191 protein-coding genes, 3 tRNA genes and 3 pseudogenes (2 of these 197 only partly in view) are annotated in these 230,686 nt (G+C 68.1%); 112 read left to right on the top strand and 85 right to left on the bottom strand.

Translation table 11 applies throughout. The features are described 5' to 3' along the window. Both BLU81_RS44540 and BLU81_RS44545 read right to left on the bottom strand, forming a co-directional pair. Window positions 1-876, bottom strand: the beginning of a protein-coding gene (locus BLU81_RS44540) for a 3-hydroxyacyl-CoA dehydrogenase NAD-binding domain-containing protein (RefSeq protein WP_092555414.1). Its footprint begins 1,269 nt before the window's first position; 876 of the gene's 2,145 nt are visible here — the first part of the coding sequence; it begins with the start codon at window positions 874-876; its stop codon lies off the left edge, out of view. An 11-nt stretch (window positions 877-887) separates the two neighbouring features. Next, window positions 888-2,102: an acetyl-CoA C-acetyltransferase gene (locus tag BLU81_RS44545; protein WP_092555416.1), complete on the bottom strand. Its 1,215-nt coding sequence runs from the start codon at window positions 2,100-2,102 to the stop codon at window positions 888-890. 114 nt (window positions 2,103-2,216) lie between these two features. On the opposite strand from BLU81_RS44545, the gene BLU81_RS44550 reads away from it, so the two are divergent. Both BLU81_RS44550 and BLU81_RS44555 read left to right on the top strand, forming a co-directional pair. After that, the gene (locus BLU81_RS44550; RefSeq protein WP_092555418.1) at window positions 2,217-3,422 is read left to right on the top strand and encodes a TetR/AcrR family transcriptional regulator; all 1,206 of its coding nucleotides are present in this window, start codon (window positions 2,217-2,219) and stop codon (window positions 3,420-3,422) included. A gap of 86 nt (window positions 3,423-3,508) precedes the next feature. Then, complete coding sequence (locus BLU81_RS44555) at window positions 3,509-5,335, top strand: AMP-dependent synthetase/ligase (protein WP_092555420.1); 1,827 nt, start codon at window positions 3,509-3,511, stop codon at window positions 5,333-5,335. A gap of 48 nt (window positions 5,336-5,383) precedes the next feature. Here the strand turns inward: BLU81_RS44555 and BLU81_RS44560 are convergent, their stop codons facing one another. Next, entirely contained in the window at window positions 5,384-5,707 is a 324-nt protein-coding gene (locus BLU81_RS44560; RefSeq protein ID WP_092555422.1) for a hypothetical protein, read from the bottom strand. Window positions 5,708-5,971: 264 nt separating this feature from the next. On the opposite strand from BLU81_RS44560, the gene BLU81_RS44565 reads away from it, so the two are divergent. From BLU81_RS44565 to BLU81_RS44580, 4 genes and pseudogenes are all read left to right on the top strand, one after another. Beyond that, window positions 5,972-7,081: a glycoside hydrolase family 26 protein gene (locus BLU81_RS44565; protein WP_157752034.1), complete on the top strand. Its 1,110-nt coding sequence runs from the start codon at window positions 5,972-5,974 to the stop codon at window positions 7,079-7,081. 126 nt (window positions 7,082-7,207) lie between these two features. After that, window positions 7,208-7,659 (top strand): annotated as a pseudogene (locus tag BLU81_RS52200) (ISAzo13-like element transposase-related protein); the annotation flags it as partial. Continuing rightward, complete coding sequence (locus BLU81_RS44575; protein WP_092555425.1) at window positions 7,643-8,554, top strand: alpha/beta hydrolase family protein; 912 nt, start codon at window positions 7,643-7,645, stop codon at window positions 8,552-8,554. The pseudogene BLU81_RS52200 and the gene BLU81_RS44575, both read left to right, overlap by 17 nt. A gap of 12 nt (window positions 8,555-8,566) precedes the next feature. Further along, window positions 8,567-9,268, top strand: a complete 702-nt coding sequence (locus BLU81_RS44580) for a TetR/AcrR family transcriptional regulator (protein WP_092555426.1) — start codon at window positions 8,567-8,569, stop codon at window positions 9,266-9,268. A gap of 352 nt (window positions 9,269-9,620) precedes the next feature. On the opposite strand, the gene BLU81_RS48940 is transcribed toward BLU81_RS44580, so the two are convergent. After that, a complete protein-coding gene (locus tag BLU81_RS48940) occupies window positions 9,621-9,959 on the bottom strand; it encodes a DUF5615 family PIN-like protein (protein WP_157752035.1) in 339 nt (112 codons plus the stop codon). Then, window positions 9,956-10,405, bottom strand: a complete 450-nt coding sequence (locus BLU81_RS44590; protein ID WP_092555427.1) for a hypothetical protein — start codon at window positions 10,403-10,405, stop codon at window positions 9,956-9,958. Before BLU81_RS44590 ends, BLU81_RS48940 begins: the two co-directional genes overlap by 4 nt. A gap of 80 nt (window positions 10,406-10,485) precedes the next feature. Between BLU81_RS44590 and BLU81_RS44595 the strand changes: the two genes are divergently transcribed. Then, window positions 10,486-11,046, top strand: coding sequence for an NADAR family protein (locus BLU81_RS44595; protein WP_092555428.1), 561 nt, complete (start codon window positions 10,486-10,488; stop codon window positions 11,044-11,046). On the opposite strand, the gene BLU81_RS44600 is transcribed toward BLU81_RS44595, so the two are convergent. Together BLU81_RS44600 and BLU81_RS44605 are read right to left on the bottom strand one after the other, a co-directional pair. Further along, entirely contained in the window at window positions 11,036-11,503 is a 468-nt protein-coding gene (locus tag BLU81_RS44600; protein ID WP_092558551.1) for a pyridoxamine 5'-phosphate oxidase family protein, read from the bottom strand. The two genes, BLU81_RS44595 and BLU81_RS44600, sit on opposite strands and share 11 nt — an antisense overlap. A gap of 53 nt (window positions 11,504-11,556) precedes the next feature. Then, complete coding sequence (locus BLU81_RS44605) at window positions 11,557-12,342, bottom strand: S1 family peptidase (protein WP_092555429.1); 786 nt, start codon at window positions 12,340-12,342, stop codon at window positions 11,557-11,559. An 88-nt stretch (window positions 12,343-12,430) separates the two neighbouring features. Between BLU81_RS44605 and BLU81_RS44610 the strand changes: the two genes are divergently transcribed. Next, window positions 12,431-12,970: a hypothetical protein gene (locus BLU81_RS44610; RefSeq protein WP_197686048.1), complete on the top strand. Its 540-nt coding sequence runs from the start codon at window positions 12,431-12,433 to the stop codon at window positions 12,968-12,970. On the opposite strand, the pseudogene BLU81_RS44615 reads toward BLU81_RS44610, so the two are convergent. From BLU81_RS44615 to BLU81_RS44625, 3 genes and pseudogenes are all read right to left on the bottom strand, one after another. Continuing rightward, a pseudogene (locus BLU81_RS44615) lies at window positions 12,964-14,223 on the bottom strand (M14 family metallopeptidase); the annotation flags it as partial. The gene BLU81_RS44610 and the pseudogene BLU81_RS44615 sit on opposite strands and share 7 nt — an antisense overlap. A 68-nt stretch (window positions 14,224-14,291) precedes the next feature. Further along, complete coding sequence (locus BLU81_RS44620; RefSeq protein ID WP_092555432.1) at window positions 14,292-15,209, bottom strand: oxygenase MpaB family protein; 918 nt, start codon at window positions 15,207-15,209, stop codon at window positions 14,292-14,294. 1 nt (window position 15,210) lies between these two features. Then, entirely contained in the window at window positions 15,211-16,221 is a 1,011-nt protein-coding gene (locus BLU81_RS44625) for an LLM class F420-dependent oxidoreductase (RefSeq protein WP_092555433.1), read from the bottom strand. Between the two features lie 64 nt (window positions 16,222-16,285). Between BLU81_RS44625 and BLU81_RS44630 the strand changes: the two genes are divergently transcribed. Next, a complete protein-coding gene (locus tag BLU81_RS44630) occupies window positions 16,286-16,918 on the top strand; it encodes a GntR family transcriptional regulator (RefSeq protein WP_092555434.1) in 633 nt (210 codons plus the stop codon). On the opposite strand, the gene BLU81_RS44635 is transcribed toward BLU81_RS44630, so the two are convergent. After that, window positions 16,912-18,297, bottom strand: coding sequence for an aldehyde dehydrogenase family protein (locus tag BLU81_RS44635; protein WP_092555435.1), 1,386 nt, complete (start codon window positions 18,295-18,297; stop codon window positions 16,912-16,914). The genes BLU81_RS44630 and BLU81_RS44635 overlap by 7 nt on opposite strands. 95 nt (window positions 18,298-18,392) lie before the next feature. On the opposite strand from BLU81_RS44635, the gene BLU81_RS44640 reads away from it, so the two are divergent. From BLU81_RS44640 to BLU81_RS44660, 5 genes are all read left to right on the top strand, one after another. Beyond that, window positions 18,393-19,517, top strand: a complete 1,125-nt coding sequence (locus BLU81_RS44640; protein ID WP_092555437.1) for an acyl-CoA dehydrogenase family protein — start codon at window positions 18,393-18,395, stop codon at window positions 19,515-19,517. 295 nt (window positions 19,518-19,812) lie between these two features. Further along, complete coding sequence (locus BLU81_RS44645) at window positions 19,813-20,166, top strand: DUF1304 domain-containing protein (protein WP_092555439.1); 354 nt, start codon at window positions 19,813-19,815, stop codon at window positions 20,164-20,166. Between the two features lie 36 nt (window positions 20,167-20,202). Then, window positions 20,203-20,276, top strand: a tRNA-Arg gene (locus tag BLU81_RS44650). 9 nt (window positions 20,277-20,285) lie between these two features. Beyond that, window positions 20,286-20,358: transfer RNA gene (locus BLU81_RS44655), tRNA-Cys, on the top strand. Window positions 20,359-20,516: 158 nt separating this feature from the next. Beyond that, a complete protein-coding gene (locus tag BLU81_RS44660; protein ID WP_092555441.1) occupies window positions 20,517-21,080 on the top strand; it encodes a GNAT family N-acetyltransferase in 564 nt (187 codons plus the stop codon). 10 nt (window positions 21,081-21,090) lie between these two features. Here the strand turns inward: BLU81_RS44660 and BLU81_RS44665 are convergent, their stop codons facing one another. The 3 genes from BLU81_RS44665 to BLU81_RS44675 all read right to left on the bottom strand — a co-directional run bounded on the left by BLU81_RS44665 (window position 21,091) and on the right by BLU81_RS44675 (window position 26,253). Further along, window positions 21,091-21,297, bottom strand: coding sequence for a hypothetical protein (locus BLU81_RS44665; RefSeq protein ID WP_231953827.1), 207 nt, complete (start codon window positions 21,295-21,297; stop codon window positions 21,091-21,093). Window positions 21,298-21,504: 207 nt separating this feature from the next. Continuing rightward, the gene (locus tag BLU81_RS44670; protein WP_092555445.1) at window positions 21,505-25,053 is read right to left on the bottom strand and encodes a LamG-like jellyroll fold domain-containing protein; all 3,549 of its coding nucleotides are present in this window, start codon (window positions 25,051-25,053) and stop codon (window positions 21,505-21,507) included. Between the two features lie 201 nt (window positions 25,054-25,254). Then, window positions 25,255-26,253 (bottom strand): LacI family DNA-binding transcriptional regulator, encoded by a 999-nt coding sequence (locus tag BLU81_RS44675; protein ID WP_092555447.1) that lies wholly within the window; start codon window positions 26,251-26,253, stop codon window positions 25,255-25,257. A gap of 182 nt (window positions 26,254-26,435) precedes the next feature. On the opposite strand from BLU81_RS44675, the gene BLU81_RS44680 reads away from it, so the two are divergent. The 5 genes from BLU81_RS44680 to BLU81_RS44700 all read left to right on the top strand — a co-directional run bounded on the left by BLU81_RS44680 (window position 26,436) and on the right by BLU81_RS44700 (window position 33,135). Beyond that, window positions 26,436-27,671 (top strand): sugar ABC transporter substrate-binding protein, encoded by a 1,236-nt coding sequence (locus BLU81_RS44680; protein ID WP_197686049.1) that lies wholly within the window; start codon window positions 26,436-26,438, stop codon window positions 27,669-27,671. 2 nt (window positions 27,672-27,673) lie between these two features. Beyond that, window positions 27,674-28,627, top strand: a complete 954-nt coding sequence (locus BLU81_RS44685; protein ID WP_092555451.1) for a carbohydrate ABC transporter permease — start codon at window positions 27,674-27,676, stop codon at window positions 28,625-28,627. A gap of 110 nt (window positions 28,628-28,737) precedes the next feature. Next, window positions 28,738-29,499: a carbohydrate ABC transporter permease gene (locus tag BLU81_RS44690; RefSeq protein ID WP_092558553.1), complete on the top strand. Its 762-nt coding sequence runs from the start codon at window positions 28,738-28,740 to the stop codon at window positions 29,497-29,499. A gap of 10 nt (window positions 29,500-29,509) precedes the next feature. Then, window positions 29,510-31,423 carry a glycoside hydrolase family 127 protein gene (locus BLU81_RS44695; RefSeq protein ID WP_092555453.1) on the top strand — a complete coding sequence of 638 codons (1,914 nt, stop codon included), beginning with the start codon at window positions 29,510-29,512 and terminating at the stop codon, window positions 31,421-31,423. Between the two features lie 29 nt (window positions 31,424-31,452). Then, the gene (locus tag BLU81_RS44700; protein WP_092555455.1) at window positions 31,453-33,135 is read left to right on the top strand and encodes a carbohydrate-binding protein; all 1,683 of its coding nucleotides are present in this window, start codon (window positions 31,453-31,455) and stop codon (window positions 33,133-33,135) included. A 90-nt stretch (window positions 33,136-33,225) separates the two neighbouring features. Here the strand turns inward: BLU81_RS44700 and BLU81_RS44705 are convergent, their stop codons facing one another. The 5 genes from BLU81_RS44705 to BLU81_RS44725 all read right to left on the bottom strand — a co-directional run bounded on the left by BLU81_RS44705 (window position 33,226) and on the right by BLU81_RS44725 (window position 39,325). Next, on the bottom strand, window positions 33,226-34,680 hold the full coding sequence (locus BLU81_RS44705) for an RICIN domain-containing protein (RefSeq protein WP_092555457.1): 1,455 nt from the start codon (window positions 34,678-34,680) through the stop codon (window positions 33,226-33,228). Window positions 34,681-34,683: 3 nt separating this feature from the next. Further along, window positions 34,684-36,072, bottom strand: coding sequence for a pectinesterase family protein (locus BLU81_RS44710; protein WP_092555459.1), 1,389 nt, complete (start codon window positions 36,070-36,072; stop codon window positions 34,684-34,686). A gap of 169 nt (window positions 36,073-36,241) precedes the next feature. Continuing rightward, window positions 36,242-37,024 (bottom strand): carbohydrate ABC transporter permease, encoded by a 783-nt coding sequence (locus BLU81_RS44715; protein WP_231953828.1) that lies wholly within the window; start codon window positions 37,022-37,024, stop codon window positions 36,242-36,244. 118 nt (window positions 37,025-37,142) lie between these two features. Continuing rightward, entirely contained in the window at window positions 37,143-38,021 is an 879-nt protein-coding gene (locus tag BLU81_RS44720) for a carbohydrate ABC transporter permease (protein WP_092555463.1), read from the bottom strand. Beyond that, on the bottom strand, window positions 38,021-39,325 hold the full coding sequence (locus BLU81_RS44725; RefSeq protein WP_092555465.1) for an ABC transporter substrate-binding protein: 1,305 nt from the start codon (window positions 39,323-39,325) through the stop codon (window positions 38,021-38,023). Before BLU81_RS44725 ends, BLU81_RS44720 begins: the two co-directional genes overlap by 1 nt. 152 nt (window positions 39,326-39,477) lie before the next feature. Here BLU81_RS44725 and BLU81_RS44730 point away from each other — a divergent pair, with 152 nt between their 5' ends. The 4 genes from BLU81_RS44730 (at window position 39,478) to BLU81_RS44745 (ending at window position 44,085) form a co-directional block, all read left to right on the top strand. Next, on the top strand, window positions 39,478-40,314 hold the full coding sequence (locus tag BLU81_RS44730; protein ID WP_092555467.1) for a DUF6807 domain-containing protein: 837 nt from the start codon (window positions 39,478-39,480) through the stop codon (window positions 40,312-40,314). Further along, window positions 40,311-41,756, top strand: coding sequence for a glycoside hydrolase family 43 protein (locus tag BLU81_RS44735; protein WP_092555469.1), 1,446 nt, complete (start codon window positions 40,311-40,313; stop codon window positions 41,754-41,756). The genes BLU81_RS44730 and BLU81_RS44735 overlap by 4 nt, the downstream gene beginning before the upstream one ends. A gap of 146 nt (window positions 41,757-41,902) precedes the next feature. Continuing rightward, on the top strand, window positions 41,903-42,742 hold the full coding sequence (locus BLU81_RS44740; protein WP_092555471.1) for a DUF6807 domain-containing protein: 840 nt from the start codon (window positions 41,903-41,905) through the stop codon (window positions 42,740-42,742). After that, the gene (locus BLU81_RS44745; RefSeq protein ID WP_092555473.1) at window positions 42,739-44,085 is read left to right on the top strand and encodes an ROK family transcriptional regulator; all 1,347 of its coding nucleotides are present in this window, start codon (window positions 42,739-42,741) and stop codon (window positions 44,083-44,085) included. The genes BLU81_RS44740 and BLU81_RS44745 overlap by 4 nt, the downstream gene beginning before the upstream one ends. Window positions 44,086-44,157: 72 nt before the next feature. Here the strand turns inward: BLU81_RS44745 and BLU81_RS44750 are convergent, their stop codons facing one another. Further along, window positions 44,158-45,123, bottom strand: coding sequence for an arabinan endo-1,5-alpha-L-arabinosidase (locus BLU81_RS44750; protein ID WP_092555475.1), 966 nt, complete (start codon window positions 45,121-45,123; stop codon window positions 44,158-44,160). Window positions 45,124-45,432: 309 nt separating this feature from the next. Between BLU81_RS44750 and BLU81_RS44755 the strand changes: the two genes are divergently transcribed. From BLU81_RS44755 to BLU81_RS51230, 8 genes are all read left to right on the top strand, one after another. Next, entirely contained in the window at window positions 45,433-46,605 is a 1,173-nt protein-coding gene (locus tag BLU81_RS44755; RefSeq protein WP_092555477.1) for an FIST signal transduction protein, read from the top strand. A gap of 3 nt (window positions 46,606-46,608) precedes the next feature. Then, a complete protein-coding gene (locus BLU81_RS44760) occupies window positions 46,609-47,919 on the top strand; it encodes a GGDEF domain-containing protein (RefSeq protein ID WP_092555479.1) in 1,311 nt (436 codons plus the stop codon). Window positions 47,920-47,994: 75 nt separating this feature from the next. Further along, complete coding sequence (locus tag BLU81_RS44765) at window positions 47,995-48,930, top strand: TIGR03621 family F420-dependent LLM class oxidoreductase (protein WP_092555481.1); 936 nt, start codon at window positions 47,995-47,997, stop codon at window positions 48,928-48,930. Window positions 48,931-48,964: 34 nt separating this feature from the next. Beyond that, the gene (locus BLU81_RS44770) at window positions 48,965-49,861 is read left to right on the top strand and encodes a DMT family transporter (protein WP_092555483.1); all 897 of its coding nucleotides are present in this window, start codon (window positions 48,965-48,967) and stop codon (window positions 49,859-49,861) included. 96 nt (window positions 49,862-49,957) lie between these two features. Continuing rightward, window positions 49,958-50,638 (top strand): (d)CMP kinase, encoded by a 681-nt coding sequence (gene cmk, locus BLU81_RS44775; RefSeq protein ID WP_092555484.1) that lies wholly within the window; start codon window positions 49,958-49,960, stop codon window positions 50,636-50,638. Continuing rightward, window positions 50,635-52,074, top strand: a complete 1,440-nt coding sequence (gene der / locus BLU81_RS44780; protein ID WP_092555485.1) for a ribosome biogenesis GTPase Der — start codon at window positions 50,635-50,637, stop codon at window positions 52,072-52,074. Before cmk ends, der begins: the two co-directional genes overlap by 4 nt. Before the next feature lie 53 nt (window positions 52,075-52,127). Further along, a tRNA-Pro gene (locus BLU81_RS44785) sits at window positions 52,128-52,201 on the top strand. 733 nt (window positions 52,202-52,934) lie between these two features. Continuing rightward, entirely contained in the window at window positions 52,935-53,495 is a 561-nt protein-coding gene (locus BLU81_RS51230) for a hypothetical protein (RefSeq protein ID WP_231953829.1), read from the top strand. On the opposite strand, the pseudogene BLU81_RS52205 reads toward BLU81_RS51230, so the two are convergent. Then, a pseudogene (locus BLU81_RS52205) lies at window positions 53,410-53,682 on the bottom strand (hypothetical protein); the annotation flags it as partial. The gene BLU81_RS51230 and the pseudogene BLU81_RS52205 sit on opposite strands and share 86 nt — an antisense overlap. A 3-nt stretch (window positions 53,683-53,685) precedes the next feature. On the opposite strand from BLU81_RS52205, the gene BLU81_RS44790 reads away from it, so the two are divergent. Further along, a complete protein-coding gene (locus tag BLU81_RS44790; RefSeq protein ID WP_092555487.1) occupies window positions 53,686-54,894 on the top strand; it encodes a globin domain-containing protein in 1,209 nt (402 codons plus the stop codon). A gap of 442 nt (window positions 54,895-55,336) precedes the next feature. On the opposite strand, the gene BLU81_RS48950 is transcribed toward BLU81_RS44790, so the two are convergent. Next, complete coding sequence (locus BLU81_RS48950) at window positions 55,337-55,702, bottom strand: hypothetical protein (protein ID WP_157752036.1); 366 nt, start codon at window positions 55,700-55,702, stop codon at window positions 55,337-55,339. Window positions 55,703-55,789: 87 nt separating this feature from the next. On the opposite strand from BLU81_RS48950, the gene BLU81_RS44800 reads away from it, so the two are divergent. Then, window positions 55,790-57,340: a methyl-accepting chemotaxis protein gene (locus BLU81_RS44800; protein ID WP_172890750.1), complete on the top strand. Its 1,551-nt coding sequence runs from the start codon at window positions 55,790-55,792 to the stop codon at window positions 57,338-57,340. Between the two features lie 140 nt (window positions 57,341-57,480). On the opposite strand, the gene BLU81_RS44805 is transcribed toward BLU81_RS44800, so the two are convergent. The 9 genes from BLU81_RS44805 to BLU81_RS44845 all read right to left on the bottom strand — a co-directional run bounded on the left by BLU81_RS44805 (window position 57,481) and on the right by BLU81_RS44845 (window position 68,152). After that, complete coding sequence (locus BLU81_RS44805; RefSeq protein WP_157752037.1) at window positions 57,481-57,852, bottom strand: CBS domain-containing protein; 372 nt, start codon at window positions 57,850-57,852, stop codon at window positions 57,481-57,483. 89 nt (window positions 57,853-57,941) lie between these two features. Beyond that, the gene (narI, locus tag BLU81_RS44810) at window positions 57,942-58,670 is read right to left on the bottom strand and encodes a respiratory nitrate reductase subunit gamma (protein WP_092555493.1); all 729 of its coding nucleotides are present in this window, start codon (window positions 58,668-58,670) and stop codon (window positions 57,942-57,944) included. Next, a complete protein-coding gene (gene narJ / locus BLU81_RS44815) occupies window positions 58,667-59,362 on the bottom strand; it encodes a nitrate reductase molybdenum cofactor assembly chaperone (RefSeq protein WP_092555495.1) in 696 nt (231 codons plus the stop codon). Before narJ (BLU81_RS44815) ends, narI (BLU81_RS44810) begins: the two co-directional genes overlap by 4 nt. Then, window positions 59,359-61,008 (bottom strand): nitrate reductase subunit beta, encoded by a 1,650-nt coding sequence (gene narH / locus BLU81_RS44820; RefSeq protein ID WP_092555497.1) that lies wholly within the window; start codon window positions 61,006-61,008, stop codon window positions 59,359-59,361. Before narH (BLU81_RS44820) ends, narJ (BLU81_RS44815) begins: the two co-directional genes overlap by 4 nt. 1 nt (window position 61,009) lies before the next feature. Next, window positions 61,010-64,684 (bottom strand): nitrate reductase subunit alpha, encoded by a 3,675-nt coding sequence (locus tag BLU81_RS44825; RefSeq protein WP_373873346.1) that lies wholly within the window; start codon window positions 64,682-64,684, stop codon window positions 61,010-61,012. An 83-nt stretch (window positions 64,685-64,767) separates the two neighbouring features. Further along, entirely contained in the window at window positions 64,768-65,025 is a 258-nt protein-coding gene (locus BLU81_RS44830; protein WP_157752038.1) for a hypothetical protein, read from the bottom strand. A gap of 365 nt (window positions 65,026-65,390) precedes the next feature. After that, window positions 65,391-65,864, bottom strand: a complete 474-nt coding sequence (locus BLU81_RS44835) for a hemerythrin domain-containing protein (RefSeq protein ID WP_092555503.1) — start codon at window positions 65,862-65,864, stop codon at window positions 65,391-65,393. After that, on the bottom strand, window positions 65,857-67,128 hold the full coding sequence (locus BLU81_RS44840) for an MFS transporter (RefSeq protein WP_092555505.1): 1,272 nt from the start codon (window positions 67,126-67,128) through the stop codon (window positions 65,857-65,859). The genes BLU81_RS44835 and BLU81_RS44840 overlap by 8 nt, the downstream gene beginning before the upstream one ends. A 169-nt stretch (window positions 67,129-67,297) precedes the next feature. Beyond that, window positions 67,298-68,152: a DUF2249 domain-containing protein gene (locus BLU81_RS44845; RefSeq protein ID WP_231953830.1), complete on the bottom strand. Its 855-nt coding sequence runs from the start codon at window positions 68,150-68,152 to the stop codon at window positions 67,298-67,300. Window positions 68,153-68,202: 50 nt separating this feature from the next. On the opposite strand from BLU81_RS44845, the gene BLU81_RS44850 reads away from it, so the two are divergent. Then, window positions 68,203-68,967, top strand: a complete 765-nt coding sequence (locus BLU81_RS44850; RefSeq protein WP_092555507.1) for a helix-turn-helix transcriptional regulator — start codon at window positions 68,203-68,205, stop codon at window positions 68,965-68,967. A gap of 607 nt (window positions 68,968-69,574) precedes the next feature. Here BLU81_RS44850 and BLU81_RS44860 read toward each other — a convergent pair. Continuing rightward, on the bottom strand, window positions 69,575-70,714 hold the full coding sequence (locus BLU81_RS44860) for a molybdopterin-binding protein (protein WP_092555511.1): 1,140 nt from the start codon (window positions 70,712-70,714) through the stop codon (window positions 69,575-69,577). 109 nt (window positions 70,715-70,823) lie between these two features. Here BLU81_RS44860 and BLU81_RS44865 point away from each other — a divergent pair, with 109 nt between their 5' ends. Genes BLU81_RS44865 through BLU81_RS44875 form a run of 3 tightly spaced genes read left to right on the top strand, consistent with a single transcriptional unit; the run spans window position 70,824 to window position 74,625 of the window. Further along, complete coding sequence (locus tag BLU81_RS44865; RefSeq protein ID WP_231953831.1) at window positions 70,824-72,026, top strand: hypothetical protein; 1,203 nt, start codon at window positions 70,824-70,826, stop codon at window positions 72,024-72,026. Beyond that, window positions 72,023-73,255 (top strand): hypothetical protein, encoded by a 1,233-nt coding sequence (locus tag BLU81_RS44870; protein ID WP_231953832.1) that lies wholly within the window; start codon window positions 72,023-72,025, stop codon window positions 73,253-73,255. The genes BLU81_RS44865 and BLU81_RS44870 overlap by 4 nt, the downstream gene beginning before the upstream one ends. Then, on the top strand, window positions 73,252-74,625 hold the full coding sequence (locus BLU81_RS44875; RefSeq protein ID WP_092555515.1) for a multicopper oxidase domain-containing protein: 1,374 nt from the start codon (window positions 73,252-73,254) through the stop codon (window positions 74,623-74,625). Before BLU81_RS44870 ends, BLU81_RS44875 begins: the two co-directional genes overlap by 4 nt. 87 nt (window positions 74,626-74,712) lie before the next feature. Here the strand turns inward: BLU81_RS44875 and BLU81_RS44880 are convergent, their stop codons facing one another. The 4 genes from BLU81_RS44880 to BLU81_RS44890 all read right to left on the bottom strand — a co-directional run bounded on the left by BLU81_RS44880 (window position 74,713) and on the right by BLU81_RS44890 (window position 76,490). Further along, complete coding sequence (locus tag BLU81_RS44880) at window positions 74,713-75,042, bottom strand: hypothetical protein (RefSeq protein WP_157752039.1); 330 nt, start codon at window positions 75,040-75,042, stop codon at window positions 74,713-74,715. A 29-nt stretch (window positions 75,043-75,071) separates the two neighbouring features. After that, window positions 75,072-75,239 carry a hypothetical protein gene (locus BLU81_RS48955; protein ID WP_157752040.1) on the bottom strand — a complete coding sequence of 56 codons (168 nt, stop codon included), beginning with the start codon at window positions 75,237-75,239 and terminating at the stop codon, window positions 75,072-75,074. Window positions 75,240-75,321: 82 nt separating this feature from the next. After that, window positions 75,322-75,531 carry a hypothetical protein gene (locus BLU81_RS44885; protein WP_092555519.1) on the bottom strand — a complete coding sequence of 70 codons (210 nt, stop codon included), beginning with the start codon at window positions 75,529-75,531 and terminating at the stop codon, window positions 75,322-75,324. Continuing rightward, complete coding sequence (locus BLU81_RS44890) at window positions 75,528-76,490, bottom strand: hypothetical protein (RefSeq protein ID WP_092555521.1); 963 nt, start codon at window positions 76,488-76,490, stop codon at window positions 75,528-75,530. Before BLU81_RS44890 ends, BLU81_RS44885 begins: the two co-directional genes overlap by 4 nt. Before the next feature lie 114 nt (window positions 76,491-76,604). On the opposite strand from BLU81_RS44890, the gene BLU81_RS44895 reads away from it, so the two are divergent. Further along, on the top strand, window positions 76,605-77,315 hold the full coding sequence (locus tag BLU81_RS44895; protein ID WP_092555523.1) for a TetR/AcrR family transcriptional regulator: 711 nt from the start codon (window positions 76,605-76,607) through the stop codon (window positions 77,313-77,315). Between the two features lie 260 nt (window positions 77,316-77,575). Here the strand turns inward: BLU81_RS44895 and BLU81_RS44900 are convergent, their stop codons facing one another. From BLU81_RS44900 to BLU81_RS44915, 4 genes are all read right to left on the bottom strand, one after another. After that, window positions 77,576-77,908 carry a cupin domain-containing protein gene (locus BLU81_RS44900; protein ID WP_092555525.1) on the bottom strand — a complete coding sequence of 111 codons (333 nt, stop codon included), beginning with the start codon at window positions 77,906-77,908 and terminating at the stop codon, window positions 77,576-77,578. Between the two features lie 218 nt (window positions 77,909-78,126). After that, window positions 78,127-78,927, bottom strand: coding sequence for a YwiC-like family protein (locus BLU81_RS44905; RefSeq protein ID WP_092555527.1), 801 nt, complete (start codon window positions 78,925-78,927; stop codon window positions 78,127-78,129). A gap of 199 nt (window positions 78,928-79,126) precedes the next feature. Next, window positions 79,127-79,828, bottom strand: a complete 702-nt coding sequence (locus BLU81_RS44910; RefSeq protein ID WP_092558559.1) for a helix-turn-helix transcriptional regulator — start codon at window positions 79,826-79,828, stop codon at window positions 79,127-79,129. 82 nt (window positions 79,829-79,910) lie between these two features. Continuing rightward, complete coding sequence (locus BLU81_RS44915) at window positions 79,911-80,150, bottom strand: DUF6457 domain-containing protein (RefSeq protein ID WP_373873342.1); 240 nt, start codon at window positions 80,148-80,150, stop codon at window positions 79,911-79,913. 280 nt (window positions 80,151-80,430) lie between these two features. Here BLU81_RS44915 and BLU81_RS44920 point away from each other — a divergent pair, with 280 nt between their 5' ends. The 5 genes from BLU81_RS44920 to BLU81_RS44940 all read left to right on the top strand — a co-directional run bounded on the left by BLU81_RS44920 (window position 80,431) and on the right by BLU81_RS44940 (window position 88,432). Then, window positions 80,431-84,075: a nitrate reductase subunit alpha gene (locus BLU81_RS44920; RefSeq protein ID WP_373873345.1), complete on the top strand. Its 3,645-nt coding sequence runs from the start codon at window positions 80,431-80,433 to the stop codon at window positions 84,073-84,075. Then, the gene (narH, locus tag BLU81_RS44925) at window positions 84,075-85,670 is read left to right on the top strand and encodes a nitrate reductase subunit beta (protein WP_092555529.1); all 1,596 of its coding nucleotides are present in this window, start codon (window positions 84,075-84,077) and stop codon (window positions 85,668-85,670) included. Before BLU81_RS44920 ends, narH (BLU81_RS44925) begins: the two co-directional genes overlap by 1 nt. Then, window positions 85,670-86,296: a nitrate reductase molybdenum cofactor assembly chaperone gene (gene narJ / locus BLU81_RS44930; protein ID WP_092555531.1), complete on the top strand. Its 627-nt coding sequence runs from the start codon at window positions 85,670-85,672 to the stop codon at window positions 86,294-86,296. The genes narH (BLU81_RS44925) and narJ (BLU81_RS44930) overlap by 1 nt, the downstream gene beginning before the upstream one ends. Next, complete coding sequence (gene narI, locus BLU81_RS44935) at window positions 86,293-87,069, top strand: respiratory nitrate reductase subunit gamma (RefSeq protein ID WP_092555533.1); 777 nt, start codon at window positions 86,293-86,295, stop codon at window positions 87,067-87,069. The genes narJ (BLU81_RS44930) and narI (BLU81_RS44935) overlap by 4 nt, the downstream gene beginning before the upstream one ends. A 163-nt stretch (window positions 87,070-87,232) precedes the next feature. Then, window positions 87,233-88,432, top strand: a complete 1,200-nt coding sequence (locus tag BLU81_RS44940) for an MFS transporter (protein ID WP_373873344.1) — start codon at window positions 87,233-87,235, stop codon at window positions 88,430-88,432. A gap of 281 nt (window positions 88,433-88,713) precedes the next feature. Here BLU81_RS44940 and BLU81_RS48960 read toward each other — a convergent pair whose 3' ends face one another. Then, window positions 88,714-88,851, bottom strand: a complete 138-nt coding sequence (locus tag BLU81_RS48960; RefSeq protein WP_157752041.1) for a hypothetical protein — start codon at window positions 88,849-88,851, stop codon at window positions 88,714-88,716. A 195-nt stretch (window positions 88,852-89,046) separates the two neighbouring features. Beyond that, window positions 89,047-90,894: a serine/threonine-protein kinase gene (locus tag BLU81_RS44945; RefSeq protein ID WP_092555537.1), complete on the bottom strand. Its 1,848-nt coding sequence runs from the start codon at window positions 90,892-90,894 to the stop codon at window positions 89,047-89,049. Between the two features lie 321 nt (window positions 90,895-91,215). On the opposite strand from BLU81_RS44945, the gene BLU81_RS44950 reads away from it, so the two are divergent. From BLU81_RS44950 to BLU81_RS44965, 4 genes are all read left to right on the top strand, one after another. Further along, the gene (locus BLU81_RS44950; protein WP_092555539.1) at window positions 91,216-93,552 is read left to right on the top strand and encodes a PAS domain-containing sensor histidine kinase; all 2,337 of its coding nucleotides are present in this window, start codon (window positions 91,216-91,218) and stop codon (window positions 93,550-93,552) included. Then, window positions 93,542-94,447: a transporter substrate-binding domain-containing protein gene (locus tag BLU81_RS44955; protein WP_092555541.1), complete on the top strand. Its 906-nt coding sequence runs from the start codon at window positions 93,542-93,544 to the stop codon at window positions 94,445-94,447. The genes BLU81_RS44950 and BLU81_RS44955 overlap by 11 nt, the downstream gene beginning before the upstream one ends. 411 nt (window positions 94,448-94,858) lie before the next feature. Continuing rightward, window positions 94,859-95,317: a response regulator transcription factor gene (locus BLU81_RS44960; protein WP_092555543.1), complete on the top strand. Its 459-nt coding sequence runs from the start codon at window positions 94,859-94,861 to the stop codon at window positions 95,315-95,317. Continuing rightward, a complete protein-coding gene (locus BLU81_RS44965; protein WP_157752042.1) occupies window positions 95,292-97,937 on the top strand; it encodes an ATP-binding protein in 2,646 nt (881 codons plus the stop codon). The genes BLU81_RS44960 and BLU81_RS44965 overlap by 26 nt, the downstream gene beginning before the upstream one ends. Window positions 97,938-98,290: 353 nt before the next feature. On the opposite strand, the gene BLU81_RS44970 is transcribed toward BLU81_RS44965, so the two are convergent. Next, window positions 98,291-99,115 carry an SAM-dependent methyltransferase gene (locus BLU81_RS44970; protein WP_092555547.1) on the bottom strand — a complete coding sequence of 275 codons (825 nt, stop codon included), beginning with the start codon at window positions 99,113-99,115 and terminating at the stop codon, window positions 98,291-98,293. A gap of 422 nt (window positions 99,116-99,537) precedes the next feature. Here BLU81_RS44970 and BLU81_RS44975 point away from each other — a divergent pair, with 422 nt between their 5' ends. Beyond that, the gene (locus BLU81_RS44975; RefSeq protein ID WP_373873343.1) at window positions 99,538-100,155 is read left to right on the top strand and encodes a DUF4360 domain-containing protein; all 618 of its coding nucleotides are present in this window, start codon (window positions 99,538-99,540) and stop codon (window positions 100,153-100,155) included. A gap of 727 nt (window positions 100,156-100,882) precedes the next feature. Here the strand turns inward: BLU81_RS44975 and BLU81_RS44980 are convergent. Then, on the bottom strand, window positions 100,883-103,114 hold the full coding sequence (locus BLU81_RS44980) for a relaxase domain-containing protein (protein WP_157752043.1): 2,232 nt from the start codon (window positions 103,112-103,114) through the stop codon (window positions 100,883-100,885). A 303-nt stretch (window positions 103,115-103,417) separates the two neighbouring features. After that, on the bottom strand, window positions 103,418-103,807 hold the full coding sequence (locus tag BLU81_RS44985; RefSeq protein ID WP_092555553.1) for a low molecular weight phosphatase family protein: 390 nt from the start codon (window positions 103,805-103,807) through the stop codon (window positions 103,418-103,420). 47 nt (window positions 103,808-103,854) lie between these two features. Between BLU81_RS44985 and BLU81_RS44990 the strand changes: the two genes are divergently transcribed. The 6 genes from BLU81_RS44990 (at window position 103,855) to BLU81_RS45015 (ending at window position 109,458) form a co-directional block, all read left to right on the top strand. After that, window positions 103,855-104,343, top strand: a complete 489-nt coding sequence (locus BLU81_RS44990) for a Chromate resistance protein ChrB (protein WP_092555555.1) — start codon at window positions 103,855-103,857, stop codon at window positions 104,341-104,343. After that, window positions 104,340-104,771, top strand: a complete 432-nt coding sequence (locus tag BLU81_RS44995; protein WP_092555557.1) for a chromate resistance protein ChrB domain-containing protein — start codon at window positions 104,340-104,342, stop codon at window positions 104,769-104,771. Before BLU81_RS44990 ends, BLU81_RS44995 begins: the two co-directional genes overlap by 4 nt. Beyond that, window positions 104,768-105,022: a chromate transporter gene (locus BLU81_RS45000; RefSeq protein WP_231953834.1), complete on the top strand. Its 255-nt coding sequence runs from the start codon at window positions 104,768-104,770 to the stop codon at window positions 105,020-105,022. Before BLU81_RS44995 ends, BLU81_RS45000 begins: the two co-directional genes overlap by 4 nt. A 763-nt stretch (window positions 105,023-105,785) precedes the next feature. Next, complete coding sequence (locus tag BLU81_RS45005; RefSeq protein ID WP_092555559.1) at window positions 105,786-106,997, top strand: chromate transporter; 1,212 nt, start codon at window positions 105,786-105,788, stop codon at window positions 106,995-106,997. A 326-nt stretch (window positions 106,998-107,323) separates the two neighbouring features. Next, the gene (locus BLU81_RS45010) at window positions 107,324-108,367 is read left to right on the top strand and encodes a hypothetical protein (RefSeq protein WP_157752044.1); all 1,044 of its coding nucleotides are present in this window, start codon (window positions 107,324-107,326) and stop codon (window positions 108,365-108,367) included. Window positions 108,368-108,801: 434 nt separating this feature from the next. Continuing rightward, window positions 108,802-109,458, top strand: coding sequence for a TVP38/TMEM64 family protein (locus tag BLU81_RS45015; RefSeq protein WP_092555563.1), 657 nt, complete (start codon window positions 108,802-108,804; stop codon window positions 109,456-109,458). Window positions 109,459-110,043: 585 nt separating this feature from the next. Here the strand turns inward: BLU81_RS45015 and BLU81_RS45020 are convergent. From BLU81_RS45020 to BLU81_RS45030, 3 genes are all read right to left on the bottom strand, one after another. Beyond that, the gene (locus BLU81_RS45020) at window positions 110,044-111,183 is read right to left on the bottom strand and encodes an MFS transporter (protein ID WP_092558565.1); all 1,140 of its coding nucleotides are present in this window, start codon (window positions 111,181-111,183) and stop codon (window positions 110,044-110,046) included. Window positions 111,184-111,663: 480 nt separating this feature from the next. Then, on the bottom strand, window positions 111,664-114,210 hold the full coding sequence (locus BLU81_RS45025; RefSeq protein WP_092555565.1) for a S8 family peptidase: 2,547 nt from the start codon (window positions 114,208-114,210) through the stop codon (window positions 111,664-111,666). A gap of 2 nt (window positions 114,211-114,212) precedes the next feature. After that, window positions 114,213-115,205, bottom strand: coding sequence for an AAA family ATPase (locus tag BLU81_RS45030; protein ID WP_092555567.1), 993 nt, complete (start codon window positions 115,203-115,205; stop codon window positions 114,213-114,215). A gap of 165 nt (window positions 115,206-115,370) precedes the next feature. Here BLU81_RS45030 and BLU81_RS52210 point away from each other — a divergent pair, with 165 nt between their 5' ends. Next, complete coding sequence (locus BLU81_RS52210) at window positions 115,371-115,661, top strand: helix-turn-helix domain-containing protein (protein ID WP_092555569.1); 291 nt, start codon at window positions 115,371-115,373, stop codon at window positions 115,659-115,661. Between the two features lie 433 nt (window positions 115,662-116,094). Here the strand turns inward: BLU81_RS52210 and BLU81_RS45040 are convergent, their stop codons facing one another. Then, a complete protein-coding gene (locus BLU81_RS45040; protein ID WP_157752045.1) occupies window positions 116,095-118,197 on the bottom strand; it encodes an AIPR family protein in 2,103 nt (700 codons plus the stop codon). 197 nt (window positions 118,198-118,394) lie between these two features. On the opposite strand from BLU81_RS45040, the gene BLU81_RS48965 reads away from it, so the two are divergent. The 3 genes from BLU81_RS48965 to BLU81_RS45055 all read left to right on the top strand — a co-directional run bounded on the left by BLU81_RS48965 (window position 118,395) and on the right by BLU81_RS45055 (window position 121,961). Continuing rightward, entirely contained in the window at window positions 118,395-118,955 is a 561-nt protein-coding gene (locus tag BLU81_RS48965) for a hypothetical protein (protein WP_157752046.1), read from the top strand. Between the two features lie 592 nt (window positions 118,956-119,547). Further along, entirely contained in the window at window positions 119,548-120,498 is a 951-nt protein-coding gene (locus BLU81_RS45050; protein WP_157752047.1) for a hypothetical protein, read from the top strand. A 362-nt stretch (window positions 120,499-120,860) separates the two neighbouring features. After that, a complete protein-coding gene (locus BLU81_RS45055) occupies window positions 120,861-121,961 on the top strand; it encodes a tyrosine-type recombinase/integrase (RefSeq protein WP_092558567.1) in 1,101 nt (366 codons plus the stop codon). 1,361 nt (window positions 121,962-123,322) lie between these two features. Here BLU81_RS45055 and BLU81_RS45060 read toward each other — a convergent pair. The 6 genes from BLU81_RS45060 to BLU81_RS45085 all read right to left on the bottom strand — a co-directional run bounded on the left by BLU81_RS45060 (window position 123,323) and on the right by BLU81_RS45085 (window position 128,661). Further along, the gene (locus BLU81_RS45060; protein WP_092555577.1) at window positions 123,323-125,116 is read right to left on the bottom strand and encodes a glycoside hydrolase family 3 protein; all 1,794 of its coding nucleotides are present in this window, start codon (window positions 125,114-125,116) and stop codon (window positions 123,323-123,325) included. 49 nt (window positions 125,117-125,165) lie between these two features. Further along, window positions 125,166-126,449, bottom strand: a complete 1,284-nt coding sequence (locus BLU81_RS45065; RefSeq protein WP_157752048.1) for an MFS transporter — start codon at window positions 126,447-126,449, stop codon at window positions 125,166-125,168. Between the two features lie 337 nt (window positions 126,450-126,786). Beyond that, complete coding sequence (locus BLU81_RS45070; RefSeq protein WP_197686051.1) at window positions 126,787-127,158, bottom strand: antibiotic biosynthesis monooxygenase family protein; 372 nt, start codon at window positions 127,156-127,158, stop codon at window positions 126,787-126,789. Between the two features lie 24 nt (window positions 127,159-127,182). After that, window positions 127,183-127,506: a 2Fe-2S iron-sulfur cluster-binding protein gene (locus BLU81_RS45075; protein WP_197686052.1), complete on the bottom strand. Its 324-nt coding sequence runs from the start codon at window positions 127,504-127,506 to the stop codon at window positions 127,183-127,185. Continuing rightward, window positions 127,507-128,061 carry a pyridoxamine 5'-phosphate oxidase family protein gene (locus BLU81_RS45080; protein WP_092555581.1) on the bottom strand — a complete coding sequence of 185 codons (555 nt, stop codon included), beginning with the start codon at window positions 128,059-128,061 and terminating at the stop codon, window positions 127,507-127,509. A 9-nt stretch (window positions 128,062-128,070) separates the two neighbouring features. Next, window positions 128,071-128,661, bottom strand: a complete 591-nt coding sequence (locus BLU81_RS45085; RefSeq protein ID WP_157752049.1) for a TetR/AcrR family transcriptional regulator — start codon at window positions 128,659-128,661, stop codon at window positions 128,071-128,073. Between the two features lie 87 nt (window positions 128,662-128,748). Between BLU81_RS45085 and BLU81_RS45090 the strand changes: the two genes are divergently transcribed. Beyond that, window positions 128,749-130,005, top strand: coding sequence for an NAD(P)/FAD-dependent oxidoreductase (locus BLU81_RS45090; protein WP_092555585.1), 1,257 nt, complete (start codon window positions 128,749-128,751; stop codon window positions 130,003-130,005). Between the two features lie 147 nt (window positions 130,006-130,152). Beyond that, window positions 130,153-131,115, top strand: coding sequence for a GGDEF domain-containing protein (locus BLU81_RS45095; protein WP_157752050.1), 963 nt, complete (start codon window positions 130,153-130,155; stop codon window positions 131,113-131,115). Between the two features lie 6 nt (window positions 131,116-131,121). Here the strand turns inward: BLU81_RS45095 and BLU81_RS45100 are convergent, their stop codons facing one another. Both BLU81_RS45100 and BLU81_RS45105 read right to left on the bottom strand, forming a co-directional pair. Continuing rightward, window positions 131,122-131,928, bottom strand: a complete 807-nt coding sequence (locus tag BLU81_RS45100; protein WP_172890753.1) for an IclR family transcriptional regulator — start codon at window positions 131,926-131,928, stop codon at window positions 131,122-131,124. Between the two features lie 40 nt (window positions 131,929-131,968). Beyond that, entirely contained in the window at window positions 131,969-132,463 is a 495-nt protein-coding gene (locus tag BLU81_RS45105; protein ID WP_092558575.1) for a VOC family protein, read from the bottom strand. A 110-nt stretch (window positions 132,464-132,573) separates the two neighbouring features. On the opposite strand from BLU81_RS45105, the gene BLU81_RS45110 reads away from it, so the two are divergent. Continuing rightward, window positions 132,574-133,413, top strand: coding sequence for a fumarylacetoacetate hydrolase family protein (locus tag BLU81_RS45110; protein WP_092555589.1), 840 nt, complete (start codon window positions 132,574-132,576; stop codon window positions 133,411-133,413). 60 nt (window positions 133,414-133,473) lie between these two features. Here BLU81_RS45110 and BLU81_RS45115 read toward each other — a convergent pair whose 3' ends face one another. Genes BLU81_RS45115 through BLU81_RS45130 form a run of 4 tightly spaced genes read right to left on the bottom strand, consistent with a single transcriptional unit; the run spans window position 133,474 to window position 137,016 of the window. Continuing rightward, complete coding sequence (locus BLU81_RS45115; RefSeq protein WP_092555591.1) at window positions 133,474-134,394, bottom strand: VOC family protein; 921 nt, start codon at window positions 134,392-134,394, stop codon at window positions 133,474-133,476. Between the two features lie 22 nt (window positions 134,395-134,416). Continuing rightward, entirely contained in the window at window positions 134,417-135,262 is an 846-nt protein-coding gene (locus tag BLU81_RS45120; RefSeq protein WP_092555593.1) for a fumarylacetoacetate hydrolase family protein, read from the bottom strand. Between the two features lie 27 nt (window positions 135,263-135,289). Beyond that, complete coding sequence (locus BLU81_RS45125; protein WP_092555595.1) at window positions 135,290-136,462, bottom strand: acyl-CoA dehydrogenase family protein; 1,173 nt, start codon at window positions 136,460-136,462, stop codon at window positions 135,290-135,292. Between the two features lie 32 nt (window positions 136,463-136,494). Next, window positions 136,495-137,016 (bottom strand): flavin reductase family protein, encoded by a 522-nt coding sequence (locus BLU81_RS45130; RefSeq protein WP_092555597.1) that lies wholly within the window; start codon window positions 137,014-137,016, stop codon window positions 136,495-136,497. 151 nt (window positions 137,017-137,167) lie between these two features. Here BLU81_RS45130 and BLU81_RS45135 point away from each other — a divergent pair, with 151 nt between their 5' ends. The 13 genes from BLU81_RS45135 to BLU81_RS45195 all read left to right on the top strand — a co-directional run bounded on the left by BLU81_RS45135 (window position 137,168) and on the right by BLU81_RS45195 (window position 151,625). Next, the gene (locus BLU81_RS45135; protein WP_092555599.1) at window positions 137,168-137,941 is read left to right on the top strand and encodes a FadR/GntR family transcriptional regulator; all 774 of its coding nucleotides are present in this window, start codon (window positions 137,168-137,170) and stop codon (window positions 137,939-137,941) included. 230 nt (window positions 137,942-138,171) lie between these two features. Then, a complete protein-coding gene (locus BLU81_RS45140) occupies window positions 138,172-139,116 on the top strand; it encodes a TAXI family TRAP transporter solute-binding subunit (protein WP_197686054.1) in 945 nt (314 codons plus the stop codon). Next, window positions 139,113-139,817: a class II aldolase/adducin family protein gene (locus BLU81_RS45145; protein ID WP_092555601.1), complete on the top strand. Its 705-nt coding sequence runs from the start codon at window positions 139,113-139,115 to the stop codon at window positions 139,815-139,817. Before BLU81_RS45140 ends, BLU81_RS45145 begins: the two co-directional genes overlap by 4 nt. A gap of 81 nt (window positions 139,818-139,898) precedes the next feature. Then, window positions 139,899-140,648, top strand: coding sequence for a dienelactone hydrolase family protein (locus BLU81_RS45150; RefSeq protein WP_092555603.1), 750 nt, complete (start codon window positions 139,899-139,901; stop codon window positions 140,646-140,648). Window positions 140,649-140,691: 43 nt separating this feature from the next. Next, window positions 140,692-141,672, top strand: coding sequence for a cupin domain-containing protein (locus tag BLU81_RS45155; RefSeq protein ID WP_092555605.1), 981 nt, complete (start codon window positions 140,692-140,694; stop codon window positions 141,670-141,672). 26 nt (window positions 141,673-141,698) lie between these two features. Further along, window positions 141,699-142,799 carry an alcohol dehydrogenase catalytic domain-containing protein gene (locus tag BLU81_RS45160; protein ID WP_092555607.1) on the top strand — a complete coding sequence of 367 codons (1,101 nt, stop codon included), beginning with the start codon at window positions 141,699-141,701 and terminating at the stop codon, window positions 142,797-142,799. After that, on the top strand, window positions 142,796-144,394 hold the full coding sequence (locus tag BLU81_RS45165) for a bifunctional 3-(3-hydroxy-phenyl)propionate/3-hydroxycinnamic acid hydroxylase (RefSeq protein WP_092555609.1): 1,599 nt from the start codon (window positions 142,796-142,798) through the stop codon (window positions 144,392-144,394). Before BLU81_RS45160 ends, BLU81_RS45165 begins: the two co-directional genes overlap by 4 nt. Then, a complete protein-coding gene (locus BLU81_RS45170; RefSeq protein WP_092555611.1) occupies window positions 144,391-145,500 on the top strand; it encodes a quinone oxidoreductase family protein in 1,110 nt (369 codons plus the stop codon). The genes BLU81_RS45165 and BLU81_RS45170 overlap by 4 nt, the downstream gene beginning before the upstream one ends. Window positions 145,501-145,516: 16 nt before the next feature. After that, window positions 145,517-146,656: an NAD(P)-dependent alcohol dehydrogenase gene (locus BLU81_RS45175; RefSeq protein ID WP_092555613.1), complete on the top strand. Its 1,140-nt coding sequence runs from the start codon at window positions 145,517-145,519 to the stop codon at window positions 146,654-146,656. Then, complete coding sequence (locus BLU81_RS45180) at window positions 146,653-148,089, top strand: aldehyde dehydrogenase family protein (RefSeq protein ID WP_092555615.1); 1,437 nt, start codon at window positions 146,653-146,655, stop codon at window positions 148,087-148,089. Before BLU81_RS45175 ends, BLU81_RS45180 begins: the two co-directional genes overlap by 4 nt. Window positions 148,090-148,180: 91 nt before the next feature. Further along, window positions 148,181-149,587 (top strand): YhgE/Pip domain-containing protein, encoded by a 1,407-nt coding sequence (locus BLU81_RS45185; protein ID WP_092555617.1) that lies wholly within the window; start codon window positions 148,181-148,183, stop codon window positions 149,585-149,587. Window positions 149,588-149,727: 140 nt separating this feature from the next. Then, complete coding sequence (locus BLU81_RS45190; RefSeq protein ID WP_157752051.1) at window positions 149,728-150,177, top strand: MarR family winged helix-turn-helix transcriptional regulator; 450 nt, start codon at window positions 149,728-149,730, stop codon at window positions 150,175-150,177. A gap of 365 nt (window positions 150,178-150,542) precedes the next feature. Further along, window positions 150,543-151,625 carry a lysylphosphatidylglycerol synthase transmembrane domain-containing protein gene (locus BLU81_RS45195; RefSeq protein ID WP_231953835.1) on the top strand — a complete coding sequence of 361 codons (1,083 nt, stop codon included), beginning with the start codon at window positions 150,543-150,545 and terminating at the stop codon, window positions 151,623-151,625. A 189-nt stretch (window positions 151,626-151,814) separates the two neighbouring features. On the opposite strand, the gene BLU81_RS45200 is transcribed toward BLU81_RS45195, so the two are convergent. The 3 genes from BLU81_RS45200 to BLU81_RS45210 all read right to left on the bottom strand — a co-directional run bounded on the left by BLU81_RS45200 (window position 151,815) and on the right by BLU81_RS45210 (window position 154,438). Continuing rightward, window positions 151,815-152,183 carry an ATP-binding domain-containing protein gene (locus BLU81_RS45200; protein WP_231953836.1) on the bottom strand — a complete coding sequence of 123 codons (369 nt, stop codon included), beginning with the start codon at window positions 152,181-152,183 and terminating at the stop codon, window positions 151,815-151,817. Window positions 152,184-152,372: 189 nt separating this feature from the next. Then, complete coding sequence (locus BLU81_RS45205; RefSeq protein WP_092555623.1) at window positions 152,373-152,933, bottom strand: hypothetical protein; 561 nt, start codon at window positions 152,931-152,933, stop codon at window positions 152,373-152,375. Next, complete coding sequence (locus tag BLU81_RS45210; RefSeq protein ID WP_092555625.1) at window positions 152,930-154,438, bottom strand: RNA-directed DNA polymerase; 1,509 nt, start codon at window positions 154,436-154,438, stop codon at window positions 152,930-152,932. The genes BLU81_RS45205 and BLU81_RS45210 overlap by 4 nt, the downstream gene beginning before the upstream one ends. A 371-nt stretch (window positions 154,439-154,809) precedes the next feature. Here BLU81_RS45210 and BLU81_RS45215 point away from each other — a divergent pair, with 371 nt between their 5' ends. From BLU81_RS45215 to BLU81_RS45255, 8 genes are all read left to right on the top strand, one after another. Then, window positions 154,810-155,904, top strand: coding sequence for a nucleotidyltransferase domain-containing protein (locus tag BLU81_RS45215; protein WP_092555627.1), 1,095 nt, complete (start codon window positions 154,810-154,812; stop codon window positions 155,902-155,904). Further along, window positions 155,901-157,490, top strand: a complete 1,590-nt coding sequence (locus BLU81_RS45220) for a ThiF family adenylyltransferase (RefSeq protein ID WP_092555629.1) — start codon at window positions 155,901-155,903, stop codon at window positions 157,488-157,490. Before BLU81_RS45215 ends, BLU81_RS45220 begins: the two co-directional genes overlap by 4 nt. A 174-nt stretch (window positions 157,491-157,664) precedes the next feature. Then, entirely contained in the window at window positions 157,665-158,876 is a 1,212-nt protein-coding gene (locus BLU81_RS45225; protein WP_231953782.1) for an ISAs1 family transposase, read from the top strand. A gap of 54 nt (window positions 158,877-158,930) precedes the next feature. Continuing rightward, a complete protein-coding gene (locus tag BLU81_RS51735) occupies window positions 158,931-159,917 on the top strand; it encodes an SAVED domain-containing protein (RefSeq protein ID WP_092555631.1) in 987 nt (328 codons plus the stop codon). Continuing rightward, window positions 159,893-160,126, top strand: a complete 234-nt coding sequence (locus tag BLU81_RS51740; RefSeq protein WP_092555633.1) for an SAVED domain-containing protein — start codon at window positions 159,893-159,895, stop codon at window positions 160,124-160,126. The genes BLU81_RS51735 and BLU81_RS51740 overlap by 25 nt, the downstream gene beginning before the upstream one ends. After that, the gene (locus BLU81_RS45240) at window positions 160,123-161,448 is read left to right on the top strand and encodes an SMODS domain-containing nucleotidyltransferase (protein ID WP_092555635.1); all 1,326 of its coding nucleotides are present in this window, start codon (window positions 160,123-160,125) and stop codon (window positions 161,446-161,448) included. The genes BLU81_RS51740 and BLU81_RS45240 overlap by 4 nt, the downstream gene beginning before the upstream one ends. A gap of 301 nt (window positions 161,449-161,749) precedes the next feature. Further along, window positions 161,750-162,697 carry a hypothetical protein gene (locus BLU81_RS45250; RefSeq protein WP_157752052.1) on the top strand — a complete coding sequence of 316 codons (948 nt, stop codon included), beginning with the start codon at window positions 161,750-161,752 and terminating at the stop codon, window positions 162,695-162,697. A gap of 385 nt (window positions 162,698-163,082) precedes the next feature. Continuing rightward, on the top strand, window positions 163,083-164,285 hold the full coding sequence (locus BLU81_RS45255; protein WP_092555641.1) for a tyrosine-type recombinase/integrase: 1,203 nt from the start codon (window positions 163,083-163,085) through the stop codon (window positions 164,283-164,285). A gap of 1,277 nt (window positions 164,286-165,562) precedes the next feature. Here the strand turns inward: BLU81_RS45255 and BLU81_RS45260 are convergent. Genes BLU81_RS45260 through BLU81_RS45270 form a run of 3 tightly spaced genes read right to left on the bottom strand, consistent with a single transcriptional unit; the run spans window position 165,563 to window position 169,138 of the window. Next, window positions 165,563-166,039: a hypothetical protein gene (locus tag BLU81_RS45260; RefSeq protein ID WP_157752053.1), complete on the bottom strand. Its 477-nt coding sequence runs from the start codon at window positions 166,037-166,039 to the stop codon at window positions 165,563-165,565. 58 nt (window positions 166,040-166,097) lie between these two features. Next, window positions 166,098-167,357 carry a NucA/NucB deoxyribonuclease domain-containing protein gene (locus tag BLU81_RS45265; RefSeq protein WP_157752054.1) on the bottom strand — a complete coding sequence of 420 codons (1,260 nt, stop codon included), beginning with the start codon at window positions 167,355-167,357 and terminating at the stop codon, window positions 166,098-166,100. Further along, window positions 167,354-169,138 (bottom strand): RICIN domain-containing protein, encoded by a 1,785-nt coding sequence (locus tag BLU81_RS45270; RefSeq protein ID WP_197686055.1) that lies wholly within the window; start codon window positions 169,136-169,138, stop codon window positions 167,354-167,356. The genes BLU81_RS45265 and BLU81_RS45270 overlap by 4 nt, the downstream gene beginning before the upstream one ends. Before the next feature lie 168 nt (window positions 169,139-169,306). Between BLU81_RS45270 and BLU81_RS45275 the strand changes: the two genes are divergently transcribed. The 3 genes from BLU81_RS45275 (at window position 169,307) to BLU81_RS45285 (ending at window position 172,781) form a co-directional block, all read left to right on the top strand. Further along, complete coding sequence (locus tag BLU81_RS45275; protein ID WP_092555649.1) at window positions 169,307-169,804, top strand: hypothetical protein; 498 nt, start codon at window positions 169,307-169,309, stop codon at window positions 169,802-169,804. A 1,006-nt stretch (window positions 169,805-170,810) separates the two neighbouring features. Beyond that, window positions 170,811-172,520, top strand: a complete 1,710-nt coding sequence (locus BLU81_RS45280) for a S8 family serine peptidase (protein ID WP_092555651.1) — start codon at window positions 170,811-170,813, stop codon at window positions 172,518-172,520. A gap of 60 nt (window positions 172,521-172,580) precedes the next feature. Beyond that, window positions 172,581-172,781, top strand: a complete 201-nt coding sequence (locus tag BLU81_RS45285) for a hypothetical protein (protein WP_157752056.1) — start codon at window positions 172,581-172,583, stop codon at window positions 172,779-172,781. Between the two features lie 113 nt (window positions 172,782-172,894). Here BLU81_RS45285 and lgt read toward each other — a convergent pair whose 3' ends face one another. Further along, window positions 172,895-173,815 (bottom strand): prolipoprotein diacylglyceryl transferase, encoded by a 921-nt coding sequence (gene lgt, locus BLU81_RS45290; RefSeq protein ID WP_092558581.1) that lies wholly within the window; start codon window positions 173,813-173,815, stop codon window positions 172,895-172,897. A gap of 358 nt (window positions 173,816-174,173) precedes the next feature. Here lgt and BLU81_RS45295 point away from each other — a divergent pair, with 358 nt between their 5' ends. The 3 genes from BLU81_RS45295 to BLU81_RS45310 all read left to right on the top strand — a co-directional run bounded on the left by BLU81_RS45295 (window position 174,174) and on the right by BLU81_RS45310 (window position 176,957). After that, on the top strand, window positions 174,174-174,533 hold the full coding sequence (locus BLU81_RS45295; RefSeq protein WP_092555655.1) for an STAS domain-containing protein: 360 nt from the start codon (window positions 174,174-174,176) through the stop codon (window positions 174,531-174,533). Window positions 174,534-175,494: 961 nt separating this feature from the next. Next, complete coding sequence (locus tag BLU81_RS45300) at window positions 175,495-175,932, top strand: response regulator (RefSeq protein WP_197686056.1); 438 nt, start codon at window positions 175,495-175,497, stop codon at window positions 175,930-175,932. Window positions 175,933-176,318: 386 nt separating this feature from the next. Beyond that, the gene (locus BLU81_RS45310; RefSeq protein WP_373873374.1) at window positions 176,319-176,957 is read left to right on the top strand and encodes a Na+/H+ antiporter NhaA; all 639 of its coding nucleotides are present in this window, start codon (window positions 176,319-176,321) and stop codon (window positions 176,955-176,957) included. A 112-nt stretch (window positions 176,958-177,069) separates the two neighbouring features. Here the strand turns inward: BLU81_RS45310 and BLU81_RS45315 are convergent, their stop codons facing one another. The 4 genes from BLU81_RS45315 to BLU81_RS45330 form a co-directional block, all read right to left on the bottom strand. Beyond that, window positions 177,070-178,350, bottom strand: coding sequence for a glycosyltransferase (locus BLU81_RS45315; protein ID WP_092555659.1), 1,281 nt, complete (start codon window positions 178,348-178,350; stop codon window positions 177,070-177,072). Between the two features lie 277 nt (window positions 178,351-178,627). Next, on the bottom strand, window positions 178,628-180,262 hold the full coding sequence (locus BLU81_RS45320; protein ID WP_092555661.1) for an ABC transporter permease: 1,635 nt from the start codon (window positions 180,260-180,262) through the stop codon (window positions 178,628-178,630). Next, entirely contained in the window at window positions 180,259-181,152 is an 894-nt protein-coding gene (locus tag BLU81_RS45325) for an ABC transporter ATP-binding protein (RefSeq protein ID WP_092555663.1), read from the bottom strand. The genes BLU81_RS45320 and BLU81_RS45325 overlap by 4 nt, the downstream gene beginning before the upstream one ends. Window positions 181,153-181,433: 281 nt before the next feature. Continuing rightward, window positions 181,434-184,388 (bottom strand): AAA family ATPase, encoded by a 2,955-nt coding sequence (locus BLU81_RS45330; RefSeq protein WP_197686057.1) that lies wholly within the window; start codon window positions 184,386-184,388, stop codon window positions 181,434-181,436. Between the two features lie 297 nt (window positions 184,389-184,685). On the opposite strand from BLU81_RS45330, the gene BLU81_RS45335 reads away from it, so the two are divergent. The 4 genes from BLU81_RS45335 to BLU81_RS45350 all read left to right on the top strand — a co-directional run bounded on the left by BLU81_RS45335 (window position 184,686) and on the right by BLU81_RS45350 (window position 192,401). Beyond that, entirely contained in the window at window positions 184,686-185,360 is a 675-nt protein-coding gene (locus tag BLU81_RS45335) for a sigma-70 family RNA polymerase sigma factor (RefSeq protein WP_092555667.1), read from the top strand. Beyond that, window positions 185,357-187,615 carry a hypothetical protein gene (locus BLU81_RS45340; RefSeq protein WP_157752058.1) on the top strand — a complete coding sequence of 753 codons (2,259 nt, stop codon included), beginning with the start codon at window positions 185,357-185,359 and terminating at the stop codon, window positions 187,613-187,615. The genes BLU81_RS45335 and BLU81_RS45340 overlap by 4 nt, the downstream gene beginning before the upstream one ends. 55 nt (window positions 187,616-187,670) lie before the next feature. Next, window positions 187,671-187,964 (top strand): WXG100 family type VII secretion target, encoded by a 294-nt coding sequence (locus BLU81_RS45345; RefSeq protein WP_092555671.1) that lies wholly within the window; start codon window positions 187,671-187,673, stop codon window positions 187,962-187,964. Window positions 187,965-188,048: 84 nt separating this feature from the next. After that, window positions 188,049-192,401, top strand: coding sequence for an FtsK/SpoIIIE domain-containing protein (locus BLU81_RS45350; RefSeq protein ID WP_092555673.1), 4,353 nt, complete (start codon window positions 188,049-188,051; stop codon window positions 192,399-192,401). A 47-nt stretch (window positions 192,402-192,448) separates the two neighbouring features. Here the strand turns inward: BLU81_RS45350 and BLU81_RS45355 are convergent, their stop codons facing one another. Both BLU81_RS45355 and BLU81_RS45360 read right to left on the bottom strand, forming a co-directional pair. Next, on the bottom strand, window positions 192,449-193,051 hold the full coding sequence (locus tag BLU81_RS45355; protein WP_092555675.1) for a hypothetical protein: 603 nt from the start codon (window positions 193,049-193,051) through the stop codon (window positions 192,449-192,451). Next, a complete protein-coding gene (locus BLU81_RS45360; protein ID WP_157752059.1) occupies window positions 193,048-193,335 on the bottom strand; it encodes a hypothetical protein in 288 nt (95 codons plus the stop codon). Before BLU81_RS45360 ends, BLU81_RS45355 begins: the two co-directional genes overlap by 4 nt. 129 nt (window positions 193,336-193,464) lie before the next feature. On the opposite strand from BLU81_RS45360, the gene BLU81_RS45365 reads away from it, so the two are divergent. From BLU81_RS45365 to BLU81_RS45375, 3 genes are read left to right on the top strand one after another with little or no spacing between them, the layout of a single operon-like run. Next, the gene (locus BLU81_RS45365) at window positions 193,465-194,502 is read left to right on the top strand and encodes a hypothetical protein (RefSeq protein ID WP_092555679.1); all 1,038 of its coding nucleotides are present in this window, start codon (window positions 193,465-193,467) and stop codon (window positions 194,500-194,502) included. Continuing rightward, window positions 194,499-195,773, top strand: a complete 1,275-nt coding sequence (locus tag BLU81_RS45370; RefSeq protein WP_092555681.1) for a hypothetical protein — start codon at window positions 194,499-194,501, stop codon at window positions 195,771-195,773. Before BLU81_RS45365 ends, BLU81_RS45370 begins: the two co-directional genes overlap by 4 nt. A 32-nt stretch (window positions 195,774-195,805) precedes the next feature. Beyond that, window positions 195,806-197,164: a ferredoxin reductase family protein gene (locus BLU81_RS45375; protein WP_092555683.1), complete on the top strand. Its 1,359-nt coding sequence runs from the start codon at window positions 195,806-195,808 to the stop codon at window positions 197,162-197,164. Between the two features lie 289 nt (window positions 197,165-197,453). Here BLU81_RS45375 and BLU81_RS45385 read toward each other — a convergent pair whose 3' ends face one another. Continuing rightward, window positions 197,454-198,839 carry an MBL fold metallo-hydrolase gene (locus tag BLU81_RS45385; RefSeq protein WP_092555687.1) on the bottom strand — a complete coding sequence of 462 codons (1,386 nt, stop codon included), beginning with the start codon at window positions 198,837-198,839 and terminating at the stop codon, window positions 197,454-197,456. A 75-nt stretch (window positions 198,840-198,914) separates the two neighbouring features. Here BLU81_RS45385 and BLU81_RS45390 point away from each other — a divergent pair, with 75 nt between their 5' ends. The 5 genes from BLU81_RS45390 to BLU81_RS45420 all read left to right on the top strand — a co-directional run bounded on the left by BLU81_RS45390 (window position 198,915) and on the right by BLU81_RS45420 (window position 202,889). Next, window positions 198,915-199,238 carry a transposase gene (locus BLU81_RS45390; protein WP_157752060.1) on the top strand — a complete coding sequence of 108 codons (324 nt, stop codon included), beginning with the start codon at window positions 198,915-198,917 and terminating at the stop codon, window positions 199,236-199,238. Further along, window positions 199,235-200,131, top strand: coding sequence for an IS3 family transposase (locus BLU81_RS51240; RefSeq protein WP_092555691.1), 897 nt, complete (start codon window positions 199,235-199,237; stop codon window positions 200,129-200,131). Before BLU81_RS45390 ends, BLU81_RS51240 begins: the two co-directional genes overlap by 4 nt. 20 nt (window positions 200,132-200,151) lie before the next feature. Next, window positions 200,152-200,499, top strand: a complete 348-nt coding sequence (locus BLU81_RS51245; protein WP_269461123.1) for a tyrosine-type recombinase/integrase — start codon at window positions 200,152-200,154, stop codon at window positions 200,497-200,499. 1,265 nt (window positions 200,500-201,764) lie between these two features. After that, window positions 201,765-202,076: a transposase gene (locus BLU81_RS45415; protein ID WP_092555695.1), complete on the top strand. Its 312-nt coding sequence runs from the start codon at window positions 201,765-201,767 to the stop codon at window positions 202,074-202,076. A 264-nt stretch (window positions 202,077-202,340) separates the two neighbouring features. Next, on the top strand, window positions 202,341-202,889 hold the full coding sequence (locus BLU81_RS45420) for an ATP-binding domain-containing protein (protein WP_092555697.1): 549 nt from the start codon (window positions 202,341-202,343) through the stop codon (window positions 202,887-202,889). Between the two features lie 38 nt (window positions 202,890-202,927). On the opposite strand, the gene BLU81_RS45425 is transcribed toward BLU81_RS45420, so the two are convergent. After that, window positions 202,928-204,139 carry a hypothetical protein gene (locus BLU81_RS45425; RefSeq protein ID WP_157752061.1) on the bottom strand — a complete coding sequence of 404 codons (1,212 nt, stop codon included), beginning with the start codon at window positions 204,137-204,139 and terminating at the stop codon, window positions 202,928-202,930. A gap of 21 nt (window positions 204,140-204,160) precedes the next feature. Here BLU81_RS45425 and BLU81_RS48970 point away from each other — a divergent pair, with 21 nt between their 5' ends. The 7 genes from BLU81_RS48970 (at window position 204,161) to BLU81_RS45455 (ending at window position 211,205) form a co-directional block, all read left to right on the top strand. Then, window positions 204,161-204,370, top strand: coding sequence for a hypothetical protein (locus BLU81_RS48970; protein ID WP_157752062.1), 210 nt, complete (start codon window positions 204,161-204,163; stop codon window positions 204,368-204,370). Further along, the gene (locus BLU81_RS45430) at window positions 204,367-206,637 is read left to right on the top strand and encodes a DUF4365 domain-containing protein (RefSeq protein WP_092555701.1); all 2,271 of its coding nucleotides are present in this window, start codon (window positions 204,367-204,369) and stop codon (window positions 206,635-206,637) included. The genes BLU81_RS48970 and BLU81_RS45430 overlap by 4 nt, the downstream gene beginning before the upstream one ends. Before the next feature lie 101 nt (window positions 206,638-206,738). After that, complete coding sequence (locus tag BLU81_RS45435) at window positions 206,739-207,383, top strand: hypothetical protein (protein WP_092555703.1); 645 nt, start codon at window positions 206,739-206,741, stop codon at window positions 207,381-207,383. A 151-nt stretch (window positions 207,384-207,534) separates the two neighbouring features. Further along, on the top strand, window positions 207,535-207,828 hold the full coding sequence (locus BLU81_RS45440; protein WP_092555705.1) for a hypothetical protein: 294 nt from the start codon (window positions 207,535-207,537) through the stop codon (window positions 207,826-207,828). A 581-nt stretch (window positions 207,829-208,409) separates the two neighbouring features. Next, entirely contained in the window at window positions 208,410-208,823 is a 414-nt protein-coding gene (locus BLU81_RS45445; RefSeq protein ID WP_092555707.1) for a hypothetical protein, read from the top strand. Window positions 208,824-209,165: 342 nt separating this feature from the next. Continuing rightward, window positions 209,166-210,746 (top strand): hypothetical protein, encoded by a 1,581-nt coding sequence (locus BLU81_RS45450; RefSeq protein WP_092555709.1) that lies wholly within the window; start codon window positions 209,166-209,168, stop codon window positions 210,744-210,746. A 48-nt stretch (window positions 210,747-210,794) separates the two neighbouring features. Next, a complete protein-coding gene (locus BLU81_RS45455) occupies window positions 210,795-211,205 on the top strand; it encodes a hypothetical protein (RefSeq protein WP_157752063.1) in 411 nt (136 codons plus the stop codon). A gap of 2 nt (window positions 211,206-211,207) precedes the next feature. Here the strand turns inward: BLU81_RS45455 and BLU81_RS45460 are convergent, their stop codons facing one another. From BLU81_RS45460 to BLU81_RS45470, 3 genes are all read right to left on the bottom strand, one after another. Next, window positions 211,208-211,930 (bottom strand): hypothetical protein, encoded by a 723-nt coding sequence (locus tag BLU81_RS45460; RefSeq protein WP_092555713.1) that lies wholly within the window; start codon window positions 211,928-211,930, stop codon window positions 211,208-211,210. 424 nt (window positions 211,931-212,354) lie between these two features. Beyond that, window positions 212,355-213,155: an HNH endonuclease gene (locus BLU81_RS45465; RefSeq protein WP_157752064.1), complete on the bottom strand. Its 801-nt coding sequence runs from the start codon at window positions 213,153-213,155 to the stop codon at window positions 212,355-212,357. 35 nt (window positions 213,156-213,190) lie between these two features. Then, window positions 213,191-214,726: an AAA family ATPase gene (locus BLU81_RS45470; protein ID WP_197686058.1), complete on the bottom strand. Its 1,536-nt coding sequence runs from the start codon at window positions 214,724-214,726 to the stop codon at window positions 213,191-213,193. Between the two features lie 289 nt (window positions 214,727-215,015). On the opposite strand from BLU81_RS45470, the gene BLU81_RS51250 reads away from it, so the two are divergent. Continuing rightward, window positions 215,016-215,954, top strand: coding sequence for a helix-turn-helix domain-containing protein (locus BLU81_RS51250; RefSeq protein WP_231953837.1), 939 nt, complete (start codon window positions 215,016-215,018; stop codon window positions 215,952-215,954). Window positions 215,955-216,140: 186 nt separating this feature from the next. On the opposite strand, the gene BLU81_RS45480 is transcribed toward BLU81_RS51250, so the two are convergent. The 6 genes from BLU81_RS45480 to BLU81_RS45510 form a co-directional block, all read right to left on the bottom strand. Further along, window positions 216,141-216,686, bottom strand: coding sequence for a pyridoxamine 5'-phosphate oxidase family protein (locus tag BLU81_RS45480; RefSeq protein ID WP_092555717.1), 546 nt, complete (start codon window positions 216,684-216,686; stop codon window positions 216,141-216,143). Between the two features lie 18 nt (window positions 216,687-216,704). Continuing rightward, window positions 216,705-217,352: a class I SAM-dependent methyltransferase gene (locus tag BLU81_RS45485; protein ID WP_092558586.1), complete on the bottom strand. Its 648-nt coding sequence runs from the start codon at window positions 217,350-217,352 to the stop codon at window positions 216,705-216,707. Window positions 217,353-217,889: 537 nt separating this feature from the next. After that, window positions 217,890-218,744 carry an IS5 family transposase gene (locus BLU81_RS45495; protein WP_092555721.1) on the bottom strand — a complete coding sequence of 285 codons (855 nt, stop codon included), beginning with the start codon at window positions 218,742-218,744 and terminating at the stop codon, window positions 217,890-217,892. A 527-nt stretch (window positions 218,745-219,271) separates the two neighbouring features. After that, window positions 219,272-220,669, bottom strand: a complete 1,398-nt coding sequence (locus tag BLU81_RS45500) for a UvrD-helicase domain-containing protein (RefSeq protein ID WP_157752065.1) — start codon at window positions 220,667-220,669, stop codon at window positions 219,272-219,274. 73 nt (window positions 220,670-220,742) lie between these two features. After that, on the bottom strand, window positions 220,743-222,458 hold the full coding sequence (locus BLU81_RS45505) for an ATP-dependent nuclease (RefSeq protein ID WP_092555725.1): 1,716 nt from the start codon (window positions 222,456-222,458) through the stop codon (window positions 220,743-220,745). A 563-nt stretch (window positions 222,459-223,021) separates the two neighbouring features. Further along, on the bottom strand, window positions 223,022-223,795 hold the full coding sequence (locus BLU81_RS45510) for a hypothetical protein (RefSeq protein ID WP_444978674.1): 774 nt from the start codon (window positions 223,793-223,795) through the stop codon (window positions 223,022-223,024). Between the two features lie 952 nt (window positions 223,796-224,747). On the opposite strand from BLU81_RS45510, the gene BLU81_RS45520 reads away from it, so the two are divergent. The 4 genes in view from BLU81_RS45520 to BLU81_RS45535 are tightly spaced (at most 49 nt apart) and all read left to right on the top strand, a layout consistent with a single transcriptional unit that may run on beyond the window. Beyond that, window positions 224,748-226,220 (top strand): condensation domain-containing protein, encoded by a 1,473-nt coding sequence (locus BLU81_RS45520; protein WP_157752066.1) that lies wholly within the window; start codon window positions 224,748-224,750, stop codon window positions 226,218-226,220. Further along, on the top strand, window positions 226,217-227,071 hold the full coding sequence (locus BLU81_RS45525; RefSeq protein ID WP_092555733.1) for a phytanoyl-CoA dioxygenase family protein: 855 nt from the start codon (window positions 226,217-226,219) through the stop codon (window positions 227,069-227,071). The genes BLU81_RS45520 and BLU81_RS45525 overlap by 4 nt, the downstream gene beginning before the upstream one ends. A gap of 26 nt (window positions 227,072-227,097) precedes the next feature. Then, window positions 227,098-230,289, top strand: coding sequence for a non-ribosomal peptide synthetase (locus BLU81_RS45530; protein WP_092555735.1), 3,192 nt, complete (start codon window positions 227,098-227,100; stop codon window positions 230,287-230,289). Between the two features lie 49 nt (window positions 230,290-230,338). Beyond that, on the top strand, window positions 230,339-230,686 hold the beginning of the coding sequence (locus BLU81_RS45535) for a 2OG-Fe(II)-dependent halogenase WelO5 family protein (RefSeq protein WP_092555737.1). The gene runs 426 nt beyond the window's last position; the window shows 348 of its 774 coding nt (coding positions 1-348); its start codon is at window positions 230,339-230,341; the stop codon falls past the right edge of the window.

Genomic DNA, 230,686 nt, shown 5'->3' on the forward strand with positions numbered 1-230,686 from the left:
CATGTTCTTGGCGACCTGGCCGGTGACCAGCTCGACGAAGTACCGGGTCTCGATGACCAGCGCGGTGTCCACGTCGACCTGTGCACCCTCGACGGCCGCCGACAGGATGTTGCGGGGGGCCGGGTAGGGCGCGTTCTTGAGCTGCTTGCGCAGGTTCGCCGGGAAGGCCGGCAGCATCGCGGCCAGCGACGGTGTGGACGGTGAGCCTCCGGGGATCCGGTAACCCTTGGTGTCCCACGGCTGGACAGCGCCCGGGTTCTGGATGATCCACTCGCGGGCCGCGGTGATCAGCTGCTCCGGGGTGTCCACCACCTCGTCGATCAGGCCCAGCTGGACCGCCTTGGCGAGCTTGTGCCGGGTGCCCTTGAGCAGCACCTCGGTCAGCGCGGTGGCCAGGCCCAGCAGCCGCACGGTGCGCACCACGCCACCACCGGCGGGCAGCAGACCGAGTGTCACCTCGGGCAGTCCGATCTCCAGCCGCGGATCGCTGAGCGCGATCCGGCGGTGGGTGGCGAGCGCCAGCTCCAGGCCGCCACCCAGAGCCGACCCGTTGAGCGCGGCCACCACCGGCCGGCCCAGCGTCTCCAGCCGCCGCAGCTGTCCTTTGACCCGGGTGGACATCGCGAACACGTCGCCGCCCCGGTCGGCCGGCACCGAACCGAGCTGGTCCAGGTCGCCGCCGGCGAACCAGGACTTCTTCGCCGACGTGATGATCACACCGGTGATCTCGTCGCGCTCGGCCTCGAGACGGCTGACCGTCTCCTCCATGCTGCGCACGTAAGCGTCGTTCATGGTGTTGGCGCCGCGGCTCGGGTCGTCGAGCGTCAGCACCACGATGCCGTCGTCGGCCCGGTCGTAACGAATGGTCTCGGACATCGGATTTCCCCTCAGAGTCGTTCGACGATGGTGGCGATGCCCATGCCGCCGCCGATGCAGAGCGTGGCCAGGCCGTACCGCCCACCGCGCCGTTCCAGCTCGTCGACCAGGGTGCCGAGGATCATGGCGCCGGTGGCGCCCAGCGGGTGGCCCATGGCGATCGCCCCGCCGTTGACGTTGACCTTCTCCGGGTCCAGTTTCAGGTCGTCGATGAAGTGCAGCACCACCGCCGCGAACGCCTCGTTGATCTCGACCAGGTCGAGGTCGTCGACGGTCAGGCCGGCCTTGTCCAGGGCCTTGCGGGCGGCCGGCGCCGGGCCGGTCAGCATGATCGTCGGGTCGGCGCCGCTGAGGGCGGCCGACACGATCCGGGCGCGCGGGGCGATCCCGGCCCGCTCACCGGCCTTCGCCGAGCCGATCAGGACCAGCGCCGCACCGTCCACGATGCCGGACGAGTTGGCCGCCGTGTGCACGTGGGTGATCTTCTCGACCCAGTGGTACTTCTGCAGCGCCACCGCGTCGAAACCGCCCTGGTCGCCGATCGTCGCGAACGAGGCCGGGAGCTTGCTCAGGCTCGCCACCGTGCTGTCCGCGCGGATGTGCTCGTCGGAGTCCAGGATCAGCAGGCCGTTGCGGTCGCGGACCGGCACCACCGAGCGGTCGAACCAGCCGTTCTCCCAGGCCCGTGCGGCTTTCTGCTGCGAACCGACGGCGAACGCGTCGACGGTCTCCCGGCTGAAACCGTCCAACGTGGCGATCAGGTCGGCGCTGATGCCCTGCGGGATGAAGTCGGTGTTCAGCGCGGTCTCCGGGTCCATCGCCCAGGCGCCGCCGTCGGAACCCATCGGCACCCGCGACATCGACTCGACACCACCGGCGAGGACCAGGTCCTCCCACCCGGAGCGGACCTTCTGCGCGGCGATGTTCACCGCTTCCAGGCCGGAGCCGCAGAACCGGTTGAGTTGCACACCGGCCGTCGTGTAGGGCAGGCCGGCCGCGATCGCCGCCGTCTTGGCGAGGTCGGAGCCCTGGTCGCCGATCGGGGACACCACACCGAGCACCACGTCCTCGATGTCGGCCGGGTCGACCGTCGGGAAACGCCGCCGCAGCTCGTCGATCAGGCCCACCACCAGCGAGATGGGTTTCACCCCGTGCAGGGATCCGGTCTTCTTCCCCCGGCCGCGCGGGGTCCGCACGGCGTCGTACAGATAGGCCTCGGTCGTCATCGACAGCTCCCCTGAATGCGAATTGCGGCTAACTTTTGCCGATGTTTCCGCTAGGTGTCAAGGATATGGGGACGACGGCCGGACGTACCACAGAGCACCGATAGGCTGTGCGGCATGAGCATCGCCGAGGCCGGCGAGCCAGCGCCACCCGCGGTTCGCAGACGGCCCAAGAACCGCCGGGCACAACTCGCCCTGGCCGCCGCCGAGATGTTCTGCGAGCGGGGCTACCACGGCGTCAGCCTCGACGAGATCGCCACCGCCGTCGGCATCAGCGGACCGGCGATCTACCGGCACTTCCCCAACAAGTACGCGATGCTCGTCCACGCCACCCGTGAGCTGGCCGAGGCGGTCCGCGCAGCCACCGGCCCGCCCCTCGACGGCGACCCGGAGCAGCGGCTCGGCACCCTGCTCGGGGTGCTGGCCCGGCTGTCCGTCGAGCATCGCCGGGTGGTCGGCCTCTACCAGTGGGAGTGGCGTTACCTGGAGCCCGAGCACCGCGAGGAGTTCATGGTGGAGCTGGCCGCCCTCGCGACCCGGATGGCCGTACCGCTGCGGCAGTCCCGCCCGGAGCTGACCGGCCGTGACGCCCACGCCCTGGTCCGCGCCGCCCTCAGCGTCCTCGGCAGTCTCGGCACCCACCGGGCCGCGATCGCGCGCGGCCGCGCCGAGGCCGTGCTGCGCCGGGTGGCCGCCGCGGTGCTGCGCGCCGAACCGGCCACGCCGCTGGCGCCCACCACCGAGCACCCGGAGCCGGAACCGGTGCTGGGTGTGACGGCCCGCCGGGAGATCCTGCTGGCCGAGTCGGTGAAACTGTTCCACCGGCACGGGTACCACGCGGTGGGTGTGGAGGACATCGGCCGGGCCGCGGGAATCACCGCGTCCAGCGTCTATCGTTACTTTCCCGGCAAGGCCGACATCCTCGCGGCCGCGTTCTACCGCGCCTCCGAGCGGGTCGCCGAGTCCACCGCGACCGCTCTGACCGGTGCTGCCGACGACGCGGACGCGCTGCGCCGGATGACCGAGTCGTACGTGGAGCTGACGTTCGAGCGCAGTGCCCTGGTGAGTGTCTACCTGGCGGAGAACAACAATCTGCCCGAGGTCGACCGGCATGAGCTGCGCAAGGTGCAGCGGCTGCACGTCGAGGAGTGGGTGCGGCTGCTCGGCCGGTTGCGCCCGGAACTGCCCGTACCGGAGGCCCGGATCCTGGTGCACGCCGCCCTCAACCTGGTCACCGACCTGAGCCGAATGGTCCGCTTCGACCGCCGGTCCGGTATGGACCGGCATCTGAATCGTTTGATGATGACCGTGCTCCGAGCCTAGAAAGTTAAGCCGGATTCGCATGACGCCTTCCGTGGAAGTTAGCGCGCGTTTACAGTCGCGCCATAGCTCTCTCCAGGAGGCAGCTCATGGATTCCGTCCTCGAACAGCGCTGTTCCGCGATAGCCCGCGACCTGACGATCCCCGCACTGCTGCACCGCAACGCCACCGACTTCCCGGACCATCCGGCCCTCAGCCTGCTCGGCTCGCCCGGCACCTTGACCTGGCGGGAACTGCGTGACGAGATAGCCGTCCTCGCCCGAGGTCTCGCCGACCTCGGCCTGCGCTCCGGCGACCGCATGCTGATCATGATGTCCAGCCGGCCCGAGCACTGGCTGATCGACCTCGCCGCCGTCCACCTCGGCGCGGTCCCGTCCACCGTCTACGCCACCCTCTCCACCGACCAGCTGCACTACCTGGCCCGGCACAGTCGTGCCGCGATCGTGGTGCTGGAGGACGAGGCCGCGCTGGACCGTTGGGCGCCGATCCTCGCCGACGTCCCGGAGATCCGCCGGGTCGTGGTCGCCGACCGGGCCGCCGACGACGACAGCGGCCGGATCGTCGCGCTGCGAAACGTCAGTGTCCGGGGTGCCGCCGCCCACCAGGCCGACCCGGCGGCCTTCGAGAAGACCTGGCGGGAGGTACGCCCGGACCAGCCGGTCACGCTGCTCTACACCTCCGGCACCACCGGCGACCCGAAAGGTGTCGTGCTCACCCACCGCAACGTCGTCTACCAGACCGTGGTCATGGAGCACACCATCGAGACCCCGGCGCACGCCGCGTCGCTGGCCTACCTGCCGCTCGCGCACATCGCCGAACGTGTCCTCGGCGTCTACAACCCGATCTACCGGGCCGGGCACGTCACCATCTGCCCCGACCCCACCCAGCTGCTCGCCGGTCTGGTCCGGATCCGGCCGGTCTCCTTCTTCGGGGTGCCCCGGATCTGGGAGAAGATGGTCGCCGGAGTGCAAGGTCGGCTTGCCACTGCCGAACCGCAGGTCAAGGCCGCCGTCGACATGGCCCGGGCGGTCGCTCTGCAGGTCCACGAGATTCGTCAAGCAGGCTCGGAGATCCCGGCTGAGCTGGCCGCCAAGCACGCCATCCTGGACGCGCAGGTGCTCAAGCCGTTGCGCGCGGGACTGGGCCTGGACAACATGCTCTGGGCCGGTAGCGGCGCCGCGCCGATCCCGGTCGAGGTCCTGCTCTACCTCGCGAGCATCGGCGTCGACGTGCTCGAGGTCTGGGGGATGACCGAGACGACCGGCACGGCAACGATCAACACCCCGGACCATTTCCGTACGGGTACGGTCGGCCGCCCCAACGGCGGCATGCAGATCCGTCTCGCCGACGACGGGGAGATCCTGGTCCGCGGCCCGCTCGTCTGCGCCGGATACCTGCGAGCCGATGGTGGTGTCGACCCGGTCACCGACGCCGACGGGTGGCTGGCCACCGGAGACGTCGGGGTCTTCGACAGCGACGGCTACCTCACCATCACCGACCGCAAGAAAGAGCTGATCATCAACTCGAGCGGGAAGAACATCTCACCCGCCCAGATCGAGAACCTGCTGCGCGCCCACCCGCTGATCGCGCAGGCCGTGGCGATCGGGGACCGGCAGCCGTACGTCACCGCCCTGATCGTCCTGGACGAGGAGACCGCCCCGATCTGGGCCGGTGCGAAGGGCCTGTCGTTCGGCACACTCGCCGACCTGGCCGACGATCCGGTGCTGCGCGCCGAGATCGACGCGGCGGTGTCCACGGCCAACAGCAGATTGTCCCGGCCCGAGCAGGTCAAGACGTACCGGATCCTGTCTCGGGGGTGGACCCCGGAGACCGGCGAACTGACCCCGACGCTGAAACTGCGGCGCCGGATCATCCAGGAGCGATACGCGGGGGAGATCGGCGCCCTCTACCGCTGACGCCGTTGCCGGCCGGGGCGTGTTGTGCCCCGGCCGGCAACGTTGATCTCAGTAGTACTTGCAGAACTTCCTGATCCCTGCCGCGTGTCCCTGCCGGAAGCCTTTGTCGAACCCGCGGGCGTAATCGGAATCGCCGAGCTTGTAGAGCTCCGTTCCCAAGGGCGAACATTCCTTGCGGGCCTCACGCCAGCCCGCCAGGTATCCGTTCTCGTAACCTCGCTGGAAATCCCGGCTCGACTGCGGCGCCGAAGCGGCCGCGACGGTCGTCGCGGGTACCGGTGCGGCGACGGCCGGTGCCGACACGACGGCGAGTCCAGCGGTCGTCAGGAACAGTGCTCCGGCGGCCAGCGCACAGCTGTTGCGAAGTTTCATCTCTCTGCCTTCCCCCGTTGTCCCGGAGGCGCCGGCTTGGCGTCCCCGGCAACTCGAAAACCTACGCCGCAGGCACCGCCGGTTTGCTGAAACCGCAGGTGGATGGCCGAACGGACGAGCGCCGGGGCTGTTCGGCCGAACTTGTCGGACATGCCCTCGTATCGCTGTGGCCTGCATCATCTTCTGCACTGTCAGCCACTGACGTGGCTCCGGAACGTGGTGCATGATGGCCCGGTTCACCACCGGTGATCACCGTATGCGGAGGTGGAAGAAGACTTGAAGCGCCGTCAGATGCTGACCCTGCTGGCCCTCACCGGGGCCGCCGGCTGCGGCACCGCCACCGCCACTTCAGCCGCCACGCAGCCGTCCACAGTGGCGGGAACGCCCACTGCGGCCCCCTCGACGGCGGCGACCGCCCGTCTCGGGTCGGCCGCGACCGCCACATCCGCCGCCACGTCCGCGTCCGCCTCGGCATCCGCGTCCGCTTCCAAGGCCGCGCCGTCCTCGGCTCCGGCCACCGCCGGCGCCGGTCCGTCCGGGCGCGGCGGCCCGGTCCAGGCCCCCACTGGCAAAGTGCTGCTCGGGTCGTACCTGGCGCTCGGCGGCAAGAACCTGAAACAGAGCCTCTCGCTGCGCCGCGGGCAACTCGACCGGGAACAGCGGATCGTCCACCGGTTCTACCCGTGGAACGGTTACGTGCCCACGTCCGAACCCGACGTGGCCAAGAGCAGCACCCTGATGGTTTCGTGGCACGGCGCGCCCTACGCCGGGATCCTCAACGGCGGTTCAAACACCAACATCCGCTCCGTCGCCCGCAAGCTGAAGAACATGAAACGCCCCATCCTGCTGCGCTGGGGCTGGGAGATGAACGGCGACTGGTTCGAATGGGGCGGCGCGCAGAACGGCCAGAGCCCGGCGAACTACGTCAAGGCCTGGAAGCGCCTGCACCGGATCTTCGCCGAGCAGGGCGCCGACAACGTGGCCTGGGTCTGGAGCCCCAACTGGAACTCCTCACCGAACGTGTCGTGGAACAAGGTGCAGAACTACTACCCCGGTGACGAGTACGTCGACTGGGTCGGCATCTCGGGCTACAACTTCTACAACGAGACCCCGTCCACGCTGTTCAACCCGATCACTTCCCGGTACGGATCCCGCAAGCCGATCATCCTCAGCGAGACGGCCGCCGTGAAGAACAAGGCAAAGTGGATCAAGCAGCTGCACACCTGGGTCGAGAAGACCCCAGCCGTCGGCGCGGTCGTCTGGTTCGACACCGACATCCAACAGGGCACCGACCACAACTTCCGCTTCGACACCGACACCGCGGCCCTGTCCGCCTACCGAACAATGGCCCGAAGCTCCCGCTTCACCGGCTGAGGGCGTCCCTCTCAGGCGTTGCAGAGAAACAAGCCGTAGCTTCCGGGATTGCTGTTCGTTGATCTGTTATAGCGGTGACGGGTGAGACGCGGTCGATGTCGGCGGCGAAGTTCGAGGTGATCGTCCGACCTGGCCGCCAACACCGGCTGGGTCGACGTCGGCACCAGCCACGACACCGCCGGGTTCGCCGTCGAATCGATCCACCGCTGGTGGACGACTACCGGCCGCAACGACTACCCCCACGCGCACCGAAGTGGAACAAGATCGAGCACCGACTGTTCTGCCACATCACCATGAACTGGCGCGGCCGGCCGCTGACCAGCCACGAAGTCATCGTGCAGTCCATCGCCGCGACCACCACCGGCACCGGCCTGCGCGTCCATGCTCAACTCGACTCCGTGCTGTTCCACTCCTACCGCAGCACCATCCGCCGAGCCGTCACCGAGGTCCACAACTCCTCGACCGATACGGCACCGCCATCATCCCGGCAGCGCCACGTCCCCACATGTGACTCATGTATCAGCGCTATACAAGTTGTTGGCGAGCTTATATCGTCGTTATATGACGTCAACCGATGAGATCCTGGATCAGCTGGCGGGTGTGCTGGCCCGCCCGGGCCGCGCCCCGGTGCTGCGCACGCCCGGCGAGCTGGGCCTGGAGTACGAGGACCTGACCTTCCCTGCCACCGACGGGGTCCAGCTGGAAGCCTGGTACATCCCCCGCCCGGGCTCGACCGAACTGGTCATCGTCAATCACCCGCTGCAGTTCAACCGGTACGGCTACCCCAGTCACCTGGAGCCCTGGCGAACCTTCGGGGCGGCCGGGGGCAACACCTTCGAGGTCGACTACATGGAGGACTACCGCATCCTGCACGAGGCGGGCTATCACGTCCTCACCTACGACATGCGCAACTTCGGCCTCAGCCCGGAGGCGAACGGCGGCATCGCCGGCCGGCGGTTCGAGGCACGGGACGTGGTCGGCTCCCTACGGTTCGCCCGGACGGACGAGCGCCTGCGCGACCTGACCGTGGGTCTCTTCAGCCGGTGCAACGGCGCCAACGCCACGTTCTGGGCGATGGAGGCGTGGCCGGAGGAGTTCGAGGACGTGCGCTGCCTGGTCGCGCCCCAGCCGCTCTCGGCGGAGGTGACCATGCGGCGCCTGCTGGACCTCATCGGGATCCCGGATCGTCTGGGCGACCTCGAGCAGCAGGTACGGCTGAAAGGCGCACTGCCGTTCGCCCAGCTGACGCCGGTCCCCGCGGCGGCTGCCGTGACCGTCCCGACCTTTCTCTACCAGGTACGCGACGACGTGATGACCGAGCCGTCCGACGTGCAGGCGATGTACGACGCCATCCCGCAGGTGGACAAGAAGCTGATGTGGATCGAGGGAACCACCGCCCGGTGGGACGGTTACCTGGAGTTCCAGCGCCGGCCGGAGCCGATGCTGGAGTGGTTCCGCACGCACATGAAGTAGGGTCACCGTCCTGTGAGCCCACGAGCAGACATCCGGCCGGACCCCGAGACGCGTCGGCAGATCCTGGAAGCGGCCGGGCGCCTGCTCACCGAGTCACCCGGCGGCGACGTGTCGATCCGCGCGGTGTGCGAGATCGTCGGGGTCAAATCGCCCACGATCTACCACTACTTCGGCGACAAGAACGGTCTGCTGGACGCGGTGGTCGAGGACGGGTTCCGCCGCTACCTGCAGGAGAAGCAGCAGCGACTGGCCACCGGCGACCTGATGACCGCTCTGCGGGACGGCTGGACGATGCACATCTCGTTCGCCGTGCAGAACCCGGCCATCTACAACCTCATGTACGACGATCCACAGGTCCGCCGGACCAGTCCGGCCGCGGGTGCGGCCCGGCAGGAACTGGAGACCGAGATGCAACGGCTGGCCGCGTCGCACCGGCTGGTCCTGCCGGTCCAGCAGGCCGCGGACGCGATGGAGGCGGCCGCGGTCGGCACCGCGCTCCATCTGATCCGCACAGGTGGCTCGGCCGACGATCCGGTCGTGACCGTGGTCCGGGACGCGATGATCGCCGCGCTGTTCGGCACCTCGGCGACTCCCGCCGACGTGCCGAGCGCGGCTACGGCCCTGCGGGCCCACCTGCCCGACGGTCCGGTCCCGCCACTCAGGGCCAGCGAGACCGGCCTGCTCCGGGACTGGCTCGACCAACTCGCCGGTTGACGGGGCCGGCCCCGTCAACCGGCTGCTCGGAGCGGAGCGGGCGGGGGTGAGTGGTCCCGCACCTGGCAGGGAGCGCGGCGACACGGACAGATGGCATGAACGCCCGCAACTGCCGTACGTGCCGGGCGGTCTGGTGGCAGGAGTCGTGAGCGCAAGAGGTATCCAGGCGGATCCGGCTTGGCTAAGGCGGCGCGTCGTGGCAAGCACGAGACAGACCGGCGGTTCGCCGAGCGCGCGGTGGCGCCGGCCGGGGACCTGTTTCCGGTGCCAGACAGCAGTCCTCCGCACCGCAACCCACCGGCACTACGCCGTCATGGAGATCAAAGCCGGGAGTCCCAAAACCTGCACTGCCTCAGTGCAGCCAGGCCACCTCGTCCCGGCCCGGAGCGGGGAACTCGGCGATGGCTTTGGCGAGCCGGTGCAGACCCGATGACGTGCGCGGAAAACGGCGGCTCGACACGAAGACGATGCCGGCGTGGCTGAAGCCCTGCTGCGCCAGGCGCGCGAAGTCGCTGATGTTCTCGGTGACGATGCAGCGGTCGTTGCGGGCGGCCCAGGTGAGGACGTCCTCGTCGGTCTTGGACGCGAGCCCGACCTCGACGTCGAGCACCGCGACGGCGTCATGCCCCGCGGCCCGCAGTTGCTGCGCGAGAGAGGGCGGATACATCTCGTCGAGGATCAGGGTCGTCATGAATGCGGCTTCCGGAGAATCGCCTGCTGGGCCTCCCATAGTCGCTCCTCCCGGTCCGCGGTCTCCCGGTTGAGGACGATCCGTTCGTCGATCTCGCCCGGGTAGGCCGCGTAATAGCGCACCGCGATCCCGGCGATCGTCGCCGTCAATCCGGTGACCTCGGCGAGTTCGGCGAGGAGTGATGCCGGGTCGGCCTCGGGATTTTCGTCGCGGATGTCCTTCAGCGCCCCGATCACCTCCCACACGTCGGGCCCGCCGGACAGGGCCGCCCGTCGTCCGGTGGGACCCGGCCGGAAGATGACGCCCGGGTGTTCGTGGGAGCGCAGCGCCTCGTCGATGAACATGTTGGCGACCGACGACGACGAGGACCCCGGATGCTCGCGGACGTAGCGATCGAGCCGGGAGAGCACGTCTTCGTCGAAGCGGACCGAGCGTGGAGCAGCCATGACTACATAGTAGTCGGTTGTAGTCGCCCGGACGGTTAAATGACGGGCGGGATCAGGTCCGGGCGGGCAGACTCGGGGCCATGAGTGAGGATGTTCGGGATGTCGCCGGGTTGACGGCTGTGCTGGAGGCCGGGGAGCGGGTCAAGTACCTGTACTTCTGGGGCCACCAGGCCGGGAAGGACGGCGACCCCGGAGCCGGGTGCCTGAGTCAGTGGTTCCCGTCGGTGTTCCGGGTCGACGGGGTGGAGTTCGCGACCGCCGAGCACTACATGATGTGGCGCAAGGCGAAGCTGTTCGGCGACGAGGTGATGGCCGGGAAGATCCTGGCCGCCGGGCACCCGCACGAGGCGAAGAAGCTGGGCGGGCGGGTGGCCGGCTTCGACCAGCGGATCTGGGACGAACACCGGATGCCGATCGTGGTCGCCGGCAACCTGGCGAAGTTCAGCGCCGACCCGGCACTGCGGGACTACCTGACCGCGACCGGCGACCGGATCCTCGTCGAGGCGAGCCCGATGGACCGGATCTGGGGCATCGGCCTGACCCGCGACGACGAGCGCGCTGCCGACCCGTACCGCTGGCGGGGCCTGAATCTCCTGGGTTTCGCCTTGATGGAGGTGCGCGCCCGGCTCGTCACAGGGTGAGAGTTCGGCGGGTCGGGTGGCCGTCGCGGCGTCGCCAGTGGTCGGTGTAGACGATGCGGGCCGGGGTGAGGACGGCCAGGACGCAGCGGGACGGGTCGGACAGGAAGCGGGTTCGTTCGGTCTCGTGGATGCTCCGGGTCACGATCTGCCAGCGGGCGTCGAAGCCGGGGTCGCCGGGGGTCAGGATCTGCGCGGTGCCGAAGAGCTGGGCGCCGCGGCTGCTCTCCGGGGTGGTCAGCGGGGCGAAGACGCCGGCTGACATGCGCGGGTCGGCGCGCAGGTTGCGGATCTTGGGGGAGTCGCCCAGGGACGTGACGATCAGGGTGAAACCGTCCGCGAAGTAGCGCACCGGAGTGGCGTGCGGGGCGCCTCCGGGGTCGGTGGTGGCCAGCACGCACATGTTGTTGGTGGCCAGCAGGTTGCGGATGTCTTCTTCCAGCGCAGCGACAGGGGACATGCAGAAATGATCACCCCGGATTGCCGGGGTGATCATTTCAGGGGTGTGGGGGATCAGCCGCCCAGGGAGGTGGCTGCCGCCTTGATGGCTGCGGAGAAGTAGCTGACCTGGGTGTAGACGCCCGGCTTGTTCGGGCGGGCGCAACCGTCGCCCCAGCTGACGATGCCGACCTGGACCAGGCCGGACGCGCCCTGGCGGAACATCGGCCCACCGGAGTCGCCCTGGCAGGTGTCGACGCCACCGGCGGTGAAGCCGGCGCAGATCTCGCGGGCGGCGTTGACCTGGCCCGCGTACATGCTGGAGGAGTTGCAGGTGGTGTCACTGACGAACGGGACCGTGGCCTTGCGCAGGTAACGCTGCTGCGCGCCACCCTCGCTGGCGGCGCCCCAGCCGGCGATGGTGAAGTTGCCGGTGTCGTACGTGGTCGACGTGGTGATCGGCAGGGTGCCGATGTTGGTGCCGCTGACCGCGCTGGCCAGGCGGATCAGCGCCCAGTCGTCGCCGGTGCTGTTGTAGCCGGGCGCCCGGTAGACGTAGTTCGACTTGCGGGTGACCCGGCTGGTCGACTGCAGGTCGATGACGCCGAAGGTGGCGGTGATCGAGGTGTTGGTGCCGGTGCCGCTGACGCAGTGGCCGGCGGTCAGGACCAGCGTCGGGCTGTAGAGGGCGCCGCCGCAGCCCATCGACAGGCGAACCATGAACGGGAACTCACCGAGGGTGGCGGTGGTGCCGCCGACGACGGTCGGGGTGACGGGGTCGGCGGACGCGGGTGCCGGGGACATCGTGGCGGCCGTGACCGTTGCGGCCAGAACGGCCAGAAGGGTTCGCCATCTGCGCATCTCGGTTCTCCTCATGTCTGGGGGTGCACCGAGCATTGCATTGATGTTCATAGATATAAACATCCCGGGTGGCTTATATCGTGGGTGGGTGACCATCCCTGAACTGCGACTTCTCCAGGAGTTCCAAGACCGCGCCGGCTACGGCGGCTACTCCGAGTGCTTCGGCCTCGACGACTTCAACGACACCTCCGGCCTGAGTTCCGGCTGGTCCGAGGACCCGGAATTCCTGTCCCGGCTGATCCCGTTCGCCACCGCGACCGGCGGCGGCTCGTTCTACGCGTTCTGGCGGGCCGACGACCGCGAGGACCTGGCGACACTGCCCGTGGTGGTCTTCGGCGACGAGGGCGGCGAGCACGTGGTCGCCGGTGACCTGCGGGGCCTGCTGCGCCTGCTCACCTTCGACACCGAGCCGTGCGTGGACCACGGCCAGGTGTTCTTCTACCGCCTCGAGGACGAGGAGCACTCCGACTCGCACGAGGAGTTCGTCGCCTGGCTGGGCACGCACTTCGGCCTGGCGGCCGTCGATGATCCCGAGGAAATCATCGACGCCGCGCAGGCCGAGTGGGGCGAGCGGTTCGCCACGTGGAAGGCGGAGTACCTGGAGCAGAAACCGCTGGATCAGCAGTAAGTGGCCTGTTTGCCGATCACCTTGTACGGGCAGTCCGCAGCCTCGGCCAGCAGCAGTGCCGCCGTCCGGTTGCGGGCCGTCTCGGCCGGGATCACGCTGGCCGGCGGGTAGAACCCGCCACCCGACGCGGTGCCCGGGTACAACTCGAAGGTGAAGGCGAAGATCTTGTGCACGCCCCACAGCCAGTCGAGCGAGTCACCGTCGGTGATGTAGAGGTCGCTGGACTGCTGGGGCGTGTACCCGTTGGTGGCCGCGAACTGCTGGCCGAGCGTGGCGAACGTGTTGTACTGGTCGGCGTTCATGCCGGTCGCGGTGTTCGCGGTGGTGTGCCCGTACGGCCACAGCACCAGCTTCGAGTACGAGTGGAAGTCGATCGCGGCCTTGATCTGCTGCACACCACCGACCACCCGGCTGTTCACGAAGTCCCGGATCACCTTGGTCTCCGGTGACGAGAACGCCGCGGTGCCCCGGTAGGTGGCCGACGAGGTGGTGCCGGACGAGCCGCCGCAGCAGCCCCAGTTGTAGCCGTAGTTGCGGTTCAGGTCGGTGCCGACGTAGCTGGAGCCGCTGTTGGGCTGCCGGTTCTTGCGCCACGACCGGTAGCTGCCGGTGGCGATGTCGTACTCGACACCGTCCGGGTTCACCATCGGGATGATCCAGATCTCCCGGGTGTCGACGATGTTCTTGACCCGGGTGTCCGTGGCGTACGTCTTGGTGAACTGGCCGAGCAGGTAGAGCGCCTGCTCCGCGGTCAGGTGCTCACGGGCGTGGTGGTTGGCGTCGTACAGGACCTCGGGCTCGCTCTCGTCGGTGGCGACGTTGTCCGAGATCTTGACGGCCACGATGTCCCGGCCCTCGTACGACTTGCCCAGCACCCGCTTGCTCGCGATCGCCGGGTAGGCCGCCACCACGGCGTTGATCTCGGCGATCGTCTCCGGGTAGTCGTGGTACGCGGCGTCGGCGGTCGGGAAGGCCGTCGTGGTCAGCACCGACTCCACGGTGAAGCCGAGCTGCCGCAGCTTGCTCACCTCGGCACCGGTGGCGGTGATGTGGGCGACCGAGTGCTCGATGTTGTCGATCGCCGCTCCGGCGCGCTGGATGGTGTTGCGCTGCGCGACCGTGCGGACGTCGAGGACCTCGTACTCGGCGGCCGGGTCGGGGGCGGCCCCGGCTCCGGCGGGGGAGGACGCGGACACCGCCGCGGTCGCGCAGAGCGCCACCGCGGTCAGTACCGCAAGGGAACGTCGTCTCATGAACGACCTCCGGCATCTGGGGAAAGGTGCTCACAGCAAACCCCCAGGCATCGACGTTCGGCAATGCATCAAGGCATGTCAATATTCCCCTGACCCTGACGTGATGACCGCAGGTGCTCGGCCGGCAGATCCGCGGGCGGCGGGGGAGCGCCCAGGTCGGAGGGCTGATAGCCAGCCGGATAGCCGGGGTAGGTGTGGTTCCGTTTCGGTCGGGCCAGGACCGATTCGCGGCGTGGTGGGAAGAATCGCAGCGCCCGGGCGCGTGCCTTGAGCCCGGCGGTGGCGAGGGTGCCGACCCAGCGTGGTGCCGGGTCGAAACCGAAAGCCGTCAACATCCGGTCGTCGAGCATGCCGCGCACACCCAGGCGCACGGCGGGCCGCAGGAAGGACGGAAACCATCCGGCGAACAGGTCGACGGTGTAGGTCCCGACCTCACGGTTTGTCGACGAAAAAACGAAATGCCGGATCTCGTACGCGTCCTTGAAGGCGAGGAATTGATGGTACGAATCCGGAATGTCCTTGATCCCCATCCGGTGCCCGACGGCTCGGTAGTAGTGGAATGCAGCCGTCAACTCATGGGGATGCAGTGGCCGCCATCCATATTGACTGATCCAGTCAATGGGGTCGTAGATGAACGTGCTCAACACGTACAGCATGTCGTCATTGCTGATCGCATACCGTCCATGTGCACGGTTGACGACCTTGAGCGCCTCCCGTCCACGCCCCGAGTCGTAGCCGTGCGCCGCCATCTCCGCCATCAGCAGCGCGGTGTCGTCGTACCGCCGCTGTGGCCTCTCCCGGAATTCCCCGGTGGCCGCGAGCAGCTTCGAGATGCTCGGCACGCAGTAGGTCCGGAACAGTGCGAACTCCAGCGCCCGGGTGTAGTCCCACGGGAACTCCCGCCCCGACGACAGCTGATAGATCTCCAGGTGATCGCGTTCCGGATCGAGCGCCGCGATCCGGTCCCGCAGGTCGAAGCGGCCCATCTCAGCTGATCATCTCCTTCACCGTCGACAGCAGGCGTTGTGGATCGGGGCCGATCGGCGTCACGTTCAGCACGGTCACCCCGGACTCCCGGAACGCCGCGATCCGGTCCCGCACGTACGACTCCGGCCCGATCAGGCTGCCCAGTTCGAGCAGCTCGGCGGGGACCGCGGCGGCGGCCTCCTTCTTGTGCCCGGCCAGGTACAACTCCTGGATGCGGTCGGCCTCGGCTTCGAACCCGTACCGGCTGATCACGTCGTGGTAGAAGTTGCGGCCCTTGGCGCCCATCCCGCCCACGTACAGCGCGATCATCGGCCGGGCCAGGTCACGCAGGTGCGTCACGTCGTTCCCGATGGCGAGCGGCCCACCCGCGACGATCTCCAGCGGCGGGAGTGTCCGTTTCTGATAACCCTCGGCGAGCGCCTTGCCCCAGACGCCGGCGGCGCGTTCCGGCACGTAGAGGAAGGGCAGCCACCCGTCGGCGACCTCCGCGGTCATCCGCACGTTGGCGTTACCGAGGGCCGCCACGTAGACCGGGATCCGGTCCCGTACCGGATGGGTCAGGATCTTCAAGGGTTTGCCCAGGCCGTCGGGCAGCGGCAGCCGGTAGAGGCCGTCCTGCGTGATGATCTCCCGTCGCCAGATCCGGCGGCAGATGTCGATGATCTCCCGCGTCCGGGCGATCGGCTTGTCGTAGGCGACCCCGTGCCACCCCTCGATCACCTGCGGCCCGGACGCGCCGAGCCCGAGGATCGCCCGGCCACCGGACATCGCGTCCAGCCCCGCCGCGGTCTGCGCGATCAGCGCCGGGGTGCGCGAGTAGATCGGCAGGATCGCCGATCCGATCCGCACCGTCTCGGTCTTCGCGGCCAGGTACCCCATGATCGTCGGCGCGTCGAAGCCGTAGGCCTCCGCCACCCAGAGCACGTCGAGCCCGGCCCGTTCCCAGCCGGCTACCTCGTCCGCGGTCGCCCGCGGATCACCCGAATACATCAGCGTCGTTGCCAAGAGCATCGGTCACGCCTCCTCTTTTTGATATTTGATACGGTGACGGCCGATAAAGCGAGAGGTGGGGGACATGCTCTCCGAGGAGGTAGCCGGCGCTCTGCGGGCCCGGATCATGTCCGGCGAGCTGCGTCCCGGCGCCCGGATCCGCCTCGAAGAGGTCGCCGCCGGCCTCGGTGTCAGCATCACCCCGGTCCGGGAGGCGCTGCTCACCCTGCGCGGCGAGGACATGGTCGAACTCGAACCGCGCAAGGGATACGTGGTCGCGCCGCTGTCCCGGCAGGACATCCTCGACGTCTTCCAGTTGCAGGGCGACATCGCCGGTGAGCTGGCCGCCCGGGTCGCTGCCGTGATCACCGAGGCCCAGCTCGCCGAGCTGAAGGTCGCCCACAGCAAGGTGGCGCGAGCCCGGCGGGCGGCCGATGTGGAGACGTGCGAGTACGAGTTCCACCGCGCCGTGAACCGGCTGGCCCGCTCCCGCAAGCTCAGCTGGTTCCTGCACACCGCCACCCGGTACACCCCGGCCCGCGTCTACTCGGCCGATCCCGGCTGGCGCGAGGGTATGCGCGCCGACCACGAGGCACTGCTCGCGGCCTTCGCGGCGGCCGACGCGGACGCGGCGAAGGCGGCGATGACCAGGCACTTCACCGACGGGGCGGAGCGCCTGGTCAAACACCTCGACGGCCTGGGCATCCGGGACTACTGACGCCCGTGCCGTAACCGGAAGAGCTTCAGCGCGCGAGCCATCGTGTGCGGGTCCCGGTCCAGGCGCATCAGGTCCAACGGCGGGCTGAACCGCTGGCGGGTCACCGACTGGGCCCGGGAGAACTCCCGCAGGCCGTCGGCGCCGTGGATCCGGCCGAACCCGGAGTCGCCCACTCCGCCGAACGGCAGGGACGGGATTCCGGCGAACCCCAGTACCGCGTTGATCGACGCTGCTCCGGCTCGTATTCTGCGGGCGATGTCGAGGGCTCTCGGTGAGTCCCGGGTGAAGATCGAGGCCGCCAATCCGTACTTGGACCGGTTTGCCAGATCTATCGCCTCGTCAACACTGTCCACCGGGTTGATCACCAGCGTCGGCCCGAAGGTCTCCTCGGTGACGGCGATGCTGTCCTCCGGGACATCAGTGAGAACCACTGGGGCGACATCTCTGGATTCAACCGAACCGGGGCCGCCGACCACGGCCCGCCCGCCGCGAGCGATCGCGTCCTCCACGTGCGCCCGCACGATCGCGGGTTGCTCCGGAGTCGTCATCCGGAACTTTCCGACGGCCAGCGCACTGACCTTGCCGACGAACGCCTCGAAGACTGATCTCTCTACATATATGCGCTCGACTCCCGCACAAGTCTGACCGGCGTTCCCGAAACCGCCGAACGCCGCCGCCCGCGCCGCCGCGTCCAGATCCGCGTCGGCCGCCACGATCATCGCGTCCTTGCCGCCACCCTCGACGACCAGTGGAGTCAGCGTCTGGGCACAGGTGGCCATCACCTTCCGGGCGGTGGCCGCCGACCCGGTGAACGCGATCTTGTCCACTCCCGACCAGGCGAGCGCCGCCCCCACACCCCCGTCACCCGGAACCGTCTGCAGCGCCGGCACATCCGGCACCGCCTCGGCCCAGGCCGCGGCCAGCCAAGCACCCGTCGACGGGGTGTGCTCACTGGGCTTGAAGACGACCGCGTTGCCCGCGGCGAGGGCGTAGGACACCGACCCGAGCGGCGTGTAGACCGGATAGTTCCACGGCCCGATCACCCCGACCACACCGAGCGGGAGGTATTCCACGGTGGCGGCGTGGTTGGCGCCCAGGATCCCGGACGGAACCCTGCGCCGCCCCAGCACCTTGCCGGCGTTGCGGGCCGCCCAGTCGAGGTGCTCGACGGCGAGCATCACCTCCAGGGCCGCGTCGTCGCGGGACTTGCCGGTCTCCGCGGCGATCAGCTCGGCGAGCTCATCGACGCGCTGGGCGATGTGCCGCTTCCAGGCCAGCAGATGGATCCGGCGCTCCCGGAACCCCAGCCCGCCCCACTGGACGGCGGCCGTCCGGGCTCGGTCGACGGCTGCTCCAACGACATCGGCGGCTGTGCTCATGAGAGCTCCAAGGTGGCTCTAGATTTGATATTTGATATGTTACGTTCGCTGTCAACGTAGTGCATCACCTGCGATGATTGCCGAAAGGTGACGACATGAGTATCGATCTAACTCCCGAACAGAGGGCCTTCACCGAGGCGATCGACGACTTCTGCCGCCGCGCGGCCGGCTCCCGCGAACAGCGCGGCGACGGGCCACACCACCCCGGCCTCTACCGCAAGATGGCCGACGTCGGCTGGCTCGGCGTCACCGTCCCCGACGAATACGGCGGCGCCGGAGCCGGCATGGTCGACACCTGCCTGTTCCTGGAACACGTCGCCTACGGACAGGCCCCCGTCGGCGGCTTCACCACCAGCGCCATCGTCGCCGCCGCCGTCGAACGCTCCGGAACCGGCGACCAGAAGAAGACCGTCCTCGGCGGACTCGTCGCCGGCCGCGTCTACGCCATCGCGATGAGCGAACCCGAAGCCGGCTCCGACGTCGCCAACCTCTCCTGCCGCGCGGTTCGCACCGGCGACGGCTGGACCGTCGACGGCCAGAAGACGTGGTGCTCCAACGCCCACATCGCCGACGCGATCCTGCTGGTCGCCCGCACTTCCGGCAGCCCTGGCGACCATCACGGCCTGACCATGCTGCTGGTCCCCACCGACACTCCCGGCCTGCGGATCAGCGGCATCGAGACGATGGGCGGCAAAGAGGTCAACGACCTCTACTTGACTGACGTGCGACTACCCGCTGACGCCGTGGTCGGCAATGTTGACAAGGGCTGGCAACAGTTGATGGCCGGCCTCAACATTGAGCGCCTAATCCTCGCCGCACTGATGCTGGGCACCGCCCAGCGGGCCTTCGACGACGCCCTCGACTTCATCAAGCAACGTAGACAGTTCGGCCGCCCGGTCGGCAGCTTCCAAGCACTACGCCACCGCATCGCCGACCTGGCCACCGAGATCGAATGCTGCCGCCTGCTGGTCCACCGCGTCGCCACCCTCACCGACCGCGACCCCGGCAGGGTCCTGCCCCGCGAGAGCTCCATGGTCAAACTGAAGGTCACCGAGGTCGCCCGCCAGGTGGCCCTCGCCGGCATGCAGATGATGGGCGGCTACGGCTACGCCACCGAATACGACATGGAACGCCACGTCCGCGCCACCCTGGTCTCCACCATCTACGGCGGCACCAGCGAGATCCAACGCGACATAATCGGAAAAACCTACGGACTCTGATCTTGTACGGGGTCCGGCACCCCCACAACCGCAGCGCCCCGGCCCGCTCCGACGAGGCGACGCGGTCCCGGCGCCAGGCCGAAGCGCCGGCTGCGGCCGGCGAGCGGTGGTCACCGACGGCGGCGCCGCTTCCACAGCGCCCTCCACCCTGCTTCCACCAGCCTCAGCCTGGCCGTCCGCTCTCGCCACTGTCCCGCGGCCGTCCCGTGCGCGGTCTCGGCCTCGTTCCCCCGCCTTCGTCCGTGCACTCGCCTCCGGCGAAAGCCGTGGTCACCGGCGCTGTACGCTCCCCCTCATGCTGATCATCGGGAACGTCCTGGCTGCGGTCGTGGCGCTGATCCACGTGTACATCGCCGTGCTGGAGATGTTCCTGTGGACCAAGCCGCAGGGCCGCAAGGCGTTCAACCTGACCCCGGAGTTCGCCGAGCAGACCAAGGTGCTGGGCCTGAACCAGGGTCTGTACAACGGTTTCCTCGCCGCCGGCCTGATCTGGGGCCTGCTGGGCGGCGGCTTCGGCCCGATCGTCTTCTTCCTGATCTGCGTGGCCGTGGCCGGTGTCGTCGGAGCCCTGACCGCCAGCCGCCGCATCCTCTACGTCCAGACCGTCCCCGCGATCCTGGCCCTGATCCCGGTGCTCCTGGCCCACTGACAGCCGTGACTGCTCACCCGTAGGATCGTGGCGGGTGAGGGCTGTAGCGCAGAGGTCGTCGCGCCGCCCTGCGAAGGCGGAGGACGCCGGTTCGAATCCGGTCGCCCTCACCTCCCGGGTGGGCCGTAGCGCAGAGGTCGTCGCGCGACCTTGCAAGGGTCGAGGACACCGGTTCGAATCCGGTCGGCCCACACCCGCGGGATATACCGGTCGGCCCGGACTTGCGGGATATGCCGGTCGCCCGCGCCAGCGGATATCCGGTCGGCCTTTACCTGCGGGGATGAGCAGTTCAGTGGCGCCGCCTGAGCCGGGCGAATCGGCGGTGGTCTCGGCTCGGTAGGTTTGTGGCCATGGTGGACGTGCGGCTGGAGCCGATGACCGAGGACGAGTACAAGCCGTGGCGGGAGGCGGTGGAAGTCCAGTACGCGGAGAGCATCGCCGCGTCGGGCCGCTCGGCTGAGGACGCGGCCCGTCAGTCCGCCGAGGCCTACGCCCAACTACTTCCGGACGAGTCCGCCACCCCGGGCCACCATTTCTGGTACGCCTACGACAGTGACCGCCAAGACGGTGACCGCCAAGAGAGTGACCGCCAGGACGGAGATGGCCGGGACGGTGACGGCCAAGAGGGTGACCGTCAGGATCGAGATGACCACCGGGGCGGGGATCGGCGGGTCGGATTTCTCTGGGTCAAGGTCACCGACAACGCCGCGTTCATCTACAACATCGCGGTCGAGCCGGACGTGCGCCGCAGCGGTTACGGCCGGGCGATCATGCTGGCCGCCGAGCGCTGGTGTCGGGACAACGCGCTGACCAGGATCGGTCTGCACGTCTTCGCGCACAACACCGGCGCTCGGGCACTCTACGAGCAGCTCGGCTTTCTCGAGACCGGCCGCAACCTGGCCAAGAACCTGTGATCGCGGTTCGTCAGAGTTTCTGAGTCGCGGTGGTGGACTCGTGCAGTTCCGAGGTGGTCTCGGTCACGAACCGGCCGGTACCGGCGCTGCGATGCACCTCGCGGTCTCCGGCGCTTCCGTCGACGTGCTCGGTGGTGGTGTGCTGGGGGTCGCGTTCGGCGGTGCTCTCCTTGACGAACTTGCCGCTGCGGGTGCTCCGGTTGACGTCGCGTTCCATCAGGACCTCCATGTCTCGTGGTGACTTCCGCATACCCCGGTCCCGCCCGGCGAATCCTGATCCGGGTGCCACACGGCGAATTCGACCCGGGTTGCCGCAGAGCGATTCCTGACCCGGATGCCGTACGGCGAATCCTGATCCCAGCCCGGCACGGCAAATCCAGCGTGCACCGGCCCCGGTTGGCGGCCGGGGCCGGTGCACGAGCGGTCAGCGACTGAACGGTGCGACAGTCACCTTGTCGATCAGGGGGGCGTACTTCGAGCGGAGCAGTACGTCCGGCCAGTCGGCGGAGGCGTAGGTGGTGCCGTCGAAGTTCGGTAGTTCCTCCGAGCGGAACGTGATCGTGTTCTGGCCCCGTTTGAGGATGACCGGCACGGTCAGTTCCCAGAAGTTGTCGTCGTGGAAACTGTGCGGGAACAGCACCCGCTTGGCGGCGCCGCCGTTGACGGAGATGTCGGCGTGCCGGGCGAGCGGGTCGGGGTTGTAGTGGGTGGCGACCGCCTGTTCCGGGTTGGAGTAGCGGATCCGCAGCGCGTGAGTTCCGGCCTTCGCCGCCGGGACGTCGAAGGTCAGCGTGTTGGTGTTGCCAGGTTCGCCGCCTACACCGGTGACCGCTGATCCGCCACTGGCCAGGGGTTTCGCCGTGACCGTGGCGGTGCCGCCGCGCCGGGCGTCCTCGGCCTCGTAGGTGACCGACGGCAACGCCGCAGCGTCCTGCCGCACGGTGAGCCGATCGATCCGGGCCCGGCCGGACATGCCGGACACGACGATCTTGTTGACGCCCCCGGACAGCGAGGCCGCCGCGGTGATGCCGCCGGACGTTGAGGTTGCCGCGGTTACGCCGCCGGGCTTGCTGTTGACGCGCCGGCCGTTCACCTTGATGCCGTTGACCGTGAGTGTCACGTCTGTGCCGATGGCCTTGATGACGGCGGCGGCGTCGGTCTTCGCGTAGACCCAGAAGGTGGCGCTGCCCTTGCGGCCCAGTTCGGCACCGCCGGGAACCGCCTTCGCCCTGGTCAACGTGGACAGTTCGGCTTCGTAGACGTCGGTGGCGGCGGCCGGGTTCGGCAGGGCCAGGGTGATCCGGTCGACGATCGCGTCGCCCTTGGTGGCCTTCGCCGGGTTCAGGCTCTTCGCGGCCAGCGAGATCGTGTGCCGGCCCGCGGTCAGCGCGACCGTGGTGTCGGTGTGATCCCAGACCGCCCATTTGTAACCGAGCGGCAGGAAGATCTCCTGTTCAGCGGCCCCGTCGACACGCAGGAACACGTTTGTCGGCCCCTGCTCGCGCACCAGGTCGAACGTGTTGAGTGAATTGGCGAAGACACTCAAGTCGTACACACCGTCCTGCGGCACGTCGACGGTGAAGTCGAGGACACCGTCGCTGCCGGTGCGCAGCCCGCCGACGTTGTAGCGGCCCGAGGTGTAGAACTTCGACACGTCCTGCGGCGAGCCCTCCGGCCCGTTCCTGCTGTAGCCGCCACCGGTATATGCGGCGTCCTCGGCCTCGAAGGAGTCCTGCCACAGTGACGGGCTCTGCCCGGCGGAGGAGGAGACCGCCGGTCCGAGCACGATTTCGTACGCCGAAGCCTCGTCCAGCTGGCCGAACTCGAACGCCACCTCGCCGTTCACGACGCTGACGTTCTTCTCGGCGATCATCCGCGGCTGCGCCGAGTCACCGACCTGCCCGGTCCACGGGATCTCCCGGATCCACGCGTGCACCCGGCCGCCGAGGTAGCGGGGCACGTTCGCGAACCGGATGTACCCGGCACTGGCCGCACCACCGAAGATGGCCCGCGCCTGCTTCTTGTTCTTGTCCAGAGTGGCGACACCCTGCAGCGAGTAGTTCTGTCCCGGGTTCGGCGGCGAGACCCGGACGGTCTCCCCGGTCATCTGCCCGTAGGCGTTGAACAGCCACCACTGCCCGTTGCCCCGGTTGGCCTGGACCGCCGAGTCGGACAGGTTGCCGTCGATGTTCCAGTACGCGATGTCCGCGTCGACCTTGGACTCCTCGATCGCGGAGATCCACTGGATCATCTGGCCGGGTACCGACGTGTGGTAGTTGAAGGCGTACTCATTGATGTTGATCGGTAGTTCCCGCCCGATGATCTCGGACTCCCAGGTGCGGTACTTCGCAACACTGTCGCGGACGGCCTCCGGGTGGCTCAGCTCGTGCCAGGTGATCACGTCGGGCACGGTGCCGGCCGCGACCGTGTGCTGCAGGAAGCCTTTGACCTGCTCGTACAGGATGCTGGTGTTGGGTCCGGCGATCCGCGCCGTGGGGATCTTGCCCTTGATGATCGCGTGGACCTCGTCCCAGGCGCGGAACCAGTCAGTGGGGTCGCTGAGCCAGCTGACCTTGTTGTAACTCCACTCGCCGGTGCCGTACATGTTGCCTTCGGGTTCGTTGAACGGCACGAAGACGATGCGGTCGCGATACTTGACGTCCAGTGTCAACACTTGATCAACCTGTTTGGCGATCTTCTGCTTGAAGAGGGTGATCTTCTCCTCCGGCGTGCTGCCGGGCCACTGGTAGGGGAAACCGCGGTGGATGTCGGTCATGTAGACGTAGACGTCACCGCCGGTCGCGTCGGCCAGCGGCTTCACCACTTCGAGGGCGTCGGCGCCGGGGTGCTGCGGTCCGTCCTGCGCCTTGGTCGAGACGGTGCGCAGGTTCATGCCCTCGATCAGGTTGCTGGTGGGCAGGCCGTCGCCGTACAGGCCGTAGAGGGTTCCGGACGCGCCGCCGTGGAACGCTCCGGTGCTCGCGCCCAGGTCGACGGTGAGTTCGCCCTCACGGATCACGGTCACGGTGGCGGTCACCGGACGGCCCGCCGCGGTGCCGGTCACGGTGAACGTGCCGCGCTGTGCGTACTGCGCGGGGTCGATCGGCGCCCAGGTCACGGGCACGTCCCGGTCGTACCCATCAGTGAATTCGCCTCTGATCGTCGGCGGCAGAGCGGGCGCGACCCCGATCGTGGTCCGCACGTCGAAGCTGGTGGAAGCCAAGCCGGTGACGGTCGGCGGGGTGACACCGGAGTCCTCGGCGACCTGTGCGGCGGTGAGCGCGCTGCCGTAGACGCGGAAGGTGTCGATCGCGCCGTCGAAGAGCGGGTCCTGGTAGAACGAGCGGCCGATGAAACCCGCCGGCGCGGTCGCCGGGCCGAGGATGTCGGCGGCCGTCACGGTGGTCGTCGTCGCGGCGACCACGACCCCGTCCAGGTACGTGGTCAGCTGCCCCGCGCCGAGCGTGACGGTGATCGTCCGCCACTGATTCGCGGGCAGAGCTGTATAGCCGGTGACCTGGGATTCCGCCCCGCCGCCGCTCTTGGTGACCGCGGTTCGCAGTCGGCCGTCGCCGTTGTAGGGGGTGCTGAACAGGTAGCGGGTGTTGTCCGTGCCCAGCGCGTAGATCCACTGCCACGGCGCGGTGGTGCCGTCCCACTTCACGCGGGTGGAGACGGTCAGTTCGGTGCGGCCTTCCAGGGCTCGCCGGGGGATGGTGACGTAGGCGCCGTCGGAGGTGGGGCCGCCGCCGGGCAATGTCAGCGCGCCGTCGGCGAGGGTGGCGGTGGCGCCGTTGACCAGGGTTCCGTTCAGGCCGTTGCCGGAGCTGTCGGTGACGACATCGCTGCTCGTGCTGTCACCGTCGAACTCGTAGGCGAGGACGGGTGTGGGCAGATCGGCCGCGAGGGCGGGAACGGCGGGTGTTCCGGCGGCCAGCACCACGGCCACCAGGGAGATCTTCCAAGCTCTCATGCATCGCTCCAAAGCGTGATGTGAGCGTTAACAGAAGAGCGCCCGAGCGCTCTGTCAACGAGGGATTTCCGGTAGGTTACGAACCCCAGCGACCCTCGTCAATGCTTGATCAGGAAATCGTTTGCCTGGCGGGCGGTGCGGCGGTGTGCGCGGGTGGGGTGGGTGGCGGCGGGTGAACCCTGTGTCGAGGCGGGGCGGTGATCAGACCGCTGTTGATGCGCGGGGGACCAGGCGGCAGGGGCGGGCGTGCTGGCCGTGTGCCGGAGTGCCGTTGATCGCTGCCAGCAAGCGCTCGGCGGCGGTCCGGCCGATGCCTTCCAGGTCCATGTCGATGCTGGTCAGCGGCGGCTGGCAGCCTTCGACCATGACGTCCCAGTTGTCGAAGCCGATCAGGGCCACGTCCCGCGGGATCACCCGGCCGGCCTTGGTGAGCGCCTCGGCCAGACCGCGGGCGATCTGGTCGCTGCCGCAGAACACCGCGTCGACGTCGGCGCCGGTGGAGAGCAGGATCCCGGCGGCCTGCCGGCCCCACGCCTCGCTCCACTCCCCGTACAGGGTGGGTGCCGCTGGACTCAGGCCCTCGGTGGTCAGGGTGTCCTCGGCGGCGCGGGCCCGCACGGTCGCCGAATGGTGGTGCTCGGGGCCGGTGACCAGGGCGATCCGGTGCCGGCCGATGGCGAGCAGGTGCCGGATCGCGCGCCGGGAACCGTCGGCCTCGTCAGGCACCACCGAGCAGTCCCGCGGGTCGGCGGAACTGATGAACGCGTAGACCACCGGCACCGGCAGCCGCACCCCGATCGGCGCGCGGGCCTGGGTGCGCCGGCCGGTCACTATGATCCCGTCGACCTTGCGGCTGAGCAGGGTGCGAAGGTAGTACTGCTCGCGGATCGGGTCGTCCCGCGCGTCACACAGGAAGATCGACATCTGCCCGGCGCCGAGCGCGTCCTCGGCCCCGATGAGCAGCGGGATGCTGAACCGGCCGATGCTGTCGGTGGTGATCATGCCGACCGTGTAGGTGCGGCCGGTCTGCAACGACCGGGCCGCCGCGTTGGCGACGAATCCGAGCTGTTCGGCGGCCTGCTGCACCCGCAACCGGGTCTCCGGGCGTAACGCGCCGCGCCCGTTGAGCGCCTTGGACGCCGTGCCGGTGGAGACCCCCGCGAGCGCGGCCACCTGACTGATGGTCACCGCGCGATCCATGGTGCTCAGTGTTTCCTCCCCGGTTTCCCAGCGCGTCCGAGGAGGCGCTTCATGCGACCGTAACTTGCCCTTGACATGTGAGCAAGGCGCTACCTAGCGTCTAGGCAATCGATTTCCTAGCGATTCCTCGATGCTAGATCCCCCCTCCCGCAACCTCCTCCATGTGCAAGGGGAAACGCGATATGTCCACTCTGCGTGCCGCCGCGGCGCTCACCCTCGCGGCCTGCCTGCTGACCGGCTGCTCGAACTCCACCGGAACTCCGACCGGCTCCACCGCCGGCACCGAATTCGCGATCTGGGACCCGTACCCGCAGTTCGACGACTCGTCGGACTGGGTGAAACTGCTGACCAAGTGCGGCACCGACGCCGGGGTGGCGGTCGAGCGGACCGGCTACGACACTACCGACCTGACGAACAAGGCACTGCTCGCCGCTCAGCAGGACAACTCGCCCGACGTGCTGATCGTCGACAACCCGGTGGTCTCCACACTGGCCGACGCGGGCGTGCTCACCACCGCCGACGAACTCAAGGTCGACACCGCAGCGGTCTCGCCGAACCTGCTCGCCGCCGGGCAGCTCGGCGGCAAGACCTACGGCATCCCGATCGGCGCCAACACCCTGGCCCTCTACTACAACAAGAAGATCCTGGACGCCGCTGAGGTCGACCCGGCGACGATCAAGGACTGGGCGTCGCTGACCGCGGCACTGAAGAAGGTGAAGGCGGCCGGGAAGAAGGGCATCACCTTCTCGGCGATCGGGACCGAGGAGGGCTCGTTCCAGTTCCTGCCCTGGTTCTGGGGTTCCGGCGCGAACCTGACCCAGCTCGACTCGCCGCAGGGCGTGGCCGCGCTGGAGCTGTGGACCGGGTGGCTGAAGGACGGGCTCGCCCCGAACTCGGTCCTCAACAACACCCAGACCACCAGCTGGCAGGAGTTCGCCGCCGGGGACTTCGCGTTCAGCGAGAACGGCACGTGGCAGTTGGCCAACGCCAAGAAGACCGGCTTCGAGTACGGGATCATCCCGGTCCCGTCGCAAGCCGGCGGAAACGCGCCCGCTCCGACCGGCGGCGAGTTCGTGACCGCGCCGGTGCAGTCGGACACCGGCCGGTACGACACCACCGAGAAACTGATCGCCTGCCTGACCAGCGCGGACAACGCGTTCACCACGGACACCACTCTCTCCTACATCGCCGCCACCGACGCGGTCCAGCAGAAGCAGGTCACCGAGAACGCCGAACTCAAGGTCTGGGTCGAGGCGGTCCAGGCAGCCAAGGGCCGGACCAGTGACGACCTGGGCACCAAGTACCCGAAGATCTCCCAGCCGCTGTGGACCGCGTTCCAGGCGTCCCTCAGCGGCTCGGCCACTCCGGCGGACGCCCTGAAGGCGGCCCAGACCACAGCCGCCGCGGCGACCAGGTAGTCATGGCACCGGACGTGATGACCCGGGTTCCCGCACCCGTCGCAGTGGGTGCGGGGGCGCGGTCTCCTCGCCGCAGCGGGAGGCCCGGTGGGCACTGGACGGCCTGGGCGTTTCTGGCGCCGATCGTGATCTACCTGATCGCGTTCTACGCCTATCCGCTGTATCGGAACCTGGACCTGAGTCTGCGGCACTACACGGTCCGGTCGTTCGTCCGTGGGGACGCCCCGTTCTCCGGGCTGGACAACTACCGTGACGTGTTCGCTGATCCGGCGTTCGGGCCGGCGCTGCTGCACACGGTGGTGTTCACCGTCGTCAGCATCGTGTTCCAGTTCGCCATCGGGCTGGCGCTGGCGGTGTTCTTCGCCCAGAACTTCCGGTTGTCGGCGACATTGCGGGCGCTGTTCCTCGTACCGTGGCTGCTGCCGTTGATCGTCAGCGCGTCAACGTGGGCGTGGATGCTCAACAGTGACTCCGGGATCGTCAATACGTTCCTCGGGTTGATCAATATTGATCCCGTCAACTGGTTGACGTCACCGGACTGGGCGCTGACCAGTGTGATCATCGCGAACATCTGGATCGGCATCCCGTTCAACCTGGTCGTGCTCTACAGCGGACTCCAGGCGATCCCCGCCGAGGTGCACGAGGCCGCCGCGATCGACGGGGCGAACGGCTGGCAGCGGTTCTGGCGGGTCACGTTCCCGCTGCTCCGGCCGGTCTCGGCGATCACCCTGCTGCTCGGGCTGGTCTACACGCTGAAGGTCTTCGACCTGATCTGGATCATGACGAAGGGCGGCCCGGCCGACGCGTCGACCACGTTCGCGACCTGGTCCTACCGGTTCAGCTTCGGCAGCCTGCTGCCCGAGTTCGGCCCCGGCGCCGCGGTCGGCAACCTGCTGATCCTCATGGCGCTGGTCTTCGGCCTGCTCTACATCCGTTTCCAGAGGAGAACGGCATGACCGCCCGCACCGAGCCGCGCCCGCCGGGACTCGCACACTACGGCCGGAAGCCCGGCACGTCGGCCCGGCAGTACACGAAGACCGGCCTGGGGCTGATCTTCACGGCGATCATGTTGTTCCCGGTCTACTGGATGATCAACGTGTCGTTCACCAAGGACACCGACCTCAGGGCCGACCCACCCCACTTCTTCCCGTACGACGGGACCCTCGAGGGTTACCGCGCGGTCATCGAGCAGCAAATGCCGTACCTGGGAACGAGTTTGATCGTGGGTCTCGGCACCGTGGCCCTGACCCTGCTGCTCTCCGCGCCCGCCGGATTCGCCCTGGCCAAGCTGCGGCCGAAAGGCGGCGGCGCGCTCAGTTTCGTCCTGCTGATCGCCCAGATGATCCCCGGAATCATCATGGCGATGGGGTTCTACGCCATCTACCTGCGCCTCGGTGTCCTCAACACGATCCCCGGCCTGATCCTCGCCGACTCGACCATCGCGGTGCCGTTCGGTGTGCTGATCTTCACCGCGTTCATGTCCGGCATCCCGGACGAGCTGATCAACGCCGCGATGATCGACGGCGCGTCGACCTGGCGCACCTTCGTCTCGGTGATCCTGCCGGTGTCCCGCAACGCGATCGTCACGGTCAGCCTGTTCGCCTTCCTGTGGGCGTGGTCCGACTTCGTCTTCGCCACCACCCTCGACGGCGGCGGTGACGCCCAGCCGATCACCCTCGGCATCTACCACTACATCGGCAACAACAACCAGCAGTGGAACGCGATCATGGCCACCGCCGTGGTCGCCTCCATCCCCGCGACGCTGCTGCTCATCCTGGCCCAGCGTTACGTCGCCGCCGGTGTGACCGCCGGCGCCGTCAAGGACTGAAGGAACCACCATGAGTCTCGCCCCGTACGGTCCCGTAGTCCCCACGCCCGGCGCGCTCGGCGTGTTCCGGCCGCTGCCCGCCGACGCGGTCCGGTTCGCCCCGGACGGGCTGCTCGGCGGCTGGCAGGCCCGCAACATCGCCGCCACCCTGCCACACTGCGTCGACCGGCTCGGCACCTACGGCAACCTGGACAACCTGCGGCGCGTCACCGGTGACAGCGACGCCGGGTTCCGGGGCTTCTGGTTCGCCGACACCGACGTGCACAAGACCCTGGAAGCGGCGTTCTGGTCCGGCAGCGCCCCGGCCTTCATCGAGACGGCCGCCGCGCTGCTGGAGAAGGCCCAGGACCCCGACGGCTACCTGAACTCCTACTACCAGGACGCCGCGAACCGCCCGAAACAGTGGGGTGAGCTGCACTTCAGCCACGAGATGTACACCGCCGGGCACCTGATCCAGGCGGCTGTGGCGGCAGCGCGTTCCGCGCCCGGCGATGCGGTGGCCCAGCAGGTCGTGTCGGTCGCGCGCCGATTCGCCGACCTTCTGGTGCAGCGGTACGAACAGTCGAACGAGGTCGACGGCCACCCGGAGATCGAGACGGCACTGGCCGAGTTGTACCGGGTCACCGGCCACCGCCCGTACCTGGACCTGGCCGCCCGTTTCCTCGGCAACCGTGGCCACGGCGTACTCGGGGAGGGGCGTTTCGGGTCCGCGTACTACCAGGACCATGAACCGTTGCGTGCGGTCAGCGAGGTGACCGGGCACGTGGTCCGGCAGCTCTACCTGCTGGCGGGAGCGGTCGACGTGGCCGTGGAGACCGGTGACACCGCGTTGCTGGCCGTGGCCGAACGGCTGTGGGACTCGGCGATCGACAGCCGCACCTACCTGACCGGTGGCCAGGGATCCCGGCACCGGGACGAGGCCTACGGCGACGCCTACGAGCTGCCGCCGGACCGCGCCTACGCCGAGACGTGCGCCGCCATCGCCAGTTTCCAACTCGGCTGGCGCCTGCTGCTGGCCACCGGGAACGTCGCGTACGCCGACGAGATGGAACGCGTACTGCACAACGCGATCGCCGCCAGCACCGCCGTCGACGGCACCGCCTTCTTCTACTCCACCCCACTGCAGCGGCGTACCGGGCACGACGGTGGCGGGGAGAACGCCCCCGGGCACCGGCTCGACTGGTACGACTGCGCGTGCTGCCCGCCGAACCTGGCCCGGCTGATGGCGTCGCTGCACACCTACGCGGCGACCGGTGACGACGACGGCCTGCAACTGCACCTGTACGGGACCGGTACGTTCACCACCGGCGTACACACGGTCGAAGTGCGGACCACGTATCCATGGGACGAGCAGATCAACGTCACCGTCACGTCGGACTCGGCGAACCCGTGGGCGCTGTCACTGCGGGTTCCGGCCTGGTGCGCCGACGTCCGCCTCACGATCAACGGGACTCCGGCCCCGGGCCGCTCCCAGGTCCACGACGGCTACCTGCGCCTGCACCGGATCTGGCATGCCGGTGACCAGGTCGTCCTCACGCTGGCCATGCCGGCTCGGCTGGTCGCCGCCCATCCGCGGGTCGACGCGGTCCGGGGCGCCGCCGCCCTGGTCCGGGGGCCGCTGGTCTACTGCCTCGAACACGCCGACACGACCGGCTCGCTCTTCGAGGACCTCGAACTCGACCCGGCGGCCCCGATCTCCGTCGCGTACCACAGCAGTGGACTGTCGCCGGTCACGCTGCGGGTTCGGGTACGCGTACGGCCGCTGGGGAATGTCGCTCTTTATCGCGATCTCGGCAGCACCGCGGCGGGGGCGGCGACCGCGACCGTCACCGCCATCCCCTACTTCCTGTGGGCCAACCGAGAGCCGGGCCCGATGCGGGTCTGGATCCCCCTCGTACCGCATTTCGTGCCGCAGGAGGACTAACCGTCCATCATCCCCACCGAGGTGAAACCGTGCGCAGACTCACCGCTCTGTTACTGGTCGTCGCCGGGCTGGCCGTCCCCAGCCCGGCGCAGGCCGCCGGAAACACCCTCACCGTCGACGTCGGCACCGTCGTCCGGCCGGTCACGCACGTCGCGTCCGGCGGCCTCTACGCCACCGACATCGGCACCAAACCGCCGCTGGAGCAGATGTACCCGCTCCGGCTCAACCACCTGACCCAACCGCCGCCCGGCGTGCAACAGCTCGGCAACGGCGCGACCACCCCCTGCTGCGACGGCCTGCTCGCCGCCGGCAAGGTCACCAGCGCGGGTGCCCAGCAGTTCTGGCGGCTGCCCGACATCTACAAGGACTTCCCCTACCGGTGGGTGAGCTGGGCCGACTGGGAGTCGAAGGTCCGCACCATGGTCAACGCCCGGCTGGCCGCCGGGACCACCACCAACGTCGACGGCTACGAGCTGTGGAACGAACCCGACTGGACCTGGAACACCAGTGCCGCCGGTACGTTCGACGCCGGGTGGACCCGCACCCACCGCCTGATCCGCACGCTCGACACGGTCACCCCGATCGTCGGGCCCAGTCACGCCGTCTACAACCACGACTGGATGGTCGGTTTCCTCACCAACGCCCGGGACACCGCCACCCTCCCGGACGTGATCGTCTGGCATGAACTGGACAACGACTCGTACCTGAACGTGCAGGCGCACGTCGCCGACTACCGGGCCGTCGAGTCGTCGCTCGGCATCTCGCCGCGTCCCATCTCGATCAACGAGTACGCGTCGCCGTCCCAGGTCGACATCCCCAGCGTCTCGGTGCACTACATGGCGGTCTTCGAACGGCACGGGATCCGGTCGGCGGAGCGCGCCTACTGGTACGAGGCGGGCACCCTCAACGGGCTGCTCCACAACAACCTGCCGACGTCGTCGTACTGGACCTACAAGTGGTACGGCGACCAGTCCGGCAACGTCGTTCGTACCACGCCCGGATCCTGGTTGGAGGGTGTCGCCGCGTACGACAGCACCCGCAAGATCGTGAACGTGGTGTTCGGCGGGGACAGCGGCGACAACACCGTCCGGGTCACCGGGCTCGGGGCACTCGGTACGCAGGTGCGCGCCACGGTGGTACGCAGCGGCATCACCGGCCGTACCACGAATCAGAGCGCGCCGATCGCGGTGTCGTCGGGCACCTACCCGGTGTCCGGTGGCGCGATCAGTGTGCCGGTGACCGGGATGCACGCGTGGGACTCCTACCAGCTGCTGGTCACCCCGACCTCGGGCGTGCCGGCCTGGCAGCAGCGGTACGAGGCGGAGAACGCCACCGTCGTCAACGCCGGCCGGTTCTCGTCCGGGTCGGCGTCCAACGGCGGCTACGTCGGGCAGATCGACGGCTCGGCGAACCCGCGCAACCAGTCGTTCGTCGACTTCCTGGTCAACGTGCCCGCCGCCCGTGGTTACGCGCTGACCATCGGGTACGCGAACGGCACCGGCGCCACCGCCACGCAGGGCCTCGCCTACAACGGCAGCGCCTGGCAGACCGTCAGCTATCCGGCGACCGCGGCATGGGGTGTCTTCGGCTCCACGATCAGCACATCGGTGACGTTACGGGCCGGCTGGAACATGATCCGCCTGGCCAAGGGCTCCCCGGGCCTGACCGCCGCCACCGGTTACGCCGAACTGGACTACATCAACTTGACGTAGCCCGCCACGGCTCGCTGGTGTCCCGGGCAGTGTGGTGAGCCGGGGTTCGAATCGAACCGCGACTCACCACACAGCGGGGACGTCGGCCGCCTAGGTGCCGATGTTGGCCTGAGGGCCGGCGTAGGTGCGCAGCAGCGCGGGGACGTCGGCTGCGGCATCCAGGGTGTACGAGTAGAAGCTGCCCGGTGTGAACGCCGAGCCACTCGTCACCTGGTTGCCGGTGCAGCTGACCAGGATGCTGCCGCTCTGCCGGAGCTGGGCGGTCGCGTCGGGGTAGAACGGGTCCTTGACGCTCTGGAAGTAGCTGTTCTCCAGGACCATCTTCGTACTGCCACGGGAGTAGTTGCCGTACCCGGTGATGTTCTGCAGGTAGTTGTTGTAGAGGTGCGCGTAGGCGACGTTGTCGGTGCTCGGGTTGCGCTGGCCGGTGTCGTGGATCCAGTTGTGGTGGATCGTCATGCGGGCGGTGACGTTGTCGGTCCAGCCGATGCCGAACGCCTTGTTGCCCTGGGCCAGAACGTTCCACGACACCGTCAGGTACGTGGTGTCCTTGCGCGAGTCGATCAGCCCGTCGTTCATCCGGGTGATCAGGTTGTGGTCGATCCAGATGTGATCAGCGGTGTCCATCTGGATGCCGTCGTAGTCGTACACGTCGTCACCCGGGTCGTCGTCGGCCATCCTGGTGTCCCGGATGGTCAGGTTCCGGATGATCACGTTGCGGGTGCCGGCGCCCAGGAAGAAGCCGCCGCCGACGATCTGGCCGCTCGTGCCGACGCCGACGATCGTCTTGTTCGAGGTCACCGGGATCTCGGTGCCGAGCGGGCTGATGGTGATCGCCGCACCCACCCGGATCACGTACGAGCCGGACATCGCGGCGTAGCGGGCCAGGTCGGCCTGGGTGGTGACGGTGACCGTGGTACCGCCCGCACCGCCGGTGGTGCCGCCGCCGGTCGACGCGAAACCGTCCGGGGCCGTCGGCCAGGTGCGTCCGGCCGTCGACACGAACGCCCACTGCTTGTTGGTGTTGGCGGTGCAGGTCTCCTGGATGATCGCGCCGCCTGAGGTGGTGGAGGCGTCTTTGTCGGAGATGCAGAGGCCGCTGTTCACGTTGACGAGTTGGTAGGTGTTGGTGCCGCTGGCGGTGAGTGTCCATTGTTGGTTGGCTTGACTGGATACACATGTGTATTGCTGGAGTTGAGTGCCGGAGGTGGTGGACCAGTCGGGGACGTCGACGCACTTGCCGCTGTTGACGTTCTTGATCAGGTAGGCCGAGCCGGAGGCGACCAGGGTGAACTGTTGCCAGTTCGCGTTGTCGGTGCAGCCCCACTGCTGGAGCAGGGCGCCGTTCGCGGTGGACGCGGCGGGCACGTCCAGGCACATGCCGCTCTTGGTGACTTTCAGCTGGTAGGTGACTCCGGTGGACGGCGCGGCAGCGGCCGGCGACGGGGTGGACCCGACCAGGACGGCCGCGCCCAGCAGCAGGGCCGCGAACAATCCGCGGGCCGGCGTGCGAGAGGCGCTTCGCGGTTCGGTTCGTCTGCGCATCGGTCAGCCCACCGGATTCCAGCCGTCGGAGCCCGCGAGATATCTCTGCGGGGTGTGACTGGCGGCCGTCGCATCGCTCATCTGCGGCCGGTTGCTGTTCTGGGTGGCGCCGGAGCCGGTGTTCTTGTATTCGAAGAAGCGGGCGTTCTTCCACGAGTTGGACGACATGTCGGTCCACGGCTGCGCGGTCGCGATCGTGGCGCTCAGACTGGTCTCCCGATAGAGCACCTGCGCGTCGGCGCCCCACGGGCGGCCCAGCTGGGTGGTGTTGCTGGTCGCGCCGGTCACCGCGCACTTGTAGAAGAGGAAGCCGTATGCGGTGGCGGCATCGGTCTTGGCCGCCGTGATCGGGCCGCCGGTACTGCGTTTCTGGTAGATCGCCGTGTTGTTGAAGACCGCGGTGCCGCTGCCGAAGATGAAGTCGACGGTGCCTTCGACGTAGCTGTTCCTGACGTAGTGCCGGTAGTTGTTGACCAGCAGGGTGTCCTGGGCACCGAGGAACCGCACGTTGTCGAAGACCGACCGGTCGCCGTTGAGGTTCGCGGCCACCGCCTGACTGCCTTCGCCGTAGTCGTTGGACAGGGTCAGGTTGGTGGCGGCGAAGTTCGCGCCGTTCACGAAGACGGTGGCACTGCCCGACGTGCCGTAACCACCGGCTGAACTGTGGTTGTTGACGATCACCGTCTGGCTCGCCGACGAGCCGAGACCCTGCAGCGTGACGTACGGCTTGTTCGACGGGATCGTGACGATCTCCCGGTAGGTGCCCGCCTTGATGGTGATGGTGCGCCGGGTGGTGTTGTTCGCCGGGACGGCGTCGATCGCGGCCTGCACGGTGGTGTACTGGCCGGTGCCGTCGGAGGCGACGGTCGCCGCGGCAGTGCTGCCGGTGACGAACGCCCACTGCTTGTTGGTGTTGGCGGTGCAGGTCTCCTGGATGATCGCGCCGCCTGAGGTGGTGGAGGCGTCTTTGTCGGAGATGCAGAGGCCGCTGTTGTTGTTGACGAGTTGGTAGGTGTTGGTGCCACTCGCTACGAGTGTCCATTGTTGGTTGGCTTGACTGGATACGCATGTGTATTGCTGGAGTTGAGTGCCGGAGGTGGTGGACCAGTCGGGGACGTCGACGCATTTGCCGCTGTTGACGTTTTTGATCAGGTAGGCCGAGCCGGAGGCGACGAGGGTGAACTGTTGCCAGGTGGAGCCGGTGGTGCATCCCCACTGCTGGAGCAGGGCGCCGTTCGCGGTGGACGCGGCGGGGACGTCCAGGCACATGCCGCTCTTGGTGACTTTCAGCTGGTAGGTGACTCCGGCCGAGGGTGCGGCGGCGGCCGGCGACGGGGTGGACCCGGCTATCACCGCCGAGGTCAGGAGCAGGACTGCGAAGAGCCTTCGCATGATGGGGATCCTTCCGTGGGGGACACCGCCGGGGGATCGGCGGCGGTGGTGCCGGCCGCCGGGATCGGCGGTCGTGGCGACCGCCGGGGGATCGGCGGTCGTGGCAGCCGTCCGGGGAAGGGCGGCGCCGGCTGAGAATGCGGTTCTCGGTGTTCCCGTTGGCCCGGGTCTATCGCAATCCGGTGGTGGCGATGCCTTTCACGAGGTGTTTCTGTCCGGCGATGAAGAAGCCGATGACCGGGGCCAGCGACACGAACGACATGGCGAACATCTCGCCCCACATGCTCTGGCCCTCGGAGTCCATGAACTGCCGGAGTGCCAGCGGCACCGTGTAGAGCTCCGGGTCGGTGAGGTAGAGCAGCGGGCCGAAGAACTCGTTCCACACCGAGATGAAGGTGAAGATCGCGGTGGTGGCGAACGCCGGCCGGCACAGCGGCAGGACGATCCGCCAGAAGATGCCGAACGGGCCACAGCCGTCGATGCGGGCCGCGTCGTCGAGTTCGGTCGGCAGCGACCGCATGAACTGGACCATCAGGAAGATGTAGAACCCGTTGGTCGCGAGGAAATGCGGAACCAGCAGCGGATAGTACGTGTTGAGCCAGCCCAGTTTGTCGAAGAGCACGTACTGCGGCACGACCAGGACGTGACCGGGCAGCATCATCGTGCCGAGCATCATGGCGAAGAACAGCTTGCGGCCGTGGAAACGCAGGCGGGCGAACGCGAACGCGGCCAGCGAGCAGGACAGCAGATTGCCGATGATGCTGAGGACCACGATCACCAGGGAGTTGACCAGGTAGATCTCGAACGACTCCCGTAGGGACGTCCAGCCGCGCGCGTAGTTGCCGAACTCCCACACCGACGGCCACAGCGACTCGTCGGTGAAGACGCTGTTGCTGGGCTTGAAGGAGCTGGAGATCAGCCACAGCAGCGGGTACATCATGATCAGCCCCACCAGGCACAGTGCCAGGTGTCTGCCGAACCGTGGGCGGCGCGGCCCCGCATTAGACACCTGAGCTACGGCTGGCCGTGACTCAGCGGTTTTATCGAGCATCAGCGACATCGAAGCCCCGTCAGTTGTCGTAGAAGACCCAGTAACGGGCGGCGAGGAAGTTGATCGCGGTGAATCCAGCGATGATCATCAGGAGCAGCCACGCCATCGACGACGCATAACCCATGTCGAACTCGGCGAACCCCTTCTGATACAGGTAGAGGTTGTAGAACAGCGTCGCCTGACCGGGACCGCCGGTGCCGTTGCTGATCACGTACCCCTGGGTGAAGGTCTGAAAGGACGCGATCAGCGACTGCACCAGGTTGAAGAAGATGATCGGGCTGAGCAGCGGCACCGTGATCGCCCGGAACTGCCGCCACGGCGAGGCGCCGTCCATCGAGGCGGCCTCGTAATACATCGCCGGGATCTGCCGCAGCCCGGCCAGGAAGATCACCATCGGCGAGCCGAACGTCCACACGTGCAGCAGGATCAGCGTGCTCAGTGCGTACCGCGGATCGCTCGCCCATCCCGGCCCCTGAATCCCGAACCAGGCCAGGAAATCGTTGACGATGCCGTCGTAGGCGAAGATGTACCGCCAGAGCATGACGATCGCGACGCTGCCGCCCAGCAACGACGGCAGGTAGTAGACACTCCGGTAGATCGCCAGGCCGCGCACCCCACGGTCGAGCACCATCGCGACGGCCAGGGCCACGATCAGGGACATCGGCACCGACACCACCGTGTAGACGACCGTGACCTTCAGCGACTGGTGCAGGGTCGTATCGCCGAGCATCTCCCGGAAGTTCGCCAGCCCGGCCCAGCGCGGCGGGGTGAGCAGGTCGTAGTCGGTGAACGCCAGATAGAGCGACGCGAAGAACGGGGCGATCATGAAAAGCGTCCCGGCGAACCAGGGCAGCAGGAACAGGTAACCGGCCCGGTCCTGGCGCACCGCAGCGGTCATCAGGTGATCGCTTTGCGGGCCTCGGTGACGAACTGGTCGCCGGCTTGTTTGGCGGTGGTGCGCCCGAACTCGACCTCGGTGCTGAGCGTCTTGAGGATGTTGGTGAGCTTGCTGGCGCCCAGCGGGTACGGGTACGACGGCGGCAGCTTCTCGTTCTGGAGTCTGGCCAGGAAGTCGGCGGACCGCTTGTTGTCGGCCTCCAGCGCCGGCGCGATCTGCTCGGCGATGGCCCGGTTCGGCGGCACTCCACGGGTGGTGCCGGCCACCTTCGCCGCCTCCGCGTCGTTGATCAGGAAGTTCAGGAGAGCGAGAGTCTCCTTCGGGTGCTTCGAGACGGCCGCGATCGACCAGAGCGCCGGAGTGTCGATGGACTGCCCGCGCCGCGGTGCCCCGGATTCGCCGGGGATGCGCAGCAGTTCCAGGGTGCCGCCGCAGGTCTGGTTGTAGCCGAGCAGGTTGTTGGTCGGGATGATCTGCGAGGCGATCGACTTCTTCGCCAGGTAGGACTGGGCCGGGGAGGCGCCGTTGTTCTGGTCGATGAACCCGGCCGGCGGGAAGGCACCCCGGGCGCGCAGGTCGAGGGTGAGCTGGAACCAGGCGGTGACGGTGGCCGCGGTGGCGCCCAGCTTTCCGTCGGCGGTGAAGAAGTCCTCACCGCGCTGACGGGCGAAGACCAGCAGGTTGGCGACCGTCCACGGTTCGAAGTTGGATCCGTACACCTTGTTGTCGCTCGCCTTGGAGATCTGGGCGGCGAAATCACCGAACTGTTCCCAGCTCCAGGTGTCGCCGTCCGGGATGGCCACGCCGTACTTGTCGGTGAGCGCCTTGTCGACGACGAAACCGATGGTGTTGAGCCCCGACGGCACGCCGAATGACTGCGGCCCGACCTGGCCGAGCGCGGCGGCCTGCGGGGTGAGCCCGGTCAGGTCCAGGGCGCCGGACTGGGCGGTGAGGTCGAGCAGGCTGCCGCGGTCGGCGTACTCGCGGAGGCTGTCGAAGCGCATGGCGAGGAGGTCCGGCGGGTCACCGGCGGCGAACCGGGCGGCGAGTTTGTCCTTGTACGGGCTGCTGTCCTGATATTCGGTGCGGACCCGGACACCCGGGTTGGCGCTCTGGAACAGGTCGAGTGACTTCTGGGTGAGTTCGGCGCGCTGGGCGTCACCCCACCACACCATGTTGATCTCGGTCTTCCCGTCGTCGCCGCCTTTGCCGCCGAAGCCGCGCCCACAGGCGGGCAGGGTGGCGGCGAGCCCCGCGAGACCGGCCAGCTTGAGTGCCTGGCGTCTAGGGACATGGTTGACCATCTGGTCCTCCCGATCCGTCCATCGATTTGTTTCAGTGTTTTATCTATCGAGTGGAGTCCATGTCAACAGCTCACCCAGCTGGACATTCGCAGGAAATGTAAGTTTGTTACAGAGGTTGACGTAAATGCCTTGGCGTCGGTAGCTTGCCGCACATGCCGACCGTTCAGGCGCACGACCTGCGCTGTGCGGGCCGTGTCGTGGCCCGCTACGTCTGGGACCCGCAGCTACCCGCCACCGTCTCGCCCCGGCCCTACCTGCACCCGGTGACCACCCTGGCCGGCACCACCGTCACCGGCTTCATGCCCGACGACCACCGGCACCACCTCGGCGCCAGCATCGCCGTCCCCACCCTGAACACGGCCAACTTCTGGGGCGGCCGCACCTGGATCCCCGGCCGCGGCTCGACCCACCTGGACAACCACGGCCGGCAGGGTCACCAGCGCTGGCTGCACCGCGCCGACGACCGGGTCGAGCAGGAGCTGCTGTGGACCGCCCGGGACGGCCGGGCCCTGGCCCACGAACACCGGGTGCTGGCCGTCGAACAGCTCTCCCTGGACGCCTGGGTGCTGCACGTCGCGTTCGCGCTGACCAGCGCCACCGGCGATGCCCTGACCATCGCCAGCCCCGGAGCGAACGGCCGGGCCGGAGCCGGTTACGGCGGCTTCTTCTGGCGGGCGCCCGCCGGGCCGGCCGGGGTGCGGGCCTTCGGCGGAGACTCCGACCACGACGTGCACGGCAGCCGGGACCCCTGGATCGTCCTCAGCGGCGGTCATCCACCCTGGACGCTGATCTTCCTGGCCGGCCCGGCCACCGACCCCTGGTTCGTCCGTTCCGACGACTACGCCGGGGTCTGCGCAGCCATCGCCTGGGACAGCCCGCTGACGATCGCGGCCGGTGAGGTCTTCGCCCGGGAACTGCGGATCATCATCGCCGACGGCCCGGCTACCCCCGAGACGATCGCCGCCGCGACCGCAAGGACGTCCGGATGACCTATCGCAACCCGGTTCTCTTCGCGGACTTCTCCGACCCCGATGTCGTACGGGTGGGCAGGGACTACTGGATGACCGCTTCCAGCTTCAACCGGGTGCCGGGACTGCCGCTGCTGCACTCCACCGATCTGGTCGACTGGCGGCTCACCGGGTACGCGCTGGCCCGGCTACCGGACCGGTACGACATGCCCCGGCCCGGCTGCGGCGTGTGGGCCCCGGCTCTGCGGCACCACGACGGGCGGTTCTGGATCTGCTACCCCGACCCGGACCTCGGCATCTTCGTGACCACCGCGGACGATCCGGCCGGGCCGTGGAGCGAACCGCGGCTCATCCTGCCCGGCCGCGGGCTCATCGACCCGTGCCCGCTGTGGGACGACGACGGTGACACCTATCTGGTGCACGCCTGGGCCCGCAGCCGGTGCGGCTTCAACAACCGGCTGACCGCTCACCGGATGACGGCCGATCTCACCCGCCCCCTGGACGCGGGCACGGTCGTCGTCGACGGTGACACCATCGACGGTTGCCGGACCCTCGAAGGGCCCAAGTGGTACCGCCGCGACGGCTGGTACTGGATCTTCGCCCCCGGCGGAGGAGTGACGAACGGCTGGCAGTACGCGATGCGGTCCCGGCACGTGTTCGGCCCGTACGAGCCCCGGATCGTCCTCGCCCAGGGCGACACCGAGGTCAACGGCCCGCATCAGGGCGCCTGGGTGGAGACCGAAGCGGGCGAGAGCTGGTTCCTGCACTTCCAGGACCGGGGCGCCTTCGGCCGGATCGTCCACCTGCAACCGATGCGCTGGGGCGCTGACGGCTGGCCGGTGCTCGGCGCCGACGGCTCACCAGTGCCGTCCCACCGCGACCCGCTTCCCGCCCCCGCAGTTTCCGGGGCACGCCGCGCAGCCGGATCGCCGTGGAGTTGGCCGGCCAATCCGGAACCCGGGTGGCTGCTCGACCGTCCCGGTGCCGGGTTGCGGCTCGCCTGTCTGGCGAAGGACGGCACCGACCTGCGGGCCGTCCGCAACGTGCTCGGGCAGCGGCTGAGCGGACCCCGGACGCGGGCCGAGGTCGAGCTGACGTTGCGCGCCGGAGTGGGCGCGCGGGCCGGGCTGGTGCTGCTCGGCCGTACCTACGCCTGGATCGGTCTGGAGAACCGGCCCGACGGCACCCATCTGATCTGCCGCGCCGCCGACGGCGACGCGGAACAGGACGTGGCGGACCCGGTCACGGTCCCCGCCGATACGCCGGTGCGGCTCAGCGTGGCCGTGACCGGTTCGGCGGTGGTCCGGTTCGCCGCGGAGATCGGCGGTGAACGGCGGTTGTGCGGCCCGCCGTTCACCGCCACCTCCGGCCTCTGGGTCGGCGCGACCCTCGGTCTGTTCGCCGTCGGCCCGGACGGTTTCGCGGACTTCGGTCCCCTCGACATCACGCCGGAGGAGCCATGACCCCCGGGTCCGGCCGTCCCGAACTCGACCCGGCACGGGCCCGGCGGTGCACGATCGCAAGCCATCGGGGCGGCTGGCGGCCCCGCGTCTGACCGTAGTCGATGACTATCCTGCTCAGATGTCGCCCGACCAGCCCGGAGGCCGCCGTGACCGGTGACGCCCCAGCAGTCCTGCGTCTCGGCGGCCACCCGGTCGCGGAGTACGTGTGGCGCCCGGAACTGCCCGTCGCACTGTCGCCCCGCCCGTACCTGCATCCGGTCCGCACCCTCGGCGGCCTCACCGTCACCGACCTGATGCCGCTGTCCCACCGCCACCACCTGGGCGTCAGTGTCGCCGTCGCCGAGGTGGACGGGGCCAACTTCTGGGGCGGCCGCACGTTCATCCCCGGTCACGGCCCGGCCTGGCTCGACAATCAGGGCTCGCAGGAGCATGTGCGCTGGCTGCGCCGCACCGACACGCACCTCAGTCACACGTTGCGCTGGGTGACCATCGACGGACGGCCGCTGCTCGCTGAACGCCGTGACCTGTCCTGCCGTCCGGCCGGTCCCGGCGCATGGGCCCTGGACTTCGGCTTCGCCCTCACCAACACCACGGGGGAGACGCTGCCGGTGCGCAGTCCGGCCGCGCACGGCCGGACCGGTGCCGGTTACGGTGGGTTCTTCTGGCGGGCACCTTCCGGTCACTGCCAGATCAAGACCCGGTGGGGTACGGGTCCCGAAACGGTCCACGGGCGGCGCGCCGGCTGGCTGACGGTCCTCGGGGACGGCTGGTCGCTGGTGTTCATCCCGGTCGGTGCCGAGACCCGGGCCGACCCGTGGTTCGCGCGCACCCGTGACTACCTGGGGTTCGGTTCCGCGCTGGCCTGGGACGAGCCGCTGCTGCTGGCACCCGGTGCCACGGTGGCCCGGCGGATCGTCACCGTGGTCGCCGACGGTCCGGTGGGCACCGAGCGGGCCGACGCGTACGCCGCCGAAACGGCCTCATGACCCGCCCGGTGCACCGGGTCGCGCCCGCGACGGACAGCCCGATCCGTCAGGACGGTCTGCGCGCCCACAATCTGATCCTGACGTTCCGGCAGATCGCCGGTTCCCGTCGTGCCCCGATCTCCCGCAGCGAGTTGTCCACGGCCACCGGCCTGACCCGCCCGACCATCTCCCGCATCGTCGACGAGTTGCTGGCCGCGGGCCTGATCGTGGAGGCCGCACCGGCTCGTTCCGGGAACAGCGGCCGTCCCCGGGTGGGCCTCAGCCTGGCCCGCACCGGCCCGGCCGGCCTGGGCCTGGACATCCGGGCCGGTGCCCTCTCCGCGTGCGTGGTCGACCTGTCCGGAACCGTCCGCCACCTGGACTTCCTGCCACATCCCACGGTCCCGCCGCCTGTCCCGCCGGCCTCTGTCCCGCGGGCCTCTGTCGCGCGGGCCTCTGTCTCACCGCCTTCCGGTCCGTCGCCTTCCGGGTTGTCGGTCTCCGGCTCGCCGCTGGGGAGTTCGCTGGGGAGTCCGGTGGGGAGTCCGGTGGGGACGTTGCGGGCTCTGGCCGGGATGGCGGAGCGGGCGATCGCGGCGGCCGCCGCCGAGGACCTGACCGTCGTGGGGGCGACCCTCGCGGTGCCCGGTCCGGTGGAGCGGGAGACGCTCGTCCGGTTCGCGCCCGCTCTGGGCTGGCGTGACGTCGACGCCGGAGCGGTTCTCGGGGAGCTGATCGCCGCGCCGGTGTCGGTCGGTAACGACGCCGCGCTGGCGACTCTCGGCGAGTTGTACGCGGGCCCGCCCGAACTGCGGGACTTCGTCTGTGTGAGCGGCGAGTTCGACATCGGCGCCGGGATCGTGCTCGACGGTGCGCCGCAGCGCGGGTCCCGTGGTTATCTGGGGCATGTGACGGTCGCCGCCGGTGGACGGTCCTGCGCGTGCGGGGCGACCGGCTGTCTGCAGGGTTACGCCGGACTGCGGGAGATCCTGATCGCGGCCGGTGGCGACGACACCGGTGCGGCCCCGGCCGTGGCGATCGACGAACTGGTGACCGCCGGGGCGCCACGGGTGATCCAAGCGCTTGACCGGGCCGGTACCGCGCTCGGGGTGGCGCTGTCCGCGCTGCTCAACCTGGCCGAGGTCGACACCGTGCTGCTCGGCGGCGGGTACTCGCTGCTGGCGTCCTGGCTGACCGAGGGCATCGAGCGGGAGATCCGGTCCCGGGTGCTGACCGCCCGCTGGTCCCCGGTGCAGGTGCGTCCGGCACCGCTGGGCCCGGACGCGGCGGCGATCGGCGCGGCCCTGCACGCCGTCGACCGGGTCCGCCGCGACCCGAACCGCTGGCTGGCCCGCACCCGGTAGAGCGCCGGCGCGACAGGGCCCGGAGCGGCAGGGCCCGCCGGGGCAGGGCGCCGGAGCGCCCTGCCGGGGCCGTCAGTAGACGTACGGCCAGGCTGAGGAATCCCAGCCCAGCAGGTTGATGCCGAGTTTCGCGGTGCCGGATGCGTTGTAGTAGTGGTAGACCAGCACGTCGGCGTCGGTGTCGGTGAAGACCGCCGGGTGGCCGGGGCCGTAGATCGCGTCGTGCGTGGCGAGGATCTCGGTGCCGCCGCCGGCGGTGGTGTAGGTGCCGGCCCGGTCCCGGTACGGTCCGGTGATGCTCGTCGACCGGGCCACCATCGTGCGGTACGTGCTGGACGCGCCCTGACAGCAGAAGTCGAACGACATGAACAGGTAGTAGTAGCCGTTGCGGTAGTGGATGACCGGCGCCTCCACCGACTTGCTGTTCACGAACCGCTCGGCGATGTTGTAGAGCGTGGAGTCGGCGCGCAGCCCGGTGCTCGCGTTCAGTTTGACCATCTTGATGCCGGACCAGAACGAGCCGAACGTCAGCCACCACTCGCCGGACGAGGTGACCGTGAGGTTCGGGTCGATGGCGTTCCAGTTGCTCGACGTGGTCGACTCGATCACCTTGCCGATGTGGGTCCAGCTGCCGGACGTGCCGGTGGTGCTGGTGGCCAGGAAGATCGCCGACTTGCTGGAGCCGAACGTGGAGGCCGAGTAGTACAGCCAGTACTTGCCGTTGCGGTACGAGACGTCGGGCGCCCACAGGTTGGCGCCGTTGTTGGTGTAGGCATTGGCCCACGAGGTGCCGTTCGGGAACGCCTTCCCGGCGTCGGCGAAGGCGGTCCGGTCGGCGGACGTCTTCAGGGTGATGCCGTCACCGGTGTGGGCGAGCAGGTAGCCACCGGCCGGGCGCTTGACCACGGACGGGTCGTGCACGTTCGTCGAGCCGGTCACGGCACCCGGGCCGGGGTAGGCGGCGGCGTGCGCGACGCCGGGGGCGGTGAGGGCGAGGATGCCGGCCAAGCCGGCGAGCAGCAGCTTACGAACTCTCATGAGGTGTCGCCTCCGCTGGGGATGCGCGTTCTCCGCTCGGGGAAGCGGTGCGCGGCGGGACCGCCTCGACGGGGAAATCGAGACAGCTCTATTTCCTGTATGTTAACGATAACAATCGATTCGTCAAGCGTCTTGGGCCGCATTCGGCCCGGCGGACGCTCGTCGGCCCGGTGTCCCGCCCACCTCGCGTGACCGCCACGGGACTGTCGACGTCCGTACCAGAGGCAATTGATCTAAGAATTCGATCTGGACCGCCGATCATCTGGTCCGGACGGCGCGTGCAGGCGTGCCGACGGCGAAGGAGTGGACATGGGCGCGCCCGCAGAACGATGGTTCGGAGTCGGGCGCAGCCTGGCCGAGGACCCGGCCGAAGCCGGCGCGAAAGCCTGCCGGGAAGCCGTCGGCGGTCGCCGGGCCGGACTGCTGATCGTCTTCGCGTCGCTGTCGCACGCCACCCTGGCGATGGCCGAGGCGGTGCACGCCGAAGCCGGTGGTGACGTGCTGATGATCGGCTGCTCGACGTCGGGGGAGTTCACCGCGGACGGGCGTGGCGCCGGAGTGGTCGTCCAGGCGCTCGGCGGGTTCTCGGCGGCGGTGCGAGCGGTCCCGCACACCGTCACCGACCTGTACGAAGCAGGTGTCACGGCGGCCTCCTGCCTCGACGACATCGACGGTGACCACCAGGTCGTGCTGCTGCTCGGTGACGGGCGCAGCAGTGACCAGCAGGAGATGGTGCGCGGCGCCTACACGGTCGCCGGCGCCGCGGTGCCGCTGGTCGGCGGCTGCGCGGGCGACAACGTCACCCAGACCGGGACCTACGCGTTCTTCAGCGACGGCACCGGTGTTCAGGTGATGCCGAACGCGGTCCTGGGCGCCGCGCTCGGCGGGCCGAATCCGTTCGGTGTCGGCATCGAACACGGCTGGCACAAGACCGGCGACCCGATGGTCGTCACCCGCAGTGAGTCCGGCACCATCCTCGAACTCGACGGCGAACCGGCCCTCGACGTCTACCTGCGCCGCACCGGCGGGTCCGCGGACCTGGCCGGCGACCCCGGCGCGTTCCTGAACTTCGCGACCGTGCGTCCCCTCGGCCTGGCCCGCCGCAGCGGCGAGGACATCCGCATCATCTTCGCCGCCGACCCCGCCGCCCGGTCCATCTCCGGCCTGGCCGACACCCCGGAAGGCGCGATGGTCTGGTTCATGGAAGCCGACCGCGACGCGGTCGTCGACGCCACCGCCACCGCGGCGTCCGCGGCCATCACGTCCCTGGACGGCGCGGCGCCGCTGGGGGTCCTGGTCTTCGATTGCTGCGTACGGCCGCTCGCGCTCGGTGACGACGGCATCGACCTGGCCGTGTCCCGTCTGCGCGAACAGCTCGGTTCGCTGCCCTACGGCGGCTTCTACACCAACGGGGAGATCGTCCGCCGGCCGCAGGCCAAGGGCATGCATCACCTGACCGTCGTCGCCCTAGCCGTCAGCTGACCCATGTCCGGCTGGTCCACGCTGCAACTCACCGAGTTCTTCAGCGCCATCACCCGCTCCGGGTCGATCGGCAGCGCCGCCCGGCTCGCCGTCCAGCGCGCCGCCGAAGCCACCGACGCCGAAGTGGCGGCCGTGGTGTGCGACGACACGGTGCCCGCCGCCATCGGCCTCGGCCGCAACGCCGACCCGGCGGTCTTCACCGGCCTGCACCCCGGTACCGCCCACCTCGGTTCCCGGCATCTGACCGTGCAACTCCTGGACCGGGACTCGGCGGAACGGCTGATCGTCGCCCGGGACGACGAGCCGTTCACGGCCGAGGAACGGCAGATGCTCCAGGGCATGGCCCGGGTCCTGGGACTGGCGTTCCGGGGACTGCGCACCCTGGAGGCCGAACGCGGTCTGCGACAGGCCCTGGAACGCCGCGAACGCCTGCTGGAGACGCTGCTGCGGGTGCAACGGCACGCCAACCAGCGGACCCCGCTCGACGAGGTGCTGCAGATGATCACGTCCGGTGCGGCGTCGCTGCTGGAGGACGTCACCGTCGCCCTGGTGCTGCGGGGCACGGTGGCCTCGATGAGCGGCCGCCCGTGCGACGCCGAGCTGCTGACCGGCCCGTTGAGCGGCTTTTCGACCGGCGCCGCCTGCTCAGCGCCGGTTCACGTCGACGGTACGGTGGCCGGTTCCCTCGTCATCGTCGGCGGCATGGCCGACTCCGAACGCCAGGACGTCCTCGACGCCTTCGCCGAACAGGCCAGCTTGGCCCTGACCGGCGCACACACCCTCGCCGCCGTACACGAGGCCCACCACGACCCGCTGACCCGCCTGCCCACCCGGGGCCTGTTCCTGCAACAGGTCGAGGACACCCTGGCCGCCGACCCGTCCCCGGCCGCGGCGGCCCTGCTCTACCTGGACCTGGACCTGTTCAAGCAGGTCAACGACACCCTCGGCCACGCCGCCGGCGACGACCTGCTGCGCGCGGTGGCCGGCCGCCTCCGCGCCGCCGTCCGCGACACCGACATGGCGGCCCGCCTCGGCGGCGACGAGTTCGCCGTTCTCCTGGACCCGCTGACCCACCCCGGCCAGGCCCGCGAGATAGCCCAGCGGATGATCGACTCGATAGCCCACCCGTACGACATAGCCGGCCGCACCGTGACCACCCGCGCCAGCGTCGGCATCGCCTACAGCGGCGGCCGCACCGCCGAACGCCTGCTGGAGGAAGCCGACGTGGCGATGTACCGCGCGAAGAAGACCGACAAGGGAACCTTCCAGGAGTTCGAACCCCAGATGCGACTCGAACTCCCGAAAGCCTGCTGACGGTAGTCGATCGAACACCCTCTGCCTGCCGCAGAATTGCTGGGTTCCGGGCCGGGCCGATGACACGCTCGTCAGGTGACCACGTTCGCGCTTCAGGCGCAGCCCACCGACGCCGCGTCCTGGCTGGAACTGGCCCGCAGGGCCGAGACCGCCGGATTCGGCACGCTGCAGGCCGCCGACCATCCCGGCTCCTGCGCCGCCCCGTACGTGGCCCTCGCCGCCGCGGCCGCCGTGACCAGCCAGATCCGGCTCGGGGCGTACGTCGCCAACGCCGGAGTCCGCGAGCCGCTGCTGCTCGCCGCCGACGTGGCCACCCTCGACGTGGTGTCCGGCGGGCGCGCCCACCTCGGCCTCGGCGCCGGCCACACCCCGGCCGAGTGGCGGGCCGTCGGCCTGGACCGCCCGGACGTCGCCGGCCGGGTCGGCCGCTGCCTGGCCGTGGCGGAAGCGGTCCGGGGCCTGCTCGACGGGCAGACCGTCACCGCCGACACCCCGCACCTGCGCCTGTTCGACGCCAGCCTCGACAAACCCCGGCCGGTCCAGGAGCACGTCCCCCTACTGCTGGGCACCGCCAACACCCGGATGCTGCGCTGGGCGGGCGCACACGCCGACATCGTCGGCCTGACCGGTTTCGGCCGCACCCTGCCGGACGGCCACCGGCATGACGCCCGCTGGCGCCTCGACCAGATCGACGCTCAGGTTGAGGCGGTGCGGTCCGGCGCGACCGGCCGTGACACCGGGCCGGAACTGGAGGCGCTGGTTCAGGTGGTGGAGGTCACCGACGACGCCGAAGCGGTCGCCGCCGCGCACGCCGAGGAACTGGGCATGTCCGTAAATGATCTCCTGGAGGTGCCGTTCGTCCTGGTCGGCACGATCGCCGAGATCCAGTCCGCGATCGAGCGCCACGAGAAGCGCTGGGGCATCACCCGTTACGCGGTCCGGGCACCCGCCTTCGACGCCGTCGAGTCCCTCGGACTGCTGCAGCCGGGCGCGAGGTCCGATTCCCGCTAGCGCTCACCCCGCGCGGCACGGTTGGATCATTGAAATGACCGACGATCTGGTACGTCCATCGCGTACCGCCCTGGCCGCGGCTGCCGTGACGGTGATCCTGTGGGCGTCCGCGTTCGTCGGCATCCGTGCCGCCGCACCGTACTTCTCCCCCGGCTCACTGGCCCTCGGCCGCCTTCTCGCCGGCGCCGCCACGCTGCTGATCTTCCTGGCCGTGCGCCGTCAGGGCCTGCCACCACGAGCCGCCTGGCGCGGCATCGTGATCTCCGGCGTGATCTGGTTCGGCCTCTACATGGTGGCGCTGAACTGGGGCGAGCAGCTCGTCGACGCCGGTACCGCGGCGATGCTCGTCAACATCGGTCCCGCCGTGATGGCCCTGCTCGCCGGCTGGCTGCTGGGCGAGGGCTTCCCGCCCCGGCTGATGGCCGGGATCGCCGTCTCGTTCGCCGGGACGGTGATCGTCGGCTTCTCGATGTCCGGCGGCGGCGGTACCTCGGTGCTGGGAGTGGTGTTGTGCCTGGTCGCGGCGGTGACGTACGCCGCCGGGGTGGTCGCTCAGAAGCCGGCGCTGCGGTACGCGACCGCACTGCAGGCCACCACGTTCGGCTGCCTGATCGGGGCGGTCGCGTGCCTGCCGTTCGCCGGGCAGCTCGTCGCCGACGTGGCCGCGGCGCCGTGGACGATCACCCTCAGCGTCGTCTACCTGGGCGTCTTCCCGACCGCGATCGCATTCACGACCTGGGCCTACGCACTGGCGCGGACGACCGCGGGGAAAATGGGCTCGACTACGTACGCCGTACCGGCAATCGTGGTCCTGATGTCCTGGCTCGTCCTGGGTGAGGTCCCGGGCTGGCTGACTTTGATCGGTGGTGTCCTGTGCCTGGCGGGCGTCGCGGTGTCCCGTAGCCGCCCGGCGCCCGGCAGCGCGTCTTGATCGTTTCCGGTGCCGGACCGGCCCGGGTTCGTCGATGACTGCGCGCACGGGCACAATGGGAGGGTTGGTTTGGCGGCGAGCCCCTCAGGAGGAACGGTGGCCTTTCAAGAACGGCCGGAGAAGTGTGTGGTGGCCGTCGACGGCCCGTCCGGGTCGGGCAAATCCACCGTCTCCCGGCGACTGGCCACCGCGGTCGACGGCGTCTACCTCGACACTGGGGCGATGTACCGGGCGATCACCTGGTCCGTGCTCAACGCCGGTGTCGATCTGACCGACCAGGACGCGATCGCCAAGATCGCGCTGGAGACCGAACTGTCGATCGGCACCGATCCCACCGCCCCGCACTTCGCGGCGAACGGCACCAACGTCGACGCCGCGATCCGCGGCCCCGAGGTCACCGGCGCCGTCTCCGCGGTCGCCGCCGTCCCGGTTGTCCGGAAACGCCTGGTGGCGCTCCAGAAGGCCATCATCGCCGGCCACCCGCGCATCATCGTCGAAGGCCGCGACATCGCGTCGGTCGTAGCCCCCGACGCCGACCTGAAGGTCTACCTGACCGCGTCCGCCGCCGCTCGCGCCGCCCGCCGCAGCGCCGAGGACGCCACCGATGTCGCCGCAACCGAGGCCGATCTGGCCCGCCGCGACGAGCTCGACTCCAGCCGGGCCGTCGATCCCCTCAAGCAGGCGTCCGACGCCCTCGAGGTCGACACCACCGGCATGGGCATCGACGAAGTCGTCGCCCACCTCCTGCATCTGCTGAACAGCAAGGTAAGTAAGTGACTGAGCTTCCCGCCGGCCTCGACCTCAACGACTTCGAGGGCGGGTTCGACTACGGTTCCTCCGGCCCCGACTCGGCGTCGTCCGAGGAGTTCACCGGCCCCGTCCCTGTCGTCGCCGTCGTCGGCCGCCCCAACGTGGGCAAGTCGACGCTGGTCAACCGCATCATCGGCCGTCGTCAGGCGGTCGTCGAAGACAAGCCCGGGGTGACCCGGGACCGAGTCCCGTACGACGCCCAGTGGACCGGCCGGCGCTTCACCGTCGTCGACACCGGCGGCTGGGAACCGGACGCACGTGACCGGGCCGCCGCCATCGCGGCCCAGGCCGAGATCGCCGTCCAGACCGCCGACGTGGTCGTCTTCGTCGTCGACGTCTCCGTCGGCGCCACCGACGTCGACGAGGCAGCCGTCAAGATGCTGCGCCGCAGTCACAAACCGGTCATCCTGGTCGCCAACAAGGCCGACAACCAGAACCTGGAACTGGAAGCGGTCTCCCTCTGGTCCCTGGGCCTCGGCGAGCCGTTCCCGATCTCGGCCCTGCACGGCCGTGGCTCCGGTGACCTGCTGGACAGCATCCTCAACGCGCTCCCGCCCACCCCGCCGGCGACCGAGGGTGGCCCGCGCGGCCCCCGCCGGGTGGCCCTGGTCGGCCGGCCCAACGTCGGCAAGTCGAGCCTGCTCAACCGGGTCGCGAAAGAGGAACGGGCAGTAGTCGACTCGGTGGCCGGTACCACCGTCGACCCGGTCGACAGCCTGGTCGAGATGGACGGCGAGATCTGGCAGTTCGTCGACACCGCCGGCCTGCGCAAACGAGTCCAGCAGGCCTCCGGTACGGAGTACTACGCCTCACTGCGCACCGCGGGCGCCGTCGAAGCGGCCGAGGTCGCGGTGGTCCTGCTGGACTCCGGCGACGTCATCAGCGAACAGGACCAGCGCGTCATCACCCAGGTCATCGAAGCCGGCCGGGCCCTGGTGATCGCCTTCAACAAGTGGGACCTGGTCGACCCCGACCGCCGGTTCTACCTGGACAAGGAAATCGACCGCGACCTCAAACGGGTGACGTGGGCGGTCCGGGTCAACATCTCCGCCAAAACCGGCCGAGCCGTCGACAAACTTGCCCCCGCCATCCGCCGCGCCCTGGCCTCGTGGGAGACCCGAGTCCCGACCGGCGCCCTGAACCAGTGGCTGACCGCCCTGACCCAGGGCACCCCTCACCCCGTCCGAGGCGGCCGGGCCCCCCGCGTCCTGTTCGCCACACAGGCAGGCGTGGCCCCGCCCCGCTTCGTCCTGTTCACGACGGCCCCGTTCGACGCGGGTTACATCCGCTTCATCGAACGCAAGCTGCGCGAAGAGTACGGCTTCGAAGGAAGCCCGGTCGAGGTCACCGTGAAGCCCCGGAAGAAGCTGGGGCCGGGGGGTCGCGGAAAGGCCCACGGGTGAGGTTGGTAGTCTTTAGGAGATGTCGCGCGGGGCTTTAGGGCACCGGGCGGGATCGGGCTGTAGCGCAGCTTGGTAGCGCACTTGACTGGGGGTCAAGGGGTCGCAGGTTCAAATCCTGTCAGCCCGACGGAACAAAAGGCCAGCGTAGCTGGCCTTTTGCATGTCCGGACATCGATGCGCCAGCGACGGCGTGACACGCATTTTTGCACGTACGCGCGTACGGTTTACCCCGGGATTCCGGCCGATCTTCGTTCCCTGCTCGTACTCAGCGGCCCGTGAGCCTTCCGTCTGCGGTGGCCTCGTCTTCGGGGGTGCTGGTTGAGCAGGGCGTTCCTGGCTGGATTGATCGGATCTCGGCGCGACGGAGCTCCTTGTCGGCGATGACGAACGTCGATGCATGTCTCCGTCCTATGTGTATGATCACGACACTTCGATGACACGTACGCCCGTACGGTGATCTTCATCTGGTTCGCCGGGCCCGTTCCTGGGCCGGTGATTCCATGATCGTGGTTGGCGACGTGGTGCGGAAGTTGGCTGCGGTTGTCCCGGGTTGTCCGCGGTAGTCCCGGGGACCGACTGAGGCCCCTGCAGCGGGCGGCGGCGGGCAGGTGATCGGCACGAGGAGCCCGCGGCCTTTGGTGGTCGATGTCAGGCGGCACTGCCGGTCGAATCCTGTCTGCTCCTGCGCCGAGTGCGGCGGCTGATCAGGCAACCGTCGCACTGATGGCGGGAAGGCCTTGTCCTGCTGTCCCGCTCGCCCCGGGCTGGTGCAGCACCCGAAGCGCCGCTTCTTGCAGGAGTCGCTGAAGCCGCCCCTGTCTCCTACCCGCTGGTAGCTCGCCGACCAGTACGACCTGGGCATGGAGTGTGCTGGCTGGGTACTGCCCGACGCCGACGCCGAGGTGGTGATCCGAGACGATCTCGGCGGCCGCGAATTCATCGCGTTCTGGACGATCGACGGGCGGGTCGCCGCCGATATGAACGTCAATGTCTGGGACGTCACCGATACGGTGCAGGATCTGATCCGCGGCGGGCTGGCCGGGTACGCGGGTCGACCCGGCCCGGCTGGCCGACCCGGACGTCCCGCTCGAGGACCTGAAGTGACCGGCGACGAACTCGCCCGGTTGCGCCGCTGTGAGGACTCCGGCGCCACCTGGCGAGTGATCGTCCGTACGCCCGAGGGCGTCGAGATCGCGCTGCTCACCTGTGATGCGGGCGAGGAGATGGACCGGTTGCGCTCCGCCGACCCGACCTGCTCGACTACCGGGACACGCCTTAGCGGTCCGACTGCCAGTTCTGCCGGGTGCGGTGCCAGCAGCCCGGCTCGGCCAGGTATTGCGGCCAAGACACGGGCTGGGCGCTCGTCTCCAATTGTGCCTCACGAACTGGGCCCGAGCTCGAACGCGCCGCCACCACCGTGAGGTAACGACAGCGCATTGGGTGCATCTGCACCAAATAGCTGCGCAAGCGGGAATCGCACCTAGGCTGAACGTGATCGGCTGCCCGGGCGGGTACTGGGTCTCCCACGAGACCCGATGCGGGGTGTTCCGGGCCGCAGGGCTGCGAGTCGTCGTGTCGCGCCCGCGTGATGACATCACAGGGAGCCATATCGTGTTATCAGATCGAGCCCGGCCCGTGATCCAGGCCACGTTGCCCGTCGTCGGCGAGCACATCGAGGAAATCGCCCAACGCTTCTACGCGCACATGTTCGCCGCGCACCCTGAGTTCAAGGACGGCATGTTCAACCGCGGCAACCAGGCCGAGGGCTCCCAGCCGAAAGCCCTGGCCGGCTCGGTCGCGGTCTTCGCCGGCACGCTGCTGGCCGTTCCCGAGCAGTTCCCCGACCGGCTGCTGACCAGGATCGCGCACAAACACGCCTCCCTCGGCATCCGCCCCGACCAGTACCCGGTGGTTCATGACCATCTGATGTGGGCCGTCGGCGACGTGCTCGGCGATGCGGTCACTCCCGAAGTCGCTGCGGCTTGGGACGAGGTCTACTGGCTGATGGCGTACGCGCTGATCAACCAGGAACGCGGTCTGTACAGCGCGCGAGGGGTCACCGCCGAACGGGTGTGGCGCCAGTGGCGGGTCGCCGAGAAGATCCAGGAGACCGGCGATGTCGTCACGTTCGTCATGCGCCGCATCGACGACCGGCTGGTCAAGACGTCACTGCCCGGCCAGTACGTCAGCGTGCTGGCCGAGATGGCGGATGGGGTACGCCAGCCGCGGCAGTTCAGCCTGACCCGCGCCGACGACGGCGAACACCGCTACTTCGCCGTCAAGCGGGTACACGGCGGCGGCAAACCCGACGGCGAGGTGTCGAATCTGCTGCACGACCGGATCCAGCCCGGTGACGAGCTGACCATGAGTGTCCCCTACGGTGACGTGGTCCTGGACGACTCCGGCCGCCCGGTAGTCTTCGCCAGCGCCGGCATCGGCGTCGCCCCGATGGCCGGAATGCTGTCGCACATGGTCGCGGCCAGCTCGCACCTCACCGTGACCATGTTGCACGCCGACACCAACGAAAGCTCGTTCCCGCTGCGCCGGCAGATCGCCGACGATCTCGCCCATCTGCCCAAGTCGCGCATCTACACCTGGTACGAGAACGGCGCCCACAGCGACCTGCCGGTCACGGGCGTGTTCGCCGGCACGATGAACCTCGCTCAGGTCGAACTCCCCGACAGTGCCGTCTACTACCTGTGCGGGCCGCTGCCCTTCCTGCAGGCGGTCCGCGGTGCGTTGATCGACCACGGGATCCCTGCCCGGGACATCCAATACGAGATGTTCGGCCCCGACCTGTGGCACGCCGACACCGAATAGCCCACACAGCCCCGGGCTACTGCGCCATTGCCGACGACATCCCGAAACTGCATGCGTCCCACCTACGACGTTGCAAGGTCGCCGGTTTCATCGCGGGGCGAGGCCGGAGGGCAGGCGACCTCCGGGCCCGGCACGACAGATGGGGCGATCATGAGTCAGCAACCGACATCGACCCGTATCGTCCCGGTCCGCCGGGACGGGCTTCGGTCCACGTCATCGGCGGATCTCATCCGGGACACCTCGGTGCCGCCGCAACAGCCGACGCCCTCGCCGTCATCTAACCCGGATGGCAACCCGGCAACCTCGTCGATCTCCCCGCTCCTACCAACCTGACCCAGCCTGTCCACCGAAGAACAGGAAGCGACATGAATCCCACCTCATTGATCACCCTGGTGGACGAACATCTCGCGCTGGCCCGCCAGGCATCCAGCGGTCGCAGCGCCTACACCGTGTACGGGGCCATGCCCGCACCCTGCGCCAGACGCTCATAGCTCTCGTCGCGGGCCAGCGCCTCGACGAGCACGAAAATCCCGGCGAGGCGACGCTGCAGGTCCTCCACGGGCGTATCCGTCTCACGGCCGACACCGCGTCGTCCGACAGCGCCGCCGGCGACCTGCTCACGATCCCGGACGCCCGGCACGCGCTCGAAGCTCTCGAGGACGCCGCCGTGCTCCTGACGGTGGCCAAAATATGACCAGTCAGGCTCGCGAGGAACGTTGGAACGGAAACAGGCATTACCGGCGAATGCGGTCGGCCTCTGCTCGAGTCGGGTCACCAGTGTGCCGATCAGGCCGTACTCGACGCTCAACTAGGTCAGGCTTAGAAATGTGATCGAACATTGCGGCGCTGGCGGATCGCCACCCGGGTCGTCATGCTCGCCGGCTTGGGTGTCGTCGTGTCCGCCATCTTGGTGGCGGCCGCGGTCTCGGGTTTTCAGACCCAGCGCACGGCAAGCGAGCAGGCTCGCCAGGCGATGCAGCTCACCGGGCAGGTGATGGAGGCCAAGTTCCGCACTGCGGACGTCGCCGGCTGGCAGACCGGGTATGCCTTCGACTTCAACCGGGGGGTCGCTGGCGCCCTGTCCGACACCGAAGGGCAGCGCAAGCAGTTCCTCGACTCGGCCGCCGCTCTGCGCGCCGGGTACGCCGCCATCGGCACCAGCGACCTGACCGCTGACGAGCGTGCGCTGCTGCAGCAGGCGACCCAGCCCTTCGAAGTCTTTTTGCAGATCGATACGCGCATCGTGGGGGCTTACCGCTCCGGCACCCCCGCGTCGATCAAGGCCGGCAACGACCTGGCATCGGGCGAGTCGCTCGACGCGTTCGGCAAGACCGCGACGGCGACCAGCGAACTCGCCGCCAAGGTCACCGCCCGGGCCATGCAAGCCGCCGCGTCGGCCGCCGCATCGGCACAGACCGGCAAACAGACGACGATCCTTGCTGGCGTCGTGGGCCTGCTGCTTTCGATCTTCGTTGCCGGGATCGTGATCCGCAGCATCTCCCGCCCGCTGGGCGCCCTGCAAACCCGGCTGTCCGACATCGCCGAAGGCGACGGTGACCTGCGGGCCCGCCTCGGCGAGTCCGGTCATGACGAACTCACCGTCGTTGCCCGCTCGTTCAACCAGTTCGTGTCGAACATCGCCGAGGCCATGAAATTGGTCGATGAACGCTCACGCCAGCTCGCCGGCAAATCCCGGCAGTTGACTACGGTGTCCGGCGACCTGGCCACGTCGGCCGACGAGACCAGCCGACGTGCGGCCGCCGCCAGCAATGCGGCCGAGCAGATTTCCGACAGCGTGCACACCGTCGCCGCCGGCGCCGAAGAGATGGGTGCCTCGATCACCGAGATCGCCCGCAGTGCCGGCGAAGCCGCCCGAGTCGCCGCGGACGCCGCCGGCATCTCCGCCGCCGTCACCGGCACCGTCGGCAAACTCGGTGACTCCAGCCGCCAGATCGGCGAGATCGCCAAAGTCATCAGCGCTATCGCCGAACAGACCAACCTGCTCGCCCTCAACGCCACCATCGAGGCCGCCCGCGCCGGCGAACAGGGCAAAGGCTTTGCCGTCGTCGCCGGCGAGGTCAAGGAACTGGCGTCCGAGACGGCCCGTGCCACCGCCGACATCGACACCCGCATTGCCGCCATCCAAACCGACACGGCCGATGCCGTTCAGGCCATCACCCAGATCAGCGAGGTGATCGACCGCATCAACGCCCTGCAGACCACCATCGCCTCGGCCATCGAGGAACAGACCGCCACCACCAGCGAGATGAGCCGCAACATCGGCGACGTCGCCACCGGCTCCACCGGCATCAGCGCCGACGTCACCGCGGTCGCCACCACCGCCGCGACCACCACCACCGGCGTGATCGCCATCCGCGACGCCGCCGACGACCTCGCCCAGGTCTCCCAAGATCTGCAAACACTTGTCGGCCGTTTCCGGTTCTGATTTACGGCGCGGCTACCAGCGTCTTTCGCCTCGGCGATCGAGTCGTTAGTGGCGTTGCGGGCGTCGACACATCTCCAGAACTGGCCGCACGTCATTGAGCGTGTTCGGCCGTCCGCGTTTGGACCTGGTCCGGTACGGGTCTATGGAAGGTCTCGTGAGCGGGCTGCGACGTCGGCGTCGGAGCAGAATCCTGTTCTTCGTTGTTTGAGGCACATCAGGCCGAGCAGCGATCCGTCTGCGGTGACCACGGCCACGCGCCGGATTCCCAAGGTGATCAGCAGGCCGTGCACCACAGCCGTCGGAGTGTCCGGTGACACCGTACGGTCGACGAGCGTCGACCAGCCCAGTGCAGGGCCGAGGGTTCCCGGTGGCGGGAGGTCGGTCCGCGTCACGGTCCCGGTAAGCCTCCTGCCGTCAGTCAACAGCACCAGGTGCACATGGTCGTTATCCAGGGCTGCCCGCGCTTGCATGATCGACGCATCGGCAGGAAGTGTCTTCGGATGCCGAAGCATGACCTCACGGACCGTCGTCTCGGTCTCGGTGCTGCTCTGGTGAAGGTCGACGCCGTGTTCGCCGGCATCAGGCAGGCGCGTCTGGGGATTCATTGGGAGATGCGGTCCCAGCCGCGCCGCGGCCGGTGGCTGCCCAGCTGTTCGTCACGGCTGCGGTAGACGATGTAGGGGCGTGTCAGGTAGCCGATGGGTGCGCTGAACACGTGGACGAGCCGGGTGAACGGCCACAGTGCGAAGAGGCCGAAGGCGAACAGTGCGTGCAGTTGGAAGCCCAGTGGCGCCCGGGCCATCAGGCTGGCGTCCGGTTGGAAGGCCAGGAACGAGCGGTACCAGACCGAGACGCCCTCGCGGTAGTTGTACTCGCCCCCGATGGTCATGATCGAGCCGGCGATGGTGTTCCACATACCGAGCACGATCACGACCGCGAGGAACGCGTACATGACCTTGTCCATGACGGTGGTCACGGAGAAGACCGGGCCGACCGTACGCCGGCGGTAGATCAGGATCATCATCCCGGCCAGCGCGGCGACACCCGCGATCAGACCGCCCGTGACGGCCACCACGTGATAGCCGCGGTCGCTGATCCCGACCGCCTCCGTCCACGACTGCGGCACGAGCAGACCGATGACGTGGCCACCGACGACGCCGAGCATCCCGAAGTGGAACAGCGGGCTCCCGATGCGCAACAGCCGGTTCTCGTAGAGCTGGCTCGACCGGGTGGTCCATCCGAACTTGTCGTAGCGGTAGCGCCACACGTGCCCGACGACGAAGATCGTCAGGCAGACGTAGGGGACCACGATGAAGAGGAACTCGTTCATCGGCGTGCTCCTGGGAATGAGGGCATGGACAGGAAGGTCGGTTTCGATGCGGCGCCGGCGCTGAACTGTGGCGCGGCGAAAGGCGCCAGCCCCACCTCCTCTTCCGGGGGGCCTTCGGCGGCGAGGCGGCGTACGGCGTCGCGCTCTTCGCCTCGCAGCGGCGGCAGGGTCGCGGTGACCGCGTCGATCAGGGCCGCCCAGGGGGAGGCCATGTCGGTGAGCGAGGCGCGCAGCAGTTCGAGTCCCGCCCGGTGATCGAGCATCAGGGCCCGGCCGCGCTCCTGATCCACCGTTGCCGCGAACTCGAGTACCACGCAGAGGTGATCGGGCAGTTCCGCGTCGTCGAGCTCGTAGCCGGCGCTGAGGTAGGTCTGCTTGAACCGCAGCAGGGCCAGCCCTCGTTTACGGGTGTCCCCGTGGGCGAAGTAGGTCAGGAACAGGTTGCACCGGCGACGGTTGTCGAACGTTTCGACGTACTCGGCCTGCAGTTGCGCCAGGGGTGTGTGTTTCAGGTGGTCCGCGAACCCGCGGATCGAGTCTCCGATGGCCACCGGCAACCGCTGCGTGGCGCCCCGGATCAGGTCAAGGCGCGCCAGCAACTCGGCGTCGGGATAGTCGAGCAGTAGCGACACCGACTGCCAGACGATCGTCAGCTCCTGCAGTGACAGGGCGCCTTTCGGCCGGCGGTTCACGAGTCTGTCTTTCTCGGCGGGAAGAGTCCCGGGGGTGAACCCTTGCCGTCCCAGTTCAGGAGATTGACGCGCTTGTCCTTGTCGTCGGGCGACGCGAGTGTGTCGGCTGTCTGGCGGTCCTGGAGCATCTGGAAGTTCTCGACGGCGATCGGCGTCGGTGCCCCGGAGCCTTCTCCGAAGAGGTCGTGCTGCCCGCCGCCGTACGCGGAGACCGAACACTCGGTGGCCAGTTCCTCCAGGGAGTGCGCCTGCTCGGCGTGCGCCGGCGGGATGACGTAGCGCTCGTCGTACTTGGCGATGGCGAGGAGCCGGTACATGTCGTACATTTCCTCTTCGCTCATCCCGACGGCGGCCGGGATGGCACCGTTCGGGTCGCGGCCCATGTTGATGTCGCGCATGTAGCAGCGCATGGCGGCCAGCTTCTTGAGTACGGCGTCGACCGGTCTGACATCGCCTGCGGTGAAGAGTTCCGCGAGATATTCGATGGGGATGCGCAGGGCGTCGATCGCTGCGAACAGGTTGCCCTTGTCCTCGGCGTCCTCGCCGGTCTCCTGGACGACGTCCACGACGGGTGACAGCGGTGGGATGTACCAGACCATCGGCATGGTGCGGTACTCCGGGTGCAGCGGCAGTGCGACCCGGTAGGTGTTGATCAGGGCGTAGATCGGGGAGCGCTGTGCGGCGTCGATCCAGTCGCGGGCGATCCCTGCCTTCTCCGCCTCCCGCATGACGTCGGGGTCGAACGGGTCCAGGAAGACCTCACGTTGCGCCTCGTAGAGACCGTGGTCGTCCTCGGTCGACGCCGCCGCCAGCACCTTGTCGGCGTCGTAGAGCATCAGGCCGATGTAGCGCAGCCGGCCGACGCACGTCTCGGAGCAGACGGTCGGCAGGCCGACCTCGATCCGCGGGAAGCAGAACGTGCACTTCTCCGCCTTGCCGGTCTTGTGGTTGAAGTAGATCTTCTTGTACGGGCAGCCTGACACGCACATCCGCCAGCCCCGGCACTTGTCCTGGTCGACCAGGACGATGCCGTCCTCCGCACGTTTGTAGATCGCACCGCTGGGGCACGACGCCGCACACGACGGGTTCAGGCAGTGCTCGCAGATCCGCGGCAGATAGAACATGAAGGTCTGTTCGAACTCGAACTTCACCTTGTCGCTGATCTTCTTCAGCATCGGGTCGCGGTGCGCGGTAGCGGTGGACCCGCCGAGGTCGTCGTCCCAGTTGGCCGACCATTCGATCTTCATGTCCCGGCCCGAGATCAGTGACTTCGGACGAGCGACCGGCGTGTGCTCCTGAGCAGGAGCATCGGTGAGCGTGGAGTAGTCATAGGTCCATGGCTCGTAGTACTCCCCGATCGAGGGGAGCTTGGGGTTGGAGAAGATCGTGAAGAGCTTCTTGAACCGCCCGCCGCCCTTGAGCACCAGTCGGCCGCGTTTGTTGAGCTCCCAGCCGCCCTTCCACTTCTCCTGGTCCTCATAGGTTCGGGGGTAGCCGAGACCGGGGCGGGTCTCCACGTTGTTGAACCAGATGTACTCGGTGCCGGTGCGGTTGGTCCACGCCTGTTTGCAGGTCACCGAGCAGGTGTGGCACCCGATGCATTTGTCGAGGTTCATCACCATCGCCATCTGGGCCATGACGCGCATGTCAGTACTCCACGTTCTGTGAGCGCTTGCGGATGACCGTGACCTCGTCGCGCTGGTTGCCGGTCGGGCCCAGGTAGTTGAACGCGAACGTGAGCTGGGCGTAGCCGCCGATGATGTGGGACGGCTTCACCAGGATCCGGGTCAGGGAGTTGTGGATGCCGCCCCGTTTGCCGGAGGTCTCGGCGATCGGTACGTCGATCAGCCGGTCCTGTGCGTGGTACATGTACACCGTGCCCTCGGGCATCCGGTGCGACACGATGGCTCGGGCGACCACGACCCCGTTGCGGTTGACGGCTTCGATCCAGTCGTTGTCGCGGATGCCGACCTTGGCCGCGTCCCGGTCGCTCATCCAGATGTTCTGGCCCCCGCGCGAGAGCGACAGCATGAACAGGTTGTCCTGGTATTCCGAGTGGATGGACCACTTGTTGTGCGGGGTCAGGTACCGCACCGTGAGCCCTTCGACCTCGGCGGCTCCTGTCCCGTCGGAGACGTTGCCGAGTGCCGGTTCCGAGAACAATGCCGCCATGTTGAGCGGTGGCCGGTAGACGGGCAGGCCCTCGCCGAGCTCGGTCATCCAGTCGTGGTCGAGGTAGAAGTGCATCCGGCCGGTCAGGGTGTGCCAGGGTTTCTTGCGCTCCACGTTGATGGTGAACGGCGAGTACCGTCGCCCGCCGGTCTCGGAGCCCGACCACTCCGGTGAGGTGATCACCGGCACCGGGGGGCCCTGGGTGTCGGCGAAGGTGATCTGCTTGCCTTCGTGCTCCTCGGCGAGGTCGGCCAGCCGGACACCGGTGCGTTTCTCGAGCGTTTTGAACCCCTGGGTGGCCAGATGCCCGTTGGTGGTCCCGGACATGGCCAGGATCGCCTCGCAGACGTTGACGTCCTTCTTCAGCGACGGACGGCCGTCGGCCACGCCCCCGCGAACGGCGCCGTTCTTGCGTCGCAGGTAGTCGACCTGCTCGCCCAGTTCGAAGGTGACGCCCTTGGTGGTGGCGCCGAGGGTGTCGACCAGGGGGCCGAGCGCGTTCATCTTCTCGGCGATCGCGCCGTAGTCACGTTCGACCTCGACGAGTTTGGGCATGGTGACGCCGGGGATCGGCTCGCACTCGCCTTTCTTCCAGTCCCGTACGACACCGTGCGGGTTGGCCATCGCGTCCGCGGTGTCGTGGGTGAGGGGGACGGCGACGACGTCTTTGCGTACGCCGAGGTGGGTGGCGGCGAGGTCGCTGAACTTCGCTGCGATGCTCTGCCAGGCGTCCCAGTCGGTCCGGGTCTGCCACGGGGGTGCGATCGCCGGGTTGAAGGAGTGCACGAAGGGGTGCATGTCGGTGGTGTTGAGGTCGTGTTTCTCGTACCAGGTCGCGGCCGGGAGAACGACGTCGGAGAAGATCGTGGTGCTGGTCTGCCGGAAGTCGATCGTCATGAGCAGGTCGAGCTTGCCCTCGGGTGCCTTGTCCCGCCAGGTCACGTCGACGGGGCGCTGGTGCTCGGGTGTCTCGGTCGCCCGGACCGAGGAGTCGGTGCCAAGCAGGTGCTTGAGGAAGTACTCGTTGCCTTTTCCGGACGAGCCGAGCAGGTTGGCCCGCCAGATCGAGAGGATGCGCGGGTAGTTGTGGGGGGCGTCGGGGTCCTCGCCGGCGAAGTCGAGCTCGCCGGATTTGAGCTGCTCCACGACGTACGTGCCCACCGGTTTGCTGGCGGCGGCCGCATCGTCGGCGAGGTCGAGGGGGTTGCGGTCGAACGTGGGGTAGGACGGCATCCAGCCCATCCGCGCGCTTTGGGCGATGACATCGGCTGTGGACTTGCCCGCCAGCTGGCCCTTGCCGGTGGTGGCGGAGAGGGTGTCGGCGCCGAACTGGTCGTACCGGAACTGGTTGGTGTGCAGGTACCAGAAAGCCGTCTGGATCATGTTGCGCGGCGGGCGGCTCCAGTCGAGGGCGTTGGCGATCTGCGTATAGCCGGTGATCGGGCGGACCTTCTCCTGCCCGACGTAGTGCGCCCAGCCGCCGCCGTTGACGCCCTGGCATCCGGTGAGGTTGGTCAGGGTCAGGAACGCGCGATAGATCGTGTCGGAGTGGAACCAGTGGTTCGTGCCGGCCCCCATGACGATCATCGATCGGCCGCGTGACTCCTCGGCGTTCGCGGCGAACTCCCGCCCGATCCGGGCAGCGGTGGCGGCCGGGACACCGGTGATCGCCTCCTGCCATGCGGGGGTGTACGGCGCGTCCGCGTCGTCGTAGCCGCGGGCCCATTGCCCCGGCAGGCCGTCACGGCCGACGCCGTACTGGGCGAGCAGCAGGTCGAAGACCGTGGTGACGAGGTGCCCGTCGACACGGCGGACCGGGACGCCGCGGGGTAGGTCGGCGGCCGCTCCGTCCGCGGTGTCGAAGCGTGGCATCCGCACCAGGACGGTCTCCTCGGCGCCGTCGAGCAGCGAGAGCAGCGGATCGACATCACCGAGTTCGAGGTTCCACCGGCCGATACCGGCGTCGCCGAACCGGTGACCGAGCGAACCGTTCGGGACGACCGGCTCCCCCGTGCGCGCGTCGATGAGAACGGTCTTGAAATCGGCGTTCTCCTGCGCCGCGCCGGTCGGGGCCAGGTCGGCGGCCGTCAGGAACTTGCCCGCGGTGAACGCGCCGTCACCGGCGTCGTCGAGCTTCACCAGGTGAGGCAGGTCGGTGTAGGCCTTCACGTACTCGGTGAAGTACGGCGTCTGCCGGTCGACGAAGAACTCCTTGAGTACGACATGGCCCATCGCCATGGCCAATGCGCCGTCGGTGCCCGGTCGGGCGGGCAGCCACTCGTCGGCGAACTTCACGTTGTCGGCGTAGTCGGGAGCCACCGCGATCACCTTCTGGCCGCGATAGCGGGCCTCGGTCATCCAGTGCGCGTCGGGGGTCCGGGTGACCGGCAGGTTGGAGCCCCACATGATCAGGTAGCCGGCGTTCCACCAGTCACCCGACTCGGGAACGTCGGTCTGGTCGCCGAAGACCTGCGGGGAGGCGACCGGGAGATCGGCGTACCAGTCGTAGAAGCTCAGCATCGAGCCACCGACCAAGTTGATGAAGCGTGCACCCGACGCGTGCGAGACCATCGACATCGCCGGAATGGGCGAGAAGCCGGCCACCCGGTCGGGGCCGTACTTCTTGATCGTGTGGACATGCGCGGCGGCGACGATCTCGCACGCCTCCTCCCAGGTGGCGCGCACGAGGCCACCCTTGCCGCGGGCGGACTTGTAGGCCTTCGCCCGCCGCGGATTCTCCACGATGTGCTCCCACGCGCGCACCGGATCACCGTCGTGCTGGCTCTTGGCCTCGCGGAACATCTGCAGAAGTACGCCACGGACATAGGGATAGCGGACCCGGGTCGGCGAGTAGGTGTACCAGGAGAACGCCGCACCGCGGGGGCAGCCGCGGGGCTCGTACTCCGGGGAGTCCGGACCGACCGACGGGTAGTCGGTCTGCTGGGTCTCCCACGTGATGATGCCGTCCTTGACGTAGACCTTCCACGAGCACGAACCGGTGCAGTTCACCCCATGAGTCGAGCGGACCACCTTGTCGTGGCTCCACCGGTCCCGGTAGAAGTCGTCAGCCTGCCGGCCACCCCGCTTCGTGAGGGTCCGCAGGTCATCCGACACCGTGCCCTTGGTGAAGTAGCGACGGGTGCGTACCAGGGCATCGCTCAGCGGGCCGTCCAAACCTGGCTGATCGGGGTGTCCCGAACTGCCGGTGTTGTCACGGGGGTTCTGGCCGGGCGTCATGATAGGGACATCTCCTCGTCGTGCCGATGCGCGGTTCGGCGTACGGCGGTCAGGGTCAGTAGCAGGGTTGAGGCTGCGTTCGCCGGCGGCAACCGCAGCCCGACGACATACGGGGTCGCGCGAACCAGGCCGCCCTTGCCGAGCTCCGATTTGTGCCGGTGGGACTTGACGGGGTCGCAGACAACGTCGGCCCACGCGGCGACCGGGCCATCGCTGCAGGCGGCCTTGGGCTCGCGGTACATCTTGAGCAGCACCCCGCGGATGTACGGGTAGTGCACCCGGGTCGGCGAGTAGGTGTACCAGGAGAGCGCGGCGACGCGCGGTGATCGACCGAGACGTCGACCCGGGCGGAGAATCTGCGGGTGCCGACCAGCGTTTCGGTCACCGAGTCGTCCCGGCCTGCTGGTTGTCGCGGGGTCTGTTGCGGGTCGGGTCGGCTGCCCGCGATCGGGTCTCCCCTCGAGGACCGTCGAGACGTTCGTAGTCCGCTTCCGCGTGATGAATTTCATCTTAGACCCCAGACATGCAGGAACATTGTCATTTTCTTCCGGCTTCCGGCTTCCGGGCATGGCGGCCTGGACCGAACCTGAGGGCGCCCATGGAAGCATGGGCCGGTTGGTCAGCGGCCGAAAGCTGGCAGCACAGTGCCGACCTTGGCGCGGATGGTGTCGACAGCGTCCCAGTCGTCAGGATTCAGGTTGGCGAGCGCGGCCGGGAAGACGCCGTCCTGCTCTTTGAGGATGTGCTCGCGGAGCAGTTCGAGGGTGGCGATGAGCAGGCCGGGCCAGGTCGGGTCGGTGGGCGTTCCGTGCGCGGCTTCACCGAGGACCGCTTCGATGTGCCGGTGGTCGGCCAGCAAGGCCGTGACGTGGTCAGGGAAATCGGCGGCCAGCGCTGGGAACAGGCCGTGCTCTTCGACCTGCGTGTGCGGCTCGAGGACAGCCGTGATCCGGCAGGCCAGTTCTGCCATGCGCGCATTATCGGTCGCCGCATGGGCGCCGCGGACTTCGCCGATGAGGTTGACGACCAGGTCATGTTCGCGGGTCAGATCGTCGATAGCGGTTATGGCCTGGCAGCCGCAGTACTCACACATGGGCGGCGCTCCCGTTGACCGTGGTGCCCCGGTCGGCCGGTCGGCCGACGCTTTTGGCGACAGCGGTCACCGTCAATGCCAGCGCGGCGAGGGCGACGAATGCGAGGGCGGCCAAGCCGAAGGCGTACGAGTCGTACTGCTCGTACAGGGCACCCATGATCAGCGGTGGGACGAACCCGCCGAGGCCGCCTGCGGCGCCCACGATGCCTGTGACCGAGCCGACCTTGTTCTGTGGTGCGAGCAGGGCGACCAACGCGAAGGTCGCGCCGCTACCGGTGCCGAGCGCCGCCGCCATGGCCAGGAACGCGATCGTACCCAGCGGCGCGAGGTTCGGGGTGAACGCCGCGGTGGCCGCCCCGACGACCACGACGGCGAGCGCCGAGGCAAGGACACGGGTGGGGCCGAGCCGGTCGGACAACCAGCCGCCGATCGGGCGCATCACCACGGCGAGCAGCACGAACCCGGCCATTCGGTTGGCCGCGTCGGCCGGGGCCAGCCCGTAGGCGGCCTTCAGGTAGGCCGGAAGGTAAACCGAGAACGCGACGTAGCCGCCGAACAGGACGGCATACAGAGCTGCCGCCTGCCAGGTGATCCTTAGCCGTGCGGTGGCTGCCAGCCGTTGCGCCAGCGGCTCGGTCGGCAGGATCCGGCCGGGTGCGTCACGTAACAGCAGCGCCGTCAGCGCGGCGTAGGCGGCCAGGACGATCGCGGTGACGATGAACGGGGTGGCGATGCCGTGGGCGGTGACGAGTTTGACAGTGGTCAGTGCACTGATCGCGGTGCCGCCCATGCCGACGCCGAACAGCCCGATCGCCAGACCCCTGCGCTGGGGCGGGAACCAGGCGTTGACGACCGGTACGCCGATGGCGAAGGCGGTACCACCGATCCCGAGGAAGAATCCGCCGACCAGCAGCCCGGCGAACGAGGAGTGCCCGGACAGGCCCAGATAGAGCACCGGGACGATGGTGGTCAAGGAGACGAGCGGGAACATGACCCGTCCGCCGAACCGGTCGGTCAGCGCGCCGACCGGGATCCGGCCCACGGAGCCGACGACGACCGGTACCGCGACCAGCAGAGCCTGTTGGAACGCACCTAGGTGGAGAACATCCTTGAACCTGGGTGCCAGCGGGCTGAGTAGCGCCCAGGCCCAGAAATTGACCGCGAACCCGACGGCGGCCAGGACGAGCGTCACCACCCGCTGCCGTCCCGTCCCGGTCGCTTGTCCGGCGCCGGGCGTACCGGCGCTGGGCTGCCCTGTGCTCATCGTTGTCTCCACGTGTCGTTTCGCGTCGGTGGTCATCGATCCAGGCCGTCGGATGCGGCGCCCTCGGCCAGCGTGCGGACTCCGGCCCCGGAAGCAGGGCCACGGGTTCCATTAACGTGGGCCGGACATCCCGGTGGCATCATGTGAGATTCGATCCGTCGAACGATCTTCACGCTGGCTCCGCAACCCGTTCCAGGCGGATCTGCCACACCGCGGGCCCGGACTGCAGCCACTGGGCGTCGATCTGCGCGCCGAAGCGGTCACCGATCTCGGCGAGGACCGGGCGGGGCGCGTGCGAGGCGACCAGGACGACCGCATCGCCGGGCAACAGGGCAGCTACCGTGGACAGTACCAATTCGTGCCGCTGTTCGTGCTCGACTTCGCGCACGTCAAGGCGGCGGTCGACACCCAGCGGCAGCGCAGTCGTGGCCGTCTGGTCGACGCCGCAACCGCAGCTCTCACCGCCGCATCCGCCGGCCGGTCGCTCAGCAGCGGAGCTACCGGCTGCGATTTCATCGTCGGCGCCGAGCAGCTCATGCATGCCGGCCAGGATCTCAGCCAGGGAAACCTCCGGCGCCGCGGTCAGCAGCGGCAGCACCAGATCGTTCTCCTTAGCCAGGTGGGTCACGAACATCGCATCCAGCGCCCTGGCAGCCGCGGCTGCCCGCACCAGGGAACTGGTGCCCGACACCTCAGCGACCAGCGCGGTCAACACAACGTGCTCGGCGGTCATGCCTTGGACGAGCAGGTTCCCGGCGGGCACGGCCGCAGCCGACGGGTAGAGGGCCACCTCTTCAGCCGCGGCGTGCGGAAGCACCTCCCCGTGCAAGTACGCCAGCAGGTCCCGGCGGGCGTCTTCCGCCTTGAGCAGGTATCCGCCGTCGACGAGGTGAAGGAGTGCCTCGACACGCCGACGCACACCCGCGGCGAGTTGAGCGTGATGCCGCACGACGGCTCGGGCGGCGGTCTGATCCGCAGCGCTGCCGGCGTGGTTGATGGCTCGGACCGGTCCGGGTTGTGACATGACGCCCCTCCACTAGTTTTGCTGGCCTTTACCGTTATAACCTTGTTTCCATGACCGCGATAGGGCCCGGACCATCCAGTGAGGTACCAGACACCGCCCGGCATCGAGCACTGGCAGCAGCGAGCCGGGTCCGGATGCTGGACCTGGTGCGCCGCACCGAGGGCGGGGTGACCGCGGCAGAGGTGGTCGAGGCGACCGGGCTGCATCCGAGCACGGTGCGGGCACATCTGGACCAGCTGGCGAAGTCGGGCCTGCTGGCCAGACAGCGCCGCAGTGACGGCTCGCCGGGCCGGCCGGCCTGGCGCTACCTGGCCGTCGAGCGTCCCGAGGAGCACGACGACGGTGCCGGCCGGCCGTATCGAGAGATGGCCGCCGCACTGATCGGGCACCTCGCCCGGGACGCGGACGACCCGCAGGCCGCTGGCGTGCGTGCGGGTCGGGACTGGGGCCGATCGCTGGTTGCGCCGCTGCGCGAGACCGCCGTCCGGACCACACCGATGGATGGTCTGGTGCAGGTTCTGGATGGGCTCGGTTTCACCCCGCAGGTCGTCGACCGGCCCGGACCGGGCGCCGCGGTCGTGCACCTGCGGTCCTGCCCCTTCCTGGAACTCGCTCTCGCGCACCCCGATGTGGTGTGCGGTGTGCATCTGGGAGTGATCGGCGGCGCGCTGGGCGCGTTGGGCGCCTCGGCCGCCGATACCGACCTGGAACCGTTCGCCGCGCCGGGCGTCTGCGTGGTCCGGGTCCGGACCCACTCGGCCCCGATGCCCGCGGCGGCCGCCGAACCCGCGAACGGCGAGCGGGCGTGCCCGTGAACGGCCGGCCTGGCATTCCGGTCGCAGCGCGGCTCCCGTTGCTGGCGGCCGGCGGGTTTGTGCTGCTCGGTGGCCTGTACGCCGCGCTGCTGCTGCTCGACGCGCCGTTGCCCGACACCGCGTCCGGCGCCGGGCAGGTACACCGGGGGGCAAGGTCAATCCACCCGGGCCGGGCGATTGCCCGACCTGCGGTGAGGCGGCGGTGCTCATCGGCCCTCGGTAACCGTGGTGTGCCGTGAGCCCAGTTCATGGTCACGTCCAGCGGCGTCGTGTTCAAGGTTGGTGCGGTCGTAGGTCGAGATCGGGCGGTGGCGTTCCCGGTTGTCGGCCCCGGGTCCGGCTTTCAGGTCCGCGGTCGTCGCCGTCGAGCCCGACGGGTGATGCAACGGGCGGCATCGGTTCCTCCTGCAGTGCGGTTTCAGCTGGGACTGTGTGCACTTTGCAGTACCGGGAGCCTGCCCGCCGCCGTTGCGGTGCGGCCAGACGGCAAGTCCCTTGTCGTGGCGTATGCCCGCTGGGGCGCGGCGAGGTGGACGGGCTGGTATCCCGCGGCTGTCGGGGTTGTGGGGGCACGATCGACCGGACCATGCCCGGCGCTCACGCTTGATCAGGCGGGGGTCAGGGTGGCTGCCCGGTCACCGGAGGTCCAGCGTGGCGGTAGTACGGCGAGTGCGTCGGCTGCCGCGGCGGCACGCAGCCCGGCGGAACCCGTGCCGGCGATGATCCTTGCCGTGGCGCCGTCGATGCGGACGGGGACGATGCGTACGCCGCCGGGCACCGGTGTCGCGGTGCCGGTCACCTCCGTGGTGGGCAACGGGCCGACGGGCCGTCCGCTGAGGGTGCGCAGCAGCGGTTCGAGCAGGGTGAGGGCGGCCACCAGGCCGGCGTGTGGATTGCCGGGCAGGCTGATCACGAAGCGTCCGTCCGGTAGGCAGGCCAGGGCCTGCGGGTGGCCGGGGCGGCAGGCGACCGACCGTACGTGCCAGGTCGCCTTCTCGGTGTTCAGCACGGTGTGCAGGTGGTCAGCGGCGCCGGCCGAGGAGGAGCCGCTGACCACGACCACGTCGGTGTCCGCGTCGTCGAGCGCGGTGTGCAGCAGTGCCGGGTCGTCACGCAGGAGACTGCTGGCGCTCAGCAGGCCGCCGGCCCGGTGCGTGATGGCGTGGACCAGCCCGGTGAAGCTGTCGCGGACCTGGCCGGGACCGGGCGTGCCGGCGGCGATGATCTCGTCTCCGGTGACGAGCAGGGTGACCGTCGGCGGCTGGTGGGTGAGCACGTCTTCGGTACCGGCCTGGACGGCGGCTGCGGCGATCGTGGCGGTGACGATCCGGCCGGCGGGCACGATCAGATCACCGGGCCGGGTGTCGTCGCCGGTGCGGCGGATGTGGCGTTGGCGGCCGATCGTGCCGGTCACGGTCGGCCCGTCGCAGTGGCTGTGCTCGTACGGCAGGACAGCGTCGGCGTTGGCGGGGACCGGTGCTCCGGTGCCGATCTCGACGGCGGCGCCGGTCGGTAACGGGTGGATTTCGCCCGGATGGCCGGCCAGGACCCGGCCGGTGACGGTCCACGGTCCCGGCCCGGCGATGGCGTAGCCGTCCATGGCCGCGGCGTCGAAGGCCGGCGCGGCCGACCGGGCGAGTATCGGGGCGGCCAGGACGCGCCCGGTCGCCGTGCTGATCGCGAGGTGTTCGGAGGGCAGCGGCTGCGGCGTGTCGCGGGCGGTGGCGTAGGCCTGTTCCCACGGCATCCCGGACGGATGCCGGTCGGCTGTGCCGGCACGCGATGTGGGGGACGACGTTGTGACATGGAACCCTCCCAAGGTTTTGACGTTAAATTGCGTTGTAACGTTAACGGCCGTGGAAACCACACGGAAAGGTCCGTCCGGCGAGAGACTCGACACTCCCCGGCGCCCGGCGCGGGGATCGGGCCGCAACGAAGGAAATCCCCGGCCGGCCGGCCGGGTGCCGGTGGCCTGGCGTGTTCCCGTCCTGCTGGCGGGCGGATTCGCGTTGGTCGCCGGTCTGTACGCCGGGGTGCTGCTGCTGTCGGTGCCGGTCCCGGCTCCGACCGTCGCGCTGGAGCAGGTGCACGGGCCGGTGATGGTGTTCGGCTTCGTCGGCACGCTGATCGGCCTGGAACGGGCGGTCGCGCTCGGCGCCCGCTGGGCGCTGCTGGGTCCCGCCTGCTCCGGGGCGGGCGCGATCGGCCTGGTCGTGGCCGGCCCGGGGGCGGCGGGGCACGGGTTGCTGATGCTGGCCGCGGTGATCCTGGTGGGCGTCTACCGGGCGTTGTGGCGGCGCCAGCCGAGCGTCGCGCTGCTCGCGCAGGCGGCCGGGGCGTTCGCCTGGTATGCCACCACCCTGTTGTGGCTGGCCGGGTTCACCGTCGCCGAGACGGTGCCGTGGCTCGCGGTGTTCGTCGTCGCGACGATCGCCGGGGAGCGTCTGGAACTGGCCCATGTCGCGCTGCGTGACCCGAACGCGCCGCGTCTGTTCCTCGCCGCGGTTCTGACCCTGGTCGTCGGGGCCGCAGGGAGCACCGCCGTACCCGTCGCGGGGGCGCATCTGTTCGGTTTCGGGTTGCTGGCGGTGACGGCTTGGCTGGTGGTGTACGACGTGGCCCGCCGCCTGGTGCGTTCGTCCGGCCTGCCCCGTTACATCGCGGTGGGGTTGCTGGCCGGCTACGCGTGGCTGGCCCTGGCCGGTCTGCTGTGGGCCGGTGGCGGCCTCGTCCTGGACGGTCCCCGGTACGACACGGTGCTGCACGCGGTGTTCCTCGGCTTCACCATGTCGATGATCTTCGTGCACGCGCCGGTGATCCTCCCGGCGGTGCTGCGCCGCCCGCTGCCGTACCACCGACTGTTGTACGCCCCACTCGTGCTCTTGCACCTGTCGCTGCTGATCCGCATCGGGTTCGGTGACGGCGCGGGCTGGGAGCCGGTGTGGCGGTGGGCGGGCCTGGCCAACGTCGCGGCGGTCGTCGGGTTCGCCGGATGCGCCATCGCACTGTCGGTGGTGGCGCAGCCGGAGGTCCGCAGTACCGTCCGGGTGGCGTCGTGACCACCGCGGCAACGCCGGTGCAGACGAGCGGAGGTCTGAGCGAGCGCGCCCGATGGCATCGCCGGGCCGCGCTGATCCCCCTGGCCTACCTGGCAGCCCTGATGGTGGTGGCATTGGTTCACCCGTGGCTGCCGGCGTGGCGGTGGCTCGGAATGCACCTGCTGCTGCTCGGCGCGGTCACCAACGCCATCCTGGTGTGGAGCGCGCATTTCACCGCCGCGATCCTGCGGATCCCGGCACCGGCTCACCGCCGCGCTGACGTGACGCAGTTGACCGTGCACAACGCCGGGGTCATGGCGGTGCTGGCCAGTGGTGCTTTCGACCGGCCGTGGCTCGGCGTCGCCGGGGCGGTGGCGGTGTTCGCCGCGGTCGTGTCCCAGCTGCTCTGGCTCGCCCGCAAGCTGCGGGCCGCGGTCCCGTCCCGGTTCGCGATCACCGTGCGCTACTACCTGGCCGCCACGACGGCGCTGCTGACCGGGATCCCGGTGGGAGCGTGGATGCTCGTGGTCGACGACACCACCCGGCCGCGGTTGCTGCTGGTGCACGCCCACGTCAACCTGCTCGGCTGGGTCACCCTCACCGTGCTCGGCACCGTGCTCACGTTCTGGCCGACCGTGCTGCGGACCCGCATGGCCGACAGCGCGGCCACCGCCAGCCGTACCGCACTGCCCACCGCGGTGACCGGCCTGGCCGTACTCGCGGTCGGGCTGCTGTCCTGGTGGCCGCTGCTGGCAGCCGGCGGGCTCGCCCTGTTCGCCATGGCCGTCGCCCTGACCGCCGGCCCGGCCTGGCGGGCCGGGCGAGTCAAACCTCCCGCCTCGTACGCCGCCTGGTCCATCGCCGCCGCCGGCGGCTGGCTGATCCTCGCCTTGGCCGTCGACGCCCGGATCCTGCTCACCGCCGGCACCGCCGCCCAGGCCGCCGACCGGTACAGCACGATGCTGACGCCCCTGCTGATCGGGTTCGTCGCGCAGGTGCTGCTCGGCTCCCTCAGCTACCTGCTGCCCATGGCACTCGGCGGCGGCCCGGCCGCGGTACGCGAGCGCACCTCGGTCCTCGACCGGCGCTCCGCCCAGCGCGTGACCATGGCCAACACCGCGCTCGTGGTCTTCCTGCTGCCGGTCGGCTCCTACATCCGGATCACCACGTCCCTGCTGATCCTGGCCGCTCTCGTGCAGTTCCTGATCCCCGTCACCCGCGTGCTGCTGACCGCCCGGAGGAAACCGTGACCCATCCCGCACCACAGCCGGCGACCGGCGGGCCACGCCACCTCGGCGGATTCGCCACCGGCCTGGCCCTCGTCCTGACCGCCGTCCTGGTCGGCACGGCCGCCCAGCGCATCACCACCACGAACCCCACCCCGGTATCCGCCGCCGGGGTCACCGCGACCGGGCACACCACGACGGTGGCCGTCACCGCCGACGGGATGCGTTTCCACCCGGACCACATCACCGTTCCGGCCGGAGACCGTCTGGTCATCGATCTGACCAACCGTGACCACCGGCGCCACGACCTCGTCCTGGCCACCGGCGCCACGACCGGCAGCATCGGCCCCGGCGCCGGCACCAGCCTCGACGCCGGCATCATCGGCAGCACCGTCGACGGCTGGTGCTCCCTGCCCGGACACCGGCAGGCAGGCATGACACTCACCATCACCACCACCGGATCACCGGACACCCCCGGTGAGCACAGCACCGGCCACACCACCGGCGACGCGCCCGCCGTAGCACCGTCGCTCGACGCGATGGCCACCCCGGCCGCCGGGTTCACCGCCCGCGACGCCGCCGCACCGGCGACTCCCACCGCCCGGGTGCACCGGCTCGACCTGCACGTCCAAGAGGTGCAGCGGGAGATCGCACCCGGGGTGACCCAGCAGCTGTGGACGTTCAACGGCACCGCCCCCGGCCCGGTGCTGCGCGGGCGTGTCGGCGACACCTTCGAGATCACCCTGATCAACGACGGCAGCCTCGACCACGGCATCGACTTCCACGCCGGCGCTCTCGCCCCCGACCAGCCGATGCGTCCCATCAACCCCGGCGAACGCCTGATCTACCGGTTCACCGCCACCGCAGCCGGCATCTGGATGTACCACTGCTCGACCATGCCGATGCTGCACCACATCGGCAACGGCATGTACGGCGCGGTCATCATCGACCCACCCGGCCTGCCGGCCGTCGACCACGAATACGTCCTGGTCCAATCCGAGTTCTATCTCGGCGCCGACGGCCGGTCTGGCGACCTGGCCAAGATGCAGACCGAACGCCCTGACGCCGTCGTGTTCAACGGCTACGTCAACCAGTACGCCCACCGCCCCCTGACCGCCGCCCTCGGTGACCGGATCCGGATCTGGGTCCTCAACGCCGGCCCCAACCGCGCCAGCGCCTTCCACGTCGTCGGCGCCCACTTCGACACCGTCTACCGCGAAGGACAGTGGCAACTGCGCCCCGACGATCCCGGCGCCGCGCAAGTACTCGACCTGGCCCCGGCCGGCGGCGGATTTGTCGAAACGGTCCTGTCCGAGCCCGGCCACTACCCGTTCGTCAGCCACATCATGGTCGACGCCGAACGCGGTGCCCGCGGCCTCATCACAGTGCACTGACACCCGGGGTTCCCGCAGGCAGGCCGAAAGCTAACGCATCTGGCGGAACAGGACAAACGCGTTCCGGTTCACGGCGTTCGGGTGAACCTACTGCTGCCCGCCATCACGGTCGACCAGGTGGTTGAGCAGTCCCACGATCTCGGTCAGGCTCGCGCCGTGCTGGTCGCGGATGTGGCCGACCGCCCCGGTCAGATGGTCGACCTTCTCACCGAGCCCGCTGATCGCCTGCCCCTGCTCGAGTTGCGTCTCTCGTAGAGCATGGAGCGTGCGGGTGTGCCCGCGCAGTTCGGACCGGTAGTCGGCGACGTCGCGGTCGGCGCCGGATGCCAGCGCGCGGGCCGCAGCCGCCTCCTGGCGCAGCACGCTGACCTCGGCTTCCAGCGCGGCGACCCGCTGGGCGAGTTCCTCCAGGTTCATGATGGTCACGATACCTTTCCGTGATGCGGCTACCGGCAGGGAAAGTGGGCGGCCGGTTCGGCACGGTCGTCGATGAGTCTGCAGATCGTCGGCCGGGACACCGCGAAGTGCCGGGCGATGCCGGTGACGTTCCCGGCTGGCCGGCCGTCGGGGCCGCGTTCGTCGAGTATCTGGTAGGCCTGTTTGATCTGGCACATGGACAGCGTGTGCGGGTGCCCGCCGTTGCGGCCGTGGTTGGTGGTGGCGGCCAGGACTTCCCGGGTGCCCTCCGCGATCAGTTTACGGTGAATTCCTCGAGCGCGCTGAGCAGGGGAACGCGGGCCGGCCGGTGGACGTGGAGGTGTCGATGTCCTGCTGGGTGACCGTCTGGTTGCGGGATCGCCACAGTGCCGTCGCCGCGCCCGTGAGCAGCAGCGCCACCCCGATCGGCGCTTCGGTGCCGCTGGCGGGCGCGACGTGCCCGGCATGGGCGAGCAGGGTCGCGATCATCGCAGGTTGAAGGTGGTTGCGACGGCTGGGGCCTCGGCGAGGTGGATGGTGTGGGTGGTGGCGATGTGCAGCCAGGCGTTGCCGGTCCGCAGCGTCGTGACGGCCTTCGCGAGACCCCAGAACGCGACCTGCATGAACCAGGCGAGAGACAAGGCGGCGCGCGCGGGCGAATCCCAGGCGAGGAACGCCTCGGTGATGTTGAGGGCGCCGTACGCGAGTGCGGACAGGACCGATCCGGTCACCCATGACCGCGCCAGAACCGACAACCGCGGGGTCAGCAGCGACTGAGTCGTGATCATGATGGGTAGGAACGACCCGACGATGAACAGCACGAGGGTCAGCGCGTGCCCGGTGACGGACGTCGTGTAGTACTCGGGGGTGGCGACGAAGAAGATCGGCGGGAGCCCGACGAGGAGGAAGTAGGGCATCCAGGCCTTCGGCCGGTCGAACCGCAGCAGCATGCTGTCCGGGCGGTAGCCCAGCCGGTAACGGAAGAACCAGTACGGCAGCACCGCAAGGGTGACGAAGTTGAAGATTGCCCAGGTCAGGGTGGTCGCGGGGGTCTGCCGGTCCCAGACGGCCTGCGCGCCGGGTGCGAGCCCGACGAACGCGATGTGGGTACGGATGCCGAACACACTGCCGGCCGCCAGGACCGCCGCCATCCAGGCGAGTAGTCCGGCGGTCTCCCTGCCTGGATTGCGGAATTCGGGGGCGTTGCGATGGTCGATAGGTGCATGCCGTCGTGCGAGCAGGAATAGGAACGTGATGCCGACGACGCCGCCGATGATGCCGGAGAAGTACCCGATCGGCTCTTGGTCGGAGAGTGGCAGTACGGACCGGTCGGTCGTGAGGATGTAGGCGGTGGCGGCTGCCCATGCGGCAAGGAACAGCAGCAGCCATCGGTTGGTGAACAGGTCGCGGACGGCGGTCGGTGCCGCCGTCGGTGCTGCGGTGGTCATGGACGACTCTCCCAATGCAGTGCTCTCATAGAGAACGATGTTCTTGTTTAGAGCATTGTTCTCCCAGCTCGGTGTGTCAAGAGCAGTGTTCTCTTTTCGTGGGATCATGGCGGGATGACGACCGCTGCCACCGGCCTGCGGGCCCGCCGCCGACAGGAGTTGCTCGCTGCCATCCGGGCCGCTGCCCTCGAGGAACTACGTCGCGCCGGCGCTGCCGGCCTGTCCCTGCGTGCTGTCGCCCGCGAGGTCGGAATCGCCGTTTCCGCCCTCTACCGCTACTTCCCGAGTCGCGACGAGCTGCTGACCGACCTCATCGTCGCCGCATTCGACGAGCACGCCGACGCCGTCGAAACCGGCGGTGCGCACGATGACATGGGGGAGGCGCTGCGTGGGGCCTGCCACGCGTACCGGGCATGGGCGGTGGCCCACCCAGCCGAGTTCGGGCTCGCTTACGGCACACCCGTCCCCGGCTACGTCGCGCCGCCGCAAGACACTGCGCATGCCGGTAGCCGCATCGGCCGGTTCACCCTCGAGCTGTTCGCCCGCGCCCACGCCGGAGGCCACCTCGACCCCGACACCCTGCACCGACGCGCAGCCCGCCTATCGACGGGCACCGCCGAACAACTCGAGGCGTGGTCCATGCGGCACGGACGACGTGTGCCGACAGAGGTCCTCGCCGTCTGGCTCGACCTGTTCGTCCGACTCCACGGTCTGGTGTCCATGGAGGTGTTCGGTCTGCTACGCCCGATCACCCCGGACGCTGCCACCTACGCCGCCGAAGTCATCGACACCGAACTCGCCGCCCTGCTCCAACCCCGACGCTGAACGCCCACCCGGTCGAGGCGACGACATGCCCCTGGGCTGCCCGTCCGACAACAGCCGAGAGGATGCCCCGTGAGACTGGCGAAGACGGCCGAGTTCAAGCTGCCGGATGGGACAGACAGCCCGATACGCGCCGGGGCGCGTCTGAAATCCGGCGCCGGGGTGTTCTACGAGGTCGTTGGTGGGACGGCGCCGGTGCTGCGCCGACGGGACGTGGATCGAGTTGGTCGGGCTCGGGGGCAAGGCGAGACTGGGCTCGCCGGTTACGGGAGCTTCGCGACGGTCAGCAGGACTGCGGCGTCCTCGACAGCCGACAGGGTGTGCCGGGCGTCGGGCACGACGATCAGATCCCCGGTCTCGCCGTCCCAGAACGTGTCCCGGGTGGTCAGACGCACTCGCCCGGACAGCACGTGGACGGTGGCTTCACCGGGATTCTCGTGTTCGTCGAGAGTCTGGCCACCGAGCAACGCGATCAGGGTCTGGCGCAGTGTGCGGGTGTGCCCGCCGACGACGGTGTGGGCGCTACGGCCGCTCGGTGAGGTCCGGGCTACCTCAAGATGTTCGGCGGCGAGGGCCGACAGTGATGACGTGGACATGATCTGTTCTCCTGTTCGGTCGGTTCCGGGTCGCCTGACGGCGCCCCTCATGGCGGCGGTGAAGGCGGCGACGGGTGCGACGCCGGACGCGTGCAGGGCGGCGTCGGCGGCAGACGGTTCATCGGCGATGTGCGGGTGGACATGTCCAGACGGTGGTTGTATGCGTAGATCCGACCGTGCAGAGCAGGCGGCCCGTGGCCGGTTCGGCGCATCACGGGTCATATGGTGGCCGCCACCAGGACGAGGACGCTCGCACCGATCTCCAGGAAGCCGACCTGCTTCGGCGTGAGCCTGCGGCCGGGCAGCAGCCACGCACGCGCCAGCAGCAGGGCGAAGACCAGCGCGGGCAGTGCCCCGGTCGAGGCTGCTACCGCCAGCGCGAGCAGGTGATAGCCGATCGAGAGCCGGCGGTACGCGACGACCCCGCGTTCGCGGATCATCGTCTTGACGTAGAGCACCGTACCGGTGAAGTAGAGCAGCACCAGCAGGAACGTAAGCAACACGTGGGCGAGTGGCTGCCCGGCCACCTGCGCCACCATCAAGATCATGAGACAGCTCTGCGCGACTGAGGCGAAGTCGTTGACCAGCGCCCGCTCGTTACGGCGTACGGCATAACCGATGTTCACGGCGGCGAGCGCGATGAATGCCGGCGCGAACACCAGCAGCCCGGGACGGACGATCAGCAGCGGAACGGCGAACACCGCGGTGGCCGTGCCGTAGGCCAGTAGCTGTGTACCGAATCGGCGCGGCCGGCGGGTCTTCACCGCCTGCAACCCGAAGTAGGACAGCAGATAGCCGGCCAGCCACGCGCCGAGCAGAGGCAGGTCGGGCCACCGGAACCCGGCCACCAGCAGACCCGCCGAGTAGGGGATCAACAGCATCGCCCAAGCACCGTGCTGAGGCGGTATGTACCGGCGAACGGCGGAACGGCGAGAACCGCTGCGACGGCTCGATCCGTCACCGGCTCGCGACGTCCGGCTCGCAGAGCCGGTTTCCTCACCGGCGGTGACGGGGTTCATATGCTTCACGCTGTGGCCTCGGATCGTGGGCAGGCAGGGCCGTGCCGCTGACGGCGTGTGATGGTGGGTGGAACCGTCGAGGGACACTGGTCAGGCGGTGATCGCCGCCAGCCCGGCACCGAACGGGTGCGCCCGGCGGGTGGCGTGACCGTGGTGGCCGCGGTGACGGTGATCGGGGTGCCGGCGACTCCGAACACGGTCACCGTGTGCCGTCGGGGTCGGCGGGTGCGAGCCGCGGCAGGTGCACGACACAGGCTGTCGGGGCTCCGAAGGGCTCCAGGATCGTCTCGCCGGCGGGCGCGCCCCGCTGTTCGAGGACGCCTCGGATGACGCCGGCGTGCAGCCCGCACATCGCGTCCGGATTCTGCCCGACCAGGTCCAGGAACGGGCAGGTGTGCAGATGGACCCGGGTGCGCCCGTCGCCGGGGTCCGGCTGGACGGCCGGGTCGAACCCGAGACCGTCGAGGACTCTGGTCACCGCGGCGATCGGGTCGTCGCCGTCGGGGTCGGCGGCGGCCAGGTGGCGTCCCCAGTCCTGGCCGATCCGACCGGCGGCCTCGCGCACGTCGCCGCCCACCGGCGCCAGATGCTCCAGCAGCGCGACGGTCAACGACCGGTACGGCGCCGGGACCGGGCCGTCGCCGGTCGCCCGATAACGCCAGGCGGGCCGGCCGGGCAACCCGCCACTGGCTCGGGCTTTGACCAGCAGCCCCGCCTCGACGAGCCGCTCCAGGTGAGTGCGGGTGGTCGACAGGTGCTGGCCGGTGCCGGCGGCCACATCGGCGGCGGTCAGCCCGCCGTCGGCGGCGCGGACCGCCCGCAGGATCGTCACGCGGCTGTCCGATCCCAGTGCCCGGTGGCGGGGCGTGTCGATCGTCTCGCCACTCGGCCCTGTCGGCATGGTTTCCATGACACCCAACGTTACAACGGTCGAAGGCATCAAAACTCGGGGAGGGTTTGATGTCACAGCACCCCGGCGCGGCTCACAGCTCGTCCCCGGTCACCAGGGCCGCCAGCACGGCCGGGACGGTTGCGGGATTGGCCCCACGCCCGACCGCGACACCGGCCAGATAGGCGGCAAGCGGCCCGGCCGGCCGGGCCACACCATGCGCCACCACGCGAACCACGTCGAGTAGCACCTCGATCTGCTCCGCTGACAGCGGTGGCACGCCAAGCGCCCCGGCAGCGTCGGTCAGCCACTCCTGCGACTCGGCCATGGTCATGTCTGTCTCCTTCAACGCCGCCGGCCGGATGGACTCGTCACGCTGATGATCTGCGACCCCGGAGGTACGGATCACCAGGGCCGAACGTCCCGTACGTAGAGATCAGCGGGGCCCGCCGACAGTGATTGCGGACTTTGGTCCCGTTCGAGGGGGGACCATGGCCACCGGAATTCGTCGAAGTGCGTGGGCAGTCTGGTGGGGTGCCGCGCTACCGCCTGGCACCGACCGGATCGGGCCGGTCGCCGCTGCGACGCAGGAGACCACCGTGTCAGCACAGCGCATGCCGGACGCCGCACAGCACCCCACGACCGATCATGTCCCCGGCGCGGCGCCACTGCTCGCCGCCCGGCGTTTCCTCACCCGTGAGACGGTCGGCGACCACGGCCGCACCCTGCACCGGGTCGACGACAGTGAGTGGGACGCGTTCTACCGCGACCGCTGGCGCTACGACAAGGTCGTCCGGTCCACCCACGGTGTCAACTGCACCGGCTCCTGCTCGTGGAACGTGTTCGTCAAGGACGGGCTGATCACCTGGGAGCATCAGGCCACCGACTATCCGACGACCGGGCCGGACTCACCCGACTACGAACCGCGGGGCTGCCCGCGAGGGGCGAGTTTCTCCTGGTACGAGTACTCGCCGTCGCGTGTGCGTCACCCGTACCTGCGTGGTGTTCTGGCCGAGATGTTCCGGGAGGCGCGGCAGCGCCTGGGTGACCCGGTGGCCGCGTGGGCCGAGATCGTCGAGACGCCGCTGAAGGCACAGGCCTACAAGTCGCAGCGGGGTCGCGGCGGTTTCGTGCGGGCCTCCTGGGAGGAGGCGATCGAGCTGATGGCGGCCGCACACGTCTACACCGTCAAGAAGTACGGCCCTGACCGGGTGGTCGGTTTCTCGCCGATCCCGGCGATGTCGATGGCGTCGTTCGCGGCCGGCACCCGCTATCACGCGCTGCTCGGCGGCACCCTGCTCAGCTTCTACGACTGGTACGCGGACCTGCCGATCGCGTCCCCGCAGATCTGGGGCGACCAGACCGACGTGCCCGAGGCCGGCGACTGGTGGAACGCCACCTACCTGATGATGTGGGGTTCGAACATCCCGGTCACGCGTACGCCGGACGCGCACTTCCTGGCTGAGGCCCGGTACAAGGGCACCAAGGTCGTCGCGGTCAGCCCGGACTACGCGGACAACGTGAAGTTCGCCGACGACTGGCTGGCCCCGCATCCGGGCACCGACGGGGCGCTGGCGATGGCGATGGGCCACGTGATCCTGACCGAGTTCTTCCGCGACCGTGAGGTCCCGTACTTCACCGACTATGTTCGCAGATACACCGATCTGCCGTTTCTGGTGACGATCGTGGACGGCAAGGCCGACCGGTTCCTCACCGCCGCCGACCTGGGCGAAGCCGACGGTGAACACAAGACCGTCCTGATCGACTCCCGCACCGGCGAGTTGATCGTTCCCCACGGATCCCTGGGCCACCGTTACGGCGAACCCGGAACGTGGAACCTCGACCTGGGCGGCGTGGTCCCCGCCCTGGGTGTCGACAGCGACGAGGCGGCCGAGATCGAGATGGCACGCTTCGACATCGGCGACACCGAGGGCGGCACCACCATCCGCCGCGGCGTCCCGGTCCGCCGCATCGGCGAACACCTGGTCACCACCGTCTTCGACCTGGTCATGGCGACGTACGGGGTGAAACGCGGCGACCTGCCCGGCGAATGGCCGACCGGCTACGACGACGCGGACTCCCCGAACACCCCGGCCTGGCAGGAGAAGATCACCGGCGTCGACGCGACGCTGGCGGCCCGGATCGGCCGGGAGTTCGCCCGCAACGCCGAGCGCAGCAACGGCCGCTCGATGATCGTCCTCGGTGCCGGCGCGAACCAGTGGTTCCACTCCGACATGACCTACCGGGCGTTCATCTCCCTGGTCACGCTGACCGGCTGCCAGGGGGTGAACGGCGGTGGCTGGGCGCACTACGTCGGCCAGGAGAAGGCCCGCCCGATCACCGGCCAGCAGCACATGAGTTTCGCCTTCGACTGGCAGCGGCCGATGCGGCATCAGGCGTCGACGCCGTTCTGGTACCTGCACACCGACCAGTGGCGCTACGAACGGATCCCGGCCGACGAGCTGTCGTCGCCGCTGGGCACCGGCCGGTTCGCGGGGATGGCGTTCGCCGACACGGTCGCGGCGGCCCAGCGGATGGGCTGGAGCCCGGGCCACCCGTTCTTCAACCGCAATCCGCTCGACCTGGCGACCGACGCCGCCGAGGCCGGCAAACCGGTGCAGCAGTACGTCGTCGAGTCGCTCACGGACGGCTCGTTGAAACCGGTGGCCGAGGATCCGGACGACCCGGCGAACTTCCCGCGCTGCCTCACCCTGTGGCGGGCCAACCTGCTCGGCTCCTCCGGCAAGGGCAACGAGTACTTCATGCGTCATCTACTCGGCGTCGACGGCACCGCGACCGCCACCGAGTGCGGCCCCGGCGAGCGCCCCCGCGACGTGACCTGGCGCGACGACGCGCCGGTCGGCAAACTCGACCTGCTGACCGCTTTGGACTTCCGGATGACCAACACCGGCCTGCACTCCGACCTGGTCCTGCCGGCCGCGACCTGGTACGAGAAGCACGACATCTCGACCACCGACATGCATCCGTTCGTGCACGCGTTCAGCCCCGCCGTCGAGCCGCCCGGTGACGCGCACACTGACTACGACACGTTCCTGGCCCTGGCCGACAAGGTCAGTGAACTCGCCGTCACCCACCTGGGCACCCGCATCGACGTGCTGGCCGCGCCGCTGCAGCATGACACCCCGGACGAACTGGCGATGCCGAGCGGCCGGGTCCGGGACTGGAAGTTCGGCGAGTGCGACCCGGTCCCGGGCAGGACCATGCCGAAGCTGATCGAGATCGAGCGCGACTACACCCTGATCGGGGCGAAGATGCGCACGGTCGGCCCGCTGATGGACAAGCTCGGCACCACCACGAAGGCGATCACCGTCGACGTGACGACCGAGGTCGACTACCTCAAGCACCAGAACGGGGTGATCGACGGCCGTCCGTCACTGGCCACCGCCGACCGGATGTGCGAGGCGATCCTCAGCTTCTCCGGCACCACCAACGGGCGGGTCGCCCACGCGGGTTTCGAGGAGCTGGAGAAGCGCACCGGCCAGAAGTTCACCGACCTGATCGAGGGCCACGAGACCGATCGGGTCACCTACTCGCAGACGCAGCAAGCACCGCAGCCGGTGTTCACCAGCCCGGAGTGGTCCGGTTCGGAGAAGGGCGGCCGCCGCTACTCCCCGTTCACGATCAACGTCGAGCGCCTCAAGCCGTGGCACACGATCACCGGCCGCCAGCACTTCTTCATCGAGCACGACTGGGTGGCCGAACTCGGCGAGCAACTGCCGGCGTTCCGGCCGCCGCTGAACATGGCCCGGCACTTCGGCAAGCCCGGCGACGCCGTCGACGGGGGAGTGACGGTACGGTTCCTGACCCCGCACGCCAAATGGTCGATCCACTCGATGTACCACGACAACGAGCTCATGCTGGCGCTGTCGCGGGGCGGCCCGGTGATCTGGATGAGCGTCCAGGACGCCGCCAAGATCGGGGTCCGCGACAACGACTGGGTCGAGGCCCACAACCGCAACGGCGTCGTCGTGGCCCGCGCCGTGGTCTCCCACCGGATGCCCGAGGGCACCGTCTTCCAGTACCACTCGCCGGAACGCACGGTGAACGTCCCCAAGGCCGAGAAGTCCGGTAAACGCGGCGGCTACCACAACTCGATGACCCGGCTGCTGATCAAACCGACCCACCTGGCCGGCGGGCACGCCCAGCTCACCTACGCCTTCAACTACTACGGCCCGATCGGCAGCCAGCGCGACGAGATCACCGTGATCCGCCGCCGTACGCAGGAGGTGCAGTACTGATGCGCATTCGAGCGCAGGTCGCCATGGTGATGAACCTGGACAAGTGCATCGGCTGCCACACCTGCTCGGTCACCTGCAAACAGACCTGGACCAACCGTGAGGGCACCGAGTACGTCTGGTTCAACAACGTCGAGACCAAGCCCGGCATCGGCTACCCGAAGCACTACGAGGACCAGGAACGCTGGAAGGGCGGCTGGAAACTCGACAACAAGGGCCGCCTGGTGCTGCGCAGCGGCGGCCGTGCCAAGCGGCTGTCCCGGATCTTCGCCAACCCCGACCTGCCGACCATCGACGACTACTACGAACCGGCCACCTTCGACAAGGACATCCTGGTCAACGCGCCGGCCGGCCTGACCGACACCCCGGTCAAGCAACCGTACTCGACACTGACCGGCGAGCCGATGGCCATCACCTGGGGCGCCAACTGGGAAGACTCGCTCGGCGGCGACACCTTCGACCAGGACCCGAACCTGAAGAACATGACCGAGAAGGTCCAGTTCGAGTTCGAGAAGACCTTCATGTTCCACCTGCCGCGCATCTGCGAGCACTGTCTCAACCCGGCGTGCGTCTCGGCGTGCCCGTCCGGCGCCATGTACAAGCGCGAGGAGGACGGCATCGTCCTGGTCGACCAGGACCGCTGCCGTGGCTGGCGGATGTGCGTGTCGGCGTGCCCGTACAAGAAGGTCTACGTCAACCACGCCACCGGCAAGGCCGAGAAGTGCACCTTCTGCTTCCCACGGATCGAGGCCGGACAACCGACCATCTGCTCCGAGACGTGTGTCGGGCGCCTGCGCTACCTGGGCATTCTCTGGTACGACGAGGATGCCGTCCTGGCCGCGGCATCGGTTCCCGACGAGGGCCTGCTGGACGCCCAGCGCGCCGTCTTCCTGGACCCCCACGACCCGGCAGTGCAGCAGGCCGCCCGCGACGCCGGCCACCCGGACGAGTGGATCGAGGCCGCGAAGGCGTCGCCGGTGTGGAAACTGATCAGCGAGTACCGGATCGCGCTGCCGCTGCACCCGGAGTACCGGACACTGCCGATGGTCTGGTACGTGCCGCCGCTGTCCCCGGTCCTGGACGCTGTGGGCGCCGCCGGCCGCGACGACACCAACGCCGACGACATCTTCCACACCATCGACGACCTGCGGATCCCCGTCGCATACCTGGCGTCGCTGTTCACCGCCGGCGACACCGCGACCGCTGGCGGCGTGCTGATGAAACTGGCCGCGATGCGCTCCTACATGCGGGCCCGCACCCTGGACGGCACCGTCGCGAGCGACCTGCTCGACGGCATCGGCATGACCGGCGAGCAGGTCGAAGCCATGTACCGGCTGCTGGCCATCGCCAAATACGACGAGCGTTACGTCATCCCGGCGGCGCACGCCAAGGACGCGGCGGCGCTCGAGGCGCAGGCCGCCGCGAACGGCGACTGCTCGCTCGATTGCGAGGGCGGTCCGGGCATGGGCGGCGACGCTGCGGCCGAGCGTTTCCACCTGGTCGACGCCGAGCAGGTACGGCCGGGTCGCCCGAACCTGTTCAACCGGCGCGGCGACGGCCGACTCGGGCTCAGCATCAACCCGCTGCGAGGCCGCTGATGAACCGCTCCGACCTGTTCCAACTGACATCGTTGCTGCTCACCTACCCCGACGAGGAACTACTGGCGGCCGGCGACGAACTGCGCGCCGCCGCGGCCGGCGTCGACGAGCTGGAACGGTTCGTGCAGTGGCTGCTCACCGGCACCCGGACCGAGGTACAGCGGCACTACGTGCAGACCTTCGACCTGCGCCGCCGGTCCGGGCTCTACCTCACCTACTACCTGCACGGCGACACCCGCAAACGCGGGATGGCGCTGCTCATGCTCAAGCAGCGGTACCGGGCGCACGGGCTGCACCTGGCCGACGGGGAACTGCCCGACCTGCTGCCGATCGTGCTGGAGTTCGCGGCCACCGTCGGGCCCGGCGCCGGCGAAGCCCCGCTGCGCCAGCACCGGCAGGGGATCGAGCTGCTGCGCGCGGCCCTGCACGACGCTCGTACGCCGTACGCGCTGATCCTCGATGTCATCTGTGCCGTGCTGCCGCAACTGACCGGCGAAGATCTCGCCGCGCTCACCGCTCTGGCCTCCGACGGGCCTCCGGTGGAGACCGTAGGTCTCGACGCGGTGGGCCTCGGGCCCGACCTGTCTCCCTACCCTGCCTGCGGAAACGCGGAGGTGTCCCGATGAACGCCCTGATCTGGATCGTGCTGCCCTACGCCTGCCTGGCCGTCTTCACGGCCGGTCACGTGTGGCGGTGGCGCCACGACCAGTTCGGCTGGACCACCCACACCAGCCAGCTGCTGGAGAATCGGCTGCTGCGGCTCGGCTCGCCGCTGTTCCACCTGGGCGCCTTCGGGGTGATCGGCGGGCACGCGATGGGCCTGCTCATCCCCGCCTCGTGGACCGCGGCCGTCGGCGTCTCCGAGCACACCTACCACCTGGTGTCGGTCACCGGCGGCACGATCACCGGAATCATGCTGGTGGTGGGCCTGGCGTTGCTGATCGCCCGCCGCTTCGTCAACGGCCGCATCCGGCGGGTCACCACAACCATGGACAAGATCCTGTACGCCGCCCTGGCCGCCATGGTCGTGCTCGGCATGAGCGGCACCGTGGTGATCAACCTGTTCGGCGACGGGTACGACTACCGGGAGACGATCGCCGTCTGGTTCCGTGGCATCTTCTGGTTCCAGCCCGACCCGTCGCTGATGAGCGGCGCCCCGCTGGTGTTCCAGCTGCACGCGATCGGCGGGTTCCTGTTCCTGGCGCTCTGGCCGTTCACCCGGCTCGTGCACGTTTGGTCGGCGCCGCTGGCCTACCTGTGGCGCCCGTACGTCGTCTACCGCGGCCGCCGCACACCCGCCCCCGCGCCGCAGCCGGCCCCGGCCGCCGTGCGTGACACCGCCCAGCCCACGGCCGACGCCGACACCCACGGCCAACAGGCTGTCACCACGAGATCCTGACCGGCCTACCGGCCCGGCCACGGTCGGGACCAAAGCCCCTGGAAACCGTCGAACTGCCACAGAAATCTCAGCCGTAAGTCCCAGCGAACAGTGCCTTCGCTCCCGAGCGGGCACCCCACGACGAGCCGTGGAGACCACCATGAGCACAGTTCCACAGAACCGGGTGAGCCAACCGGCTCGGCAGGCGACCCCACAGGCAGCGCTGATGCTGGCATTGGCGACCATCGGCTTCGCCGTCAACTTCTGGGCCTGGGCCCTGCTGAGCCCGCTCGCCACCCGATTCGCCGCCGCCCTGGACCTGACCTCGTTCGAACAGTCGCTGCTGGTCGCCGTACCGGTCGTGGTGGGCTCGCTGGGCCGCATCCCGATCGGCGCGCTCACCGACCGATTCGGCGGCCGGGTCATGTTCCCCCTCGTCTCCCTCGCCACCATCGTTCCCGTGCTCTACCTCGGACTGTCCGGCCACCAGTCGTTCCCGGCCCTGCTGACCGGCGGGTTCTTCCTCGGCATCGGCGGCACCGCCTTCGCCATCGGTGTCCCCTTCGTCAACGCCTGGTTCCCGCCGGAACGCCGCGGCCTGGCCGTCGGCGTCTTCGGCATGGGCATGGGCGGCACCGCGATCAGCGCCCTCACCACGGTCAAACTGGTCGACGCACAGAACCTACAGACCCCGTTCCTGCTCACCGCCGCAGTCCTGGCCGTCTACGCCGCCGTCGCCTGGCTGCTGCTGCGCGACGCCCCGCAGCGCGCCACGCCGGCCACCTCGCTGGCGGCCCGCCTGCACACCACCCTGCGGCTGCGCATCACCTGGGAGGCCTCAGCGCTGTACGCGGTCGCGTTCGGCGGCTACGTCGCCTTCTCGGTCTACCTGCCCGCCTACCTCAAGAACGCCTACGGCCTCACCCAGGCCGACGCCGCCAACCGGATGGCCGGCTTCGTTCTCCTCGCGGTCCTGATGCGCCCGATCGGCGGATGGCTGTCCGACCGGTTCGCCCCCAGCCGCGTCCTCGCCGCCGCCCTCAGCGTCGTCGCGTTCGGCGCCGTCATCCAATCCCTCACCCCCGCGCTGGCACCTGTCGGCACCGCCGCGTTCCTCGGCATGGCCGCCGCCCTCGGCACCGGCAGCGGCGCCACCTTCGCCCTGGTCGCCAAACAGGCCCCGGCCAACCAGGTCGGCTCCGTCACCGGTGTCGTCGGAGCAGCCGGCGGCCTCGGCGGCTTCGTTCCCCCACTGATCATGGGAACCATCTACGGCAGCTACCACTCGTACGGACTCGGCCTGGCCCTGCTCGCCGTGGTCGCGCTCGCCGCCCTGCTGCTGGACCTGCTCTCCATCGGCCGCCGGGAAACCGTGATTCCATGACAGTCGAAGACCACAGTGAGCCTGCAGGGCTTGTCGGAGTCTGCGACCAGCGGTTGGTGGATCTCCGCGAAACCGCCGTGGGCTCCGCGGCGGCGGGCGTCGGACTGCGCGTGCTGCGGCCCTGGACCGCTGCCAACCAAAGTCGGAGTTCTCCTACGTAGGGCTCGCCTCTGCGAGGTGCTCGATGCCGATGTTCAAGGCCGGCCACAGGATGCCACCGGGGCCTGGTCGGCGTTGCGGACGATCACCACAGGGGTGTCGCGGTCAACCAGCCGGCCGAGTCAGGTCGCGAACGGGGCGCGCAGCGGGATCGCGATCGCACCGTAGATGTGGTCGGCCGCGATATCGGTGACGGAGGAGGCCCGCGGTCGTGCCAGGTGATCGGCCGGTTCGGCCTCGCGGTCGGCCAGGCTGATCACCAGCCGGTGTCGCTCTCGAACGGGTGTTGATCGCGTCGGCGACCAGCGCGATGCCGCTCGCTGCCCATGTGCCGGACACATCGGGTTGTGCCGATTCGATTCCGGCTCCATGGGTCGTCGGTTTGCGTTTATCGTGGGCCCGACTCAGATGCAGGAAGGCCGTCCATCTCGGGGCTGTTCGACCGGTCGGGTGATTCAGGCAGTCGGTACCTTCAGGTCGGGGTCGGTGCCGAGGCGTTTGTAGGTTTCGTATGTGGCGCCGTCGTTGAGGGCGAGGTTGTCGGTGGAGCAGGTGTACGGATAGGCCTCGGACTGTTTCGGGTAGACGGTGACCGGTAGCTGTTCGCCGTTCTCGGTGATCTCGAGGGTCTGCTTGCTGACGATCTCGGTGAAGGTGAGCACGCCGTTGTCGGTGCTGGCCTGCTGGTCGCGGGTGCCGCGGATGGTCTCGGCGTACCGGTTGCCGTTGGTGGTCGCGGTCAGTGGCGTGGATCGGGTGTAGTTGTCGGTGGACTTGCCGTCCGGGTGGATCCGCCTGATGACGTCCTTGGCGCCGGTGACCGAGAAGACCTCGGTCCGGATCTTGAGTTTCTTGCTGAAGGTCACCGACTGCCAGGTGCCGACCAGGCAGTCGTCGATGACGGTGTCGTCAGGCCCCGCAGGGGCTACAGGGTTCTCCGCGGCAGTCGACGGTGGTGTCGCCTGCCCGCTCTCGGCAATGGATGGCGATCCGGCCGCCGATGGCGTCGCCTGGCTGACGGCACCGGCCTCCAGAGTGGGGCCGGTGGTCGTTTCGTTGTCCGCGATGATCAGGCCGGGATAGTAGACCGTCAGCAGGGTTGCGGAGAGCGTGAGCACGACGATCGCGGCGACGGTGATGCCCATGGCGGGCTTCCACCGGCGGCGTGTCCCGGCAGCCGGTTCGGAATAGGCCGGGAGAGGTGTGGCATCAGTTCGCGGGGCTCCGGTCGTCCACGCCTGGGCGAGCGTGGTGGCCGTTTCCGGGATGGCGTCCTCGCCTCCGGTACCGGCGGTCACGGTCGCGTTGTCACGGTGCGGCAGGGTCGGGGATGCGAGTGTCGGCGCCGGTGCGACAGCCGTGGGGTTCAGGCCGGAGATGTTCGGGTCGTCGACGTGGCGCCGCAGGAACGGCAGCCGTGTCCGCGGGCGCGGGGCGGTGTTGCCGCCGCGTTCGGCGTTGTCGAGGATCCCGATGGCGTTCTGTAGCAGGGTGCGTGACTGCTCGATGTTCAGCCGGCGGGCCGGGTCCTTCTCCAGCAGGCCTTTGATCAGGGGCCACAGCCGTCCGGCGTGCGCCGGCGCGGCGGGTCGATGGTCGAGGACCGCCATGAGCGTGGCCGGGGTGCTGTTGCGCTGGAAAGGTGATGCGCCGGTGACCGCGGTGTACAGGGTCACCCCGAGAGCCCACAGATCGGACGCGGCGGTGGCGGGCAGCCCGTTGATCCGTTCCGGCGCCAGATACGCCGGTGAGCCGACCATCTGGCCGGTGGCGGTCAGCGCGGTCTCGTCGTAGACGGTGGCGATCCCGAAGTCGGTCAGCACCACCCGGTCCTCGGCGAGCAGGATGTTGGCCGGTTTGACGTCGCGGTGCGCCACCCCTTCACGGTGCGCCGCACGAAGCGCATCGAGCACCTGGACGCCGACCTCGGCGGCCTGCCGTTCACTGAGCAGACCCTGCGCGGCGACGACATCGGCCAGCGAGCGGCCGTCGACCAGTTCCATGACGATCCACGGACGGCCGTCCTGCTCGATCACGTCGTGGACGGTGATGATGCCGGGATGCCGCAGCCGGGCCGCCGCCTGCGCCTCCCGGATGACCCGGCGCACCACCGGATCGCTCGGATCGATCGGCCCGTCTCCGGCCGAGGGCAGCCACACCTCCTTGAGCGCCACCCGCCGCGCCAGCAGCATGTCGTCGGCCTGCCAGACCGCGCCCATCCCGCCCCGGCCGAGCATCCGGCCCAATCGGTAACGCCTTGCGACAACCCGCTCCGAGCCCGTACCGCCGACAGTCTCGCTCATGGCGGCGAATCTATCGAATCGATGCCCTGGGATGGCACTACCGGGTCATGCCGGCTCAGCGGCAGGTCCACCCAGGCGGGCAGGTGGTCCTGCCGCCAGTGACACGACGATGGCGTCGACCCATGAGCACCGAGTGTGGGCGCCCCTTCGACGGCCCCGGCACTCACCACCCGGGCACTCAGCTACACGATCGTTCAGCGGTGACCGCATCTTCCTATCGTGAAGTTCTTTGTCTTATTCAGGACTTTAGTACCATTCTGATGTTTCACTGATCCCACTGCCCAGTTGGTGGGCTATACCCGTGTCAGGGGTGATGCGGCTATGGCACGTCAGCTGGCGGTACTGCGCCGGGGACAGCAGGCGCTGCCGTGGGTCGGCGGCACTGCCGCCCTGGCAGTGATGCTCGGCGCGTGGCTCTGGTCCGGCGCGGTGGCGCGCCATGACGAAGCGACTGCCGTGGATGCCGCGCTCGCGGTCGACGTCCGGGCCGTCGAGAATGAGCTGGCCCGTTACGCGGACGTCCTCGCCGCCGGGGATGCCACCCTCGCGGCGAGTGAGGAGCACGGCAGCGCCCTGGCCGCCGTCTCCGGTGATTTCGACCTACCGCATCGATACCCTGGTGTGCTGGCGATCCTCGTCCTCGATCGTTCCGGGACGGCCGTTGTCGTTCGCGCGGCGCATCCACGGTCCGATCGAACCTATTCGATAGGTGCCGACCTGGTGACGGTGCCGCAGGCGGCGGCAGCCTTCGCCGTCGCGACACAGGCCAGACGCCCGGCGCTGAGCGGCCCGATTCCGGGCCGTGACGGTATGGCCGACACCGTCCTGGCGATCCGTGCCATCGGTGCGGGCCGGTACGTCGGCTTGCATCTGGACCCGCAGCGATTCCTCGACGGCCTGTATGGTCGCGCCGATGTGACCGGTAAGGTGCGCATCACCGACGTGTCCGGTCCGCCCACGCTACTGGCCGCGTCGGTGGACGACGGCCGGCCCTCGGTGCGGACTGCCGAGGTGGCAGCGTACGGCCGGCGCTGGCAGGTCGGCTACACCCCGATGGGCGCTGCCGGCGGCTCGGGTGAGCGGACCTATCGGGCGTTGCTGCTCACCGTCACCGGTCTGCTGTGCCTGGTCCTGCTGGCCACCGTCGTCGGCCAGGCACGGTCCCGGCGCCGTGCGGTGGGATTGGCCGAACAGCTGTCGGAGAGCGAGGCCCGCCGCAACCGTCTGATCGACACCTCGCCGATACCGATCCTCGAGGTCGGCCCCGGCGGGAACGTCGAGTACGAGAACGCGGCAGCCGCCCGACTGCTCGGCCACCCGCCAGGCGCGATCCTCGGCGGTCCGCTGAACCTGATGGTGCACCGTGACGACGACGGGCCCGGCCCGCTCAGCGTCACCGAGGACCTCGACGGCGAGCCGATGACCATCGAGACCGCCGCCGGACCCCGCTGGGTCATCGCCTACTGCACCGACACCTTCCGCGGCCGGGGTCGGTTGCTGTTGCTGTCCGACGAAACCCAACGCCACGAACTGCAGGAACAACTGGCACAAGCACACCGGATGGAAGCCCTGGGCCGGCTCGCCGCCCGGATCGCGCACGACTTCAACAACCTGCTCACCCCCATCGGCGGCTACCTCGACCTGGTCCTCACCGGCGGAAACGAACTCGCCGACGACGACCGCGACGCCCTCACCGAGTGCCTGCGTGCCACCGGGCGGGCCGCCGCCCTCGTCGACCAGATCCTCGCCATCAGCCGTCAGCAGCACCACAGCACCGACACGGTTACCGACGTCGCCGCCGCGGTGGCGTCGATGAGCGGACTGTTGCGGCGCATCACCGGCCCGGACCGTCGGCTCGAGATCAGTCTGCCGCGGGAGGGAACCGGGCGTCCGTACGCGGCGATCGAACCCACGGCGCTCGAGCAGGTCCTGGTCAATCTGGTCACCAACGCCCGTGATGCCACCCCCACCGGGGGCCGGATCACGGTCGCCGTGACGGTCGGCGAACGTGTGCTGGTCAGCGTCACCGACACCGGCACCGGAATGGACGCCGAGACCCTCGGCCGGGTCTTCGACCCGTTCTTCTCCACCAAACGCGACCACGGTGGCACCGGCCTCGGACTGGCCACCGTGCACGCCATCGCCGACGGCGCGGGAGCCCAGATCAGCGTCGAGAGCACCCCCGGACAGGGCACCGTCCTCACTCTCGCTCTCGACCTCCACGACGCCCCGCCGTCCAGTCTCGTCGCCGAGCCGGCCGCGGCCAGCCCACCGGCCAGGGCCGAGCACCAGACCGTTCTGGTGGTCGAGGACGACCCGCAGGTCCGTCAACTGACCCAGCGCATCCTGCAGCGGCAGGGCTACCGGGTGCTGGCGTGCGGATCCGCCGAGGAAGCCGAGAAACGCTACATCGACCAGCGATTCACGATCTCGATCCTGCTGACCGACGTGATGCTGCCCGGCATGAGCGGCCCGGAACTCGCCCGCGCCATCGCCCGGCTCGACCCGGGCCTTCCGACCGTCTTCATGTCGGGATATTCCGACGGTGAACTCACCGACCAGGGACAGGTTCCCGCCGGCACCACCCTGCTGACCAAACCGTTCTCCGCCGCTGACCTGACCCGGATCGTCGCGGAGGCACTCGCCGATGCCCCATGAGCCGCGCCCTGATCCCGCGCCGCCGACACCGTGGACACGCCGCCGCGTCCTCGGCACCACCGCCCTGGTGTCCGCCACGCTGTTGTCCGGTTGTCCTCGCCACGACGAGCCCGTACCAGGCGACGCCCTCGCCCGGCTGCGCCGGACAGGAGTAGCCCGCCTGGCCGTCGCCGGTGAGGAACCCTTCGGCTTCGTCGACGCCGACGGCGAACTCACCGGCGCGATGCCGCAGATCGCACGGCAGGTCCTCGCCGCGATCGGCGTCGCGCGCATCGAACCGCTGGTGATCAGTTTCGACAGTCTCATCGACGCCGTCCTGTCCGGCAGCGCCGACATCGTCGCCGCCGGCATGTCCATCACCGCCCCGCGTTGTACCCGGGTGGCCTTCACCCGGCCGGACTTCCTGCTACCCCAAGCGCTCGGCGTCCGCGGTGGCAACCCTCTGGGCCTGACCGACTACGACTCCATCGCCGCTCAGCCCGGCATCAGGCTCGGGGTCCTCGCCGGTGCCGTGGAGACCGGTTACGCAACCGCAGCGGGCATACCCGCCGAACGGATCATCGCCTTCACCGGCCCCGACCAACTCACCACCGCCGTGATAGCCGGCGACATCGACGCCTTCGCCCTGACCAGTCTCTCGGTCCGCCGGCTGGTGGCCACCGCCGCACCCGCAGCCCTCGACGTCACGCCCAGTTTCACACCCGTCGTCGACGGCACACCCAGACTCGAACGCGGCGCCATGGCCTTCCATCCCGAAGCCGGCGACCTCATCGACGCCTACGCTGCCGCGGCCGCCGATCTGCGCCGTTCCGGTGCCATCACCCGCATCCTGCGCGTTTGGGGATACGAGGATCAAGAGATCGCCGACGACACCGAGAAGGGCTGCTCACCGTGAGCACATACCGCACGAGGGACCACTTCCGGGCCTCGCGGCGCTGCTCGGCGCTGATCGTTTTCCGCGACGTGTGCAGAGCGGATCACCGCCGGGACTGTAAAAAGTTGACAGTCCCTCACCGCCGGCAACGGCTGCAAGGCGTGTCGGCGAGTCGCCCACTGCCCGGGGCAGGCATGGGTGGGTTGGACCGGCACATCGTCGGAGATTGTCCCGCGTGAAGGCGGGGCGCGGGCCATCTCTGGCGGTTGTGGTCCGGGAGTGGCCTTAGAGGTGACAGCCTGATCACCTCATGCCGGTGAGGTCGCCAACTGTTTCAGAGTGCCGGGTTGGTTGCCGTTCTGCCTTCGACGGTGCCGGCGGTCGCTGGGGCTCCGCGAGGGGCGAGTCATCGTGGCAGGGGAGGAAATCTTGGTGAATCAGAACCTGGTCGTGATCGCTGAAGATGATCGTGAGGTTCGTGACGTATTGTCCTTCGCGGTCGAGTCGGCGGGCCACCGGGCGATCGGTGTGCGAGACGGGCGAACCGCGTTACGGGTTCTTCTGGTCGCGCGGCCGGTTGCCTTGATCACGGATGTGCTGAAGCCCGATATGAACGGTTTGGAACTGTGCCGTCTGGCGCGTGACAGCGGTGACGGGCGGACCGCGATCCTGATGGTGTCGGCCAATGCCCATCAGCATGACATGCGGGCGGGGCTGCGTGCCGGTGCCGACAGATACCTGACCAAACCGGTCATATCCCAGCAGTTGGTCGCTGAGATGCGTGACGTGATCACCGCGAGAGGCACCGTCGCGGCGATTACCGCGCCGAACGGGGCGGCCGGTATCGGAGACAATCCGCGGGGGCTTGAAGGCGCTCCTTCTGCCGGGTAAAGCAGTTTGGTGCATCGCCTGGGCTGCTGTGGGACGCGTTGTCGTAGACGGGGTCATTTGCTCGGAGGCTTGCTCCGAACCGGGTGAGTTCATGTCGCTGGCGTGCTCGGAGGTCGAGATGACGGTCGGCAGGTCGTTGACGCGCACGGCTCTGTTCGCGCTGTGGTATGCGTTGGCCGCCGTGGCCGGGCGGATGACGGTCATGGACGGCACGAATTTGAGCATGGTGTGGCCCGCGGCCGGGGTTCTGGTGCTGTGGTTCTGTGCGCAGCGGCGCGCCCGCGTGCGGTGGGCGGATGCCGCCGCGCTGGTGGCTGTCACGGTCATGGTCAATCTGGCGACCGGGGCCGACGGTCGGCTCGTGGTGGTGTTCGTGGCGGCCAACCTGGCGCAGATCACGGTGTTCATGTGGCTGTTTCGCCTCTGGCAGCCGACGCTGTGGGGCGCAGGGGGGCAACAGGTGCTGAGCCGGTTGCGGGATCTGTGGGTGCTGCTGGGCGCTGCCCTGGCCAGCACCAGTGCGGGCACCGCGATCGGCGTCACCGGTTTGTGGCTGATCAACGGACCTGTCGGGTGGCAGCCGGGTGCGGTGTGGCTGGCCCGCAACACCACCGCTGTCCTGCTGATCGGCGCTGTCGGGCTTCGTGTCGGCTACGCCTGGCACACCCGGCCCTCCGCCGGAACGTGGTCCGGTGCCGTGCGGTGGGCCCGCGCGGCGTGGCAGGACGCCGGCCGGTGGCGAGTGGCCGAGTACACGGCGATGCTCGCCTGTTCGGCGGCGGCGTGCGGGTTCGCGTTCGCCGTGGTCCACGGTCTGCCGGTGGCGTTCGCGTTGATCGCGGTCACGGTATGGGTGGCGCTGCGTACGCCGACCACCTTCGTGGTCTGCCACGATCTGGTGGTGGGCGCCGCTGCGGTGTTGTTCACCCTGTCCGGGACGGGCTCGTTCGCCGCAATCGGCGATCACGCGAGCCGGGCTCTGGTCGTGCAGGTGTTCGCCGGCATGGTCGCCGTGATCGGATTGGCGCTGGCCTTGGGCCGCGACGAACGCCGCACACTGATGACACAACTGGCCGCGGAGAAAGAGGAAGCAGCACTACGCGCCGCCACGAACCGGGCGATCATCGACTCGATGGCCGACGGGCTGGCCGTGATCGACGCCGACGGGCGGGTGCTGGTGCGTAACGCGGCAGCCGTCCGGTTGCTCGGTGGCCGGACCAGCCCCGGCGATCAGGTCACCGACGCCTCCTACTACGGCCTGTTCCATCCCGACGGCAGCCCGATGGCCAACCACGAAACCGCCTACGCCCGGATCATCGCCGGCGAGGAGCACGCCGTCGGCGAGATGCTCGTACGCAACCCGGAGGTCCCCGACGGCCGGATCGTGACGGTGACCGGCACCCGCCTGACCGACGACCACGGCGCCGTGCGCGCCGTGATGCTGGTGCGCGACGTCACCGTCGAGCGCCGCCACCGCGACCAGTTGCGCCGGGCCCGCGACGCCCTGCAGCAACAGCAGGCTTATCTGACCCAGGTTCTCGACGCCATTGACGTCACCGTCATCACCTGTGACACCGTCGGCGCCATCGTGCACGCCAATCGCAGCGCCCGCCAGGACCTGCCGGATGCCGCCACGGCAGGGCAGGTCGGTACGGCCCTTACCGGTGGCACTGCGATGACTGCCGAAGACACCCCACTGATGCGGGCCCTGCGCGGCGAGCACGTCGACGCCATGGCGGCCGAGATCCGCCTGCCCGACGGCAGCACCAGAGCGCTGTTGGTGCATGCCCGCCCGCTGACCGATGCCACCGGCGCCCTGATCGGCGCGGTCACCGCCGCTCACGACGTCACCGCACTGCGCGAACGTGAGGCCGACCTGCTGGCCTTCGCCGGTGTCGCCGCCCACGATCTGAGCGCACCCCTCGCCTCGGTGGCCGGCTACGCCGAGATCCTCGAAGACGAACTGCCCGCCGACACCGACCCGAACGTGTACGAGGTGCTGGAACGCATCAGCGGCGGCGTGGACCGGATGCGGCGGCTCATCGATGATCTGCTCGCCTACGCCACCGCCCGCGACGCGGCCCTGAAACTTCAGGCAGTCGATCTCGCCGTGATCGTCGCCGAGGTGATCGCCGAACGCACGGCCCATCTACGCGCCACCACTCGCGACGGCCCTCCGGTGCTGTTTCCCGACATCTACACCGGACCGCTGCCGGCCGTGCACGCCGACCCGGCCATGATCCGCCAACTGTTCGACAATCTGATCGGCAACGCCCTCAAATACACGCTGCCCGGCCAACCCGCCCGCATCGACATCTCCGCCCACCGACGCGCCGGCGACACCCACCACCGCATCGTGATCGCCGACCGGGGCATCGGCATCCCCGACGCCGAGAAGCCCCACGTGTTCACCTCGTTCCGCCGCGCCGGCAACCACGGCAACCGGCCCGGCACCGGCCTCGGCCTGGCCATCTGCCAGCGCATCGTCGACCGCCACCACGGCACCATCGCCGCCGGCGACAACCCAGGCGGCGGCACCCGCATCCACATCACCCTGCCCGCCGCCGATCAGCCCCACACCGCAACGGCATCCGACCTGTCCGACGCAGGCCGACACTGAACGGCCGGCAATCCCGTAACGACAGGCCGGTCGAACGACCGACGCGTGGATCATCCTGCTATCTCGAACAGGCTGACGTGGTGCTGGCACTGCCGACGGCGCAACACCTGACCGACCAGGGCCAGTGGCAGCAGGAACGCCACCCATCAGGACCTCAACGGCCCCGCACCCGCCGCACGCCGGGATCCGGCCCGGCGCGACCTTCGGATGTCTTGTCACGAGGGTGGGCGGACGACGCGGACCCGCACTCCGAGATCGCCGGCCGGATCCGATGGCTGGGCGGTGTGCCCGGCCCGCGAGCGCCCTGGCTTTCGTTGAGAGCCCCGCAGCGTACGGCCCGGAGCTACGGGGGTTCAGCGTTTGCGGGCGAGGCCGGCCCAGTAGTAGGCGGCGTTCGGGTCGGCGGGGGGATCGCCGTCGGGCTGCCAGGCCATGACCGGCACCAGGCCCGGGTCGACCAACTCCCAGTCGGCGAAGAAACGCCGCACGTCGGCGTGATCGCGGGGGACCAGGGTCATGCCGGCGCCGTTGGCCGCCTGCACGATGGCGTCCATGGCCGTTGGGTCGAAGTCCTGACCGGGATGGGTGATCGCCAGGTAGCTGCCCGAGGGCAGCGCATCCAGTAGGGTCCGCACGGCCGTCCACGGGTCGTCGCTGTCGCGGGCCAGCATGAGGACCGCGATCATGAGCAGGGCGACCGGCTGGGTGAGGTCGAGGACCTGACGCAGGGCCGGGTGAGCGAGGATCTCGGCGGGCCGGGTGAAGTCCGCGTCGAGGTAGACGGTCCGTCCGGCGGGGTCGCTGACCATCAGCGCCCGGGCATGGACCAGGACCAGGGGGTCGTTGTCGACGTAGACGACCCGGCAGTCCGCAGCGATGTCCTGGGCGATCTCGTGCACGTTCGGCCGGGTCGGGATCCCGGTGCCGATGTCCAGGAACTGCCGGACACCCGCATGGGTCAGGTGGCGCACGACCCGGTGCATGAAGGCGCGGTTCTCCTGGGCCATCTGCGGGATCTTCGGGATCGCCTGTGCGAACCGCGCGCCCATCTCCCGGTCGGCGGCGAAGTTGTCCTTCCCGCCGATCCACCAGTCGTACATACGCGCCGAGTGCGGAACGCTGGTGTCCAGCCCCGCCGGTACCTGCCCGTCCTGACGGCCGGCCCCGCCGTGTGTCATGCCATGCCCCATTCATACCCGTCTCGTACTGTCTGACCGTGCACCCTACCGGCGGACGGCGCCGGGATGCGACCCGGACAGTGTCGTTCAGACCTCACAAACCGTGACCGGCCCACACCCGACCGGTGCCGGCACCGGTCGGGTGTGGGCCGGTCACGGTCGGGTGTGGGCTGTTCGGCCGGGAGTTCACCGCCGAACAACGCCCGCTCCCTCGACCGTCAGGCTCCTAAAAACCTCTTTAACACTCGTAAGCATTAAAAAGCCACGAAAGCTGCATTGAGCGCATCAGGCATGACGGCGTACGTTTCGGCGGCAGTCAGGCCCCGACCCGACCGGGGTCGACCAGACGGCAGCACGTTCAACGACCAAAGGGGATCCCTGTCATGCGCAACGGCCGCAAAGCACTCACCGCCACCGTGGCCCTGCTCGCCTCCCTCGCGGGAGTCGCTACAGCCCTGTCGGCGACCGCGTCCACCACGCCGACACCGCCGCCGCAGAACAGCATGGTCATCGACGTGGTCTCGGCCAACGGCTCCGGCTGCCCGCTGGGCACCGCCGCGGTGACGGTGTCCCCGGACAGCAAGGCCTTCACCGTCAGCTACAGCGAATTCACCGCCCAGGTCGGCGCCGACGCCGCCGCGACCGCATTCCGCAAGAACTGCCAGCTCGGCCTGAACGTCAACGTCCCCCAAGGCTACACCTACGCCATCGCCCGCGTAGACTACCGCGGCTTCGCCCACCTGGAACCCGGCGCCAAGGCCACCCAGTCGTCGGTCTACTACTTCCAGGGCGAACCCAACACCGGCAAGACCAAACGCTCCTTCGCCGGCCCCCTCGACGGCGACTGGCAGCGCACCGACACCTTCGGCGTCGGATCCCTATCGTTCCTGCCCTGCGGCGAGAAGCGCTACCTCAACATCAACACCGAACTGCGGGTCAACGCCGGCCGGTCCGACAAACGCAAAGCCAGCTTCCTGACCATGGACTCCACCGACGGCAACCTCGACACCGTCTACCACGTCGCCTGGAAACGCTGCTGACCCAATCGGCCCGTGGCGCGGTTCCCGGTGCGGCCCGCGTCACGAGCCGGCCCATCCTGCGGCCCTTGTCCGGGCCGGCGGCTCAAATCCGGATACACAACTTGGAGGCGTGCTTCAGGCTCGTCCGTCAGTGTGTGCCCGTACAGTACGGGTTCCGGCCTGATCGTCGGCCCATACCTACGGTGATCATCGAGTCGCGATGGTGCACTGCGTTCGGTATATCGCTTTCGTCGAGCTTGTCGAGGTCAGTCTTGGCTTCCTTGGACATCACCCGCATCGTTCGTAGATGACACCACCCGCATGGATCTCATCGGTGAGATATGCGGCCCTGACGTGTTGGCGCCCCAAGCGGCGATCGTCGATGTAATATCAGAGAGCCCCCGGACGAGCTGGTCATCGATCTTGACGTGGTTGTCCTTCTCAGCGCAGACGGGCACGGGTTTCTGGCTATGGAGCCGCTGTCCGACTACGGCATCACATATCGTGTCGTCAACGCACACGGTCGGGTCCTCGACACCTCACGTCGACCTCGGCCTCGATCGCGAGGACCCGCTGGGCGACCTTCCTTTCAGGTTCACGTTGCCAAGGGCATCGCCGTGGCGCGGTTTCCGGCGGGGTGCGGGGTGGTAATTCCGGCCCGGCCGTCGACAGCCGGCCGGAGACACCGCGAAGTGCCGGGCAATGCGGGTGACCGGTCGAACTCTCGGAGGCCGGAGTAGGTGAGGCATCAGCCAGCTGGTGGATGCGGTGGCGATGTCACCTTATGCGCAGCTGATCGGGCAGGGTGGACCTGGAACCCGTCGGCCCATTGGGCAGCCGGGCCGCCGGTGTCGTGCAGTCGGCCCGATTCCCTCCGCACCACTGTCGGCTGCTCACTGATCACCACGAACTCGGTGTGCGGCCACCACCAGCCGGTGCGTGAGGCGGCGACGAAGTCACTCACCACCGCGGCGGCGTGGGCTGGTGCCGCCGTGCCGGTGCCGATCATCCACGTTGCCCCGCCGAGTTCAGCCGGCCAGCTGAAGGTCGGGCTCCCGAAACACCCGATCGGATACCGGTGGGCGATGCTCCCGCCGATTGCGGCGCCTCGGACGGCGAGCTCGATCGCCCGGTGAATCCCGCTCACTGCCGTCTGGACGGTCTCCTGCACGAGAATCCATCCACGTCCGGCCGCGGGGTTGGCGGCACTGATCTGCTTCAACCTGATCCCAAGCTGATCGTCGAGGTTCCCCGCAGTCGGATCGATGTAGCGGACCACTATCGGATCCGTACGCAGCCTCTTGGCGATATCGATCGCCACGAAAAGCGCAAAGGTGGGGGCCAGTACAGCGGTTAGCAGCGTCGTGATCCAGCCCTCGTCAGGGACACTGCTTTCGGGCAGCATCAAACTGGGGATCATGAAGAAGGCCAGGCCGGTGAGCACTCCCAAGGTCCCGATGACAGTCACCATGAGCGACTGCCAGAGACAGAGCAGGGGGGCGTCTCTCACGTCGACGATTTCGTCTCTGAACAGCCCGAGGCGAATGAGCAGGGCCATCGTCGCAAGGCCGCCGACAGCCCCGCCGATCCAGAGCCCATACCAGCTGAGGTCACTCTTCGACCGGTCCACCTCGATACTGTCGAGGGTCAGTGGATCACCCGGCAGGACAACCATCAGTGTCAGGGCGATGGCGGCACAGAAGACGAACCCTGTCAGGCCGAGCCGGCACACAGCGCCGAACAGCGTCCCGGCTGCCTGTCCGGCAAGGGTCTTCACCGTCCGTACCCGAGTGACGAGCGGGGTGTGTCGTTGGGCGTGTTCGGTGGCGAGCGTCTGTCCGGCCGACGGCGACGGCGCCCAGAGCACCCGGCCGTGCCAGGGCACGTCGGCATGCCCATAGCAGCGGCGTACCGCATCGACCACCTCGGCTTTCCCGGCGTCGGTGAGCGGGCCGGTAGCCAGTAGCCGATCGGCCCAGTCCTCGGCGAACCGCTTCAGCCGCTTCGTGGACGCCCGCTCGGCCCAGGGCTCGCCGGCCACCTGCAGCAGTCGCTGCGCCAGGCTTCTGCCGATGGTGCCGGCCACACGCTCGATGTCGCGGCGGTCGGCGCCGAGGGCAGACCAGGTGCCGTCCGTCCGGCGGGCCATGTTCGCCAAGGTCACGTGTACGTGCAGGCCCGCCACCGGTGCCGGGCCGCCGGACGGGCACGCCGTGCGGTGCAGGGTGATCCAGCCGAGCAGGCCGGTGGTGTCGGTGCGCCGCGGGGACCAGACCTGGCCGCGGCGGCTGCCCGGTCCGTGACCGGCCCGCTGTTGCAGCACACCCGCAGCCTCCCGAACCACGGATAGTAAAGCGGTCTGCACCTCGGCGGCGACGTCGGCGAAGGCAGCGTCGGTCATCAGGACGCCGACCGGCTCCGGCAGGATGAAGAGCACGTCGTAGCCCCGGTTGCCAGCTGCCACCCGGGTACGCGCATAGTCGCGTGCGGTCGCCAGCACGTCCGCCGGGTACAGGGCGCCCATGTCGATGCCGGCGGCCTGGGCGATGCGGGCGAGATCAGTGATCGAAGCCCGGTATTCGGGGGTGGCCTGTGTCCGCGCGCGAGCGACACCGCGCTGCAAACGGCCAAACCGCGCGACCGCGCCGGTGCCGGTGAGGCGCTGGCGGCCTGCCTCGATGGAGTCGACCAGTGGGCCGGCCGGCAGGGTGGCCCGCGGGTCGGTGGCCCTCGGCACGGTGACCAGGAGTTCACCGGTAGCCGGATGGTAACCGCTCAGCAGCGCCCGGACTGCCGCGATCTGGTGGCCGCCGACGACGGTCCCGGGTTCGAGGCCACACTCGTACAAGCCGTCTCCGAACCACTCGGCCCTGGCCACGGCCGGCCCGTCGTGGTCGTCGGGTGGTTGGTAACCGAACTGCCGCTGCAACAGGTCCTCGATCCGGGTCCCGGCCGGGCCCACCGTTGTCACCCTGATCATCCGGCCGCCCTCCCGAGAGGATCGTTCCACGCGGCGCCCCAGGAGGGCAGCCATCCATCGCAGCCTATCCGGATCCGGCCACTCGTAGAGGGGCGACGGTCATGCGGACCGGGTCGCTGATGAACCGATACTCGATGTTGGGCCGGAAATGGCGATGGAACAGCTGCGGTTTGTTGAGCATCCCATGATGGCGCAGGCCTACCGGCTACATTCCATCGACGCGCAGCGCCCGGATGCCGCCTTGGCCGTCGGCGGCACGCATCACGATGTCACCGGTGCCGGTCGCCGCGCCGGGTCGACCGGTCACGATGGCTGCGACGTTGCCAGGGTTGCGGCCAGGGCGTTCACCCGGTCACGGATCTCGGCGCACATCTGCTCGTCGAACGACTGCTGCACCAGTGCCCACCGCACGTCGGCGGTGAGCCCGTCAGCACAGTCGATGGCGACCAGCAGTTGTGGGGCCGGCACCGCTGATACCGGCCGGGGCGCCGACTCGTCCAGCAGCGCGCGTACTGGTGTGCCGGCCAGCAGCCGCGCGGCGTGCACGCTGACCTCGGTCTGCGGCTGAATACCGGCCGACAGCGCCGTCCAGCCGGGGAGGGCCAGCCCGGTGAACCAGGCCGCCGCAATGCGGCTCTTGCCCGCGCCGTGCGGGCAGACGAACAACACCGTCCGCTGCTGACGCATCGCCACCCACCCACTCCTTCCACGGCAAACGTAACCATGGTTACAGTATCCGGATGGAGCGTGTGGAGGAAACCCGGCAGTGGGCGCTGCTGTCGTACCGGATTCCCCGGGAGCCGTCGCAGCCCCGGATCGCGGTGTGGCGCAAGCTGGAACGCCTCGGCGTGGCCCGCCTGGGCGACGGCCTGATCGCCCTGCCCGCCGGTGACCGCACCCGCGAGCAGCTCGACTGGGTCGCCGAAGAAGTCGTCGACAACGGCGGTACCGCCATGATCTGGATCGCCTCGCCGGGCGACGTCGCCCAGGAACAGGCCGTCATCGACGGTTTGCGCACGGCCCGCGCCGGCGAGTACCGGGCGGTCATCGAGCAGGCCACCGCGGTTCCCGCCGACGAGGCCGAACGCATCCGCCTGGTCCGGCGGCTACGCGGCGAGCTGCGCCGCATCACCGACCGCGACTACTTCCCGCCGGCCGAGCGCGAGGCCGCTCGGATCACGGTGCAGCAACTCGCCGAGCAGGACATCACCGTGGGGGAGCGGGCATGAAGTGGGCGACCCGTGCCGGAGTCCACATCGACCGCGCCGCGTGCGCGTGGCTGATCCGCACGCACATCGACCCGGACGCGGAGTTCCTGTTCGTCGACGACCGCACCGCGGTGCCCGCCGACGCGACACCGTTCGACATGCGCGGCGTCGAACTCGGCCATCGCCGGGGTGACTGCTCGTTCGAGACGATCCTGCGCCGCTACGAGCTGCACGACCCGGTGTTGTGGAAGATCGCCGAGATCGTCCATGAGGCGGACCTTGCCGACGAGCGTTACGACGCCCCTGAAGGCGCCGGCCTCGACGTGATCCTGCGCGGCTTGTCGATGACCTGCGACGACGATCAGGTGCTGGCCTTGAGCAGCCCGATCTTCGACGGCCTCTACGAATACCAGCGCCGCGCCGTGCTACTGAACAGGACCCCCGGATGAGCCGGCCGGTCAGCGAAACCCGCGACGTCGTCCCGTTCGGGCAGGCGGTGCGGGCCTGGTTCGCCATCTCGTTGCAGACCTTCGGCGGCCCGGCCGGGCAGATCGCCGTCATGCAGCGCCACCTGGTCGACGAGCGCCGCTGGATCGGCCAGAAGCGGTTCCTGCACGCACTCAACTACTGTTGCGACACGAGGTCGCACTTTGCGAGTGGACTCGCAGTTAGGAGGACCGGCGTGATGTCGGTGGTGTAGTCCCGGGCGCGTGCTCGCTGCCTGGCCCCTTCCTTGGCGTGCGTCGCTGGTAACGGCGGGGTGCGAAGCCCGGGGGAAAGCCGAAGGATCTCCGTCCCATCGTGGAGGTCACGGGTGAGGGGCAGACCGGACGGGTGAATTGCGTGAACCTTCGTTGATGCTCCGTGAATAGTGGCTCCGCGCGATGGGATGTCGAGGCGGGGTGTTGGGACGGGCCGCCCCGAGAGGCGGCAGGCGCTGGCCGGGCACGGCATTCGGTCAGGAGAGCACCGCTGGTCCCCGGAGTAGAGAGGGCACCCACCCCGGTCGTAACTCGTGAGTGTGGAACGTGGAAACCCCGACGGGGTCCACCCGCCGCTGGTGGGTGGTAAGCCGACCGTGAGGAAGGCCCAACTCCTCGGCGGGAACAGGATGACCCGAGAAGCGAACGCCGGTGGCCGAAAGGCGACAGGAAACCGAGAGCCGCATTGCTGGTCCCTTCTACCAGGGGTTCTCGGATAACTGGCCGAATACCGGGCCTGGTGCCCGGCCGCGAAAGCGGGCTGACGCGGGTCAGGTGAGCCTGCGTGGAGACGATGACGACGAGGCCGGTACCGATGGACAAGTTAGACACCACCCCTCGGGGTGGTGAACGGACCTGAGGGCGATGCCGCTCATCGAGCTGGCACCGTACGGCGTCGGCTCAACCGATCTTCGCGGGTTTGCTTGAGCCGGATGCATGGAAATCGTGCACGTCCGGTTCTGAGGGGGCGGCGGCGCAGTAATGCGCCGTCGCTACCCGGCCATGCTGCTGCCCGGCCCGGAGGCCCAGCAGCTGGCCATCTACGTCGGCTGGCTGCTCAACGGCCTGCGTGGCGGCCTGGTCGCCGGCACCCTGTTCGTCCTGCCGGGTGTGGTCGCGCTGCTCGCGCTGTCGGCGGTCTACGTCGGCTTCGGCGACACCACCGTGGTCACCGCACTGTTCGCCGGGCTCGCCCCAGCGGTGGTCGCCGTGGTCGTGCAGGCGGTGTGGCGGGTCGCCGGGCGAGCGCTGACCAGCCGCACCCTGGTCGCCTTCGCGGTGCTCGCGTTCCTGTCGCTGGCGGTGCTCGCCGTGCCCTTCCCGGTCGTGGTGGCGCTGGCCGCGCTGGCCGGCTGGGCCGTGCACCGATGGCGTCCCACCCTGGTCGAGCCGGCCGGCGGCCACGGCGCCGCCACGGACGGCCCCGAACCGTTGATCGCCGACGACGCCCTGCACCACGACCAGCCGTCCGGCCGGCGGACCGCCACGATCCTGGCGATCGGGCTGGCCGCCTGGTTCATCCCGGTCGCAATGTTCGCCATCCTCACCGGCACCGACAGCGTCTACACCCAGCAGGGCCTGTTCTTCTCCGGCACCGCCGTGGTCACCTTCGGCGGCGCCTACGCCGTGCTCGCGTTCGTCGCCCAGCGCGCCGTCGAGCACTACGCATGGCTGTCCGCCGGCGACATGGTCCGCGGCCTCGCCCTGGCCGAGAGCACTCCCGGCCCGCTGATCATGGTGGTGCAGTTCGTGGCGTTCCTCGGTGCCTACAGCAACCCCGGCAGCCTGGACCCGTGGGTGGCCGGGGTCGCCGCGTCGCTGCTGACGACGTGGGTGACGTTCGTGCCGTGCTTCCTGTTCATCCTGTTCGGCGCCCCCTATGTGGAACGGCTGCGCGGCAACCGGTCACTGTCGGCGGCGTTGACCGGCATTACCGCCGCGGTCGTCGGCGTCATCGCGAACCTGGGCCTCTACTTCGCCGTGCACACCCTGTTCAGTGAGGTGCACGAGATCGACGCCGGACCGGTGCACATGACGCTGCCGGACCTCGGCGCCGTGCGACCTGTACCCCTGGTCATCGCCGTCCTCGCGGCGGCCCTGATCTTCTGGCGCCGATGGTCGGTGCTGCGCGTGCTCGGTGTCTGCGCCGGGCTGGGCCTGATCGCCGGGCTTGCGGGCCTACCCGGAGTGTGACTCACGGTACGGCGTACCCGTCCTGATGAAGCCTTTCCCTGATGGTCGTCAGCATCGCCGGCCGGGGTTGTTGCGGATGCGGTGGGCAGCCCACCGACCGGGCCGAGACGGCGGGGGAAGACGACGACCTCGCCCGGTCCATCGTGGTCCTTATCCACCGTGTCGAGGAATTGACACGCCGTTGCGGCGGCCGGCCGCGTACCAAGGAAAGGGCCCGGACTGCGGAAGGGGAGGCATGCGACGCTGGATCTTGCTGGGGATTCTCGGTGTGCTGGTCGCCGCCGCGGCGGTGTAACGCCGTCCGCAACGGCCAGGACGAGCCCGAGGTGACCGCAACCGCGTCGGCTCCCGCACCGTCGGCGACGTCACGCGGCCCGGTGCTGCCGGTCAGCCACTGGGAGGCGAAGTACCTCGACGGGTGGGAGTTCGAACGCGCGAACGGGCTGCCCGCGAGCCGGTCCGGCGACAGCTGGAACCACTACAGCCTGTCCTACGACGTCGACGCGAACACCGCGATGTTCCAGGCCACCGGCCAGACCCGCTACCTCGACCGGGCCCTGGAGTACGTGGAGAACGTGACCGCCTCCGCGAAGGAGTCGTCGTCGCTGCCCACCAGCCAGTACCGCGACCGGTTCCACGGCTGGGTGTCCTATCGGGAAGACCTGCAACCCAACGGTGTCGAGGTCCCTCTCTGCGAAAGCTACTTCTGGCGGCACGCCACCACCCTGCTGCGCGTCATCCGCCAGACGCCCGCGGTCCACGACGATCCCCGCTACCGGCAGCGCTACGAGAAGCTGCTCGGCTTCGCCGAAGAGCACATCTTCACCAAATGGCAGACCCGGGGCGAGAAAGACAACATCTACCGCGACCGTACGCACATGGCCGCCCACTGGGCCGCGATCAGCCTCAACCTGTCCCTGATCACTACCGACGACAGGCGCCGGGCCTGCTACCGGACCGTCGTCGACACCATCGACCAGCGACTGCGTGCCCAGCTGCGGCCGAACCCGGCCGACGCGGCGGCATACTTCTGGAACGACACGTGGGGCTCGGAGCAGCGACCCGGTCAAGACGTCAGCCACGCCAACGAGGTGCTGTCCTACCTGGTCGAAGCCAGGGACCACGGGACCTTCTGGACCGACGCCGACATGGCCGCGTTCAGTGTCCTGCTCACCGACGTGGTGTGGCCGGGCGGCACCGGATACGCCGCCTACGTCGACGGCACCGGCAGCGACAACGGCTGGTTCTCCGACGGCTTCGTCAAACTCGGCCGCTATGACGCGGCCGTTCAGCAACGGCTGGAACAGCACCAGGTCGCCAACCTGCACTTCGCCGCGAACATGGCCCTCAACGCCGGCCGGCTGCGTTGACGGCCGACTACCCTGACGCGGACGGACGAACCTGGCAGGCCGACAGGTCAAATGCGCTTTTCGCACGCTCAACGCTGGTCCGTAGCGCAAGGGGGCTTCGATATCGCCCGGCCGTCGGCTGAGGCGGTCCGAGTTTGTCGCACCTCGACTGCGTCGCCGGTGTCGCTGGCATTTGTGCTGCCGCGGCCGTGGTCCCGGAACACCCAGGGCTGCGGGACAAGCGGAACGCCGTCGCGATGTCACCGACGCGCCCTTCACGCCATCGACGGACGCCGCTGGGAACGAACGCGTGTCCGGCACAACGGCATCGCCGCCGCGGGCCTGCCGCAGATGCATGTCAGCCCGGCCAGGCAACGAGGCATACGTGATGTCCGGACGCGACGGTGACGAGCCCCCTGAACCGGCTGCGTCGACATTCCTGATTCACTGTCAAGATGCCTGCTCGCAGCGCAACCGCACGTCTGGGGCTGCTCATCGTCCTGGTCGCCGCTCTGGCCGGCACTGTCGCCGTGGTCGGGGTTCCCGACCCCAGCCGGCTGGCCGCCACGATCGCCGGATTCGGATCCCTCGGTCCCGTCATCGTCATCGGCGGCTCTGCTCTGCTCCTTGCCGCGCTGGTGCCACGGTCCGTACTCGCAGCCGGAGCCGGGCTGGTGTTCGGCCCGTTACTCGGTAGCGTCTACGTTCTGGCGGGCGCCGCGCTGGCGGCCCTGGCGGCCTTCGCGGCCGGCCGGGTGCTCGGTCGTGACTTCGTCACCGCTCGCGCCCGTCTGGCTGCACTCGATGCTCGGCTGACGGCCCGCAGTGTCCTCAGCGTGGCCCTGATGCGGATTCTTCCGATCGCCCCGTTCGGCCTGGTCAGCTACGGATTCGGTACGACAAGTGTTCCGGTTGGCAGCTACCTGCTGGGTACAGCGATCGGCGCGGCGCAGAGCACCGTCGTCTATGCGGCACTGGGCGACTCGGCGATGAATCCCGGCAGCCCCGGCTTCATGGCCTCGCTCGCGGCTGCGGCCCTGCTCGTCATCGGCAGTGCCACGGCAACGGTGATCCTCCGTCGGCGGGCAGCACGCCACTCAGCGACGTCCTGAACATCACGGCTCATCGGCTGCCGCAGGTTCGCCGAAAACGACACCCTGTCGTCTCGGTCGGCCACCGCCTGGGGGTATAGCGCCACGTGGTTGCAGGGCCGGTCGTCGCATCTGCTCGACAAGAGACCGTCGCCGACCGGGCCACGAGCGCGGCTCGGATGCTGCACGACGCGGTAGGCCCGCCCCGGCTGCCGACCTTTCACGTCATCGTCGGATTACTTCTGCGCGGGCAGGGCCGCGGAATGAGCAACCGCCAGCCGCGGTGACCCAGTCGCCGCCGGTGAACCACACCCGAAGCCGAAATGCGAAATCTGAGCGGCGAGCGAGCCCACAACCAGACAGCCTGTTGCGGCCGGGACTGGATCGCGGACGGGCAAGCACAGGCTGTGCCGGTGCCGTCAGCGAGGCCGGCCAGGCGAGCGGCTTCGTTACGGCCGCGGGCGGTTCCGGCATGAAGCGTCATGATCTCCGGCGTCGTCAGTCAGCATGGCTCGCCGCACCTCCGGACTGAAAGCAGCCAACCTGTTCGATACAACCGCCATGGCTGTGGGGAAAAGGCCGCGTAGGCGTCCTCGCGGCACGGTGTTATCGCGGGGCGGCGGGAGGCCGTACGGCGCCAATCCGGAGCAGAATGAGCAGCGCCACGGCCTGGCTGAGCGCTACCGCGGCGGTCAGCGCGTTGTGGGATTGCTGGTAGAGGGCGCCGGCCGCGAGGCCTCCGGTGAGGGCGCCGGCGCCTTGTACGGCGGCGAACAGGCCGTAGGCGGTGGCCCGCCGGTGGCGGGGGACGAGGTCGGCGACCAGTGCCTTGACCGTGGAGTCCTGCACTCCGGTGGCGGCGCCCCACAGCAGGATCCCGGCGACGACCGGAACCAGCCCGTCGCGGAACGCGAGGACCGGGACCGTGGCGACCATGACCGGCAGGGCGAGCAGGATCCGCGGCCCGGACCGGTCGTAGGCGACGCCGGTGGCCAGTGCGGTGACCGCTGCGGCGGCCATCGCGGCGGCGTAGAGCAGCGGCACCACCGCGGTGTCGACCACCTGGTCGCGGACCAGGTGGTAGCCGATCAGGCCGTAGGTGACCAGGCCTGCGGTGCACAGGCCAGCGGCGGCGGCGAACCACCAGAACCGGGCCGGCAGCGGGGTCGTCGCAACGGCCGGGACGTCGGCGGCTGCGGCTGCCGGTGTGGGTGTGGGTCTGGGTCTGCTCTTGGCCCGGACGGTGAGCAGGATCAGGATCGAGGCTGCGCCGGGGACGGCGAGGATGGCGAGGGCCGGCCAGAGTCGGCCGGCGCCGGCCGCGATGATCGCGGCGATCAGCAGCGGTCCGGCGAAGGCGCCGATCTGGTCCAGGGCTTTGTGGACGCCGAGGCCGCGGCCCATCCCGACGTGTGCGGCGGCGTCGGCGAGCAGCGCCGATTTGGCGGGGCTGCGGATGGCTTTGCCGAGCCGTTCGGTCAGGATCAGCCCGGCCGCGACGACCAGCCCGGCAGCGCCGAGGGTGGGCGTGATCGCGAGCAGTGGCACGCAGACGGCGGTGAGGCCGTACCCGGTGAAGGTCATTGTCCAGTAGCGGCGGCTGCGGTCGGCGAACGGTCCGGAGACCAGGCGCAGCAGCAGCGCGGTGGCCTCGCCCGCCCCGGTGACCAGCCCGACCATCGTGGCGGACGCGCCGAGTGCGGCCAGCAGCGGCCCATAGACCGAGCGGGCGCCTTCGTAGACCATGTCACCGGCCAGGCTGACCAGCCCGAACCCGACGACCGTGCGCCATGGCGACCACCCGGCCGCCGGCCGGCCGATGTTGTCCTGGTGATGCGTCAAACCGGTTCTCCCTGCCTACGCCGCCGACCGTTCCTGCTGCTCACCTGGGGATGGTGGAGAGCGCCCACCGCGAACGGGAGGCGGCGGGCTACCGCCGTACCAGTCTGCGGACCCGAAGACACGAACGCCCGTACGGTGATATTCGCTGGGCGGGCCGGTTCTGTCCGGGACCGGGCCTGAAGGGACGCCACTGTAGGCTCCGTCGACGGGTGTATCCCACGAGTGGCATTTCGGTCAGTACCAGTCGGCGGCTGGCCAGCGGTCATCGAAGGTGATGGTGAAACCGTCGATGACGGGCTTCCACCGGATCGTTCATCGTGTCTGCCCCGCCCTGGTCAGGTCCAGGCTGGGTGTCACCGGGTACGGACACTTCACCGCGTTGTCTCATAGGTGGACTTGTACCGGGACTCCGACCTGCTGAGCCACCGGAGTCCACACATCGACGTCCTGGCCAGGGGTTTCGACGGAGACGACCAGTGCGTAGCGTGCGCCCTGCTCGCTGCGATCGCGCGCCGGGTTCTCTTTCCACCAGCCGCTGACGGGAAAGATGGCGACCGCGCCACGGCTGGCAAGGTCTACCGCTGATCCTTGCCAGATGTCCGAGTGCACCGACCCCGAACTGCGTGCCTTCGCGCCCAGGACCCAGCCGGCGTCGGCGGCGCCGCTCGGGCGGCGTTCTTCCTCGGCGAGGGCCTGCTTGTTGAGTCGTTTACGGAAGTCGTCAAGAGACTCGTACGGCCTGCGGACGTCGAACCGCAGGAGGTGCGACGCGTAGCTGTAGCGGCGCCGCCAGCCCCGGTTGGCGGGGTTCGGCTCGATGAAGTACGACAAGGTCACGCGTAGCCGCACCGGCGTCTCGCCCAGCTGTTCCAAGACGTCGGCTGGCCACGGAAAATCGTGAAGGTGCATCTCCCGCATCCGGCCTTGTTCGAAAGGCCGGATGGTGTCCTCGACCACGAGGGTGAGTGCATCGGTGGCGCTGCGGGTGGCTCGTAGCAGATCCGGGACACCCATTCCGTAGCGGCGCAACAGGAGCAGCGTTTGGGTCTTGTTCCTGCCGCCGAATCTGTTGAGCATCGCCGGGGTCCACTGCGCGGAATGGACGATGAGCGCGCGGATCGTCTCTGGCCACATGTGGGGATGGTCGGCGGTGATACGCGCGGCCAGATGTGCGGCCTGTGCGGTCGCGGCACTCGTGGCCGAGGTGACCGTCAGCAGACGGCTGTCGAGATCGCGGCGTCGGGTCGTGATGAGCTGCAGGCTGGCCGGGGTGTCGTATGCGGTGCCCGCTGGGGACCGGGCGATGTTGCCGCCTTCGAGCACAATGTCGGGTTTAGTCGGCCAGGCTGGCCGGAAGGTGACGGACGTGGTGCTGTACGGCGACAGCTCGCCTCGGGCCGCGACCGGTGACCATCCGTGCCACATGGGGTCGGGGTCGTCGAGAACATCGCGGTTGGTGAAAGCGCCTACCGTCAGGGCGTTCCACGCCTGCGCGGGGTCGTGGACCGGTTCCAGGTCGCTGCGCGTCAGATGATCAGCGTCGAAATGCTGCGGCTCGACGTTGCCGGCGGAGATGACGAACAACCGCCGGGCTGCGGGATCAGGTTCGTCGAGAAAGACAAGCCCGTTGTCGTCGATGTCGATGCTGCGGCCCGCGGCGAGGGCGTCGATGGAGGCTGACCATGACGTGGGCTGGCCTGTTTGGTGGCTGGTGCCTGCGTGCCCGTCCGCCATCGCTGGCGCTGTGACCGCGAGCGAGAAGACCCGGCGCCGTAGCGGAGCCTGAATCTCGGCACGGCTGGCGGCATCCGCGGTGACAGCGCCGTACAGCTCAGGTGGGCTGGCCGGCGACCTGGGAGAGAAGACCTTCACCGACTCCAGCCGGTGCCGGAGCCTGAGCAGTGAGGCGCTGGTGAGTACTTCCCCGAGATCGCCGTAGAGGGCCAGTCCCGCCATCGTCGTGCCGTGCCCGTCCTGATCGAGCAGACCCCACGCGGGATCACAGGCGTGGCAGTCGGCGGGTTCGAGGGAGGCTGACAGCAGCGGATGTTCCCGCTGGACGCCGGTATCGAGAATGCACACGGCCGGCGCGTTTGTTTCCGCCGGCGACAGCCGATCGGCGAGCTGTTGCACCCATTGCCCTTGCTCCGACGCCGGCTCCGCGACCAGAATCTCCGGTGCTTCACGGGGCTGACGTAATTCGGCGATGTCGTCGAGAACGTCGAGGGCGACGGTCAGATCGTCGGAGGTGGCCTCGACCATCACCACCGTGCGCTCATCGAACCCCAACGCCTGCCCACCGGTGCGTAACTGCAGTTGAGTAGTCAGCTGCAAGAACCGGTTGAGTTCCTGGCCGTCACGACGGCGCAGCCACACCTCCCACCACGCCGTCACCCCTGGCTCGGGGCAGTCCTCGACCGCATCCGTCCACAGCGCCTGGATGGTGGCAAGCCGCACCGACGCGATCCGGTCGATGAGGTTGGCGTTCCTCGGCTTGGGATCGGTGGCCGTTTCGGCATACTGCTGCAACAGGCGCAGGAAGCGCCCGAGGGTGCCCTCGGGGACGAAGACCGTGGCGACGGCGATCGTCCCCGTCGGGTCTGTCCGCTCGTGGACGGACAGCAACTCCGGGTGAACCTTCCCACGCCGGGAATCCAACGACGCGAGGGCGAGCTCGACGCCCGGGAAACTCTCGAACGTCAGGTGAATGCCGTCGACCGCGCCGTCCACCACCACGGTGGGCTGCTGGTCACGGCGCGTGGCGGCCTGTTGCTCCGCGCTGACGAACTGCTGCTGAAGCTGCTGCACGTGTGCTTGCCGGTTCGCCGGAGCGGCGAGGCCTTTGCCGTTGCGCCCCGTCGATGGTGGCGTGTACGGCTCGGCTTGCGCCGGCTGTTGCAGAAAGATATGTGATCGGTCACGTTCAGCCATGCTCAGTCGTTGCCGTCCCCGGATCGGTGTCGATCACGCAGTGCGGCGATAACCGCCGTGCTGCTCGCCGTCGTCTCACCGGCGAGAATCGCGGCTTTCGCAGCGAACTCACAAGCAACAGTGATCTCCGCCTGACTCAGGCCGTTCGCTGCTTGTTCGACCGCTTTCCACGGCCAACGTGGCGGCACCATGGAGGCGAGGCGGTTGCTGATCACGGTACGAACGACGTTCGGCGTCGGCAGCGGATACTCCACGACGAGATCGAAACGACGAAACAGGGCCCTGTCGAGCAGTTGCGGATGATTCGACGCCGCAACGAGCAGGCTCTGAGACTCGTGCTGCTCAAGAAACTGCAGGAACGAGTTCAACACACGTCGGATCTCCCCGACATCGTTGCCCAGCGCGCGTTCACCGGCAAGAGCGTCGACCTCGTCGAACAGGTAAACCCCTCGCGTTTCGGCGACGGAATCGAAAATGAGCCGTAGCTTCGCCGCGGTCTCACCCATCAACTTGGTGATCAACCCGTCAAGGCGAACAGTGAACAGGGGCAGCCGCAACTCGCCGGCCAGAGCGCGAGCAGTCATCGTCTTGCCCGTGCCAGGTGGCCCCGTCAGTAACAGGCGGCGCATCGGCTCGAAGCCATGCGCCCGCAATCGGTCCTGCTGCCTCTGCTCGAGCACCACACGATCGATGCGCTCCCGGACATCCGGCGCCAAAGCAAGATCGGCCAGACCCGTCTCCGGATACCCGACGGTCAGTAGCTCCGCTAGCTCGCCGCGGGGCCGAGCCACCGGCACCGGCGTGCCGGAACCGCGGCTGGCGCCTACTTGTGCCCTGCGACGGGCATCGACTAGATCACGAAGTTCCTGAGCGAACGTGGTCTGACCGCTACGAGCCGCCTTCGCGGCGACCTGCAAGGCCACGGAGTAGAAACGGCTGTCGTCTCCGTCGCCGTGACTGTTGACCAGCGCCTTGACCTGATCGGCCGTAGCCATGCCGTCTCACCTCCCTCAGCCGTAACCAGCTCACACGAACCACTGCTTCGAGTCTGCCCGAACCAGCCACCACGGCGCATCGGCTGGCCGTCACAAAGACGTACGCCAGCAGCCGCGGGGCAGAGGTACGCTACTACCGATAAAAATTTATCACCTAGGTGTGACATGACAGTAGGCCGCGCGCGTCGCGAGAACAGCCGGTTTCGGCCTCAAGCCGACATCCTGGCCAAACGGATACGAGCTCTGCGCACCACGCAGGGCCTGACCCAGGAAGATGTCGCCCGCCGAGCAGGCATCGGGATTGCGACTCTGCGAAAGATCGAGAGCGGCGCAGTGGTCGAGCCCGGCTACTTCACGGTCCTGGCGATCGCAGCAGCCCTCCACACCGGGCCAACAGAACTTCACGCTGCCGTAACGCCAACAGGACCACTGCCCACAGGAGGAATCTCGGGCTGAAGCCCTCAAGCGAACACAGCCCGCAACTCATCCGTCCCGCCGTTGAACACGGTGTGGGTGCCCTGACCTGGAGGGCCTTTCTGAGTGCCGAGCCCACCGATCATGTTCGACTCCAGCGCGATCGATCAACGCCAAATGACCGGTTTGTTGACTTCCGACCGGAGCCCGGCCATGACCACAACGGAGTCCGGCGGTAGGCGGGGCGCACCTCGCTCATCACACTCAAGGCCGTGCAGAGCGAGTACGACCGACCGTGTCCGAAGTGCTCCGCCACGGATGCCGCACCACATGAGGACCGCGCCGGTGCAGGATCATGCTGACAACATCCAGAAGCCCACAACGTTCGCCAGCAGCACGACCGCATGGGCGCCTGCAATGGTGAACACCTCCCGGGTTACTCAACAATCACAAATTCCCTGACGGCGGCCCAGTGTTATGATCCAGATCGTTCGGTTTCGTCCACAAGTGCGGTCTCCGCGATGTCTGTCAGACATCCTTTGCCGGCCAAGTACCAGCGGCGGACCCCTTGGCGTACCGCTGACGGCTTGCCGGTGATCTGTGACGTCATGTGCTGAACGAGCCCATCCGGAGAATATTTTTCTCGATCAATCTCCCAGATCAGTGGCTTGGCTCGATCGTTGGTCCAGGTTGCCCTGCCGCGCCGTGGGTCGTGTGCGAGCCACGGCGTGAACTTGCTTCGCTGCGGGGCGGTTCCTGGCCTGAACTCAAGCACGGTTCCGTCCGGGATCAGGCCGCGATCCACGATCAAGGCCACGGCGTTGATCCGAGGTTCCGTGGATGCTGCTCGGTACGTGGCCGACAGCTCGGGCACCGGTTCTCCCTTGCGCTCATCCCGAACTATCCGGTCTGCAAGCGAAACGGCGCGATCCCTGTTCCTGAACACTGTGTGTACTGGTGTGCGCGGATACATCTCATCGATTGCGGCCACCAGACGCTGAAAGACCGATTTCGCCATGCCCGGCACCGTCTCCATTTCGGCGTCCCAGTCGTAGTCGATGTTACTCAATCTCCGATGCCCGATGATGCGGGCAAGAATGTGAGTGACAAGTAGGTCGCCCTGTACCAATACCTGCGCGGCACGGCCCGACAACTCTGTGCGAAGGCTCTCGTGAAGAGCTCCTGAGGCCCGCAGTAGCAGAGTGGACCGCCATGCGCGATAAGCGTCGGTGCCGGAGTTGAAAAGTACGGCATAGGCGCCCTGCTCGCCTGTCTCGAACAGCACGTCGCTGCCATTGCGGGCGCGTACTGCATATTCTATGTCCTTATGGGTGCAGGCGAGCGCGATGGCCACTTCCATCATCGAACAACCCGTGGCAGGAGCTGGGTCGACATCTCCACGTTTGATCACATACGTCTTATCCAAGAGGGCCGCGAACTCATCACGAAGGCGGATCTGCGTTTCCTTCATGGAGAAGAAATCACGCAGGTTCATCGCATTCTGTGTATTGGTTGACTGGGTCACTTGGTACCCGAATCCCTCAGGACAGTCCTCAAGCGAGATGAGTCTCACCCAGACTCGCGCATTGCTCGCTGTTTCAGGATCGGCTCGCATCGCCTCGTGCATGCATGCAACGGTTTGTGCGCCGTTGACGACGGTGGCGCCGCGAACGGTCAGGTCGACAGGAGTACCGTGGCCTCCTGCCCATCTGGCACTTTTCTGGATGGATTCACACAGGACCGTTACTCCGTTATTGAAGTAGAGGAAATGATGCGGATCGGTCAGTATGGTGTGAATAATCTCCCTGTTCACAGGAGTGATGCCGAGGGGCTTACGGATGTTGTCCTCGAAAAGTCGCTGCCCGAATTTCCGATGCCATTCGGACACTACTTCGGCGCCCAGAGTTCCTTGATAGGCCGTATAGGGTTGAGCCACGAAACTCGGGTTGTCGAGCCGGACGGCGAGATCTATACGGGGCTCATCTGCTCCTGCTCGAGCCATGTCGTAGAACTCGGAGAGTCCGAGAACTTCCAAGGCGACGTCTTCTTCAGTTCCTGCCTGGTTGTAGCCGGACAGTATTCTGGTGAATGCATCTTTGACTCGCATGCTCAGTTGGCTCGCACCCATCTGTGCGACAATGAGCATGATCTTCACGCCCGGCGTTCCGATTGCAGTGTTGACCTCCTCGGCCAGTGGCTGAAACTTACTGTTGAACTTCTCGAACTCGCTGTTTACCAGGCAGTCAAGGCCTATACGCATCTTTCCTGGGTCGCCGAGACCTAGGGCGGCTCTTCCTTCGTCACTCCATTTGGCCTGAACGAGCCATACTCTCGGCGGATCGCTTTCTGCCAAGACCGCGTCGATTCCATTGTCATCGAAACCATCGATCACCGCTCCAGCGGCACGTTTGGCGTCCACTCCCGCAAGATGTTGAATCGCCTGCGCGGCAAGCGCGCGCGAAAGAAACGCCTGCTGCTGATCTTCCTCGGGCCGGCTCGCGAGATCCTCAAGGTCGATCAGGCCGGAGTACCTATTCGTCAAGATCTGTCGAACGTGGCGTACGTGAATCTTGCTCAACTGGAGACCCCCTCCCGAGGCGTCAGGTTATAGGAAAGGAACCGCGCAAGCGATATCTGCACCCCGTTGGCGGGTGGCCGTGATGCACCCTTCGGTAAAATATCGACTGATTTGCGTGATTGGGCTTTCCGTGCGGAAAAATCAGTGATCTACGTCAATGCTTGATTCGATATTCGTGCGGCTCCTAAGGTGCATACGTGGGCAGTCGAGAGATCATCGTGAGAGTGCTTCCTGGGGAGCTTCCGCAGCGCGGAATCGTCGTCCAACGCGGAAAAACAGCCTCAACTTCGGTCGTCGTGCGTTGGGACGACGGAAGCGAGGAGCGCGTCAGGCCCGGCGATCAGAGCGTCGGCTATGCCACCGAGGAATCGGTGTGCGCTCAATGGCTCTTGGAGCCGGGTGCCGCAGCAGAAGCATTCGAGGCCAACCCGGTCCACGTGTTCACCGAGTTCATTCGCGACAGCGGCAAGATTACAAAGACGATGTTACTGCGGCGCACCGTCGTTGCCGGTGTCTCCGAAAGCCTCGTGAAAACCGTATACACGGCATCGCGAGCGGCTCTCCGGGCCGATCCGCACATCCAGATCAGTAATGAAAGCCATACCTGGAATGATGCTCCGATCGACCCCTACGCGGATCTGCGAAGTCTCACCCCCCACGAGGCCTTGGATCGCCTTGCCGGCGCCAAGAGCCTGCGGCAACCAGAACGTGCCGCTCTTGCCGACGCCGTACGAACAGGACTGTCACCGCGCAGTTGAAGACGGGTGCTCTTCCGCTTTGGCGCGGTTCACGTGCCCGTTCCGTGCCGCCGGTGAGGGGTATCGAACAAGGCAAACCACCCGTGTCCTCAAGGTGCGATCTGACGGTGGATCCAGCACTACGTGGCGAAGACCGTGCTGGGCGGCGGGGACGAGGTTTGCAGAAGTCACACCCAGCAATCTCCGCTCACATCGAGAAACGACGAAACAGGTCAGGGCGCATCGGCAACTGATGCTGCTCGCGGGGGTTCCACCCAGGATTCCCTCCAGGCGCTCGCCAGCGAAACCTCCAGCAGGGCATCGACCGCCAGCGACCCGTGGAGGTACGGGTCGCTGGCGTGTCGCAGCGGAGCCGTCGCCTTCAGCCAGCCAAGGCGTGCGTCTGCCGCGAACGGAGTCGAGGATGATCTTGGTGGCACTTTGCACGATCGGCCCTGCGGCAGGCGGAACCGCGGCATAGGTGGTCGGATCCGCCACCCACTGCGGGTGTTTGTAGACACCTCCGGGCGCTGCTGGAGTATCTGGGGCCCATCAAGGGCTTGCCGGGCCCGGGGTCGGCTGCTGGCCGTTACCTGCGGCCTATGCTGCGGTCATGGACGAAGCGCGGCGTCGGTTCATGATCACCGCTGAAGTGCTGGTCGATGTCACTGATGCGGCCACGTTGCGCAGGGCAGCACTCGACCGGGTCGCCGAGGCTGGATTCGTCGCTGATGAGGACCGTAGCGTCGATCAAGTCCGGAATGCTGAACGCGATGCCGTGCACGCCGACATCACGGCGGCCCTGGACTGGGTCATCGACGTTGATGCGATCGTGATCGACGGAGTGGGCGCCGAAGTGATCGGCTCCACCGTATCGGTCGCTGAGGGTGAAGACGAAGGCTCGGACGCGGCAGGTGCCGGTGCTGAAGAGATGCCGGACTTCGCCGCGCTGTTTGCCGTCTGTCGCTGCGGGGCGGACGACTGCGAGGATTGCTCTGGTTTTCAGATGACACCCCGGTCGGCGGCGATCTTGTGGGCGGTCGCGCACCTGCACGCCGATTTCGCCTACGACGACGTCCAGCACTTCGGCGACGCTCCGGTGTCGGAGAAGGATGATGGGTGGGCGGTGTTCGCCGACTACCCGCGGATCACTTGGGGTCAGGACGCGGTGTGGCGGCGCCAGGCCGCTCGTGCGTTCGACGATCTGGCGGCGGGCCTCGTCGCAGGCCGGCTGCCGTTGGCGACGTGCCCGGCTGAGGAGATGGCCATGCACCTGATGCTGCGCTCGGCCCAGGGAGCCGCGGCGGACGGCTGGGGCATACCGCCAGAGAAGCTGAACTTGTTGCCCGAACATGATGACGACTTCGACTGGGACCTTGCCGTTGATGTGCTGCTGCAGGACGAGGACATCCTGCATCTGTTCAGCGAGCAGCTGGACGGCATCGAAGACCCGGAGTCGGAAGAGAATCAGCGCTTCCGGATCGGCGACTACCGGCCCGAGGCCTGGTTCAGGCCCTTCCAGAATGCGACACCACGCGACGGACGACGCCCCTTCCGCCGATAACCGGACCCAGATGGCTTGACGGGCAGGGCTGCCGGCGCTGGCCGAAGTCGCTCACCTGTAGATCACGCAGCGAAAGGCCTCATGGTTCCTCGGATTTCCATCCGGTCCTGCCTCCGGCGTGACGATCGAGGCCCATCGTCATCCGCCGCCGAGAATGTCGTCCGGACCTTGATGCCGGGCGAAGCAAGGCGACCCCGTGCTCTCGCAGCTCATAGGGTCACGATCGCCATCGAAGCCGTCCTCGTATGACTCGATCGGGTGACACGCGGCGGTCTATCCATCACCGGCTATTGATCGTTTCGTTGGTCAAAGTGAAGACTCCTCTGGTCTGGGGGTCGTTCTTAAGAGCCGAGGTGCGGGTCATGTCCGATACCAGTGCGATTGTTCGGGACGAGGTGACCGGGACGTTCGGGTTCCGTCTGGAGCTCGGTCACGACGGCAATGGGGCGCGGATGCAGGCGCGGCGGTCCGGGTTCGTCACGGAGACGGCTGCGAAGAAGGTGTACGACCGGTTGTGTCGGCAGCGTGATGCCCGGCAGGCCAGGCCGCGGCAGAGTGACACCACGCAGATGGTGTGTGAGGGGTGGTTGCTGTCGCGGGAGCAGGAGTTGGAGCCGAACACCAGCTACAACTATCGGTGGTTGCTGGGTTTGATCTACCCGCATGTCGGCCGGGTGCGGGCGTGCCGGCTCAGTGCGCGGATGGTGGAGCGCGCCTACCGGGACCTGGAGGCTGCCGGCTATTCCCGGACGACGTTGCGGACGTTGGATCTGGTGCTGGCGAAGGTGTTCACCGAACGACTCGGCCGGACGTTGGGGGTCCATAAGCCTCGGGAGAGTGATGACGAGCGGCCGGTCTGGACGCTGGCCGAGGCGCGCCGGTTCGGTGACTACGTTCGCGGGGATCGGCTGTTCCCGTTGTGGCGGCTGCTGCTGGTGACCGGGCTGCGGCGGGGGGAGTTGTGTGGGCTGCGCTGTGGTGATCTGGAGCCGGTGCAGGGCACGCTGACGGTGCGCCGGCAGATCGTGGTGGAAGATCCGGGCAGCCGTATCCGGGTGAAGCCGCCCAAGTCGCACAACGGCAAACGCACCCTGGTTCTCGACCCGCTCACGCTGGGTCTGCTGACCGGGGTGGCGGCGAATCGTGGGGCGGCGTCGCGGTATCTGTTCACCGGGCGTACGGGGCGGCCGTTGCGGCCGGACAATCTCACTGATCGGTTCAACAAGCTTGCGGTGGCTGCTGGGGTGCGGCCGATCGGGCCGCATCAGATCCGGCATTTGACGGCGTCGGCGTTGTTCGACGCCGGGTACGGCGTTCATGAGGTCGCCGAACGCCTCGGCCATGATCCGGCCACGCTGATGCGCTACTACGCCCTGGTCAGTGCCGCCCGCCGGTTGCAGGCCAGCGGCCGTATCGCTGAACTGGTGATGTCCGGGCCGTCGCCGGCGGTCGCTGGCACGTGAACGCGAAAAGGGAGTAGCAAGCTATTCTGGAGACCGGCGAGCGCTATCGGGAAGAGCCGGGAAAATGCTGGTGGGGGAGAGGTGGTCTTCTCATGAGCTGTCAAGTGGCCAACGGTTCCGCTGTTTCTGACGCCTCGATGCCGTTCCGGATTCGCGGTTCCGGGCAGAAGTCGAATCCTCCCACGTCCGCGGTTAGGTGCAGTCGTTTTCGCGGGAATCGGCAATTGTTCCGGACCGGTTGGCAGGTGCCGCACTTGATTGGGCGTGGTCACATGCCTGGTCACAGCCTTGATCAACATCTCCGGGATTGGTTGAAATCGGACGGCATGGCGGTGTCGTTCTGTCCGGATCTGCGTATGAAATAGCACAAGTTGATGTTACTTAACACAATCGTTATATGGCCTGGGGGTCAAGGGGTCGCAGGTTCAAATCCTGTCAGCCCGACTTAACAAAAGGCCAGCTTAGCTGGCCTTTTGCATGTCCGGACATCGATGCAACCGCTGCGGCGCGACACGCATTTTTGCACGTACGCGCGTACGGTTTACGCTGGGATGCCGGCGGATCTTCGTAGCCGGTTCGTACTCGACAGCTTTGAGCATTCTCTCTCTGGGTGTACCTCGCTGTCGGGGCACCTGGTTGAGCAGGGCGTTCATGGTCGGAGTGACCGAATCTCGACGCGACAGGCATCCTTGTTGGTGTTGTCGAATGTCGGCCCATAGCTTTCTCCTATGTGGATGACCGCGACACCTCCATGACACGGACGCCCGTACGGTGATCTTCGTCTGGGCTCATTGGTCCTGTCCTGAGCCGGTAATTTTATGATCGTGGGTGGTGGCGGGGTGCGGAAGTTGGCTGGGGTTGTCCGCGGTAGTCTCGGCGGCCGGCTGTTGTAGCTCCGGCAGACGGCGGGCTGTCGGAGTAGACGGTGACTGTCCGAAGAACCCGTTGATCACTGGATTTTTCGCCGGCATCGCACGTTGAATCCGGCACCCACGATGACTCGGCCGCTGTGGCACTTGCTGCGTTGGCTTGCCAGGCGTGGCTCATATCGAGTGTGGCGAATCGCTGTGGCCGAATCCGGCGCCTACGCGGCCCGTCCAACACCGCGGGTGCTGTGACAGGTCGGCTCCCGGGCATCCGAAGGCCGCTACAGATGTCCTGGTCGCTGGGTTCAGGTTCAGACTTCGTCGCCATCGAACGGGGTGGCCGACTCCTGCGGGTCGCGTTTTCGCTGACTCTGTTGCCTGATTCGCGGCGCGCCGATGGTGGCCCGTGTCGTCGCTGTGGTGTCCAGTGGAGGCGTACGGCGTTGTGTCGAGGCCGCACGCGCTCGACTCATCCGGCTACAGCGCCTGTCTCGCTCAGTGCGCGGGCAACGGTGACGATTCGGTCGCAGCCGCCGCGGCGATCGGCTGCGGCGACCTGTCGTCGTACCGCAGGCCGTGGCCGAACGGGAACAACGGGTCGGCAGTGTCGAACGGCGCGTCCGGACGGCTGGCCTCGACGGCTGTCATGGAGGACGGAAGGTCGAAGGGCAGCATGCCCCGCGGTTCCTCTTCGCCGAAGAGGGTCCGGACGACCGCCTCCTCGCAGGCGCCGAAGTTGGCGAGTACGGCTGCGGCCGAACCGGCGAGTTCGGTCAGGATGGCCGGCCGGTCCAAATAGATGTCGATGACGGTGGGAACGGTGCGGCAGATCTGGGTGATGCGTTCGATCTCCGCGGCGGGGAACGCCAGCGACCCGGCGTGGAAGAACGACTCGAAGGACTTCCCGTCACCGCGTTGTTCCCACGGCGCTTGCAGCCGCAGGACGGCGACGTCGGCCTCGCTGAGCGCGTCGACCGGGGTTGCCCGGCCACTAAAGGACTCTGCGGACAGGCCCTCGGCGTAGACCTTCAAACCGGCGCGCAGCGGCAGCCGTGCCGGACCGCTGGCGGCGTTGGTGAGCAGGGTGTGCGCGGCGGCCTGGGTGGCGATGCCCTCGGCCCGCGCCGCAGTGGTGCCGACGATGGTGTCGGCCCGCTCGGCGTCGACGTGGCGGTCGTCGAAGAGACCGAGCCGGAACTTCTCCCGCAACAGCCGGCGTACCGAGACGTCGATCCGGTCCTGACTGACCTGCCCTGTCCGCACGAGCGAGACGAGGACATCCGCGCGGTGTTCGCCACCGAACTGGTCCACCCCGGCGTCCAGGGCTTTGAGCATGCGCTGTTCGTAGGTGAGGTGCTCGACACCCCAGCAGGTGTTGGACAGGATGCCCCAGTCGGTGCAGACGATGCCGTCGAAGCCGAGCTCCTCGCGCAACAGGCCGGTGATCATGTCCTTGTTGAAGCCGAAGCCGACCTCTTCGACCCCGGCCAGGCCGATCGGCATGCCGTAGTAGGGCATGAGCTGGGCGACGCCCGCGGCGATGGCCGCCTTGAACGGCTCCAGGTGCAGGTCGAAATAGCCACCGGGATAGACCTGCTCGCGTCCGTACGAGAAGTGGGGGTCCTCGCCGTCCTTCTGCGGTCCGCCGCCGGGGAAGTGTTTGGCCATCACTGATACGGATTCCGGTCCGACCTCATCGCCTTGAAGGCCTTTGATGTAGGCGACGCCGAGCCGGGCGGTGAGCCCGGCGTCCTCGCCGAAGGTGGTGCTCTGCCGGGCCCACCGTGGTTCGGTGGCGAGGTCGATCTGCGGGTGCAGGGCCGCCCGGATCCCGACCGCCCGGTATTCACTGCGGACCAGGCGGGCGAAGCGTTCGACGAGGCCCTCGTCGCGCAGCGCGGCCAGGCCGAGCGGTTCGGGGAACTGGGTGAAGGGTCCGGCCATCATCGCCGTAGCGGGATTGTCGGTGAAGTGGTGCCGCGGGTCGGAGGCGATGGTGACCGGGATGCCGAGCGGGTGTGTGCGGGCCTCGTCCTGCAGCATGTTGTGCCACTGCGCGATCTGCCGGGCGCTCGGGGCGAACAGGATGTTGAAGTGGGTGAGCCCTTGAGCGAGCAATTCGCGGATGGACGCGGAACCGAACATGCCGGGCGCGTCGAGATCGCCGATCATCACGAACTGCTGGAACAGCAGCCCTGCCTTGTCTTCCAGCGACATCCGGGGCAGCAGGTCGTCGACTCGTTGGTCGACCGGAAGGGTGGGGTCCTCGTACGGGAAACGGGCATTCATCGTGGCGCCTTTCGGAGGCTTTCGTAGAGGCGAGCGGGTGTGCCGTACGTCATGCCGAGTTCTTGATCCGGGTGATCGCGAGCGAGGCGATGGCGCAGAAGACGGCGCTGGCCAGGAACAGCAGCGGGTAGCCGGCGTCGAAGAGCGCGTTGCCGACCGGGATGAACAGCACGCCGGCCAAGAAGGGGGAGAGTGATTGCGGAAGGGTGTTGGCGATGTTGAGTACGCCGAGGTCTTTGGCGGTGTCGTCCTTGTCGGGCAGCAGATGCAGGCACAGCGCCTGGTCGACGGCGAAGAACATGCCCGCGCCGAGGCTCAGGACGACTTGCAGGACGAGGATGGCGGGCATGCCTGCGGCGCCGAGCGCGGGTGTGAGTGCGATACCGGCCAGGGCTCCGGCCATGACGAGTCCGGCGCCGATGATGAATGGTTTGCGTCTGCCGATCCGGTCGGAGAGGTAGCCGCCCAGAACGCTGAACAGCACCAGGGCGACGAGGCCGATGACGTTGGCGATGGCGTTGAACTGCAGTTGCTCGTCGGTGTCGGTGACGCCGAAGTCCGCGGCGAGGAACAGGGTGAGGTATCCGGGGAGTGCGCCGAAGCCGAGCGCGATGAAGAACTTGCTCAACCACGCCCAGGCGAAGTCCGGGTGTTTGCGCGGGTTGAAGACGAACGACAGCATCAGCTGCCGCAGGTTCAGCGGCTGAGCGGCCGGATGCTGCCGGATCCGGTCGCGCAGGCGAAGGGCGAACCACAGCCCGAGAAGAAGGCCCAGGATCGCCGGAACGGCGAAACGCAGCAGATCGGTGGGTAGCACGAACAGCAGCACGGCGCCGACGGTGATGCCGAGCGAGGTGACCGAACCGACGATTCCGGACACGCTGCCGCGCTTGGCGTCGGGCACCTGGTCGGCGATGGTCGCGCCGGTGCCGGCCATCGCGAAGTTGGCTCCGGCCTGAGCGATGCACCAGGCGATCAGGAGAACGGTGACGTTCGGCGCCCATCCGCACGCGATGAGCCCGACAGCGGCCACGAGGAGGCCGCTGACGATGAACGGCCGGCGCATACCGGCGGCCGAGGTGCAACGGTCCGACAGCCGGCCCGCCAGCGGCTGACAAACCATCGCGACGGCGGCACCTGCCCCGGTGACCAGGCCGAGGCGTGCCGGGGTGGCGTCAGCGCCGACGAGATGCTGGATCTTGACTGACAGGCCGCCGGTGACCGGGGCGATGATGGCCATGTAGATGCCGAATTGAGCGGCGGCGAGCCGCCGGACGTAGCCGGGTGGCGCGGTCGAGGGGACGGCGGAGAGGGAGGACGGTGGCTGAAGCATGACCATTCCCTTCGGCGCGGCGACCTGGGAGGACGCAGATCTGCCGGTGTCGTGCATGAGCGGAGATGATGAGCCGTGGACCGGTTGAGGGCACGGTTGTTCACCGGCGCGAAGCCGTGAGGCTGTCCGGGGAGAGGAGAGGCAGGAAGCTTCCCGACAACGAAGTCGGGGCGGCACGGCGGCTCATCTGCGGTTCGACGTGGACGCCGGCAGTCATCGCCGATGCGGTGGTGAGCTGGGAGCGCTAGGACGCGAGACTCATCAGGTTCGCGGTGCGCTGAGGGTGACGCCGGCTGGGGGGGACCGCTGCAGCCGGCGTCACCTGTCGGGACAGGCCTCAGCCGATGCAGATGCCGGGGACTGCCTGCTTGCGGACGAGGACGGGGCAGGAGGTCGACCCGTCCGGGTACAGCGGCAGCAGTTCTTGGAATTGCGGGTTGAAGAATGCGGCGCGCAGCGCTGAGGTGGACTCCCAGACTGCGATGTTGGTCAGTACCCGGCTGTCTGCGGTGCCCCGGTAGAGCTGTGCGGAGATGAAGCCGGGTTGCTGGCGCATGACGACGGAGTCCTTCTGCCAGACGTCGATCACCGCATCGACCTGTCCCTCGGGGGCGACGAAAGTGTTGATGAGGGTGACGGGTCCGTCGTCGGGGTGTTCGAGCTGTGCGAAAAACGGTATGGCCGGGTCGGTGTCCTTAACTTCGATCATGGTGAGGCGTCCTTTCGATGGTTGTCAGGCCTGTCGTTCAGGGAGCCGGGCTATGAGGCCGTCCAGTTCGGGGGTCACGGTGATCTGGCAGCTCAGCCGGCTTTCGCCGGTGCGGTCGTAGGCGAGTTCGAGCATGCCGTCCTCCATGTCATCGAGTGGGTCGAGCCGTGCGGACCACTCGGCGCTGATGTAGCAGTGACAGGTCGAGCAGGCGCACATCCCGCCGCATTCGGCGAGGATGCCGGTGACACCGAGTTCCTGCGCGGCGCGCATCAGCGACTGCCCGGCGGTTGCCTGCCCGGTGATCTTCCGGCCGTCGGCCTCGATGAAGGTGACTTCGATGCTCACTCAGGCCGCCGCCTTGGTGTCGTACGGGGCCAGCGATGCGACGTTCTTGCCGTCGGGGGTGAAGGTGACCAGGGTGCGGTAGAGCATGTGGACCCGGTTGTCGGCCCACAGCGCGGTGACCGGGTCGATGCGGAAGAAGACCTGCCGCAGGGCGACGCCCTCGCGTTTGAAGTTGTCGTACATGTTTGAGTCCTGCAGCCAGGAGAACTGCTCGCGGCTGACGTCGATGGCGTGTTCGATGTCGGCCTGTTCGGTGAGGAAGGTGGCCCGGCCGGTGACTTGGACCGAGCGGACCTTCATGCGCCCGTGGAAGCCTTCCGGCGGCGTGTGGGCCAGGGCGTAGGCGATGTTCGGGTTGTTCTTGAGCGCCGCGTACTTGCGGGTGTAGGTGAACGTGTGGCAGTAGACGGCCAGTCCGTCGGAGGCGAAGTGCATGGTGGCGGCCGACGGGGTGCCGTCGGCGCAGATGGTCGCGATGGAGCCGATCTCCTCCTCGCGCAGCAGTTCGGTGATGGCCTTCTCGACCTGGCTGGTGTCGGGCAGAACGGGGGGCATGGCTCTCCTTCAGGAACGAGGGTGGGTCAGGGTCGGTAGCAGTACGGCGTCGACGAATTCCGCCTGTGCGGCGGTGTCGAAGTGCCTGTGGTGGATCAGGTAGCACACCAGTGCTTCGCCGATGATCAGATCGAACAGCCGCCCGGCCTGGGCGGGGTCGTGCAACTCGCCACGGCCGATGGCGCGGTGTACGACGTCGCGGCACTCTTGACGGCGCGGCTCGAGCGCGACGCCCCAGAGCGTCTCGGCGATGACCGGATCACGTTGTGCGGCCGCCAGCAGGCTGGCGAACGCGGGAACCTGTTCCATCTCGGCCAGGCCCGCCATCAGCGCGACCAGCCGTATCAGGTCCTCGCGCAGCGACAGGGCGTCGCTGGGCAGCGCCACCTCACGGGACCGGGCGACCAGCGCGTCGCAGACCAGCGAGCGTTTGTCGGGCCAGCGCCGGTAGATGGTCGCCTTGCTGGCGCCGGCGCGAGCGGCGACGGCATCGATGGTCAGCTCGTCGTACCCGACCTCGCGGAGCAGGTCCAGGACGGCGTTCACGATGGCGGCGGTGCGGGCGGCGGCGCGGCTGCCCGGTGGTGTGCTCTCAGTCATTGTGAACGGAACCGTACTGATTTCCACCACGTGTGGCAAGGGTTTCAGCACTGCTTCTAGCGCGAATGTGTACGCTATCGTTTCGATATGCAGAATCTAGGTGTGGTCATCGTGGGTGCCGGTCACGGCGGCAGTGCGGCGGCGGCTGAACTGCGGTCGGCCGGATATCCGGGCCCGATCACCGTGCTCGGCCAGGAACCGCACGCCCCCTACCACCGGCCCCCACTGTCCAAGGCATGGCTCGCCGGTACAGCTGACGCGAACTCCCTGCAACTGCGGCCCGGACGGTTCTACCTTGAGCAAGGGATCGACCTGCGGACCGGCTCAACCGTCGTGGAGATCGACCGGGCACGCAGCACCGTCGCCCTCGCCGACGGCCGAGAGCACGTCTACGACCATCTGATCCTGGCGACCGGCTCACGGCCCCGCCGGCTGCCGCTGCCCGGCGCCGACCTCGACGGCGTGCTGGCGCTGCGCGACGCGCGAGACGCCGATCGCCTCAAGGCGGCACTTGTACCGGGGAGCAGGGCCATCGTGATCGGTGGCGGCTACCTCGGCCTAGAGGTCGCCGCCGCGGCGTCTGGCCTGGGCGTGCAGGTCACCGTGGTGGAGCAGCAGAACCGCCTGCTTCCGAGGGTCGCAGGCGACGTGCTCGCCGGTTTCCTCGAAGGCTTTCACCGGTCGCATGGCGTCGAGGTGCTGCTCAGCGCGGCAGTGACTCGTCTGGAGGGCTCCTCGGCAGGGCAGGTCCGCTGCGTGCACCTCAGCGATGGCCACGTGATCGACGCTGACACGGTGCTGATCGCCGCTGGGGGCGTCCCCAACGTCGAACTCGCTGAGGACGCCGGCCTGGATTGTGCGGACGGCATCGTCTGCGACCAGTCCGGCAGGACCAGCGACCCGCGGATCTTTGCCATCGGCGACTGCGCTCGGCGCCCCGTGCCGCACGGCGGTGGCCTCCTGCGGCTGGAGAGCGTTCACAACGCCAACGAGCAGGCGCGCCGGGTGGCCGCCGTGCTGTGCGGGTTGCCCCTTCCTCCGGACGAGGTGCCGTGGTTCTGGTCCAACCAGTACGACCTGAAGCTGCAACTGGCCGGGCTGCCCTACGACGTCGACGAGGTGGTCGTACGAGGTGATGCCACCAAGGCACCACTTGCCGTCTTCTATCTGCGGCATGGGGTCATCCAGGCCGTCGAAGCGGTCAACGCGCCTCGCGAGTTCGCGGTGGGGCGCCAGCTCATCGGTGCGTGCCGGAAGGTGGTGCCGGAACTGCTCGCCGATCCGTCCGTCGCGATGCGCGACGTCAGCGCGGCGGCCACCGAGGTGGCTCCGGCTCAGAAATGACCAGATCAGGACGATAAACGAACCGTGAGTTCGGACCGCGCGTCTGCTGGCCTCTTCACGCCGTCCTGGCTGTGTCCACGGCCGGTGGACCGCTCACGCCTTTTCGAGCTCGACGAACAGCTAGGCTCGCACGGCAACATCGCCCAGGTGCTGATTCCCCTGTCGCTAGTGCTTTCCTCGATGTGGCTGGGACCCTGGGCGTTGCTGCCGTTGATCTTCCCGGTGCCGTTGTTCGTCGCGATGCCCTGGCTGATCCGGCACGTGCGGCAGCCGGAGTGGCTGTTGCTGGCGGGTGTCCTCGGCTTGGGTGCAACGCTCGCTGTCTCGATCGCGATGACCGGGGGCGTACGCAGTCCGCTGGTCCCGTGGGCGGTTTTCATCTGGCCCGGTATCAGCGCCCGGTTCCCCCGGCGGGCCGGGGCGCTGATCGCCGCCGTGATCGGGGTCCTGATGACTGTCGCTTGCATCCTGGCGCCGCCGCGACCGCCGGCACCGACCCCCGCCGTGGTGGTTTGTCTCATCGCGGCGCTGGTGACCACCGCCTACTACACCGGCGTACTGAGCCGCGCGGAACACGACCAGCGTGCTGCGGCGACCTTCGATCAGCTGACCGGACTGCTCACCCGGGCCGCGCTGGCAAGACGCTTCGACGACCTGCGGCGCGAAGCCGTACAACACCAATGGCCGTTGTCCCTGCTGGTGTGCGACGTCGACCATTTCAAGCGGGTGAACGACACATGGGGACACGACCGGGGCGATGCGGTTCTTCGCGCTACGGCGGCGGCGCTGGAACGCGGTGCGCGTTCCTCGGATCTGCTGTGCCGGTTCGGGGGAGAGGAGTTCGTTCTCGTTCTGCCCGGTGCGCCCGCCTGCGAGGCGGCGGAGGTCGCCGAACGGCTGCGCCTGGCCGTAGCCGGGGCGCAGCCCGCGGGGTTACCGGTGACCGCCTCCTTCGGCGTCAGCTGCGCCTACGGAACGGACATCGACTTCGCTGTCCTGTTCCGTACGGCCGATGCCGCGCTCTACCGCGCCAAGAGTGCCGGGCGTGACCAGGTCATGGTGGGCGCCGATCACGGAGCCGCAGGCACGGACACCGCAAGGGCCTGGTAGGTGCCGTCAGGAGATACTCAGCATGCGTACTTGTTCGGAGAGCGTGTCGGCCGCTTCGCGTACCGGGGCGATGTAGCGGTCGAGGTCGGAGTCGGGGACCCGGTGGGAGAGCGCCGCGATGCTGATGGCGGCGACGATACGGTCGTCTTCGCCGCGAATCGGCGCGCCGATGCCCAGCACATCCGGGTCGAGTTCCCCGCGGCCGACCGCGTATCCCTGATCGCGGATGTCGGCGAGATGCGCTCGCAACTTGCCGGCGTCGGTGTAGGTGGCGTCGGTGAAGCGGGCCAGTGGGTCCGCGAGTAGCCGGTCCAGTTCGTCGTCGGGGGCCCAGGCGAGCAGGGCCAGTGCCGCGGCGCCGGCGTTGACCGGCAGCACCTGGCCGCGTTCGTAGGACAGCCGTAATGTCTGGCCGGCCTCCTCGCGTTCCACGCAGACGACGGCGGACCCGGCGCGCCGCGTCAGGATGGCCGGGGCGCCGGTGCGCTCCACCAGCCGGCGCATGATCGGCTTGGCAAGGTCGGACAGCCCGACGCCCTTGCGGGCCAATCGTGCCAGATCCAGCACGCGCGGGCCGAGCCGGAAACCGCTGCCGGCCTGGTTCTCTTCCAGGAAGCCGTTGGAGGTCAGCGACTCCAGGTACCGGTAGGCCGTAGACCGGGCGACGCCGAAGTTTTTGGCGACCTCGTTGGCCGACAGCGTGAGCCGCTGGTCGTCGAACATCAACAGGATGTCCAGGGCCCGGTCCGCGGTCGAGTTCCGGACCCGGTATCCCTGGCTGCTAGCCGCTTCACGCGGCGCCGATGTTGACATGCGAGCAAGTTAGCATCGGCGCCGCGTGAGGCGTTCGGTGCTACTGGACGGGCTGGTAGGCGGCGCCGCCGTCGGCGAGAAGTCGTTCGGCTTCCGCGTAGATCTGCTCGGGCTCCTGACCGAAGTCGATGCTCTTGCGGAACGGCTGCCGGACGTCCTTCTCGATGCGCAGGTACACCTCGTTGCGGTTGCCCTCGGGGTCGAAGAAGTAGATGCCGAAGGCGTTGCCGTGGGTCACCTCCTGCTGGACTTCGACGTTCTCCTGCTGGAACAGGCGGTGGAAGGCGCGGATGTCGTCGATGGAGGCCACTCGCCAGGAGATCTGGTGCTGTTGCTTGTCGCCGATGGCGGAGGTGCGGCCCTTCTGCAGCACGAACTCGTGGTGCTCCTCGTCGGGCCGGGCGCTGAAGAACACGATGCCGAGGTCGTCGTCCTCGTCGGTGACCGTCAGGCCCATCATCCGCTCGTAGAAGTCGCGCATCTTCGGCAGGTCGTAGACCCAGAGGCCGGTGTGGCCGAGTCCGGTGATCGCCATGACTCCACCCTTCATGGTTGTTCTGTTTTTCAGGACACGTATCCTGAATGACGAAACAATAGTACGATCGAGGCTCGGCAACGGTCAACGACAGAAGAGGTGCACGACCCATGCGACTGGCCACACTTCGCGTCCGGGGCGAGACCCGGGCGGCACGCCTCGACGGCGACGAGTACGTCCTGCTGGCCAACCCTGACGTCGGCGCGTTGCTGGCCACCGGGCCGCAGTGGCGGCAGGATGCCGCGCAGCAGGCGGGGGAGCGGCTGCCGGTGATCGACGCCGTGTACGCACCCGTGGTGCCGCACCCCAACAAGATCATCTGTCTGGGGCTGAACTACGCCACTCACATCGCGGAGATGGGCCGTGACACCCCGCAGTACCCGACGTTGTTCGCCAAGTACGACGCGTCGCTGATCGGCGCCTACGACTCCATCACGATGCCGACAGTCAGTGACAAAGTTGACTGGGAGGCTGAGCTGGCCTTCGTGGTCGGCCGTCCGGCCCGTCACGTGCCGAAGGCCGAGGCTCTGGGCTACGTCGCCGGCTACACCGTCGCCAACGACGTCACCATCCGCGATTACCAGCGCCGCACGCGCGAGTTCCTGTCGGGTAAGACGTTCGAGGCGACCACCCCGGTCGGGCCGGTCCTGGTCACGGCTGACGAGTTCGGTGACGCCGAGCCGGATCTGGAGATCCGTTGTGAGGTTGACGGTGAGGTGATGCAGCGCTCGCGGACCTCGGATCTGCTGTTCGGGATCGCCGACATCGTGTCCTACATCAGCGACATCATCACCCTGCTGCCCGGCGACCTCGTCCTCACCGGCACGCCGGGGGGCGTGGGCGATGGCCGTGACCCGAAGGTCTATCTGAAGCACGGGCAGACGCTGCGCACGGTGATCGAAGGCCTGGGCGAGACATCCAACGTCTGCCTGCCGGAGAAGACCGTCTGAGCCTCGTTGCCGCACACGTCGGCGCCCGGCACAGTGTCGTGCCGGGCGCCGATCTCAGTTTCAGCTGCTGTGTGATCCGGTCATCAGCGCGGCGAGGTCCTCCGGGCGGATGAACGACGGCGGAGGTGGCGGCCCCCAGCTGAACAGGCCCTTGGCGCCCTCGTGTACCTCCGGCGTCCACAGTTGGTCGTCGACGACGCAGTCCATGTCGGAGTAGTACTCGCTGAAGTTGCCGGCCGGGTCCTTGAGATACCAGAAGAAGTTCGAGCCGGCGTGATGGCGGCCCAGGCCCCAGACATGACGTTCGGGATGGTCCTCCAGCATCGCCATCGCGCCGCGGCCCACGTCGTCGACATCGTCGACCTGCCACGACGTGTGATGCAGGAACGACACCGGGGCCGACAGCACCAGGATGTTGTGATGGTCCGGTGAGCAGCGCAGGAATGCCCCGACGTCCCCCATCAGGTCGCTGACCTTGAAGCCCAGTCCGTCGCGGAAGAACGCCGTGGTCGCCGTAAAGTTGGTGGTGCCCAGCACCGCGTGCCCGAGTTTGCGGGGTTGGATCGGTTCGTCGCGCACGATTCCCGGTGCCCGGACGTTGCGGCGTTCGATGCGGCCCGGACCGTTGTACGGCGTCGCCGGTGTGCTCGGCTGCGTGACGCGAGCCTCGGACTGCAGTACCGCACGGACGCCGGTCGCCGGCTCGTAGGCCGTCAGGGTGGTGCCGTCGAGCTGGGCGGAGACTCCCAACCGGTTCAGGCGGGCCGCGGCGGCGGCGAGGTCGTCCGGGTCGTCGGCGCCGATGCGGACCTCGACCAGCCGACGGGTGGGTGCGGCGACGACGCGCAGTTGCCGGCCACCGTCGCGGGTGGCGAACCATCCGTCGGTTTCCGGTCGGAGCCCGAAGTCGGTGTAGTAGCCGGCGGTCTCCTCGGGGTTGGGTACCCCCATCGTGACCGACGAAAGACGGTGCAGTGCCATGAGTGTTGCCTCCTCGGATGGCTCAGATGTGGAAGCGCTGCCGCAGCTCACCGATACCGGTCACGTACGAGACCAGCTCGTCGCCGTCAGCGAGCCACCGCTGGGGTTTGCGGCCGAGCCCGACACCGGCCGGTGTTCCGGTGAACAGGATGTCTCCGGGCGACAGCGGCAGGACCGCCGACAGCCTGGCGATGAGCACCGGCACCGACAGCAGCAGCTCTGAGGTGCGGCCCTTCTGGACGTCCTCACCGTTGATGGAACAGCCCAGCGCCAGATCGTCGGGATCGTCGAAACTATCCGCCGTGACCAGGTACGGGCCGGTGGGCGCGAATCCGGGATAGGACTTACCGAGGCTGAACTGGGGTACGGGGCCGGCGAGCTGAGTGCGGCGTTCGGAGATGTCCTGGCCGACGGTGAGTCCCGCCACGTGATCCCAGGCGTTCTCCTCGGCGACCCGATAGGCGGGTGCCCCGATCACCGCGACCAGCTCCACCTCCCAGTCGGTCTGGCCGTCGGCGGGCAGAGCGACATCGGTCACCGGACCGGTCAGGCTGCTGACGAACTTGGTGAAGACCGGCGGCAGGCCGTCGGGAACCGCGAAGCCGGACTCAGCGGCATGGTCACGGTAGTTCAGCCCGATCGCCAAGATCTGCCGGGGAGCGGGCGCTGGCGCTCCCAGATCCGTTGCGGAGAACGGCACGCCGTCGGCAAGCTCGGCGGTGGCGGCCCAGGCCCGGAACTCGGCCCACCGCGGATACACAGCCTGCGGGTCGGCGCTGAAGCGGCCCTCGCTGAGTTGCTCGACATCGACGGCGGTGCCGTGTTCGGTGATCAGGACCAGACGGCCGGACAGGTTGGCGATACGCACAGTTGACTCCTGGTACAGAGGAAGAGCTCAGATGAGGGGGGTGATGTTCTCGTCGATGCCGAGCAGGGCCTTGCCGTACACCTCGGCGGCGACGGTGGGCGCGGCCACCGCGTGCCGTCCGGCGGTGTTGGCGTCACGCCAGATCCGTTGCAGCGGGTTGACGTCAGCGAACGTGGCAGCACCGTGCACGGACACGAGCGTGTCGATGGCCTGCAGCACGTTGCTGATCACCCAGCCGGTGTCGGCGCGCACGCGGGCGCGGCTCAGCACGTCCGGGTATTCGCCGCGGGCGGCTGCCTCGTCGATGTCGGCGGCTGCCCGCCAGGCGTGCAGATGAGCGGTGTCGATGCGCATCGCCGCATCGGAGATCTGCAGTTGTACCGCGACCGAGTCGGCCTGGCTCTCGTAGAAGGTGTAGGAGATCGGCTTCTTGGCGGCCTTCTCGGTGACGAACTTGAGTGCGGCCCTGCCCAGGCCCAGTTGCGGGCCGGCCAGCACGAGCGCCAGGACGGGTACGAACGCCGCCCGGCTCAGGGTTTCGCCGGTGTGTTCGGTGGGGTAGCGGCCCTCGATGGCGGCGGGTACCGACATCACCCGGTGCTCGGGCACGAAGATGTCGTCGGCGATCAGGCAGTTGCTGGCGGTGCCCTTCATGCCGGCGACGAACCAGGATTCCTCGAGCGTCAGGTCGGTGCGCGGCGCGAGGATCAGCGCCTGATCGATGACGGCGCCGTCGTGGTCGGTCAGCGGCACACCCAGGACGGCCCAGTCGGAGTGCCAGGAGCCCGAGTTGTAGTACCAGCGGCCGGAGACGCGCCAGCCCCCGTCGGTGCGGGTGGCGGTCGAGGTGGGGCTCAGCACGCCGGTGACCCGGGCGCCGGGGTTGTCGCCGAAGACGTCGTCCTGTGCCTTGCCGGGGAACAGGCTGGTGAGCCAGTTGCAGACGTTGACGAGGGTGACGACCCAGGAGGTGGAGCCGTCGCCCTCGGCCAGGGCGGCCGACACGTCGAGCATGGTGCGCATATCGGTTTGCAGGCCGCCGTAGCGGCGTGGCGTGGTGAGCTGGAACAGGTGGGCCTCGGCGATGGCATCGATGACATCGTCGGGTACCCGCCGGTTGGTCTCGGTGGCCGTGGCGTGGGCGCGCAGCAGTGGTTGCAGGGCCTCGGCGCGAGCGACGAGCTCTTCTCGGGTGTTCATGGTGGGTCCTCTCCGGGCGGGCGAGTCGGTGGTCACCGGGCGCAGGCGGCGATCTGGTCGGTCACGGTGCGTGCGGTGGGGTGGGTGTGCGCCGAGTGGGTGCCGAACTGTCGATGGCCATAGACCAGCGGGGCGGCGTACCTGGTGTCGGCATGGGTGACCGCGCCGAGCAGCAGTAGGTGATCGCCGCCTTCGACGCTCTGCTGCACGTCGCAGGCGAGCCACCCCGGCGCGCCCAGTAGACGAGGCAGGCCCTGGTCGAGTCGCCACGGCACGCCCGCGAACCGGTCGTGAGTTCGTCGGGCGAAGCCCAGGGCGAGCTCGCTCTGGGCGTGGCCGAGGACGTTGACGCCGAAACGTCCACTGGCGGTGATGCGGGCCAGCACACTGGACTTTCGGTCGAGCGCGATCGACACCATCGCCGGGCGCAACGACAGTGATGCGAACGCGCTGACCGTGGTGCCGTACGGATGGTCGTCCTGAATGGTCGTGACGATCGTGACGGGCGCGCAGACGCCGGCCATGAGGTCGCGAAATTCCTGCTCACCAAGCATGGGAACCCCTGGGCCAAATCATCATAATGATTACGGCGATGCTGCATCCCGGTTACGCGGCCCGTCAAGAGGAGGGGGTATATTCGTCATAATCATTTCAGTGATCCGGGCGCGACCGTGCGCACTGGTGCGAAGCGCAAGGGGGTGCGCGATGGCGCGGAACGGCGGCAAGCGCGACGGCGCGCCGGGCGAGCCCATCGATCCGCCGGCGCTGCGCCGCGGTGACTGGGTGCGCCCGGCCGGGCAGGGGCGCGCCGAGCAAGCGGCCGACCTGGTGGCGACACTGGTCGCCAGTGCTCAGTCGGGTGCCCGCTTGGGCACCAAGGAGGAACTGCGGGCTCGCTGCGGCGTCTCGGTCGGGACTTTCAACGAGACATTGCGCCTGTTGCAGGCGCGCGGCCTGGTGACCGTGCGGCCCGGCCCGGGGGGCGGCCTGTTCGCCGCCGAGCAGACGCCGATGGTGCGACTGGGGCATTCCGTGCTCGCCCTCGACGGCGGCGCCGCTGACGTCGAGCAAGCGGTCCGGATCCGCAACGCGCTCGATCCGCTGCTCATCGAGGACGCGCTCTGGCATGCCTCGCCGGCTGACATCCAGGACATGCGCACGCAGGTGTGCCAGATGCAGGATGCGGTGGACGCCGGCGACCCGGACGCCTTCGTGCGGGCCAACTGGCGACTGCACGCCCGGATCGCCGAGGTCAGCCCGAACGCCCTGCTGCGCTCGATGTACCTGGGACTGCTCGAACTCGTCGAGCGCCGCACCGTATCGGTGCGCGCCGACGGCCGCAAGCCGCTCGATGAGCACCTCCGTGACCGGTGCCGGTTGCATGCGTCGCTGATCGACGCGCTCGACAAACGTGACCGCGATGAAGCGATGCGCCTGATCGCCGAACACGCCGACCGCGGCGCGAGCCGCACCGCCTGAGACGTTCGACAGCAGGATCGCTCAGCGGTCCAGTGCTGATCAGGGGATATACCTCTAGTTATAGAGGTGATAGAACTTCATGTCACCGGCGGATGCCGGATCTGTTGCGCGCCGATGACATACCGGCACTAGATTTTTTCAAAAAACAGGACCATAGTCCTCTTGGATAGGACTCCGGCGATGGTGGGGAAGTGGCCATGTCACCCGACATGACGGCAGGGGAACGACCTGTGGAACCGAAGATCAACCGATCCTTGACGCTGCATCTGCGCGGCGACTGGGGCACCGCGAACCTGCACCGGGTCTGCGGGTGGATCTCCCAGGAGCTCACCGACCGATGCGGCCCGCACACCCGTGTGGCCATCTGGAACGGCCGAGGGTTCAGCGACTCCGTGCGTGCGGTCGGCCGCGGTGAAGTCGACGTCGCGATGACGACGCCGGTCGCGTTCACCACCGCCGCACTCGACGCCCGCGGCGTCTTCAGCACGGAAGGGTTCCCGGAGTTGCGTGCGCTGGGTGTCGTACCGCAACGGGACCGCCTGGTCGTGGGCGTGCACAAGTCCTGGGGCGTCACCACGTTCGCCGACCTGCGCGAGAAGAAGCCGCCGCTGAAGCTGGCCACCTCGATCAACGACGGCGTCAACTACGTCGGCCTGGCAGCACACGAGATCCTGAACCGGTCCGGCGTCGACATCCACGGCTGGGGCGGGCAGTTCCTCGAGGACGAGCGCCCGTTCGAAACCCTGGATCACGTCCGCGACGGACGCGCCGACGCCATCGTGCACGAGGCGTACATGCTGCCGGCCTGGCAGCAGATCAGCCCCGACCTGAACTTCCTCGAAGTCGAGGCTGATGTGCTCGAGAGCCTGTGGAACGACTACAGCTGGCCGGCCGCGACCGTCGACGACGGGCATTTCCCGGGCAGCGGCAGCTTCCGCACCCTCGACTTCTCCGACTTCCTCGTCCTGACTCGCGCTGATCTGCCCGACGACGTCGCCTACGCGATCGCGTGGGTGCTGGGCGAGACCCGGCACCTCATCGAAGGCCAGTACCGGCATCTGGCACCGGAGCGCAGCCCGATCACCTACCCGCTGGAGCCGGCCACCATGGGCGTCACCCCGGTCCCGCTGCATCCCGGCGCCGCCCGCTACTACCAGGCCCTGCCACGCTCATGACTCCCGCCGAAGCCCAGGAACTGACCGTTCGGGCCTCGAACGCTCTGGCGGCGGCCGGTCACCGGGACATGATCTGGGGACACGTCGCCGTCCGCGACCCGCAGAACCGCGGTATCTGGATCAAGGCGCCGGGCTGGGGTCTCGAAGAAGTCGACCCCGCACTGCTGCAACTGGTCTCCTTCGACGCCGAGGTCCTCTCCGGGACCGGCAAACCCCACAAGGAATGCCATATCCACCTCGAAGTGCTGCGGGCCCGCCCCGACCTGGTCTGCTCCGTGCACACCCACGCCCGTAACGCCGTCGCGTTCGCCGCGCTCGATGTGCCACTGCTGGCCCTCTCGCACGAAGGCGCCCTGTTCGGCGGCGACGACGTGCCCCGCTTCGGCAAGACCGGAGCCCTGGTCAGCACACCGGCGCTGGGCAGGAGCCTCGCCGAGACGCTCGGCGATGCCCCTGCCGCGCTCATGCCCAAACACGGCATGGTCGCCGCCGGGCGCAGCGTCGCCGCCGCCGTCATGCATGCGGTCCTGCTCGACCGTGCCTGCCAGGTCCACCTGGCGGCCCTGGCCGCCGGCCCGATCGTCATCCACTCCGACCCCGACGAGGCGCGCGCCAAACGAGCCGAATGCTGGCCAGAGGCCCAGATCGAGGCGGGCTGGCAGTACCTACTGCGCAGTGCCGCGGCCCGCCTTTCCGTCTGAGCCGGCCCCGCACCTCTGCGCACATCCCCGCACATGAGCACCGAAATCTCCGCAGTTCTCTCATCGACTAAGGAACCTTTCATGGCCGACCCGAACAGCACCGCATCAGCCGCCACCACCGAGTGGGTCACCGTGCCGACTCCCGACGGACCGATGCGCGTGTACACCGCCCGACCCGCGGCTCCAGCCGACCGGGCCGTGATCGTGCTGCAGGAAGCCTTCGGCGTCAACGACCACATCCAGGACATCACCCGCCGGTACGCGGCCCGTGGGTTCCTCGCTGTGGCTCCCGACCTGTTCCACCGCAACGGCGTCGGCACCCTCGACTACCAGCAGCACGCCGAGGCGATGCCACTGATCGGCGCGATCGGGGTGGAAGCGGTCATCACCGACGTCGGTGCCGTGCTGGCCTACCTGGGCACCACCGAGAACATTGGGGCCGGCCGTACCGCTGTGCACGGGTTCTGCTTCGGCGGACGCGCCGCGTTCACCGCGGCCACCGCGATCCCGGGCCTGGGCGCCACCGTCGTGTTCTACGGTCCCGGCATCGCCGCTGGCCCGCACGCCGTCCTCGACCGTGCGAAGTTCATTGATGCGCCGATGCTGCTGCACGTCGGCGCGCAAGACCCGACCATCCCCGCCGACCAGGTCGCCGCGATCGACAAAGCACTCACCGACGCCGGGGTCGAGTTCGACAGCTACGTCTACGACAACGCCGGGCACGCCTTCGCCTGCGACGCGCGCCCCCACATGTACCACGCCGAGCCCGCACAACTGGCCTGGCAGCGCACCCACGAATTCCTCGAGCGGCACCTGCCGGCCGGCGCCTGACACACCCCGGGTCATCCACCACTCACCGAAGCGAGGTAGCCCGATGGCCATCGTGCAAGAAGTCGTCCAGGTCGTCTGCACCGACCAGCCGGAACGCACGATCGAACGCGACGAAAGCCACCTGTTGGCGGCGCCGCACACCAACCCGTTCCCCGTGAAACTCTGGCGCGACCACGACCTGCTGACAGTCGTACACGTCCCGCAGGAGTACACCGCGCAGCCGTTCGCCCCGCCTCGTGGCATCTACGAGAACACCCAGGTCCGCATCGAATGGCAGACCATGGACAACCGGCAGCCGTTCTATCACCGCAACTGCGACGTCGACGAGATCTCGTACCAGATCGCCGGCGAGCGGACCCTGATGACCGAACTGGGTGTCGTCGAGCACCGGCCCGGAGAATTCTCCCGGCTGCCGCGCGGAGTCGCTCACGACAACTACGGCCGCACGGAGAGCCACCTGCTCTTCTACACCCCCGCTCCAGCTCGGGAAGAGAGCCCCGCGGTCCGGCTGTCCGAGCCGGCCTTTCCCGCCTTCCCCGGATGGGAACCCAGCGCGATCAACGAAGCCGTCACCCAATGCCTGGGGACCCCGGGACACGACATCACCGTGTTCCCCATCGACGAACAGCGCCTGCTGGAGCAGGTCCATACCGAAGAGGAACGGCTGCAGGTGCTGCGTGGCACCCACGACGGTGTGAACTGGCTCTACCGTTCCGCCTACTTCCGGCTCGCGATGGTACGGCTGCCCGCCGTCGACGGCCGCATCTACTGGCGCACCCTGGACGCCGACGAGATCCAATACCAGGTCAGCGGCCACCGCACCCTGGTGACCCAGCGCGGGATCGTCGAGCTACAGCCGGGCGACTTCGTCCGTATCCCGCTGGGCATCGCGCACACCAGCATCAGCCACGCCGACACCGAGTACATCGCCCTCTACTCCAGCCGTGAGCTGCCTCAGATCGCCCCGAGTGCCAAGACCGCCGAACCGTACTCGCCGCAGCTTCTGGCCGCCCTGCGGGGCTGACCCCACCTGGTGAAGGAGACGAAACCATGACAGCGATGCTCGCCGCCCGAGCCCAGCAGGGCTCCACCGGACTGCACCTGGACAAGATCGAGATCCCTGAGCTCGGCCCGCAGGACGTACTGGTCAAGGTCGCCTCCGCCGGCCTGGCACCGGGAATGATGACGTTGCTGGCCCAGGGCGCGTTCAAACACCTGCCCACCACCCTCGGACACGAGGCTGCCGGCACGATCGCCGCAATCGGTGAGGCCGTCGACAGTGTCACGGTCGGTGCCAGGGTCCGGGTCCACCCCAACTTGAACTGCCGCGAATGCGGTTTCTGCCGCTCCGACCGGGACATGATGTGCCCGCAGCAGGCGATGATCGGCCACGCCGCCTTCGGCGAGACGCCCATGCCGTTGTACGACCGCTACCACGACGGCGGCCTCGCCGAGTACGTGCGCGTCCCACACTGGCTGGTCGACACCCTGCCCGACACGGTCAGCTTCGACGTCGGCGCCAAGATCCACGACCTGGCCAACGCGGTCCGCGCCCTCAAATGCGCCGCCCTGCCCAACGCGGCCACCCTCATCGTGACCGCCGCGACCGGAACGATGGGCACCGCCACCATCAAACTCGCCGCCCACTTCGGCGTGGCACGCCTGATCCTCGTCGGCCGTAACACCGAACGTCTCGACGCGGTCCGGGAACTGGCCGGCGATATCCCCACCGATGTCGTCGCCCTCGACGCTCTCCCGGGCGACTGGGCCACTACAGGAGGCCTCACCCGCGCCCTGCGGGCCCTGGCGCCGCACGGCGCCGACGCCGTCCTCGACTTCATCCCGGACGGGCCCGCCTCCACCCAGAGCCTGGCCGCGCTCGCCACCGGCGGCACCCTGGTCCACATGGGCGCCAACCGTGCCCCGCTCGCCCTGCCGTACATCGCGATCATGGTCAACTGCTGGCGGGTGGTCGGCACCCGCGCCTGCACCCGCACCGACGCCCGGGAAGTGCTCGACCTGCTCGCCGGAGGCGCTCTGATCATCGACGACCTGATCACCCACCGGTTCCCGCTGGCGCAGGCCGACGCGGCCGTCGCCGCCCTGCAGAGCCGCATCGAACCCATCTGGATGGCGGTGGTCACCCCGTGACCCAGGACCACCTGCCGGTGCTGGTCGTCGGCGGCGGCCCGGTCGGGCTGACCGTCGCCAACCTGCTCGGCGCAGCCGGGGTACCGGTCACGCTCGTCGAACGCAACCCGTCGACCAGCGACGAAGCCAAAGCGATCAGTCTCGACGACGAGTCGCTGCGCACGTTGCAGCGCGCCGGTCTCGCCGACGCCGTGCTCGACATCGTCGTGCCCGGCACCGGCACCCGCTACTACGACCGCAAGGGCCGCCCGCTGTTCCATGCCCGCGGACCGCAGCCCTACCGCAACGGCTACCCGTTCAAAAACCAGTTCGCCCAGCCCGAGCTGGAGCGGGTGCTGCTCGATGCCCTCAAGTCCCGGCCGGAAGTAGACGTCCGGTTCGGCACCGAACTGGTCGCGGTCCTCGACCGCGGCAGCGACGAGTCCGCAGCGGTCGTCGAACTATGCCCCACCGGCCAGCCTGCCGCCGCAGCCGAGACCCGGCGATTCAGCTGGGTGCTGGCCTGTGACGGCGGCCGGTCCACCGTCCGCGAACTGCTCGGCATCGACATGACCGGAACCAGCCACCACGAGGTGTGGCTCGTCGCCGACACCACCGGCGACGACCATGATCAGCGATACGGCATGCATCACGGCCGCCCCGACCGGCCCACCGTGATCGTGCCCGGCCGCAACGGCCGCTGCCGGTACGAATTCCGGCTGCAGCCCGGCGAAGGACAGAAGGGCCCTACCGACTTCGAGACGATCCGCCGGTTGGTCGTACCGTACCGGCAGATCACCGAGCAACAGGTCGAACGGTCCACCAACTACACCTTCAACGCGGTCGTCGCCGACCGCTGGCGCGACGGCCGGTGCCTGCTGCTCGGCGACGCCGCGCACATGATGCCGCCGTTCGCCGGCCAGGGTCTCAACTCGGGTGTCCGCGACGCCGCCAACATCGCTTGGAAGATCAACGAGGTCTGGCAGCAACGAGCCTCCGCACACCTGCTAGACACCTACGAGCAGGAACGCCTGCCGCACGCCACCGCGATGGTCAAGTACTCGGCGCAGCTCGGTGACGTCGTCATGACCACCAACCGTCGCCGAGCCCTGATCCGTGACCTCGCCGTTCGCGCCATGCTGACGGTCCCGGCCGGGCGCCGCTACCTGACCCAGATGCGGTTCCGGCCGGCAGCCCGGCAGCGCCAGGGATGCGTCTTCGACACCCACCAGCTGACCGGGACGTTGCTGCCGCAACCACGCGTGCTGCAACCACCGCGCCTGCGTCCCGTGCCGCTCGACGACGTACTCGGTCCCGGATTCGCCGTGATCGGCGTGCAGGTACCGGCTGCCGCCTGGAAGGCCTTCGACACCAGCGCCTGGTGGCGCGAACTCCCGGTTCCATTGCGCCGCATCGACGTGCTCTTCGACGACCGGCTACCCCGCGACACCGCCGACCGACTGGCGGTCGCGGACGCCGACGGCACCCTGGAACAGGCCCTGCACTCCGCCCGCGGCCGGTTCGTGCTGGTCAAACCCGACCGGTATGTCGCCGCGGTGATGAGCCCGGCCGACGTCGAGAAGACCGGCGCCGACATCTGGGAGGTGCTTGCATGACGACGCCGATCAGCACCACCGCAATCTGGGTACACGAACACGGCGGACCGGGCAACCTGATCGTCGAAAACCGTCCTCTGCCACCGATCGGACCCACCGACGTGCTGGTCGCCGTCGACACCGCCGGCGTCTCCGGCTGGGACCTCAAGTACCGGCGTGGCCTGCAGCACGGCACGAAACTACCCGGCCGTGATCCGTTCCCGATGCCGCAACAGCTCGGCCGCGAAGCCGCCGGAACGGTGGTGGCCGTCGGTACGGACGTCACCGCACACCGCCCGGGTGATCGGGTCGTCGCCGTCGTACATCCGGAGAACCCCTATGCGGCCGAGACGTATCGGGGGCTGGGCAACCTGTCGACCGGCATCGCCATCCCCGGACATCAGGCGCCCGGAGCGTACGCGGACTACCTGGTGCGCGACGAGCGGCTGTGGTTGCCGTTGCCTGATCACGTGGACCTCGAACAGGCCGCAGTCACGCTGTGGTCCTACGGCACCAGCCATCGGATTCTGCGCGATCGGCTGCGGGTCCGCGCCGGAGACACTCTGCTGGTGACCGGCGCTGGCGGGCCGATGGGCCTGGCCACCCTGCAACTGGCTGCGATCTTCGGTGTCCGGGCCATCGCGACCACCCGACATGCCGATCGCGCTGCCCGGCTGCGCGACGCCGGCGCAGACGATGTCATCCTCACCGTCGACGCCCACGCCGCCGCCGCGCAGATCCGCGAGCTGACCGGTGGCGTGGGCGTCGACCATACCGTCGACTATTCGACCAGTGCCGTCCTGCTGCGGCTCGGCTTCGATGCGCTGCGCCTGGGTGGCACCCTCTGCCCGGCGGCGGGGGAGCAGAACCCACCCGGGCCGATGCCGTTCACCGTCTTCGACATGACTCGCCTGGAGGCCGGCATCGTCGGTGCCCGTGGCGCCCGGCACGAGGACGCGCTGCGCGTGTTGGCGCTGCTGGGCGACGGGCGGCTGCATACGCCGATCGCGGCGCGCTTCCCGCTCACCGAGGCCGCCGCGGCCCACACGCTGATGGAGGACAGCACCGATGTCGTCGGCCGGATCGTCCTCAAACCCGCGGCGACCGCCACGACCTCAGCCGTCTGATCAAGGGAGAATCCACGTGCCCATCCCCACCACGGCGGCCATCGCCAGGCCCGGCGCGAACACCTTCAGCTGGGAGCCGATTCTCCTCGACGAACCGGGACCGGACGAGGTCCTGGTCAAGCTGGTCGCCACCGGGTTGTGCCACACCGACCTGTCGGTGCTCGCCGGGCGGCTACCGACGCCGCTACCCGCGATCCTGGGCCACGAGGGCGCCGGAATCGTCGAAGCCGTCGGTCCCGGCACCCAGAATCTGCAACCGGGCGACCGGGTCGTGCTGTCCTTCAACTCCTGCGGCCGGTGCGCCCGCTGCCGCATCGGTCAGCCCACCCGCTGCGACACCTACTTCCCGCGCAACTTCGGTGCCGCCCGGCCCGACGGGAGCAGCCCGGCGCGTACCGCTGACGGAACACCGGTCGGAGCACTGTTCTTCGGCCAGTCGTCACTGGCCCGGCACGCGGTGGTGTCCGCGCACAGCGTGGTCCGCGTACAACCGCGCGACGATCGTGAACTCGCCCTTCTCGCACCGGTCGGCTGCGGCGTCCAGACCGGCGCCGGCGCCGTGCTGAACCTGCTTCAGCCAGGGCCAGGCGACACCCTGGCGGTGTTCGGTGCCGGAGCTGTCGGTTTGTCCGCGGTGATGGCCGCCCGGCTGAGCGCGACGGCGACCGTGATCGCCGCCGACCGCGTGCGGTCCCGCCTCGACCTGGCCACCGAACTCGGGGCGACCCACACCATCGACACCGGCACGGAAGACCTCGGCAAACGTCTCGTCGACATCACCGGCGGCCGCGGCGTCACCTACATCGTCGAGACCACCGGCGTGCCCGCACTGCTGGAACTGGCAGCCACGGCCATCACGGCGTACGGCACCGTCGCCGTCGTCGGCGCACCGGCCGCGGGAAGCCGGGCCTCCTTCGACGTCAACGCCCTCATCGACGGGCGCACCATCCGCGGCGTCACCGAGGGCGGCTCCGACCGGATCACCTTCATTCCCGCCCTGATCGACCTGTTCCGGCAGGGCCGCCTGCCGTACGACCGCTTCGTCGAGCTCTATCCCGTTCAGCGGCTCGACCAAGCGGTCGATGATGCCCGTTCCGGGCGCACCATCAAACCGGTGGTCGTGTTCGACGACGAGCCGAGCGAGGCGAACCGATGACGCTTCCCTACGCACGCAACTACATCGGTGGGCAGTGGAGCGACGGCCACGCGGTAGGAAATTCTCATGCCCCGGCCACCGGTGAGGTCATCGGCACCTACGCCGACGCCGGCGCCGTGACCGCCGGCAACGCCGTCGCCGCGGCCCGGACCGCCTTCCATGACACCGCGTGGGCCGACGACCGCCAGATGCGTGCTCGCGCGCTGCTGGAGATGGCCGACCGGATGGACGCCCGCCGTGACGAGCTGGTCCAGCTGCTGTCGCGGGAGAACGGGAAGAAGCTCGCTGACGCGGCGATGGAGATCGAGTCCACGATCCCGAAGTTGCGTTACAACGCCGCCTTGGCGCTGACCGACGCCGGCCGGGCCGCCGAACTCGCCCCCGGCAGCTACTCGATGACATTGCACCAGCCCCTCGGCGTCGCAGCAGTGATCGTCCCCTGGAACTCCCCGGTGATCCTGGCGGTGCGATCGTTCGCGCCGGCGCTCGCCGCCGGCTGCACCGTGGCGATGAAGATGCCCGCGCAGACCGCGCTGACCAACGGACTGCTGTACGAGATCATCGCGGCGACCGAGAGCCTGCCGGCCGGCGTGGTGAACGCCTTCACCGAGTCCGGCAACGACGGCGCGCCCCTGCTGGTATCACACCCGGACACCGACGTGATCAGCTACACCGGGTCTACCGCTGTCGGGCGCCGGATCATGGCCGACGCCGCGAAGCGACTGAAGCCCTGCTCGCTGGAGCTGGGCGGCAAGTCACCGATGATCGTGTTCGACGACGCCGACCTCGATGTGGTCGTGCCGACCCTGACCGCTGCGATTACCACGTTTGCCGGCCAGTTCTGCATGGCCGGCAGCCGCATCCTCGTCCAGCGCGGCATTGCGGAGCAGCTGCGTACGCGGATGATCGCCGCACTGCAGGCGATCAAGGTCGGCCCCGGCGACGACCCGGGGACCGACATGGGCCCGGTGATTGACCGGGCGCAGGCGCTGCGCATCGACCGGATGATCGACGAGGCCGGCGAGTACGGCTCGATCCTGGTCCGCGGGGGATTGGCCGATCCCGCCGGGGCGGGCGCGTTCGTCCTGCCGGCCTTGATCGAGGTCGACGACGTGCAGGCGCCGCTGGTGCAGCGGGAAGTGTTCGGCCCGGTCGCCACCTTCGAGGTCTTCGACGACGAGAACGACGCGATCACGCGCGCGAACGCCACCGAGTACGGACTGGCGGCCTCGGTCTGGACCCGGGACGTGGACCGGCCGCTGCGGGTGGCCCGCCGCATCGATGCGGGAACGGTGTGGACCAACGGCTGGGGCGTCATCCGCGACCAGATGGAGGAGGGCGGCTTCAAACAGAGCGGTATCGGTCGCCTCAACGGGGTGCGTGCTCTCACTGAGTTCCAGGAGATCAAGCACCTGGTCCACACCGTGCGGTGACGACAGACGGGGGACGGCCGGCCCGAGTGTGCCGATACCCACAGTGATCGCGACTAGAAACTAGCTCTAGTGCTAGAGGTATATTTTTCTCATGCCGTCCCCCAATCACCGCCATGCGGCCACGCCGCTCACAGCACTGCGCTTCCTGCGCGCCCCCCGCACCTGGCTCCTGCCCACCGCACTGCTGTCGATCACCATCTTCGTGATCGCCATCGTGTTCGCGGGCAGCGTCGCCAACCCGCAGGCCGACCTGCGCGACGCACCCATCGGACTGGTCTCGCTCGACAAGGGCGCCCAGGTCAACGGCATCCAGCAGAACCTCGGCACGCAGGTGGTCGCCGGGATTGTCGCCCAGGAACAGCAGCCGCAGGACGCGGTCCTGTGGAAGACCTACGACTCCCTTGAAGCCGTCAAGACCGCCATCGGCAAGGACCAGCTGTTCGCCGCGGTCGTGCTGCCCGAGGACTACACCAGTCGCATGCTCTCTCTGGTCAGCGCCGCCCCGCAACGCCCCGAAGTGACCGTGCTTACCAACCACGGCGCCGGAAGCATGGCCTCGTCGATCGGCAACGAGATCGCCGAGTCCGCCGTTCGCGGCGGATCCGCATACGCCGCAGGAATCCTGTCGCAGCAGGCACAGAGCACCGGCGCGACGATCGCCGCCGCCAACGCCCTCCTGCTCGCCGACCCCATCACCATCTCCGAACAGCAGGGCACCCCGCTCGGCGAACGCACCGGTATGGGCATGACGGCGTTCTTCTACGCCATGCTGCTGATGATGATCGGGTTCCTCGGCGCCAACCTGATCAACGCCATGGTCGACGCCGACCTCGGATTCAACGCCTCCGACCTCGGCCCGGTACGCCAGGTCAAACTGCCGGAACTGATCAGCCGCCGCCAGACCCTGCTCGCCAAATGCCTGGTGATGGTCGCCGCAGCGGTAGTGGGCGCGACCGCCATCATCGCCGCCGGCACCCTGGCACTGAACCTCGACCTGCCGCACACCGCCCTGCTGTGGGTCTACAGCGTCGCCGGCATCAGCGCCATCGGCATCGGCACCCTGGTCGTCCTTTCACTGTTCGGCGCCATCGGCACCATCGCAGCCATGGTCTTCTTCGTCGCCGGCGCCATCCCGGTCTCCGGCGGAGCCGTCCCACTGCAGGTGATGCCCGCCTTCTGGCGCACCCTCGGCGAATTCGCACCCATCCGGGCACTCGTCGACGGCGTCCGCGCCATCATCTACTTCGACGCCCAAGGCGATGCCGGCCTGAACCGAGGCTGGGCCCTACTGCTCACCGGCCTACTGATCAGCCTGATCCTCGGCTTCGGCGGACTGACCTGGTACGACCGCAAAGGCATGCACCGCATCCACCCGCACGCGATCACTCGCATCCGGGAATTCCTGCACGCCGGCCACCACCTGCACCGGCCGGCCACCGAAGACGCCGCTCACGCGCCGGTGCTCGCCACGCCATCGGCGGCCCGGGGCCTCGACTGACCGGCCCCAGAACCGGTGACGCCCGGCTGCTGGACCGTCCCGTCCGAGGCGGCCGGGCGTCACCCACCCTTCAATCGACCGCTGCAGGCGACCTCGGCTGACACCGGCCCGGGCTTGCCCACTGGATAGAATGGCCGACCGTGACCGCTGCGGAAATGCCTGAAGAACTCACCCGGCTGGTCTGGACCCTTCACCGTCGACTCATCCAATCGCAGCGGCCCCCCACCGGCGAGAACGTGCGGCCGCCGGCTCAAGTAGAGCTGCTGCGCCTGGTGGCCGCGGAACCCGGAATCACCGTCCGGCAGGCGGCAGCAGCTTTGCGCATGCAGGCCCACAACGTCAGTAGCCTCGTCACTGTCCTGGTCAAGGACGGCTACTTCACTCGGGTCCCCGACCCCGCGGATCGCAGATATGTACAGCTGCACCCCACCGCGAAAATGCATGCGGCCACGCACGAGACGGACACAACTCTGTACGCCGGCGTGGCTCAGGCGCTGGCAGGCATGCCTGGCGATTCAGTGCGAATCATTACAGACGCACTTCCTGAGCTCTGGAAACTCGCCGAGAGGCTCGCGCCCTCACAAGACTGACACGCGATCGGCCCTCGGTGGGCTCCAATCCAATCAGGCTCCATCCTCGTCGGCGACCAATGGCAATGCGACACCGTTGGCGACTTGCCGGCTCCGCGCGCCGGTGGCCGATTTATTTAGCTAAGCGAGTCTTCAGAACCAAATGAGGTAAGGGTAGAACGGTCGATGGAGGCCGTCGCGGGAAATGTGGACCGGCGCGCACTGTAACCGTGAAGCTTAGATACATCGCAGTCTTTAGTTTATTCATTAAAATGCACAAAATTGCCAGCGTCTGCCCGGAGCATCGGCATCCCGCAGAACTGAGAACAAGCAGACGTCGCTGCGGCGAGCCGTCGTGCGCCGATCCGAAACACGAGGTAACGACCGTGTCCATCGAACCCACCACAGCCTCGGCGGGCACCCGGCACCGCCCGGCCGCCACGTGGATGCGGCGCGGTGCGGTAACGGCGGCGATCGTGCTGTTCACCGTTGAACTCGTGCTGGGCTGGCCGTCGCTGTCAGCAGCGCTGTCGCAGCTACGCGCCCCGCATCCGGGATGGCTCGCCGGCGCGGTAGCCGCCGCACTGGTCTCCATGGCCATGTACGCGCGCATGCAACGCCGCCTGCTTCTCTCCGCCGGCTTGCACGTCCCGCTCTACCGCAACGTCGCCCTCGCCTACGCCGCCCACTCCCTCAACGAGACCCTGCCCGGCGGCCCTGCGTTCTCCACCCAGTTCAACTACCAGCAGCTGCGCCTTTTCGGCGCCACCCCTGCCATCGCCACCTGGTGCATTGCGCTGTCCGGCATCCTGTCCACGACCGCCCTCGCCCTCATCACCGCCGCCAGTGCGCTGATCTCCGGCGGCACCCCACGGTGGTACAGCCTCGCCGCCTTGATCGCTGTCACAGCCGCCGTGGTGCCCGGCGTCCTGCACATCACCCGTCGTCCCACCACGATGGAAGCCCTGGCCCGAGCCGTTCTCACCCCCATCAACCGCCTACGCCGCCACCCGGACGAGTCTGGCCTCGACCGCTTTCGCGGCTTCATCAGCCAGCTCGGATCCGCACGGCTCACCGCCGGGCACGGCGCCGCCGCTGCCGCATACGCCGTTCTCAACTGGGCGCTCGACGCCGTCTGCCTGTGGGTGTGCTTCCGAGCAGTCAGCGACAACCCCATCCACCCCGCCCCACTCCTGCTGGCCTTCTGCGCGGGTATGGCCGCCGGAACCATAACCGTCATCCCCGGCGGACTCGGTGTGATCGACAACGCCCTGATCTTTGGTCTCCTCGCAGCCGGCATAGACACCGCCACCGCGATCGCCGCCGTCGTGCTCTACCGGATCATCAGCTTCGGCCTCATCATCGGAGCCGGTTGGATCACCTGGCTCTTCATGCGCCGCCGCACCTCAGCGCTCTCCCATCACAGCGCCATCCATCAAGTGCGCGAGCTGACCAATCGGTTCCAATGATGTCCTGAACCAGTTGAGCTTGCAGCCTTGGCCGCTGACGATCGCCCGACGCCGGAGCAGCACTACGGCACGGTGCCGCCGAGCCGGTCAACGGCTGAACGTTAGCCAGCAGCATAGGCAGGCCACCAAGGGGTAGCTTCTCGACCGCGGCACCGGCCTCGGACCGCCGAGCGACACCGTTGCACCGCATCAGACGACGCGTATCTGTCCGAGTTCCTGCGTGCAGCGGGTGAGCGCTACGTACAGGCCGTTCCAGCCGCGTGGTTCACCGGCGATACCGTCCGGATCGACGAGCACTGTCGCATCCCACTCCAGGCCCTTGAACTGAGTCGCCGTCAGAACCGGCACGCTGTTCAGCGCGGCCCGCAGGCCGGCGATGCGCGCCTCCGGCGCGATGACACCGACCGTGCCACTGCTCCAGCGCTGTTGCAGTCGCTGAACTGCTTGGACCGTAGCATCCGTGAGCGCCGTCGGCGTGACAGCGAGATCCCAGGGAACGATTCCGGAGGAGCGCACGGCCCGCGGTGGTGCATTGAGGCTGCCAGCCTGCCGCAGCACCGGACCAGTGAGAACTACACGGGACCGGCGCCGATCTGCGGAGTCCGGTTCGCGAGCGACACGACGTGCGGCATCACCTCGGATGCAGGCGGTCGGCCTCGGCATTGATGATGTGTTCCTGGTCAAGTTCGCTGGTCTGACTGCCAGCGCCGCTTTCGACGGTGAGGGAAGCCGATGCAAGGCACGGATTCAACCGTGGCGACGGCCGACTTGTGGATATGCGTCGAGGTCGGTGATGAACCTGCGGCAGACATCAGCGCAGCTCGCGAGGGACGCCGCGGTGATGACGACCATACCGTCGCGGACGGCGACTCCGGCGCCGCGTATCTTGCGAGGAACTCCTTTCTCGACCTGTTTGGCGGTGAAATGCCCGAGGCCGTGGGCGATGGCGTTACGAACGAGAAAGCATGCTTCGAGGCGGTCCCAACCCGGAATATCGTGTAGATCGATGTAGTGACGCTGTTTGAGGAAATTCGTGACCTGGCTCCAGCTGCCGGGCACCGGCCGTGCCGTGTCACCGTCGAGTTCTCTGAGTAGAGCCTCGCCGAAGATCTCGACGATGCTGATCATGCGCAGCCAGCAGGCGGCGCGCTCCGCTGCGATGCCGTCTCCCGCGGGGCCGTCGATGATGCGGTGCCGCAGGTGATTCCATTTATACCCAGCCGCCGCCATCGTGTGCCGGGTAAAGGTACCTATGATGTCCTCGAGCGCGTTCTCGGCGAGTTGAAGCTGAACGGGTTCCGCCGTCACGACGATGCCAAGATCGCCGCGTGCAGGCCACTGTCGTCGCGGATGGCGTCGTAGGTCTCGTCGGAGATGGTGCGGTGCCGGCGCAGCTCCAGGGCGCAGGCCAGGTACCAGTTCGCCAACGCCGATGGTTCCTCGTCGAGTGCGCGGACGACGTCCTGGACCTCGAAAAGGTTCACGGCTGCGAGAGCGAGGGCGGCCTCCGCACGGACGGTAGGTTCGTAGCGTTGCCCCCGCTGCTCTTTCACCCAGTCGGTGAACGGCTGCGTATCGGTCAGGCCGATTTCTCGGATCGTCCGGATCAGGCAGAGCCTCTGCCAGCCGCTGAGACTGACGTCCGTGGTGAGCGATTCGACGATGCCAGTCACCGAGGAATGGTCGACCGAGGCCATCGCCCGTAGATAACGTAGGACGTACGGCGTCGTCGACGGCACGAACGCGACGATGTGCTCCACTTTCGCCATCACCTCGACGGCGCGTGACTCCGTCGGGTCGGACAGTCTGATCAGTGCGTGCCGGATGCGACGGGTGGCGGCCCGGTCGGCCTCCTGTAGATGGATCGGCAGCTCGATGCTGCTTCCCGCAGCGACCTCCCGCGGTGTCACGGTGGAATTCAACGTGTCGATCGCCCACGTGGGGTCGATGTCTGCGGTGGCGTCGACGTAGTCAGGAACGTGGTTCTCCTGCCAATAGGTGATGAACGTTGGGGTGCGAGTCTTGGCCTCATTAAGCACCAACCCGTTGTCGCGGGCGGCCGTGGTGAGGTCGTCGAGGGCACGTTTGGTGTCCTCGAACGTCTCCGCTGCGATCCGGAAATCGTCGTTGTACCGCCAGGCCGGCCATTGTTTGCGGCGGATGGCGCGCAGTATCCGGCTTGCGTAGAGGTCGGAGAGCCGGTCTGAGGGTTCAAGAAGTTGAGGGATTCCGTATCGGCGTCCCTGCACCTCGAGCAGAAGGTCGAGCAGACACGCGATGCTCTCGTGGTCGCTGGTTCGCAGCAGCAGTTCCCGGCCGAGGATGTCGTGGTCGATGTAGTCGTAGAACGATGCGAGGTCGGCCTTTACGACGTACTGGACGATCGCGTCCTCGGGCTGGAATAGAAACAACGGGCTGCTACGTGTGTCCGAGCGACGGTATTGAGTCTCGGCGTACCGCAGCGGGGCGACAGCGAAGGCCTGGTATGCCTCGTTGTTGCGGTCGTTCTCGTGCTGAGCTTTCGTCATGAGCAGATCGGTCAAGGCCCGATAGGTGACCCGCTCGGCGAAACCCCAGATAGCCACCGGCCGGCTGCCCGTCTCCGGCTTGGCAACAGCGACCACGAGTCCCCGGCAGGTGGTTAGCCCCGACTGCAGTTGGCCGGCCAGCCATCTGGCAAATACCTCCGCGCCCTCCCTCATTTCGTCCTGACCCGGTGACGACGGCATCAACGCCTCGGCGGCCGTGGCTTCCCGTCTGGCGGCCTCCGCCAACTCGAGTTGGGCGAGGATCTCGGAGGGCACGGGACGCATGCCGGTATGAGAACACACGGATGACCTGACCGGCAGCCCTCACCCTCTGTCGTGCTGCACCGCAGATAAAGATCGTCGCGCTTGACGTACCCCTACAGTGCCTGAGCGAAATCATTCCGATCGCAGTGTTGATCTTTCCCACTCCACTCGTCGCTTTCGAGGCGCAACAGATGGCACAACCATCGCATGTCGAGCATGGATGAAGATCCGCAACGAGGATTTGTGTTCGCCGACCTGACCCGGCACGGCTATTTGATCTTTCGTGCGCCGATTCTGTCGTAGGCGACCGGTACCGTCCCGCTGTCACTTACCCATACCGACATGAGCCTGCGCTGATCGCGGGATCATCATGCGCGCCAGAAAGGATCTACATGAACGCCGACCGTGACGATCAACTGAGTCAAGTGCTGGGAGCGGGAATCGAGTCATTCGACATCCCGGAGGATCAATTCAAGATCGCCGAAGACGCGTACCAAGCGATCTCCGACTACCTGCGCAGCTACTGGCCGAGCACCGGCGGAGCGATGTACCCGCAGGGATCCATGAAGCTGGGCACAGTGACCGCGCTGATCCACCGCAACGACGAGTACGACCTGGACGTGGTGTACCGGCGCGACCTCGACATGTCGCAAATCGCATCCGCGACCCTCAAGGCCGACCTCGGCGATGCGCTGGACCACTTCGCCAATGAGTGTCCCCAGTTGGAGCTCAAACTCGACGACGAGGGACGCCGCTGCTGGACCTTCGTCCACGATACGCTGCCGTTCCACCTCGACATCCTTCCGGCGATTCCCCGCCCTGATGCCGGACCCAACGGGATCTGGGCGACAGACACCGAAGGCCCCGAGTGGCACCCCTCGGCCCCCCTCGACTACGCGAACTGGTTTTTCGGCGTCCTGGACGACGAGTGGCGAGCCGGCGCGGCCTGGATCGCGGAACATCGGCAGATGGCGATCGACCGCCTGCCGCGTAACGCCTTCAAGACCACCTTGCAGCGCACGGTCCAAGCGCTCAAGCGGCACCGCGACTTCTACTTCATCGGTGACCCCGCCAACCGGCCTTCCTCGATCATCATCACGACCCTGGCCGCGTTGTCGTACGAGCCGGCCGGCGACCTTTTCACCGTCCTGTGCCACATCGTCGGCCAGATGCCCGACCACGTCGAATCCCGGTTCGGCAGGCACGTCATCGCCAACCCCGTGGCACCGGCTGAGAACTTCGCGGACCGGTGGATCGGGCATCCGATCCGCGCCCAGCGCTTCTTCCAATGGATCGAGGCGGCGCAACGCGACTTCACCGCGATCGGCGACGCCCAGAACATCGACGAGGTCCTGCGCCGGACCGAATTCGCGCTCGGGACCAGAGCCGCTGACGCCGCCAGACAAGAGCTGGCCACCGGGACGTCCAGCACACGGACGACGATGGTCACCACGCGGGTGCCCGCGGGAAACGACCGCTTCGCATGACCCAGGCCTGGAACCGCGGACTCACCGCCGAACGGGACCGCTTCCGCCGCGTTCTCGCCGTTGCCGGTTTCACCGGCGACGGCGCCACCGTCCGCGGCCCGCTGCGCTGGTATCCCTCTGACGGCGTCGCAGCGACCGCCACGATCGAGATAACCCTCACCGCCGCCTGGCCGTTCGGTCCGCCGCAGATCCGGGTTATCGACGCCGGTATCCCGCTTACACCTACCTTCCACCAGAACCACGACGGCTCGCTGTGCCTGTGGCCGGCCGAGACACCAGTGGAGAAGGCACCCTGGCGTGAGCCAGCGCTGCTCCTGAGCAAGGTAGCCGGCTGGTTGCACCAGACCGAAGCCGGCTGGCCAGACGACACCGCTTGCGACCTCGAGCGGTACCTGGCCGCTGATCCTCTGTTGCTGCTGCTCTACGACATGTCGTCGCTGACCATCACCCGCGGGTGCGTACGCACCCGCACCGAGACCGACGGCCGGGGCGTGACAGTCACCGATGAGAAGCGGCAGCCCCCGACCCAGCCCAGACGCCGCAAAGCCGGCGGAAAACCCGGCAACGCCCCGACCCCCGGCCGCCGATATCGGCGCCTGGCGTGGATCGCTGACATCGGCGAAATCGGCACACCGATAAGAGACTGGGCCTCGTTGTACCCACTCCTCGGTGCGGATGCGGCGGAGATCGCCCACCTCATCTCCATCGGCTCCGTGGAATTCCTGGTGTTGCACTACCGGCGATCCGGCGCCAGCGGGGTGCTCGCCTTGACGGTGCGCCCGCCGTCCAGCCTGGGCGCCACCATTGAGGTCCGCGCCTGCGAATCAGCCGACACCAGCACGACAACCCGGATGCTGCGGGCCGACCCGGCCGCCCACGACCTCGGCGTTCATCGGGTAGCAGTGGTCGGCGTAGGAGCCGTCGGCTCGTTCGTCGCCGACCTGCTGTTCCGGCACGGCGTGCAGAATCTCACGCTGCTCGACGGGCAGCTACTGCGACCCGGCAACCTTGTGCGCCACCTCGCGGGCAACAGCTGGGTCGGCTACCCGAAGACGCTCGCCGTCAAAGGCAAGCTGTCCACCATCGGCTTAGACACCACACACGTCGAACCCCGGCACGCGACACTCACCACGCCCGAGCAAGCTATCGCCCTGCTCCGCGAGCACGATCTCGTCGTCGACGCCTCCGCCGACCCGCGCGCCACCGCGTTGCTCGCCTGGGCCAGCGATATCGCCGGACGGCCCGTGGTTTCGGTCTGCGTGGAACGGCACGGCGGCATCATCCGGGTGGACCGCTTCCCGTTAAGAGGCGCGGAACGACACCACCCACCGGTTCGTGCCCGTGGCGAAGCCACCGGTGCCGAGCACGGCTGCGACGATCCCGTCTCCCTGACACCCCCTACGTCAGTGGTAGCCGCCGCCGAACTGGCCTGCCGGGCCACGATCGACGAACTCACCACAAGACACACGATGCCGGCGACCCTGCTTGAGATCATCGAACCGCAGGAAACTCCGTACGACGTTCGCGGCCTGAAACCGATACAGCGCGTACCCGGGCTGCCCCGGGCACTGCGCCGTATCGCCTAACCACACCGCACACCAGTGGAACCCGCAGGGCTGTTGCGTTCTCGGTCCTTGACCCGCTGAACAGGGATTTCGTGGGGTGATCGGCCTCTGTGGAGGCAGTGGAAGCGGGTGAAGCCCTCAAGGTGATCATGGAGTTCTTCACGCTGCACGACCACCGAGGAACTCCACCCGCCGATGGCATCATCTCTGATTCGCGCACTGACCGTGACAACCCCCGGCTCCGACACTCCACCATCACCGGTCACCGATAGTGAACACACCGGGCTCGCCGAAGCCCTGGGCCGGATTCCGGACCCGCGTAACCCGCACGGGACCCGGTATTCCCTGGTGGCGTTGCTGACAGTCGCGGTCTGCGCGGTCCTGGCCGGTGCCACCTCGTTCGCTGCGATCGCCGACTGGCTGTACGACCTCGACGAGCCCGACCAGGTCCGGCTCGGGTTCACCCGGGGCGTGCCGGCCGGCACGACGATGTGGCGGCTGCTGACCCGCCTCGACGCGAGTGTGGTCAGCACTGTTCTGGCCGGCTGGCTGCGGTCGCGGACACCGCCGGCACCCGCCCGGCCACGCCGCTATCGGACCGTGATAGCCGTCGACGGCAAGACCTTGCGGGGCGCCCGCCTGCCCGAGGGCCGCCAGGTGCATCTGCTGTCCGCGCTGGACACCAGCACCGGCATCGTCCTGGCCCAGGTCACCGTCGACACCAAAAGCAACGAAATCCCAGCCTTCACACCCCTGCTCACCGCCGTCGAAAACGTGCTGGGCAGCCTGACCGGGGTCCTGTTCGTCGCCGACGCGATGCATACCCAGACCGATCACGCCGAGCAGATCACCCGCCGCGGAGCACACCTGTTGCTGCAGGCGAAGGGGAACCAGCCCACCCTTCACACCCAGCTCAAGACCCTGCCGTGGGCGCAGATCCCGGTCGGTGACCGCACCCGCGACCGCGGGCACGGCCGTAAGGAGACCCGCACGGTCAAGGCCGTCACCCTGCACACCCCGGGCGGAATCGCCTTCCCGAAAGCCCAGCAGGCCGCCCGGATCACCCGGACCCGCACCATCGACGGCAAGACCAGCCGCGAGACCACCTACCTGATCACCTCCCTGAGCGCCGCCAACGCCCAGCCCACTGACCTGCAAAAATGGGCCAGGGCAGAGTGGTTGATCGAGAACCAGGTCCACAACGTCAGAGACGTCACTTTCCGTGAGGATCTTCACCAAGCCCGGACCGGCACCGGACCCGCCGTCATGGCCACCCTGCGTAACACCGCGATCGGCTGGCACCGCATCAACGGCGCCACCAACATCGCCCGCGCCAACCGACGCGCCGACCGCCGATCACACGACCTCATCACCGCCGTGACCAGCAGTTACCCCAGAACGCAATGACCCTGGTGGAACCCGGCGGTAGCGACCGCCCATTCAAGAGAAGAGTGCTTATCGATGAGCGGCAAGAAACCGCCACCGAACCGGGCGGTCGGCCCCATCGGTGAAACCCGGACCATTCCCGCGGCAACCGCGTTGCGGGTCTGGGTAGCCGCGGGCGGCCGATGCACGATGTGCAACCGGCTACTGGTCAAAGACGCGTTCACCGGCATGGACGTGTCCGTCGGACAACTCGCCCACATCGTTGGCTGGTCCACCCAGGACGGCTCACCTCGCGGTGACGACCCACTGCCGTCCGAGGCCCGCAACGACGAAGCGAACCTCATGCTCCTCTGCTACGACCAGCACCGGGTCATCGACGACAAGAGCCTCTGGGAGGTATTCGACAAGAACACCCTGCACGACATCAAGCGGCGCCACGAGCAACGCATCCAGCAGCTGACCGCGCTGGCTGTCGACGACCAGACAACGGTACTGCGGGTGATCGGCATGATCCGCGGGGCATGCGTCAGCGCGACCTCCCAAACAGTGGCGCAGGCCTTGCTGGCCGACCGGCGCTTTCCTGACTACGCCCTGCTCGGTGCGGACGAACTCGAGGTGGACCTCCGCTCACTTCCCAGCGAGAAGTCGGCCACCGCGGCGTATTGGAACGCCGGCCGGGACATGATCGTCGAAAGCCTTCGCCTGCTGCGCGCCAAGAGCAACAAAGAGAGGGTGCGCCACATCTCAGTCTTCGCGTTCGGCCGGATACCGCTGCTGATCACGCTCGGCGCATTGCTCGACGACACGATCCCGACCGAGGTGTACCCGAAGCGCCGCGACGGTGGTTGGGGCTGGACGCCCGGAGCGGCAACCGCGGAATTCGCCTTCCATACCCTCCGGCACGGAAATGATCCGCGGAGAGTCGCGGTCCTGTTCTCGGTGTCCGGAAGCATCGACCAGGACCGGCTGCCGCCAGAGATCGACAGCAGCGTCACCGTCTACCAACTGCATCCCCAAGGCATCACCCGAGTACGGACGTGCTGGCGACCTCGGCCGCGCTGACGAACTTCACCCGCGGGTGGCGTGACCTGCTGGCACACCTGGAAGCACACCATCCGGGCTTGCCGTCCATCGATGTCTTCCCCGCGGTTCCCGTCACCGCCGCCGTCGCTATCGGGCGAGCACCGATGCGTGACGTCCACCCGCCCCTCCGGGTGTACGACCGCAACCCGGACGGCGGCTACACCTTCGCCCTCAAGGTCACCCCATGAAGTTGCACGCCTATTTCAAGCATTTCCTCGCCAGCACGGTAAATCTCGACGACTCTCGCATCGAAAAGCTCAACCAGCGCGTTGATGCGCTCGCGTCCTTCCTGCGCGGCCATGAAACCTTCGGCGAGTTCTTCATCGACCTTGTCCCGCAGGGCTCCTTCGCGCAGAGAACGATCATCAAGCCAGTGGGGTCACGCGAGTATGACGCCGACGTCTTGCTCGCGATGAAGGAACACCCGTCGTGGACGCCGGCCGAGTACACGCAGGAGCTGTACAAGGCCTTCCGCGGCAGCGGCCGCTACCGGCAGATGGCGCACCGCCGGACCCGATGCGTCTTCATCGACTACGCCGACCCGTTCCACGTCGACGTCATCCCGTTCGTCGAGTCGCGGAAGGACATCACGAACAACAAGACCGACGACTGGGAGCACACCGACCCCGAGGGCTTCACCGCCTGGTTGGAGGGAAAGACACGAGCCACCGGCGGCCGACTCCCGGCGATCCTGCGCATCCTCAAGTACCTGCGCGACAGCAAGACAATGTTCTCGGTGAAGTCGGTTCTGCTCACCATTCTGGTCGGCGGACGCATCGAAACGTGGCATGCCGACCTGGAGGACGGCTACTACGGCGACATTCCCACCGCTCTGGTGCACATCCTCGAAGACCTCGACGCCTACCTGCAGGCGAACTACTGGATGCCACCGATCTACGACCCAGCCGGCACCGGACAGGATTTCAGTCAGCGCTGGGACCAGGATGAGTACGCGAACTTCCGTCGGCAGATCCACAGCTACACCGCCAAAGTCCGCGACGCGTACGACGAACCCGACCAGGCCAAAAGCCTCGCGGCCTGGCAGGCGGTGTTTGGCGACGGATTCCAAGCTCCGCCGGCGAACACCGTCGAGGCGAGCGCCGCGCGAGACGATTCAGGCGAGCAGTTCATCAACTCTGCCAAGCAGATTCCGGTCCGGCTGACCGAGTCGGTCCGGCTTGTCGGCCACGTACGACGAGCCGGAGTCTTGAGGTCATATGCCCTACCCGCACGCGGCGACCGGGTCGGGAAGAACCGGACCATCGATTTCACGCTGGCCGAGTGCAGCGTTGAACAGCCGTACTCGGTTTACTGGAAGGTCAAGAACACCGGCCGTGAAGCACGAGACAGACGTCAACTGCGTGGGCAGGTGGAACTCGGCGGCACAAGCAGACACGAGTCGACATCGTATGTAGGGAGTCACTACGTCGAGGTCTACATCGTGAAGGACGGTGTGTGCGTCGCACGAGACCGCCAGCAAGTGATTATCCCTCCAGGCATGGGTGCCTAGCCTCTGGCGGCTGATCGGCGGCGCCCAGCGGTTGGCGGTCGCACTGACCCCACCGGTCGGAAACGGTTCGCCCGAACACTTCTTCCCCAGGCCGAACAAGTTCCGTCTGGAGCTCGGTCACGACAGTAGCGGGGTCCGGATGCAGGCGTGGCGGTCCGGGTTCGTCACGTACGAGTCCGCGCAGACGGAGTACAACCGGTTGTGCCGGCAGACAGGGCTATCGACACGACCGGAACCCATCAAGGGCTCGCCGGACTCCCGGGTCAGCCGCTGGCCGTCACCAGCGGCTTATGCTGCCGTCATGGACGAAGCACGGCGCCGGTTCATGATCACCGCTGAAGTGCTGGTCGAGGTCACCGATGCGGCCATCTTGCGCAGGGCGGCGCTCGATCGAGTTGCCGAGGCTGGGTTCGTCGCTGACGGCGACCGGAGCGCCGATCAGGTTCGCGCTGCTGAACACGATGACGTGCATGCCGACGTGCATGCCGACGTTGCGGCGGCCCTGGGCTGGGTTGTCAATGCTGATGCGATCCTCGAGGACGCCGTGGGGGCCGAGGTGGTCAGCTCGACAACGTCGGTCGACGATGAAGGCGCGGCTGAATCCGGTGCTGAAGGGATGCCGGACTTCACCACCCTGTTTCCCCTTTGCCGCTGCGGGGCGGACGACTGCGAGGACTGTTCCGGCTTTCAGATGACGCCCCGGTTGGCCGCGATCCTGTGGGCGGTCGCGCAGTTACATGCCGATTTCGCCTACGACGACGTCCAGCACTTCGGCGACGCTGTGGTGTCGGAGAAGGATGGCGGGTGGGCCGTGTTCGCCGACTACCCGCGGATCACCTGGGGTCAGGATGCGGTGTGGCGGCGCCAGGCCGCCCGTGCCTTCGATGACCTTGCCGCGGACCTCGCCGCCGGCCAGTTGCCGCTGGCGACGTGCCCGGGTGAGGAGATGGCGATGCACGTGATACTGCGGTCGGCGCAGGGAGCCGCAGCGGACGGCTGGGGCGTACCGCCTGAGAAGCTGAACTTGTTGCCCGGGCATGATGACGACTTCGATTGGGATCTTGCCGTCGATGTGCTGCTGCAGGACGAGGACATCCTGCATCTGTTCGACGAGCAGTTGGACGGTATCGAGGACCCGGAGTCGGAGGAGAACCAGCGCTTCCGGATCGGTGACTACCGGCCCGAGGCATGGTTCAAGCCCTTCCGGAACGCCACGCCACGCGACGGACGGCGCCCTTTCCGCCGGTGATCGGACCCACTCTCTCGTGGACGTCGCCGTACACAGGGCGCGCAACGCAAGCCTGAGGGCTTGACGACGGGCAGGAATGATTGCGCTGACCCGTAGATCCCGCAGCGCACGGCCTCACGGTCTCTCGGATTCCATCCGGTCGTGCTGCCGGCGTGACGATCAGGACCCATTGTTCCGCCCCGGGTTTGATGGAGTCATCCACCGCGAAGAATGTGTCCCCTCCCGAGACGCTGAAGCCTCTGTGGCTCGGTCACCAAGCGGCGGTGTTTCACCCTTTCGAGCGACACCCTGGGGCTCGGCAGTTGCCGTCGTCGATTCCTGTCGTTGGTGAAGGTGAACGCTCCTCCTCTTTGGAGGGGCCGTTATTGGAGTCGAGGTGCGGGCTATGCCCGAGACCAGTCCCATCTTTCAAGATCCGGTCACCGGGTTGTTCGGGTTCCGTCTGGAGCTGGGCAACGACAGCAGCGGGATCCGTATGCAGGCGCGGCGGTCCGGGTTCGTGACGGTGAAGGCCGCGAAGGTCGTGTACGACCGGCTGTGCCGGCAGCGGGATGCGCGGCATCCGAAGCCGCGGCCGAGTGACACGATGCGGGCCATCTGTGAGGGCTGGCTGCTCGCCCGTGAGCAGGAGCTTGAACCCAACACCCGCTACAACTACATGTGGCTGCTCAATCTGATCTACCCGTATGTGGGCCGGGTGCGGGCGTCGCGGCTCAGTGCTCGGATGGTGGAGAACGCTTACCGCGACCTGGAAGCGGCGGGCTACTCCCGTACCAGTCTGCGGACCCTGGACCTGGTTTTGTCCAAGGCGTTCGAGGAACAACTCGGCCGCCGGTTGGGAACACGTAAGCCGCGGGAGAGCGACGACGAGCGGCTGGTGTGGACGCTGGCCGAGGCCCGCCGGTTCGGCGAGCATGTCGTCGAGGATCGCCTGTACCCGATGTGGCGGCTGCTGCTGGTGTCCGGGCTGCGGCGTGGCGAGTTGTGTGGTCTGCGGTGCGGTGATCTGGAACCCGATCAGGGCACGCTGACCGTGCGGCGGCAGATCGTGGTCGAGAATCCTGGCAGCCGGACACGGGTGAAGCCACCGAAGTCGCACAACGGCTTCCGGACGCTGGTTCTGGATGCGGTGACCCTGGGGATGCTTGAGGCGATGGCGTCGGGGTCGGCGTCGCGGTATCTGTTCACCGGGCGGACGGGTCAGCCGATGCGGCCGGACAATCTCACCGACCGGTTCAACCAGCTCGCCGTCGCCGCGAAGGTCAGGCCGCTGGGCCCGCATCAGATCCGGCACATGCTTGCGTCGAATCTGCTCGACACCGGCTACGGCATCCATGAGGTCGCCGAGAGGCTCGGCCATGATCCGGCCACGCTTATGCGCTACTACGCAAAGGTCAGCGCCACCCGGCGCCGGCAAGCCGGCGACCGGATCGCCGAGCTGGTCACCGCACCCGAGCGTCCGCCTGGCAGAACTGACTTCAGCACGGCTTCGCCCTTGACAGTGGTACCCGGTGATGGCCACGTTGATGGCCAAGAAGAGGCCGTGAAGATGACCGGTAGGCCTGAATGGCGATATGCTATTTCGTAGGACGGGCTCGATTTGTATCGCTTCGCCCAAACGTGGTGGGGGAGGGGTGCGCTTCTCATGGGCTGTCAAGTGGCCGAGGCGCCAACCCGGTTCCCGCGTCCTGAGCAGACTCGAACCCGCAATTTCTTGCCAGCGCGGGAATGGTCAGCATATTCGGCAGCGCACGACTGGATTCCTCTCTCCGGAATTCTTCCTTGGACCGAACGGCAGGCACCGCACTTGACTGTGCGTGGTCACATGCCTGGTCACAGCTTTGATCAACTTCTCCGGGATTGGTTGAAATCGGACGGCACAGCGATGTCGTTCTGTCCTGATCTGCGTACAGAATGGCACAAGTTGATGTTACTTAACCCAATCGTTATATAGCCCCTGGGGGTCAAGGGGTCGCAGGTTCAAATCCTGTCAGCCCGACAGAACAAAAGGCCAGCGTAGCTGGCCTTTTGCATGTACGGACATCGATGCATTCGCGGCGGCGTGACACGCATTTTTGCACGTACGCGCGTACGGTTTACCTCGGGATCCCGGCCGATCTTCGCGGCCTGCTCGCACTCGACAGCTCTTAAGCCTTCCCTCTGTGTCGACCTCGCTGTCGGGGATCTTGGTTGAGCAGGGCGTTCGTGGCTTGAGTGATCGAATCTCGACGTGACGGGTCTCCTTGTCGGTGATGCAGAACGTCGATGCACAGCATCCTCCTATATGGATGATCACGACACCTCGATGACACGAACGCCCGTACGGTGATCTTGGCTGGGTTGGCCGGTCCTTCCGGGGCCGGTGAATCCATGATCGCGGTTGGTGGCAGGGCGCGGAAGTTGGCTGCGGTTGTCCCAGGTTGTCCGCGGTAGTACCGCCGGTCGGCTGATGCACCCATGGCGGGCGGCGGAGTGGAGGGCGACCGGACGAGGAACTCGCCGTTTCTTGGGCGGCGTCAGTCAGCACTGTTGGTCGAAGTCGGCGCATACAGCGACCGAGTTGCGTCAGCGTGCACCGAGCATGGCCTGGCATAGGCCATAGGCGTACGGCGGATGCGGGCATCCTGTCGCTGCTTGGTGGCAGTCGCCTGGTGCGCAGCCGCGGTGGCGACGCTCTGCAACCCACACCGCGGTGCCCCAACCTTGCAGCAGATAATGGGTCCCAACGGGGTCGCCGCATACGAAGAGAGCCTCATCGAGACCCTTCTCGCCGGCCTCATTGCGGCGCTTGACGAGTAGCTGTCGTACTGCCCACCAACCCTGCGGCCTTATGCCCTGACGGTTGGATCAGCTCGCCGCGAGGGCTCATTCGACGTGCAGGAGCACTCGAAAGCGTTCGATTCCGTCGAGGCTGCGCCAGCCGGAGTGGGTTGTGGTGGCGTCGGCGTACTGGGTTTGTGCTTCTACCTGGCGGGCGGCGGCCTGTACCTCGTCTCGGCCGTCGTGTTCGACCATGACGCGGTAGGTACCGGGAGACAGCGGCAGTTCACAGGTGATGCCGTCGCCGGTGTCGACGCCGATGCGCCCGCTCAGAACGGTCAGACGGTAAGGACCCTCGTTGGGGTGGGCCTCAAGACGGATCCTGGGACGGGCCAGTTGGTGGGCGCAGCGAATCTGCAGCACCGTGCCGGCCGCAGCGATCATGCGGCCGCGACCGCGGCCACCCGGGATCCGGCTGGCCTCGGCCGCCGCCCGCTGGTCGGCGCGGGTGTCGATGCCGGTGTCGCGTACCAGAATCACGCCGTTCGCGGTGTCGACCACGGCTTCGGCTGACGTACTCATCGGTGAAACCTCTCTTGGGACGGCGCCGGCGGCCCTTTGGGCCGCCGGCGCCGCGGTGTCATCTAGTGATCGCGACGAAGAACGCGTCTCCGTCGATGATGCGCTGCGGCTGGTAGAAGCCGTTGTTCAGGTAGAGTCGGCCGGAGTCTTGGTTGTCGACCTCGCCGATCAACCGGGCCGAACCGTGCCAGGTCTGCCAGCCGTTGCTGTTGCCGTCGGCCCCACCGCTGCCGGTGTAGGCGCCCTCGCGGGTCGACGCCATCGGGTACTCGTCGCAGTTCAGGTTCGGTGTTGCCGACCCCTCACCCCAGACGTCGACACAGACCTTGCGGGCCCACTCCCGGTTGGTGTTCTGCAGGCTGCTGTCGACCAGACGATGCAGCGGCCGCTGGTTGGCGCCGGCCGACGGCCGGTACTCGCCGGGCGGGGCCTTGCCGAGGAAGGAGGGCCAGGTACGTACCGGGTGGTGCAACGCGTCGTCGATGTGCTGGATCGACTCCTCGACGCCGGACTCCCAGTTGTCGGCTCGGGCGATCGCCGCCAGATCGTATGTGGGGATCATGTCGGAGAAGACCGCGCCGTGGTGCTTGCCGGCTACCGCACCGGCCGAGTCGAACCGGATGTCGGCAGTGGTCATGTCGTTCTCGATCCACGGGTCGATCTGCGGGTTCACCGGGAGGATCGCCATCCCGAGCCGGACGAGCGCCGACGCTCGGAAGTCGGCGCCGATGCCGGTGTTGTCCGGTGATGTCATGGTGACCCACATGTTCGGCACGGCGGCCCATTGCCCGAGCGGCTGGGTGACCTCGGCGCGGGAGGGGTTGCAGGTGATCAGGGTCCCGCAGCCGGTCAGGCTGATCCGCATCGGTGTGGTCTCCCGCTCGGCGCCACCGAGCGGCGTCCAGTTGTCGAAGCTCAGGTAGAAGTCGACCGTGCGGCTGCCGTTCTGTGCGATCCCGACCAGCGTGTAGTCGAACTCGACGCTGGCGATGACCGTGGTGCAGCCCTTGCACCGCAGCTCGACTTTGCGGTGACCGATGTGGCACCGGTTGAACCGGTCCATCATCCAGCCCTGCTGGGTCGAGGCTTGTGCGGCGTGCTCGTTTCGGCAGATGCGTTTGACGTCGTCCTGCGGCAGGGCGGCGGGCAGCGCGCTGCTGGTCTGCGGTGCCGCATTGGTGGGTGTAGGCGTGCCGCCGGAGGACTTCGTCACCATCCAGCCGCCCGGATCAGGCCGGGGGACAGCGGCGGTGGCCGGGGTGGCCGTGGCGAGCACCGCGATCGCGGCGGTCATCAGAGCCGCTAGTGTCCTTCTCACGAGAGATCCTTCCGGGGGCAGGTCGCGCCGAGGCAGGCGTAGAGCAGGCGGCCGTCGGCGGCGTCATAGGCCATCGTGTAGCCCGGGTAGGTGCGATCAGACCCTTTGCCGAGGCCCTCGACGACAGTGCCACCGGTGACGACGTGGATCTGGGTGTCGGCCGCGGTGCCGTCGAGCTTGACGCCGCTGCGGCTGAGCCGGTCAGCGGTCAGCGTGGCGACCCGGCTGCCGAGGGTCTTGGCGCGCAGGTCGGCGGCTGCCAGTTCCCGGGCCTTGACCGGGGTGATCGGCGTGCGGCGCTGGGCGGCTGTGCCGGCCCGCGCGGGCAACGCGTTGCACTGCCCGCGGGCGGCGACACACTCGGCCAGGCCGGGGACGGTCTCCAGGCAGCGGGCGGGGTCCTCACCCAGGCAGCCGGCCAGAGCTTTCTGGTCTACACCGTTGTGGACGGTGCGGGCGACCGCGACCGGCGTGGGCGACGCGGCGGCCAGCGAGCCGGGCGCCGGCTTACCGAGCGTCACCCGGTCGACCTCGCCGGTGGCCCGCGCCGCCACCGAGGAGGTGAAGCAGTACGGCGGCGTGTTCGTCTCACCCATCTCCAGCGAAAACGGATCGGGCAGCCCACAGATGTTGGCCGGGAAGCCGGACACCTGGCCCAGAGCCGGCCGGTGCCACACATCGTTACCGTCCAGCAGCTGCAGCCGGTTCTCGAAGGGAGTGGCCAGCGAGGCGTACTCGGCATACTGGGTGAACAGCCCGTACTCAAGGTCGCGGGTGCGGTTGCCGGCCGCGAAGCGGGTCGTACCCACGTGGTTGAAGTCGTAGAAGACGTCCCACTCGCCGGCGTCGTTGCCGAGACTCATCCAGGTGTGCATCGAGCCGTCGGCCAGGGTCGAGTCCGGCCGCACGATGGCATGGAACTCCTGCGTCGACTGCTCGTCCACGACGCCGACCTCCAGCCAGTACGCGCCGTGCGCCGTGCTACCGGTGTCCGAGGTGTACGCCCCACGCCAGCCCATCTCGGCATAGTCGAAGCCGGGGTTGCCGTTACTCGAGTCCAGCGGATCCCAGTTGACCTGGTTGGACATCTCGTTGTACCCGGAACCCCACTCCGGGTCCGACGGCGGCCCGTTGAACGACACCGGCTGCTGGCGGAAGTTGAGCATCACGCCGTGCACCGGCGGCTGGTTGGTCACACAGAACCCGGTCTCGGACCGGAAACCGCAGTCGAACCCGCCGGTGCGAACCCGCCAGAACTGGGTGGTATAGACCGTGGCGCAGGTCCACATGGTGGCCGGTTGGCCGTCCGCACTGGCGTACAGGTCAAGGCAACGCCCGTCGGCCTTGTTACGCAGGTCAAACCCGGCCGGTGACCAGGACTGCGCGGTACCGTTCGTCCACCGCTGGTTGTTGCCGGTGCCGCACGCGGCGAGCACGACATCGGCGCCGTCCCGCGCCGCCGCCTCCTGCAGGCACAGCCCGGAGGAGAGGTGCTTGATCCGGTACGTCGGCCGGCTGCCCGCCACGACGACCTCGAACGTCCACCGCTGGGATTTCACCGCTGCGGGCAGTCCACTCTTGAACGTGCGGATCTTCACCTGGGTGCCGGCGGTATCCGCGTCGGTCGCCAGTACCTGCAGATCACTCTCCTCGGCCTGCCCGATGGCGACCGGATCCGGCGCCGGCACTGCCGCTTGCGCTGAGGTGCCTCCCAGAATCACACCGCTGCCGGCCACGACCGCGGCGAGCAAAGCCGCGCACCGGGATCGAAGTCTTCTCACCCATGCTCCTCTCGTGCGAGAACGAGGGCATGGTGAGGCGCGCACGTGCCACCATCGCCGCTGCCCCCGTAGCCGCGTCGACGTTGCTTGATGCGAGTGCCAGCCTGCCAAAAACATCTATAGATTTCTATTGTTGACATTGTGCGCGAAAAGGGATATCTCCTTTGTGTGGAGCTGATGCGTCGAGGCTGGCCGCTCGTCCTCGCAGGCCTGCTGGTTCTCGGTGCCAGCCTGCTGCCGTGGTTCCGCACCGGCTGGGCGGACGGGGACGGCTGGGCTACGAATTCGGCGACCGCCTGGGAGTCGTCCACCTGGTGGGCGGCAGCGGCGACCGCCTGCATGCTCGCGACCGGAGTGGGCCTGGCCGGGCTACGCCCGGGTCAATATGGGGCCGCACTACGCTGGTTCGCCGCCGGTCTCGCTGCGGGTGCCGTCGTGGTCACTGCCGTGACGTGGATGCGCCTCTCGCCACTGGACACGGGCGGCGGAATGGGCTGGTCTGCAGCCGACGCCGAGTCCCGCAACGTCGGAGACATCGTCCGAGACGATCTGGTGCTGATTCGGATTGACGGGCTCATCCAGCAGGTCGGCTGGGGTCTCTACGCCGGCCTCGCGGCCATGGTCATCCTCGCCACCGTGCTCGTCGCCCGCGCCGCGCGACATTGACGACACGTCGTGCTCGTCGGGCCGTGGCCACCATTACCCCCGCCGCCGACTTGTTGATCATCAACGCGACGATCTTCCACTCGTAGGCCAGCCGGAGTGACAGTGACTTCGCCGCGACCACCGCGCAGTCGTTCCCCCACCCGCTGCTGTTACGCAGTTGGTGGCTTCGGCGGGGCAGGTCGTCCGATAGCGCCCGAACCGGGCGAACCATCTTACCACTGTCCTGACCGGCCATGAGCCGATCCTGCCCGACGTGCCACCGGCGATGCCAGATGACTTTCACCGACCTCGAACCGCGGGTGTGTCCCGCCCGGCGACGTGGCGGGTACGCAGGAGAAGGGTTCCTTGGGTCCGGGGAGGCCAACATTCCAGGTCCTCTGGTTCGGCCTGCTTGCGGGTCGGTTGTGTAGCGGCCACCCCGCCCGGATATCGGTGAATCGGCGCGTGCGCCATGGATGCGCCGGTGTGGCCGAACTGGAGAATGCCGCGGGTTCAGCTGTCAACGGCTTTGGCGCGCCGGTCGTGGCACTGAGGCCGCTCCAGCCGCACCGTGGTGGTACGACGCCACGAGCATCTCGGCGGGCGCCGGATCACTGCGGCCGCCACCCGGCCACCCGGCCCCGTTGCCGGTCGGCGCCACACCGGAGCTCGCGACGGGTTACGGGACGTCGGCGGGCTCGAAGTGCCGAAAGAACGCGGCCGGAAGGGGCGAACAGGCCGCGAGCTGATGTGAGCGTCGCTGGCATTGACCGTTTCGGGAGTGCCGCCGGCAGCGAGATCCTCGCATCGCTTCGCGCCACCCTGACCGCGATCGCGGTCTTACCGCCCCGATCACGTCGCTGGTGCCCGCGCGGAGTAGCCCAGGGCAGCGGGATCGGCGTACCGCTGGTCCCACCGGTTGCGCGGCAACTCATCTGCAACTCGTGATCGTCTTGCCGATCGTGGTGGCCTGCCGACATTGAGGTCTCGACGATGACTGGAAGGCACAGCGAGAGTGAAGGTTCACATGCGCCGTTACGCCGTTGGTGCTCTGGCGACGGGTGTGCTGGCTGCCGTCGCCGCGTTCGCGCTGCCGTCGGGCACCACGAGCTGGGAGCCTGTCACGTACGGGCTCACCGAGAACGCGGAGCGGCTGGTACCGCAGATCGTCTCCGCGCAGCGGCCGGTGCGCGTGCTCAGCACCGCCCGTGACGCTGCCGGCCGGCCGGTCGTCACCGTCCGGCAGGTCAGCGACCGGGCCGCCGCCATCACCGCGGTCGAGGCCGGTCAGCAGGCGCCGGGGGCGATCGGTGTCGAGCTCGACGCGCCGGTGACCGCCCTCGACGCGCCTACCGGCACCGACGTCTACCGCAGCCAGCAGTGGTCGTTGGCGACCATGAACGTGGCTCAGGCCTGGCAGGCCTCCACCGGCGCCGATATCACCGTCGCGGTGATCGACACCGGCGTCGACGCCGGGCATCCGGACTTGGCCGGTCAGGTCCTGCCCGGCATCGACCTGATTGCCGGCACCGAAGGTGCCAGCACCGACCCGAACGGGCACGGCACCCACGTGGCCGGCACCATCGCCGCGGTGACCGGCAACAGCACAGGCGTCACCGCAGTCGCCCCGCACGCAAAGATCCTGCCGATCCGGGCGCTGGACGCCGACGGCTCCGGCTACATGTCCGACACCGCGACCGGCATCGTCTACGCCGCCGACCACGGCGCTCAGGTGATCAACATGTCGTTGGGCGGCACCGAATCCAGCGGCGCGGTCAGCACCGCGATCACGTACGCCCGCAGCAAAGGCGTCGTCGTGGTCGCCGCCGCCGGCAACAGCCGCGCGAACGGCAGCCCCACCTCGTACCCGGCCGCCGACGACGGAGTCATCGCGGTCGCCTCGACCACCTCCGGTGACGTGTACAGCGGCTTCTCCAACCGAGGCGACTACATCGACGTCGCAGCCCCGGGCAGCGCCATCATCAGCACCTACCCGCAGGCGTCGGGCAGCGCCTACGTGTCCATGAGCGGCACCTCGATGGCTGCCCCGCACGTCGCTGCCCTCGCCGCACTGCTCAAGGGCTACGACGGTGCGCTGACGCCCGACCAGGTCCAGCAGGCCATGCAGATCTCCGCGGTCGACCTGGGAACCACCGGCAAGGACAGTGACTACGGGTACGGCCGGGTGGATGCCGCCGCCGCACTGGCCGCGATCATCCCGGCCACCACCGACCCGGCACCGTCGACCGACCCGTCAGCCCCGGACGCTCCGCAACAGAGCATTCCGGCATCGAGCAGCCCGCCGCCCACCACGGTGGCGCCGCCACCGACCACCACAGCACCGGCGCCTGCCCCGAGCACCCCTGCCGAAACGCCAGCCCAGCCGCCCAGCGCATCCCCCACCCCCACGCCGGCTTCGCCAGCCCCCACTGTGCCCCCGGCTCCGCCCTCGCCCACCCCGACCGCGCCGGCCCCACCGTTGGTGAAGCCGGTGGTGACCGCAAACGTGAAGGCACAGACGGTCCGCTACGGCACCAAGGTCCGAGTCGTCTTCACGGTGAAGGCCGGCGGCAAGGCCTGGGCAGGTAAGACCGTCCAGGTCTGTGACCCGGCCGGCTGCAAGATGCGAACCACGTCGGCCGGCGGGGCGGTGACCAGCGACGCCTATACGGTCAAGGGCCGCTACTCGGTCTACCTCAAGGTGCCCGCCACTACCACCAGTACCGCCGTGACCTAGGCAGCGTCGACGTTCCGGGCCAGTGCTGCGGTGAGCGCCACCTGCCACAGCAAGACGGCGATGCGCGTGAAGATCACGGGCGCGGTCGGGCAGACCGTCCGGATCCAGCGTCTCTCCGGTAAGACATGGAAGACGATCAAGATCTACCGCGCGACGGCGAGCACCACGGTCAGCAGGCTGGCCATCAGGCAGAAGTACCGCGTCCTGGTCGTAGCCACCGACGCGATCGGTTCAGCGACCAGCCGGACCGTCCGACTCTGATCGGAGCCTCATCCGCGCCCCTCGGTCACACATCGAGGGGCGCGCGACGAGGGAAGAGACCATCGATTACAGATACAGGGCTTTGCCAGGCCAGGCGATGACTCGCCGGTTAGTTAGTCCCGTGGACCCGGCAGATAGGGACGACCTCCGCGGGCTCTCGCTGCTAACGGCTGAGGTCGGCTTCGCTTTCGCTGATGTGGTTTCTCGTCGGCGGCCGGGGCCGGCGCATCAGGGCCTGGTTGCCCAGGTCGGCGAGTGGCGATCAGGAAGCTCACGGCGGTGAGGAACACGATGATCGAGGTCCACACGTTGAGTCGCAGACCCAGGATGTGGTTGACGTCGTCGACCCGCAAGGACTCGATCCAGGCCCGTCCCAGGGTGTAGGCGGCGATGTACAGCGCGAACAGGCGGCCGCCGGTGAGCCGGAATCGTTTCTCTGCCCAGATGAGCAGGAAGAACACGCCGACGCACCACAGCGACTCGTACAGGAATGTCGGGTGGTAGAGGGAGATGTCGGGGGTGGTCTCGGGACGGTTGCCGGGATCGATGAGCAGCGCCCAGGGCAGGTTGGTGGGGCCGCCGAAGAGTTCCTGGTTGAAGTAGTTGCCCCATCTGCCGATGGCTTGGGCAAGAACCAGGCCGGGGGCCACCGCGCCGGCGAACGCGGCCAGCGAGATGCCGCGCCGGCGGCAGCCGATCCAGGTGCCGACGGCGCCGAGCGCGACGGCTCCCCAGATTCCGAGACCGCCTTGCCAGATGTACAGGGCTGCGACGGGGTTCCGGCCCGGCGCAAAATACAGCTGCGGGTCGGTGATCACGTGATACAGGCGGCCCCCGATGATGCCGAACGGCACCGCCCACGCCGCGACGTCGAGGACATCCTCCGCTCTACCGGATCGCGCGACCCAGCGTCGCTGAGTGATCAGCACCGCCACCACGATGCCTACCAGGATGCATAGTGCGTACGCCCTGATCGGGAACGGGCCCAGATGCCAGACCCCCTGCGACGGGCTGGGCAGATAGGCAAGACTCATCGATTCCTCCATCCGCGTTGGCGGTGTCTGCACGATCCCGGCCGCCGGCACCGATCCCCGCCGGCCAGTATCGACGGCGGAACAACCACCGCAACGTCCGGGTTCCGCAGGTGCCGGAGACTAACTGCACCATGACGAGCCGTCCCGTCCGGGGGCAGACGTCAGCACCGACTCCTACCTGGCGCGGCCACAGCGATGTGCCAGCGGCTCCGCCAGCGGATGCTTCTGCCGGGCTCGTACAAGCGGTGAGCAGCCAGCGAACGTCGGCGCACTGTGATCCTTTCGGCGCTCGTTCGTCAAAGTCGTATACGAGGCTGGTGAGAGCCGGACATCGTCACGAAGGCCGAGGGAGGACGACATGACGGGCATAGGCGCGACACCAGCGGAAGACGTTTTTGGCCGGGTGATTCCACGGATCAACGGGACCGTGGTGGAACTGCACGGTGACCTCGACCTGGCGACGATCGACATGCTGCAGGACTGCCTCACCGTCGGCGTCGAACGCGGCGGTGACATGCTCGTTGACCTGGCTGATGTCACCCTGATCGACGGTGCCGCCCTGAGCGTCCTGGTCCGGGCCGGCCGCGTCGCGCAACGCCGTGGCCAGAGGGTCCAGCTGATGGCACCGTCCTTGTTCGTCCGACGCATTCTCGCCGCTGCCGAACTCGGCGAGGCGTTCCCGGTCATCGACGACCCGAAAACGCCGGCCCCGACCTGATCGAGTCCTAGACAGACGGTGACCCGGCGTCCCCGCAAGCGGAACGTCAGCCGCCTGTTACTCCTGTCCACGACCGGTTGCGGTGACATCGTGCCGGTGTCACGTCCGGCCCGGCTGGTCGATGTCGGGGAACTCAACGGCAGCGCCACGATCACCGTGGCGGTACGGGCGCCGGAGAATGTGGCACTACTGCGTCGCGGCGGCACCACGTCGATCATCACCTCTTCGGAAGCGGCTGGGCCTACAAGCACGCAGCCCGGCCGCCATCGAGGTGATCGGCGACCTGCTGATGCTGAGAAACCGCCTACGGCTCGTCGGCCGCCCCGTGCGGCCGGCTCATGCGAGACGACCGGATCGAGGCGTTCACCGAAGGGGTGCGTTTCTTTTGGAGTGAGCTACGAACTGGTGATCATGACGGTGGCTCGACATCTCCGCTGGCCAGCGTCGTAAGCGGCGCTCGTAGATGGCGCCAGGTGGTTCGGCTCGCTGCCGGATCGGCATCGTTGCTGGCCAGGGCCTTTCCGAAGATCTCCCTCAGAAAGAAACGCACCCTCACCGAAGGCACCGGCAGGTGCAGACCCGATTCTGATCGTCACGTATGAAGTGGCCCTGACCCTGCTTCTCGGGAGAATCGTGTGGGGGTTCCTGGCAGCTGGCACCCCCACACGTACATAAGGAGTGTTCAGCTCGGCAACGATCTTGACCGCCGGACTTGACGATATCTACTCGGAACCATGTCGATCGCATGTCGTGCGCCGTCCGCGGCCACTCATGACAGTCTCATGACATCTGACGGCTGCACGGCCCGCCTGAACGGCGTCAGGTAACGCCCGACAAACGCGTTATCCCTGTTCACGATGGTGGCTGAGCGGTGTGGCTCGGAACGGTGTGGCGGCTGACGGGGATCAGGTCATCCTTACGATTCCTTCGGTACGGCGAACGTGTCAGGAGAGGAGGGGGAGTGAGCCGCGGCAGCGAATACGTCGAGATACTGATCGTGCAGGACGACCCCGCAGAGGCCCTGCTGATGCGTGAGGAATTCGGCGATCACCGGCTCGTCAACCGGGTCCAGGTGGTGCACGACGCTCCACGTGCCCTCGCGTACCTCGACGGCGATCTGCCATTCACGGAGCCGGCCGTTCCAGACCTGGTCTTGCTGGACGTCAACCTTCCTGGTCGTGACGGGCGGGTGGTGCTGCGCCATCTGCGTGCCCGGCCGGCGACCCGCAACGTTCCGGTCATCCTGCTGACCGACTCGCCGGCGGCTGAACGGATTCTCCGGGCGGAGTTCCTGCCAGTTCAGGGCTACGCGACCAAGCCGGTCGACTTCGCCTGCCTGGTGGCGGTGGTCAGGTCCATCGAAACGCTCGGCTTCCAGGTGTGGCGTCCCGCGTCATAGCCCGGGTCAGCCGGTGGCGGCAGGGTTCCAACGGTGCGCCGGGAAGTCTGGCCGGCAACTGTCCTCCCTGCTCACGGCCGGGGTTCTGTTGATGCTGCTCGCCATCGCCAGTGTTCTTCTCCCGGCGGTCCTGGTGTCGGCCATCACCGGGCGGGCCATCCTGTCCACCGCGGCCCTGTTCCTCCCTGGCCGTCGCCGCCGGCTCCGACGACTGCATCTGGGCGAGCCGGCCGTGGAACTGTCGGTGGGCCTGATCATCGGTGTGGTCGCGGCGATCCTGCTGAAACGCAGCGGGTTCTTCGCCGCCTCCTCGGTCTCCGGGTGCTCACCGGTCTCGCCGTCGGGCTGTCGGTGCTGGCCGTCGGGCAGGCAACCCACGCCAACGTATGTTCCTGGCCGCGTTCGCCGTCGGTATCACGGTGGCCACGTTCGGAACATGCCAGAGGTTCGCTGTGCCGGTACTTCGCAGCAGTCAAGCCGGTGGCGCGGAGGCCAGCCCGGGGCTGGCGGAACATTTCGAGCATCGGTTCCGGCCGATCTCCGCCGGGGTGGCCGTGCCGGTGTTCGCGTTCATGTCGGCCGGGGTGGCGGTCGGCGGCGTCGACGGTCTGGGTTCGGCCCTGACCGACCCGGTGGCGGTCGGCATCGTGGTCGGGTTGATCGTCGGTAAGCCGGTGGGTATCACCGCGGCGACGTGGCTGGTCACCCGGTTCACTCGGGCGAAGATGGATGCCGGGTTCGCGTGGATCGACGTGCTCGGTCTGGCGGTGCTGGCCGGTATCGGGTTCACGGTGTCGCTGCTGATCGGGGAGCTGGCATTCGGTGCCGGTAGCGACCGGGACGATCACGTGAAGGTCGCGGTGCTGGCCGGCTCGCTGGGAGCTGCGCTGCTGGCAACGGTGATCCTGCGGCTGCGTAACCGCACTTACCGGCGTATCCACGAGGCGGAGACCGCCGACGCCGACCGCGACGACATCCCGGACGTGTACCAGCAGCCGGCAGTGATCCGGCCCGAGGGCACCTGAACAGTTCGGGGCGCCTTTCGAGGTCCGCCACCGGTGACGTCTGACGATCATCGGTGGCGCGGTGGCGGGGACACTGCTGATACGTCACCGGGCCATGTTTGAGGCCCCGGGTTCACCGGTGTTCGCCGGCGAGCTGTTCCAGCATGGCCGCTGCTGTCGCGACCCCGTTCTCGGCTCGAACCTGCTCGCCGAGCCGGCGAGCGGCGGTGATCATCGCCGGGTCGTCGATAGCTTGGCGGATGGCGGCGGCCAGCCTCGGCACGGTCAGGTGCCGCAGATTGATCGGCTCCGGCGCGACGCCCAACTGGTGCATCCTGGAGCCCCAGAACGGCTGGTCGGCGACGAACGGGCACACCACCTGCGGCCGGCCTGCGCGGACCGCGGCGGCGGTGGTTCCTGCTCCGCCGTGGTGCACGATCACCGCTGATCGGGGGAACACCGTCTCGTGGGGTACGTCCCCGGCCAGGAACGTGTCCGGACCCGGGGTCTGCTGGAGTCCGCCCCAGCCGCCGGCGAGGATGCCGTGTACGCGGGCCATTCGCAATGCCTGCACCACCTGCTCGGTCGTGGCTTTCGGATCCGGTCCCGCCATGCTCCCGAACCCGACGAAGACCACCGGCTGGCCGTCACCGCCGGTCAGGTGCGGGCCGTCAGGAGCAGCGATGTGTGCGGTGGCGGTGGTGTCGACGAACCAGTAGCCCGTGATGTGGGCCGTCGGCGGCCAGTCAGCCGGACGCGGTATGACCGCCGGGCTCACTGCGTGCAGCACCGATGCCGGTGTCCCGTCCGGGCGTCGCGACGGATCGTGCCGGCTCCGTCGGCGCGGCAGGCCGAGCCCGGACCGCCACCGATCCACCGTGCGGCCGAACATCAGCGCCGGGGCTTTCATCCCCGCATAGGTGAGACGGTTGACCGGCGCGGGCAGCCACGACGGCAGTTGTTGACCGGGCCACGGGAACTCCCGGGTAGGGACGTACATCGGCATCGGTAGAGCCAGAACCGCCGGGATGTCCAGCTTCTCCGCGATGTGCTGCCCGGCCATGACCTGACCGTTGTGCACGATGATGTCGGCGCGCGCGCCGGGTCCGGTCGAGGCCGCCTGCCAGCAGTCGTCGAGTACCCGTGTGAACATCGCCGGCATCCGCCGTATCAGTGCCAGTTTCGCGCCGATGCCACCGGTGGCGACATCACCGACCGCCGTTCCGGTGTCGAGTAGCCGCAGCGGGCCGTCGTCGATACCTGCGAATGTCACTCCGTGGCCTTCGACCAGGCTGGTGAAACGGTGGGGAGCCGCCACCACTGCCTCATGGCCGCGTTGCCCCAGTTGTTGGGCCAGTGCTACGAATGGTTGTACGTCGCCGCGAGTGCCCAGCGTCAACACCAGGACCTTCATCGAACGTCTCCCGTCGATGTGCCATGCCTGCCGCGGGGCGGTCCTTCCGCGGGACGTCGGTTTCCCGGCCCGCGGCACGACCACTTCGTGCTCGGTTGTCGGCGTGTCGGCGGAGAATGAACGATGGCGACGACGGTCAGCGTGACGACAGCGAAGATCGTGTAGTACGGCATGGGCACCGCCAGGATCGAGGCGGCGAGTGCTGAGCAGAGGCAACCGAGGGCGCTGGCGGCTCGGCGGTGTCGCAGCAGGAGACGGCGGGTCTGGTTCGGTTCGCTCATGACCGCAGATCCCGCCGCTGGTACCCGGCCAGGCCGGCGACGGTCAGCACGGCGGCGATACCGAGCATCACCGTCGTCGCGGTCCAGTCGGTGTCGGCGAGCGGCACGGGCGCGAGGTGCGCGTACGGCGACAGGTCACGCACCCACCCTGGTGCGGCGATGCTGTCGGCGATGACCAACAGCAGGAATCCGCCGGTGGCGGGAAGCGCACCGACGACACCGGCCCAGCGGGGCGCCCAGCCGGTGGCGAAGACGGCGGTGCCGAGGCTCAGACCCACGATCGGCAGGACGTTCCACACCCCGGTCAGCGCCTCGCCCGGGCTGAAGTCGCCGCCGGTCACGGCGACACCGGCCCAGGTCGCCAAACCGGCTGCGGTCACCAGGACGACGGCGGCGCCGGCGGTAGCCGCGATGTCCGCACCGATCAGCCGGTTCCGGCTGATCGGTGCGGCGGCCAGCATCACCAGCCGCCGGTCCGTTTCAGCGGCGACGAAAGCGCCCATCCGTACGGCGGCGAAACCGCTGGCGGGCATGGCGAGGATGGCGAACAGGGTCGCGGAGATCCCGGCGATGCTGCCCAGTTCGGCGAACCCGGCCTGGCCGGCCTGGCCGGCCAGCGCCGGGTTGTCGGCGAGGAATCCGGTGATCGACACGGCGGTCAGGCCGATGAGCAGGTAGTAGGCGCCGATCCCGATAGTCCAGCCGGTCAGCGGCCGCAGCACCCGGCGCACCGCGAACGCCTCCACGCTGCCGAGGAGCCCGAGCCGTGGACGCCGGGCCGGACTCGCCGCGACCAGACCCTCACGCACCTCCCGCCGGCCGGCGACCGCCAAAGCACCTACGGCAAGGACCGCGGCCGCGACGAGCAGAAGCATGAGTGGAACGACACGGTCCTGGACGTAGGGGCCGCTGAGGGCGAGCAGACCGAACGGCGACAGCCATCGAAGCCAGCCCAGTTCGGTGACGCCGTCGCCGATCATGCGGGCCAGCAGACCGACCCCGAGGACTACGATCGCGGAGCCGGTCGCCGGCGTGCGACTCGGGAACACCTGTGCGGCCAGCGCGGCGACCGCGACGAAGAACACGCCGAGCAGAGCTGTTCCGGCGCCGTGGACCACAGCTCCCGGCGCGGCGGTTCCCGACGCCAGCAGGATGACGGTGATCGCCGCACCGGCGGCGACCGGCACAGCGGCGACGGCCGCTAAGTGGCGGATCAGCACCGCGCGCAGGGGAATGATCCCGGCCAGCAGCATGTCCCACCGGCCGGCATCCTCCTCGCCGCGCGTGACGCGGGTGGTGGCCAGAACCGACCACGCCGCCAGCAGTACGGTGAGGAACGTGCCGACCCGCCACACGGTGAATCCGCCCGCCGTGTCCAGTCCGACGGGTGGACCGAACAGCGTCCGGATGGCGGGGTTCCCGGCGAGTGCCTGCAAGCTCCCGACCGCCGCGGGATCGGCCATCACCTGGGCGTAGGTGGCCGCGACCAGCGCTGTCACGCCACCGCTCAGGGCCACGACGATGAGTCCACCCCGGCGTACCTGCCGGACCGCCAGCCGGGTGACCGCGCGGCCCGGGGCGGACGCGGTCTGCCGTACAGCGGCGGTGGGGGAGACCGCGGCGATGCTCATCGGGCCGACTCCGTCCCGTAGAAGTCCAGGAAGATCTCCTCGAGGCTCGGCTCGCGGACCGTGAGGGCGGTGACGTCCGCGGCGGCGAGCGCTTGCAGTGCGGCAGTGGGCGCACCGGTGAGGGTGAATCGCAGCCGGCCGTCGCCGGTCGCCTCGACCGTCTCGACGCCGGGGATCGCGGACAACCGTGGCGTGGCGCCGGTGTAGGTGACGGTCACCTCGGAGCGGTGCAGGCCGCGGAGGCGGTCGATGGTGGCGACCTCGGCGAGCCGGCCGGTACGAAGAATTCCGACCCGGTCGCAGACCGCATCGACCTCGGCGAGCTGGTGGGAGCTGAGGAACACGGTCTGCCCACGGTCACGGGCCTGCCCGACGGCGGTGCGGAACTCGCGTTCCATCAGCGGGTCCAGGCCGCTGGTCGGTTCGTCGAGCACCAGCAGTGGCGCCCGGGTGGCGAACGCCGCGATCAGCGCCACCTTCTGCCGGTTGCCGGTCGAATAGGTCCGGGCCGGTTTCGACGGGTCCAGCGCGAACCGTTCGACCAACTCGGCCCGATAGGCCAGGTCGGTGCCGGGACCGGTCTGTGCCTGCAGGTGCAGGATCTCCGTACCGGTCAGCTGCGGCCACAGCGCGACGTCGGCGGGCACGTACGCCAGCAGGCGGTGTGCCCGGACGACGTCGGCGGCCTCGATGTCGAAGATCCACGCCTGCCCCGCGGTAGGGCGCGCCAGGCCGAGCAGCAGCCGGATGGTGGTGGATTTACCGGCGCCGTTCGGGCCGAGGAAACCGAACACCTCCCCGGCCGGCACGTCGAGCGTCAGGTCGTCGAGGGCGGTCAGGGAGCCGTATCGTTTGGTGAGGTTTCTTGCGCGCAGCGCCGACTGGCTCATCGGGAAGTCCTTTTCGGGGTCGTGTGGATATGACCGCCGACCAGACTTCCCGGCACACCTGAGATTGACCGTACTCCATCGCTGCACCGGTGGACAGCCGCCCCCCAGGGCCACGCGGGTCGGCACGGGCGTTGGCTTGTGCGCGGCACCTGCTGACGGTGGGACATGTCGCCGGTGTTCGTGCCAGCCTGCGGTTCCTCGTCGGTCTGCGCGGTGGGCTCGCCACCGAAAGCATCTGTCCGGCGCCGCCGGTCCGGAGTCTGATCCGAGGGAGTTCGACCTCAGGAGAGTTGTTCCAGGAGCCGGGCGACGTGTCGTTGGACCAGCACGAAGCCGAATCGCGCTGCGGTTCTGTGTGCTTCGGCCGCCATGGCGCGTGCCCTGCCGGGCGCGGCTCCGGAGAGGGCCTCCGCATAGGCGAGCTGTGTGCGGGTAACGAACAGAGGCGCTCGTAGCCGGCGGTTGACGGTGAGGGCGAGTTCGTAGGCGGCGGCCGCCTCCTGCTTCCGGCCAAGGGTTGCGAGTGTGCGGCCCAGTCCGTAGGCGATGGAGCCCTCGGTGGTGGCGCCGGTGCTGGCGACCTGCTCCTGCCATCGGCTGAGGACTGGCAGGATCCGGGCGGCGGGCTCGGGCAAGGCAAGCGTATGGCAGACATCGGCCCACAGCATCAGGGCCGTGGACCAGAACTGAGGTGCGCCGCCGTCTGAGGCGTCGAAGGCCTCGGCGAGCGCCCGGGCCTCCGTTTTTCTTCCGAGTTCGCACCATACGTAGGCGAGGGCGGCGTGGAAGACCAGCAGCCCCGGGTTCTCCTGAACGACCTGTTCGAGGGCATCGACCGTTTCGGTGAGGCGGTCCTGGGCTCGGCGGATCTGAAACATCTGGCCGGCGAAGCCGAAGAACGCCTCCGGTTGCCCGGTGGCGGCACCGAGCTCGAAGCCAGCCGTGGCGACGGACTCGGCCCCTTCCAGGTCGCCGTCCAGGAACAGGTGCAGAGAGTCGGTTTGAGAGGTGGTCCAGCGGACGAACGGTTCCGGGCTGTTCGCTGCGAAAGAGCCCAGAATCAGCCTCTCCCGGTCCATGGCGTCGCGATCACCGAGCTGAAGTTCGATCTCGTGCTGGGACATCGCGAGTATGCCGCGCAGCCGCGCGTCGCCGGTGGTTTCCGCGGCGGCGAGACCTTCGGGCAGCAATCGTGCCCGCGGCCTGAGGACGTCGGGAGTGCGCAGTGCGCTCTGGGCAAGGCTCACCACTTCCGCGATGATGCGGGCCTCGCCGACCTCACGGGCGAGCGCTATTGCCCGGGTAGCCACCGGCTCGACCTGTTCCTCGGGTGCGCCGTGCAGCTCGATGGCGAGAATCGCATGAAGGAGAGCACCGTCGGGCCCGCCGGGTCGTACCGCTATCGCCCGGCGCAGGACCTCGACCCGCTCGTCGTCGATCGATCCGAACACGCTGACGTCGCCGCGATTGTTGGCAAGCGCCGCACGGACGAGCAGATCGCCGTGGTGCAACTCGGCGGCGAGGCGACCTGCTCCGAGAAGTGTTTCGCGATGCGCCGGGTCGCCGATCTGGCGTTGGGCGGTCCCGAGGCCGACCAGGATTTCGCAGCGCTGCGCCGGGTCATCGTCGAGAAGGAAGTCGAGGGCCTGGCGGTACCAGGTGACGGCTTCGTCCGGCGCGAGGTGGGACAGCGCATAGTCGCCCGCCGACTGGGCGTACTGTGCGGCCTTTCCGCGGTTGTACGGGGTGACGGCGTGGATCCAGTGGTGAGCGATCTCGCCTGCACGTTCGCCCGGATCGGCACCGCATCGTCGCTCCAGCGCCACCGCGACCGCCTGATGGCCGAACGCGCGTACCGTCGGGCTGAGCTGCGTGTACAGGGCATGGGCGACGATGGCGTGGGTGAACGCGAAGCGGCCGCCGGCGTCGAGGATGAGTGCGTTGGCGACGGCGGGCTCGAGCCGTCCCAGCGTTTGGAGGGGGCCCTCGCCGAGCAGTTCGGAAAGCAGATCGAGTTCGAAGTCACGGCCGACGACCGAAGCCGTGTCGAGTGCCCTGCGGGTTTCGGGACCGAGTCGCTGGACGCGGCTGCTGACGACCTCCCGCACACTGGTGGGTAACCCGTGGCTTCCCAGCCGGGTCGGAGCTGTCCAACGGCCGTCGGCGCGTTGCCTGATCGCTCCTGTCTCGCCGAGATGACGCAGGATCTCGGTGACGAAGAACGGGTTGCCTTCGGTCTCGGCCCGCAGCAGGTCACGTAACACGAGTCCGTCGCGGTCCATCTCGTGGCCGGCTACGTCCTCCAGAAGACGGAGCAGCTCGCTGTCATCGAGTCCGTCCAACGCCAGCCGGGTGGTGCCGGGCTCACGATGAGTCGCCGACAGCAGTCCGGTCAGCGGATGTGACGCGTCGATGTCGGAGTCCCGAAACGTCGCGAGCACCAGAACCGGCGTGGCCAATGCCCTCTCGACCAGATGGCGCAGCAGGGCGAGCGTCTGCACGTCCGCCCAATGTAGATCGTCGAGTATCACCAGCGCGGGCTTTCCCCGCGCGGCAATGGCGTCGAGGACGCCGACGACCGAACTGTAGAGCGCGAAGCGTGCCGAGTCCGAATCGAGGTCTGCCGCTTCGGTTACGCCCAGCAGCGGTGCGATCGCCGCCTGGTGGCCGGCGACGGCATCGGGCAGATGCCGGTAGAGGCTCAGCAGCACCTCGCGCCAAGGCTGATAGGGGACGGACAGTTCCTGGTCGCAGCGCCCGTACAACACCGTGGCATCCCGGTGCGCCGAGGCTGCGAACACCGAACACAGCGTCGTCTTGCCGATCCCCGCTTCCCCGCTGACCAACGCGAGTCGACGCTGCTGCGAGGCGACGACCTGCTTCCATAGATGCTTTAGTACCGTGCGTTCGTGCTCCCGGCCGGCGAACCCCAGGCCCGTCGGCATCGCCAACCGCTCCGGCAGGGGTAGTTCGCGATCAGCCTCCAGACCGTCCGTCGCCTGGTCGACCGTGCCGATGAACTGATAACCACGGCGGTGCACGGTCCGGATCAGGCGTTGTTCCTTGCCGGTGTCACCGATCGCCACCCGAACCGCACGAAGCGCTGTGGTGACCGAGGCCTCGCTGACGAAGCGATCACCCCACACCGAGTCGAGGAGTTCCTCCTTGGACACCACTCGATCACGGTTCGTGATCAGATGAAAGAGGACGTTGAACGCTCGAGGCTCGAGCGGCACCCGCTTACCAGCGCACCGGAGCTCGAAGAGGCGGGGGTGAAGCTCGAACCCTGCGAAACGGTAGGACGCCCCGGGCACGAGCGTAATCGTACAGGTCACTCGTCATGCGGCGACCCGCGGAGAACTGTCCGATTGGAGTCGAAATACATGGCGATTGTCAATATTTAGGTACAAAACGCCTGTGGTGAGGTTTCCTCAGAGAATCCTCAGACAATCGAAAAGTGTCGGCACGGCCTTTCCTCGACGCTGGAGCGAGTTCTGGACTGTTGAGAATGAAGCTGAGGGAGCACCGTCGCAGTGAACAGGGGTCGAAGTCTCGCCGCGGATGGCGCTCATCCAACCCGGAACGTACCGCAGCGTCCGCGTCCGGCGGCCCGGCGAAGGCGCTCCGCTGTACCGGGCCGGGCGGTTCGGCAGTGCAGCGCTGTCGCGTGCGCTCCGGCCGGGGAGTCCAGCGTTGAGCACGCCTACCTGGAGTTGGTCTCCCGCTACGGGGAGCCGATTCATGCTTACCTGCTGCGACTGACTCGTAACCACAATGTCGCCGACGATGTGTACCAGGAGACACTGCTGAAGGCGTGGCGTCACCGGCACAGTCTGATCGGCAGGGAGGGGTCGGTCCGGAGCTGGTTGTACACGGTGGCTCACAACGCGGCCGTTGACCTTATGCGTGCACGCCGGGCTCGTCCGGTTACCGGTGAGATCTGGGACAGCCTGCAACGTCCGGTCCCTGACCACGCGGATGCCGTCGTGAGCACTGTCGCGCTGATGCCCGCGTTGCTCCGGCTCTCGGCGGAGCAGCGCGTGGTGCTGTTCGAGTTGTATTACCGGCGCAGCACGGTGATCGAGGCAGCCCGTGTGATCGGCATACCTCCGGGCACGGTCAAGTCGCGGGCGCACTACGCGGTCCGGGCATTACGGGCCGAGTTGATGTCGTCGCCGGTCGCGCACAACGTGATGGAGTCCCGGTGAGCCGGCGCCATACGTCCGGGTTCGACATTCTCGGCATGGACCAGGATCCGGCTCCCGGGGATCCGGACCGGATCGACGAGCTTGCCCGGTTCTATGAGGAGATCCGAGACGACGCCCAGACCGGTGTTCGGGTCCTCGGCCGGGGCGGCTCGCTGTCCCGGGCGCGCGGGGAGTCCATGGAGAAGCTGCGGGACATGCTCGGCAAGCTGCCGGGCAAGCTCCAGCAGACGGTCGACTCCTTCGACGCGGCGGCGCAGGCTTACCGGACCTACGCCCGCGTACTGCGTGACCAGCAGACCCGCATCGACACCGCGATGGATCAGGCCCTCGAGGCCGTGCCGGCTACCCGGCGGGTAGCCCCGAGAGCGGCGACCGACGCCACACCGGACCAGATCGCTGAGGTACGGGCGGCAGCCGACGAGATCACCGGAGCCAAGGCCCGGCTCTCGGCCGCGCAACGACTCGCCGCCGACGCCCGCCGACTGCGCGAGGCGGCCTCGGCCCGGTGCCGGGCAGCGCTCGACGACGCCGCGGACAAGGCGATCAAGCCGCCTCCCCGGCGTCGCTTCTTCCAGCGCATCGGCGACTTCTTCCGCAACAACCCGATCTTCCGTCTGATCATCGACATCGTCATCGCCGTCGTCGGGGTGGTCCTGCCCGTCGTCGGTATCGTGCTCGCCGCGGTCGCGCTGGTGGTGACGGTCGCGGTCCAGGCCGCGAACGGCAACTTCGAGCTGGGCACCCTCCTGGTCGGCCTGGTGACCCTGGTACCCGGCGCGAAACTGCTCGGCCCAATCGTCCGCGGGGCGAAGTCGGTGGCTCCCGGCCTGGTCAAGACGGTCAACAGCGGCGCACAGGCGTTCGGACAAATCGGCCGGAACAACACCCTGATCAAGGGCGCGCTGACGTCCGGTGGCCGCACCGGGGCTCTCGGCCGGCAGGGCGTGGCCGAGTTCGGCAAGGGCGTGGTGCAGGAGGTCGCTACGGTCGGCCTGAACCGGGTCGGCAACCCGAACAGCGAGGGATTCAACCTCGCCTCGATCGCCGGTGGGGCGGCGGCCGGCGCTGCCTTCGGAACTGCCTTCGACGGTTTCCGGAAGGGCTCCGGCGATGGGTTCGACCTCGGTGCGCGCCCGAACGACGACGTCGGAACGACACGGGGTGGGGATACATCGGACTCCTCCGTCGCGTCGGTGGATACCGGCCCCTCGGCCTCCAGCGTGGAGAACTCCGGCTCAGGTGTCTCCCCGGATTCCGGTCCAGGGGCGCCTTCCACAGCCGATGGCGGTCCCGCGGGTACGGCCTCGTCGCCCGGGCCGTCGGATCCGACGCCCACCGTGGACTCTGGATCGACGGGTGTTGCCGCATCGCCCGAGGTCGACGCATCGAGCACCGCCCCGGTGGCTGGTCCTGGCGCGGTGGCTGGTCCTGGGCCGGCGGCTGACCGTGGCTCCGTGGCGACCTCCGGCAATGCCGCTGAGGCGGGTGCTCCGCCCGCCGGAACGCCCGACCCCATCGGGGGACCGGCGACCTCCGCAGTTCCGGGCGGCGCAGGTGCGGCCGCGGCTGGCTCGGCCCTCAGGACGGATGCGGGGAGCGGCCCACCGGTAGACAGCCCGGCCGAGAACGGCTCCGGGGCGGCACAACCCGAGCCGGCGGTGGAGCCCGTCCGGGAAACCACGGGGGCCGAGTCGCGTCAGCCTGCCGGCGACACCCGGGACGAGGCGCTGGACCCGACAGCGGCACCCGAAGACGGAACAGCCGTGGGCTCGGCGGACTCCCGAGCCGAACCCGCTGACCCGACCTCGGCTGCCGGCGACACGTCCGTGTCGTCGGCCCAGAATCCGGCCGAGTCCGCGACGCCGGGCGATGGGCCTGCCACCGCGACCCCCCTGGTGTCTCCGGCCGAGACGGCCCAGGGCGCCGCACCGACCACTGCACCGCCGCCCCTGCCTTCAGCACCGGCTGGCGCTCCCACAAGGCAGGAAGCCCCACGCCCGGAACCCGGCCGACAGGACGCCTCCGACGCCGGCAAGGCAGTGGATGCCGACTCCGGCGGCACCGGTGACGACCCGATCGAGGAACGTGCGGCACAGGCGGTGAAAGCCGCAGGCTCCGGGCTGACAGGCGACCTGGCAGCCAATGCCATCGAAGAACGTCAGGGCGAAGAGCCGCCGGCTCCGAGCGAGATCACACACGGGTTCGTCCTCGACGACGAAGACGACACCGGCTTCACCAAGAAGACCCGTAGGTAGACAACTCGCCGGCCGAGGGCCGGGGAGCACGTTCAACAGATCAAGGAGCATCATCATGCCCGATTTCGCCGTCAACAGCGACGAGACCGCCCAGACCTCGGCCGCATTGCTCAACGACTTCTCCCAGCTGCAGGACAAGCTGGTCGAGGTACGCGGCAAGGTGCAGAACCTGCTCGCCCAGGGCTATCGCACTCCGGCGGCCCAGCAGCGGTTCCAGCCGTTCTTCGATGAGTTCGCCAAGGGCTTCGACCAGGTCAATCAGGGACTGCAGGGCATCGGCAACTACGTGCGCTCGGTCGGTGAGGCGTTCGCCTCCACCGACCAGGACCTCGGTTCACGCCTCGGCTGACGTTCAGCCGGAGAGATGACCCGCGGACGCCCGGCGCGACAGCGTCGGGCGTCCGCGGCTGGACAGGATGGGAGGAGGAACGAGATGCGTCTCAACGTCAGTCTGGTTTCCGAGGACTCACCGACGGCGGAGCCGCTGGTCGTGGAGGCGGAACCGGGTACGTCGGTGCGGGCGTTCGCCGCGGAGCTGGCCGAGGCCGTTGGCGGCAGTCCCGGCACGCTGTTCCACGGCGCCACGCCGTTGGATCCGCGGATGTCGCTGGCCGAGGCACGGCTGGGCGCGGGGGCCGAACTGGGCCTGAACCGGCCGGCCCGGTCGTCGGCCGGACGGTCCGGTGCGGTGGAGGTACGGCTGGTGAGTGGACCGGGTGCGGGCGGGATCGTGCTCCTGCCGCCCGGAGAGTACGAGATCGGCGGTGCTGCCACCTGCCGGGTGCGCCTGCCCGGTGAGGTGCCGCCGGTCGCCGCCCGTCTACTGGTGACCGTGGACCGTACGGTCGAGGTCACCGCAGTGTCGGCGACGGAGATGGACGGCGTCACGCTGGAGGGCACCACTGAATGGCCTGCTGGTCGTCAGCTGGCGATCGGCGGGATCCTGCTGGAACTGGCGACCGGCGTACCGGCCCGCGCGCCGCTGACCCGCGCGGCGGACGGCTTCACGTGGGAGTTCAACCGGCCACCGCGGTTCTTCCCGCAGATCCCGGGCGGGAAGTTCCGGCTGCCGGCCGAGCCGGTCAAGCCGGAGAAGAATCACTTCCCGCTGGTGACGTTGCTGCTGACCCCGGCGATCGGTGCTCTGGTCGGCATCCTGGCGACCGGCAACTGGCGATTCATCTTCCTCGCCCTGGTCTCCCCGATCGGCGCGCTGCTGACTCAGTTCAGCAGCAAACGGCGGGGCACGCAGAGCTTCGCCGAGCAGATGCAGGAACACGACGAGAAACTGGCCCGGGTTCGTGCCGACATCGACGAGGCTGTCCTCGAAGAGCAGCGGGCCCGACGGTACGCGTACCCGGATCCGGCCTTCACCGGCCGTATCGCCACGCTTCCCGGCGAGCGGCTGTGGGAACGGCGCCGTCACGACGACGACTTCCTCGCGCTGCGGGTGGGTACCTGCTCGATGCCGTCGACGGTCCGGGTGGAGGATCCCGCCCTCGACGAGCATCGCCGGGTCACCGTGCCGGAACTGGGTCAGGTGCCGGTGGCGGTGGACGTGCGGGCCGCCGGCGTGGTCGGGGTGGCCGGGAGCCGGCTGACCCGGCTCGCGCCCTGGCTGGTGTCACAGGCCGCGGTTCTGCACAGCCCCGATGACCTGATCATCTGTGTGCTCACCGATGCCGGCGCCGAGAACCGCTGGTCCTGGGTGCGATGGCTGCCCCACGCCCGCGCCGACGGGGAGGAGGCGTACGTCCGCATCGGCACCACCGCTGAGTCGGTGTCGCGACGCATCGCCGAGCTGAACCGGATGATCGCGGCCCGGTCGGCCGCAGACCGGCAGAACCCGGCCGAGCGTGGCGCGGCGAGCGGCGAGCCGGACATCCTGGTCGTGTTCGACGGCGCCCGGCGACTGCGGTCGATGCCCGGTGCGATCACCCTGCTGCGTGACGGTCCCGCAGCCGGCGTGCACGTGCTGTGCCTGGAGCCGGAGGAACGGCTGCTGCCGGAGGAATGCCGGGCGGTCGTGGTCTCCGACGACACCGGCGCCTCGGTGCGGACGGCCACGACCGCGCAGGTCACCGGGATCCGCGCCGACGAACCGGATGCCGGCTGGTACGAGCGGGCCGCCCGCCGGATGGCGTCGCTGGGTGCTTCCGGCGACGGTGACGAAACGGTTCTGCCGCAGTCGGCACGCCTGCTCGACATCCTCGACCTGGAGCCCCCGACCCCGGACAAGATCGCGGCCGGCTGGGTGGTCCGGCCCCGCAGCACTGAGGCGGTGCTCGGCGCCGGGATGGACGGCCGTTTTGCGATCGACCTGGTCCGGGACGGGCCGCACGCCCTGATCGCGGGTACCACCGGCGCCGGTAAGTCGGAGCTGCTGCAGACCCTGGTGGCCACCCTCGCGGTGGCGAACCGGCCCGACGAGATGACCTTCGTACTGGTCGATTACAAGGGTGGCAGCGCCTTCGCCGAGTGCGAGCAACTGCCGCACACCGTCGGGATGGTGACCGACCTGGACACCCACCTGGTGGAGCGGGCGCTCACCTCGCTCGGCGCGGAGCTGCGACGCCGCGAGCACGTGCTCGCCGCGGCGGGAGCCTCCGACATCATCAGGTATCAGGAACGCCGGGCCCGGGACACGAGCATGCCGCCGATGCCGCGACTGGTCTTGGTGATCGACGAGTTCGCCTCGATGGTGCGGGAACTGCCGGACTTCGTCACCGGCCTGGTCAACATCGCGCAGCGGGGCCGGTCGCTCGGCATTCATCTGGTGCTGGCGACGCAGCGGCCGTCGGGCGCGGTCACCCCGGACATCCGAGCCAACACGAACCTGCGGATCGCGTTGCGCACCACCGATCAGGGTGAGAGCCGAGACATCATCGACGCCCCCGACGCGGGCGAATTGTCGCCGCGTACGCCGGGACGGGCGTACGCCCGGCTGGGATACGCCGCGCTCCTGCCGTTCCAGGCGGGCCGGATCGGTGGCAAGCGGCCCGTGCGGGGAGACCGGGCCGACGAGGTGCGCATCGAGATCACCCACGTGGACTGGTCTCGGCTCGGTGACCCGGTCCCGGCACGCCGAGGCTCCGGTACACCGGCCGGTGGTCCGGCCGACACCGATCTGAAGGAGCTTGTCGCTGCCGTCGTCGCGGCCACCGAACGGCTCGGGGTGCCGCGGCAGCCGAGCCCGTGGCTGCAACCCCTTGCCGAGGTCGTGCAGTGGGCCGAGCTGCCGCAGCCCGCCGGGTCCGTGCGGCCGGGTGATCTGGGCGCGGTCGCGTACGGCATCGTCGACCTGCCGGCGTCGCAGAGCCGCGAGGCGCTGATGTTCGACGTCGACCGCACCGGCCACATCTTCTTCGTCGGATCCGGACGCAGCGGCCGTTCGCAGGCGCTGCGGACACTGGCGGCGGCGCTGGCGGCCCGGCACTCCAGTGCCGACGTGCACCTCTACGCCGTCGACTGCGGTAACGGGGCGTTGCTGCCGTTGGCTGGTCTGCCGCACTGCGGTGCGGTGGTGGACCGGCTGCAGACCGAGCGTCTGGATCGCATGCTGACCTGGTTGAACAGCGAGCTGACCCGTCGGCAGGCGCTGTTTGGCGAGCAGGGTGTGGCGGACCTGGCGGAGCAGCGCCGTAACGCCCCCGCCGACCAGCGCCTGCCGCACATAGTGCTGCTGATGGACCGATTCGAGGTATTCGAACGGGATTTCGCCACCTACGACAACGGTAGTTACCTGGACCGGCTGACCCGGGTGCTGCGCGACGGCGCCGGGGTGGGGGTACACGTCGTGCTCGCCGGTGACAAGGTGCTCGGTTCGGGCCGGTTCGCCGGAGCCACCGAGGAGAAGTTGATCCTGCGTCTCAACGACCGCAGCGACTACTCGCTGCTCGGCCTGAACCTGCGCGAGGTTCCACCGGAGCTGGGCCCGGGCCGAGCGCTGCGAATGGCCGACCACGCCGAGGCACAGATCGCCGTTCTCGGCCCGGACATCAGCGGGCAGGGCCAGGCAGCGGCCCTCGTCGAGGGTGCCCGGCAGATCACCGCCCGGGACGCCGGAGTGCCGTCACATGCCCGGCCCCGCCGGTTCGCGGCGCTGCCGGAGCTGATCGGGTACGCCGAGATGCGCCGGATGCTGCCGACGGAGGGCAAGCCACTGACCGCGACCGTCGGTGTCGGGGGTGACGACATGGTCCCTCTCGGACCGGACTTCGCCGACATCCCCACCTTCGCGATCGGTGGCCCGCCGAGGTCCGGGCGCAGCACCGCGCTGCTGTCGGTGGCCCGGACGCTGCTGGCGAACGGCACCGGTCTGATCGTGATCGCGCCGCGCCGTTCCCCGCTGCGTGACCTGGCCGGGCAGCCGGGGGTCACAGCAGTGGTGACCGATGCCGGGGTCGCCGCGGTGGACTTCCGGAAGCTGCTGAAGAGCATTCCGGAGGAGACCGGCACGGTGGTGATCGACGACGCCGAACTGCTGGCGCAGTCCGACATCGACGGTGACCTGAACACCCTCGCCCGGGGAGCAGCGGGTAACGGCTGGGGTCTCGCAGTGGCCGGCAACGCCGAGGCGTTGAGTCTCGGCCTGGCCGGCTGGCTGACCCAGCTCAAACGGAACCGGGCCGGTCTGCTGATCGCACCGCAGAGCATCACCGACGGTGACCTGATCGGAATGCGGATCCCGCGGGGCATCGTCGGGCAGACGGCCCAGCCCGGTCGTGCCTACCTGCATCTGGGTGACGGGACGCTGACCGCGGTGCAGGTACCGAAAGCGGAGTGAAAATCGAGCCGGTGTGGCCTTGGTCCGGGCCACACCGGCTCGATCCGTCAGACGAAGCGCAGCGTTCCGGTGATCGCGTCGAAGACGTCGTACAGCGCGTCGGCGAGCGGCAGGTTCGGGCTCATCCCGGTGACCACCAGGAACGATCCCGGTTGTCCGGGAACCGGGACGATCGTGTGCATGGCGACCATCACCGCCGACGTGGCCTCGGTCAGCTCGACGATCTCGGTCCCGGTGATCCGGGCAACCGTCCCGACGGCGGGCAGGGTCGCCGACGTGACAGTGCGGTCCCCGTAGCCGTCGGCTCGTGCCGGGCGCGACACCTGCTGGGCGATGTCGGCGACCGACGGTTCGGTGCCGTCCGGGACGGTGATCCCGAAAACCGCCACGAACGCCATCAGCAGTCCGCCGTCGTCGTCGCGGGCGATCATGCCGGCCGCGGCCGCAGCGCCCTGCTGCCGTGCCGTGCGCAGCAGACGGCGGGCCTGGCGCATGGCGTCATCGACAGCCGCACGCTGTTCGGCGGTGGTCACCGCAGCCCGCAGCTCGTGCTGCTGCCTGCTGAGATCCTGCCGGGTCAGGTCGTAGTCGAGCCAGCCCTCGGGCACCTCGAACGTGAACGATCCGGGGACGTGTACCGATGTGGTCATCGCGCGCCTCCGAGGCTGTCGCCACCCTGTTCGTCGACCTTGGTGAAAGTGTCGAGGATCAGATCGATCGCCTCGATGATGTCATCGCACTCGTTGCGCAGTTGCTTACGGCCCGCGTCCCAGCGGTCCTCGAAATTCTCCGCGGCATCGCGGACCGGGGGACCGACGGTCTGGTTGAAGTCGGCGGAGCTGCGTTTCACGTTGATGGTCCGCAGCACCTGCCGCATCGCGTCCGCTGCCTGCTGAAGATCCTCACCCGGGATCACGATGTCTGATCTGGCCATGAGCCCATCACGACCGAAGAGCCGAAACGGTTCGCCGAATGTGACCTGAGACACAAGTATCGAACCGGTTGGGGGTCTCGATCGTGATGGCCGCATCTGTCGACCCCGACCGAACAAGGAGGTGTCATCGTGGTTCGGACTCCTGCCCACGTTCTGGCCGTCCCACTCGCCGCGGCCCTGATTCTCGTGGCCGGCTGTGCCGGCGGCGATCCTGGCTCGCCGGCTGCGGCACCGGTTCTCGCCGCCGGCGAGATCGAGCTCGTCAGCGCGCCGGCGGCGAGTGCCGGCCTGACCGGCGACGGTCGCGGAGAGACATCGCCTCCAGCGGCCACCACCGAGCCCGCTGCCGCGGCCACCTCCGAACCGGCCCCGGCGGCCACCACCGAGGCCGCACAACCCGAGCCGGCTGCCGACACGAAGGCCCCGGCGAAGTGGGTTCAGCTTTCCGTGAACAAGGCGGCCATCGGGGAAACCGTGACCGACGTGACCGGCTTCACCCTCTACACCTTCGCCAAGGACCCGGTCGACCCGCCGGCGTCCCAGTGCACCGGCGAGTGCACCCGCAGCTGGCCACCCGTGCTGATCCAAACCGGAGGCCGGGTCTTCGTCGATGGCATGACGGCCGATGACATCGCCGCTATCCGGCGGCCGGACGGCGGAGTCCAGGTCACCATCGGCGGGCGCCCGGCGTACCGCTTCAGCGGCGACACCGTGCCCGGCGACCTGAACGGACACGGCGCCGACGGCGCCTGGTTCGCCTTCTCGCCGGACGGGAAGGCGATCGACGCGCTGATCGGCGCAGCCGAGCTGAAAGACGCGAAACCGGACCGCACCAGCACGCTGACTGCCAAGAAGGGCAAAGACGGCCCGATCGTCGTCGACGACGACGGTGCGACCCTCTACCGCTTCGATCAGGACGACACCGACCCGCCGGCCAGCAACTGCAAACGCGCCTGCGCGGCCCTGTGGCAGCCCGTGGTCGCCAAACGCGGCGGAAAGGTCAAGCTCAAGGGCATCGACGCGGACCGGGTCTGGTGGTTGAGCCGCAAGGACGGAACCAAGCAGGTGACACTGGACGGTTCGCCGCTCTACCGCAACGTCGCGGACAAGAGCACCGACACGATCATCGCCAGCGCCGCTGCCCAGGGCTGGACGGCCGCCCGATGATCCGCCGTGCCGTCATGCTGCTGACGGCGATCCTCGCCGCCGTCCTGGCCGTGCCGGGAGTCGTCTCGGCCGCACCCGACGACATCGTCAAGGTCGCCATCGTGCGCACCTCGGAGCAGAACGGTGGACGTGCTGACACGTTGCCGCAGATCGCCCAGCGCAACCTGGGCGACCGGGCCCGCGCCACCGAGATCCTCGACTTGAACCGGGCCCGCCCGCAGCGGGACGGCGGTGCTCTCACCGACTCGGGCGAGGTCCGGCCCGGATGGATTCTCCTGCTACCCGACGACGCGGAGGGCCCCGACGTCCAGCTCGGCCGAGTCAACTCGGATACGACCGGCGGCAGCGACTCGTTGCTCACCGGCCAGGTCGTTGCGGCGGTGGCCGGGGCGGTGATCCTGGCGTTGCTCAGTCTTCTGGTGATCTTCCGCCGCCGGATCGGACGCGGCGTGCGTGACCGCTACCGTGCCTACCGGGACAACGCCCGCTGGCATCAACAGATCCAGGAACGGATGAGGGCACGTGCCGAGCTGGCCGCCGAGTTCGCGGCCGACCAGCGGCGTCCCGCACTGGCCCGGCAGGCGTCCGTTGAACTGGCCGCCGACACTGTGGAGGCGTACGCGCTGCGCGTCGACGAGCACACAGTGACCGCCTGGGTGACCGCCGATCACCAACCCCGCCAGCCGTGGCACGCCGAGACCGACGTCGTGTGGACCCGCCCGGCAACAGCCACGGCGAGCCCGCCCAGCGGCGGCGGCGCCGTCGCTCCCTGCCTGGTCCGGGTCGGTGGCGAGGACGGAACCCTGTTCGTGGACCTCACCTGGCTCGACGGCGTCCTGGCGATCAGGGGGTCGGCCGGAGTCGCCATCGACGTCGTGGCCAACCTGCTCGCCGACCTGACCCGATTCCGCCCCGACCTGCCGGTGCTGTCGGTGCCCGGCCTCGGCGGCGAGCCACCCGGCCTGCCACGCAACGCGGTCCGCCTGCGATCCGTGGGTGAACTGCGCATCGACGCTCCGGCTTCCGGAACCGACGACGGCATGGTGCGGCTCGCCGCCCGCCGGCGCTCACTGACCAGCCTGGCGGTGATCGCCGAGATGCCGTCGCCCGAGGAGGCGGAGCATCTGCTCGCGGCGTGCGGCCCGGGCACCGGGCAGATCGCGATCGTGCTCGGTGACCTTCCCGGCGCCCGCTGGCGATGGAACGCCGAGGCGGACGGCAAGGTCCGCCTGCCGGAGATCGGTCTGACGGTGACCGCACCGTCCCGCTAGACCCTCGAACTCAAGCTTCAGGAAGGCTCACTATGTCAACCACGACCGCAATCCCGGTCACGAACAGGCCCGCCCGGCGCAGCGGCCAAGCGCGCACCGCGTACCTGCTGGTCTGGATCTTTCTCTTGGCGAACGCGGTGATCTTGCAGATCATGTTCGCCGATCCCAGTCGGCCGGCGAACAACACGCTGACGGCTATCGGCCGGTTCTTCGGTCTGTACCTAGGCTTCACCCTGGTGGTGCAACTACTGCTGATCGGCCGGGTGCCGTTTCTGGAACGCCGCATCGGCATGGACAAACTGACCAACTGGCATCGCTGGACCGGATTCGCGATCTTCTGGCTGGTCGTCCTGCACCCGACGTTCGTCTTACTCGGCTACTCGGAGCTCGACCGGATCTCGTTCTTCGCCGAGATCCCGAACCTGGCCAAGCAGATGCCGGTGCTGCTCGGCATGATCGCCGCGGCTCTGATCGGGCTCATGGCGCTCACCTCGGTGCGGATGGCCCGCCGCCGGATGTCGTACGAGGCGTGGCACGCCACCCACCTGGTGGTATACGTGATGATCGTGCTCGCGGTGATCCACCAGATCTACGAGGGCAGCTCGATCGCCTCCAGCTCTGTCACCCAGGCCTACTGGTGGGCGCTGTGGGCCTTCGCGATCGGGTCGCTACTGGTCAACCGGCTGTTCGTGCCGATGGTGCGCAATGCCCGGCACCAGCTTCGGGTCGTCGCGGTGGTCCCGGAGACCGACACCGCCGTGTCCGTCTACGTGGGCGGCCGGCAGCTGGACCGGATGCGTGCCCGGCCGGGCCAGTTCTTCTGGTGGCGATTCCCCGGGCACGCCTCCTGGTGGCAGGTCAATCCCTGGTCGCTGTCCGCGGCACCCGACGGCCGTACCCTGCGACTGACCGCGAAAGCGATCGGATCGACAAGCGCCGGGCTGCGAGACCTTCCGGTCGGCACCAAGGTGTACGCCGAGGGACCCTACGGCGCCCTGACGACCGCGGCCCGCACCCGGGACAACACGCTGCTGATCGCCGGTGGCATCGGCATCACCCCGATCCGGGCGTTGCTGGAGGACCCCGATCTGACCGGTGACGTCGTGGTGCTCTACCGGGCCCGCACGCCCGCCGACGCGGTACTGGCCGGTGAACTGCGCAACCTCGTCCAGGCTCGCGGCGCGCGCCTGCATCTGCTGACCGGGCGGACCACGGACGGCAACCAGCCGTTCAGCCCGGAGAGCCTGCGCGGCCTGGTACCCGACATCGCCGAACGTGACGTCTACCTGTGCGGCCCGGGCGCGATGGCCACCACGGTGCAGCGCAGCCTTCGCGCGCTGCGGGTGCCGGCCCGCCAGCGGCACATCGAGGCATTCCGCCTGGGCGTCTGACGATCAGCCGAGACGGTGCAGGAGACGTTCGGCGTGGCGCCCGATCGCGACGAAACCGCCCCGATCGATCTGATGCGGCGACTCGGCGTGAGGCGGACCGGGCGTCGCGCGCGGCCTGCGGTGCCGTTGGAGGGCCGGACTGTCGCGATCCGTGAGTTGGTCTCTGCGGTGGCCACCGAGGCCGGCTGGGTCAGCTCTTGGATCTTCAGGACGCCGGTGTGGTGGTGAGGCATGCCGGGCCTCCCCGATGATGGTCGTGCGAGCAGGCGCAACGTGCGGTTCTGGTGGCTCAGACGGTGGCGGGTGCCTTGGTCAGTTGCCAGGCAGCGTAGCCGCCGAGCAGGTCGGAGACGTCGGGGTGGCCGGTGGCGCGGAGCAGGCTGGCGGCGACCGACGAGCGGTAGCCGCCGGCGCAGTGCACCACGACCGGCCGGTCGGCGGGGATCTCGGCGAGGCGGTGGGGCAGCTCGGCCAAGGGGATGTGCGCTGAGCCGGCGATGGCGCCCTGTTCGCGTTCGCCGGCGGTGCGTACGTCGAGGATCACGGGTGGCTGTGCATGGTCGAGGGCGGTGCGCAGGTCGGCGGCGGTGATCCGGCTGGCGCGGGTGAGGTCGGCTTCCATCTGGGGCAGCGCGGTCTCGGGTTCGTGGAGGTAGCCGAGGACCTGATCGAAGCCGATGCGGGCGAGGCGGATGACGATCTCCTCGGCACGGTCGGGTTCGGCGACCACGAGCAGCTGGTCCGCGGGCTGGGCGACGGTGCCGGCGGTTTCGGCGAACCGGCCGTCGGCGGGGATGTTCAGGGCGCCGTGCAGGTGTCCGGCGGCGTAGTCGTGCGGGTCGCGGGCGTCGATGACGATGGCGCCGGCGGTGCGGGCGGCGGTGAAGTCGGTGACGGTCAGCGCTTGCGGTGCGGCGGTGTGGTCGAGCAGGTCGCGGGCTTGGCGGTTGAGGGCGGCGTCGAAGGCGAAGTAGCCGGGTGCGGCGGGCTGTCCGGCGGTGACCAGGGCGAGGAACTGCTCGACGTCCATCGGGGCGCAGGCGTAGTTGGTGCGGCGCTGTTCGCCGATGGTGGACTGCCGGTCGGTGGACAGGTTCTTGCCGCAGGCGGATCCGGCGCCGTGGGCGGGGAACACCCGCACCTCGTCGGGCAGGCTCATGAGTTTGCGCTGCACGCTGTCGTGGAGCATGCGGCCGAGTTCGTCGGCGGTCACTCCGGCGGAGGCGAGCAGGTCCGGACGGCCGACGTCGCCGATGAACAGCGCGTCGCCGGTAAGCACGCCGTATGGCACGGTATCGGCGGTGTGTTCGAAGACGAGCACGCTGATCGATTCGGGGGTGTGCCCGGGGGTTTCCAGGATCTGCAGGGTGACGTCGCCGAGGCTGATGCGTTCACCGTCGGTGAGGTGCCGGATCGGGTATTCGGTCTCGGCGCGCCGGCCGTAGCCGATCCAGGCGCCGGTGGCCGCGGCGACTTCGAGGTGTCCGGCGAGAAAATCGGCGTGGAAGTGGGTGTTGATGACCCCGGCGATGGTCAGGCCGTGGGTGCGGGCGTCGGCGAGGTATTCGCCGATGTCGCGGCGCGGGTCGACGAGTACGGCCTGGCCGGTGGTCTCGTCGGCGATCAGGTACGAGGCCTGCGACAGGCAGTCGAGGTAGTACTGCGTGAACAGCATGGTCTTTTCTCCTGTGGTGGGCCTGCCCCGTTTTGACGGACATCCAAGATCAGGAGACCTGTGGTCTCCGGAAGGATGTCCATCATCATGGAGAACGTGGGAAAGAAGCGGGCGCGGCCTCGGCGATCGTTCACGGCTCAGTTCAAGGCCGAGATTGTCGAGTTGTGCCAGCGTGGTGACCGTACGGTTCGGCAGGTCAGCCAGGATTTTGACCTGACCGAGACCGCGGTGCGGGACTGGGTCAAGCAGGCCGACATTGACAGTGGCAGCCGCAGCGACGGGCTGACCTCGGATGAACGGGCCGAGCTCGCGGCGTTGCGGCGGGAGAACCGCAGGCTGCGCGAGGACGTCGACATCCTCAAACGAGCGACGGCTTTCTTCGCGAAGGAGACTCGGTGAACGTATACCCGTTCATCGAGGCGGAGAAGACCGGCGAGCACAACGTCAAGCGTGCGTGCGAGCTGCTCAAGGTCTCCAGGTCCGCCTACTACCAGCAGAAATCCGGCGTGAAGTCCGTGCGAGAGCGCGTCGACGCCCAGCTCACCGAGCTCATCACCGCCGTGCACGCGGTGTCGAAAGGCACCTACGGTGCGCCACGCGTGCATGCCGACCTCGCCGAGGACGGCCTGCGACACGGCCGTAAACGCGTCGCCCGGCTGATGAGAGCCGCCGGGCTGGCCGGCAAGAGCCCGCGCCGATGGCGGACCACCACCATCGCGGATCCGAACGCCGGTCAGCGTCCCGACCTGGTCGGCCGTGACTTCACCACCGATCCGGCCGCGATCGACACCCGCTGGTGCGGCGATATCACCTACATCAACACGTGGCAGGGCTGGCTGTATCTGGCCACCGTCATCGATCTGGCCTCGCGCCGGATCGTTGGCTGGGCCGTCGCCGATCACCTCAAGACCGACCTGGTCGACGCTGCCCTGACCGATGCCCTGGTGCGGCGCCGGCCCGCGTCCGGACTGGTCTTTCATTCCGATCGCGGCTGTCAGTACACCAGTGCCCAGCATGCCCGCCTCGCCGCAGCTCACGGTGTTCGCCTGTCGGTGGGCCGTCGCGGGCAGTGCTGGGACAACGCGGTCGCCGAGTCGTTCTTCTCCACCATCAAGACTGAGCTGCTGCACCGGCAGCCCTGGCCCACGCACACCGCCGCCCGCCAGGCCATATTCGAGTACATCGAAGGCTGGTACAACACCCGCCGCCGGCATTCCAGCCTCGGCTACCTCAGCCCGACCGCTTTCGAAGCCACCGGTTCACACCGGCTAACAATCAGTCAGGCAGCCTGACTAAGATCAACATATCGACCCTGTCCGTCGAATCGGGTCAAGCCCACCCGGACAACCTCACCGACCGGTTCAACCAAATCGCTGTCGCCGCGAAGGTCAGGCCCCTCGGACCGCATCAGATCCGGCACATGCTCGCCTCGAATCTGCTCGACACCGGCTACGGCATCCATGAGGTCGCCGAGAGGCTCGGCCATGACCCGGCCACACTCATGCGCTACTACGCAAAGGTCAGCGCCGTCCGGCGCCGGCAAGCCAGCGACCGGATCGCCGAACTGGTCACAGCACCTGAGCGTCAGGTTCCTCGGGCTGATTTCAGCACACCTTCGCCCTCGACGGTGGCACCCATTGAAGGCCCAGAAGCACCGTGATGCTGACCCGGTCGGCCCAAATGGCGATATGCTATTTCGCAAGGCAGGCTCGATTCCAGATCGCTTCGGCCTAACAGTGGCGGGGGAGGGCGTGCTTCTCATGGGCTGTCAAGTGGTCGAGGCGTCAACCCGACTTCCGCGCCCTGAGCGGACTCGCATCCGCCATTTCGGGCCAGTGCGGGAATGGTCAGCCTATTCGGAAGTGCGCAAGCGCCTTCGTCTCTCCAGAATGCTTGCCTGGACCGAACGGCAGGCACCGCACTTGATCGGGCGTGGTCACATGCCTGGTCACAGCCTTGATCAACTTCTCCGGGATTGGTTGAAATCGGACGGCATAGCAGTGTCGTTCTGTCCGGATCTGCGTATGAAATAGCACAAGTTGATGTTACTTAACACAATCGTTATATGGCTGGGGGTCAAGGGGTCGCAGGTTCAAATCCTGTCAGCCCGACGCAGGTCAACGGCACTTTACCGGTAGTCCCGGGTAAAGTGCCGTTTTCTGTTTGGGGGCAACTTGGGGGCACGGAACCAAACTGCAAACCCCATCCAGACGGTGGAAACCCGCCACACAAGACTGGGCTGACCCCAATTGATCGCATCGGGATCAGGATCTCGGATCCCCGGCGGAATCATGACTGCACGCGTTGGATGTCGCTGGGGGCATTGGACTGGAACGCTGACACCGACTTTGATGTGCGGCTCCAGGATGTTCCGCTGAACAACCTTCGTCCGGGCGTCGCGGTGTATCGGGCGGGAACCATCGACCTCGCTTCGACACGGCCGGAGGACGTGCTCCTCGTGGTCGAGGTGGCTTCCCGGGTCGGAGACGACAGGCCGGATTTCCAAAGCTGATCAATGTGAGCGGGCTGGAACTCAGTTCTACTGGCGGGTGGAGTGGCCCGCCACTGATGTACTTCTCGTTTACACGTACATTCTTGACCCTGCGGGTGCCGAGAATGTCATCCGTGCTGGTCATGCGGCATGTTCGTATTCGTGGAGGAGTCCGCCGAGTCGATCATGTCGGTGGACGCGCAGGCGCGCGAGGTCAGCTCGCTCGGTGGTCGGGTCGGGTAGTGCTCGCAGGGGTCGGGCGTTGGCGATGCCTCGGTGGGGCCGGTGCTGATTGTGGTGGTGTTCGTACTCGTGCAGAGCGTGTAGCAGATGTGCCTGATTCCAGATCAGGGTCCGGTCGAGTAGTTCGTGCCGGCAGGACTGGATTCACCGTTTCATGATCGAGTTCATGCGAGGCATCCGCACCCCAGTGAGTGCGGTCTCGATACCGGCGTCGGCGAGGATCCGGCCGGCACATCACCATCAGCCGCTGGGAAACCCACCTGGCCACCGCCCGCAACCGGCAACGCGACCCGGCCTGGAAGACCGACTACCAGGCCACCCGCCCCAAAGTCGAACGAAAGATCGCCCACCTGATGCGCCGCCGCCACGGCGGCCGCCGCGCCCGCATGCGCGGACTGCTCCGCGTCGCCGCCGACTTCACCCTCCTCGCAGCCGCCACCAACCTCGCCCGACTCGCCACCCTCGGCCTCACCCACCAACCCCGCGGCTGGGCCCTCACCTGACCGGCGGAGAGAGTGCCACCTGCCAGGCAAAACAGCCCCCACAGCAGCCCCTGAACGCCTGCAACCGCCGCCGAGCCACACGCCAGCCCGACGAAGCGGCCACCCACACTCCAGACCAGCCAGACCAGCCAGACCAGACCCTGATGGCTTATTCGCGTGTTAGGCGGGTCAGAACCTAGCCAGATATCGCTGCGATCACCGAGGATCACCACTTACCAGAACCGTCGTTTACGGCTTGCGGCGCAGGACCCCCGAAATCAGCCATTGTGGACCGCGGGCGGCGACATCCTGCCGCTGGAGTTACCGTCACCCGACAGCGTGCCGAAGGCCGCCGCGACGCTGCTGGCCGACATGGTCATCCGCGCCGCGTTCGGCCAGCCCAGCGTGTTCACCGAGGACGCCTACCGGATCCTCGCGATCACCGATCCGCCCGCCCGCGACCGGCTGCGGCCACGCCTGACCGCCGTCCTGGACATCCTGCGGCAGACCACCGGCAAACGGCCGGTCGACACCGCCTGGAGCGCACTGGTCGCCGCGGTGGGCACCGAATCCGGGCGCCAGTTCCCCCGTCGGCACCCCACGCACACCGAGCCGCTCGGCTGGCTGCGTGACTTCCTGCTGCGTTCGGTGGCCGCGCCGGTGCCCGGCCTGACCGTGCATCAGGCGAAAGGACGGGAATGGGACGCCGTCGGTGTGCGCCTGACCGACACGGAGCAGGCAGCCCTGCAGATCGGCCTCGACCCGCTGAACAGCAACCACCGCATCATCTACGTGGCCCTGACCCGAGCCACCTCGACCGTGGTCGGAGTATGAAACCCATCCGCGGCGTGTGGTGCCGAGCCAGCGGTGTGTCAGTTGAAACCGGCGAAGATCTCGGCAGCGTCCTTGAGCTCCATCGTTCCCTGGACGGTGAGAACAACCACCGTCACAACGGTGCCGACGATCGCCGCAGCGATCATCGCCTTCTTCAGGTGTTCCAGGTTGTCGCTGACCGCGACGAGCCGAGCCGACAACCGGGCGGCGGCGCCGCCGCGCCGAGCTGACCAGTCGGCGTCGAAGACGGCCGGATCAGCGACGATCGTCTTGTAGGCGATGTCGCCGGCCGGTCCGGTGAGCACGACCAGCACCGCCACCACCAGTTCCCGGATACGGGGTGTCAGCTCGCCCGACAGCGACTGCGGGGAACGCAGAAACGCGGCGATCTCGTCGCTGGCGCTCCACATGAGCACCGGCAGCGGGTGGCCGGAACGAGTACCGGACGTCGCCGCGACCCGTTTACCGATCTTGTCCAGGTGCGCTGCCATCACCGTCAGACGATCACGAAGCTGGTGTCCCGCGTCGGGAACCCGCACCGGGTGTGGTGAGTCCAGTGCGGGATCCGGGTCAGGCTCAGTGGTCAGAACCGCCGTGATCGTCGGAAGCGTGTGGACCACGACGAACGCCCGCTTCCAGAACCACCACGCCAGGAGGGCGACCACGGCCGGCAGATAGAGCGTCGCCTCGGCGGCGGCACGCGTGAGCACATCCAGTTCGGCCGGTATGCGATCCCCGCGGGGCGCAATCGTATAGACCACCGCGACGGCGATTGCGGCGCCACAGCGCAGCCGGTATTCGGCCCGGGCGAAGGCGGCCCGCTGCTGGTCGGTCTCGCTGACCTGATCACCGGTCAGGGAGAAGTCGGTGAACCGACGATCGGTGCCGGCCCGGCTGACAATGGTGACGGCGGACAGGATCCCGATCTCGGTGGCTACCACCGTCGTGAACAGCGCCAAGCCCACCGTGAACCGTGACTCCTGGAGGAACATGAGCGGCAGGAAGATCATCGAACTGGCGAACGGAAACGTGAGCACCCGCAGGAGTTCGCGGCGTGGCTGCAGGTACCACCGCAGACCTGCCCGGCTCCAGACACCGGCACTGCGCAGCGCCGTGAACTCTGGACGCGATCGTTCGGCCTTGACCATCCAGGCGGCCATCTCCGACATCAGGACACCGGTGACGCCGATCGAGAAGGTCAGACCCACTGTGTAGGTCAGCAGCAAGGCGGCCCAGGCCGGAACCTGCACGCGAATCTCCTTCAGGGTGGGATGCTGCGGGAAACCGTGGCCGCCAAAGAGATGGGCGAGGCCGATGTCGCCTTCGAAGCAATGCATCGGTTGCGGGAATGTCGTACCCGGCCGATACGGTGTGGCCTCGTGGATGACCTCACCAGCGTGCAAGGCCCTGTCAAGAAGGCTGCTGACCTGCATGCGATGCGCCCCGCGACCGGTGACGTGCAGAGCGGCCGGCTCAGATGACGGCGACGTCCGCGCAGATGGAACGGATCGGTGTCGCCGCTGTCGACGCCGCGTTCTCGGCGGTGGGCTGGGCTTTTCGGGAGCAGATCGTCGCGGACCACGGGATCGACGCGCATGCCGAGGTCGACGGGCTGACCTCGGTGCCGACAGGGCGTTATCTGGCGGTACAGATCAAGTGCGGGCCGTCGTTCTTCAAGAGCAGCACTGCCAACGGCTGGCGGTTTCGTGAGGACACGAAGCATCTGAACTACTGGCTGGCCAACCTCATGCCCGTGATCCTGGTGCTCGTGGACCCACAGACCAAGATCGGCTACTGGGTCCAGATCACCCACGAGGCCGTCCACTACACCGGCAAGGGCTGGTGGATCGAGGTTCCCAAGACGCAGGTCCTCGACGAAAGCTCGCATCCGGCGCTGCGCGACCTCGCCCTCGCCACGATGCCGGCCCTGCCGGATCCGGTGGCCCAGGCCCTGCCGTTGTTGCCGCCGTCGGCCGTGCAGGCGCTGTCCGCGCTGGACACCGTCGACCGTGACGGGTCGCTGAGGCTGGCCAAGGTGCTCACCGAAGGCCGCGCCCGGCCCCGGGAGACGGTCGAGGCGCTGCTGACCGCGAGCCAGTCCTGGCCGCATGCCACTTTGCTGCGGCTGGCGACGATCGGCGCGTACGCCAACGAGCACGGCCACCGGGACCTGGCGGCAGCCGCGTTCGCACTGGCATCCGAACGCGCCCCGGCCACTGGTGACGGCGTCGAGCGGCTTCGGTTACGCGGTATCGCGGCTCTGATGGCCTTGTCCGCGGATGACCGGGACCGGGCTGCCGAGCTGCTCGGCGATGCCCGTGCGACCGCCGGGGCCAGCCTGCTCGCCGATGTCGCCGTGCGTGCCTTCGACGCCGACGAGGCCGGCCGGGACGACGCCTTGGAGTCCTTGCTCGGGGCGATCGGGGACGAGCGTCTGGATGCCGAACCCACGTGTCTGCTGTTCCTCGCTGAACGGGCTTTCGTCCACGGTGATCTCCACTCGTCGCTGGAGCTGTACGAACGAGCGTGCCGGCGGCATCCTTCGATCATCGGCGGCAGGCTGGCTCTGGCCCGGGTCCTGATAGAGCGGGTGCTGCAAGGCCGATCGGTGATGCCGCACCCGGATCAGCAGAAGGCACTCGAGCTGGCCACCGCGGTGCGGGACGAGATCCGCCGGTGGTCGGGCCCGAGCGAGACCGCGCACCGGACCATCGTGCAGCAGCGCATGATCGCCCAGGCCTTCGCCGAGGTCATCCACCTGGCCACCCCGGTAGCGTCCGGCGGTGCCGCCTTCGAGCGCGAGGCCACCGACCCGGTCGTCGCCACCTGCGGCGCGCAGGCCGGCATGGCACTGGGCAACCACGCCCTGGCGGCCCGGTTCGCCGACGCCATGCGCGGCACTCCGGCCGAGCCGATGCTGCGGGCGATCACCGCGGACCCGGATCTCCCCCGCGACCAGACGATCACGGTGTGGCGGGAACTTCTCGCCACTGCCACCACCCCGTCCGCCACCCGCAGCTGCCTGCTGCAGCTCGCCACCCGCGGCGCGCTCACCGCCGACGACCTGACCCGGCACACCGAGGACGCCAACCTCGACGACGAGGATCGGACCGTGTTCACCGCCCGCACCATCGCCGGCGCCGGCGACCTCGACACCGCGATCGTGATGCTGCAGCCCCTGACGTCACCGGCAGCCCGGGAGATCCTGGCCGAACTGCTGCACGCCGCCGGCCGGTCCGGCGAGGCCGTCGCCGTGTGCGACGACCTCTGGCGGCGGACCCACACGCTGAAGGCTCTCCAGGACAAGGTCAACATCCTGGCCGAATCCGGTGACCTCGACGGCGCCGAAGACTGTGCCACCGTCCTGCTGGCCTCCCGGGAACTCCCCGCCGAGCACCGAAGCTTGCTGCACTGGCGCCGGATTCAACGACGAGCGGCACAGGGTGACTGGGATGGCGTGCAGACCTGCTGCCGCGACGCATTGCAGGACCAGCCAGGTGACGACATCACCTGGGCACTGATCTGCGCACAGCTCAACCAGGACGACTGGGACGCGGCCTGGGACACCTACCGCCAGTTGCGCCCCACGGTCGGCGACTCCGCCCTGGTCCGGCCATGGGCCGAACTGCACGCGAGGTTCGGACCGGTTCCCCGGCAACAAGCACTCGCCGCCGAACTGGCGGCCCGTTTCGCCGGCGACCAGGAGGCCGCCGAACATCTCGCACGCCTCAGCGCGGCGGCACCCTGACGGGCGGGTTGCTCACGCCCGTAGCGGAGATCCGCCGCCGGCTGGCTGCTGCCAGCGCTGTTCCTGCCCGAAGATGGCCTCTCACGTTCGAGACTGCTCGTATGTCACTGATGGAGATCCCGGCTTCAGGACGAGTACGCGTCGCATACGAGGCCGCACTGCGGGAACTGCAGACCCTTGGTATCGAGGAGACCGCGAAAGCCGAGCTGTCGCGGAGCATCGCCTGGGAAGTCAGCAGCGCGTTCGCTACCGGCCCCGGCAGCTTCCCCGCCGTAGATTTCGGCGATACGGGTCAGCGTGACCTGACTGCGGAGAACACCGCGGCCACGGTCCTCGGCGAGAACTACGACGAGGTTCATCCGGTCGCCGGGAGCAGCATCTCTCTGGCGATCACCGCAGCCTGGACCGCTGTAGCGGCCTGGGAGGACTGGCGTGTCAGTCCGCAACGATACCGGCGGCCCGGCCAGCGCGATGCCCTCGTCAACGCCGGCCGGTGGTTCGGCGGGATCCTGAACGAACAGAGGATCTCCGAGTTCACACAGGGGCGTGTCACCTTCGTCGGCGAGTACGACCGCAAGAAATACGAGGTTGCCGAAGCCTACTTCACGATTCCTGATGGCGACGCCGTCCAGATGTCGCTCGGGGATTGGATCGTCTGTGAAGAGGGACGGTGGTTCGTCCTTACCGATGGCGTCTTTCGCGATCGGTACGTGCTCGACTCGGTATTTCCCGGCAGCCGCTCGTAGATCTTTGGCGGGCAGAGACGGGATCGGTCCCGGCGTCACTTGTCGGCCACGATCGGGAGGCCATCGACTCGGTCGTCGCGGCCAGCGGGGCGAAGGCCGCCCGCGGGCAGCCCGGTTCACCGGCGCGCTACGCGGAACCGCTGCCGAGCCGATGCTGCGGGCGCTCACCGCGGACCCGGATCTGCCCCGGGCCCAGACTCTCGCGGTGTGGCGGGCCGCCCTCGGCACCGCCGAGAGCGTGGGTACGGCCCGGACCTGCCTGCTGCAGCTCGCCATGCTGGGCGCGCTGACGACCGACGACCTGGCGAGGTTCACTGAGCGCGCCAACCGCGACGACGAGGACCGGATCCTGTTCACCGCCCGGAACATCGCCGGTGCCGGCGACATCGCCACCGCGATCACGATGCTGCAGGAGCAGAGGTCACCGGCCGCCCGGGAGAGTTAGGCCGAACTGCTGAGCGCCGCCGGACGATTCGCCGAAACCGTCGCCGTGTGCGACGGCATCTGGGAACGGTTCCACACGCGGAAAGCTCTCCAGGACAAAGTCAACATCCTGGCGGTCTCCGGGACCTCCACGGCGCCGAAAACTGTGCCGGCCGGCCTGCCCGGAGTTGCCCGCCGAACATCGGTGTCGGCGGCGCTGGCGCCGGATCGAACACCGGGCGGCCGGCGGCGACTGGGGTGGCGTGCAGTCCTGCAGCCGCGACGCCCTGCAGGACCAGCCCGACCACGATGGCGGCATCACCTGGGCCATGATCTGCGCCTAGCTCAACCGGGGCGACGTCGACGCGGCCTGGGACACGTACCGCCAGAGGCACCCTCCCATCGGTGATCCGGATCTGGTCCGGCCGCGGGCCGACCTGCACCTGAGGTTCGGCCCGACGCAACAGCCCCGGGAGGTCGCCGCCGAACTGGCGGCCCGGTTCGCCGGCGACGCCGAGACGATACGGCAGCTCGCACGCCTGGATGCCCTGCTGCGGTGACTGTCAGACGGCCCGTGTCAGGGCCGGCCGGTAGCCTGCGGACATGGAGTTACCTGCGGATTTTCAGGAACGGGTCGGTGCGTTACGTCATCCCGACACGTTCCTGCGGCAGGTCCTCGCCCTGTTGGCCGAACGGGAACAGGCCGACGCGCAAGCGCCTGCCTTCGCCGCATGTCGGACCGCCTGGCAGGCGTTGGACCCCGACCTCGCCCACCGGTACGCCGCAGCGATCGGTACCCCGTGGGCGATGATGATGTCCCGGCTCCGGCCGCCGCCCGCCGAGCCCGGCAGACCGCCGGGCAGGAACCACATCGGTCCGGTGCCAGCCTGGAGCCCGCACCGAGACGTCGATACCGGCGCCGTACGGGCCGAACACCATCGCCAGATCCGGCAGCGGCACGCTGCGGCCGGCCTGCCCCTGCTGCCGGATCTCTTTCTACCCGAGGACCGCCCCTGACAGCGCGCCCACAACGCGCGACCCCGGTGGATGCCCGGCCGGGTCACCGCAGGGCGGTTGTGTGCCGGTCAGCGGCGCTGGCAGACACATGTGCGCCGGTCGGCGAGTTGTATCGGCTCCGCGGGGCCGGGCGACACCGCCGCCACCGATCGGTTCTGCGACGAGACCGGCACTGTTCGCCATCTCGGTCCCCCTCACCGAGAAGGATTGGACTCCGGAAGTGATCGACGACTCCCGGCTTACCCGGTCCGCATCAGGAACAGGCTCTGGACAGAATCCAGGGTGCACCGCGATCCTGACTGGACCCGAATGAACCGAACAACGTCGATGCTCGGGGGTGCCATGTCGCAGGAGGATCCCTCCGAGCAGGTGCTGGCCCGCATCAAGAACGATTCGGCCCAGGCTGCGCTGCGGGACTGGCTAGATGCGCACTCGGCGACGCTGGTACCGGAGAGCTGGACCGGCGAGGGATACACCGAGGCGCAACTGCTCGGCGCTCAGCTTCAGGTCTACGGCGCCTCACCGGTCGTCGTCATCGTGAAGATCAATCCTGCCGGTGGCGGTATCCGGGAGTACAAGGCCCATCGGCGAGCGCTCGCCGACGCGCCCGACTTCGCCCGGGCGCACCTGGCGAATCTGGAGACCGGCTACATACCCGTGCCCGGTGGAGGCTCCGTCGTCGTGCAGAGCCCAGCGGGCGGCGGTCTCGACGAGACCTCACAACTTGCCGCAGCCCTGCTCACCTACCGGTCGCCGGAGGACCTCTGCCGGAGCATCACGACGTCGTTGCTGGTGGACTGGAACCCCGGTGCGGCACTGACGGTGGAACCCTCATCGCTCGGCGCCGTGCTCGACACCGCACTCGGTGCCAGGCTCGCGGAGACCGGGACGATCACTGCCTGGGCCGGTGGGCAATCCGGGCTGCAACGTAACCCGCGCCCTCGGCTCAGCGCCGGGCCGGAATCACTCGTCAACCCCTTCGCCTTGATCGGCGAGGATTCGTGGGGCGGCGACGAGCGGTTGAACCTCTGGCACGGCAGGAGCCATGGTGACCTGCATCCGGGAAATCTGCTGGTCGATCGTCGGCGCCAGTCGTACTGCCTGGTCGATCTGTCCCGGTACAGAAAAGACGGTCTGCTGGGCCTGGACCAGGTCTATCTGAGCCTGACCGCCGTTGCCGGTGCGATTGCCGGCCTACCCCAGCGGGGCCGGCAGGACCTGCGCGACTGGTTTCTTGATCCGGTCGAGGACATCACCGTCGAAGGGCTGCCGGTATACCTGCAGCAGCTGCTCGTCGGTGTCGACCAGGCGGTCCTGGCCTGGGCGCGTGGGCAGAACAACGTCACCGGCTGGCGGCGCCAGCGCCTGATCTGCCTGACTGCCGTCGCGCTGATCCTCACCGGCCGCAGCAAGCTGCTCCCGGCCGGATCCCGAGCATGGTTCTTCGAACTGGCCGCGCGGGCGGCGACACGGTTGACCGAACGGATGCCGGGCTTCCCCGGACCGGACGACGCTCCCACGGCGCCGTGGCCGTCCATCACCGCCCCGGCCACATCCGGCGACACCCCGCCGGCCACGGTCGTCAGCCTGGACCAGCGCCGCCGCGAGCGCCAGAGTGCACCAGACACGCAGCCGGATCCGACCACTGCGCAAGCCGAATACTGGACCCGGCTGGCCGCCCAGTTGGGCGCCGCGGTGTTCGACGCGCCGACCGGGTCAGCGATGACCGCCCGCACCCACGGGCTGCGGCTACTACTCGCGCAAGCGCCCATCGGGACCGGCGGTGACCTCGACCGCTACCTCGCGGAGCTGGCCTGCGCCCTGGACGACGCGATCCGGCCCGGGATCTCACCCCCCGACCGCCACGCCGCCTGTACCCGGGCCGACCGGCTGCGCGCCTGGGTCCTGGACCTGCTCGGCTGACACGCCGCGATCATGGCCGGTGAACTCGCTGCGTTCGCCAGGACCGTCGTGACCAAGCTGCAGGAGATCCGGAGGATGACCGAGGTCTCCGAGGATCTGGAACGAAAGATCATCAGCGTGATCGGCGGTATCACCCGCCTCCGGGAGCAGGCGGCGTCGCTGACCGGCGTCGCCGACAGGCAGATGATCAGGGCCATGGACAGGGAGTTGTCACAGGTTCGGCGCCGTCTGGAAACCTTCAAACACCACGCGGCCAGGGGCGGTCACGGCTCCAGGTACCTGATCGACCGTGACGACCTGGCCGAGAACGTCGCCGATGCCGTCGACAAGGCAGCGGACTACTTCCGGGACGAGGTCTCCCGGGCGGACCCGTCCGCGCTACGCGACCGGTCCCGGCCATCGATCATCAGTGTCCGGATCGACCAGGGCAACGACGGATCCTCCCGCTATGCGAGCTGAGCTCAGTCCGGCGGCTCGGTGACGGCACGTTGCGCCAAGGCCACCGCCGTGTTCACCGGTCTCACGAACTGCGTACGAAACCGTTCGGCGTCGGCGTAGGGCCCGACGAACAAGGCCAGCTCCGGCAGCATCCCGATACCGACCTCCGGCTGCGCCGCCTGCGGGCGCACCTGTTCGTACTCGGTGATCAGCCGACGCAGGTACTCCTCGGTGGTGCAGATCGCGGCGATCAGCTCCGGCACCGAGGTGAACACGCTCCCGTCGAACGGCACCGTGCGCGCCATCGTCTCCAGCGACAGCTGCGCGTCCAGCAGGACCTCCATCAGCTCGTCGTAACGAGCCACCCGCACCGAACGGTCCGCCGGATCCACGGCATGGGTGAGAGCGGTGGCCCGCAGCAGCCGCCGCGCCCGTTTGACCGCGTTGTACTGGTCGACGAGCTCGCGAAGGTAGCGCTGACGGGCCTCCTGCACGCCGGTCGCGTGCAGCTCGCGTTGCCGCAGCCGTTCGGTACGGCGGTCCGCCTCCCGGTTGAAGGCCTGCACCAGTAGCGAGACACCACCGCCCAGCACAACGATCAGCACGAACTGCAGCAGGGCCTTGTATGCCTCCGCACCGACCCGGCCGGTGACCGTGTCGTGCCACACGATCAAGGCAGCGGCGGCACCGAGGCCGATCACAGCACTCGCGGCGACCGCGAGCTGGCGTACACGAGACCGTTCCATGCCATCGATAGTGGTAACCCTGTTCAACCCCGGGCGGTCACCTCTGCCGACGGCTACACCCGGACAACCCAGCGCAGTCTCGGACCCGTGAGATCCCCATCGGTACCGGTTCGGTCACGCGATGCGCCAGTCGCCGGTGGTGGTCCGGCCGATACCCTCCGGGACCACCACCGGCGACAGCCGCGCTGCCGAAGATCGGACCCGGCCGACCTGGCCGCGATCTACTGGGACATGTACACCGGCCGGGACCGCATCGAAACGGTCCACCCCGCGCTCACAACCGGTTAGACAGATCCCGTGACCCGCATCGTGAGCCACCACCGGTACACGACGCGGCTCCCTGCCCGGCACGCCAGCACTGGCAGGGAGCCATCGGCCCGGGCGACTGTGCCGACCCGGATCGGCACCCGGCCCTTGCCAGTGTTCACGTGCCGGTGAGGAAGCCGGGGTCAGCGGCCAGGGCCTCATACAGGGCGTGCTGCCAGCAGTTGACCGATCTCGCCGCCGCCCAACTGGCCGCAGCCTCGCGCAGATACTCACCGACCGCTGCCAGCCCGCTGTGCTGGCGAAGCCGATCCAGCATCAGGCGTTCACCGGAAATCTGCTGTACCGCCTGCGGGCCGTACAGCGCCGCCAGTCGGAACTGGACGAACTGGTGCCGGATCCTGGCCTGCGTCGTGGTGGTGAAGGCCGCGTCCGGTTCGGCGGCGAAGACGACCGCGATGGGATCGAGTGACACCACCCGCGCGACCAGCCACCGGCCGTGGTTCGCGTTCTCGAAGTACGGATGAAAGGTCTGGGTCTGGCTACTGGCCGCCACCTTGTCGTTCTTGCGGTGGTTGCAGTCCGAGCAGGCCGGGACGAGATTGTCGGGCAGGACCGCCAGCAGCGGATAGGACGACTTCGGGAGCTGATGATCGAGGGTGCTGACGTCCCGGTGCCCGCAGAACGGGCAGCGTCCCATCGGCGCCCTCGACAGCAGGTCGTCATAGCGCTGCCGGCCCATGCTGTTCTGGACCAGGCCCTTCTCGTACAGCCATAACAGCGCCGCGTGGTCGGCCGGGTCCTCTGGTCGGCCAGCCAGGTCCCTCAACAGGTGCAACCCGCCGAAGTGGGCGGCCGGCACGTAACGGCGGGCCGCCGCGGCGACATCGGGGATCAAGGCCAGGAGCCGGTCGGACCGTTCCCCCTTACGGGAACTGCTGGCACAGACGGAGTAGAGCATTCCGTTGTCCTCCAACGGCCGGGGCACCGGCCACATCACAGCTCTCCGCCGCTGTCGCGGATGGCGATCAGCGTCCGCGCGATGCCCTTGGCCTCGGTGCCCAGGCGGCCGCTGAAGTACTGCAGCAGCGTCTCGTAGGTCATGCCGTCGCGGACCGCGTTGCGGATCGTGCGATGGTAACCGGAATCGGTCACCTCCAGCGAGAAAACCTCATGGGTCAGTGTGCCGACGTTCTCCCCGAAAGTCTCCAGCAAGGGCCGCAGTGCGACGGCGCGAGTGCGGTGCCGCTGGACCAGCGTGACGCAAGACGACGGCACCTCCTGCAGCACAACCGGTGAATGGGTGGCGACGATCGCGACTCCGTTACGGTCCAGCAACAGGTCCGACAGTGCCCTGACGAATGCGGCCAGCAACGGCGGATGCAAATGCGCCTCCGGCTCATCCAGGACCACCAGAGTACGCTCGTGAACCTGGTCGACGAGCCGGGTGATGGTGAGCAGGACGATCGCGTGCCCGGAACTCAGGTTCTCGAACAAGGCGACGGCCATCTCACGGCGCTGTTCATGGGACGCGACGGCGAAGTCGGCCATCCAGGAGTCGTCCTCCAGGAACCCGGAGCCGGAGTAGCGCAGGGTGTTCACCGCCCGGGTCCACCGTTCACCGGCCGGGCCGGCCAGGCAGGTGTCCAGGCTCTTGGAGAACATCCGGGCCAGTTGCCGGCCGGTCAGCGGGGCCGCGGGCTCGTCCCCGCTTGGTTCGTGCAGCCCGATGTGCACGTGGGGTACGGCCTGCTGCGCGCTCGGGATCGACACGAACTTGTCGAAGGCGCTGAAGGAGACCGCCACGACGCCCCGGAAAGTCCGCTCGGAGACGGCGTCTTGCTCGAAGATCTGCCCATCGCGGGCCGGGTCGGTGTTCCGGTCGGCGACGGCACGGACCAGGCTGCGCAGCAGATGGGACTTGCCGGCGGCGTTCCGGCCGATGATCACGTGGATGTTCGTCGGCGGTTGCACGCCGGGGGTGACGGTGAACTCCAGCCGCTGGGTCCACAGCGGGCCGATGTCGGCCGGTCCGTCGGGCGGCCGGTACTCGAACGCGTACGGTGTCACTCGCGCCCCGCCATTGGCGATCCGGCGCAACTGGTTCTCCACGACACCGACTGGAACCCCGCGCAGCAGCGAAGTGGTCGTCACGTGCAGAGTCTCGGCCCGGCGTAACAGTGCTCGGTCATAGGCCAGGTCCCGCAGCGCGGTGAGCACTTCGACGCGGACAGCGGGACCGAACCCGGCCAGGTTCTCGTAGTAGGTGTCGTCCTGGCCCAGGGAGAAGAACCGCTCGTCCAACTGCTGGAACTGCTGCGGCAGGTCGCCGGAGGCGGTCCAGCGGTCCGGGACGTTGAACCCACCGAACTTGACCTGTCCCAGATCGTGTTGGGTGCCTGCGGCGTCGATGATGAGCAGCCGGAACATGGTGACGTAGCCGTAGTCGTCCCACCGGTCTCGTACCAGGAACGCCTGCCCCCGATACGGTGACAGGTCGGCGTGGCCGTATTCGATCTGGCTGAACAGCACGCAGTCTCCCCAGGTGTCTTCTGCCCGCTGGCGCACCAGCCCGTTGCCGTGTCACGGCAACGGGTGGCGATCACCGGCGTCGAGGATGGTACCGGCCGGTCACCGGGCCGGGACTCTGTCGCCGGAGAAACTTCCTTGCCACCTGGTTCAACCCTGCGGGTGCCGAAAACCTCATCTGCCCTGTTCGCAGCCATCTCCGCGGCCGATGCGTGCGGCCCGGACGGGGTTGGTTTCAGTACCCGGAAATCGGGGATGCTCGATGCGTCCTGCTCGGCGATGATGATCGGTTGTGTTGCTGCGACTGGCCTACCTCGGTGTGACCAACGCCCTCGCGCTGCTGCGGCTGTTGCCGATGAGCGACCGGGACAAGGACGCCGAGATCCTGGTGTTGCGTCACCAGATCATGGTTCTCGAACGGCAGCTCGGTGGCGACCGGGTCCAGTTCGCTCCCGCGGACCGGGCGTGGCTGGCCGCTGTGCTGCACCCGCTACCCCGAACGGTGCTACACCACCTGCGGCTGCTGGTCCGCCCGGACACGGTGCTGCGCTGGCACCGTGATCTGATCGCCCGCCGGCACGCCGCACAGTCCCGGCCCCGCCGGGCCGGACGGCCACGAACCCTCCGATCGATCCGAACCCTGGTCCTGCGTCTGGCTCGAGAGAACAGCGGCTGGGGCTACCGGCGCATCCACGGCGAACTGCTCGTCCTCGGGGTGAAGGTCGCCGCCTCGACCGTCTGGGAGATCCTGAAAGACGCGGGCGTCGACCCGGCACCCGAGCGCACGAACAGCACCTGGACGACGTTCCTGCGTTCCCAAGCCCAGGCGCTCATCGCCGCCGACTTCTTCGAAACCGTGACACTGACCTGTTCACGCTGGGTTGTTCGGGCCCCACAGTTCCATCGATTCCTGGCCCCAGCCGCCGCGATTCCAGACCGCATGGCCCCACACAGCCGTCGATGGCCGAGGGCGTCATCGTGGCCCCACAGGGTGGCGCAACTCGGGGCCGAAGTGCTGCCGCGCCGGTCTTCGACCGGCTTGCCACCGAATGGCCCCCAAGGCGTCGCTGGTGGGAGCGCAGCGCCTTGGGCAGGGCTGTCTGGCTGCGGACTCGTCGAGGCTTGGCCTGCTGAAATGCGGCTGTTCCATCCCTCGGGACCGATGGGGCCAACTGGAGCTGGAACTCCCATCGACCCATGGACACCCGTCACAGTTGTCCTGTGCCAGTGAAGGTGAGGCAGAGAGAGGCTGCGGAGCTGGGCTGCCTCATCTTTGATGGCAAGGTCGCCGGTGTTGTTTGCCATCGAAGATGAGGCAAACCGTGGTTTCGGTTGTCCGGTCCGCGGATGGATGGCCATCGGCCGTGTCGTTGGCCAGGACCGAGAGAGATGGACGTGGACGGCTGGTCCGGCCAGCCTAGTTGGCCTCTTCTGCGGCGTGGTTGTCCAGCGGGGGCCGCTTCCAGAACTGCCGTGCCGCGAATCCTTCGCGTCGAAGCCAGTGCTCGGTATAGACGATCCGGCTTGGCTCGATCACCACGAGCGTGTCGTATGGCGGTTCGGCGAGTGAGCGGCCTCGCTCGGCGTGCTCGCTCTCCCAGCGGAACGCGGCCCAGTAGTGGTCCCGTTCGGGATGGTCAGGAGGTAGCACCCGCGCCTCGCCGAACAGCTGTGCTCCTCGGCTGCTGGCCAGCCCGACCAGCGGAGCGAAGATGCCCACGGAAACCCGGGGGTCGGCGGCGATGTTGCGCATTTTCGGCGACCGGGGCGCGGCAGTGAACATGATCGCGAAGTCGAGCGAGTAGTAACGCACCGGTGTTGCCAACGGGCCTTCGGGTCCGGTGGTGGCCAGCACGCACATGTTCTGCAAGGACAGCAGATTGAGGATGCGTTCATCAAGCCGTTGTCGCGGTAGCCGGTTGGTCGGCATTGGTTCCGAGAGCCAGGGGTTCGTCAGTGGCATTCTGCTCCGTCCATGAGGTCACCGCTTCACTGCGAGGATCTGCAGCGCGTTCGCCGAGTTGGCGTTCATCGTCTCGACGGTGATCTGCCGGGTGGTGTCGATGGTGAACCCATCGAGCAGCAGGTTCTGCAGCCAGTCGGCGGTGTGGTGTCGGCAGATCGCGCCGTCGTGGGTCTCGAAGACGCCGTAGTTTCCGTAGGTTTCGGCATGCTGTTGATAGCGGGCCTGGCTGCGCTGGTCAGTTTGCAGGAGCAGGTCGCTGACATAGAGCAGCCCGCCTGGGCGGAGTACCCGAGAGAGCTCGGTGACGAGATTTTGCTGCCCGGCATCGGTCGGAATGCATGTGAGAACGGCGAAGAGGAGTATCGCGTCGACGCTGGTGTCTGGGTAAGGCAGTGCAGGCGGGTTGGGTAGCGCCCGGAAGGTGAGCGTCGGATGGCTTTGACGGGCTCTCTCGATGAGGTGGGCGGAGGTGTCGACGCCTTCGATGCGGGCGAAGCCCTGCTGCTGAACCTGTCCGGTGATCCGTCCATAGCCGCAGCCGTAGTCGATGATCCGGGCCGAGGAGGGCAGCCGCGATAACCATGCGAAGTCGATCGGATGGGTGAAAGTCTTCGCCGCGCCGGCGGTTTCCCAGAAGTGCCGCTGATTGTCCAGCTCCGACATGATCTTGATTGTCTCACGCTTGAGCAGGACGGTTGTCATCGATGTCGGGCGACGCGGTTCCGGTGAGATCCGCCGAAGGGCACTGCTCAACCGCCGATGGCCAACCTTCGCCTGGCCGACTATCGACCGACGGGATAGGCGGCCGTCGTGGAGTTGCGGTGGGTCATGGCGCGGATGAGTTCCGCGGCGAGCCAGTGTCCGCGTGCTTCGGCTTCGGCGAGAGGTGTGGTGCCGTAGGGGCCGGGGCGGTGGGGGTCTGCCCCGCGGGCGAGGAGGAACGCGGTCATGTCGACGTGTGCGGGCTCGCCGGTCCGGCGGTGACGATCCTGTTCGACGGCGATGGCGTGCCGTAGCAGGGTCCAGCCGTCTCCGTCGTCGTCCTCGATGTCGTGGCCAGCGTCGAGCAGATCGCGTAGAAGTATCAGGTTCTGCTCTTCGACGGCGCGGTGAGTCGGTGTGATCGAGTCAGCCCGTTGGACCGTCGGGAGAGCGAGGCGTCGGCAATGGCTGGTGACATAGAGCGACCGGCAATAGGTTTCACCTGAGCCGGCGGGTGGTGGGTCTGGTGTCCCAGCGGTAGAGCGTGCGGGCTCGTTGGATGAGTTGACGGATCGTGACGATCGCGGCGGCGAGGTACAGGTAGAAGTCGATGATCTTGGCGTCGCGGTCGGTGCAACGGCGGATCTTACCGAAGCCGTTCATCCACGAGTTCGTCCGCTCGACCACCCAGCGTTTGCCGATCTGGATCGGGGCGGGCACGCCCTTGCGGGCGATCTGCGCGTCGAAGCCGATCTCGTCGAGCAGTTCCCGGCTGCGTTTGCTGTCGTAACCACGATCCAGATGGGCGGTGACCTGCTCAGGCCAGTAGTAACGGAGCTGGGTGCTGCACGCTTCGAAGGTGTCCCGCAGCAGCGGCGAGTCGTGCCTGTTCGCCGGGGCCCCGACGATCCCGAGCGGGATCCCGTAGCCGTCCACACCGGTCGAGCGTTTCATCCCGCCTTTGCCACGGTCGACCGGAGACCGGCCGGCCCGGTCGCCGCCGCACGGCGCTTTCGTGATCGCGCCGTCGGCGCTGACGTCGGCCAGATCCAGGCCGATCATCCGGTCATAGGCATCCAGGGCCAGCTCATGGACCTGTTCACCGAGACCGGCAGCGGCCCACGCCTGCAGACGACGGCGGATGGTTCGGTCCGAACAGGCGGCCGACGCGACGCGTTCATAGCCGGAGCCGTGCACCAGAGCGGCGATGACATGCTCGAACACCACCCGGTCCGGGATCCGGCGGCGGTGGCAGCCCAGAGGATGCGACGGATCGAACTCGGGTCGTTCAGGCCACAGCGCGGCGAACTGGACCCAGACAGGTTCGAACGACGAAGATGGCAGCGCAGGCACGGGACTCCATCGGTCACGAAGCGTAGAGAACTCCGATGATCAATGGACCCGTGCCTGTTTGCTTCCTGCTGGTCCCGCCTGTCCGAATCTTGGACCTATCGCCGGACGCTCTTACTTCCCCTGATGTCGGGCCAGCTCTCGCTTGACCAGAACCGGTCGGCCAAGATGATGGCGTGCGCTACGACTTGGACGCCCTCGGCGAGATGGAATTTGAAGACCTCGCACAAGCGCTCTCCATCCACGTGCTCGGGCCGGGCGTCCAAGTTTTCGGAGACGGCCCTGACGGGGGCCGAGAAGCAGCGTTCGAAGGAACCGTCACATTTCCCGAACCGGACCCTGCCGGACCGTGGCGAGGCTACGGCGTCATCCAAGCAGAATTCCGTCGGCAGCCGCTAGGTACAGCGCAAGGCCGTTCGGTTCGGTCGCGGCCGCGGTCAGCGCGCACGCCCACTGCCCGGTCGTGATCGTCCAGGGCGCTCTGGCCGCGAACGCCCCGATGGTCGCTGATGTGCCCTTGACCCGGTATTTCAGCCGGGCCGCTCGCGGTCCATGCCGGGTGCTGCCCTTCTGGCTCGCAGCATAGGTTCCCGGCTGACGACTGTCAGCGTGCGCCGGGCCCGTGTGAGCGCGACGTACAGACTCGTCGGCGAGTGCACGTCGGCGTCGAGTAGCACGGCATGATCGTACTCAAGTCCCTTGATCAGCACCGGTCGGGAGACGACACGAGACCAGTCGGAACGGCCGGTGGTCCTGGTGCGGTTACGCAGTTGAATGACTGCTGCGACGACGGAGTTGTTGCCGGCGTCGGCTATCCGTAGGGCGCTGAGCATCGTGTGCCAGGCGTCGTGGCGGTAGAGCCGGATGCCTGGAATGTCCGCGATGGCGAGCAGGGCTTGGCGTACCCGTGCTGGCGCCGGGTCGTCCAGGAGTCCGCTGAGCAGGATCAGGGCCGATTCTGCTCCGGGGCGTTTGAGTTTCGTGACGGGTTTGCCTTCCCGCAGCTTTTTGATCAGCGGCGGATTCAGACTCTCGGCGACCTTGGAAGCGCAGGTTCTGGCGTACTCGGCGGTGGCTACCGCGACAGCCTGCGGGTCGCCGTGGTCGATGACATCGGCGAATCTAACGATCTCCTTGCCCTCGATCTCCTCCATCATCGTGTAGGCGCCTCGCAGGGTCCGGGCCAGCGCGACGCAGTCGTGCGGAAAGTTTCCGATCGCGACGACGGATCCGGCGCCGGTGGGCTGATCAAAGCAGGCGCTGAAGCGGCTGCGGGCATCCGCGGGGAGCCAGGTCACCGGTGCGCCGGTGAGATCGATCGGCCTTGCCTCGGCGAGGTCGGAACGGATGTCGATCAGCCATTGGCCGAGGGCTTCGTTCTGGCCGGCCCATCGCCAGGCATGGACGGGAACGGCGGCGTCCGGCCATCGGTCTGCCACGTCCGTTTCCCATGTGACGGGTACGTTGCCGCCGAAGTTGAAGATGCTCTGCAGCGGGTCGCCGAAGACGGCCACTGGCAGGGCGTCACCCAGGGCCACGACCAGCGCATGCTGATCGGTGCCGCAGTCCTGGTACTCGTCGATGACGGCGAGGTGGTAACTGGCCTGCAGAACCCGACGGATGGCCCTGCTGGAGATGACCAGCTGCGCTGCGGTGTAGTAGCGCTGGGAGTCCACCCAGCTCGGTAGCTGCGGCACGATGAACTCGGCGAGTTGCGGATAGCGGCGGACCAGGGAATGCGACCAGCTGGCTATCGTGTCCACGTGTACCCGCGTGTCGGCGACCCCGAACGCCCGCATCCTGCGCCGTAGCGCGTCGACGCCGGCGTTGGTGTGGGTCAGGACGAGAACACGTTCGCCCGCCTCGGCGGTCTGAGCGCTGACGGCGGCGATCAGCTGAGTCTTGCCGGCTCCGGCGGGTAGCTGCACGGAACAGGGCATGGCCGCGCGAATTCGTTGCGCCGTGCCGCGCAGGCTCTCATCGATGATGATTGCGTTTCCCTTACGCCTCGTAGATGAAGCGCCGCAACTCGGCCAACCGCCGGCCGAGTACCACGTCCTTATAGTGGCCCCAGTGAGCCAGGATGAACGCGCCGAGCAGCTCGCCGCGGTCTTCGCGTTTGAACCACTCCTTTTTCTTGGCCGCTTCGGCGACCGCGTGGCGAATCTCGTCGAGGGTGTGCCCGGCGGTCAGCCAGGAGTCCGGGTCGAGCAGCCCGGGGGAGGCCACGTTCTTCAACCGGGCCACCACCGCGTCGCGGATGACCTGCTCGTCGTGGATCTGTACCGCAAACTGCAGAAGGTCGGTCAGGGCCTTGACGTCCAGCGTGGAAATGATCTCGGCCTCGGTCGAGTTGTTCTCCTGCCAGCGCACCACCGTGACGCCAGCTTTCATGGCCGCCTGGATGTCATCGTCGACGTTGCGGTCGTCGTTGTCGACGAGCAGCAGCGCGGTGATGTCGAGGCTTTGAAAGATCTTCGATCGGACAGGGGCGGTCTTGCCGACTCCGTCGACCAGAGCGGCACCAAGCGCGGCATGGGTGGGTCGGCCTGCGGCGATCTGCTCGGCGTCCCAGCTGCGAATCAGGTGCCGGGCGAGGCCTACCTCCGTCTTGCCCTCACCCACCACGACTTTCCTGGCGAGTACTGCGGCAGGGCAAGCCCGCAGTGCGCCCTGGGCCTCCTCGACATCGGCCGGCACCTGAGACACGGTGGTCTCGCCCGCGGCGCTGCGTACCACGAAGATGTCCTGGGCCTGCAGAGCCTGCACCGCGATGGGTGAGTGGGTGGTGATGATGACCTGTCCACTCTCGTCGACGGCCTTCCTTTTGAGCCGGTGCAGCACGTGCAGCAGGCGGTGCGGCTCCAGCCCGTGTTCGATCTCGTCGATGATCACGATGTCGCCGCCGACGGCCGCGATCTCCTGAACAGCGATGCTGGTCAGCCTTCGGGTGCCGAGGCCAGCGCTGGTCAGCGGTATGCGGTCATCGTGAAGCAGCAGTGCGCTCGTCGAACTGGCCCCCTGGGGGTCCAGTCCCGGCTGGAGTCCGGTGTAAGCGCGGCCACCAATCTCGCTGACCGCTGCTGCAACGCGGCCGGCCACTGCGTGCAGTTCCGTCTGGGGCCCGTTGAAGATCGCGTCTCGCGCTGCTCTGCTTGCGAGGGTCACCGCACGGCCGCTTCCGCCTGCATCGGTCATCCGAGACAAGGCCGAACCGCGTCCCCAGCGCAGGTGGGTGTCTACCCGGTCGTCGATGCGGAACAGACCCAACGCCTTGCGTTTGGCTGCCGACACGGGCTGTCCGGGTTCAACGGATCCGGGCCGGACGACGGTCCACTCGGGTTCCAGTTCCTCGTCCACCCTCAGTTGCAGCATGACGCACGGCTCGGCGCCGTCGACCGGATCGTGAACAAGCTGCCCGTCACCGGTCAGCCCGCACAGGTCCAGACCAAACAGGCTGTCGGCCAGCATGGTTCCGTCCAGGTCTCCGACGACCAGCTGCAGGACGATTGGCTCGGCCAGGTTGCCTGCATGGAAGTCGGCGTCGGTGAACTGGACGCCCCACCGGGGTGTCAGCACGAGGGCGATGGCGTCCAGAAGGGTCGTCTTGGTGCTGTCACCGGCGCCGACCAGGCACAGAAACCGCTGCTGGGGGAGTGTCCAATCAGCGTGCTGGGAACCACGGAAGTTGCGGGCGATCACTCGCCGAATCTGCATCGGCGAAGTCTATGGTGCTTCAGCACGCCCAGCGTTGGTACGAGCGTCCACGTTCGGGTGATGCATTCGCCTGTACGGATCAACCAAACATCCATACGACACCAAGGGCGGGCGCGCTGACCCCCTCCGCCGGAGCTGTCACGGCGTCGGTAGGCCGAAACCCGTCACCTCCGTCCAGCGCGCTCGATCGGCCAGGACTCCCGATCGCCAATAAACCGGACGCGGACATACACCAGCCGCTGACGATCGCCACTCACCTCGGGCCCGCACGGCGCAGAGCCTCTGTCGGCGTACGCCTGAACCCGTTCGCCGATAGCCTCAACCCCGCACCCAGGCCGATCCCCATGATGTCGTGGGCAGTTTCGGCATGCGGCCTGGAACCTGTACGCCGATGGCGCTGGGGATCTCGCGGTAGCCGCTCCCTGCCTCCACGGAGGCGTTGAGGTTTGCGGGCCCGGCGCATCGATGGGTTCATTCACGCCGCAGACATTGCGTTCGGTAGTGGTCCTCCAACATTCTGTATTGCTGGGCTGCTGAGGAGGATGTGTGCCGGAGCCGCTGTCTCAGGCGACCTCAGTAGTTGCGCGGCTCCGTACCATCTCCGAGACCTGCATCCACTGCTGGGCGATGTCCCATGCGACGTTCGCCACCGAAGGCAGACAGTGTGGCGGGAGCGAATCGACCAATGTCGTAACCGGGTTGCGGATCTCCTGGTGCAGTAGCCGCAGTAGGAGGCGGCCGGTTTCCGAATACCGGAGGGCTGGGTCGTTGCGCAGGTTCGTCAGGAGAGTTTCCGTGATCTTCTCGGAGGTGCGCGAGTCGGTCTTTCCCTGAAATGACCGATTATTCTGGCCGTCGCTGTTGTCGTCCTGCCCTGGCGTCGCCGTCATCTGTTGCCGGATGCTGCGGACGGTGTTCGGTGAGACACCCGCGTTCCGGGCGATCTCCCGCAGTGATGCTTCCGGGTTCTGGGTGATCAATTCAGTCACCGCACGTTTCGCCGAAGCGTTGTCGATCGGGCGGATCCTCCCGTCGCGCCCGGTACGTGTCGCCGGCATCGCCCCCCCGAACTTCTTCCGCAGCGATCCGACGGTCTTTCCGGTGATTCCCGCGGCACGCCCGATCGAGCGGTCGGAGCAGTGCGGGAACATGCTGATCAGCTCCAGAGCCGCCGCACGCCGGTCCGTCAGCGAAAGTGGGAGGCCGTGCGACACATTGGCCGAAATACTGCGGAGGTAGGAAGTTTTGTCGTCATCGTCCAGTAAACGTGCAGTGATGCAGCTTTCTCCGTTCAACTGAGCCGCACGCAAACGGTGCATGCCGTCGATGATTCGCATACTGCTGAGTTGAACCAGAATTGGTGGAAGCTGCGCCGCCGATTGTGCCAGGAGCCGAGCATGCTCCTCATTGACTCCGGACTGTCTTGGGGTCCAAGATGACGACAGCAAACCGATGGGGATGGAGACAATCTTACCTGACAGTTCATCGTTCGCTGATCTGATGATGGACTCGAGTGCGTTAGAGTTCATGCAAATCCCTAATGTAAACAGGACGCAGCCAGAGCTGGACGATTCTGCGGCCACCGTTCCAACTCTCAGATGGAGAATTGGAAAATGAAGCGTTCCAATTCTTAGATGGAGAATTGGAAAATGAAGGCAGTATCCATCGAGCTTGAGCAATGAACGGCATGGCTACGGAGTCTAGCTCACGTCGCAACGCGATTGGTGGAAGTTTCAGGGCCGTTCATCTGCGGAAGATCCCTAGTTGCACACCCGCAAAGGGGGGTCGGCACCGCGTCATGCCTGGTCCGGGTGGCGGCAGGGTTGCTGAGGGTTTCGTAAGGCAGCCGTCATCTGATGATCATGGCTGGGAGTTCGAAGCGAGGCTGCCGGCGTAGTGAGTTCGTCCAGCTCGGGCCGAGGTGCAGGCCTCGGTGGGGCGGATGGCGCAGGTGGCGAGCGGTCTGGCCGGCCTCGAATCACATTTGGGCTGCCGTGCTCGGCTTGTGCTCCCGCTACGGCCTTGATGTTGTGTCTACGATGTACAAAAGCTTTAACTTCATCCCATTTGTTCCAGCGGACCCCAGGGTCACCTCGCGAGCGACGGCTGCCGTACCGATTCACCTGAAGCCCTTCGCCTCGAGGTCCGCTGAGTGCGACGCCACCATCGTCTTTTTTTGGATCTCGGCCGAGAGTTTTGGCCCCCATCTGAGCTGATCGGATCGTGTCCGCCTCGCTGTCGAACGTGCAATACCGTCGGGATGACAGATCTTCTGGAGTGTTGTTCACTATGATCCACGCGCAGCTGTCGATCAGGAGAATGGCCACAATGACTTCATCGTCATCTCTGAAAATCGCCGATGTTGAAAGCGATGTTGCCGTGATGCCCGCAAGCAGTGGCCAGCGCGGCCTATGGTTGAGCGGTCAGATGGGCGATGCTGAAAATGCGTATGCCGTGCATGCTCTGTGGGAAATCACCGGTCACCTCGACCATGACCGCATGGTTCGCGCGGTGCAGGAAGTCGTCGATCGGCACGAGGCTTTGCGCACGTCATTTCTGTGGGACGGCGGACTTTTCCAGTTGATTCACGATGCCGCCCCCGCCCCCGCCCCCGCGCTCGTGACGGCGACGGCCTACGTCGACGACGCCACTTGCTGGGAGATTGTGGGCCAGCCGTGGGAGACGGCGAGCCACCCATTGATGCGAGTTAATGTCATTCGACGTAGTCCCATGAATCATGTGCTGGCGGTGGCAATGCACCATCTCATCTGTGACGGTCCGTCGGTGCAGATTCTCATCCGAGATTTGGTGCGCGCCTACGTCTCTCCAGGAACGGTTCAGGCGGATCAGCCTGCTCTGCATTTCGCTGACTATGCCGCCTGGGAAGCGGAATGGCTCGTCGGCGAGGAGTACGCCCGGCAGCGCCTCGACGTTCACGCCGAGTGGGCGACGGCTCCGCCCGCCATCAATTTTCCCCTCGGCTGGGACGCGGGTGCCGCCGGAGCCGAAGTGGTGCGCACGAGCCGACTGGCCCCCGAGCTAAGCCGACGGATTGATCAGCTGGCGCGAGACCTCCGCGTCACGATCTTTACCCTGATGCTGACCATGTTCTCCGCAGTCCTGCACCGCTGGACCGGGGATCGGACGATCGTCATCGGAACGCCCATCTCGCTGCGCGAGAGCGCAGATCTTGACCAGACCATAGGTCTGCTGATCAACACCGTGCCGATCAGCACGGCTTGGGACGAGGAGGCGTCGTTCGCCGACGTGGTCCAGGCCGTGCAACGATCAGCCGGCCGAGCCCTGGAGCGGCGTCGCTGCCCGTTCGACCAGCTGGTGTACGACTTGCGCCCACCTCGGGCGCACGGTCGGGCGCCGGTCTTCCAGACTTTCTTCAGCGCCGTTCCGGAGGCGGAAGGGGCTCCGCTATGGCCCGGCTTCGCCGTTCGGCAGCTCCCGCCGCCACCGGCTTCCCCGAAATTCGAGCTCTCCTGCAATGTAACGGTCGGTGACGTTCACGTCGTCCATCTCACTGCTGACCCGAGGCGCTTTTCCGTGCCGGTGCTGGAGATCTTTCAGCGGCACCTGCGTGTGGTGATCGAAACGCTGGTCGACGACCCCACCACGACAGTCGACCGACTACCACTCGTGGCGGCAGGCGGCCCGGTGCTGGCGGACATGTTCGGACTGGATGGACTGCCTGACATGTATCGGTTTCCCCTGGTCACTGGAACGCACGGCCGCTTTGGAGGTAGAGCATGAGACTTACACCGGCCCAACTCGAGCATTACCGCACGTACGGCTTCGCTGCCGTCGAGAACCTGTTCGATCCCGAGGAACTGGAACGGTTGCGGGCCCATGCCGACCGTGACCTTGCCACCGAAAGCCCGCGGCGCGTTCTCGAAGCGGGAAGCTCGCTCGTGCGGGCCACACACGGAGCTCACCTCGCCACCGCGTTCTTCGGCGATTTGGTCCGCCTTTCCCGCTTGATCGACATTGCCGAGCAGGTGGTGGGGGAAGACGTCTACATCCACCAATTCAAGATCAACGCAAAGTCGGCCCTCGGCGGGGAGATGTGGGAGTGGCACCAGGACTCGTACTTCTGGGCCCGAGAGGACGGCATGCACGGCTCAGGTGCGATGAACGTAGTGGTCCACCTGGACGAGGTCACCGAGTTCAACGGCCCGCTCATGCTGATCCCGGGTTCGCATCGCGTGGGTGAGATACCGGCGTCGGACGTTCCCGGTCAGCACGGAGGCGACGCCTGGCTGCAGACGGTTTCCGCGCAGCTGAAATACACCCTCGGCCAGGACGTCCTACGTCAGTTGGTGGATCGGCACGGCATCGAGTCCATCAAGGGGCCGGCCGGTACGACATTGCTGTTCGATCCGGCAGTCGTGCACGGATCACCGGGGAATCTGTCCCCGTACGACCGGCGACTGCTGATCATGTCGTACAACCGTAGCGACAATCCGTTGGCCGACGTGGCCAACCCGCGACCGGAGTTCATCGCCGCCCGAGATTTCACTCCTCTGCGCCGGCTCGACCGGGACGAGGTACCGAACCATCCGCTCGGTGCGCCGCCTGCCGCCGTGACCGAACCGGGACGGTAACGGTGAGTAGTCGTCTACCCTTGGCGATGGAGGACATCTACCCTCTGACGCCCATGCAGCAAGGGATGCTCTTCCACACCGCGCAGACGGCGGTCGGAGGGCCGTATCTCGAGCAGTTCGTGTTCACCGTCGAGAGTCCCGTCGACCTCGGGCACCTGAGGCGGGCTTGGGACTGGACCCTCGGCCGCCATCCCGCACTGCGGTCGACGTTCCTCTGGCAGGACATCGACGAGCCGCACCAGGTCGTCATCAGCCGTCCCCACCTCGACATGGCGGAGTTCGACCACTCCTTCCTCGACGACAGCGACCATGAGCGTCGGATCAAGGAGTTCCTGGCCGAGGACCGGGAGCGAGGGTTCGACGTGTCGAGCGCTCCGCTCATGCGCTTCACTGCCGTCCGGCGCACGGGTCGTACCGTGCTGATCTGGACCCTGCATCACCTGATCATCGACGGCTGGTCGTTTCCGCTGGTCGTGCGGGACGCCGAGATGGCGTACCGGGCCTTCGCCTCTGGCGGCGAGCCGGCGGCCCCACCGGCTGCGCCGTTCCGCGAGTTCATCGCCTGGCTCAGACGTCGGGACACGACTGGTGACGCACCATACTGGAGCGACTACCTCAGGGATGTCCCCGGCGGCAGTGACCTCGCCGTTGAACCGGGGTTGATCTTCGAACGGCGTGGAGAAGCTGCCGACGGACGGGCTGTTCACGACCTCGACCGGCAGACCTCGGCGCGCATCACGCAGCTGGCGGCGGCGGCCGGGGTGACGGTCGGGACGGTGCTGCAGGCTGCATGGGCACTGGTGCTCGCGCGCCACAATGACACGGATTCCGCCGTCTATGGCCTCACCATGGCGGGGCGTCCATCCGGCATCTTGGGTGTCGAGAGGATCGTGGGCCCGTTCATCAACACCATCCCGCGGCGAGCCACTCTCGACCCGGCCCGCCGAATTCACGATTGGCTTCGCGAACTCCAAACCGACCGTCTCGATGCCGAGGAATTCGCGTACACGTCGTTGATCGACATCGCGAAGTACGCCAAGCGTCCTGCGGACCGGAAGCTGTTCGAGAGCATCCTCGTCATCGAGAACTACCCGACCGTCGAACGGGACGACAGCTCCGGCGATGAACTCCACTTCCGGCTCCGGTCATTCATCGAGGACACCGACTATCCCCTCACCATGATGGTCCTGTTCCATCATGCGGCGACCCTGCGCCTGCAACTGCTCTACGACCGGCAACGCTACTCCGCCGAGGTCGCGCGGACGGTGCTAGGCAGGTACGAGGCCGCCCTGCGATCGCTGACCAGCTCCACCACGGTGGCCGACCTCGACGTCGTCGGTGAGGCTGCGCGCGTCACCGTCCTCGACGAATGGAACGACACCGGGGCCGAGGCCGGTGTGACTCCTGTGCACATCGTGTTCGACGAGCAGGCCGGCCGTACACCCGAAGCGGTCGCCGTTGACGACCACGGCCGGCTCGTCACCTACGCCGAACTACGGGCCCGGTCGGATTCTCTGGCAGGTGAACTGATCGGGACTGGCATTGGGCCTGAATCCATCGTGGCCCTTCTGCAGCGCCGCTCCGTCGATTTGCTCGTCAGCGTCCTGGCGGTGCTGAAGGCGGGTGGCGCCTACCTCGCCCTCGACCCCGACCATCCGGATCCCCGGCTGACCTACCTTCTCGAAGACTCCGGCGCAAAGCTGCTCCTGACCGACGCCACCTTCGCCGATCGGCTGCCCTCAGCCCTGCCGCGCCTGCGCGTCGACGTGGCCGGTGGAACCGCCGTGACCGCGGTGCGGCCGGAGCAGACGGTCAGTGCTGCCGGCCTGTGCTATGTCACCTACACCTCGGGCACGACCGGACGTCCCAAGGGTATCGCCATGACCCACGGGTCCCTGACCAACCTTATCCGATGGCAGCTCCGGAACACCTGTGTACCGGTCACCGGGCGGACCTTCGCGTACGCGTCCCTGAGCTTCGATGTCTCGTTCCAGGAGATCTTCGCCACCTGGACCTGCGGCGGCACTCTGGTCCTGGTCAACGAGGAGGAGCGGACGGATTTCGAAAGACTCGTGATCTTGGCTCGGACCGCGAGGGTGCAGCGTTGGTTCCTTCCCGCACCGGCTCTGGAGCAGGTCGCCGCCACTGCGGCGGGACTTGGCACCGCGCTGCCCGATCTTCTCGAGATCATCCCGGGCAGCGAACCGTTGCACGTGACCGGGGAACTGCGGCGCCTGCTCGGAGCGGCCCCGGGCTGTCGGCTGGAGAACCAGTACGGCCCCTCCGAATGCCACGTCGTGACCAGCCATGTGATGACCCAGAAGCCGGACGAGATCCCGGAATACCCGCACATCGGACAGCCTTTGGCGAATACCCGCGCCTACGTGCTGGATCGTGAGCTGAATCCGGTACCGGTAGGCGTCACCGGTGAGCTGTACCTGGCGGGTGCCGGTGTCGCGCGGGGCTATCTGGGCCGGCCCGGCCTGACGGCGGACCGTTTCCTGCCATGTCCTTTCGGGGACCGGCCGGGCGCGCGGATGTACGTCACGGGTGACCGTGCCCGGCTGCGGTCCGACGGTGGTATCGAATTCCTCGGCCGCCGTGACAGCCAGGTGAAGATCCGTGGGTTCCGCGTCGAACTGGGTGAGGTGGAAGCCGCGCTTCGGGAACAACCCGAGGTGCGCGAAGCCGTGGTCTTGCTCCGGACGACCGGTGACGACAAGGTGCTCGTCGGCTACGTGGTGGCTGCGGAACACCCAATCGACACCGACATGGTGCTGGACCGCCTGCGCCGGACCCTTCCGGCACATCTGGTCCCGTGGACCCTCGTGGTGCTCGACGAGTTCCCGCTGAACGTCAATCGCAAGGTGGACCGGTCGGCTCTGCCGATGCCACAGGTGGCTGAACGTGTCGTTGAATCTCCGCCGGCCGAGTCCTCGCCCGCGGAGAGCTTGATGACCAGGGTTTGGGCGAGCGTTCTCTGTATGTCGGCGGTTGGACTCGATGACGACTTCTTCCACTTGGGAGGACATTCCCTCAGTGCCTTGAGGCTCGCTGGCCAGCTACGTGTCGCGTTCTCCGTTCCGGTCGGTGTCGGGGCGGTTTTCGCCCAACGAACTCCGCGCCGGCTCTTGAACCACATCATCGGCGAAAGCGGCGGCTCGGCGGTGGTGAACGCGGCCGTCACCGCCTACATCGAGAAGGAGGACCAAGCGTGATCTGTACAGATTCCCGCAACGGACAGCACCACGACGCCGGGCTCTCGCGATGACCGGCTGGCAGGTCGCCGTGGCGGACAAGGTCGATGCGGAGCTGCTCGACGCGCTCTTCGAAGATCGCGTCGCTGCCGTCCGGATACCCAATTTCATCTCAAGGCAGGCGGCTGAGGCCGCCGTGCAGGCCGTCGAGGCCCACGGTTTCGACTACTACCAGGATGTGGAACCGCCGATCGGGCGCATCGGAATAACACAGTACGAGCATCGGCTCGAGGGGATGGGCGCCTACTTCGCGACGGCCGCCGCGGCCGATCGTCGCCGCCGTGCCGTGCTGGGTGCCGACGGTGACCTGCTCCAGAAGGTCCTGGGGCACGTCGGCACGGCGTGGAACCACCCGGTG

This window comes from Actinoplanes derwentensis (assembly GCF_900104725.1).
GTDB classification, from domain to species: Bacteria; Actinomycetota; Actinomycetes; order Mycobacteriales; family Micromonosporaceae; genus Actinoplanes; species Actinoplanes derwentensis.

What these genes read in the sequence shown, in the direction of transcription:
- BLU81_RS45220 (WP_092555629.1), top strand. Translation starts at nt 155,901, where the DNA reads ATGACCCAGGCCTGGAACCGCGGACTCACCGCCGAACGGGACCGCTTC.
- BLU81_RS45435 (WP_092555703.1), top strand. Translation starts at nt 206,739, where the DNA reads ATGTCACTGATGGAGATCCCGGCTTCAGGACGAGTACGCGTCGCATAC.
- BLU81_RS45085 (WP_157752049.1), bottom strand. Translation starts at nt 128,661, where the DNA reads ATGACTGAGAGCACACCACCGGGCAGCCGCGCCGCCGCCCGCACCGCC.
- BLU81_RS44750 (WP_092555475.1), bottom strand. Translation starts at nt 45,123, where the DNA reads ATGAGAGTTCGTAAGCTGCTGCTCGCCGGCTTGGCCGGCATCCTCGCC.
- BLU81_RS45125 (WP_092555595.1), bottom strand. Translation starts at nt 136,462, where the DNA reads ATGAACACCCGAGAAGAGCTCGTCGCTCGCGCCGAGGCCCTGCAACCA.
- BLU81_RS45520 (WP_157752066.1), top strand. Translation starts at nt 224,748, where the DNA reads ATGATCCACGCGCAGCTGTCGATCAGGAGAATGGCCACAATGACTTCA.
- BLU81_RS44970 (WP_092555547.1), bottom strand. Translation starts at nt 99,115, where the DNA reads ATGACACACGGCGGGGCCGGCCGTCAGGACGGGCAGGTACCGGCGGGG.
- BLU81_RS44995 (WP_092555557.1), top strand. Translation starts at nt 104,340, where the DNA reads ATGAAGTGGGCGACCCGTGCCGGAGTCCACATCGACCGCGCCGCGTGC.
- BLU81_RS45100 (WP_172890753.1), bottom strand. Translation starts at nt 131,928, where the DNA reads ATGTCAACATCGGCGCCGCGTGAAGCGGCTAGCAGCCAGGGATACCGG.
- BLU81_RS45530 (WP_092555735.1), top strand. Translation starts at nt 227,098, where the DNA reads ATGGAGGACATCTACCCTCTGACGCCCATGCAGCAAGGGATGCTCTTC.
- BLU81_RS44560 (WP_092555422.1), bottom strand. Translation starts at nt 5,707, where the DNA reads ATGAAACTTCGCAACAGCTGTGCGCTGGCCGCCGGAGCACTGTTCCTG.
- BLU81_RS44755 (WP_092555477.1), top strand. Translation starts at nt 45,433, where the DNA reads ATGGGCGCGCCCGCAGAACGATGGTTCGGAGTCGGGCGCAGCCTGGCC.
- BLU81_RS45060 (WP_092555577.1), bottom strand. Translation starts at nt 125,116, where the DNA reads ATGAATGCCCGTTTCCCGTACGAGGACCCCACCCTTCCGGTCGACCAA.
- BLU81_RS45160 (WP_092555607.1), top strand. Translation starts at nt 141,699, where the DNA reads ATGACAGCGATGCTCGCCGCCCGAGCCCAGCAGGGCTCCACCGGACTG.
- BLU81_RS44835 (WP_092555503.1), bottom strand. Translation starts at nt 65,864, where the DNA reads ATGTGTGAGTACTGCGGCTGCCAGGCCATAACCGCTATCGACGATCTG.
- BLU81_RS45240 (WP_092555635.1), top strand. Translation starts at nt 160,123, where the DNA reads ATGAAGTTGCACGCCTATTTCAAGCATTTCCTCGCCAGCACGGTAAAT.
- BLU81_RS44910 (WP_092558559.1), bottom strand. Translation starts at nt 79,828, where the DNA reads ATGCCGACAGGGCCGAGTGGCGAGACGATCGACACGCCCCGCCACCGG.
- BLU81_RS44900 (WP_092555525.1), bottom strand. Translation starts at nt 77,908, where the DNA reads ATGTCCACGTCATCACTGTCGGCCCTCGCCGCCGAACATCTTGAGGTA.
- BLU81_RS45055 (WP_092558567.1), top strand. Translation starts at nt 120,861, where the DNA reads ATGTCCGATACCAGTGCGATTGTTCGGGACGAGGTGACCGGGACGTTC.
- BLU81_RS44955 (WP_092555541.1), top strand. Translation starts at nt 93,542, where the DNA reads ATGCCCCATGAGCCGCGCCCTGATCCCGCGCCGCCGACACCGTGGACA.
- BLU81_RS45295 (WP_092555655.1), top strand. Translation starts at nt 174,174, where the DNA reads ATGACGGGCATAGGCGCGACACCAGCGGAAGACGTTTTTGGCCGGGTG.
- BLU81_RS45000 (WP_231953834.1), top strand. Translation starts at nt 104,768, where the DNA reads ATGAGCCGGCCGGTCAGCGAAACCCGCGACGTCGTCCCGTTCGGGCAG.
- BLU81_RS45080 (WP_092555581.1), bottom strand. Translation starts at nt 128,061, where the DNA reads ATGCCCCCCGTTCTGCCCGACACCAGCCAGGTCGAGAAGGCCATCACC.
- BLU81_RS45465 (WP_157752064.1), bottom strand. Translation starts at nt 213,155, where the DNA reads ATGCTCTACTCCGTCTGTGCCAGCAGTTCCCGTAAGGGGGAACGGTCC.
- BLU81_RS45155 (WP_092555605.1), top strand. Translation starts at nt 140,692, where the DNA reads ATGGCCATCGTGCAAGAAGTCGTCCAGGTCGTCTGCACCGACCAGCCG.
- BLU81_RS45280 (WP_092555651.1), top strand. Translation starts at nt 170,811, where the DNA reads ATGCGCCGTTACGCCGTTGGTGCTCTGGCGACGGGTGTGCTGGCTGCC.
- BLU81_RS45370 (WP_092555681.1), top strand. Translation starts at nt 194,499, where the DNA reads ATGATCCGCCGTGCCGTCATGCTGCTGACGGCGATCCTCGCCGCCGTC.
- BLU81_RS44845 (WP_231953830.1), bottom strand. Translation starts at nt 68,152, where the DNA reads ATGTCACAACCCGGACCGGTCCGAGCCATCAACCACGCCGGCAGCGCT.
- BLU81_RS45440 (WP_092555705.1), top strand. Translation starts at nt 207,535, where the DNA reads ATGCTGCGGGCGCTCACCGCGGACCCGGATCTGCCCCGGGCCCAGACT.
- BLU81_RS52210 (WP_092555569.1), top strand. Translation starts at nt 115,371, where the DNA reads ATGACAGTAGGCCGCGCGCGTCGCGAGAACAGCCGGTTTCGGCCTCAA.
- BLU81_RS45260 (WP_157752053.1), bottom strand. Translation starts at nt 166,039, where the DNA reads ATGAGTACGTCAGCCGAAGCCGTGGTCGACACCGCGAACGGCGTGATT.
- BLU81_RS45450 (WP_092555709.1), top strand. Translation starts at nt 209,166, where the DNA reads ATGTCGCAGGAGGATCCCTCCGAGCAGGTGCTGGCCCGCATCAAGAAC.
- BLU81_RS44625 (WP_092555433.1), bottom strand. Translation starts at nt 16,221, where the DNA reads ATGCTCTTGGCAACGACGCTGATGTATTCGGGTGATCCGCGGGCGACC.
- BLU81_RS45210 (WP_092555625.1), bottom strand. Translation starts at nt 154,438, where the DNA reads ATGCGTCCCGTGCCCTCCGAGATCCTCGCCCAACTCGAGTTGGCGGAG.
- BLU81_RS44575 (WP_092555425.1), top strand. Translation starts at nt 7,643, where the DNA reads ATGACGTCAACCGATGAGATCCTGGATCAGCTGGCGGGTGTGCTGGCC.
- BLU81_RS45360 (WP_157752059.1), bottom strand. Translation starts at nt 193,335, where the DNA reads ATGGCCAGATCAGACATCGTGATCCCGGGTGAGGATCTTCAGCAGGCA.
- BLU81_RS44665 (WP_231953827.1), bottom strand. Translation starts at nt 21,297, where the DNA reads ATGGAACGCGACGTCAACCGGAGCACCCGCAGCGGCAAGTTCGTCAAG.
- BLU81_RS45480 (WP_092555717.1), bottom strand. Translation starts at nt 216,686, where the DNA reads ATGCCACTGACGAACCCCTGGCTCTCGGAACCAATGCCGACCAACCGG.
- BLU81_RS44880 (WP_157752039.1), bottom strand. Translation starts at nt 75,042, where the DNA reads ATGAACCTGGAGGAACTCGCCCAGCGGGTCGCCGCGCTGGAAGCCGAG.
- BLU81_RS44590 (WP_092555427.1), bottom strand. Translation starts at nt 10,405, where the DNA reads ATGGCTGCTCCACGCTCGGTCCGCTTCGACGAAGACGTGCTCTCCCGG.
- BLU81_RS45215 (WP_092555627.1), top strand. Translation starts at nt 154,810, where the DNA reads ATGAACGCCGACCGTGACGATCAACTGAGTCAAGTGCTGGGAGCGGGA.
- BLU81_RS45150 (WP_092555603.1), top strand. Translation starts at nt 139,899, where the DNA reads ATGGCCGACCCGAACAGCACCGCATCAGCCGCCACCACCGAGTGGGTC.
- BLU81_RS45510 (WP_444978674.1), bottom strand. Translation starts at nt 223,795, where the DNA reads ATGCGAATCATCGACGGCATGCACCGTTTGCGTGCGGCTCAGTTGAAC.
- BLU81_RS44545 (WP_092555416.1), bottom strand. Translation starts at nt 2,102, where the DNA reads ATGACGACCGAGGCCTATCTGTACGACGCCGTGCGGACCCCGCGCGGC.
- BLU81_RS44670 (WP_092555445.1), bottom strand. Translation starts at nt 25,053, where the DNA reads ATGAGAGCTTGGAAGATCTCCCTGGTGGCCGTGGTGCTGGCCGCCGGA.
- BLU81_RS44805 (WP_157752037.1), bottom strand. Translation starts at nt 57,852, where the DNA reads ATGCTTCGGCATCCGAAGACACTTCCTGCCGATGCGTCGATCATGCAA.
- BLU81_RS44645 (WP_092555439.1), top strand. Translation starts at nt 19,813, where the DNA reads ATGCTGATCATCGGGAACGTCCTGGCTGCGGTCGTGGCGCTGATCCAC.
- narI (WP_092555493.1), bottom strand. Translation starts at nt 58,670, where the DNA reads ATGAACGAGTTCCTCTTCATCGTGGTCCCCTACGTCTGCCTGACGATC.
- BLU81_RS45020 (WP_092558565.1), bottom strand. Translation starts at nt 111,183, where the DNA reads ATGGTCTACGAAGGCGCCCGCTCGGTCTATGGGCCGCTGCTGGCCGCA.
- BLU81_RS44950 (WP_092555539.1), top strand. Translation starts at nt 91,216, where the DNA reads ATGGCACGTCAGCTGGCGGTACTGCGCCGGGGACAGCAGGCGCTGCCG.
- BLU81_RS44720 (WP_092555463.1), bottom strand. Translation starts at nt 38,021, where the DNA reads ATGACCGCTGCGGTGCGCCAGGACCGGGCCGGTTACCTGTTCCTGCTG.
- BLU81_RS45030 (WP_092555567.1), bottom strand. Translation starts at nt 115,205, where the DNA reads ATGGCTACGGCCGATCAGGTCAAGGCGCTGGTCAACAGTCACGGCGAC.
- BLU81_RS45325 (WP_092555663.1), bottom strand. Translation starts at nt 181,152, where the DNA reads ATGAGCCAGTCGGCGCTGCGCGCAAGAAACCTCACCAAACGATACGGC.
- BLU81_RS45525 (WP_092555733.1), top strand. Translation starts at nt 226,217, where the DNA reads ATGAGACTTACACCGGCCCAACTCGAGCATTACCGCACGTACGGCTTC.
- BLU81_RS44705 (WP_092555457.1), bottom strand. Translation starts at nt 34,680, where the DNA reads ATGCGCAGACGAACCGAACCGCGAAGCGCCTCTCGCACGCCGGCCCGC.
- BLU81_RS44730 (WP_092555467.1), top strand. Translation starts at nt 39,478, where the DNA reads ATGCCGACCGTTCAGGCGCACGACCTGCGCTGTGCGGGCCGTGTCGTG.
- BLU81_RS45285 (WP_157752056.1), top strand. Translation starts at nt 172,581, where the DNA reads ATGCGCGTGAAGATCACGGGCGCGGTCGGGCAGACCGTCCGGATCCAG.
- BLU81_RS45145 (WP_092555601.1), top strand. Translation starts at nt 139,113, where the DNA reads ATGACTCCCGCCGAAGCCCAGGAACTGACCGTTCGGGCCTCGAACGCT.
- BLU81_RS44555 (WP_092555420.1), top strand. Translation starts at nt 3,509, where the DNA reads ATGGATTCCGTCCTCGAACAGCGCTGTTCCGCGATAGCCCGCGACCTG.
- BLU81_RS44725 (WP_092555465.1), bottom strand. Translation starts at nt 39,325, where the DNA reads ATGGTCAACCATGTCCCTAGACGCCAGGCACTCAAGCTGGCCGGTCTC.
- BLU81_RS45355 (WP_092555675.1), bottom strand. Translation starts at nt 193,051, where the DNA reads ATGACCACATCGGTACACGTCCCCGGATCGTTCACGTTCGAGGTGCCC.
- BLU81_RS48940 (WP_157752035.1), bottom strand. Translation starts at nt 9,959, where the DNA reads ATGACGACCCTGATCCTCGACGAGATGTATCCGCCCTCTCTCGCGCAG.
- narH (WP_092555529.1), top strand. Translation starts at nt 84,075, where the DNA reads ATGCGCATTCGAGCGCAGGTCGCCATGGTGATGAACCTGGACAAGTGC.
- BLU81_RS45445 (WP_092555707.1), top strand. Translation starts at nt 208,410, where the DNA reads ATGGAGTTACCTGCGGATTTTCAGGAACGGGTCGGTGCGTTACGTCAT.
- BLU81_RS45015 (WP_092555563.1), top strand. Translation starts at nt 108,802, where the DNA reads ATGCCTGCTCGCAGCGCAACCGCACGTCTGGGGCTGCTCATCGTCCTG.
- BLU81_RS44745 (WP_092555473.1), top strand. Translation starts at nt 42,739, where the DNA reads ATGACCCGCCCGGTGCACCGGGTCGCGCCCGCGACGGACAGCCCGATC.
- BLU81_RS44895 (WP_092555523.1), top strand. Translation starts at nt 76,605, where the DNA reads ATGACGACCGCTGCCACCGGCCTGCGGGCCCGCCGCCGACAGGAGTTG.
- BLU81_RS45090 (WP_092555585.1), top strand. Translation starts at nt 128,749, where the DNA reads ATGCAGAATCTAGGTGTGGTCATCGTGGGTGCCGGTCACGGCGGCAGT.
- BLU81_RS44595 (WP_092555428.1), top strand. Translation starts at nt 10,486, where the DNA reads ATGAGTGAGGATGTTCGGGATGTCGCCGGGTTGACGGCTGTGCTGGAG.
- narH (WP_092555497.1), bottom strand. Translation starts at nt 61,008, where the DNA reads ATGCGCGTCATGGCCCAGATGGCGATGGTGATGAACCTCGACAAATGC.
- BLU81_RS45430 (WP_092555701.1), top strand. Translation starts at nt 204,367, where the DNA reads ATGACGGCGACGTCCGCGCAGATGGAACGGATCGGTGTCGCCGCTGTC.
- BLU81_RS45310 (WP_373873374.1), top strand. Translation starts at nt 176,319, where the DNA reads ATGTTCCTGGCCGCGTTCGCCGTCGGTATCACGGTGGCCACGTTCGGA.
- BLU81_RS44770 (WP_092555483.1), top strand. Translation starts at nt 48,965, where the DNA reads ATGACCGACGATCTGGTACGTCCATCGCGTACCGCCCTGGCCGCGGCT.
- BLU81_RS44620 (WP_092555432.1), bottom strand. Translation starts at nt 15,209, where the DNA reads ATGGGCCGCTTCGACCTGCGGGACCGGATCGCGGCGCTCGATCCGGAA.
- BLU81_RS44710 (WP_092555459.1), bottom strand. Translation starts at nt 36,072, where the DNA reads ATGCGAAGGCTCTTCGCAGTCCTGCTCCTGACCTCGGCGGTGATAGCC.
- narI (WP_092555533.1), top strand. Translation starts at nt 86,293, where the DNA reads ATGAACGCCCTGATCTGGATCGTGCTGCCCTACGCCTGCCTGGCCGTC.
- BLU81_RS45375 (WP_092555683.1), top strand. Translation starts at nt 195,806, where the DNA reads ATGTCAACCACGACCGCAATCCCGGTCACGAACAGGCCCGCCCGGCGC.
- BLU81_RS45065 (WP_157752048.1), bottom strand. Translation starts at nt 126,449, where the DNA reads ATGCTTCAGCCACCGTCCTCCCTCTCCGCCGTCCCCTCGACCGCGCCA.
- BLU81_RS45390 (WP_157752060.1), top strand. Translation starts at nt 198,915, where the DNA reads ATGTCCATCATCATGGAGAACGTGGGAAAGAAGCGGGCGCGGCCTCGG.
- BLU81_RS44660 (WP_092555441.1), top strand. Translation starts at nt 20,517, where the DNA reads ATGGTGGACGTGCGGCTGGAGCCGATGACCGAGGACGAGTACAAGCCG.
- BLU81_RS44945 (WP_092555537.1), bottom strand. Translation starts at nt 90,894, where the DNA reads ATGAGCGAGACTGTCGGCGGTACGGGCTCGGAGCGGGTTGTCGCAAGG.
- BLU81_RS51230 (WP_231953829.1), top strand. Translation starts at nt 52,935, where the DNA reads ATGGAGTGTGCTGGCTGGGTACTGCCCGACGCCGACGCCGAGGTGGTG.
- BLU81_RS44860 (WP_092555511.1), bottom strand. Translation starts at nt 70,714, where the DNA reads ATGCCGTGGGAACAGGCCTACGCCACCGCCCGCGACACGCCGCAGCCG.
- BLU81_RS44690 (WP_092558553.1), top strand. Translation starts at nt 28,738, where the DNA reads ATGTTGTTCCCGGTCTACTGGATGATCAACGTGTCGTTCACCAAGGAC.
- BLU81_RS44550 (WP_092555418.1), top strand. Translation starts at nt 2,217, where the DNA reads ATGAGCATCGCCGAGGCCGGCGAGCCAGCGCCACCCGCGGTTCGCAGA.
- BLU81_RS44630 (WP_092555434.1), top strand. Translation starts at nt 16,286, where the DNA reads ATGCTCTCCGAGGAGGTAGCCGGCGCTCTGCGGGCCCGGATCATGTCC.
- BLU81_RS45250 (WP_157752052.1), top strand. Translation starts at nt 161,750, where the DNA reads ATGGACGAAGCACGGCGCCGGTTCATGATCACCGCTGAAGTGCTGGTC.
- BLU81_RS45005 (WP_092555559.1), top strand. Translation starts at nt 105,786, where the DNA reads ATGCGCCGTCGCTACCCGGCCATGCTGCTGCCCGGCCCGGAGGCCCAG.
- BLU81_RS45345 (WP_092555671.1), top strand. Translation starts at nt 187,671, where the DNA reads ATGCCCGATTTCGCCGTCAACAGCGACGAGACCGCCCAGACCTCGGCC.
- BLU81_RS45180 (WP_092555615.1), top strand. Translation starts at nt 146,653, where the DNA reads ATGACGCTTCCCTACGCACGCAACTACATCGGTGGGCAGTGGAGCGAC.
- BLU81_RS51735 (WP_092555631.1), top strand. Translation starts at nt 158,931, where the DNA reads ATGAGCGGCAAGAAACCGCCACCGAACCGGGCGGTCGGCCCCATCGGT.
- BLU81_RS45225 (WP_231953782.1), top strand. Translation starts at nt 157,665, where the DNA reads ATGGCATCATCTCTGATTCGCGCACTGACCGTGACAACCCCCGGCTCC.
- BLU81_RS48955 (WP_157752040.1), bottom strand. Translation starts at nt 75,239, where the DNA reads ATGTGCCAGATCAAACAGGCCTACCAGATACTCGACGAACGCGGCCCC.
- BLU81_RS45025 (WP_092555565.1), bottom strand. Translation starts at nt 114,210, where the DNA reads ATGGCTGAACGTGACCGATCACATATCTTTCTGCAACAGCCGGCGCAA.
- lgt (WP_092558581.1), bottom strand. Translation starts at nt 173,815, where the DNA reads ATGAGTCTTGCCTATCTGCCCAGCCCGTCGCAGGGGGTCTGGCATCTG.
- BLU81_RS45485 (WP_092558586.1), bottom strand. Translation starts at nt 217,352, where the DNA reads ATGTCGGAGCTGGACAATCAGCGGCACTTCTGGGAAACCGCCGGCGCG.
- BLU81_RS44915 (WP_373873342.1), bottom strand. Translation starts at nt 80,150, where the DNA reads ATGACCATGGCCGAGTCGCAGGAGTGGCTGACCGACGCTGCCGGGGCG.
- BLU81_RS44850 (WP_092555507.1), top strand. Translation starts at nt 68,203, where the DNA reads ATGACCGCGATAGGGCCCGGACCATCCAGTGAGGTACCAGACACCGCC.
- BLU81_RS48970 (WP_157752062.1), top strand. Translation starts at nt 204,161, where the DNA reads ATGCTGCGGGAAACCGTGGCCGCCAAAGAGATGGGCGAGGCCGATGTC.
- BLU81_RS44735 (WP_092555469.1), top strand. Translation starts at nt 40,311, where the DNA reads ATGACCTATCGCAACCCGGTTCTCTTCGCGGACTTCTCCGACCCCGAT.
- BLU81_RS45170 (WP_092555611.1), top strand. Translation starts at nt 144,391, where the DNA reads ATGACGACGCCGATCAGCACCACCGCAATCTGGGTACACGAACACGGC.
- BLU81_RS44675 (WP_092555447.1), bottom strand. Translation starts at nt 26,253, where the DNA reads ATGGATCGCGCGGTGACCATCAGTCAGGTGGCCGCGCTCGCGGGGGTC.
- BLU81_RS44680 (WP_197686049.1), top strand. Translation starts at nt 26,436, where the DNA reads ATGTCCACTCTGCGTGCCGCCGCGGCGCTCACCCTCGCGGCCTGCCTG.
- BLU81_RS45255 (WP_092555641.1), top strand. Translation starts at nt 163,083, where the DNA reads ATGCCCGAGACCAGTCCCATCTTTCAAGATCCGGTCACCGGGTTGTTC.
- BLU81_RS45505 (WP_092555725.1), bottom strand. Translation starts at nt 222,458, where the DNA reads ATGCAGATTCGGCGAGTGATCGCCCGCAACTTCCGTGGTTCCCAGCAC.
- BLU81_RS44990 (WP_092555555.1), top strand. Translation starts at nt 103,855, where the DNA reads ATGGAGCGTGTGGAGGAAACCCGGCAGTGGGCGCTGCTGTCGTACCGG.
- BLU81_RS45315 (WP_092555659.1), bottom strand. Translation starts at nt 178,350, where the DNA reads ATGAAGGTCCTGGTGTTGACGCTGGGCACTCGCGGCGACGTACAACCA.
- BLU81_RS45350 (WP_092555673.1), top strand. Translation starts at nt 188,049, where the DNA reads ATGCGTCTCAACGTCAGTCTGGTTTCCGAGGACTCACCGACGGCGGAG.
- BLU81_RS44840 (WP_092555505.1), bottom strand. Translation starts at nt 67,128, where the DNA reads ATGAGCACAGGGCAGCCCAGCGCCGGTACGCCCGGCGCCGGACAAGCG.
- BLU81_RS44600 (WP_092558551.1), bottom strand. Translation starts at nt 11,503, where the DNA reads ATGTCCCCTGTCGCTGCGCTGGAAGAAGACATCCGCAACCTGCTGGCC.
- BLU81_RS44640 (WP_092555437.1), top strand. Translation starts at nt 18,393, where the DNA reads ATGAGTATCGATCTAACTCCCGAACAGAGGGCCTTCACCGAGGCGATC.
- BLU81_RS44890 (WP_092555521.1), bottom strand. Translation starts at nt 76,490, where the DNA reads ATGACCACCGCAGCACCGACGGCGGCACCGACCGCCGTCCGCGACCTG.
- BLU81_RS45115 (WP_092555591.1), bottom strand. Translation starts at nt 134,394, where the DNA reads ATGGCACTGCACCGTCTTTCGTCGGTCACGATGGGGGTACCCAACCCC.
- BLU81_RS44760 (WP_092555479.1), top strand. Translation starts at nt 46,609, where the DNA reads ATGTCCGGCTGGTCCACGCTGCAACTCACCGAGTTCTTCAGCGCCATC.
- BLU81_RS45110 (WP_092555589.1), top strand. Translation starts at nt 132,574, where the DNA reads ATGCGACTGGCCACACTTCGCGTCCGGGGCGAGACCCGGGCGGCACGC.
- BLU81_RS44980 (WP_157752043.1), bottom strand. Translation starts at nt 103,114, where the DNA reads ATGATCAGGGTGACAACGGTGGGCCCGGCCGGGACCCGGATCGAGGAC.
- narJ (WP_092555531.1), top strand. Translation starts at nt 85,670, where the DNA reads ATGAACCGCTCCGACCTGTTCCAACTGACATCGTTGCTGCTCACCTAC.
- BLU81_RS44685 (WP_092555451.1), top strand. Translation starts at nt 27,674, where the DNA reads ATGGCACCGGACGTGATGACCCGGGTTCCCGCACCCGTCGCAGTGGGT.
- BLU81_RS44905 (WP_092555527.1), bottom strand. Translation starts at nt 78,927, where the DNA reads ATGAACCCCGTCACCGCCGGTGAGGAAACCGGCTCTGCGAGCCGGACG.
- BLU81_RS44605 (WP_092555429.1), bottom strand. Translation starts at nt 12,342, where the DNA reads ATGCGCAGATGGCGAACCCTTCTGGCCGTTCTGGCCGCAACGGTCACG.
- BLU81_RS44885 (WP_092555519.1), bottom strand. Translation starts at nt 75,531, where the DNA reads ATGATCGCGACCCTGCTCGCCCATGCCGGGCACGTCGCGCCCGCCAGC.
- BLU81_RS45135 (WP_092555599.1), top strand. Translation starts at nt 137,168, where the DNA reads ATGGCGCGGAACGGCGGCAAGCGCGACGGCGCGCCGGGCGAGCCCATC.
- BLU81_RS45320 (WP_092555661.1), bottom strand. Translation starts at nt 180,262, where the DNA reads ATGAGCATCGCCGCGGTCTCCCCCACCGCCGCTGTACGGCAGACCGCG.
- BLU81_RS45185 (WP_092555617.1), top strand. Translation starts at nt 148,181, where the DNA reads ATGCCGTCCCCCAATCACCGCCATGCGGCCACGCCGCTCACAGCACTG.
- BLU81_RS44695 (WP_092555453.1), top strand. Translation starts at nt 29,510, where the DNA reads ATGAGTCTCGCCCCGTACGGTCCCGTAGTCCCCACGCCCGGCGCGCTC.
- BLU81_RS45130 (WP_092555597.1), bottom strand. Translation starts at nt 137,016, where the DNA reads ATGCTTGGTGAGCAGGAATTTCGCGACCTCATGGCCGGCGTCTGCGCG.
- BLU81_RS45460 (WP_092555713.1), bottom strand. Translation starts at nt 211,930, where the DNA reads ATGGAACGGTCTCGTGTACGCCAGCTCGCGGTCGCCGCGAGTGCTGTG.
- BLU81_RS44920 (WP_373873345.1), top strand. Translation starts at nt 80,431, where the DNA reads ATGCCGGACGCCGCACAGCACCCCACGACCGATCATGTCCCCGGCGCG.
- BLU81_RS45105 (WP_092558575.1), bottom strand. Translation starts at nt 132,463, where the DNA reads ATGGCGATCACCGGACTCGGCCACACCGGCCTCTGGGTCTACGACCTG.
- BLU81_RS44635 (WP_092555435.1), bottom strand. Translation starts at nt 18,297, where the DNA reads ATGAGCACAGCCGCCGATGTCGTTGGAGCAGCCGTCGACCGAGCCCGG.
- BLU81_RS45050 (WP_157752047.1), top strand. Translation starts at nt 119,548, where the DNA reads ATGGACGAAGCGCGGCGTCGGTTCATGATCACCGCTGAAGTGCTGGTC.
- BLU81_RS45385 (WP_092555687.1), bottom strand. Translation starts at nt 198,839, where the DNA reads ATGCTGTTCACGCAGTACTACCTCGACTGCCTGTCGCAGGCCTCGTAC.
- BLU81_RS45070 (WP_197686051.1), bottom strand. Translation starts at nt 127,158, where the DNA reads ATGATCGAAGTTAAGGACACCGACCCGGCCATACCGTTTTTCGCACAG.